235 protein-coding genes and 1 tRNA gene (2 of these 236 only partly in view) are annotated in these 222838 nt (G+C 60.7%); 109 read left to right on the top strand and 127 right to left on the bottom strand.

Annotated features, from left to right (window positions below):
* Window positions 1–1632, top strand: partial view of a glycosyltransferase gene (locus tag ACFSM5_RS16815; RefSeq protein ID WP_379877662.1) — the 3' portion only. 1011 nt of this gene lie to the left of the window's left edge; only the last 1632 of its 2643 coding nucleotides appear in the window; its start codon lies off the left edge, out of view; the stop codon is at window positions 1630–1632.
* A 65-nt stretch (window positions 1633–1697) separates the two neighbouring features.
* Window positions 1698–3857, top strand: a complete 2160-nt coding sequence (locus tag ACFSM5_RS16810) for a methyltransferase domain-containing protein (protein WP_379877661.1) — start codon at window positions 1698–1700, stop codon at window positions 3855–3857.
* A 51-nt stretch (window positions 3858–3908) separates the two neighbouring features.
* On the opposite strand, the gene wecB is transcribed toward ACFSM5_RS16810, so the two are convergent.
* Window positions 3909–4967, bottom strand: a complete 1059-nt coding sequence (gene wecB / locus ACFSM5_RS16805) for a non-hydrolyzing UDP-N-acetylglucosamine 2-epimerase (protein ID WP_379877660.1) — start codon at window positions 4965–4967, stop codon at window positions 3909–3911.
* On the opposite strand from wecB, the gene ACFSM5_RS16800 reads away from it, so the two are divergent.
* The 4 genes from ACFSM5_RS16800 (at window position 4957) to ACFSM5_RS16785 (ending at window position 10171) form a co-directional block, all read left to right on the top strand.
* The gene (locus ACFSM5_RS16800) at window positions 4957–6507 is read left to right on the top strand and encodes a glycosyltransferase family 4 protein (RefSeq protein ID WP_379877659.1); all 1551 of its coding nucleotides are present in this window, start codon (window positions 4957–4959) and stop codon (window positions 6505–6507) included. The genes wecB and ACFSM5_RS16800 overlap by 11 nt on opposite strands.
* Before the next feature lie 51 nt (window positions 6508–6558).
* Window positions 6559–8517, top strand: coding sequence for a glycosyltransferase (locus ACFSM5_RS16795; RefSeq protein WP_379877658.1), 1959 nt, complete (start codon window positions 6559–6561; stop codon window positions 8515–8517).
* Between the two features lie 97 nt (window positions 8518–8614).
* On the top strand, window positions 8615–9250 hold the full coding sequence (locus ACFSM5_RS16790; RefSeq protein ID WP_379877657.1) for a PIG-L deacetylase family protein: 636 nt from the start codon (window positions 8615–8617) through the stop codon (window positions 9248–9250).
* An 18-nt stretch (window positions 9251–9268) separates the two neighbouring features.
* The gene (locus tag ACFSM5_RS16785) at window positions 9269–10171 is read left to right on the top strand and encodes a UDP-3-O-(3-hydroxymyristoyl)glucosamine N-acyltransferase (RefSeq protein ID WP_379877656.1); all 903 of its coding nucleotides are present in this window, start codon (window positions 9269–9271) and stop codon (window positions 10169–10171) included.
* 4 nt (window positions 10172–10175) lie between these two features.
* Here the strand turns inward: ACFSM5_RS16785 and ACFSM5_RS16780 are convergent, their stop codons facing one another.
* From ACFSM5_RS16780 to ACFSM5_RS16765, 4 genes are read right to left on the bottom strand one after another with little or no spacing between them, the layout of a single operon-like run.
* Entirely contained in the window at window positions 10176–11366 is a 1191-nt protein-coding gene (locus ACFSM5_RS16780) for a glycosyltransferase family protein (RefSeq protein WP_379877655.1), read from the bottom strand.
* 2 nt (window positions 11367–11368) lie between these two features.
* Window positions 11369–11956 carry an N-acetyltransferase gene (locus tag ACFSM5_RS16775; protein ID WP_379877654.1) on the bottom strand — a complete coding sequence of 196 codons (588 nt, stop codon included), beginning with the start codon at window positions 11954–11956 and terminating at the stop codon, window positions 11369–11371.
* The gene (locus ACFSM5_RS16770) at window positions 11953–12900 is read right to left on the bottom strand and encodes a Gfo/Idh/MocA family protein (RefSeq protein WP_379877653.1); all 948 of its coding nucleotides are present in this window, start codon (window positions 12898–12900) and stop codon (window positions 11953–11955) included. The genes ACFSM5_RS16775 and ACFSM5_RS16770 overlap by 4 nt, the downstream gene beginning before the upstream one ends.
* Before the next feature lie 12 nt (window positions 12901–12912).
* Complete coding sequence (locus ACFSM5_RS16765) at window positions 12913–14280, bottom strand: nucleotide sugar dehydrogenase (RefSeq protein ID WP_379877652.1); 1368 nt, start codon at window positions 14278–14280, stop codon at window positions 12913–12915.
* A gap of 242 nt (window positions 14281–14522) precedes the next feature.
* On the opposite strand from ACFSM5_RS16765, the gene ACFSM5_RS16760 reads away from it, so the two are divergent.
* Both ACFSM5_RS16760 and ACFSM5_RS16755 read left to right on the top strand, forming a co-directional pair.
* Window positions 14523–15323 carry a dienelactone hydrolase family protein gene (locus ACFSM5_RS16760; protein WP_379877651.1) on the top strand — a complete coding sequence of 267 codons (801 nt, stop codon included), beginning with the start codon at window positions 14523–14525 and terminating at the stop codon, window positions 15321–15323.
* An 18-nt stretch (window positions 15324–15341) separates the two neighbouring features.
* A complete protein-coding gene (locus ACFSM5_RS16755) occupies window positions 15342–16109 on the top strand; it encodes an SDR family NAD(P)-dependent oxidoreductase (protein ID WP_379877650.1) in 768 nt (255 codons plus the stop codon).
* Window positions 16110–16118: 9 nt separating this feature from the next.
* On the opposite strand, the gene ACFSM5_RS16750 is transcribed toward ACFSM5_RS16755, so the two are convergent.
* The 9 genes from ACFSM5_RS16750 to ACFSM5_RS16710 form a co-directional block, all read right to left on the bottom strand.
* A complete protein-coding gene (locus ACFSM5_RS16750) occupies window positions 16119–16643 on the bottom strand; it encodes a GNAT family N-acetyltransferase (RefSeq protein WP_379877649.1) in 525 nt (174 codons plus the stop codon).
* 2 nt (window positions 16644–16645) lie between these two features.
* Entirely contained in the window at window positions 16646–17206 is a 561-nt protein-coding gene (locus tag ACFSM5_RS16745) for a helix-turn-helix domain-containing protein (RefSeq protein WP_379877648.1), read from the bottom strand.
* Between the two features lie 58 nt (window positions 17207–17264).
* Complete coding sequence (gene mltG, locus ACFSM5_RS16740) at window positions 17265–18254, bottom strand: endolytic transglycosylase MltG (protein ID WP_379877647.1); 990 nt, start codon at window positions 18252–18254, stop codon at window positions 17265–17267.
* Window positions 18255–18269: 15 nt separating this feature from the next.
* Window positions 18270–19550, bottom strand: coding sequence for a beta-ketoacyl-ACP synthase II (gene fabF / locus ACFSM5_RS16735; RefSeq protein ID WP_379877646.1), 1281 nt, complete (start codon window positions 19548–19550; stop codon window positions 18270–18272).
* Between the two features lie 63 nt (window positions 19551–19613).
* Window positions 19614–19853, bottom strand: a complete 240-nt coding sequence (locus ACFSM5_RS16730; RefSeq protein WP_379877645.1) for an acyl carrier protein — start codon at window positions 19851–19853, stop codon at window positions 19614–19616.
* A 192-nt stretch (window positions 19854–20045) separates the two neighbouring features.
* Window positions 20046–20786, bottom strand: a complete 741-nt coding sequence (gene fabG / locus ACFSM5_RS16725) for a 3-oxoacyl-[acyl-carrier-protein] reductase (RefSeq protein ID WP_379877644.1) — start codon at window positions 20784–20786, stop codon at window positions 20046–20048.
* A gap of 25 nt (window positions 20787–20811) precedes the next feature.
* Window positions 20812–21753: an ACP S-malonyltransferase gene (gene fabD, locus ACFSM5_RS16720; RefSeq protein WP_379877643.1), complete on the bottom strand. Its 942-nt coding sequence runs from the start codon at window positions 21751–21753 to the stop codon at window positions 20812–20814.
* A gap of 69 nt (window positions 21754–21822) precedes the next feature.
* Window positions 21823–22437: a PAS domain-containing protein gene (locus ACFSM5_RS16715; protein ID WP_379877642.1), complete on the bottom strand. Its 615-nt coding sequence runs from the start codon at window positions 22435–22437 to the stop codon at window positions 21823–21825.
* A complete protein-coding gene (locus ACFSM5_RS16710; protein WP_379877641.1) occupies window positions 22424–22990 on the bottom strand; it encodes a PAS domain-containing protein in 567 nt (188 codons plus the stop codon). The genes ACFSM5_RS16715 and ACFSM5_RS16710 overlap by 14 nt, the downstream gene beginning before the upstream one ends.
* A 249-nt stretch (window positions 22991–23239) precedes the next feature.
* Here ACFSM5_RS16710 and rpsF point away from each other — a divergent pair, with 249 nt between their 5' ends.
* The 14 genes from rpsF (at window position 23240) to rpmG (ending at window position 38801) form a co-directional block, all read left to right on the top strand.
* Window positions 23240–23677, top strand: a complete 438-nt coding sequence (gene rpsF, locus ACFSM5_RS16705) for a 30S ribosomal protein S6 (protein ID WP_379877640.1) — start codon at window positions 23240–23242, stop codon at window positions 23675–23677.
* Between the two features lie 2 nt (window positions 23678–23679).
* On the top strand, window positions 23680–23919 hold the full coding sequence (rpsR, locus tag ACFSM5_RS16700; protein WP_379877639.1) for a 30S ribosomal protein S18: 240 nt from the start codon (window positions 23680–23682) through the stop codon (window positions 23917–23919).
* Window positions 23920–23959: 40 nt separating this feature from the next.
* Window positions 23960–24889, top strand: coding sequence for a DUF2232 domain-containing protein (locus tag ACFSM5_RS16695; RefSeq protein WP_379877638.1), 930 nt, complete (start codon window positions 23960–23962; stop codon window positions 24887–24889).
* Between the two features lie 4 nt (window positions 24890–24893).
* Window positions 24894–25445: a 50S ribosomal protein L9 gene (gene rplI, locus ACFSM5_RS16690; protein ID WP_379877637.1), complete on the top strand. Its 552-nt coding sequence runs from the start codon at window positions 24894–24896 to the stop codon at window positions 25443–25445.
* 277 nt (window positions 25446–25722) lie between these two features.
* A complete protein-coding gene (locus ACFSM5_RS16685; protein WP_379877732.1) occupies window positions 25723–26664 on the top strand; it encodes an aspartate carbamoyltransferase catalytic subunit in 942 nt (313 codons plus the stop codon).
* Window positions 26661–27950 (top strand): dihydroorotase, encoded by a 1290-nt coding sequence (locus ACFSM5_RS16680; protein WP_379877636.1) that lies wholly within the window; start codon window positions 26661–26663, stop codon window positions 27948–27950. The genes ACFSM5_RS16685 and ACFSM5_RS16680 overlap by 4 nt, the downstream gene beginning before the upstream one ends.
* Before the next feature lie 10 nt (window positions 27951–27960).
* Entirely contained in the window at window positions 27961–28557 is a 597-nt protein-coding gene (gene plsY, locus ACFSM5_RS16675) for a glycerol-3-phosphate 1-O-acyltransferase PlsY (RefSeq protein ID WP_379877635.1), read from the top strand.
* Between the two features lie 106 nt (window positions 28558–28663).
* Window positions 28664–30154 carry a hypothetical protein gene (locus ACFSM5_RS16670; RefSeq protein ID WP_379877634.1) on the top strand — a complete coding sequence of 497 codons (1491 nt, stop codon included), beginning with the start codon at window positions 28664–28666 and terminating at the stop codon, window positions 30152–30154.
* Window positions 30155–30195: 41 nt separating this feature from the next.
* Window positions 30196–31320 (top strand): DNA-processing protein DprA, encoded by a 1125-nt coding sequence (dprA, locus tag ACFSM5_RS16665; RefSeq protein ID WP_379877632.1) that lies wholly within the window; start codon window positions 30196–30198, stop codon window positions 31318–31320.
* 50 nt (window positions 31321–31370) lie between these two features.
* Window positions 31371–34046 carry a type I DNA topoisomerase gene (gene topA / locus ACFSM5_RS16660; protein WP_379877631.1) on the top strand — a complete coding sequence of 892 codons (2676 nt, stop codon included), beginning with the start codon at window positions 31371–31373 and terminating at the stop codon, window positions 34044–34046.
* 5 nt (window positions 34047–34051) lie between these two features.
* Window positions 34052–36337 (top strand): ribonuclease R, encoded by a 2286-nt coding sequence (gene rnr / locus ACFSM5_RS16655; protein WP_379877630.1) that lies wholly within the window; start codon window positions 34052–34054, stop codon window positions 36335–36337.
* Between the two features lie 178 nt (window positions 36338–36515).
* Window positions 36516–36914 carry a DUF983 domain-containing protein gene (locus ACFSM5_RS16650; protein WP_379877629.1) on the top strand — a complete coding sequence of 133 codons (399 nt, stop codon included), beginning with the start codon at window positions 36516–36518 and terminating at the stop codon, window positions 36912–36914.
* A 22-nt stretch (window positions 36915–36936) separates the two neighbouring features.
* On the top strand, window positions 36937–38514 hold the full coding sequence (locus ACFSM5_RS16645) for a S41 family peptidase (protein WP_379877628.1): 1578 nt from the start codon (window positions 36937–36939) through the stop codon (window positions 38512–38514).
* 119 nt (window positions 38515–38633) lie between these two features.
* Window positions 38634–38801, top strand: coding sequence for a 50S ribosomal protein L33 (gene rpmG, locus ACFSM5_RS16640; protein ID WP_379877627.1), 168 nt, complete (start codon window positions 38634–38636; stop codon window positions 38799–38801).
* Window positions 38802–38876: 75 nt separating this feature from the next.
* On the opposite strand, the gene uraH is transcribed toward rpmG, so the two are convergent.
* Both uraH and uraD read right to left on the bottom strand, forming a co-directional pair.
* Window positions 38877–39218, bottom strand: coding sequence for a hydroxyisourate hydrolase (uraH, locus tag ACFSM5_RS16635; protein WP_379877626.1), 342 nt, complete (start codon window positions 39216–39218; stop codon window positions 38877–38879).
* Window positions 39218–39727 carry a 2-oxo-4-hydroxy-4-carboxy-5-ureidoimidazoline decarboxylase gene (gene uraD / locus ACFSM5_RS16630; RefSeq protein WP_379877625.1) on the bottom strand — a complete coding sequence of 170 codons (510 nt, stop codon included), beginning with the start codon at window positions 39725–39727 and terminating at the stop codon, window positions 39218–39220. Before uraD ends, uraH begins: the two co-directional genes overlap by 1 nt.
* 105 nt (window positions 39728–39832) lie before the next feature.
* Here uraD and ACFSM5_RS16625 point away from each other — a divergent pair, with 105 nt between their 5' ends.
* Window positions 39833–40597: an inositol monophosphatase family protein gene (locus ACFSM5_RS16625; RefSeq protein WP_379877624.1), complete on the top strand. Its 765-nt coding sequence runs from the start codon at window positions 39833–39835 to the stop codon at window positions 40595–40597.
* A gap of 575 nt (window positions 40598–41172) precedes the next feature.
* Here ACFSM5_RS16625 and ACFSM5_RS16620 read toward each other — a convergent pair.
* The 8 genes from ACFSM5_RS16620 to ACFSM5_RS16585 all read right to left on the bottom strand — a co-directional run bounded on the left by ACFSM5_RS16620 (window position 41173) and on the right by ACFSM5_RS16585 (window position 48737).
* Complete coding sequence (locus ACFSM5_RS16620) at window positions 41173–42228, bottom strand: trypsin-like serine protease (protein ID WP_379877623.1); 1056 nt, start codon at window positions 42226–42228, stop codon at window positions 41173–41175.
* A 45-nt stretch (window positions 42229–42273) separates the two neighbouring features.
* On the bottom strand, window positions 42274–43005 hold the full coding sequence (locus ACFSM5_RS16615) for a peptidase S1 (RefSeq protein ID WP_379877622.1): 732 nt from the start codon (window positions 43003–43005) through the stop codon (window positions 42274–42276).
* A gap of 116 nt (window positions 43006–43121) precedes the next feature.
* Window positions 43122–43949 (bottom strand): alpha/beta fold hydrolase, encoded by an 828-nt coding sequence (locus ACFSM5_RS16610; protein ID WP_379877621.1) that lies wholly within the window; start codon window positions 43947–43949, stop codon window positions 43122–43124.
* 1 nt (window position 43950) lies between these two features.
* Window positions 43951–45009: a branched-chain amino acid ABC transporter permease gene (locus ACFSM5_RS16605; RefSeq protein WP_379877619.1), complete on the bottom strand. Its 1059-nt coding sequence runs from the start codon at window positions 45007–45009 to the stop codon at window positions 43951–43953.
* A gap of 2 nt (window positions 45010–45011) precedes the next feature.
* Window positions 45012–46007: a branched-chain amino acid ABC transporter permease gene (locus ACFSM5_RS16600; RefSeq protein WP_379877618.1), complete on the bottom strand. Its 996-nt coding sequence runs from the start codon at window positions 46005–46007 to the stop codon at window positions 45012–45014.
* Window positions 46004–46726, bottom strand: a complete 723-nt coding sequence (locus ACFSM5_RS16595) for an ABC transporter ATP-binding protein (protein WP_379877617.1) — start codon at window positions 46724–46726, stop codon at window positions 46004–46006. The genes ACFSM5_RS16600 and ACFSM5_RS16595 overlap by 4 nt, the downstream gene beginning before the upstream one ends.
* The gene (locus tag ACFSM5_RS16590; RefSeq protein WP_379877616.1) at window positions 46723–47481 is read right to left on the bottom strand and encodes an ABC transporter ATP-binding protein; all 759 of its coding nucleotides are present in this window, start codon (window positions 47479–47481) and stop codon (window positions 46723–46725) included. Before ACFSM5_RS16590 ends, ACFSM5_RS16595 begins: the two co-directional genes overlap by 4 nt.
* 68 nt (window positions 47482–47549) lie before the next feature.
* On the bottom strand, window positions 47550–48737 hold the full coding sequence (locus tag ACFSM5_RS16585; RefSeq protein WP_379877615.1) for a substrate-binding domain-containing protein: 1188 nt from the start codon (window positions 48735–48737) through the stop codon (window positions 47550–47552).
* Between the two features lie 407 nt (window positions 48738–49144).
* On the opposite strand from ACFSM5_RS16585, the gene ACFSM5_RS16580 reads away from it, so the two are divergent.
* The 4 genes from ACFSM5_RS16580 to ACFSM5_RS16565 all read left to right on the top strand — a co-directional run bounded on the left by ACFSM5_RS16580 (window position 49145) and on the right by ACFSM5_RS16565 (window position 53160).
* Window positions 49145–50848, top strand: a complete 1704-nt coding sequence (locus ACFSM5_RS16580) for a methyl-accepting chemotaxis protein (protein ID WP_379877614.1) — start codon at window positions 49145–49147, stop codon at window positions 50846–50848.
* Window positions 50849–50934: 86 nt separating this feature from the next.
* Window positions 50935–51924 (top strand): allantoicase, encoded by a 990-nt coding sequence (gene alc, locus ACFSM5_RS16575; RefSeq protein WP_379877613.1) that lies wholly within the window; start codon window positions 50935–50937, stop codon window positions 51922–51924.
* Between the two features lie 4 nt (window positions 51925–51928).
* Window positions 51929–52420, top strand: a complete 492-nt coding sequence (locus tag ACFSM5_RS16570; protein WP_379877612.1) for an ureidoglycolate lyase — start codon at window positions 51929–51931, stop codon at window positions 52418–52420.
* Entirely contained in the window at window positions 52420–53160 is a 741-nt protein-coding gene (locus ACFSM5_RS16565) for a class I SAM-dependent methyltransferase (RefSeq protein WP_379877611.1), read from the top strand. The genes ACFSM5_RS16570 and ACFSM5_RS16565 overlap by 1 nt, the downstream gene beginning before the upstream one ends.
* Window positions 53161–53217: 57 nt before the next feature.
* Here ACFSM5_RS16565 and ACFSM5_RS16560 read toward each other — a convergent pair whose 3' ends face one another.
* Entirely contained in the window at window positions 53218–53682 is a 465-nt protein-coding gene (locus tag ACFSM5_RS16560; protein ID WP_379877610.1) for a RidA family protein, read from the bottom strand.
* A 175-nt stretch (window positions 53683–53857) separates the two neighbouring features.
* Window positions 53858–57397 (bottom strand): vitamin B12-dependent ribonucleotide reductase, encoded by a 3540-nt coding sequence (locus ACFSM5_RS16555; RefSeq protein ID WP_379877609.1) that lies wholly within the window; start codon window positions 57395–57397, stop codon window positions 53858–53860.
* Between the two features lie 331 nt (window positions 57398–57728).
* On the opposite strand from ACFSM5_RS16555, the gene ACFSM5_RS16550 reads away from it, so the two are divergent.
* The 4 genes from ACFSM5_RS16550 to ACFSM5_RS16535 all read left to right on the top strand — a co-directional run bounded on the left by ACFSM5_RS16550 (window position 57729) and on the right by ACFSM5_RS16535 (window position 61244).
* Window positions 57729–58454: a hypothetical protein gene (locus ACFSM5_RS16550; protein ID WP_379877608.1), complete on the top strand. Its 726-nt coding sequence runs from the start codon at window positions 57729–57731 to the stop codon at window positions 58452–58454.
* A gap of 75 nt (window positions 58455–58529) precedes the next feature.
* Window positions 58530–60056, top strand: a complete 1527-nt coding sequence (locus ACFSM5_RS16545) for a sensor histidine kinase (RefSeq protein WP_379877607.1) — start codon at window positions 58530–58532, stop codon at window positions 60054–60056.
* On the top strand, window positions 60053–60649 hold the full coding sequence (locus tag ACFSM5_RS16540; protein WP_379877606.1) for a response regulator transcription factor: 597 nt from the start codon (window positions 60053–60055) through the stop codon (window positions 60647–60649). Before ACFSM5_RS16545 ends, ACFSM5_RS16540 begins: the two co-directional genes overlap by 4 nt.
* A gap of 94 nt (window positions 60650–60743) precedes the next feature.
* Window positions 60744–61244, top strand: coding sequence for a GlcG/HbpS family heme-binding protein (locus ACFSM5_RS16535; protein WP_379877605.1), 501 nt, complete (start codon window positions 60744–60746; stop codon window positions 61242–61244).
* Between the two features lie 261 nt (window positions 61245–61505).
* Here the strand turns inward: ACFSM5_RS16535 and ACFSM5_RS16530 are convergent, their stop codons facing one another.
* The 5 genes from ACFSM5_RS16530 to ACFSM5_RS16510 form a co-directional block, all read right to left on the bottom strand.
* Window positions 61506–62489: an ABC transporter ATP-binding protein gene (locus ACFSM5_RS16530; protein ID WP_379877603.1), complete on the bottom strand. Its 984-nt coding sequence runs from the start codon at window positions 62487–62489 to the stop codon at window positions 61506–61508.
* Complete coding sequence (locus ACFSM5_RS16525) at window positions 62486–63469, bottom strand: ABC transporter ATP-binding protein (RefSeq protein WP_379877602.1); 984 nt, start codon at window positions 63467–63469, stop codon at window positions 62486–62488. Before ACFSM5_RS16525 ends, ACFSM5_RS16530 begins: the two co-directional genes overlap by 4 nt.
* Window positions 63470–63480: 11 nt before the next feature.
* Complete coding sequence (locus tag ACFSM5_RS16520) at window positions 63481–64407, bottom strand: ABC transporter permease (RefSeq protein ID WP_379877601.1); 927 nt, start codon at window positions 64405–64407, stop codon at window positions 63481–63483.
* Entirely contained in the window at window positions 64400–65389 is a 990-nt protein-coding gene (locus ACFSM5_RS16515) for an ABC transporter permease (protein ID WP_379877600.1), read from the bottom strand. Before ACFSM5_RS16515 ends, ACFSM5_RS16520 begins: the two co-directional genes overlap by 8 nt.
* 127 nt (window positions 65390–65516) lie before the next feature.
* Window positions 65517–67091, bottom strand: coding sequence for an ABC transporter substrate-binding protein (locus ACFSM5_RS16510; RefSeq protein ID WP_379877599.1), 1575 nt, complete (start codon window positions 67089–67091; stop codon window positions 65517–65519).
* Between the two features lie 317 nt (window positions 67092–67408).
* Here ACFSM5_RS16510 and hemA point away from each other — a divergent pair, with 317 nt between their 5' ends.
* Window positions 67409–68647, top strand: coding sequence for a 5-aminolevulinate synthase (hemA, locus tag ACFSM5_RS16505; protein ID WP_379877598.1), 1239 nt, complete (start codon window positions 67409–67411; stop codon window positions 68645–68647).
* A gap of 69 nt (window positions 68648–68716) precedes the next feature.
* Here the strand turns inward: hemA and ACFSM5_RS16500 are convergent, their stop codons facing one another.
* The 8 genes from ACFSM5_RS16500 to ACFSM5_RS16465 all read right to left on the bottom strand — a co-directional run bounded on the left by ACFSM5_RS16500 (window position 68717) and on the right by ACFSM5_RS16465 (window position 75282).
* Window positions 68717–70009, bottom strand: a complete 1293-nt coding sequence (locus ACFSM5_RS16500; RefSeq protein WP_379877596.1) for an ATP-binding protein — start codon at window positions 70007–70009, stop codon at window positions 68717–68719.
* A gap of 82 nt (window positions 70010–70091) precedes the next feature.
* Entirely contained in the window at window positions 70092–70793 is a 702-nt protein-coding gene (locus ACFSM5_RS16495; RefSeq protein WP_379877595.1) for a response regulator, read from the bottom strand.
* A 2-nt stretch (window positions 70794–70795) separates the two neighbouring features.
* Window positions 70796–72304: a hypothetical protein gene (locus ACFSM5_RS16490; protein WP_379877594.1), complete on the bottom strand. Its 1509-nt coding sequence runs from the start codon at window positions 72302–72304 to the stop codon at window positions 70796–70798.
* A gap of 99 nt (window positions 72305–72403) precedes the next feature.
* Window positions 72404–72934 (bottom strand): MarR family winged helix-turn-helix transcriptional regulator, encoded by a 531-nt coding sequence (locus ACFSM5_RS16485; protein ID WP_379877593.1) that lies wholly within the window; start codon window positions 72932–72934, stop codon window positions 72404–72406.
* Window positions 72935–73066: 132 nt separating this feature from the next.
* Window positions 73067–73534: a molybdenum cofactor biosynthesis protein MoaE gene (locus tag ACFSM5_RS16480; protein ID WP_379877592.1), complete on the bottom strand. Its 468-nt coding sequence runs from the start codon at window positions 73532–73534 to the stop codon at window positions 73067–73069.
* Window positions 73527–73778, bottom strand: a complete 252-nt coding sequence (moaD, locus tag ACFSM5_RS16475) for a molybdopterin converting factor subunit 1 (protein WP_379877591.1) — start codon at window positions 73776–73778, stop codon at window positions 73527–73529. The genes ACFSM5_RS16480 and moaD overlap by 8 nt, the downstream gene beginning before the upstream one ends.
* Window positions 73779–73784: 6 nt before the next feature.
* Window positions 73785–74387, bottom strand: coding sequence for a CDP-diacylglycerol--glycerol-3-phosphate 3-phosphatidyltransferase (gene pgsA / locus ACFSM5_RS16470; protein ID WP_379877590.1), 603 nt, complete (start codon window positions 74385–74387; stop codon window positions 73785–73787).
* 64 nt (window positions 74388–74451) lie between these two features.
* Entirely contained in the window at window positions 74452–75282 is an 831-nt protein-coding gene (locus tag ACFSM5_RS16465; RefSeq protein WP_379877589.1) for a DUF817 domain-containing protein, read from the bottom strand.
* 172 nt (window positions 75283–75454) lie between these two features.
* On the opposite strand from ACFSM5_RS16465, the gene ACFSM5_RS16460 reads away from it, so the two are divergent.
* A complete protein-coding gene (locus ACFSM5_RS16460; RefSeq protein ID WP_379877588.1) occupies window positions 75455–76210 on the top strand; it encodes an SDR family oxidoreductase in 756 nt (251 codons plus the stop codon).
* A 1-nt stretch (window position 76211) separates the two neighbouring features.
* A complete protein-coding gene (locus tag ACFSM5_RS16455; protein ID WP_379877587.1) occupies window positions 76212–77078 on the top strand; it encodes a hypothetical protein in 867 nt (288 codons plus the stop codon).
* A 4-nt stretch (window positions 77079–77082) separates the two neighbouring features.
* On the opposite strand, the gene uvrC is transcribed toward ACFSM5_RS16455, so the two are convergent.
* On the bottom strand, window positions 77083–78984 hold the full coding sequence (gene uvrC / locus ACFSM5_RS16450) for an excinuclease ABC subunit UvrC (protein ID WP_379877586.1): 1902 nt from the start codon (window positions 78982–78984) through the stop codon (window positions 77083–77085).
* Window positions 78985–79314: 330 nt separating this feature from the next.
* Window positions 79315–79740, bottom strand: coding sequence for a dihydroneopterin aldolase (gene folB, locus ACFSM5_RS16445; RefSeq protein WP_379877585.1), 426 nt, complete (start codon window positions 79738–79740; stop codon window positions 79315–79317).
* Window positions 79741–79835: 95 nt separating this feature from the next.
* On the opposite strand from folB, the gene ACFSM5_RS16440 reads away from it, so the two are divergent.
* Entirely contained in the window at window positions 79836–80585 is a 750-nt protein-coding gene (locus ACFSM5_RS16440; protein ID WP_379877584.1) for an SDR family oxidoreductase, read from the top strand.
* Here the strand turns inward: ACFSM5_RS16440 and ACFSM5_RS16435 are convergent.
* From ACFSM5_RS16435 to purB, 10 genes are all read right to left on the bottom strand, one after another.
* Complete coding sequence (locus ACFSM5_RS16435; RefSeq protein ID WP_379877583.1) at window positions 80571–81146, bottom strand: HupE/UreJ family protein; 576 nt, start codon at window positions 81144–81146, stop codon at window positions 80571–80573. The genes ACFSM5_RS16440 and ACFSM5_RS16435 overlap by 15 nt on opposite strands.
* Window positions 81147–81159: 13 nt before the next feature.
* Window positions 81160–81792, bottom strand: a complete 633-nt coding sequence (ureG, locus tag ACFSM5_RS16430) for an urease accessory protein UreG (RefSeq protein ID WP_379877582.1) — start codon at window positions 81790–81792, stop codon at window positions 81160–81162.
* On the bottom strand, window positions 81789–82466 hold the full coding sequence (locus ACFSM5_RS16425; protein WP_379877581.1) for an urease accessory protein UreF: 678 nt from the start codon (window positions 82464–82466) through the stop codon (window positions 81789–81791). Before ACFSM5_RS16425 ends, ureG begins: the two co-directional genes overlap by 4 nt.
* Window positions 82466–82969, bottom strand: coding sequence for an urease accessory protein UreE (gene ureE, locus ACFSM5_RS16420; protein ID WP_379877580.1), 504 nt, complete (start codon window positions 82967–82969; stop codon window positions 82466–82468). Before ureE ends, ACFSM5_RS16425 begins: the two co-directional genes overlap by 1 nt.
* Window positions 82970–82977: 8 nt before the next feature.
* Complete coding sequence (ureC, locus tag ACFSM5_RS16415) at window positions 82978–84684, bottom strand: urease subunit alpha (protein WP_379877579.1); 1707 nt, start codon at window positions 84682–84684, stop codon at window positions 82978–82980.
* Window positions 84685–84686: 2 nt separating this feature from the next.
* A complete protein-coding gene (locus tag ACFSM5_RS16410) occupies window positions 84687–84992 on the bottom strand; it encodes an urease subunit beta (protein ID WP_379877578.1) in 306 nt (101 codons plus the stop codon).
* A 10-nt stretch (window positions 84993–85002) separates the two neighbouring features.
* Window positions 85003–85305, bottom strand: coding sequence for an urease subunit gamma (locus tag ACFSM5_RS16405; protein WP_379877577.1), 303 nt, complete (start codon window positions 85303–85305; stop codon window positions 85003–85005).
* Window positions 85306–85324: 19 nt separating this feature from the next.
* Window positions 85325–86185: an urease accessory protein UreD gene (locus ACFSM5_RS16400; protein ID WP_379877576.1), complete on the bottom strand. Its 861-nt coding sequence runs from the start codon at window positions 86183–86185 to the stop codon at window positions 85325–85327.
* Between the two features lie 43 nt (window positions 86186–86228).
* Complete coding sequence (locus ACFSM5_RS16395) at window positions 86229–86546, bottom strand: hypothetical protein (RefSeq protein ID WP_379877575.1); 318 nt, start codon at window positions 86544–86546, stop codon at window positions 86229–86231.
* Between the two features lie 61 nt (window positions 86547–86607).
* Window positions 86608–87903 carry an adenylosuccinate lyase gene (gene purB, locus ACFSM5_RS16390; protein WP_379877574.1) on the bottom strand — a complete coding sequence of 432 codons (1296 nt, stop codon included), beginning with the start codon at window positions 87901–87903 and terminating at the stop codon, window positions 86608–86610.
* A gap of 100 nt (window positions 87904–88003) precedes the next feature.
* On the opposite strand from purB, the gene ACFSM5_RS16385 reads away from it, so the two are divergent.
* Complete coding sequence (locus ACFSM5_RS16385) at window positions 88004–88183, top strand: hypothetical protein (RefSeq protein ID WP_379877573.1); 180 nt, start codon at window positions 88004–88006, stop codon at window positions 88181–88183.
* A 6-nt stretch (window positions 88184–88189) separates the two neighbouring features.
* Here the strand turns inward: ACFSM5_RS16385 and ACFSM5_RS16380 are convergent, their stop codons facing one another.
* Genes ACFSM5_RS16380 through ACFSM5_RS16350 form a run of 7 tightly spaced genes read right to left on the bottom strand, consistent with a single transcriptional unit; the run spans window position 88190 to window position 95057 of the window.
* Window positions 88190–89629, bottom strand: coding sequence for a sensor histidine kinase (locus ACFSM5_RS16380; RefSeq protein WP_379877572.1), 1440 nt, complete (start codon window positions 89627–89629; stop codon window positions 88190–88192).
* Window positions 89630–89637: 8 nt separating this feature from the next.
* Entirely contained in the window at window positions 89638–90147 is a 510-nt protein-coding gene (locus ACFSM5_RS16375) for a putative pterin-binding protein (RefSeq protein WP_379877571.1), read from the bottom strand.
* A gap of 29 nt (window positions 90148–90176) precedes the next feature.
* A complete protein-coding gene (gene radC, locus ACFSM5_RS16370) occupies window positions 90177–90884 on the bottom strand; it encodes a RadC family protein (protein ID WP_379877570.1) in 708 nt (235 codons plus the stop codon).
* Entirely contained in the window at window positions 90874–91659 is a 786-nt protein-coding gene (gene map / locus ACFSM5_RS16365) for a type I methionyl aminopeptidase (protein ID WP_379877568.1), read from the bottom strand. Before map ends, radC begins: the two co-directional genes overlap by 11 nt.
* Window positions 91660–91688: 29 nt before the next feature.
* The gene (sfsA, locus tag ACFSM5_RS16360) at window positions 91689–92384 is read right to left on the bottom strand and encodes a DNA/RNA nuclease SfsA (RefSeq protein WP_379877566.1); all 696 of its coding nucleotides are present in this window, start codon (window positions 92382–92384) and stop codon (window positions 91689–91691) included.
* Window positions 92385–92394: 10 nt separating this feature from the next.
* Window positions 92395–93540: a pyridoxal phosphate-dependent aminotransferase gene (locus ACFSM5_RS16355; protein WP_379877565.1), complete on the bottom strand. Its 1146-nt coding sequence runs from the start codon at window positions 93538–93540 to the stop codon at window positions 92395–92397.
* Entirely contained in the window at window positions 93540–95057 is a 1518-nt protein-coding gene (locus tag ACFSM5_RS16350; protein ID WP_379877564.1) for a gamma-glutamyltransferase, read from the bottom strand. The genes ACFSM5_RS16355 and ACFSM5_RS16350 overlap by 1 nt, the downstream gene beginning before the upstream one ends.
* A gap of 91 nt (window positions 95058–95148) precedes the next feature.
* Here ACFSM5_RS16350 and ACFSM5_RS16345 point away from each other — a divergent pair, with 91 nt between their 5' ends.
* Both ACFSM5_RS16345 and ACFSM5_RS16340 read left to right on the top strand, forming a co-directional pair.
* The gene (locus ACFSM5_RS16345) at window positions 95149–96540 is read left to right on the top strand and encodes a M48 family metalloprotease (protein ID WP_379877563.1); all 1392 of its coding nucleotides are present in this window, start codon (window positions 95149–95151) and stop codon (window positions 96538–96540) included.
* Window positions 96540–97304, top strand: a complete 765-nt coding sequence (locus ACFSM5_RS16340; RefSeq protein WP_379877562.1) for a DsbA family protein — start codon at window positions 96540–96542, stop codon at window positions 97302–97304. Before ACFSM5_RS16345 ends, ACFSM5_RS16340 begins: the two co-directional genes overlap by 1 nt.
* A 59-nt stretch (window positions 97305–97363) precedes the next feature.
* Here the strand turns inward: ACFSM5_RS16340 and ACFSM5_RS16335 are convergent, their stop codons facing one another.
* On the bottom strand, window positions 97364–97696 hold the full coding sequence (locus tag ACFSM5_RS16335) for a DUF1476 domain-containing protein (protein WP_379877561.1): 333 nt from the start codon (window positions 97694–97696) through the stop codon (window positions 97364–97366).
* A 135-nt stretch (window positions 97697–97831) separates the two neighbouring features.
* On the opposite strand from ACFSM5_RS16335, the gene ACFSM5_RS16330 reads away from it, so the two are divergent.
* From ACFSM5_RS16330 to ACFSM5_RS16315, 4 genes are all read left to right on the top strand, one after another.
* On the top strand, window positions 97832–98566 hold the full coding sequence (locus ACFSM5_RS16330) for an NRDE family protein (RefSeq protein ID WP_379877560.1): 735 nt from the start codon (window positions 97832–97834) through the stop codon (window positions 98564–98566).
* Window positions 98567–98568: 2 nt separating this feature from the next.
* A complete protein-coding gene (locus ACFSM5_RS16325) occupies window positions 98569–98940 on the top strand; it encodes a hypothetical protein (RefSeq protein ID WP_379877559.1) in 372 nt (123 codons plus the stop codon).
* Window positions 98941–99003: 63 nt separating this feature from the next.
* On the top strand, window positions 99004–99765 hold the full coding sequence (locus ACFSM5_RS16320) for a hypothetical protein (protein ID WP_379877558.1): 762 nt from the start codon (window positions 99004–99006) through the stop codon (window positions 99763–99765).
* Window positions 99762–100538: a hypothetical protein gene (locus ACFSM5_RS16315; RefSeq protein WP_379877557.1), complete on the top strand. Its 777-nt coding sequence runs from the start codon at window positions 99762–99764 to the stop codon at window positions 100536–100538. The genes ACFSM5_RS16320 and ACFSM5_RS16315 overlap by 4 nt, the downstream gene beginning before the upstream one ends.
* A gap of 12 nt (window positions 100539–100550) precedes the next feature.
* Here the strand turns inward: ACFSM5_RS16315 and ACFSM5_RS16310 are convergent, their stop codons facing one another.
* A complete protein-coding gene (locus ACFSM5_RS16310) occupies window positions 100551–101345 on the bottom strand; it encodes an FkbM family methyltransferase (RefSeq protein ID WP_379877556.1) in 795 nt (264 codons plus the stop codon).
* A 63-nt stretch (window positions 101346–101408) separates the two neighbouring features.
* Window positions 101409–102176 (bottom strand): FkbM family methyltransferase, encoded by a 768-nt coding sequence (locus tag ACFSM5_RS16305; protein ID WP_379877555.1) that lies wholly within the window; start codon window positions 102174–102176, stop codon window positions 101409–101411.
* A 347-nt stretch (window positions 102177–102523) separates the two neighbouring features.
* Between ACFSM5_RS16305 and purC the strand changes: the two genes are divergently transcribed.
* From purC to ACFSM5_RS16240, 13 genes are all read left to right on the top strand, one after another.
* Window positions 102524–103306 carry a phosphoribosylaminoimidazolesuccinocarboxamide synthase gene (gene purC / locus ACFSM5_RS16300; protein ID WP_379877553.1) on the top strand — a complete coding sequence of 261 codons (783 nt, stop codon included), beginning with the start codon at window positions 102524–102526 and terminating at the stop codon, window positions 103304–103306.
* Window positions 103307–103393: 87 nt separating this feature from the next.
* Window positions 103394–103633, top strand: coding sequence for a phosphoribosylformylglycinamidine synthase subunit PurS (gene purS / locus ACFSM5_RS16295; RefSeq protein WP_379877551.1), 240 nt, complete (start codon window positions 103394–103396; stop codon window positions 103631–103633).
* 6 nt (window positions 103634–103639) lie between these two features.
* Window positions 103640–104335, top strand: a complete 696-nt coding sequence (gene purQ / locus ACFSM5_RS16290) for a phosphoribosylformylglycinamidine synthase subunit PurQ (RefSeq protein ID WP_379877550.1) — start codon at window positions 103640–103642, stop codon at window positions 104333–104335.
* Window positions 104336–104348: 13 nt separating this feature from the next.
* Window positions 104349–106583 (top strand): phosphoribosylformylglycinamidine synthase subunit PurL, encoded by a 2235-nt coding sequence (purL, locus tag ACFSM5_RS16285; RefSeq protein WP_379877549.1) that lies wholly within the window; start codon window positions 104349–104351, stop codon window positions 106581–106583.
* Window position 106584: 1 nt separating this feature from the next.
* Window positions 106585–106824 (top strand): BolA family protein, encoded by a 240-nt coding sequence (locus ACFSM5_RS16280; RefSeq protein ID WP_379877548.1) that lies wholly within the window; start codon window positions 106585–106587, stop codon window positions 106822–106824.
* 51 nt (window positions 106825–106875) lie between these two features.
* Window positions 106876–107220 carry a Grx4 family monothiol glutaredoxin gene (grxD, locus tag ACFSM5_RS16275; protein ID WP_379877547.1) on the top strand — a complete coding sequence of 115 codons (345 nt, stop codon included), beginning with the start codon at window positions 106876–106878 and terminating at the stop codon, window positions 107218–107220.
* A 121-nt stretch (window positions 107221–107341) separates the two neighbouring features.
* Window positions 107342–107851: an antitoxin Xre/MbcA/ParS toxin-binding domain-containing protein gene (locus ACFSM5_RS16270; protein ID WP_379877546.1), complete on the top strand. Its 510-nt coding sequence runs from the start codon at window positions 107342–107344 to the stop codon at window positions 107849–107851.
* Entirely contained in the window at window positions 107851–108321 is a 471-nt protein-coding gene (locus ACFSM5_RS16265; RefSeq protein ID WP_379877545.1) for an RES family NAD+ phosphorylase, read from the top strand. The genes ACFSM5_RS16270 and ACFSM5_RS16265 overlap by 1 nt, the downstream gene beginning before the upstream one ends.
* Before the next feature lie 65 nt (window positions 108322–108386).
* Window positions 108387–109280 (top strand): EamA family transporter RarD, encoded by an 894-nt coding sequence (gene rarD / locus ACFSM5_RS16260; protein WP_379877544.1) that lies wholly within the window; start codon window positions 108387–108389, stop codon window positions 109278–109280.
* Window positions 109281–109436: 156 nt separating this feature from the next.
* Window positions 109437–110072: a hypothetical protein gene (locus ACFSM5_RS16255; RefSeq protein ID WP_379877543.1), complete on the top strand. Its 636-nt coding sequence runs from the start codon at window positions 109437–109439 to the stop codon at window positions 110070–110072.
* A 54-nt stretch (window positions 110073–110126) separates the two neighbouring features.
* Window positions 110127–110729: a hypothetical protein gene (locus tag ACFSM5_RS16250; RefSeq protein ID WP_379877542.1), complete on the top strand. Its 603-nt coding sequence runs from the start codon at window positions 110127–110129 to the stop codon at window positions 110727–110729.
* Window positions 110726–111340: a LysE family translocator gene (locus ACFSM5_RS16245; protein WP_379877541.1), complete on the top strand. Its 615-nt coding sequence runs from the start codon at window positions 110726–110728 to the stop codon at window positions 111338–111340. Before ACFSM5_RS16250 ends, ACFSM5_RS16245 begins: the two co-directional genes overlap by 4 nt.
* Before the next feature lie 8 nt (window positions 111341–111348).
* Window positions 111349–111546 (top strand): helix-turn-helix domain-containing protein, encoded by a 198-nt coding sequence (locus ACFSM5_RS16240; protein ID WP_379877540.1) that lies wholly within the window; start codon window positions 111349–111351, stop codon window positions 111544–111546.
* Here the strand turns inward: ACFSM5_RS16240 and ACFSM5_RS16235 are convergent.
* Window positions 111543–112445, bottom strand: a complete 903-nt coding sequence (locus tag ACFSM5_RS16235; RefSeq protein WP_379877731.1) for a LysR family transcriptional regulator — start codon at window positions 112443–112445, stop codon at window positions 111543–111545. The two genes, ACFSM5_RS16240 and ACFSM5_RS16235, sit on opposite strands and share 4 nt — an antisense overlap.
* Before the next feature lie 114 nt (window positions 112446–112559).
* Here ACFSM5_RS16235 and ACFSM5_RS16230 point away from each other — a divergent pair, with 114 nt between their 5' ends.
* Window positions 112560–113702, top strand: a complete 1143-nt coding sequence (locus ACFSM5_RS16230) for an NADH:flavin oxidoreductase/NADH oxidase (RefSeq protein WP_379877539.1) — start codon at window positions 112560–112562, stop codon at window positions 113700–113702.
* Here the strand turns inward: ACFSM5_RS16230 and ACFSM5_RS16225 are convergent.
* Window positions 113660–114592, bottom strand: coding sequence for a LysR family transcriptional regulator (locus ACFSM5_RS16225; protein WP_379877537.1), 933 nt, complete (start codon window positions 114590–114592; stop codon window positions 113660–113662). The two genes, ACFSM5_RS16230 and ACFSM5_RS16225, sit on opposite strands and share 43 nt — an antisense overlap.
* A gap of 117 nt (window positions 114593–114709) precedes the next feature.
* On the opposite strand from ACFSM5_RS16225, the gene ACFSM5_RS16220 reads away from it, so the two are divergent.
* A complete protein-coding gene (locus ACFSM5_RS16220) occupies window positions 114710–115708 on the top strand; it encodes a zinc-dependent alcohol dehydrogenase family protein (protein WP_379877535.1) in 999 nt (332 codons plus the stop codon).
* Here ACFSM5_RS16220 and ACFSM5_RS16215 read toward each other — a convergent pair.
* A complete protein-coding gene (locus ACFSM5_RS16215) occupies window positions 115705–116106 on the bottom strand; it encodes a helix-turn-helix domain-containing protein (protein ID WP_379877534.1) in 402 nt (133 codons plus the stop codon). The two genes, ACFSM5_RS16220 and ACFSM5_RS16215, sit on opposite strands and share 4 nt — an antisense overlap.
* Before the next feature lie 386 nt (window positions 116107–116492).
* On the opposite strand from ACFSM5_RS16215, the gene ACFSM5_RS16210 reads away from it, so the two are divergent.
* The 9 genes from ACFSM5_RS16210 to ACFSM5_RS16175 all read left to right on the top strand — a co-directional run bounded on the left by ACFSM5_RS16210 (window position 116493) and on the right by ACFSM5_RS16175 (window position 123296).
* The gene (locus tag ACFSM5_RS16210; protein WP_379877533.1) at window positions 116493–116876 is read left to right on the top strand and encodes a hypothetical protein; all 384 of its coding nucleotides are present in this window, start codon (window positions 116493–116495) and stop codon (window positions 116874–116876) included.
* A 4-nt stretch (window positions 116877–116880) separates the two neighbouring features.
* Window positions 116881–117324, top strand: coding sequence for a DUF5675 family protein (locus ACFSM5_RS16205; protein WP_379877532.1), 444 nt, complete (start codon window positions 116881–116883; stop codon window positions 117322–117324).
* Window positions 117302–117565 (top strand): hypothetical protein, encoded by a 264-nt coding sequence (locus ACFSM5_RS16200; RefSeq protein ID WP_379877531.1) that lies wholly within the window; start codon window positions 117302–117304, stop codon window positions 117563–117565. Before ACFSM5_RS16205 ends, ACFSM5_RS16200 begins: the two co-directional genes overlap by 23 nt.
* Window positions 117565–117999 carry a hypothetical protein gene (locus tag ACFSM5_RS16195; RefSeq protein WP_379877530.1) on the top strand — a complete coding sequence of 145 codons (435 nt, stop codon included), beginning with the start codon at window positions 117565–117567 and terminating at the stop codon, window positions 117997–117999. Before ACFSM5_RS16200 ends, ACFSM5_RS16195 begins: the two co-directional genes overlap by 1 nt.
* Entirely contained in the window at window positions 117914–118153 is a 240-nt protein-coding gene (gene lysC / locus ACFSM5_RS22235) for an Rz1-like lysis system protein LysC (protein ID WP_465261253.1), read from the top strand. Before ACFSM5_RS16195 ends, lysC begins: the two co-directional genes overlap by 86 nt.
* A 68-nt stretch (window positions 118154–118221) precedes the next feature.
* Entirely contained in the window at window positions 118222–118548 is a 327-nt protein-coding gene (locus tag ACFSM5_RS16190) for a VOC family protein (protein WP_379877529.1), read from the top strand.
* 603 nt (window positions 118549–119151) lie between these two features.
* Window positions 119152–119685, top strand: coding sequence for a DUF4402 domain-containing protein (locus ACFSM5_RS16185; protein ID WP_379877528.1), 534 nt, complete (start codon window positions 119152–119154; stop codon window positions 119683–119685).
* Window positions 119686–119697: 12 nt separating this feature from the next.
* The gene (locus ACFSM5_RS16180) at window positions 119698–120543 is read left to right on the top strand and encodes a fimbrial biogenesis chaperone (RefSeq protein WP_379877527.1); all 846 of its coding nucleotides are present in this window, start codon (window positions 119698–119700) and stop codon (window positions 120541–120543) included.
* Window positions 120540–123296 carry a carboxypeptidase-like regulatory domain-containing protein gene (locus tag ACFSM5_RS16175; protein WP_379877526.1) on the top strand — a complete coding sequence of 919 codons (2757 nt, stop codon included), beginning with the start codon at window positions 120540–120542 and terminating at the stop codon, window positions 123294–123296. The genes ACFSM5_RS16180 and ACFSM5_RS16175 overlap by 4 nt, the downstream gene beginning before the upstream one ends.
* Here ACFSM5_RS16175 and ACFSM5_RS16170 read toward each other — a convergent pair.
* The 5 genes from ACFSM5_RS16170 to ACFSM5_RS16150 all read right to left on the bottom strand — a co-directional run bounded on the left by ACFSM5_RS16170 (window position 123289) and on the right by ACFSM5_RS16150 (window position 126773).
* Window positions 123289–123801, bottom strand: a complete 513-nt coding sequence (locus ACFSM5_RS16170) for a DUF4402 domain-containing protein (RefSeq protein ID WP_379877525.1) — start codon at window positions 123799–123801, stop codon at window positions 123289–123291. The two genes, ACFSM5_RS16175 and ACFSM5_RS16170, sit on opposite strands and share 8 nt — an antisense overlap.
* The gene (locus ACFSM5_RS16165; RefSeq protein ID WP_379877524.1) at window positions 123798–124331 is read right to left on the bottom strand and encodes a DUF4402 domain-containing protein; all 534 of its coding nucleotides are present in this window, start codon (window positions 124329–124331) and stop codon (window positions 123798–123800) included. Before ACFSM5_RS16165 ends, ACFSM5_RS16170 begins: the two co-directional genes overlap by 4 nt.
* Window positions 124332–124713: 382 nt before the next feature.
* The gene (locus ACFSM5_RS16160) at window positions 124714–125181 is read right to left on the bottom strand and encodes a CreA family protein (protein WP_379877523.1); all 468 of its coding nucleotides are present in this window, start codon (window positions 125179–125181) and stop codon (window positions 124714–124716) included.
* Window positions 125182–125204: 23 nt separating this feature from the next.
* Window positions 125205–125408 (bottom strand): hypothetical protein, encoded by a 204-nt coding sequence (locus ACFSM5_RS16155; protein WP_379877522.1) that lies wholly within the window; start codon window positions 125406–125408, stop codon window positions 125205–125207.
* A gap of 201 nt (window positions 125409–125609) precedes the next feature.
* Window positions 125610–126773: an MFS transporter gene (locus ACFSM5_RS16150; RefSeq protein ID WP_379877521.1), complete on the bottom strand. Its 1164-nt coding sequence runs from the start codon at window positions 126771–126773 to the stop codon at window positions 125610–125612.
* A gap of 139 nt (window positions 126774–126912) precedes the next feature.
* Here ACFSM5_RS16150 and ACFSM5_RS16145 point away from each other — a divergent pair, with 139 nt between their 5' ends.
* Entirely contained in the window at window positions 126913–127233 is a 321-nt protein-coding gene (locus tag ACFSM5_RS16145; protein WP_379877520.1) for an ArsR/SmtB family transcription factor, read from the top strand.
* Between the two features lie 3 nt (window positions 127234–127236).
* On the opposite strand, the gene ACFSM5_RS16140 is transcribed toward ACFSM5_RS16145, so the two are convergent.
* On the bottom strand, window positions 127237–128664 hold the full coding sequence (locus ACFSM5_RS16140; RefSeq protein ID WP_379877519.1) for a ComEC/Rec2 family competence protein: 1428 nt from the start codon (window positions 128662–128664) through the stop codon (window positions 127237–127239).
* A gap of 222 nt (window positions 128665–128886) precedes the next feature.
* On the opposite strand from ACFSM5_RS16140, the gene ACFSM5_RS16135 reads away from it, so the two are divergent.
* Window positions 128887–130566 (top strand): methyl-accepting chemotaxis protein, encoded by a 1680-nt coding sequence (locus ACFSM5_RS16135; RefSeq protein WP_379877518.1) that lies wholly within the window; start codon window positions 128887–128889, stop codon window positions 130564–130566.
* 27 nt (window positions 130567–130593) lie between these two features.
* On the opposite strand, the gene ACFSM5_RS16130 is transcribed toward ACFSM5_RS16135, so the two are convergent.
* On the bottom strand, window positions 130594–131775 hold the full coding sequence (locus tag ACFSM5_RS16130; RefSeq protein ID WP_379877517.1) for an MFS transporter: 1182 nt from the start codon (window positions 131773–131775) through the stop codon (window positions 130594–130596).
* Between the two features lie 181 nt (window positions 131776–131956).
* On the opposite strand from ACFSM5_RS16130, the gene ACFSM5_RS16125 reads away from it, so the two are divergent.
* Together ACFSM5_RS16125 and ACFSM5_RS16120 are read left to right on the top strand one after the other, a co-directional pair.
* Window positions 131957–132661: an HAD family hydrolase gene (locus tag ACFSM5_RS16125; protein ID WP_379877516.1), complete on the top strand. Its 705-nt coding sequence runs from the start codon at window positions 131957–131959 to the stop codon at window positions 132659–132661.
* Window positions 132627–133577: a sugar-binding transcriptional regulator gene (locus ACFSM5_RS16120; RefSeq protein WP_379877515.1), complete on the top strand. Its 951-nt coding sequence runs from the start codon at window positions 132627–132629 to the stop codon at window positions 133575–133577. Before ACFSM5_RS16125 ends, ACFSM5_RS16120 begins: the two co-directional genes overlap by 35 nt.
* 80 nt (window positions 133578–133657) lie before the next feature.
* Here ACFSM5_RS16120 and ACFSM5_RS16115 read toward each other — a convergent pair whose 3' ends face one another.
* Window positions 133658–133945, bottom strand: a complete 288-nt coding sequence (locus ACFSM5_RS16115; protein ID WP_379877514.1) for a GIY-YIG nuclease family protein — start codon at window positions 133943–133945, stop codon at window positions 133658–133660.
* Window positions 133946–134171: 226 nt separating this feature from the next.
* On the opposite strand from ACFSM5_RS16115, the gene ACFSM5_RS16110 reads away from it, so the two are divergent.
* The 8 genes from ACFSM5_RS16110 (at window position 134172) to ACFSM5_RS16075 (ending at window position 142617) form a co-directional block, all read left to right on the top strand.
* The gene (locus ACFSM5_RS16110) at window positions 134172–135482 is read left to right on the top strand and encodes an ABC transporter substrate-binding protein (protein WP_379877513.1); all 1311 of its coding nucleotides are present in this window, start codon (window positions 134172–134174) and stop codon (window positions 135480–135482) included.
* A 75-nt stretch (window positions 135483–135557) separates the two neighbouring features.
* Window positions 135558–136430: a carbohydrate ABC transporter permease gene (locus tag ACFSM5_RS16105; protein ID WP_379877512.1), complete on the top strand. Its 873-nt coding sequence runs from the start codon at window positions 135558–135560 to the stop codon at window positions 136428–136430.
* A 3-nt stretch (window positions 136431–136433) separates the two neighbouring features.
* Window positions 136434–137264 carry a carbohydrate ABC transporter permease gene (locus ACFSM5_RS16100; protein WP_379877511.1) on the top strand — a complete coding sequence of 277 codons (831 nt, stop codon included), beginning with the start codon at window positions 136434–136436 and terminating at the stop codon, window positions 137262–137264.
* An 11-nt stretch (window positions 137265–137275) separates the two neighbouring features.
* Window positions 137276–138280, top strand: coding sequence for an ABC transporter ATP-binding protein (locus ACFSM5_RS16095; RefSeq protein WP_379877510.1), 1005 nt, complete (start codon window positions 137276–137278; stop codon window positions 138278–138280).
* The gene (locus ACFSM5_RS16090) at window positions 138277–139047 is read left to right on the top strand and encodes an L-iditol 2-dehydrogenase (RefSeq protein WP_379877509.1); all 771 of its coding nucleotides are present in this window, start codon (window positions 138277–138279) and stop codon (window positions 139045–139047) included. Before ACFSM5_RS16095 ends, ACFSM5_RS16090 begins: the two co-directional genes overlap by 4 nt.
* A 61-nt stretch (window positions 139048–139108) precedes the next feature.
* Window positions 139109–139882 carry an SDR family NAD(P)-dependent oxidoreductase gene (locus ACFSM5_RS16085; protein WP_379877507.1) on the top strand — a complete coding sequence of 258 codons (774 nt, stop codon included), beginning with the start codon at window positions 139109–139111 and terminating at the stop codon, window positions 139880–139882.
* 34 nt (window positions 139883–139916) lie between these two features.
* Window positions 139917–141542 carry an FGGY-family carbohydrate kinase gene (locus ACFSM5_RS16080; RefSeq protein WP_379877506.1) on the top strand — a complete coding sequence of 542 codons (1626 nt, stop codon included), beginning with the start codon at window positions 139917–139919 and terminating at the stop codon, window positions 141540–141542.
* A gap of 142 nt (window positions 141543–141684) precedes the next feature.
* Window positions 141685–142617: a carbohydrate kinase family protein gene (locus ACFSM5_RS16075; protein WP_379877504.1), complete on the top strand. Its 933-nt coding sequence runs from the start codon at window positions 141685–141687 to the stop codon at window positions 142615–142617.
* A gap of 144 nt (window positions 142618–142761) precedes the next feature.
* Here ACFSM5_RS16075 and ACFSM5_RS16070 read toward each other — a convergent pair whose 3' ends face one another.
* Window positions 142762–143601 (bottom strand): SDR family oxidoreductase, encoded by an 840-nt coding sequence (locus ACFSM5_RS16070; protein ID WP_379877503.1) that lies wholly within the window; start codon window positions 143599–143601, stop codon window positions 142762–142764.
* 85 nt (window positions 143602–143686) lie between these two features.
* On the opposite strand from ACFSM5_RS16070, the gene ACFSM5_RS16065 reads away from it, so the two are divergent.
* Window positions 143687–144109: a winged helix-turn-helix transcriptional regulator gene (locus ACFSM5_RS16065; RefSeq protein WP_379877502.1), complete on the top strand. Its 423-nt coding sequence runs from the start codon at window positions 143687–143689 to the stop codon at window positions 144107–144109.
* 3 nt (window positions 144110–144112) lie between these two features.
* Here ACFSM5_RS16065 and ACFSM5_RS16060 read toward each other — a convergent pair whose 3' ends face one another.
* Together ACFSM5_RS16060 and ACFSM5_RS16055 are read right to left on the bottom strand one after the other, a co-directional pair.
* The gene (locus ACFSM5_RS16060; RefSeq protein ID WP_379877501.1) at window positions 144113–144589 is read right to left on the bottom strand and encodes a chemotaxis protein CheD; all 477 of its coding nucleotides are present in this window, start codon (window positions 144587–144589) and stop codon (window positions 144113–144115) included.
* 109 nt (window positions 144590–144698) lie between these two features.
* Entirely contained in the window at window positions 144699–145064 is a 366-nt protein-coding gene (locus ACFSM5_RS16055) for a winged helix-turn-helix transcriptional regulator (RefSeq protein ID WP_379877500.1), read from the bottom strand.
* A 119-nt stretch (window positions 145065–145183) separates the two neighbouring features.
* On the opposite strand from ACFSM5_RS16055, the gene ACFSM5_RS16050 reads away from it, so the two are divergent.
* The gene (locus ACFSM5_RS16050; RefSeq protein ID WP_379877499.1) at window positions 145184–146191 is read left to right on the top strand and encodes a zinc-binding alcohol dehydrogenase family protein; all 1008 of its coding nucleotides are present in this window, start codon (window positions 145184–145186) and stop codon (window positions 146189–146191) included.
* A 10-nt stretch (window positions 146192–146201) separates the two neighbouring features.
* On the opposite strand, the gene ACFSM5_RS16045 is transcribed toward ACFSM5_RS16050, so the two are convergent.
* Window positions 146202–146816, bottom strand: a complete 615-nt coding sequence (locus tag ACFSM5_RS16045; protein ID WP_379877498.1) for a DNA-3-methyladenine glycosylase I — start codon at window positions 146814–146816, stop codon at window positions 146202–146204.
* 157 nt (window positions 146817–146973) lie between these two features.
* On the opposite strand from ACFSM5_RS16045, the gene ACFSM5_RS16040 reads away from it, so the two are divergent.
* Entirely contained in the window at window positions 146974–148560 is a 1587-nt protein-coding gene (locus tag ACFSM5_RS16040) for a lysine--tRNA ligase (RefSeq protein ID WP_379877497.1), read from the top strand.
* 40 nt (window positions 148561–148600) lie between these two features.
* Here the strand turns inward: ACFSM5_RS16040 and ACFSM5_RS16035 are convergent, their stop codons facing one another.
* From ACFSM5_RS16035 to miaA, 6 genes are all read right to left on the bottom strand, one after another.
* The gene (locus ACFSM5_RS16035; protein WP_379877496.1) at window positions 148601–149287 is read right to left on the bottom strand and encodes a hypothetical protein; all 687 of its coding nucleotides are present in this window, start codon (window positions 149285–149287) and stop codon (window positions 148601–148603) included.
* Window positions 149288–149292: 5 nt separating this feature from the next.
* Window positions 149293–149541 carry a hypothetical protein gene (locus tag ACFSM5_RS16030; protein ID WP_379877495.1) on the bottom strand — a complete coding sequence of 83 codons (249 nt, stop codon included), beginning with the start codon at window positions 149539–149541 and terminating at the stop codon, window positions 149293–149295.
* Between the two features lie 277 nt (window positions 149542–149818).
* Window positions 149819–150838, bottom strand: a complete 1020-nt coding sequence (ilvC, locus tag ACFSM5_RS16025) for a ketol-acid reductoisomerase (RefSeq protein ID WP_379877494.1) — start codon at window positions 150836–150838, stop codon at window positions 149819–149821.
* A 47-nt stretch (window positions 150839–150885) separates the two neighbouring features.
* Complete coding sequence (ilvN, locus tag ACFSM5_RS16020; protein ID WP_379877493.1) at window positions 150886–151398, bottom strand: acetolactate synthase small subunit; 513 nt, start codon at window positions 151396–151398, stop codon at window positions 150886–150888.
* A 50-nt stretch (window positions 151399–151448) separates the two neighbouring features.
* Window positions 151449–153215 (bottom strand): acetolactate synthase 3 large subunit, encoded by a 1767-nt coding sequence (locus ACFSM5_RS16015; RefSeq protein WP_379877492.1) that lies wholly within the window; start codon window positions 153213–153215, stop codon window positions 151449–151451.
* Window positions 153216–153350: 135 nt separating this feature from the next.
* Window positions 153351–154295 carry a tRNA (adenosine(37)-N6)-dimethylallyltransferase MiaA gene (gene miaA, locus ACFSM5_RS16010; protein ID WP_379877491.1) on the bottom strand — a complete coding sequence of 315 codons (945 nt, stop codon included), beginning with the start codon at window positions 154293–154295 and terminating at the stop codon, window positions 153351–153353.
* Here miaA and serB point away from each other — a divergent pair.
* Window positions 154294–155157 carry a phosphoserine phosphatase SerB gene (serB, locus tag ACFSM5_RS16005; RefSeq protein ID WP_379877490.1) on the top strand — a complete coding sequence of 288 codons (864 nt, stop codon included), beginning with the start codon at window positions 154294–154296 and terminating at the stop codon, window positions 155155–155157. The two genes, miaA and serB, sit on opposite strands and share 2 nt — an antisense overlap.
* 1 nt (window position 155158) lies before the next feature.
* Here serB and ACFSM5_RS16000 read toward each other — a convergent pair whose 3' ends face one another.
* The 8 genes from ACFSM5_RS16000 to ACFSM5_RS15965 all read right to left on the bottom strand — a co-directional run bounded on the left by ACFSM5_RS16000 (window position 155159) and on the right by ACFSM5_RS15965 (window position 161500).
* Entirely contained in the window at window positions 155159–155740 is a 582-nt protein-coding gene (locus ACFSM5_RS16000; protein WP_379877489.1) for a hypothetical protein, read from the bottom strand.
* Window positions 155741–155806: 66 nt separating this feature from the next.
* On the bottom strand, window positions 155807–156358 hold the full coding sequence (locus ACFSM5_RS15995; RefSeq protein ID WP_379877488.1) for a hypothetical protein: 552 nt from the start codon (window positions 156356–156358) through the stop codon (window positions 155807–155809).
* Between the two features lie 137 nt (window positions 156359–156495).
* On the bottom strand, window positions 156496–157128 hold the full coding sequence (locus ACFSM5_RS15990) for an aspartate/glutamate racemase family protein (protein WP_379877487.1): 633 nt from the start codon (window positions 157126–157128) through the stop codon (window positions 156496–156498).
* Window positions 157128–157745: a PqiC family protein gene (locus ACFSM5_RS15985; RefSeq protein ID WP_379877486.1), complete on the bottom strand. Its 618-nt coding sequence runs from the start codon at window positions 157743–157745 to the stop codon at window positions 157128–157130. The genes ACFSM5_RS15990 and ACFSM5_RS15985 overlap by 1 nt, the downstream gene beginning before the upstream one ends.
* Window positions 157742–158764: an MlaD family protein gene (locus ACFSM5_RS15980; RefSeq protein WP_379877485.1), complete on the bottom strand. Its 1023-nt coding sequence runs from the start codon at window positions 158762–158764 to the stop codon at window positions 157742–157744. Before ACFSM5_RS15980 ends, ACFSM5_RS15985 begins: the two co-directional genes overlap by 4 nt.
* A gap of 4 nt (window positions 158765–158768) precedes the next feature.
* Window positions 158769–159527 (bottom strand): ABC transporter ATP-binding protein, encoded by a 759-nt coding sequence (locus tag ACFSM5_RS15975; protein ID WP_417498527.1) that lies wholly within the window; start codon window positions 159525–159527, stop codon window positions 158769–158771.
* Window positions 159528–160685 carry an ABC transporter permease gene (locus tag ACFSM5_RS15970; protein ID WP_379877484.1) on the bottom strand — a complete coding sequence of 386 codons (1158 nt, stop codon included), beginning with the start codon at window positions 160683–160685 and terminating at the stop codon, window positions 159528–159530. It abuts the gene before it with no gap.
* Window positions 160682–161500, bottom strand: coding sequence for a universal stress protein (locus tag ACFSM5_RS15965; RefSeq protein ID WP_379877483.1), 819 nt, complete (start codon window positions 161498–161500; stop codon window positions 160682–160684). Before ACFSM5_RS15965 ends, ACFSM5_RS15970 begins: the two co-directional genes overlap by 4 nt.
* A 264-nt stretch (window positions 161501–161764) precedes the next feature.
* Here ACFSM5_RS15965 and ACFSM5_RS15960 point away from each other — a divergent pair, with 264 nt between their 5' ends.
* The 11 genes from ACFSM5_RS15960 (at window position 161765) to pbpC (ending at window position 176523) form a co-directional block, all read left to right on the top strand.
* Window positions 161765–162805, top strand: coding sequence for a rod shape-determining protein (locus ACFSM5_RS15960; protein WP_379877482.1), 1041 nt, complete (start codon window positions 161765–161767; stop codon window positions 162803–162805).
* Window positions 162806–162914: 109 nt separating this feature from the next.
* Window positions 162915–163772 (top strand): rod shape-determining protein MreC, encoded by an 858-nt coding sequence (mreC, locus tag ACFSM5_RS15955; protein WP_379877481.1) that lies wholly within the window; start codon window positions 162915–162917, stop codon window positions 163770–163772.
* A complete protein-coding gene (gene mreD / locus ACFSM5_RS15950) occupies window positions 163769–164284 on the top strand; it encodes a rod shape-determining protein MreD (RefSeq protein ID WP_379877480.1) in 516 nt (171 codons plus the stop codon). Before mreC ends, mreD begins: the two co-directional genes overlap by 4 nt.
* Before the next feature lie 11 nt (window positions 164285–164295).
* Window positions 164296–166302 (top strand): penicillin-binding protein 2, encoded by a 2007-nt coding sequence (gene mrdA, locus ACFSM5_RS15945; RefSeq protein WP_379877479.1) that lies wholly within the window; start codon window positions 164296–164298, stop codon window positions 166300–166302.
* On the top strand, window positions 166299–167447 hold the full coding sequence (gene rodA, locus ACFSM5_RS15940; protein WP_379877478.1) for a rod shape-determining protein RodA: 1149 nt from the start codon (window positions 166299–166301) through the stop codon (window positions 167445–167447). Before mrdA ends, rodA begins: the two co-directional genes overlap by 4 nt.
* An 82-nt stretch (window positions 167448–167529) precedes the next feature.
* Window positions 167530–167605, top strand: a tRNA-Lys gene (locus ACFSM5_RS15935).
* Between the two features lie 138 nt (window positions 167606–167743).
* Window positions 167744–168355, top strand: a complete 612-nt coding sequence (locus tag ACFSM5_RS15930) for an XRE family transcriptional regulator (RefSeq protein WP_379877476.1) — start codon at window positions 167744–167746, stop codon at window positions 168353–168355.
* 205 nt (window positions 168356–168560) lie between these two features.
* Window positions 168561–168839 (top strand): hypothetical protein, encoded by a 279-nt coding sequence (locus ACFSM5_RS15925; protein WP_379877475.1) that lies wholly within the window; start codon window positions 168561–168563, stop codon window positions 168837–168839.
* Between the two features lie 89 nt (window positions 168840–168928).
* Entirely contained in the window at window positions 168929–169429 is a 501-nt protein-coding gene (locus ACFSM5_RS15920) for a PAS domain-containing protein (RefSeq protein ID WP_379877474.1), read from the top strand.
* A gap of 102 nt (window positions 169430–169531) precedes the next feature.
* Window positions 169532–174490, top strand: a complete 4959-nt coding sequence (locus tag ACFSM5_RS15915; RefSeq protein WP_379877473.1) for an alpha-2-macroglobulin family protein — start codon at window positions 169532–169534, stop codon at window positions 174488–174490.
* A complete protein-coding gene (gene pbpC, locus ACFSM5_RS15910; protein WP_379877472.1) occupies window positions 174487–176523 on the top strand; it encodes a penicillin-binding protein 1C in 2037 nt (678 codons plus the stop codon). Before ACFSM5_RS15915 ends, pbpC begins: the two co-directional genes overlap by 4 nt.
* 26 nt (window positions 176524–176549) lie before the next feature.
* Here the strand turns inward: pbpC and ACFSM5_RS15905 are convergent, their stop codons facing one another.
* The 6 genes from ACFSM5_RS15905 to ACFSM5_RS15880 all read right to left on the bottom strand — a co-directional run bounded on the left by ACFSM5_RS15905 (window position 176550) and on the right by ACFSM5_RS15880 (window position 182497).
* On the bottom strand, window positions 176550–177065 hold the full coding sequence (locus tag ACFSM5_RS15905) for a GNAT family N-acetyltransferase (protein ID WP_379877471.1): 516 nt from the start codon (window positions 177063–177065) through the stop codon (window positions 176550–176552).
* Window positions 177065–178456 (bottom strand): phosphoglucomutase/phosphomannomutase PgmG, encoded by a 1392-nt coding sequence (gene pgmG / locus ACFSM5_RS15900; RefSeq protein ID WP_379877470.1) that lies wholly within the window; start codon window positions 178454–178456, stop codon window positions 177065–177067. The genes ACFSM5_RS15905 and pgmG overlap by 1 nt, the downstream gene beginning before the upstream one ends.
* 6 nt (window positions 178457–178462) lie before the next feature.
* A complete protein-coding gene (locus ACFSM5_RS15895) occupies window positions 178463–179785 on the bottom strand; it encodes a UDP-glucose dehydrogenase family protein (RefSeq protein ID WP_379877469.1) in 1323 nt (440 codons plus the stop codon).
* Between the two features lie 19 nt (window positions 179786–179804).
* Window positions 179805–180716, bottom strand: a complete 912-nt coding sequence (galU, locus tag ACFSM5_RS15890) for a UTP--glucose-1-phosphate uridylyltransferase GalU (RefSeq protein ID WP_379877468.1) — start codon at window positions 180714–180716, stop codon at window positions 179805–179807.
* Window positions 180717–180893: 177 nt separating this feature from the next.
* The gene (locus tag ACFSM5_RS15885) at window positions 180894–181706 is read right to left on the bottom strand and encodes a division plane positioning ATPase MipZ (RefSeq protein ID WP_379877467.1); all 813 of its coding nucleotides are present in this window, start codon (window positions 181704–181706) and stop codon (window positions 180894–180896) included.
* Window positions 181706–182497: an enoyl-CoA hydratase/isomerase family protein gene (locus ACFSM5_RS15880; protein ID WP_379877466.1), complete on the bottom strand. Its 792-nt coding sequence runs from the start codon at window positions 182495–182497 to the stop codon at window positions 181706–181708. The genes ACFSM5_RS15885 and ACFSM5_RS15880 overlap by 1 nt, the downstream gene beginning before the upstream one ends.
* 151 nt (window positions 182498–182648) lie before the next feature.
* On the opposite strand from ACFSM5_RS15880, the gene ACFSM5_RS15875 reads away from it, so the two are divergent.
* The gene (locus ACFSM5_RS15875) at window positions 182649–183317 is read left to right on the top strand and encodes an orotate phosphoribosyltransferase (RefSeq protein ID WP_379877729.1); all 669 of its coding nucleotides are present in this window, start codon (window positions 182649–182651) and stop codon (window positions 183315–183317) included.
* Window positions 183318–183417: 100 nt separating this feature from the next.
* Window positions 183418–183819 (top strand): hypothetical protein, encoded by a 402-nt coding sequence (locus tag ACFSM5_RS15870; protein ID WP_379877465.1) that lies wholly within the window; start codon window positions 183418–183420, stop codon window positions 183817–183819.
* Between the two features lie 32 nt (window positions 183820–183851).
* Here the strand turns inward: ACFSM5_RS15870 and ACFSM5_RS15865 are convergent, their stop codons facing one another.
* The 5 genes from ACFSM5_RS15865 to ACFSM5_RS15845 are packed head-to-tail and all read right to left on the bottom strand — an operon-like array spanning window position 183852 to window position 190011.
* Entirely contained in the window at window positions 183852–185648 is a 1797-nt protein-coding gene (locus ACFSM5_RS15865) for a hypothetical protein (protein WP_379877464.1), read from the bottom strand.
* Between the two features lie 38 nt (window positions 185649–185686).
* Complete coding sequence (locus ACFSM5_RS15860) at window positions 185687–186499, bottom strand: HpcH/HpaI aldolase family protein (protein ID WP_379877463.1); 813 nt, start codon at window positions 186497–186499, stop codon at window positions 185687–185689.
* 1 nt (window position 186500) lies between these two features.
* A complete protein-coding gene (araD, locus tag ACFSM5_RS15855; protein ID WP_379877462.1) occupies window positions 186501–188237 on the bottom strand; it encodes an L-arabinonate dehydratase in 1737 nt (578 codons plus the stop codon).
* Between the two features lie 53 nt (window positions 188238–188290).
* Window positions 188291–189139 carry an SMP-30/gluconolactonase/LRE family protein gene (locus ACFSM5_RS15850; RefSeq protein WP_379877461.1) on the bottom strand — a complete coding sequence of 283 codons (849 nt, stop codon included), beginning with the start codon at window positions 189137–189139 and terminating at the stop codon, window positions 188291–188293.
* 5 nt (window positions 189140–189144) lie between these two features.
* On the bottom strand, window positions 189145–190011 hold the full coding sequence (locus tag ACFSM5_RS15845; RefSeq protein ID WP_379877460.1) for an aldose 1-epimerase: 867 nt from the start codon (window positions 190009–190011) through the stop codon (window positions 189145–189147).
* A 63-nt stretch (window positions 190012–190074) separates the two neighbouring features.
* Between ACFSM5_RS15845 and ACFSM5_RS15840 the strand changes: the two genes are divergently transcribed.
* Window positions 190075–190881 (top strand): SDR family NAD(P)-dependent oxidoreductase, encoded by an 807-nt coding sequence (locus ACFSM5_RS15840; RefSeq protein ID WP_379877459.1) that lies wholly within the window; start codon window positions 190075–190077, stop codon window positions 190879–190881.
* A gap of 62 nt (window positions 190882–190943) precedes the next feature.
* Here the strand turns inward: ACFSM5_RS15840 and ACFSM5_RS15835 are convergent, their stop codons facing one another.
* Window positions 190944–191306, bottom strand: a complete 363-nt coding sequence (locus ACFSM5_RS15835; protein ID WP_379877458.1) for a DUF4189 domain-containing protein — start codon at window positions 191304–191306, stop codon at window positions 190944–190946.
* 219 nt (window positions 191307–191525) lie between these two features.
* Between ACFSM5_RS15835 and ACFSM5_RS15830 the strand changes: the two genes are divergently transcribed.
* The 5 genes from ACFSM5_RS15830 (at window position 191526) to argC (ending at window position 196956) form a co-directional block, all read left to right on the top strand.
* Window positions 191526–192896: a class II 3-deoxy-7-phosphoheptulonate synthase gene (locus ACFSM5_RS15830; protein WP_379877457.1), complete on the top strand. Its 1371-nt coding sequence runs from the start codon at window positions 191526–191528 to the stop codon at window positions 192894–192896.
* A gap of 21 nt (window positions 192897–192917) precedes the next feature.
* The gene (locus tag ACFSM5_RS15825) at window positions 192918–194066 is read left to right on the top strand and encodes a nicotinate phosphoribosyltransferase (protein WP_379877455.1); all 1149 of its coding nucleotides are present in this window, start codon (window positions 192918–192920) and stop codon (window positions 194064–194066) included.
* Complete coding sequence (locus tag ACFSM5_RS15820) at window positions 194063–195163, top strand: alpha/beta hydrolase family protein (protein WP_379877454.1); 1101 nt, start codon at window positions 194063–194065, stop codon at window positions 195161–195163. Before ACFSM5_RS15825 ends, ACFSM5_RS15820 begins: the two co-directional genes overlap by 4 nt.
* Before the next feature lie 256 nt (window positions 195164–195419).
* On the top strand, window positions 195420–195950 hold the full coding sequence (locus ACFSM5_RS15815) for a GNAT family N-acetyltransferase (RefSeq protein WP_379877453.1): 531 nt from the start codon (window positions 195420–195422) through the stop codon (window positions 195948–195950).
* 55 nt (window positions 195951–196005) lie between these two features.
* A complete protein-coding gene (gene argC / locus ACFSM5_RS15810) occupies window positions 196006–196956 on the top strand; it encodes an N-acetyl-gamma-glutamyl-phosphate reductase (protein ID WP_417498526.1) in 951 nt (316 codons plus the stop codon).
* Window positions 196957–197026: 70 nt separating this feature from the next.
* On the opposite strand, the gene ACFSM5_RS15805 is transcribed toward argC, so the two are convergent.
* From ACFSM5_RS15805 to ACFSM5_RS15790, 4 genes are all read right to left on the bottom strand, one after another.
* Entirely contained in the window at window positions 197027–197590 is a 564-nt protein-coding gene (locus ACFSM5_RS15805; RefSeq protein ID WP_379877452.1) for a 3'-5' exonuclease, read from the bottom strand.
* A 63-nt stretch (window positions 197591–197653) separates the two neighbouring features.
* On the bottom strand, window positions 197654–199018 hold the full coding sequence (gene gor, locus ACFSM5_RS15800; RefSeq protein ID WP_379877451.1) for a glutathione-disulfide reductase: 1365 nt from the start codon (window positions 199016–199018) through the stop codon (window positions 197654–197656).
* 11 nt (window positions 199019–199029) lie between these two features.
* Complete coding sequence (locus ACFSM5_RS15795) at window positions 199030–200487, bottom strand: NAD-dependent succinate-semialdehyde dehydrogenase (protein ID WP_379877450.1); 1458 nt, start codon at window positions 200485–200487, stop codon at window positions 199030–199032.
* A gap of 56 nt (window positions 200488–200543) precedes the next feature.
* On the bottom strand, window positions 200544–201359 hold the full coding sequence (locus ACFSM5_RS15790) for a DUF3108 domain-containing protein (protein ID WP_379877449.1): 816 nt from the start codon (window positions 201357–201359) through the stop codon (window positions 200544–200546).
* 89 nt (window positions 201360–201448) lie between these two features.
* Here ACFSM5_RS15790 and ACFSM5_RS15785 point away from each other — a divergent pair, with 89 nt between their 5' ends.
* The gene (locus tag ACFSM5_RS15785; protein WP_379877448.1) at window positions 201449–201787 is read left to right on the top strand and encodes a hypothetical protein; all 339 of its coding nucleotides are present in this window, start codon (window positions 201449–201451) and stop codon (window positions 201785–201787) included.
* Window positions 201788–201789: 2 nt separating this feature from the next.
* On the opposite strand, the gene ACFSM5_RS15780 is transcribed toward ACFSM5_RS15785, so the two are convergent.
* The 9 genes from ACFSM5_RS15780 to ACFSM5_RS15740 all read right to left on the bottom strand — a co-directional run bounded on the left by ACFSM5_RS15780 (window position 201790) and on the right by ACFSM5_RS15740 (window position 208924).
* Window positions 201790–202353, bottom strand: coding sequence for a hypothetical protein (locus ACFSM5_RS15780; RefSeq protein ID WP_379877447.1), 564 nt, complete (start codon window positions 202351–202353; stop codon window positions 201790–201792).
* A gap of 10 nt (window positions 202354–202363) precedes the next feature.
* Window positions 202364–203047: a gp53-like domain-containing protein gene (locus tag ACFSM5_RS15775; protein ID WP_379877446.1), complete on the bottom strand. Its 684-nt coding sequence runs from the start codon at window positions 203045–203047 to the stop codon at window positions 202364–202366.
* Between the two features lie 22 nt (window positions 203048–203069).
* Entirely contained in the window at window positions 203070–203729 is a 660-nt protein-coding gene (locus ACFSM5_RS15770; RefSeq protein WP_379877445.1) for a putative phage tail protein, read from the bottom strand.
* Window positions 203717–204802, bottom strand: coding sequence for a baseplate J/gp47 family protein (locus ACFSM5_RS15765; RefSeq protein WP_379877444.1), 1086 nt, complete (start codon window positions 204800–204802; stop codon window positions 203717–203719). Before ACFSM5_RS15765 ends, ACFSM5_RS15770 begins: the two co-directional genes overlap by 13 nt.
* 2 nt (window positions 204803–204804) lie before the next feature.
* The gene (locus ACFSM5_RS15760) at window positions 204805–205287 is read right to left on the bottom strand and encodes a phage GP46 family protein (protein WP_379877442.1); all 483 of its coding nucleotides are present in this window, start codon (window positions 205285–205287) and stop codon (window positions 204805–204807) included.
* A 1-nt stretch (window position 205288) separates the two neighbouring features.
* On the bottom strand, window positions 205289–206551 hold the full coding sequence (locus ACFSM5_RS15755) for a DNA circularization N-terminal domain-containing protein (RefSeq protein ID WP_379877441.1): 1263 nt from the start codon (window positions 206549–206551) through the stop codon (window positions 205289–205291).
* A 19-nt stretch (window positions 206552–206570) separates the two neighbouring features.
* Complete coding sequence (locus tag ACFSM5_RS15750; protein WP_379877727.1) at window positions 206571–206699, bottom strand: GpE family phage tail protein; 129 nt, start codon at window positions 206697–206699, stop codon at window positions 206571–206573.
* An 8-nt stretch (window positions 206700–206707) separates the two neighbouring features.
* Window positions 206708–206983, bottom strand: a complete 276-nt coding sequence (locus ACFSM5_RS15745; protein WP_379877733.1) for a phage tail assembly protein — start codon at window positions 206981–206983, stop codon at window positions 206708–206710.
* Window positions 206984–207070: 87 nt separating this feature from the next.
* Complete coding sequence (locus ACFSM5_RS15740; protein ID WP_379877440.1) at window positions 207071–208924, bottom strand: hypothetical protein; 1854 nt, start codon at window positions 208922–208924, stop codon at window positions 207071–207073.
* Between ACFSM5_RS15740 and ACFSM5_RS15735 the strand changes: the two genes are divergently transcribed.
* Complete coding sequence (locus tag ACFSM5_RS15735; RefSeq protein WP_379877439.1) at window positions 208923–209756, top strand: hypothetical protein; 834 nt, start codon at window positions 208923–208925, stop codon at window positions 209754–209756. The genes ACFSM5_RS15740 and ACFSM5_RS15735 overlap by 2 nt on opposite strands.
* Window positions 209757–209900: 144 nt before the next feature.
* Complete coding sequence (locus ACFSM5_RS15730) at window positions 209901–210734, top strand: hypothetical protein (RefSeq protein ID WP_379877438.1); 834 nt, start codon at window positions 209901–209903, stop codon at window positions 210732–210734.
* Here the strand turns inward: ACFSM5_RS15730 and ACFSM5_RS15725 are convergent.
* The gene (locus tag ACFSM5_RS15725) at window positions 210731–210919 is read right to left on the bottom strand and encodes a hypothetical protein (protein WP_379877436.1); all 189 of its coding nucleotides are present in this window, start codon (window positions 210917–210919) and stop codon (window positions 210731–210733) included. The two genes, ACFSM5_RS15730 and ACFSM5_RS15725, sit on opposite strands and share 4 nt — an antisense overlap.
* Window positions 210920–211156: 237 nt before the next feature.
* Between ACFSM5_RS15725 and ACFSM5_RS15720 the strand changes: the two genes are divergently transcribed.
* Complete coding sequence (locus tag ACFSM5_RS15720; protein WP_379877435.1) at window positions 211157–211696, top strand: hypothetical protein; 540 nt, start codon at window positions 211157–211159, stop codon at window positions 211694–211696.
* A 17-nt stretch (window positions 211697–211713) separates the two neighbouring features.
* Here the strand turns inward: ACFSM5_RS15720 and ACFSM5_RS15715 are convergent, their stop codons facing one another.
* Both ACFSM5_RS15715 and ACFSM5_RS15710 read right to left on the bottom strand, forming a co-directional pair.
* A complete protein-coding gene (locus ACFSM5_RS15715; protein ID WP_379877434.1) occupies window positions 211714–212814 on the bottom strand; it encodes a phage baseplate assembly protein in 1101 nt (366 codons plus the stop codon).
* 23 nt (window positions 212815–212837) lie between these two features.
* Entirely contained in the window at window positions 212838–214973 is a 2136-nt protein-coding gene (locus ACFSM5_RS15710) for a hypothetical protein (RefSeq protein WP_379877433.1), read from the bottom strand.
* Between the two features lie 37 nt (window positions 214974–215010).
* On the opposite strand from ACFSM5_RS15710, the gene ACFSM5_RS15705 reads away from it, so the two are divergent.
* From ACFSM5_RS15705 to ACFSM5_RS15690, 4 genes are read left to right on the top strand one after another with little or no spacing between them, the layout of a single operon-like run.
* Complete coding sequence (locus ACFSM5_RS15705; RefSeq protein ID WP_379877432.1) at window positions 215011–215802, top strand: hypothetical protein; 792 nt, start codon at window positions 215011–215013, stop codon at window positions 215800–215802.
* A gap of 14 nt (window positions 215803–215816) precedes the next feature.
* Entirely contained in the window at window positions 215817–216608 is a 792-nt protein-coding gene (locus ACFSM5_RS15700) for a hypothetical protein (RefSeq protein ID WP_379877431.1), read from the top strand.
* Between the two features lie 14 nt (window positions 216609–216622).
* Window positions 216623–217417 carry a hypothetical protein gene (locus ACFSM5_RS15695; RefSeq protein ID WP_379877430.1) on the top strand — a complete coding sequence of 265 codons (795 nt, stop codon included), beginning with the start codon at window positions 216623–216625 and terminating at the stop codon, window positions 217415–217417.
* 14 nt (window positions 217418–217431) lie between these two features.
* Window positions 217432–218223, top strand: a complete 792-nt coding sequence (locus ACFSM5_RS15690; protein ID WP_379877429.1) for a hypothetical protein — start codon at window positions 217432–217434, stop codon at window positions 218221–218223.
* Window positions 218224–218264: 41 nt separating this feature from the next.
* On the opposite strand, the gene ACFSM5_RS15685 is transcribed toward ACFSM5_RS15690, so the two are convergent.
* The 9 genes from ACFSM5_RS15685 to ACFSM5_RS15645 form a co-directional block, all read right to left on the bottom strand.
* Window positions 218265–218384, bottom strand: a complete 120-nt coding sequence (locus ACFSM5_RS15685; protein WP_379877726.1) for a hypothetical protein — start codon at window positions 218382–218384, stop codon at window positions 218265–218267.
* 8 nt (window positions 218385–218392) lie between these two features.
* Window positions 218393–218668, bottom strand: coding sequence for a hypothetical protein (locus ACFSM5_RS15680; RefSeq protein WP_379877428.1), 276 nt, complete (start codon window positions 218666–218668; stop codon window positions 218393–218395).
* A 139-nt stretch (window positions 218669–218807) separates the two neighbouring features.
* Window positions 218808–219191, bottom strand: coding sequence for a phage tail tube protein (locus tag ACFSM5_RS15675; protein ID WP_379877426.1), 384 nt, complete (start codon window positions 219189–219191; stop codon window positions 218808–218810).
* A 148-nt stretch (window positions 219192–219339) separates the two neighbouring features.
* Window positions 219340–220800, bottom strand: a complete 1461-nt coding sequence (locus ACFSM5_RS15670; protein WP_379877425.1) for a phage tail sheath subtilisin-like domain-containing protein — start codon at window positions 220798–220800, stop codon at window positions 219340–219342.
* 3 nt (window positions 220801–220803) lie between these two features.
* Window positions 220804–221004, bottom strand: coding sequence for a DUF2635 domain-containing protein (locus ACFSM5_RS15665; RefSeq protein ID WP_379877424.1), 201 nt, complete (start codon window positions 221002–221004; stop codon window positions 220804–220806).
* Window positions 221005–221019: 15 nt separating this feature from the next.
* Window positions 221020–221583 carry a phage tail terminator protein gene (locus ACFSM5_RS15660; RefSeq protein WP_379877423.1) on the bottom strand — a complete coding sequence of 188 codons (564 nt, stop codon included), beginning with the start codon at window positions 221581–221583 and terminating at the stop codon, window positions 221020–221022.
* The gene (locus tag ACFSM5_RS15655) at window positions 221580–221945 is read right to left on the bottom strand and encodes a phage head completion protein (RefSeq protein ID WP_379877422.1); all 366 of its coding nucleotides are present in this window, start codon (window positions 221943–221945) and stop codon (window positions 221580–221582) included. Before ACFSM5_RS15655 ends, ACFSM5_RS15660 begins: the two co-directional genes overlap by 4 nt.
* Window positions 221942–222493 (bottom strand): head-tail connector protein, encoded by a 552-nt coding sequence (locus ACFSM5_RS15650; RefSeq protein ID WP_379877421.1) that lies wholly within the window; start codon window positions 222491–222493, stop codon window positions 221942–221944. The genes ACFSM5_RS15655 and ACFSM5_RS15650 overlap by 4 nt, the downstream gene beginning before the upstream one ends.
* 13 nt (window positions 222494–222506) lie before the next feature.
* A protein-coding gene (locus ACFSM5_RS15645; RefSeq protein ID WP_379877420.1) for a phage major capsid protein crosses the window boundary here: on the bottom strand, window positions 222507–222838 show its final stretch. It continues 1312 nt past the right edge of the window; 332 of the gene's 1644 nt are visible here — the last part of the coding sequence; its start codon lies off the right edge, out of view — the gene reads right to left on this strand; it ends in the stop codon at window positions 222507–222509.

Here is a 222838-nt window from a genome sequence, read left to right as displayed (position 1 = left end):
TCTTATCGTATCAAAAAACCTCATATTGTTTCATTGACCACGAGCGATGTCGGCAACAATGCCCGCGCACTCAAGTCCGCCCAGGCCGCCCGAAAGGCTGGTTTCCGGGCGACGATTATAGGCATTGGCCATGGCGAGACAGTTCAACAGTTCAAGATTGACGATATCGATATCATCCTGGCCCCTTCGCCTGTCTCCCATCTGAAAGATAGCCTTGCGTGGCCAGACAATCCGACCAAGCGCCAGCTTTGGTTGCAGGCGGAAGAACTGGTGGCGAGGATCGCGCCGCTCGTAGATATAGTGAAGCCTGACCTGTTACATTCGCACGATGGGATCGGCCTTCGGGTTGGCGCGGCGATGACGCGACGTGTCGCGGCGAACGGAAGGCCCGTGTTTTGGATCCATGATCAGCACACAGGCTCATCTTCAGACATCTCAGCTCATGCAAAGACTCTCCGTCAGTACGAGCATCGCTACTTAAGGCAGGTGGATCGGCTAATATCGGACAGCGCAACACGCGCTGCTGAGCTTCAACACCTATACCATTTGAAACGGGCGCCATCCGTGATTTACGATGCGCCTATAAGCCAAAGCACATCGTCAGAAATGCCTGACGTCCGATCCGCTCTTGGTCTCTCAACGCAAGATCTGCTGGTCATCCTCGTCGGATCGGTTGAGCGGGCGCAGGATGGCGAACTGATCCTCAAGGCAGTCTCAGATCTGCCGACTATCCACCTTTGCCTGATCGGCGACAGCAACCACAACGATAAGCTGTTGAAATTGGCCCGCAAGCTTCGGATGAGCGAGCGTTTCCATCTCTTCGCGCAAACACCCGCTGATCAGATTGTGTCATTCATCCGAACGGCGGATATTGGTATCGAGGTCTGCACCGAGAATGCGCTTCCCAACAATATCTTTGTTTATCTGCAAGCAGGACTGCCATCAGCTATCAGCGACGCGGTATCGACAAGCGAGATAGTGAAGCGGCACGGCATCGGCCATCTCTTTGAGCACGGCAATATCGACTCCTGCAAAACCGCCATTCAAAAAGCCCTAGAGGAAAAATCTCAACTCAAAGATGCAATAACCAACGAATTACGCCAAGAGTATTGCTGGGAGCATCAAGCTCAGAAACTGTCGGCAATATATTATTCATTGCTGAGATCAACGGCTTCCAGCAAGTCCATCCTCCTGACAAGTAACCCAGGGGCTGTTGCTGAAGACAATGAGCACCTGGGTATTGTTGGCAAACAACCCCCAACTGTGCCTTGTGATTTTTATTTTGACCCGACAGTCCCGGGAGATCGAGCGGGTGTTCTGTCAATGCTGGCGCTGAAATACGACCGCTTCATTATCGCATCCGACGCAAAATGGCCGTCGATCGAGGAGCTTGTCGCCTTGCGACATGCCGGAAAGGAAGTCACCAACAGCGATGGCACCTTGCCCGAAATGACGCTTCTACACGCCTTAGAAACAAAGCAACTAGCAGCAGACACGAGCGTGCTACGGACGCGCTGGGCCTCTAGCATTTCTGTAGCGGCTGCGGTCGAGAGGCTGGCTAATACGCCAGCGGGCAAGACCGTTGCGCTCTTCGAGCGTCTACAACGAAAATTCCGCTCCCGCAGGAAATAAGCCTTAGCAAGAATTCCTTTAGTTGTGTAAGACCGACGAGCGTTAATCGGGAGGTCTATTGGCTTATGCTGCGTTTCGTTTCGAAAGTTCTTGGACTGAAAGCCAAACCGTCTCCGACCCTCGAACTGCGAGACCTTGCCAGTAGCTTGGAGAAGGCCGGCAAGAACGAGGAGGCACTTGCGGCAATCGATGAAGCACTGGCGACGCAGGGCGCAAATGGAAGCCTGCTAGTGTACCGCGCGAAACTGCTTGAAAAGACCGGTCGTCGGCAAGATGCAATCTCCGCATTTGAGACCGCGCTAAGCATGCCTCAGCCAAAGGCTTCCTGGTATGCAGGCCTTGCGCGACTTTACGAACTCTCCGGCAACCAGCAAAAATCCATTGCCGCCTTGCATGCCGCTTTGCGGATCGACCCAGACAACTCCGCAATCAAAAAAGCTCTGCGGCGGCATGTCAAACAGGAGAAGATCTCAGGCGCGATGCTGTCGGGTCGTCCGGCGCTTCAATCAAATCGCATTTTGTTAGAAGGCCGGCAGGATTGGAGTGCGCAAGGGGTTCGGGATCCCGCACTGCTCACCGACAGCAGCGGCGCGCCCGTTCGATTCGGCGGCAAATACCGGCTATTTTTCAATACCCGTGACCAGCAGTTGATCCAAGGCGGTATAACGACAGTCGGCTGGGCAGCCAGCGACGATCTCGAAAGCTGGGAGGTCGATGAGAAGCCGTTTTTCCGCGATGGGGACTATACTGCCGCTGCAAGTGCGATCCTCACGGAGAACGGCAACATACGGCTCTATTATGCCTTTGATACTGCTGGCGGTTTTCGTTTCGCCGAGACAGCAGATGGCGAAAACTGGCAGATCAACACCTCTACCCTACTAGCTCCAGCCGATTTCGGGTGCCGTCGGATAGGTCTTCCTTTCGTCTTTCATCATGCAGGCAGCTGGTATCTTTTATGTGAAGGTATGCGGTCTGGCTTCAGTATCTTCGCCGCCCGATCCAAAGATGGCCTTATTTGGCACACGGTCAATGCAGGCGAACCCATCTATCGGCCCACTCAGGGTAATTGGGATAGCGCAAGCCAGGCCAACCCAGCCATCTGGCCTCAAGCCAATGGATTCCCTTGGATCACGTATAACGGGAACTCAAAAGCGGGAACGTGGGATCTCGGCGTGCTGCGTTCGGCGCCAGATGGCGGCATAGACGGCCCCTGGGCAGGCCTCGCCCTGCCCCTATTGACCCGATCGGATTTGACTGAAAAGACAACCCGCATCGAAGGCGCAAGGCTTGTCGTCAAAGAAGAGGGAGGCGATCTCGTTTACTTCACCCTGCCTGACAGCGACAGCTACGCTGGCGGAAAAATCTATAGCATCCGGTTGGATGCCGACGATATTGCGGTTATCGCCAATGCTCCTGCCTCGATGGGTGATTCCGTCCCTCCCCCCCTCCGTCCGACCGCGGCTGACGCCACCGTCAACATCGCACCGGCCAGTGTCGAAGCTGAAGAACACTTCAACGATGATTTAGCGAAGCGTTATTTCGGCATCTGGGATGCTTACCCAATTCAGAAGCTGACCCGCGATATCGAAAATCGATGGATCCGTGAAGCCCTACGCCCCGGCCAGCGGGTTCTGCTGATCGGAAGCGGCGGCGGCCGGGAGATCGAAGCCCTACTTGATTTCAAAGTTGAGATCACGGCCATGGATATCTCGCAAGGGATGCTGGATGCCGGGCGGGAACGTTATGCTGGCCATCCGATCACCTGGGTAAAGGGAGATGCCCATCTCCCGCCGGCAGACTTAAAGAATTTCGACCATGTGATCGGGGTTGGCTTCGTTCTTTGCTATCTCGAAAATCCGGAACTGGCGTTACGCAATCTTCGCTCCACCCTTCGGGTCGGCGGCCAAATTCATCTCACCGTGGTCAATTCCGATCATTTCTCGGAAAATAACAAACGCACAGGCGCCATCGGCAACCGTGTGAGGACGCTCTATTCCGTGAAAAGCCTTCGAGCTTTGCTCGCCCGCTCCAATTACGTCGTGCAATCAGTGCGGGGTCTGCGATATTTCGTCGACGGTTTGCCAGGCGATTGGAATAGCAAATTTGCATCCAGCAGCCAAAATGATGAGCTGATGACCCGATTCATTGAGCTCGAGGCGGATCTCGTGGGCCGGATTGATCCAAGTCAGGCCAAAGAGCTCTTCATCACTGGTCGTGCCATTTGAGGAAACCCTGCCTCGTTCTCGAGGCAGGACCCTGATCAGACTTGGATAGAGTTAATTCTCACCCGTGCCGTAGGCTTCGAGAATGTCAACGATAGAACCCGCGCTGTTCCCGGTGCCATAATCGCTGATTTCACGGCGCGCCTTATATTCAGGCACCGTCCACAGTCGGTTCCAACCAGCGTCGAGCGTCTCAGTCCATTCGGTCTCGTCACGCAAAGTAACGCAAGGCACCCGATGGAAATATGCTTCCTTCTGAAGCCCGCCGGAGTCCGTGAAGATCATTGCCGCGCCTTTGCTCAGTACCAGCATATCGAGATAGCCGAGCGGGTCGACAAGCCGCAGACCTTTCCGGTCGAGATTCACGGACAACCGCTCCGCGGACTGGCGAGTACGGGGATGAAGGGGCAACACGACATCCAGGCCATTAGCTTGATCGAGCGTATACTCGATGACGGCTTCAAGCCGTTCCTTACTATCCGTATTCTCCGCACGATGGATAGTCGCCGCTGCGTAGCGTTTCCGCTCAAGCCCCAGGTCAGCGTGAATCGTCGACGTACGGTCCGCAGCATCACTAAGGGCAAGAACCGCATCAAACATCAGGTCGCCGACCAGATGAACACCCGAGGTTATGCCCTCGGTCGCAAGGTGGTTGATAGCGGTTGCTGTGGGGCAGAGAAGCAACTCACTGACATGATCGACCATCACGCGGTTGATCTCTTCCGGCATGGCGCGATTAAAAGACCGCAAGCCCGCTTCGACATGGGCCACCGGTATATTTAACTTCGCCGCCGCAAGCCCGGCCGCCAGGGTAGAGTTTGTATCGCCATAAACGAGCATCATATCCGGCTTTTCGTCGAGAAGGATTTTCTCAATCGCTTCCAGCATCCGGCCCGTCATCACACCGTGAGTGCCACCGCTAATGCCGAGGTTGTACCGTGGCGATGGCAATTTGAGATCGCGGAAGAAGATACCAGACATATTCTCATCAAAATGCTGGCCGGTATGAACCGATATTTCCTCAATCGTCCCACGACGCTGCATTTCGAGCGACAGCGGCGCTGCCTTGATAAACTGGGGTCTCGCGCCTACGACGGTTAGAATGCGAATCAAAGCATCACCTTGGTTTTATGGATTGCGGCCTTACTATCGAATGGCCGGAAGGGATGGCAATCTTTTTGTTGAAGAGGGGTTCCATCTAATCGCTCAACCGGATATATCAAGCCGGCTGTTTAAGGGCGGAATGAACATGAAAAAAAAACCACATATCGTTTCGATTGTTTTCAACCGAATTCAAGGTGACAGTCGCGTAATCAAGACGGCACAAGCTGCGATTAACGCAGGTTATGACGCGACCATTATTGGTGTCTCTAAGGACAGCAGCACACAGCGCCGAGAGATTGAAGGCGTGCCGGTTGTTCTCTTACCGAATTTTGGTAAGCAGCTTGAGCGGTATGGGCTTTGGGGCGAGGAGCGCGATCTTCGACTATTGATCGGCGGCTTTATGCGTACGGTCCTCAATGAGATCATTTCGCTGCGCCCCGATATTGTTCATTCCCACGATATGTTCTGTCTGCGTTTGGGCGCCAGTATGCGTGATGCGCTGATCGCTGCCGGGCGCAATGTGCCTTGGGTGCATGATCTTCATGAATATGTAGCCGGCCTCACCAGTGAAGCCGAAGCCTATATGACCGTTTGTCTGGGCTGGGAGCGGAACAACCTTCATTTTGCAGACCATCTCTTCACCGTCAGCGATGCTCTGGCGGATATCCTCAAGCACAGATACGCGCTCGACCAGGCACCGACCATTACTTACAATTCGCCGTTCGCTGGCGCTTTCCAGACCTCAGGAACTGATGTCCGCTCCGCTGTCGGCGTGCCGGCGGGCGCACCGCTGGTTGTCTTCGTCGGTGGCGCCAAGCCTCTGCGCGGATGTGATGCTATCCTTGACGCCGTGTCACGCCTCAAGGATGTACATCTCGTTTTCGTGAGCCAGGGGAAATATATCGATCAGCTCGTGGCGCGCGGCAAAGCTCAAGGCATGACTGGCCGCATTCATACCCACCCCTATGTACCGAGCGATCAGGTTACGTCCTTCATCCGCACGGCGGATGTCGGGATTCACGGCATGTTGCATTATCCCAATGGTGAAGTGGCACTTCCCAACAAACTGTTCGAATATCTCCACGCAGACCTGCCCGTCGTCGTCAGCGATGTCGCGAGCATGAAGGCTTTCGTAGAAACTCACGGGGTCGGGGTTACCTTCATCGCCGATGATGCGGAATCTTGTGCTGCAGCCATTAGCGACGCCCTGAATCGGAAGGATGAGCTTCGCGCACGGATTACCAACACGCTGAAGCAGACTTATTCCTGGGAAGAGCAGGAAAAGAAAGTGCAAGCGGTCTATGCCAAGCTGCTGGCCACCCCGCGCGCTGCTCCCACGGCCGACGAACGGGAAAAGGCCATGATGCGGGACAAGGCTGAAGCTACCCTTTTCGAAGCCGCTTATGCCCGTGCTCTGTCTGAAGCTTGTGTCAGGGATAATATCGACGCTCGCACTCAAAAGAAAAAGATCACCAAATCGGCGCCGTCAACCTTCGCCAAAGTCTATAATGTTGCTAAGCGCTTATATAAGAGTGTCAAGAGAGGCTAGACCGTTGATCGGACGGCCATCTTGACGAGCGCGACGGAGAATATTTCAATAATGACCGACGCCAAAAATACTAAATTCAAGAAAACTATCCTAATAATTTCTCCAGGAAGCGATGAAGACGGCTTTAGCAGCAAAGATATCGCCGTAAAATTCAAAGACTCCGGGTATAAGATTTTTCTCGCAAACAGACGAGATCAGGAAGATAAATTTGAATATGAAGTTTTCAACGACTGTATTGATTTAATATTTTTTCAGAATAAAAATCAATCGTCACCCGAATCTGATCAGGACCTTCAACACACCTCTCTGGTCATGAAGACCATTTTTGAGAAGGTTTGCCCAGACATTCTTTATACAAGGAATGCGGTGGGTCTGGATATCGGCTTCAACATCATTAAAGACCGGTATCATGACAACCCTTTCTATTGGGTTCATGAGGTGAGCAGCCTCGCTCAAGCTTATACCGGTGCGTATAGCGCCGAAGTAGTTGATTATTTGATCGAAGCGGAGCGAGAACACATCAACATTCCTGATCGGTTGATGTTATCGGATTCTAATCTGCAAAAAGATCTGGCCAAAGATTTTGGTATCAATCAACGTCAAGTCTCAGTATTGCGCGATGAAGCTGATCAGCCGATTGATTATTCGCTTCTTATCCGCGACATCGAGAGCGATCTTCTCACGGGTTACGGGCCTTCACGCGGCGTATTCCAAGGCCCCGCAGGATCGGCCGGGCAGCCCGATATTCTCGCCCGTACTTTGCGGCGCCTGGGGCATCCCGCGCAATCCCTTACAGTTGCACGCGCCAACAGCTTAAAATACCAGGCCGATATCGTTTGGCCTGCCAAAAGTATTGCTCAGCAAACAAGCCAGACCTTATGGGTCGCACATCGTTTTGATGTTATACATCTTCATGCCAGGGCCTTGGTTCGGGTTATTCCCTTGCGAGACGACGTGCGGGAGCAATTCCTTACACCTTCCTTCCTCGATCTCCTGATCTTCCGGATGGTCGGCAATAAAGTCGCTTTTCACTTCAGAGGAAGCGAAGCGCGCATCAACGACATATTCAACACCCTCAATCCCTTTGGTTGGAATGAGGGCGATGATCCGTCGAAGATGACCGATAAGTCTCGCCGATTGCAGATCGAGGCCGTGTCGCGGCTTGCAGATTGCGTCTTTGTGACAGATGTCGAGCTTGGGACTTACGTCCCAAACGCCGACGTACTCCAGCGCGCCATCGATCTCGATGCTCTACCGACACCCTCACCCCGCCGCCGCGAGAGGCCAAAGATCGCCCATGCGCCAACCCGGCGCGGGTTCAAGGGAACAGAGGTCATCATTTCTGCCGTGGAGGCCTTGCAAGCCAAGGGCCTGCAGTTTGACTTCGATATCATTGAAGGCGTTGCCAATTCGGAGGCGCTCCAGCGAATTGCCGATGCCGATATCGTGATCGATCAGCTCCTAACCGGATGGTATGGCGTGCTGGCTGTGGAAGCGATGGCGCTGGGCAAGCCGGTGATCAGTTATATCCGGTCGGATATCGATGATCCGTCCATACCGATCGTAAATGCAAACCCCAATACACTCGAACAACAGCTGGAAAAGCTGTTGGTCGACGCCGATCTGAGAGCGGAAATCGGTGCCCGTGCCCGAGCTTATGTCGAGAGTTATCACGATGCCAACGTTGTTGCCCGTACACTTCTAGACAAAATCGGGCCAATACCCGCTAACACCAATAAGATCAAAGGTGAAATACTAAAATCTTTTTTAAAGCCGCATCTGAATGCAGCTGCCAACAACATGTTGGCGCTGCGGCCGAATATTCCGACGGGAGCAGATGTTATAAAGCGCCTACAGAAGCTTGGCCGCCCAGCGAAACCAAAGAAGCTCCCCCCGCCCGCCAACAGCAGACTGCCGAAACCCTTGGCGGCGCTGATCCGACTGCCGCTTTTGGAATGGCCCGGCGCAATCACAGGTTTTCTCATTAAAAAAGCCATAGGCCGTAGATAAGGCGGTGGTAGGTTTGATCGCGTTCGGACAACAGCCCTAAGCCTTAGCTTCTTTTTAGCTATAAACGGCTTCAGATTGAGTTCAGGAGCATTCCAAAGTGTTTTCCTTAAGTGAGCGGGTCCTGGTTGTCGCCCCCCACACCGACGACGGCGAAATTGCCGCGGGTGCGACCATCTCCCGACTTCTACGGCAGGGATGCCGCGTCTTCTACCTTGCGCTCTCGAGCTATAAGACCCCCCTGCCCGCAGGTCTGCCGCGCGATACGCTGGTCAATGAAGTGAAGGCCGCCACGCAGACGTTGGGCATTTCCCCCGACGACCTGATCATCCGGGACTTCGAAACCCGCCGTTTCTCTTACCAGCGGCAGGATATTCTCGATGAACTGATCCGGTTGCGCCCCGAGATCCGTCCTGACCTGGTCCTCATCCCGAGCGCCGACGATCTACATCAGGATCATCAGACGGCAGCCATCGAGGCTATCCGGGCTTTCAAGAACATCTCGATCCTGTCCTACGAGGTGCCGTGGAACAACATCGAGTTCCGCAATTCGATGTTCGTGAAAGTCGAGGAAGAGGATGTCGCCAAAAAGCTGGCTGCGCTCGAAAAATACGAATCCCAGCGCCATCGAGCTTATCTGTCGCCGGAATTCATCCGATCCCAGTTGATCTTCCGCGGAACTCAGATCAACACCCGCTATGCCGAGGTGTTCGACGCGGTCCGTATCGTCGTTTAAGAGGCGTCTAGAGCTGCAATGTCCATCAGTGTCGAACAACTGCTGACCATCCTGCCCGCCGACGCAACAGCCGTCGGAGACAGAAGCCGGGCCGTCGATGGCGTCGCCACCATCGGTGAAGGAGATATCGAAGCCCTCTCCTTCATCTCCGCGACCGGCGACAAGGCGCAGGTGTTATTTGATCGCACGCGTTGCGGCGTGATCGTCACCGGCCCTGGCATCGTCAATACGGCACCCCAAGATCGCACCCAGATCATCATCGAACGTCCGCGCTTCTGGTTCATCAAGCTGGTGCAGCGCTTCTTCACGCCCGCAGTTGTGCCGGGCATCCATCCAACGGCGGTCATCGACCCTAGCGTGACCGTCGGCAGCGACTGTTTCGTTGGTGCACACGCCGTCATCGGCGCGGGCTGTTCGCTGGGAGACCGTTGCGTCATCGCCCCCAATGTTACGATCTATCCCGGCTGCAGGCTGGGCAATGATGTAGTCGTGAATGCCGGAACAGTTATCGGTGCCGACGGCTTCGGATACGAGCGCGACGCTGATGGGACGCCAGTCAAATTCCCGCATCTCGGAGGCGTCCAGATCGGTGATGAGGTCGAGATTGGGTCCAATACCAGCATCGACCGCGGCACCATCGGTGACACCATCATCGGCCGGGGCGTCAAGATCGATAACCAGTGCCATATCTCCCATAATGTGAAGATCGGCGACGGTGCTTTTGTCATCGCTCAGAGCATGATCGGCGGCAGTGTGAAGATAGGCCGCAATGCCTGGATCGCACCCTCGGTCGCCATCCGCAACCAGATCCCGGTCGGAGACGATGCGATAGTCGGTATGGGCGCTGTCGTGGTGAAGGCGGTCGAGGCAGGCACCACGGTTGCGGGCGTTCCAGCCAAACCCCTGCCTTCCAAGGATTAGCCCCCTAGGGCTTTAATAGCCGATCAAGTGCGGTTCTATAGCCGGTGGTCCGGGGCTCGAATGCCTCGGCTGCGGCATTACCCTGGGCGAAGCCAGCCTCCAAAGCATCAACAAACGCTCGGGCGCTATCGGCTGAGTCAAGATCATCCGCCCGCAAAATCCTGCCAAGGCGATTATCGGTCACCAGCGTCCCTAGATAAGTCTCTGCCATGGCCACCATCGGCAACCCGAGACGCACCGACTGGAAGAACTTGTTGGGCAGGGAATAGCGATAGCTGAGGCAAATATCCTCATTACAGACCCACCCGTACCGCCGCCCCGGCGGCAGGCTAGCTATATAACCAGAGGTATCGGTTACATCGAATGTGACCAGCAGGTTGCTCGGTACCCCCTGCGGGAAAGCCTTGTGAAGACGCTGACGGTTGAGCGCCTCGTCACCCATCAGCACCAGTCGCCCACGGACCTCGGGGACCAGCTGCAGCAACCGCACCAGATGGCCTATACCGCGCCCGGTATTAAAGGAGCCGAAGAACAGGAATTCCAGCGGTTCAGCCCCCGATTCTTCGCAACGAGCTTCGATGTCGGCAGCGGACCGATAGAAGTCGTTCTCCACTACGGCCAGGGGCTTATCGCCATAGGCATCAAGCAGGAAGTCGCGGATAGGCGGGCTGATTGTTATGACGTTCCGAACCCGCTTCCAGGAGACCGATTCCAGGGCGAAATTCAGGAATATACGGGGCAACTGCACACCGCGCCGATTCATGAAGAGATTAAGCTCGTGAGAATCGTACAGGATATTCGTGGCGCCACCCGCCCAGGCCACGATAAGGGCCTTGAGATCATTGGCGTGCACCAGCGACGCTCCCGCGACAGTCTGGCGCAACTCAAGCCCCCGCGCGACCATGCTTAGGGTTTCAAGACAGGTCTGGTGTAGGGCCACCCCCAAGCGCCAGGGCCGATAGGCCAACGCCCGATGCCTCTTGGTAGCTCTAAAAAAGCGGGGAAGCCCAGGTAGTGCTTTAATAACGGCGCAGGCGGCCATGACCCAGGCCCGCAGAGATGGGCGCCGGCGCCCATCCAGCACATCGATGACTTGAACCGCATAGCCCAGGTCGCGATAAGCATCAATCGCTGACAGAACCCGGCGATCCTGTCCGATCGGTCCGTCGACCAGCATGACGACGGAACGGTCCAAGCCTATTTCCCCGTTTCAGCCAACAGCAGTTCGGAACCGTTCAGCACGTAGCGATCACCTGTCTGGGGGCAGACGGCCTCTCCGGTACCGGAAACAGGCAGCGGCAGGCGCTCGCCGTAACGGCTCATCCAGCCGACCTGACGACCAGGCACACCGACGATAAGAGCGAAATCGCGGACATCGTGATTAACCACCGCGCCTGCGCCGATGAAGGCGTAGGAACCGACAGTCGATCCGCAGACGATGGTGGCATTCGCGCCAATCGTCGCGCCCTTTTTTACGAGGGTCTGACGGTACTGATCCTTGCGCGGAAAACCGGAGCGAGGGTTATAAACGTTGGTGAAGACCATGGACGGGCCGCAGAAGACCTCGTCCTCCAGCGTCACATCGTCATAGACCGAGACGTTGTTCTGGATCTTGACGCCATTGCCGATGGTGACCTTGTTGCCGACGAAGACGCCCTGCCCCATCGAGCAGTTCTCGCCGATCACGGCACCTGCACAGATATGGGCAAAATGCCAGACGCGCGAACCGGAACCGATTCGCGCACCGTCATCGACGATAGCCGACGGATGGACTGTGACGCTCACGCCTTGACCCGCGCGGCGAAGGTATGGGCGGTATCGTCAAGCGCAGCAAGAGGCGCGTGGCGGATCGCTTCGGCGATCGAGATCGAGGGGCGTGCATCCGCAAGGCCATAACCTTTGCCCGCCAAGACCTGACGATAGCTGTCGGAATGCAATTCCGTGAAGCCTTCGGAGAACTCAAGTTCCTGACCGTCGATCAAGATCGAACGATAGGTGCGCTTGCCTGCGGCGACCGCTTCTGCCGGCAGATAATCGGCATTGACCGACAGGAACCAGCGCACCCGGGCTTTCTCGAACTGCATCACGCCTGCGGCGGCATCCTCAGCATGCTTATGCACAACCGACGAGGTCGCCTCACCAAAAACCCAGCTCAGCATGTCAAAGAAGTGGATGCCGATGTTGCTGGCGATACCGCCCGACTTCGCCGTCTCGCCCTTCCAGGACGTGAAGTACCACTTCCCGCGGCTGGTGAGGTAGGTCAGCGTCACATCGTGCACAACGCCCTTGGGCGTTGCCTGAATCTTCTCACGCAAGGCCTGGATCACCGGATGCAGACGCAGCTGCAGGATGGTGTTGACCTTCTTACCGGTGGCCTTCTCCATCTCCATCAGCGCATCGACGTCGGCAACGCCGAGGACCAACGGCTTCTCGCAGATCACATCCGCGCCGGTACGAAGCCCGTAGCGAATATGCGCATCATGGAGATAGTTAGGCGAGCAGATGCCGAGATAGTCGAGCTTCGTACCATTCCGGCCCGAAGCATCAATGAAACGGTCGAATTCCTCGAAGGAGGTGAAGAACTCAGCTTCCGGAAAATGACTATCTATAACACCAACGCTGTCATTGGGATCATAGGCGGCGAGGAGTGCACCGCCCACATCCCGAACGGCCTTCATATGGCGCGGAGCGATATAACCGGCAGCGCCGATCAGAGCAAAATTCTTCACGAGAACAGAACCTTAGACTTTGAAGATGCGCTCGCGGCCCTGCGAGACATCCTTCGTTGCATTGCGCGTGTCGATAACAAGATCGCACGAGGCAACGATCAGGTCATAGTCGACATTGTCATGGTCGGTAGCGATCAGGACCGCATCATACTTGGCGATGGAAGCAGCCGTCAGGGAAACCGACTTGAGGCCCGTCAGAGTAGCATGCTCACGGGTCGGCGGAATTTCGGCGACGAACGGATCGTGATAATCGAATGCCGCATGGCGATCACGCAGCAATTCCATCAGACGCAGCGCAGGGCTTTCACGCATGTCGTCGACATTCTTCTTATAGGCGGCACCGATCACCAGCACCTTGGCGCCATTGAGGCCCCGACCCTTGACCTGATCCATCAGCTCGCCTGCACGGCGGACGATGTAATAGGGCATGTCGCGGTTAATCTCACCTGCCAGTTCGATGAACTTGGTTGCGATATCGAATTCGCGTGCCTTCCAGGTCAGATAGAAGGGGTCGATAGGAATGCAGTGACCGCCCAGGCCCGGCCCCGGATAGAAGGGCATGAAGCCAAAAGGCTTGGTCTTGGCCGCGTCGATCACTTCCCAGATGTCGATGCCCATCCGGTCGTAGATGACCTTCAGTTCGTTCACGAGAGCGATATTGACGGCACGGAAGATGTTTTCCGTCAGCTTGGTCGCTTCGGCAGCAGCGGCCGAGGAGACCGGAACGGTCTTGTCGATCACCTGGGCATAGAGCGTATTCGCCAGCAGGCGCGAAACCGAATCGTCGGCGCCGATCACCTTGGGAATCGTGCGGGTTTCAAAGTTCGGATTGCCTGGATCTTCACGCTCGGGCGAGAAGGCGACGAACAGATCCAGACCAGCCTTGAGGCCGCTCTTTTCCAGGATCGGCACCAGAACTTCGGTCGTGGTGCCCGGATAAGTGGTCGACTCGAGCACGACGAGCTGATTGGCCTGCAGATGAGGCACCATCGCCTCTGCGGTCATCTCGATGTAGCTGAGGTCCGGTTCGCGATGGCGCGACAGCGGGGTCGGCACGCAGATGACGACCGCGTCGCACTTGCCCAACTCCGCAACATCGGCCGTCGGGACGAACTTCCCGCCATCGAACAGCTTGTTGATCGCATCCGTAGAAATATGTCGGATATAGGATTTGCGGGCGTTGAGAGAGTTGACCTTTTCCTGATCAACATCGAAGCCGAGAACCGGGAAACCTGCCTGAACGAAAGCGAGCGCCAGAGGCAGCCCGACATAGCCAAGGCCGACAATCCCCACACGGAAATCACGAGCTGCAATGCGGTCCGCAAGCTTCTGACCAATCTCGGTCGCTTCGGTAGAATTCAAGACGGTATGCTTATTCATCGACAATGCCTCTGACACGCCTTTGCATGTACCATTATAGGGGATCAGCAATTGGAAGAGGTAGCTAGCAAGCGGATGCCCATAGGTCAAGTAACCCTTTTCCCGTCACCCAAGGCTGGAACTTTAACTTTTTGTAATTAAGTCTGTTGCGAATCTAACGCAGCCGGAACCGCTAAGGAAAGCTCATGGACGACGTCGATCTCGTAGCACCAAAACTCGATCTTACGCGCCGAGGATTTGTGATGACCACTCTTGCCACAGGCTTTGCCTTATCGGTCCAACCGGTTCAGGCCCAAAGCGTTGTTACGACCGATACGAGCGGCCTCGTCGCTGGTGAAGTGCAGATTCCAGTCAAGGACGGCAGCGTCCCTGCCTATCGCGCGATGCCAGAGGGCAAGAAAGATCTGCCGCTGGTCCTGGTCGTCCAGGAAATCTTCGGCGTTCATGAGTATATCAAGGATGTCTGCCGCCGCTTCGCCAAACTCGGCTATTGCGCCATCGCTGTCGAGGCATTCGCCCGCCAGGGTAACGTCGCGGGCGTATCGGACATGGCGCAGATCCGCCCCATCGTCAACGCTGTACCAGACGCTCAGGTGATGAGCGATCTCGATGCTGCCGTCGCCTACGCCAAGGGAACAGGTTCGGTCGATACCTCCAAGCTCGCCATCACCGGCTTCTGCTGGGGTGGGCGCATCACCTGGCTTTATGCCGCGCATAATCCGGCGGTCAAGGCGGGTGGCGCCTGGTATGGGCGCGTTGTCGGCGACAAGACTGAACTGCAACCTTCATATCCCGTCGATGTGGCCGCCAAGATCTCAGCACCGATCCTCGGCCTCTATGGCGCTGCCGACACAGGCATTCCAGTCGATACTCTCGACCAGATGAAAAAGGCGCTACCTGCCGGCAACAAGTCGGAATTCGTGATCTATCCCGATGCCCCGCACGCCTTCCACGCGGACTATCGCCCCAGCTATCGCGAAGCCGCTGCCAAAGATGGCTGGACGAAGCTGATCGCCTGGTTCAAGACCCATGGTGTCGCGTAACCACGAAGGGGCGGCGGCATGACCGCCGCCCCTTTCCACTCGATCCTTATCACCGGCGCGACTAGCGGGCTCGGCGCTGCACTTGCAGAATATATGGCGGCACCAGGTATTACGCTCGCGCTCACCGGGCGCGATGGCGCGCGGCTTGAAAAGGTCGCCGAGCGGTGCCGCCTGCGCGGCGCCACGATCCGCGCGGCTCTCGTCGATGTTGCCGACCGCGATGCCATGCGGGAAACGCTGCTTCCTTGGGATGACGCCCTGCCCTTCGACCTGATTGTTGCGAATGCCGGTGTTTCGGCCGGGACAGGTGGGTTTGGCGAAACCGAGGAGCAGTTGCGCCATATCACGGCGGTCAATGTCGCCGGTGTCATCAATACTGTCGCCCCGCTGCTGCCGCGTCTGCTGGAGCGCAAGAAAGGTCAGATCGGTCTTGTTGCCTCCCTGGCCGGATTTCGCGGCCTGCCGGGCGCCCCTGCCTATTCAGCCTCGAAAGCCTGGGTGAAGGTCTATGGCGAAGGGTTACGTGGCACCGTGGCGCCCCATGGCATCGGCGTTTCCACCATCTGCCCCGGCTTCGTCGAGACCCCGATGACTGCCGTCAATCGCTTCCCAATGCCCTTCCTGATGAATGCCGAACGGGCGGCAAGCATCATGGCGCGTGGGTTGATCCGCAACAAAGGCCGCATCGCGTTCCCATTGCCGATGCTGGCGGCGGTCTGGCTGCTGAGCACGCTTCCGGACGGGCTGGTGGATTGGCTGACGCGGAAGCTGCCTGCAAAGGGGTGATGCCCAGGCTTAACCGAGCGTCTTATAAAAAAACGTGCAGTCTTCCAGCATGCCAGTCTGGGCATGGGCAGCATAGCCGGGCACGATGCCGAAGGCCGTGAACCCCTGCCCCAGGTAAAGCGCTTCGGAGGGATCGCCGGTACGGGTATCGAGCACCAGCAGGCTCTTGCCCGCAACCCGCGCAACGAGATCAAGATGCTGCATCAAGGCCCGTCCGATCCCGGCCCGGCGTGCGCCCACATCCACCAGCACTTTGGACACATCAGCGCGGTGCTGCTGATTGGCAGGCTGGCCGATCACCAATTGCGCCGTGCCGACTATCTTACCGTTCTTGCGCGCAATAAACAGACGCTTGGCTCCCGATTTCAAAGCAGAAACATGGTTCTCCCAGAAGGTTCGGGCGTCCTCGACCTCAAATGGCTCGACAAAGCCAATGCTGGCGCCATCCTTGACGCAGCCCAACAGTATCTCCGCAAGTTCGCCGCTGACGCCGGGAAGGGCCTCGGCCGATATTTCTTCGATAAAGACTGTCATGATTATCCAGCGATAATGGCGATCACGTAGCGCGCGGGGACGTCGCCCAATGCGACGAATCGGGAGGGGCCGGTCAGGCGATACCGCAGGCAATCACCGGGAGACAGCCGATATTCAACGCCCCCAACGGCGAGGTCGAGCATGCCTTCCAGCAGATAGAGATGGTGTTCCAGCCCAATACTCGGCGGCCGGTCGTAGGCGATCACAGCCCCCGGTGGCAGGGTCCCCATGATCATCTCGCCTCGCAACTCAGGGGTCGGCGGAGAGATCGCACGGCGGACAAAGCCCGTGGCGGGATCCGTCCATACCGGCTGCTCGGACTTAGCAACAAGCGCAGGAGACTGGGGTTCGACAGCCATCATAAGCCGCGACAGGGTCCAACCGAAGGCAGCGCAGAGCTTACCCAGCATCACCGCCGTGGCGCTGGTCTCCCCTCTCTCCACCCGCGATAAAGTTGCACGGCTGACGCCACTGCGCTCGGCCAGTTCATCTAAGGACCAGCCACGCGCAATTCTTAAATCGGCGAGGCGTTCGCCGAGGCGTTCATCGAGAGTTTCACTCATATGAGAGATAATTTCCCACATATGAGAAGGAGTCAATTCAATTGAATTGAACGAGCCCCTATCGCCCCTGCTCTATCCTACGCCACTTCGCGACGTTGCGATTATGCTCGTCTAGGGTTTTTGAGAAAGCATGACCACCGGTGCCGTCGGCGACGAAATAGAGAGCATCGGTCGCAGAGGGTTTGGCAGCCGCCAGCAGTGAGGCACGACCGGGATTCGCGATCGGGGTCGGCGGCAAACCAGCACGGGTATAGGTGTTCCAGGGCGTATCGGTATCGAGATCCCGGCGCGTCAACCCACGATCCAGCGGCCCCGATCCTTTGGTGATGCCGTAGATCACCGTCGGATCCGTCTGCAGGCGCATATTCTTCTTCAGACGATTGGCGAACACACCCGCAACCAGCCCGCGCTCATCCGGCTGACCCGTTTCTTTTTCGACGATGGACGCAAGCACCAGGAGCGCTTTCTGATCCGGCAAGGGGAGAGACGTATCCCGCTGACGCCAAGCATCGCTCAAAGCGCCATCCATAGCCTGCCGCATCCGACGCACCACCTCGGACGCTTTATCGCCACGGGTGTAATTGTAGGTATCAGGCAGCAGGGTACCTTCGTCGAGCTGCGGCAGCGCGTCCTGCTCCAGATATTCCGCCTGCTTCACCAGAAGCAGCACCTGAGCGTTCGTGAGGCCCTCCGGCACGGTCACCCGGCGCGGATATTCCTTGCCCGACCGCAGGATCTCCAACACATCCAGGATCGAAGCACGGGCAGGAACCTCATACTCCCCAGCCCGCAACGGCCTGCTGTCCGGCTTCAGGCGCAGGGCCGCCAATACGGTGAAGGCATCGAAAGCGATACGCTCCCGCTCCAGCATCTGGGCGATGCCTTCGCTGCCGGTTCCCTTGGGAATAAAGACGAGCTTGGCGGCATTCGACGGGCCGGGAGCAGCGATACGCTTTTCAAACAGCGTCCAGGCGACATAAGCCCCACAAACAGCAAGGGCGCCCACGATGGTGAGCGCCCAAGCCAGCATTCGGAAAAACCGCGCCATGGTGGCGGGCTAACCTTAGACCTTGCCGAAGATCAGCGAGGCATTGGTGCCGCCGAAGCCGAAGGAATTCGAGAGAGCATAATTGACCTCCCGCTTCTTCGCCTTATGCGGCACCAGATCGATGTCGCAGCCTTCGGACGGATTATCGAGATTAAGGGTGGGCGGCACGATTCCGTCGCGCATAGCAAGGATCGAGAAGATCGCCTCAATGGCTCCCGCGGCCCCCAACAGATGGCCGGTGGCCGATTTGGTCGAGGACATGGAAAGCTTGTTGGCAGCTTCGCCGAACAAACGCTTCACCGCGCTCAGTTCGATCTCGTCACCCAGCGGCGTGGACGTGCCGTGAGCATTGACGTAATCGATCTGGTCCGGCGTCAGGCCCGCACGCTTCAAGGCCATCTGCATCGAGCGATAAGCGCCATTACCATCGGGAGCCGGTGAGGTGATGTGATAGGCATCACCCGACATGCCATAACCGATGACTTCGGCATAAATCTTGGCACCACGCTTTTGAGCGTGCTCCAAGCTTTCCAGCACAACGACGCCCGCGCCTTCGCCCATGACGAAGCCATCACGGTCCTTATCCCAGGGGCGCGAACCCTTAGTCGGTTCGTCGTTGAAATTGGTAGACATCGCCTTACAGGCACAGAAGCCAGCAAGACCGATCCGGCTGACCGCAGCTTCAGCACCACCGGCAACCATGACGTCGGCATCGTCCAGCGCTATGAGACGCGCGGCATCGCCGATAGCATGGGCACCGGTCGAACATGCCGTCACGACAGCATGATTCGGGCCCTTGAAGCCGTATCGCATCGAGACATGACCCGACGCTAGATTGATCAGATTCGCCGGGATGTAGAAAGGCGACATCCGGTCAGGACCGCGTTCGCTCATGAACACGGCACCTTCGGTAATGCCGACAAGACCACCGATACCCGAACCGATCATCACACCGGTACGTTCGCGGTCTTCATCCGTTTCGGGCTTCCAACTGCTGTCGGCAATCGCCTCAGTCGCAGCCGCCATGGCGTAAACGATGAAATCACCCATGCGGCGCCGATCCTTCGGCGTCACGATGGTGTCCACATCGAACTGGCCCGGCTCTTTACCGACGGGGATCTGCCCCGCAATACGGGTCGGCAGATCGGAGACGTCGAAGCCTTCGATCTGATTGATGCCCGATTCGCCGGCAATCAAACGACGCCAGACATGTTCTGCGCCGAATCCGAGCGGAGTGACCATGCCGATGCCGGTCACGACGACGCGCTTTAGGCCGTTAGGATGAGTATTCGTCACGTCTCTACATCTGCCCTTGGGGATGAGGCCGGCGACAGGCCTTCCTGCCGCCGGACATCAGCCTCAGTTGCCGCTGTTCTTCTCGATGAAGTCGATCGCGTCCTTAACGGTCAGGATCTTTTCAGCTGCATCGTCGGGAATCTCGACGCCGAACTCTTCCTCGAAGGCCATGACCAGCTCGACGGTGTCCAGGCTGTCGGCGCCCAGGTCGTCGATGAAGCTGGCGTTCTCGGTCACTTTGGCCTCTTCGACGCCGAGATGTTCGACAACGATCTTCTTAACGCGCTCGGCAACGTTGCTCATGTGATGGCTTCCTCAAAAAAAGCTCTTAAAGGGCCGGACAATTCCGGCCGGTTGGATGGTGCCTCGGCTAGCGAGGGCGCGGTTCGGGGCCAGACGGCCCCAGGCGCCCAACCTAGCGAAAAACCAGGAAAGGCGCCGTTTCGTAACACACCTTGATCGGCTTGACCAGCCAACAAGTAGTTAAGAAAAGCCTCAAATCATTGCCATGCCGCCGTTGACATGAATGGTCTGACCGGTGACGTAGCTTGCCTCGGTCGACGCCAGATAAACCGCAGACGCCGCGATTTCTTCCGCTGTGCCCATGCGACCCAGCGGAATGGCGCCCAGCAGCTTTTCCTTATGACCGTCGGCAAGCCCATGGGTCATCGCGGTTTCGATGAAACCCGGTGCGATGCAATTGACAGTAATCCCGCGCGACGCGACTTCCTGCGCCAGCGACTTGGAGAAGCCGATCATGCCCGCCTTGGAAGCGGCATAGTTGGTCTGGCCCGGATTACCGGTGACGCCGACAACCGAGGTCACGCCGATGATACGGCCGTAACGGGCCTTCATCATGCCCTTGAGCGCCGCGCGCGAGAGGCGCATGGCCGCCGTCAGATTGACATCGAGAACCGTGTCCCAATCGGCATCCTTCATACGCATCAGCAGGCCGTCACGGGTGAGACCGGCGTTATTGATGAGAATGCTAAGACCGCCCATCGCCTCTTCAGCCTGCTTCACCAGACCATCTGCTGCAGCAGCGTCGGAGAGATCGGCAGGGAGAACATGAACACGATCACCGCCCAGCGAGGCGGCCACTTCTTCCAACACAGCCTGACGGGTGCCGGTCAAGGCGACAGTCGCACCCTGCGCGTGCAAAGCTGCTGCGATGGACTGACCGATACCGCCCGAGGCGCCGGTGACGAGCGCGGTCTTGCCGCTGAGATCGAACATCACGGGGAAACTCTCCGGTGTTGGATTAAAGGGACTTCAGGAAGGCTTCAATATCTTCGGGCGTGCCGACCGACGCGGTCGTTGCATCCTTGGCGATCCGCTTGACCAGACCGGCCAGAACCTTGCCCGCGCCGAGTTCTACAAACTGCTCGACGCCGATACCGGCCATATGCTCGACGCTTTCGCGCCAACGCACCATGCCGGTGACTTGTTCCACCAACTGGCGACGGATCGTCTCGACATCGCTCACCGGACGTGCGGTCACATTGGCGACGACAGGCAGCGTCGGCAGCTCAATAGCGGTCTTCTCCAGGGCAGCCGCCATGGCGTCGGCGGCAGGCTGCATCATGGCGCAATGGAAGGGGGCGGACACAGGCAGCGGCAGTGCGCGCTTCACGCCCTTGGTCGGCGCGATGGCAATTGCGCGCTCGATTGCCGACTTCTTGCCCGACAGGACGACCTGACCGCCGCCATTATCGTTGGCGGCCTGACAGACTTCACCCTGAGCCGCCTCCTTGGCAATTTCTTCGGCCAACGCCAGATCGGCGCCCAGCAGCGCACACATACCGCCCTCGCCCACTGGAACGGCCTTCTGCATCGCCTGACCGCGCAGCTTCAGCAGTCGTGCAGTATCGGCCAGCGAGAAAGCACGGACGGAAGCCAAAGCCGAATATTCACCCAGCGAATGCCCCGCGACGAAGCGACCAAGGTCGGAGAGCGACTTGCCGCTTTCCTTTTCAAGGGTACGCACGACAGCAACGCTGACAGCCATCAACGCAGGCTGCGCGTTCTCGGTCAGGGTGAGATCGGCCTCGGGGCCTTCCCACATAATGGTGCTGAGCTTCTGGTTCAGCGCATCGTCGACTTCCTGGAATACCTCGCGTGCGGACACGAAAGCATCGGCCAGAGCGCGGCCCATGCCGACCGTCTGGCTACCCTGACCTGGAAATACGAATGCGCGGCTCATCCCACACCCCATTGCGGTAAACTTGCCGCAGTCATACTAGGGCTCGCGATTCTGTCAAGAACTGATGCCTTATTTAGGCATCTGGAAGCGTTTTTCCGCCCCGGGAACGAGTTCCGACGCCTGACTGATCGCACCAGTATCACTGCGGTAAACCCAATGCCAAACACCAGCCAGCATCTGCGGCTGACCATCGTCCCCATAAAATGGGGCAAAGATGCGCTCGTAGAAATGATAGGGCGTCCGGGTCAGCAGCCCCGTGAGATGGTACTGCCGCCAATAGCCGGGCGCACCAACCTCGAAAATCTCACTCCAGGCATCTTCAGCAAGCACGAAACGGTCGCCGGGCTGGATCTCGTCGACATACTTACCGGTGAGATCGAAGGAGTTATGCTCACGGTGGGCTGTGCCGACCAGCCGATACCGGAAACGAAAGCCACTTCTGAACCCCAGATCGGGCAACGCATCGACCAGCAGGATGTTCGGCAGAATATCAGCCAAAAGTTCGGGCTTCAGGTCTTTGCGACGAGGAGGCCCCTTCTGGGCAAGCTCCTGCCAGAAAAGCAGCAGGCGCTCCAGCGGCGGGCTGAGCTTCAAGACCGGTGACCCGGCCACCCCACCCTCGCGCGGCAACAGGATCTGACGCAATGCCTTGGGCGGAGCAGATCGGTCGTCAAAGCTGGACATTCGACCATTCCGTTTCTTCCGAGCCTTCGGTCCAGTGCCAAACTCCGGCCAACAGCGTGACCCGCCCATCTGGCTCGCAGAATGGCGCCAGCAGCCGTTCGTAGCGGTGATAGGGCGACTGGGTCTCAGCCCTGAAAACATTATGGCTTCGCCACCACCCAGGGGTACGCGCGGCAAGAATGGCAGAGAAATTCGACGCCCCGACAGCATATCGCTCCGGCGGCTGCACTTCATCGACGAAGCGGCCCGTAAAATCGCTCGCCATATGGGACCGGTGACTCGTGCCGATCAGGCGATAGCGATACCGAGACTGCCCGCCTTGGCCCTCAACATCTAGCAGCAAGACGCCCGGCAATAGGTCACGTACGGCTTCTGGCCTGAAAGCCCGCCTCGACGGGACGCCATCCACAGCCTGGGGCAGCGCCAACCAATAGCGATAGAATCGGTCAAGCGGCGATGCCAGGCGCCGGATACCGCTTGAATCGAGCCGTCCGCCGCGAGGCAAGAGCTGCTGCGGCATCTGGACGTCATGGGGCATCTTCTGGGCAGGCATGGCATGAACTCTATACCGCCCATTCAATGCTGGCGAGCCAGAGGATTGCTTGCCTTTTGAGGATTTCTTTGTATATTCCCCGCTTCCAACACGGGGTGGACGCGCGGAATCAAGCAATTCCGCCGTTTTTGTCGTGTCGGAACGGCGGCCGCGAGGCCGTTTGTACTCCTTGCCGTCGGCATCGCCGTCGGCTTTGGCCCTGGAGAATCGTCTCCTTGGCCATATCAGCCATAGGGAGTGACTAACGTCATGCCTTTGTACGAGAGCATCTTTATTGCGCGCCAGGACATTTCCAGCGCGCAGGCCGAGGCCCTGGCCGAAACCTTCACCGGCATCATCACCGAAAACGGTGGCCAGGTGAAGAAGACCGAATATTGGGGTCTGCGTAACCTGACCTACCGGATCCGCAAGAACCGCAAGGGTCACTACGTTCTCTTCAACCTCGACTCCCCCTCGGCCGCCGTGCTCGAGATGGAGCGCGTCATGAAGATCAACGAAGACATCATCCGCGTCATGACCGTGAAGGTCGATGAGCTGGAAGAAGGCCCCTCGGCCGTCCTCAGCTCGCGTGGCGAACGTGATGATCGCGGCCCCCGTGGCGGCGATCGTGACGGTCGTGGTGGCGATCGTGGCGAGCGTCGCCCGCGCCGTGACTATGATGACCGTGATCAGGGCGAGGAGGTCTAATTATGCAGAACGCTGGTGGTCGCCGTCCGTTCTTCCGTCGTCGCAAGTCGTGCCCCTTCTCGGGCCCGAACGCGCCGAAGATCGACTATAAGGACGTGAAGCTGCTGTCGCGCTTCCTGTCCGAGCGCGGCAAGATTGTCCCGAGCCGCATCACCGCCGTTTCCACGAAGAAGCAGCGCGAGCTGGCCCAGGCCATCAAGCGCGCCCGCTTCCTGGGCCTGCTGCCCTACGTGGTCCGGTAATCGCCGCATCGCGACCAACTGACTAAACGACAGGGCTCCTATGGGCGATCCGGTTAAAAGCGGCCAAGGCCGTGATATCGTAATCGGAGCTGCACTGGGAGCCGCCGCCGCCATGATGGCGTACGCCCTTTCCCTGGGCAGTCTTGGCGGCATGATCCTGTACCTGCTTATCCCCGTGCCACTGTTTCTGGCCGGGTTCGAGCGGGGGCTGAAAGCCGGCTTTGCAGCTGTGGGCGTTGCGTTTATCGCTTCGACCTTGCTGCTGAGCTGGATGATGGCCATCAGTCTGAGCCTGACGCTGTTCGCGCCTATTCTGGCGTTGACCATCGCGGCGCTTAGTCGGGAAGAAGGCCGGGAAAGCCGCATGATGCTGGTTCTTGTTGGAACCGCCGCCGTGCATTTTTTCCTGATCTGGAGCAGCGCTCCAGATGAAGCCGAGTGGCAGAAGAACATCGCATCCATGATGGATGCGCAGGTCACTGCCGATCCCAACTTTGCCGATAGCGTCAAGTTTATCTACGGACTGATTACGCGCCTTGGTGGCCTTCTTGCGCTGATGGTTTCCGGTTGGCTTCTTGTCGCCGGGGCCTTGGCTGCAGGACTGGCAGCCCGAAGCAAGATGCCTGCTCTGTCCCGTCTCTGGATTGCGCGGGTTGATCTGCCTCGCTGGTTCCCGATCGTTTCGGCGATCCTGCTGGCGGCAAGCTACGTGGTGCCAGAGGACATCGCGATCATCGCGACGAACCTTCTGGTGGTGCAAGGGGTCGGGTATGTGCTTGCGGGGTTGGCGGTTGTTCATACCGCTTTCTGGCGCGGGAACATCGGCTGGATGGGACGGATCGCCTTTTACGGCCTCGTCTTCATCTTCGGTTTTGTCTGGTTGTTGGTTGCGGTGTTGGGGTTGGTCGAACAATGGGCCGGGCTGCGGAAGCGAATGATCGCGAGCCGCGCCAAGGCCGACGAGGAGTGATGAAATGACGGAAGTTATCTTGCTGGAGCGCGTCGAGCGCCTTGGCCAAATCGGCGACGTTGTTACCGTTCGCCCGGGTTATGCCCGCAACTTCCTTCTGCCGCAGAAAAAAGCTCTGCGCGCCACGAAGGAAAACATGAAGCAGTTCGAAGCCCAGAAGGCCAAGATCCTTGCTGACAACCAGGCTCGTCGCGAAGCGGCTGGCGTGGATGCAAGCAAGCTCGAAGGTCTGAAGCTGACCCTGGTTCGCTCGGCAGGCGAAAGCGGCCAGCTTTATGGTTCGGTGACGGGTCGTGACGTGGCGGAAGCCGCTGTCGCTGCCGGTTATGAAACCGTGAAGCGTCAGGCTGTGATCATCGAAAAGCCGATCAAGACCACCGGTGTACATCAGGTGCGCGTCTCCCTGCATCCGGAAGTCTCGGTTATCGTGACCCTCGGCATCGCCCAGACCCTGGACGAAGCCAAGGCACTGCTGGCCAAGAACGCGCCGAAGGCTGAAGCTGCTGAAGAAGAAGCTGAAGTCGAAGCCGAAACCGAAGAATCGACCGAAGCCTAAGGCTTTATCGATGCGGCCTCACGTAGCGCAACGCGCGGTAGGCCAACGTATTCGGTTAAAGATCACCCCGCCCACCGCAAGGTTGGCGGGGTTTTCTTTTGGCAAGAAGCTATCTCGTCATCCCAGGGCTTGCCCCTGGGATCTTGTGTAGACGAACCGCGTCAAAACCTAGGAAGCGATGGTTTTACGCGGCACGGCCACGGGAGATCCCAGGGGCAAGCCCTGGGATGACGAGACCTTGTTTGACTGTTCCCTTCCGCTGCCGGTTTGCACTAGGATCGCCGCCATCATGAGCATCGCGCATCGCCACCTCCTCGGCATCGAAGGCGTCTCGTCCGACGTCATCCAGTCGCTTCTCGACCGTGCCGAACATTTCGCCCAGATGGGCCGCAGCCCCGACAAGAAGAGCAGCGCTCTCAAGGGTCGCACGGTCATCAATCTGTTCTTCGAAGACAGCACCCGCACCCGCACCAGTTTCGAACTGGCGGGCAAGCGCCTGGGCGCCGACGTCATCAATATGTCGGTCGCGACATCGTCGGTGAAGAAGGGCGAAACGCTGATCGATACCGCCCAGACACTGCGCGCGATGAACATCGATATCCTGGTCGTGCGCCACGGCGCGTCCGGCGCACCGCACCTGCTGGCCGAAAAGCTCAATTGCGCCGTCATCAATGCCGGTGACGGCACCCACGAACATCCGACTCAGGCGCTGCTCGATGCGCTGACCATGCGCCGCCGCAAGGGTCGTCTGGAAGGGCTGGAGGTCGCGATCTGCGGCGACGTCGCCCATAGCCGCGTCGCGCGCTCCAACATTCATCTGCTGAACCGCATGGGCGCCCGCGTGCGCCTGATCGGCCCGCCGACCCTGATCCCGTCCGAGATCGAACATCATGGGGTCGAGGTGTTCCATGATATGCGCGAGGGCCTGAAGGGTGTGGACATCGTCATGATGCTGCGCCTTCAGCTCGAACGCATGCAGGGCGCATTGATCCCGTCGGTGCGGGAATATTTCCACTTCTATGGCCTCGATCAGGAAAAGCTGGCGCTGGCCAAGCCCGACGCTCTGGTCATGCACCCCGGCCCGATGAACCGCGGGGTCGAGATCGACAGCGCGATCGCCGACGATATTGATCGCTCGCTGATCCAGGAGCAGGTGGAGATGGGCGTCGCCGTCCGCATGGCCTGCCTGGAAGCGCTGGCCGAAGGAGCCTCGGCATGAGCACGCAGCCCATTCTGTTCCGCAATGCCCGCCGCATCGACCCCGTCGCAGGCAGTGACACCCTGGGCGATCTTCTGGTCCTGGCTGGCGTAGTTACCGAGGTCGGAGACCGCCTGGAGGCCCCCGATGGCGCCCGCGTCGTCGATGCTGCAGGCAAGGTGTTGGCGCCCGGCCTCGTCGATATGCGTGTCCATGCCCGCGAACCCGGCGAGGAGCATAAGGAAACCATTGCCGCGATGAGCAAGGTGGCCGTTGCGGGCGGGGTCACGACTGTAGCCCTACTGCCGACGACCGAGCCGGGGATCGAAGATCCGTCATTGGTCGACTTTGTCCATCGCAAGGGCGAGATTGCCGGTCTTGCGAATGTCCTGGTCTATGGGGCGCTGACCAAAGGTCGCGAGGGCAAGCAGCTTACCGAGATCGGGTTGCTGACCGCCGCTGGCGCCGTGGGTGTGTCCGATGGGCCGCGCCGCTCCAGCGACGCCCTGGTGACCCGTCGCGCCCTCGCCTATGCCAAGACCTTCAATCAGATGGTCCTGACCCATCCCGAGGAACCGAGCCTCACTGCCAGTGCAGTGGCGACCGAGGGCGATCTTGCCACCCGTCTGGGCCTGCCTGCCGGTCCCGCGATTGCTGAACGTATGCGGGTAGAACGCGATATCCATCTGGCAGAGCTGACGGGCGGTCGCCTGCATATCGGCCCGATTTCCACCGCTGGAGCCATTGAGGCGATCCGGGCGGCCAAGAAGCGCGGCGTCAAGGTCACCTGCGACACTGCCCCGCCCTACTTCAGCCTCAACGAAAGCGCCATCGGCGATTATCGCACCTTCTCCAAACTCTCCCCGCCCCTGCGGTTCGAACTGGATCGCAAAGCGGTCGTCGAAGGGCTGGCGGACGGTACCATCGACGCAATTGCCTCCGACCATGCGGCCGAAGATCCCGACGCTAAGCGTCTGCCATTCGTGCAAGCCTCCTATGGTGCCGTGGGGCTGGAAACCATGCTGCCGCTCGCCCTGTCGCTGGTGCATAACGGGCACCTGGGCCTTGTGGATCTGTTCCGCCGTCTTTCCACCCGCCCGGCCGAGCTTCTGCGCAAGCCGTCCAAGGGGCTAGCTGTCGGCGCCACAGCCGATCTGATCCTGCTGGATATCGGCAAGCCCTGGCGGATGGATCCCAAGCAACTGACGTCGCTGTGCAAAAACAGCCCCTTCGACGGCATTCCCGTGCAGGGCGAGGTCAAGCTGACCCTGGTCGGTGGCCGGGTCGTCTTCGAGCGCGCGGCTTAAGGAGAAGATCATGGGTCTGACGCTCTATACCCTGGTCGCCCTGGTGGGCGGTTATCTCGTCGGGTCAATTCCATTCGGCCTGCTGCTGACCAAGGCCGCCGGTCTGGGCGATATCCGCGCCATCGGGTCGGGCAATATCGGCGCCACCAACGTGCTGCGCACCGGCAACAAGCCCCTGGCCGCCGCCACGCTGCTCCTCGATGGTGGCAAGGGCGCCGTCGCCGTGCTGCTGGCAGGCTGGCTCTACGGTGCCGATGCCGCCCTGGCTGCAGGCCTGGGGGCTGTTCTAGGCCATCTATTCCCCGTCTGGCTGAAGTTCAACGGCGGGAAAGGTGTCGCAACGACCCTGGGTGTCTGGCTGGCATTGGCCTGGCCGGTGGGTCTGATCGCCATTGCAACCTGGATCCTGACGGCGCTCGTCACCCGCATCTCTTCCCTCTCCGCCCTGGTTGCCATCGCGGTTTCGCCTATCGCAGCCTGGGTTCTGCTGGATGTACGATATGGAGTTGTCGGGATCCTGATCGCGGCACTGGTCTATATCCGGCACCATGAAAATATTCGCCGTCTTCTGAGCGGCACCGAACCCAAGATCGGTAAAAAGAAGTAATACAGAGCCGACGAAACATCTGTCGAACAAATAGCCATAGGACGCCTAGCGGACTGATGTTACGCTTCAATTTCAATGGTTAACGTCAGATACTCCCGGATGATCCATGGCTGAGACGCCCAAGCGCGGCGGACTGTTCCGCAGGCTGACCGAATCGCTGTTTGAAGACGTCTCGGAGAAGGCGCGGGCCGAAGCCGCCGCAGCGGCCGCTCCCCCGCCGCCGCCACGCGAAGAACCGGCAGAAGTATCGCGGGATCTGCTGGCTGCCCTGACCGGCCGCGCACCCACCTCCCCGCCCTCACCCGAACTGGCCGTGAGCGAGCCGGAGCCGACACCCCAGCATCCTAAGTTTGAGCCCAGCGCCAGCGCGCTGGCCATCGAACAGACCCATTTCGCCGCCCGCCTGCAGGAGATTGTCTCCACCGCCCCCGGCCATGGTGCGGCGGGTAAGCTGCAACTGCTGAACCTTGATGAGCTGAAGCGGCATGCGGGCGACAAGTGGGAAGCGATGGCGGAGCGCGCGCGTCTCGTTGCCGAACAGGTAATCAGCCACCGCCTCGCCCCCAGCGACATCCTCGCCCCCTATGATGATGACAGCTTCGTGGTGTTGTTCGCCGAACTGACCGAAGAACAGGCACGGATGAAGGCCGCCGCCATCGCCCGCGAACTGCGCGAGCGGTTGCTGGGCGAGTTGGGTCCGGAGAGCCGGAACTGGGTCAAAGCCTTCGTTACCGGCTTCGATGATATGAGTCCGGTGTCAGGGGATGAGATCTCCGACATGGGGATGGCGCAGCTCAAGGCGCTGGACGACAAGTTCAATCAGGCCGAGGACGTTGCGCCCGAACAACTGGCGCCGAACGATATTGAGCTGCAGCGCCGCGTTGGTGAAGTCGGTGTCAGTTATCGCCCGACCTTCCTGGTGGCGCGTGGCATCATCGGCCTCGCCGAAGCCCGCACCCAGCGCCTCGACAGCCTCAATCGGCTTCTGACCGGCGCCCATGCCTATCCCAAGAACGATGCTTCGGTCACGTTCGAGCTGGATCGTGCCGTCATGACCCGTGCCTTTCAGCATCTGCGCGAAATCGTCAAGGACGGACGAACCCCCGGCGTCATGCATGTGAATCTGCACCTGCAGACGCTGATTGCCCATTCGTCGGGCCAGATTATCGATCTGCTGCGCTTCATGCCGGTCGAGCTGCGCCGCTTCATCATCGTCGGCCTGAATGGTCAGCCGCACCATGCCCCCCGCGCCCGCATGTTCGAGCTGGCGCAGGAGGTACAGCCCTTCTGCCGGTCCGTGACCTTGCAGGTGCCGCCCGACTTCCACGAGTTCGAACGCGCGGCCCGCATGAAAATTTCAGCGGTCGGCCTCGACCTGGAGGAACCGGATCTGGGAGAAGTGACGCCAACGCTGTTCACCCAGCAGATCCTGCCAATGGCGGCGGCGGCGCGCGCGGCGGGCGTTCATTCATTTCTTTACGGCATTCGCCGCAAGGAAGTCGCCAAGGCGGCGCGCGACACCGGATTTACTTATCTCAACGGACCTATAGTCGCCAAAGAGATCCGGCGACCAATCGCCATCAATCATCACCCATAACAATACTTGACGCGCGGCATAAGCACCCTCAAAGGTTGCGTATGTCTCGCAAGAAACTCTCCACCACCGAGCGGCTGGCCGCGCTGCGCCTGATCCGTACCGACAGTATCGGCCCGATCACCTTTCATCAGTTGCTGGCTCGGTTCGGTTCTGCCGAAGCGGCCCTGAAGGCCGTGCCAGATCTTGCAAAGCGCGGCGGTCGGGCCAAGCCTCTTATTCTGGCGTCTGTTGCGACTGCGGAAAAAGAGATCGCGGCTGTCGGTGCGACCGGTGCGGGCCTCGTTGGCTGGTGCGAACCGGGGTACCCGGCGCTACTGGCAAAACTGGAAGACGCGCCGCCTTTTCTCTCCATCGCAGGCGATCCAGCGAAAGCAGATATGCCGATGGTGGCGTTGGTCGGCGCCCGCAACGCATCCCTCAATGCGCGCAAACTGGCCGAGAAGCTGGCGAAGGATCTGGCAGAGGCAGGCATGGTGGTCGCGTCAGGCCTCGCCCGCGGGATCGATCAGGCCGCCCATATCGGCGCGCTGCCGGTGAACGGCATGACAGCGGCGGTGATCGCGGGCGGTATCGACACGATCTATCCGCCGGAGCATGGTGATCTGCAACGCGCCATCGGCACCGATGGTCTGCTGATCGCCGAGATGCCGCCGGGAACCCAGCCCCAGGCCCGCCACTTCCCTCGGCGCAACCGCATTATCTCGGGCATGAGCCTCGGTACCGTGATCGTGGAGGCAGCTCTGGGGAGCGGATCCTTGATCACGGCGAAATTTGCGGCCGAACAGGGGCGCGAGGTTATGGCGATCCCCGGCAGCCCGCTCGACCCGCGCTGCAAGGGTGGCAATTCGCTGCTGAAGGATGGGGCCGCCCTGGTCGAGGATGCGGCAGATATCCTGGCGATTCTAAGCCCCTTCGCCCATCGCGTGGGCGAGCCGCCAACGCCGAATTTCGATGGCCCGCCGCCAGTCGATCCGGACGATGTGACGCTTGCCGCGGCGCGAAAAACATTGCTGCAACTGCTAGGCCCGGCTCCTGTCACGGTTGACGAACTGGTCCGGCGGTGTCAATTCTCCCCTGCTGTCATCCAGACCGTCCTGTTGGAACTGGACTTGGCGGGCCGACTGGAACGCCAGCCGGGCGGCGGCGTTGCGCTGCTGCTGGCCTAAAGTCAGCTCACCTAAAGCATTGTTGTTTTCTTTCGGAGCGTTCCCCGTTCATGAAGCTCGTCGTCGTTGAGTCGCCGGCTAAGGCCAAGACGATCAATAAATACCTTGGGTCCGATTACACCGTGGTCGCCTCCTATGGCCATGTGCGCGATCTGCCTGCCAAGGATGGATCGGTCAAACCCGACGAAGACTTCGCCATGGAATGGGAAAGCGAGGCGCGAGGCGCTGCCCGCATTTCCGAGATCACCAAGCTTGCCAAAACCGCCGACCATATCTTCCTCGCAACCGATCCGGATCGCGAAGGGGAGGCTATTTCCTGGCACGTTCTTCAGGTGCTGCAGCAGAAACGCGCCCTGAAGGGGGCCGAGGTGAAGCGCGTGGTTTTCCACGAGATCACCAAATCGGCCGTGCTGAATGCCATCGCCAATCCGCGCGATATCCATCAGGAACTGGTCGATGCCTATCTGGCGCGCCGGGCGCTGGATTACCTCGTTGGTTTCACCCTGTCGCCGGTTCTATGGCGCAAGCTGCCGGGCTCGCGTTCAGCAGGCCGCGTGCAATCGGTTGCGCTGCGCCTGATCTGCGAGCGTGAGGCCGAGATCGAGGCTTTCCGCAGCCAGGAATATTGGTCGGTCGCGGTCGATCTAAAGGCGCCGGGTGGCGAGGCTTTCGTGGCCCGCCTGACCAACCTTGACGGCAAGAAGCTCGACAAGATGAGCCTCAAGACCGCCGATGATGCGACCGCAGCCAAGCTGGCGGTCGAAGCGGCGGACCTGAAGGTCACCTCGGTCGAGAAGAAGCAGGCGAAGCGTCACCCGTCGCCGCCCTTCACCACCTCGACCCTGCAGCAGGAGGCCAGCCGCAAGCTCGGTTTCTCCGCCAGCCGCACCATGCAGATCGCCCAGCGCCTTTATGAAGGCGTCGATATCGGCGGCGAAAGCGGCGGTCTTATCACCTATATGCGAACCGACAGCGTCAATCTGTCGGGCGAGGCCATCGCGGGCGCCCGCCGTCTGATCGGTGGCGAATATGGCGACCGCTATCTACCCGCCTCGCCGCGTGCCTATAAATCGAAGGCTGCAAACGCCCAGGAAGCCCACGAGGCGATCCGTCCGACCGACTTCCGCAAACATCCGCGCGATCTGGCCGGCAAACTCGATTTCGACCAGCTGCGCCTGTACGAGCTGATCTGGAAGCGCACGGTCGCCTGCCAGATGGAAAGCGCGATCCTGGATCAGGTCGTCGCCGATATCGGCGGCGGTCGTGTCGGTCTGCGCGCCACCGGCTCCACCATCAATTTCGATGGCTTCCTGCGCCTGTATCAGGAAGGCCGCGACGATGTGGAAGACGAAGAAGGTGGTCTGCTGCCGCCGATGAAGGAAGGCGACGCCACGGCCCGTACCGGCGTGCGTCCCGAGCAGCATTTCACTCAGCCGCCGCCGCGCTATACCGAAGCCAGCCTCGTCAAGAAGCTGGAAGAACTGGGCATCGGCCGCCCGTCGACCTATGCCTCGATCATCCAGGTCCTGCAAGACCGCGACTATGTGAAGATCGATCAGAAGCGCTTCGTGCCTGAAGATCGCGGCCGCATCGTCACCGCCTTCCTGTCGAGCTTCTTCGAGCGGTATGTGCGCTACGACTTCACCGCGAACCTGGAAAGCCAGCTCGACGATATTTCCGAAGGCAAGATCGATTGGCGCGCGGTCATGCGCCAATTCTGGGAGCCCTTCATCGCGGCGATTGGCGAGACGAAGGATCTGACGATCACCCAGGTTATCGAGGCGCTGGACGAAGATCTCGGCGATCACTTCTTCCCGGACAAGGGGGATGGCAAGGATCCGCGCCTCTGCCCCGCTTGCAACAGCGGGCGTCTGGGCCTGAAGCTTGGGAAGACCGGCGGCTTCATCGGCTGCTCAAAATACCCGGACTGCCGCTTTACCCGTCCGCTGACCATTGAAGGCGATGGCGACGGCTCTGCCGATGCGGATCTGGCGAACCAGCCGCGCGAGCTTGGTATCGACCCCAAGACCAGCCTGCCGGTCACGCTGCGGAAGGGGCCTTACGGCGTCTATGTGCAGTTGGGCGAGGCCGTGGCGAAGGGTGACAAACCCAAGCGCGCCTCCCTGCCGCCTGGGGTGAATGCCGCCGACCTGACGTTCGAGAGCGCGCTCTCGCTGCTCTCGCTGCCGCGTGAGATCGGACATCACCCGGAAACCAAGGAAAAGCTGACAGTTGGCATTGGCCGCTTCGGCCCCTATATCAAGAACGGTGACAAGTTCGTCTCGATCCCCAAGGGCGAAGATGTGCTGTCGCTAGGCCTCAACCGTGCGGTCGTGCTACTGGCGGAAGCTGCCGAAAAAGCTGGCAAGCGCGGTGGTAAGGGCAAGCCGGAAGGCCGTATTGTCGGCCCCCATCCGTCGGGCCTGGGCGATATCGTCCTGCATGACGGCAAGTACGGTCCCTATGTCGAGCTTGGTAAGGCACGCGTCACGCTGCCCAAGGGCATCGATCAGACGGCCCTGACCCCTGAAGAAGCGGCTGCCCTGCTGGCCCCGAAGATCGCCGCAGGCGGTACCGGCAAGAAGGCACCAGCAAAAAAAGCGACGGCGACGAAAGCCGCCGCTGCCAAGAAACCAGCGGCTAAATCCGCCGCCACCAAAACCGCCGCGCCCAAAAAGACGGCTGCGGCCAAAACTGCGACGCGTAAAGCCGCGTCCTCTGAGTAGAAGATTTGAACGAGAAAAAAACCAAGAGCTTTTCCCCAAAACCCGGCAAGCCCGCCCGTAAGGCGGCTCCTTTCCCGACCCGCGACCAGGTCGCCGAGTTTCTGCGCGCCAATCCAGGCTCGCCCAAGCGTGAGATCGTCCGGGCATTCCATATCACCGGCGACCAGCGGATCGAACTGAAGATCCTGCTGAAGCAGCTGGAGCGCGACGGGCTCTATGAAAACCGTCCAAGCCGCAAGGTGGCCCTGCCGTCCGTTGGCGTGATCGATGTGACGTCCCTGAATGTCGATGGCGAAGCGCTGGCGGTGCCGTTTGGCTGGTCGATGGACGATCAGCCGCCGCGCATCATCATCTCGCGTGAAGCAGCCTCCAAGATCGGCACGCCCGGCGTCGGCGACCGGCTGCTGTCGCGCCTGGAGCGATCCGGCAACGTCTATTTCGCCTTCCCGATCCGCAAGCTCGACGCCAAGACCTCGACCATGGTCGGCGTGTTCGAGAAGACGCCCAACGGCGGCTTCATTAAGTCGATCTCCAAGCGCGACCGCGAAGAATATAAGGTTGCCCGCGCCGATGTCGGCGATGCGAAATCCGGCGAGCTGGTGAAGGCAGAGGTCATCCCCTCACGCTCCAGCGGTGCCACCCGCGTCAAGATCATCGAACGCCTCGGCGTCTTTGGCGAACCGCGCAGCTTCAGCCTCGCCGCCATCGCCGCAGCCGAAATTCCCGTCGAGTTCCCGCCCGAAGCCGTTGCCATCGCCGAAGCGGCAAAGCCGGTGGATCTGGGCGACCGGACCGATCTGCGCGCCATTCCGCTGATCACCATCGATGGCGCCGACGCACGCGACTTCGACGATGCGGTCTTTGCCGAACCCGACACCGACAAGGCCAATCCCGGCGGCTGGCATCTCCTGGTCGCGATTGCCGACGTTGCCCATTACGTCCTGCCGGGATCGGCTTTGGACAAGGCGGCTTACGAGCGCGGCAATTCGGTCTATTTCCCCGATCGCGTCGTCCCGATGCTGCCGGAAGCGCTGTCGAACGACCTCTGCTCGCTACGCCCCGATGGCGACCGCGCCTGCATGGCCGTGCATATCTGGATCGACAAGGACGGCAAGAAGCTGTCGCATCGCTTTGTGCGCGGCCTCATGCGCTCCAAGGCCCGCACGACCTATGAGCAGGTACAGCGCGCCCGCGACGGCTTCCCGGACGACACCACGGCTCCGCTGGTCGAGAGCGCCATTGCCCCGCTCTATGGCGCTTTCGAAGCGCTGCTGAAGGCCCGCACCGCGCGTGGCACCCTGGATCTCGATATCCCGGAACGGCAGGTGAAGGTCGATAATGAGACCGGCGCGGTGCTGGAGATTTCCAAGCGCGCCCGCCTCGACAGCCATAAGCTGATCGAGGAATTCATGATCGCCGCCAACGTCTGCGCGGCGGAATCGCTGGAAACCTCTAAACAGCCCTGCATGTATCGCGTCCATGATCAGCCGTCCCCGGACAAGCTGGTTGCTTTGCGCGAGTTCCTGGGCACCCTCGATCTGAACCTCGCCAAGGGGCAGGTGCTGGAGCCGGTGCATTTCATGCGGGTTCTGGACAAGGCGGCCGAAACGCCGTTCAGCCAGATGGTCAGCGAAGTCGTGCTGCGTAGCCAGGCACAAGCGGTCTATAGCCCGGATAATCTGGGCCACTTCGGCCTCGCCCTGCAGCGCTATGCGCATTTCACCTCGCCCATCCGCCGCTATGCCGATCTGCTGGTTCATCGCGCCCTGATCAAGGGCCTGAAGCTGCCGGGCGATGGCGCGCTGGAAGACGGCGCCACGGCTGAAAGCTTCGTCGAGATCGCGACCCAGATCACCGGCACTGAGCGTCGGGCTGCGGCAGCGGAACGGGAAGTGATCGACCGTTATGTCGCCAGCTATCTCGCGGCCCAGGTCGGCACCAGCTTTGCCGGGCGCATCAGCGGCGTCACGCGGTTCGGCTTGTTCGTCCAGCTGCGGGAGACGGGGGCCGATGGCCTCATCCCCATCCGCACCCTCAGCCCACAGGATTATTATCACCATGACGAGGTCGGCCACTGCCTGGTGGGCGACAAGACGGGCGCCGTCTATCGCCTGGGTGACGATCTCGAGGTGAAGCTGGAAGACGTCGACCTGATCACGGGCGGCATCGTGCTGTCGGTGGAGTTGCCGGAAGGTGGGCCGAAGAAGCTGGCAGGTGGCCTTGTGAAGGCACGCTCGCATAAGCGCATCGCCCTGCCCGCCCGCGGCGGTCGCAAGGGGCGCCGGGGCTAGCTCCCCTTAAAAGCGGCGTCATCCTCCCGCATGACGCCGCTTATCAAGCGTTCCTAACCCACCTGCTGAAACAAATGGCCTGCCCCCTTATTTTCGCAGGTTGTAGGTGCTCGTGTATGCGCTAAGGTCTTTGGCGTGTGCGGTGCAACCCTGCAGCCGAACGAAATGCGAAGAAGTGATGGTCGAGATCTACGGCGCCGATAAGGAAGTGGCACAGGAACGCGACGGCTGGCTTGCCCTGCGGCGCGGTCTGAAGCGCTGCTGCCCGGCGTGCGGTGAGAAGACTCTCTTCGCCGGGCTGATCAAGGCCAATAAGTCCTGTTCCGCCTGCGGACTGGAATTCGATCAGTATCGCGCCGATGACGGTCCGGCCTATCTCTCGATCTTTCTGTGCGGCCATATCGTCATTCCGCTGATGCTGCTGGTCGAGCAGCGCTGGGCGCCGGAGCCTTGGGTCCATGCCGCTTTATGGTTGCCGACCACGCTGATCATCAGCATCGCTTCACTACCTGTTTTCAAAGGCTTGATGATTGCTTGGCAATGGGCCAAGGATCTGAAAAGCGACGAACGTTTTTGACCTTTTCAAGCCTTCAAGGGACATGATGCGCCTTAGCCCGATTGCTCTGCTGCTGCCGATCCTGCTGGTAGGGGCCTGTGCCTCGGACCCCGAACCGACGGTCGTCGCCGTTGCCCCTGTCGCTCCGAAGCAGAAGCCGTTCCCGACCCTTGAGGCGTTCCTGACGCTCGAAAGCGGTTACAAGAAGGTCGCGGACAGCTATGTCGACGACAAGCCCATCGGCCCCTTGGCCTATAATGGTTTATTGGCCCTGCCAAAGATCGATAGTCGGCTGAACGTCTATCAGGAAAAAAATTTTATTCATCTCGCCTACGACGGTGTAGATGCCGCTCTGCTGCAGGAACCGGGCAGCGAGGACGCAAGGGGCTGGGCCAGAATCACCTCCGAGGCAATGCAGGCGGCAGCGCGCGTATCGCCCAATGTCCGGGACAATAACCCGGATCAACTGGTGAAGACGGTCTTCATGGCCACCCTATCTACCCTCGACCCCTTCTCACGCTACCTCACCCCGGATGAAGCGAAGGAGGAGCGGACCCACCGCCAAGGCTTCGGCGGTATCGGCGTGACATTGGAGCCGACCGATCCCACCCTGATCTCCGGCGTCGTACCGGAAACACCGGCTGAGGAAGGTGGGTTGGCACCTGGCGACCGGATCATGACCGTCGACGATCTGGAGGCCGCTGGTATCGCCCAGGTGGATCTGATCAACAAACTCCGTGGCAAGGTCGGCAGCAACGTCGTGCTGACACTGCGCCGCGCCGAAAAGACCTTTGGAGCCACCCTTACCCGCCGCACGATCTATGACATCACGGTGCAGGGCAAGCGAGAGGCAAATGATATCGCCTATCTTCGTGTCACTGGCTTCAATGCTGGCACCTCGACCTCTCTGCGCTTGGCCTATCAGCGACTGCTGCGGACAGGGCCGCTGAAGGGCATCGTGCTGGATCTGCGTGGCAACCCCGGCGGCCTGCTCGACCAGGGCTGGGACGTCGCGGATATGTTCATCTCCGATGGCCCGATCATGACCATGCGTGACCGCAGGGGTGTCGTGTCCGAGCGCGATGCCGATCCTGACGACGACATTGCCCGTGGCTTGCCGATGGTCGTTCTGGTCAATGGCCGTACCGCATCCGCATCCGAGGTTGTGGCCGCCGCTCTGCAGGACAGCGGACGCGCGGTCGTCATCGGCTCCGCCTCCTACGGAAAGGGGCTGGTGCAGTCGATCATGGAATTGAACAACCAGGGCAATCTCTATCTGACGACCAAACGGATGCATGCGCCTTCTGGCTATCATCTGCAGCGCCTGGGCGTCGTCCCTGCCCTCTGCACCACGCCGGTCACCACCCAGCCTGACGCGGACAAGCTGATGGCAGATCTGCGGGATGGGAAGCTTAACCCGCTCGAGTTGATCCGACAGCGTCGGGCTGCCGATGCCTCGGACGAAATCGCCCGGACATTGGTCGCCGCTGCCTGCCCGACTGTCACAGTCCAGCGGTCTCCAGACTTCGATCTCGATATCGGCATGAAGGTCGTGCAGGACCCTGGTCTGATGGAACGGGCCATGCGCGGCATTCCTATTGCCGCCAAGCCGAATAGCTGACCTGCGGAGATCCGCAGCCTGATTCGGTTTTCCTCAACAGAATCCACTTGACTGGTCGCGCCTGCTGACTATTGTGGCGCCTCCAGTTTCTAAGATCACCTTGTTAAGGTTTTTTCGTCATGGCAAAGCCCGCCTCTCTGTTGATTAAGCTCGTGAGCACCGCTGAAACGGGCTTCTACTACGTGACCAAGAAGAACCCGCGCAAGACGACCAACAAGCTTGAGCTGAAGAAGTACGACCCGGTCGTGCGCAAGCATGTCGTCTTCCGCGAAGCGAAGATTAAGTAAGGACGGCTCAGCCGCACTTACCAGGAAAAAGGCGCCCTTTCGGGCGCCTTTTTTTGTTGTTGAAGCTTAAGGCCCTCAGCTGCCTCTGTATGTCGAATAGCCGTAGGGACTGACCAGCAGCGGCACATGATAGTGCCCCTTGGTATCCCCAATGCCAAAGCGGATCGAGACCACGTCCAGGAACGGGATCTCCGGTAGTTCACTCCCCTTGGCGCGATAGTAAGCAGCCACATCGAACTGGAGCTCATATTGGCCGGTTGGAATCATGTCACCGGACAACAGCAGCTGATCGGTTCGCCCATCGGCATTGGTGACGGTTTCGACGATGCCGCAATTGTCGCGCAGCAGCATGATCTTCATGCCTGCCGCAGGTGTTCCGTTGGCAGTGTCCAGGACATGGGTCGACAGTTTGGCCATCAGGCTTCCTCTATAAGGGCGGTCAAGCGATGCAGGGCGATCCGCGACACCTGATCCAGGGCGGTCGTGAATTCCTGATCGGCGCTATGGGCAAGGCGGCGCTCGAAAGCGGCAAGGATGCCCGCCTTGGTATTCTCGCGCACGGCGATGATGAAGGGGTGGCCGAATTTCTCGGTGTAGGCCGTATTAAGACGGGAGAAGGCTTCGAACTCCTCCTGGGTCAGGAGATCCAGTCCGGCACTCGCCTGCTCCGCCGTGGAGGCCTCCGTCAGACGACCAGCCCGTGCAAGCTTACCCGCAAGATCCGGATGGGCGCGCAGCAGTGCTAGTTGCTCCTCCCTGGAGGCTGCCGCCATCGCCGCCGCCATCGCGCGATGGAGAGCCGCCAGATCGGGAACAGGCAGCGCGATATAAGCCCGCTCCGCCACCCAGGGGGAATGTTCGAAAATGCCGCCCAGCGTCGCGACGAAATCATCCTTGGATAGGCCATTGATCTGATCGATGCGCAAACTGAACCCTCATGTTTTCTGACCGGTTGGTTAGACTCCTGACAAAGACGGCAGGCGTCAACCCTCTTGCCCCGGCCTGCGCTTCACGGCACCTTGGCCACCATCATGAGCACGCATCAGCACTTTGCCGAATTCGCCCTTTCCCTTCTCGATCGAACCCGCCCTGTGGTCGCGCAGTATTTCCGCAAGGATATCCCGATCGAGATCAAATCGGATGCCTCGCCGGTTACCCTCTGCGACAAGGCCGTCGAGGCGGAGATCCGGGCGGCCCTGGCCGAGACCTTCCCCGATCATGGCATCTTCGGCGAAGAGCATGGTAAGACGGCGTTGGATGCCAAATACGTCTGGGTCATCGATCCTATCGACGGGACGCGCGCCTTCATCACGGGTGTCCCGCTGTTCGGTACATTGGTCGCCCTGCTGGAAGACGGCAAGCCGATCCTGGGCATGATCGATACCCCGGCGCTTGGCGAAACCTGGCTGGGTGTCGATGGCACAACCAGCTTCAATGGCCAGCCCTGCAAGACCCGCCAGCGCGCTCTGAAAGATGCCGCCATCTTCACCACCACCCCTGATCTCTATAAGGGGGAAAACCAGCGTCGCTGGCTGGCCGTGCAGAACGCGGTGCAGACCGTGCGCTATGGCACCGATTGCTATGCCGCAGGGCTGGTTGCCAGCGGCCTTGCGGATGGGATGATCGAAGTCGGGATCCAGCCCTATGACGTGCTGGCACTGGTGAATGTCATCGAAGGCGCAGGCGGCAAGGTCACAGACTGGAGCGGGCGTCCGTTGGGGATAGACGGCGATGGGACATTGCTCGCAGCAGGCACCCCGGAACTGCACGCCGAGTTGCTCGCGCTACTCGCTTAAATCAGTCCGGATCGTAGACTTGCTGCATCCCGTCTTGCGGGCTTTCGAGGAATTTGAGCGACGGGAATCTGAGAGCGCACCAGAAGCAGTCCAGTTTGCGTTCAGACGGCCGTGGTTTGCCCTGGAACAGCTACTGCGCGGAATCGTGCCAGGCTTCAGTTACCCGGACGCCCCGCGCAGTCGCCATCCAGCTCAAAGATGATATGGGGCGCTATCCACCCCTCTCTGGCAACAAAGGGAGGTCTCTTAAAATCGTTCCTGAAGTAGGTGGCGGCAGGAAGCGCCTCCGTCATGAACTGGCGGTGCGCGAACGCCTGGAACCGCTCGGGACCATTCAGATCGCCGGTCGGCGTTTTTCATGCGTCTCGATATTGCCCGCTATATCGAGACCGGCCTTCCACAGATCGTCGCTATCTACGAGAAGTACGGCATTCGGAGGGAAACGCGTGTCGCGGATGGAACGATCTTTTTCATGGACCGGGTGTTGCAGGCCGCATACTCAGCGCCCCTAAGAAGACCGAGGACTATCTGACCTTCTGGCACAACAACCTGCCCGCGGGCAGCTAGCCAGCGGGTCAGTTCCCCTTTACACCCTGCGTGGCAGGACGGACATTATTGCTGCCGCCGCCACTATCCTCACCCCCGCTGTTGCTGCCGCTGCCAGCTCGCTTAGAGCGGGACGGCCGCACCTCGACGGTGTCTGTCGTTTCTGGTGTGCTGTCTTCAGTAAAGCGGGCGCCGGGGAAGATACGGGCGATCCAGTCCCCATGGGGCGACACCCGGGTGAACCAGGAGGCATCGCCATATTGCGCGTTGCCGTCGCCGTTGGAATTCACACCGACGATGACCCATTTCCCCTCGATCTGTAACCAGGCTGAGCCACCACTGTCGCCAGCTCCCAGCAACCCGACCAGGGGCGAGGCGGGGCGGGTATCGCCGCCAAAGGGATTTTCGACCTTACCGTCCTCGCGCGGCAGATAAACGCCCAAGAAATTCCCGGCGTCACCATTCCGCCCCGCCTGCCGGTCGAGATCCGTCCATTCGTCGACGATCCCCTGGGCCGCCGCCTTGCCGGTACCTTCGTTATAGCGCTCGTCTTCGCCCTTGGAGCCGATGCCTCGGGTACCAAAGCCGACGAAAGTGATGAGTTGACCTGCCTCGCCTTCGCCGCGATAGAGCAACGGCGGCTGGCCTGCGTCCATGATCGGCTTCTCCAGGCGTACAATGGCCAGATCGAAGCCGCTGCGGGATTCAAGATCCCCGTTCCAGCGTGGATGCGTCCAGACCTTGTCAACTTTCAGGGTCTTGCCACTCGGTGAGCGCACGACATAGTCGTCGGCCTTTGCCGGCAGCTCATAGACATGGCCCGCCGTCAGGATATAGGCGTGTTTGTCGTCGTTACCGATCCAGGTGCCCGACGCCTCGCCCCAGCTTTCGCCATCGCTGGAAAAGGAAACCAGCCCGGAAAACTGCGGCTGATTGGCAAGCCGGATATGGGCGCCAAAGCCCGCCCCTGGCTTTTTTGGTGTACCACCCTCCTGCTTCCAGGTGCTGTCGAGGATAACGACAGCACCAGCGGGAACCGCCGACAGGGCCACGCAGAGAGCAAGAAGAAGCGGTTTGGCAGGCATGGGAAGCTCCACGGCGGATTGCCCGGCAAGCTTAGCCTTGAACGGTCAGGACGTGAAGCGGGCGCCGGGGAAAATACCGCGGATCCATCGCTCGTGCGGCTGGATGCGGGTGAACCAGGACGAGTCGCCATAATTGGCGTTGCCGTCACCATTCGAATTCACGGCGACGATTACCCACTTGGCACCAATCTGCAACCAAGCCGAGCCCCCGCTATCGCCCGACCCGAGCAGCCCTACCAGCGGCGTCGTCGGCTTAGTTGCACCGTCATAGGGGTTTTCGATGCTACCATCTTCGTGCGGGAGATAGATGCCGAGGTAGTTGCCACCGTCTTCATCCTCTTTCAGACGCTTCTCCGGCCCGACCCATTGATCGACCATGCCCTGGGCTGCCGCCTTGTCCGACCCCTCATAAAATCGGTCCTGCTGCCCCACCGAACCAATGCCCCGGCTTCCGAACCCGACAAAGGTGATCAGACGCCCATGCTCGTCGTCCCCGTTATAGAGCCACGGTGCTTCGCCCATATCGGTCAGCGGCCCTGGAATACGCAGGATCGTCAGATCCCAGCCAGTGCGTGTATCGGTGTCACCGTTCCAATCCGGATGGCTCCAGGCGCGGTCCGGCTTCAGGATCTTGCCGCTGGCCGCACGCACCAGATAGGTATCGGGCGCAGGAGGCATATCGAAGGTATGGGCCGCCGCCAGGATATAGGCATGGCTGGCGTCATTCCCGATCCAGGTTCCCGATGCTTCGCCCCAATTATCCCCGTCATAGGACATCGCCAGCACGGAGGCGAATTGCGGCTGCGCGGCAAGACGGATGTGGGCACCAAAGCCCTCCGCTTCCCGCTTCTTCGCCCCGCCCTCGCGGCTCCAGGTGCTGTCAAGGATGATGACTATGCCAGGAACTCCTCGATGACCGAGATCTGCTCCGGCACATTCAGCGCTGGCGCATGCCCGCAGCCGGGGAAGGTAACGAGTTTTGCCTTCGGGCCTGAGAGCGTCATCTGGATCGCCACCTCGGGCAGCAACAGATCACTGTCCGCGCCGCGCAGCAGCAGTGTCTTCGCGGTAATGCGCTTCCAGACGTCCCACTGATTATAATCGTCGGGATAACGCTCGAACTGGCCCACCATGCGCGGATCGTAATGCGGGGTGACGCTGCCATCGGGATTGCGACGGACGCTGGTCTCGGTGAGGCGGCGCCATTGCTCATCCGTCAAGTCGCCATAAGGCTTGTAGGCGATGCGGAAGAAGGCTTCGAGTTCACTGACCGTCTTGAAGCTGGGCGGTTTACCCGCATAACCCTTGATGCGCTCGACCGCTGGTCCGGGCAGTTCGGGGCCGATATCGTTGACGACGAAATGAGTCATGCGGTCCTTCAGCGCGCCGCCCGCCAGATGAATCCCGATGGCGCCGCCCATCGATAGGCCCAGCCAGCGCAGTTTGTCGATCCCATGGGCATCGATAAAAGCCACCGCCAACTTGCCATAGAAATCAATGCCGTAGTCCGCCGGGTCGGTCGCCCATTGCGACAGACCGCGACCGATAGTGTCGGGACAGAGGATCCAATAGCGGTCCGACAACACACGGGCGATATCGTCGAAATCGCGCCCGGTGCGGGCCAGCCCGTGCCACATCACCAGCGGCGGCTTCTCTCGATCGCCCCATTCGGTGACATGGATCTCGTAGCCCAAGACATTCATATAGCGGGATGTTCCCATCTCAACCTTCTCCCTTGCGCAGGCGACCGACGATACCGGAGGGGAAGAAATAGACCGAGGCGACAAAGAGTATGCCCAACCACAGCAGCCAGCGGTCCGGGTGGAACAGGACCGGCAGGATCGGCAGACCGGCCATCGCCTCGGATGCCGATCCCATCAGCGCCTGCAGATAATTCTGCGCGAGGACAAACAAGGTCGCTCCGATCAGCGCGCCATAGACCGTTCCCATGCCGCCGATCACGCACATCAGCAGGATGTCCATCATGATGTTGAAGGACAACGTGGTATCGGGGCCTGTATAGCGCAGCCAGAGAGCATTCAGGCAGCCTGCCAACGTCGCCACGAGGGCCGACAGCACCACGGCACCAGTGCGGTAGTAGACCGTGCGATAGCCGAGCGCTTCAGCCCGGAAGCCATTCTCGCGGATCGCCTGCAGCACCCGGCCGAAAGGCGAGTTCACGATGCGCAGCACGGTGAAGAACAACAGGGCCGCACCGAAAAAGACGATGTAATAGCTGATGAAGCGGCCGGTGAATTTGACGTCGCCCACTTCGAACAGGGTAAAGCCCGGACGCAGGATCTCCGGCACGCGGAAGGTCCGGCCATCCTCGCCCCCCGTCAGCCAGGAAAGCTGCGAGGCCAGCACGGCAAAAGCACTGGCAACGGCGAGCGTGATCATCGCGAAGAAAATCGCCTTCACCCGCAGCGAGAACAGCCCGATGGCGAGCGCGAGCGCGAGACTAGCAACAAGGGCGATAACGGTTCCCGCCAGCACGATCCCCCAGGTCGGTCCCCAGCTATAGAGCGCAAGGCCGACGCCATATCCTCCGATGCCGTAGAACATCGTATGGGCGAAGGAGACGATGCCAGTATAGCCCAGCAGCAGATCGTAGCTGACCACCAGCACCACGAAGATGCAGATCTTGGCCGCCACGGTCAGGGGCTTGGTGCCGGTGAACAGGAAGGGTGCCAGCGCCAGGGCGACCAGTATCAGCGCCAGGATGATCGAAAGCGCCTTGCCGCGCGGGGTATCGCCCGAAAGCAGTGTGTCACGCAGCATGATCAGCCCCTCTTCGCGACGGCATAAAGGCCCTGGGGCCGCCACAACAGGATCACCACCATCAGCAGGATGTTAGAGATCAGCGCGACTTTCGGCACCAGGAAGCCGGTGTAATTGGCCAGCAGCGCCACCATCACCGCACCGATGAAGCAGCCCGCAACTGAGCCAAGGCCACCGATGATGATGCAGATGAAGACCAGCACCATCACCTCCATACCCATCTGCGCCGTCACCTGTTCCCGGTAGAGCGCCCACATGACACCGCCCAGGCCCGCGAGACCCGAACCGGCAACAAAGACACCGACGAAGAGGCGGCGGATGCGATAGCCCAGCGCCTCAACCATCTCGGCGTTTTCCACGCCCGCGCGGATCAGCAGGCCAAGCTTGGTCTTGGTGAGGACCGTGACCATGACGGCAAAAACGGCAAGACCCAGGATGATCGCAGCCACACGGTATTTCTCAATCGCCGAATCGCCCAGCATGATGGCGCCACGGAAGCCTTGCGGCAGGGGCAGCGGGATCTGGGTCGGCCCGAAGATGGCGTGCAACGCCTGCTCCACGACGATGAAACCGCCCATGGTAATCAGGATCTGCTTCAGATGCTGGCCATAGACCGGCCGCACCATATAGCGCTCGAACGCCCAGCCGAGACCGCCGGAGACCAGAGCCGCCGCGATGATCGCCGCCAGGATCGCCAGCAGATTATCCCCGATCAGGGGTGACTGGACGAGGCCAGTCAGGGGCGCCAGCACGGCAACCGCAACATAGGCGCCGACCGAGATGAAGGCGCCATGGCCGAAATTCAGCACGTCCATCAGGCCGAAAACGAGGGTCAGACCGCTCGCCATCAGGAAGATCATCATGCCCATGGCAAGGCCCGCGACGGTCAGCGTCACCCAGGTCGAGCCGCTACCGATGAGCGGCAGCGCAATAGCTGCCACCACAATTGGCAACAGCCAAGGAATGAAGTCGGTTTTGGGCTTGGGAAGCGCGCTCATTGGTGGGCATCCAGGCTAAGGCCCAGCAGACGGGTCTGCAGGCTGTTATCTTCGGCAAGCTCGCGCATCTCGCCACTATGCACGATGCGCCCCTGGTCCATCACAGCGACGCTGTCGCCAAGAGCCTTGGCCATCGCGAAATTCTGCTCGACCAGCAGGATCGTGGTCTTCTGCTTCTTGAGTTCCTGGAAACAGTCGGTCAGCGATCCGATGATCGCCGGAGCCAGCCCTTTGGTCGGCTCGTCCACCAGCAGCAGGCGGCGCGGCTCCAGAATCGCGCGGGCAATCGACAGCATCTGTTTCTGGCCGCCCGACAGCGATCCCGCCGCCGACAGCCAGAATTTCTCCAACGCGGGGAAGAAGCCGAAGATCCACTTCAGGCGCGCATCATCCATCTCGCCCTCGCGGGCAGCCAGGATCATGTTCTCCTTCACCGACAGATCGGCAAAGATCGACATATTTTCAGGGACATAGGCGATCCCGGCGCGGGCGACGTCCGGCGTGGCAAAGCGCGTGATGTCCTTACCGTCGAAACTGATCGTCCCCTTGCTCGCCTGCCAGAGACCCATGATCGTGCGCAGCGTCGTGGTCTTGCCGGCGCCATTACGGCCCAGCAGCATCGTCACGCCGCCTTCCGGCACCTCAAAATCAACGCCGTAGAGAATGTGATATTGGCCGATATGGGTCTCGACCCCGGCCAGCTTCAGCAAGGTGCTCATGCCTTCGCGACCCCCAGATAGGCTTCCTGCACGATGGGCGAGGCAATCACAGCGGCGGGTTCGCCATCGGCCACCAATTGCCCCTGGTGAAGCACGATGATGCGGTCGGCCAACGCCCGCACCACATCCATCTTATGTTCAACCAGCAGCACGGTTTTTGAGCTGTCGGCCTTGATGTGGTGGATCAGATCCAGGATCACCGGCGCCTCATCGACGCTCATACCTGCCGTCGGCTCGTCGAACATGAAAATGTCCGGCTCCAGCGCCAGCAGAATGCCAACCTCCAGCTTGCGCTGATCGCCATGGGGCAAGGCCGCCGCCTTCTGGTTCGCCTTATCGGCCAAAGCCACCCGACCCAGGATCGCCTGGGCCTTATCGATCAGGTCGCGCTTGGAGATCCAGGTCGAAAAGAGGCTTGCCCCCTGCCCTGCCCGTGCCTGCACGGCCAGGCGGACATTCTCCACCACCGTCAGATTCGGGAACAGGTTGGTCAGTTGGAACGCACGTCCCAGACCTGCCCGGGTGCGCAGAGGTGCCGGTTCGCCGGTGATATCCCGCCCCTTCACGAAGACCTGACCGGCGCTCGCTTTGAGCTGGCCGGAGATTAGGTTGAAGTAGGTGGTTTTTCCGGCGCCATTAGGCCCGACGATGGCCGTCAGGGTGCCCGGCTCGAATTTGCAGGAAACGGCATCGACCGCGACGTGGCCGCCAAAGCGGATCGTCAGGTCGCGGGTTTCTAAAACGGGAGTCGACATGAGCTCTCGTGAAATAGAGGAAAGGCGGGCAGCGAACGCCACCCGCCAATACGCTAAGCGGTAAAGATTTAACGCTTGTTACGGATCGGAACGTTCATGTCCTCGATCTTCAACTCGCGCACCAGTTCCGGCACGCCCCAATCAACGGCGGGATCGGCCTTGACCTTGAAGTGGTACATGGACTGCAGCGCCTGATGATCTTCCTTGCGGAACACCATCTTGCCCTTAGGCGTCTCGAACTCCATGCCTTCCATGGCAGCGATCAGCTTTTCGCTATCCGTGCCACCCGCCTTGGTGATGGCGGCTACAGCGGCCATGCCTGCGCTCATGCCACCGGCCGTGAAGAAGTCCGGTGGGGTGTTGTTGAAGCGCTTCTTATGCTCGGTCACGAACCAGTCGTTCACCGGATTCTTCGGGATTTCGTAGTAGTAATAGGTCGCGCCCTCCATGCCCGGCAGGTTCTTGTAGGGAACCATGGCGGGCAGGATGTTGCCGCCGGTTGCAAGCTCGATCCCGTAGCGGCCGGGGTTGAGGTCCATCAGCTTGGGCAGCGGCGAGGCGCCGGCCCAGAGCACCCAGACCACCTTCTTGCCCGGCTGATCCTTCAGCGCGTCGAAAATGCGCTGGGCCGAGGCAGTAAAATCTGTGGTGTTCTGCGGGGCATATTCCTCGAACGCCAGCTTGGCGCCGGTTGGCCCCAGGGCCTCCTTGAAGGCCGACACGCCGTCGCGGCCGAAAGCATAATCCTGCGCCAGGGTGGCGACCGAAACGCCCTGCTTGCCGATGGCGACCGCGTTCGAGATCGCGTCCTGCATCGAGGAACGGCCGGTGCGGAAGATATAGCGGTTCCACTTCTCGCCCGTGATCTGGTCGGCCACGGCGGGCTCCACGATCAGGACCTTCTTATATTCCTCGGCCACCGGCAGCATCGCGAGCGCGGCGCCGGAGGAGGTGGTGCCGATGGCGATATCCGCGCCATCATCTTCGTAAGCCTGGGCCAGAAGCGCGCTGGCAAGGTCAGGCTTGCCCTGGTCGTCTTTGACGATGATCTTGATCGTATCGTTACCGATCTTCATCGTGCCCTTGGTCGCATATTCGAGGCCCATCTGCAGGCCGATCTCGGTCTGCTTGGCATAAGCCTCAAGCGTGCCGGTCTTACCGGCGATCAGCGCGATCTTGATTTCCTTGGCATCCGCAAGCTGCGGTAAAGAGATAACACCGGCAAGCAGAGCTGCTGTCAGGAATAATTTCTTCAATTTGTCCCCCCGTCGAGGATGTGAGCGCCGGTTTGCCCGGCTGGTGATTTGCGCGGGCAGGATGCACTCAAGGTCCATTAGTCGGCAAGAACGAAAATATATTGCGTTAAGCTAGAAACAGATCGCGCATTTGTTGCTGAAATTTTGTGCTGCGCGTTTTTTTGCCAAATTATTTGGCGCCCCTTGCAGCAGCCCCCCTCAAGCTTCATGTCTTTGCAACAAGACCGACTTATTATCAGCCGCGAATTCAGTTTACGCAGGCGCGCCTGTGCACAAATATTTTTCAAAATAAATTAGGAATCCGACAGTCAATGCCTGGAATTTAATCAGGCTTTTACTGTGGACAAAAAGTACATCTCGATTAATTCTAATTCTCCCATCAGAGACATGACATGCCGAGGATCGGAATGCAGCGCCTACGGGATACCCGACTCACCACACGTCTGATTTTCAGCTTCGGCGCCATTCTGGCCCTGATGGTCGTCCTGACCGTCGTCGCCATTGGCAAGGTTTCCGAGATCAACGCCAGCCTGACCACCATCAACGACGTCAATAGCGTCAAGCAGCGCTATGCCATCAATTTCCGCGGTAGCGTCCATGACCGGGCAATCAGCCTGCGCGATGTAGTGCTGATTTCCAATGCGGGCGAGCTTTCCAAGGAACTCGCGCAGATCCAGAAGCTGGCGGATGATTATGCGCGCTCGGCGGTTCTGTTGGACAAGATGTTTGCCGAAATCAGCGATATCTCGACTGAAGAACGTAATATCCTCGCCAGCATCAAGGAAACCGAGGCCAAGACGCTCCCGTTGATGAAAGCGATCATCGACACCCAGCAGGCTGGCAAAGCTGATGACGCCAAGGCTGCCCTGATGACCCAGGCCCGCCCGGCCTTCGTTGAATGGCTGGCACGCATCAATAAATTCATCGACCTGCAGGAAGAGAAAAACCGCGTCGTCGCCCATCACGCTCGCACCGTTGCCCAGGATTTCGAGCTGCTGATGGTCGGCGTCTGCGCCGTCATGCTTATCCTCGGCGTGGCGCTTGCCTGGATTTCGGTTAACTCCATCCTGCCGCTGCGTCGCATGACGACGATCATGCTGCAGTTGGCGAATGGCGACGCCAAGGTCGAGGTTCCCCAGGTGACAAACGCGAATGAGGTGGGCGACATCATACGCGCGGTCCATGTCTTCAAGGAAAACCTGATCCAGACCCAGGCAATGGAAGCCGAGGCTGAGGCCGCCGAAGCGCGGGCACTGGCTGAGAAGCGTCAGACCATGAACGAGCTTGCCGATCAGTTCGAACAGAGCGTCGGCAGCATCGTGCAGCAGGTCTCCGCCGCAGCTTCCCAGATGGAAGCCACCGCCCGCGCCCTGACCGCCGCGATCGATGTGACGGAAACCCAGGCCAGCACGGTGGCTGCCGCAGCGACCCAGGCCCGCGCCAATGTGGAAACGGTCGCCCAGGCTTGCGACGGGGTTGCCGAGTCGATCCGCAACATCGGCGGTCAGGTCGAGCAATCCTCGGCCATTTCCGCCCGCGCTGTTGCCAATGCCGGGGAAACCCGCACGACGGCAGAAGGGCTGATGGTCACCACCCAGAAGATCGGCGAGGTCATCAAGCTGATCAGCGACATCGCCCAGCAGACCAACCTGCTGGCCCTGAATGCCACGATCGAGGCAGCCCGTGCGGGCGAGGCAGGCAAGGGCTTCGCCGTTGTCGCTTCCGAAGTGAAGAACCTCGCGAGCCAGACAGCCAAGGCGACGGACGATATCACCGCCCAGATCGCGGATGTGCAGAGCGTGACCAACCGCACTGTCTCGGCCATCGAGGAGATTGCGGCAGTCATCGGTGAAAGCAGCCAGATCGCAGCCACCATCGCCACCGCCGTCGACCGGCAGAATACCGCGACGCAGGAGATCGCGAACAACGTCCAGCAGGCGGCCTCCGGTACGTCCGACGTGTCCCGCGCGATCCAGCAGGTCAGTCAGGCCGCTGCAGACGGCGGTGCTTCGGCGGCCCGGGTCCTGTCGAGCGCGCAGGAGCTTTCCCGCTCCGCCGCAACTCTGCAAACCCAGGTCGATGGTTTCCTGACCCGGGTGCGCAGCGCGTAAACACCAGGGCTCTCGACAGACGGACGCAGGCTGCGGCATGCTGTTTCCAGAACTGTATACAATCCTGTATGAGTCTAGGAGACATCATGGCCGCCCTGCCGCCGTCCGACGATCCGTTCGCCGCCCGCTACGTCAATCTGGCCGATGAGCGCCTGGGCGCCGTCGCGCTTGAAGCCTCCGATGATTTCTTCGCCCCGCGTCAGCGCATGCTGAACCCCGAACCGGCAGTCTTTATCCCCGGTAAGTATGATGACAACGGCAAATGGATGGACGGCTGGGAAAGCCGCCGTAAACGCGTTTCAGGCTATGATTGGTGCATCGTAAAGCTGGGCCGCCCTGGCAGCATCACAGGCGTCGATATCGACACCAGCCATTTCACCGGCAACTACCCGCCCGCCGCATCGCTGGAAGCCTGCAACGTCAACGGCAATCCCGATGCCTCGACGGTTTGGACCGAAATCCTGCCCGCCCAGTCCCTGGGGCCGAGCAGCCATCATTTCCACGAGATCGCGGCCAGCGGCACCTGGAGCCACGTGCGCCTCAATATCTATCCCGATGGCGGCGTTGCCCGACTTCGGGTTTACGGCGTCATTGAGCCTGCGGACCTGACCGGCGAAATCGATCTGCTGGCCATCGAGAATGGCGCCCGCGCCATTGCCGCTTCCGACGAGCATTACGGCAAGCCCTGGGCCCTACTGCGTCCCGGCCGGGGCGTGAATATGGGTGATGGCTGGGAAACCCGCCGCCGCCGCGAGCCAGGCAACGAATGGTGCATCCTGGCCCTGGGCCGTCGTGGGGTGCCGTCGAAGCTCGTCATCGACACCGCACACTTCAAGGGCAACTTCCCGGACCGCTGCTCGATCCAGGCCGCCAATGTGACCTTCGGCACCGACAAGTCGCTGATAACCCAGGCGATGTTCTGGCAGACTCTGCTGCCCGAACAGAAGATGCAGATGGACCATATCCATAGCTTCGAAAAGGAACTGGCCGATCTGGGGCCGATCACTCACATTCGTATCAATGTGATCCCCGACGGCGGCCTGTCGCGCGTGCGCCTGTTCGGCAAAGTGGTCTGACGCCATGAAACTGCTGCGCGTCCGCCCCCTGACCAAAGAAGCCTTCGCCCCCTTCGGCGACGTCATCGAGACGAAGTCGGAGTTCCTGACCATCAATGAAGGCAAGGCTCAACGCCATCACGACCTCGCCAAGGTCGATGTGGAGTCGGAGGGTGGACGGACACTGATCAACATTTTCCGCGCCACTCCCTGGGACCGCCCCATCGGGCTCCGGGTGATGGAGCGCCACCCCCTGGGCAGCCAGGCTTTCATCTCGATGAACGGCCGCCCCTTCCTGCTGGTCGTCGCGAAAGCCGGTATTCCGCCGGGACCGCAGGATCTGCAGGCCTTCGTGACCCAGCCCGGCCAGGGGATCAATTACGCTAAAGGCACGTGGCACCATCCCCTGCTGGTGCTGGATCAGCCTGATGACGTTCTGGTTGTCGATCGCGGCGGCAGCGGCCATAACCTGGATGAGATCGACATCATCGGCTGGAATCTGGGACTGGAGTATTGATGAGCCTTTATGGGACCGAGCTTGCCGCCATCCATGCTTCCGGTTTCGAGCAGCGTGCTGAAGCCGGGGCTGCGACCCTGCTGCGCTCGCTCATCCGCTGGCGCCGCCCGGTCGGGCAAATCGTCGAGCTTGCCTGCGGGGCGGGTCGCTCCTCCGAACGTCTCACCCGCGCTGGCTGGCCGGTAATCGGAACCGACCTCTCCCCGGCCATGATCGAACTGGCAAAGACCCGCGCGCCGAATGCCGATTTCTCTGTCGCCGATATGCTGACCTACGCGGTTCCCAAGGACGCGGCGGCGATCACCATCTTCAACGAAGGGCTGAATTATCCATCGGCCGAAGACATCGCCACGGCTGGTGGCCTCTCGGCGATCTTCACCCGCTGGCGTGAGGCGCTGCAGCCGGGCGGCATCCTGATGTTCGACCTGATCGGTCCCGGCAGCGGCGGTGAGGATGGCTCCTATACCACAGGCCGCGAGGGCGACGGCTGGTCCCTGGTCGCGACCATCGAGGAGGCCGTCGATCACAAAACCCTGACCCGCACCATCTCCTGCTTCATGCCGGTTCAGGGCGACGAGTACCGCCGGGTGCGTGAGGTGCATGTGGTGCAGCTCTATCGCCCCGAGACGATCCTCGCAGCTCTGGACGAGGCAGGCTTGAATGCCGAGGTCCTGCCCGGCTACGAAGGCGCGCCGAGCAAGACCGGCTGGTATACATTCCTGGCGCGGAAGCCGGTTTAGTTTCCAATAGACCTGTCATCCAGAACGTGATCCGGGATGACAGTATCTATAGGGGCCTTAAGCAAACTCGATGATCGCCTCAACCTCGACCGGCACACCGAGCGGCAGCACGGCAGCACCGACGGCCGACCGTGCGTGACGGCCTGCTTCGCCAAATACCTCGCCAAACAGGTCGGAGGCCCCATTGATAACCTTCGGCTGATCGAGGAAATCGGGCGCGCTGTTCACGAAGCCGACGACCTTGACGATGCGGGTGATCCGGTCGAGATCGCCAATTTCATTCTTCACCACCGCCAGGATATTGAGCGCGCACAGCCGCGCCGCCTTATAGGCCGTGTCGATATCGCAGGTGACGCCAAGCTTGCCGACATAGACCGCCTTACCGCCTTCCAGCGGGATCTGCCCAGCGGTGAAGACGAGATTACCCGTCACCGTGGTCGGGACATAGTTCCCCTGCGGCACGGCCAGCACCGGCAGTTGCAGCCCCAGTTCCGCCAGACGCGATTCGATCTTACCGGCCATTTTAAGCTCTCGATTGTTGGAGAAGGAGGGGCCGGAGAGTAGCGTCCTCCTCCGTCCCCGTCATCCTTACTCATTCAATCGTCACCCCGGACTTGATCCGGGGGCTATCCGAAACGGTGCCGCCGGAAAGAGATCCCGCATCAAGTGCGGGATGACAAGAAGGAGAACAGGCCAATCAAGAACAGCCTGTGGTCGCCCCGCAGGTGTCGCACTTCAGGCAGGTGCCATTCCGCACCAGGGTGAAGTTCGCACAGTCGGGGCAGCTATCGCCTTCATACCCCTTCAAACGTGCTTCGCGGATCTTGTCGGAACGCCCAACGACCGCAGCAGCCGTTGCCCCTGCCATGACGGGTGCGGGAGCAGATGCGCCCGTACCACCGCTCGCCACCACCTTGAAGCGCTGACGCACGAAACCAGCCCCCGCGACGCGCTGCACTTCTTCGGCCAGATCCGCCTGACTGGTCCCCTTGCCCACCGTATCCGGGGCCAGATCGGCAGGCTCCACATGGGCCAGATCATTGCGGCCGAGGTAGGAGATCGCCAACTCGCGGAAGAGATAATCGATGATGGAGGAGGCCATCTTGATCGTCTCGTTCCCCTCGACGATGCCCGAGGGCTCGAAACGGGTGAAGGTGAAGGCCTCGACGAACTCCTCCAGCGGCACGCCATACTGCAGGCCGATGGAGACCGCGATGGCGAAATTATTCATCAGACTGCGGAAGGCGGCACCTTCCTTATGCATATCGATAAAGACCTCTCCCAACCGGCCATCCTCATATTCGCCGGTCCGCAGATAGACCTTATGGCCGCCGACAATCGCCTTCTGGGTATAGCCCTTGCGACGGTTCGGCAGCTTGGCGCGGGTTGCGACCATCACCCGTTCAATGAGGCGCGGCATGGCGGCAGCAGCCAGGGCAGCGGCTTTCTGGGGGGCCGACGCCTCAGACAGTTCATCCGCCAGATCGATAGCGGTTTCATCGGCAAAGGCGGCGCTTAAGGGCTGCGACAGTTTGGAGCCGTCACGATAGAGCGCATTGGCCTTCAGACCCAATCGCCAGGAGAGGAGGTAAGCCTCCTTGCACTCCGCCACCGTCGCCGACGCGGGCATGTTCACGGTCTTGGAGATCGCGCCGGAGATGAAGGGTTGGGCCGCCGCCATCATGCGGATATGGGCTTCCACCGACAGGTAGCGTGTGCCGATGCGGCCGCAGGGATTGGCGCAATCGAAGACCGCCAGATGATCTGCCTTCAGACCCGGCGCCCCCTCGACCGTCATCGCCCCGCAGCAGAAAGTATTGGCGTTTTCGATATCGGCTTTCGAGAAGCCAAGGCGCGCCAGCAGATCGAAACCAGCGGCATCCATCTCGGCATCGCTCACGCCGAGCGTGTCGCGCAGGAAAGTCGCGCCCAGGGTCCATTTATTGAAGACGAAGCGGATATCGAAGGCCGAAGCCAGCGCCTGCTCCACCGTGTCGAGCGCGGCATCGTTGAAACCTTTAGCTTTCAACGTCTCGTGATTGACGCCGGAAGCGCCGCGCAGCGTGCCGTGGCCGACGGCGTAGCGGATGATCGCTTCAATGCCATCAGGGCCATAGCCGAGGGTACGAAGCGCCTCAGGCACCATGCGGTTGATGATCTTGAAATAGCCGCCGCCCGCCAGCTTTTTGAACTTCACCAGGGCGAAGTCCGGTTCGATACCCGTGGTGTCACAATCCATGACCAGGCCGATGGTCCCAGTGGGCGCGATAACCGAAGACTGCGCATTGCGATAGCCATGGGCTTCGCCCAGTTCCAGCGCTGCGTCCCAGGATTTGCGCGCCGCTTCCACCAGAGCCGGATAAGGGCAGTTGGCAACATCGAGCGGGACCGGCGGGGTCGCCAGCCCTTCATAACCGGAGGTCGCACTATGGGCCGCCCGGCGATGGTTGCGGATCACCCGCAGCATGCCGTCCTTATTGTCGCCATAGCCGGGGAAAGCCCCCAGCTCCGCCGCCATCTCGGCCGAAGTGCGGTAGGATACGCCGGTCATGAGCGCCGTGATCGCCCCGGCATAGGCCCGGCCATTCGGGCTGTCATAAGCAATACCGGACGCCATCAGCAAACCGCCGATATTGGCGTAGCCCAGACCCAATGTGCGGTAACGATAAGAGCGTTCGGCAATCGCACGGGATGGGAACTGCGCCATCAGAACGGAGATTTCGAGCACGATGGTCCAGAGCCGGGTCGCATGCTCGAAGCCCGCCACATCGAAACCGCCATCGGCTTGCCTGAACTGGATCAAATTCAGCGAGGCGAGATTACAGGCCGTATCGTCCAGGAACATATATTCCGAACAGGGGTTCGACGCATTGATCCGACCCGAGGTCGGGCAGGTGTGCCAGTCGTTGATGGTGCTATCGAACTGAATTCCCGGATCGGCGCAGCCCCAGGCAGCCCGCCCGATGCGATCCCAGAGATCCCGCGCCTTGAGCGTCTTGGCTGTCTTGCCATCGGTGCGACGGATGAGGTTCCAGTCCCCACCCTGCTCCACCGCGCGCAGAAAGGCATCGGTCACTCGGACAGAGTTATTGGAGTTCTGACCCGAAACGGTGCGATAGGCCTCGCTGTCCCAATCGGTATCATAGACCGGCACGTCGATCTCGCTGATCCCTTCGGCGGCCAGTTGCAGCATCCGCTGGATCGCGCCATCGGGAACCGAGGCGATGCGGGCCATGCGGATGGCCGCCCGCAAGGCCGGATCTTCCTTGGCGCCTTTTGCAGCAGTGGCGGCGGCCAGGATAGCTTTAAGGTGCCTGGCCAAGGTCTTGGAGCCTGCAACCAGGGCCGCGACCTTCTGCTCCTCGATCACCTTCCAGTCGATGAAGGCTTCGATATCCGGATGATCGGCATCGACTACCACCATCTTGGCAGCTCGCCGGGTGGTGCCGCCGGACTTGATAGCCCCCGCCGCGCGGTCGCCGATCTTGAGGAAACTCATCAGGCCGGAGGATTGCCCGCCCCCCGACAGCTTCTCCCCTTCCGAGCGCACGGAAGAGAAGTTGGAGCCGGTGCCGGAGCCATATTTGAATAGCCGCGTCTCGCGCACCCAAAGGTCCATGATCCCGCCTTCATTGACGAGATCATCGGCCACAGACTGGATGAAGCAGGCATGGGGCTGTGGATGTTCATAAGCCGAGGTGGAGGCCAGCAGATCGCCGGTCTTGAAATCCACATACCAATGGCCCTGCGCGGCGCCGTCGATGCCATAGGCCCAATGCAGGCCGGTGTTGAACCACTGCGGCGAATTGGGCGCCACCATCTGGCGCGCCAGCATCACGCGGATTTCGTCGAAGAAGGCGCGCGCGTCCTCCTCGCCATCGAAATAGCCGCCCTTCCAGCCCCAATAGGTCCAGGTACCCGCCAATCGGTCGAAGACCTGCCGGGCATCCGTTTCTGATCCGACACCGGCACCATCGGCCGCTTTCCGACGCTGCAGCCACTCCGGCACGCCGTCTTCTGCCACCGGCACGGTTGCCGAGGGCACACCGGCCCGGCGGAAATACTTCTGCGCCAGGATATCGCCCGCAACCTGGCTCCAGGCCTCGGGGATATCGAACGCCGCCAGTTTGAACACGATGGAACCGTCGGGATTCTTGATCTCCGAGGAAGCCGACCGGAAGGCAACCGCCTTATAGGCATCCTCTCCGGCAACCGTGAACTGGCGAGCGATACGCATGGCTTCTTCTCTCCTCGGGTTTCGAGCTGGTAAAGCGTCATACAGCGATTGAGAGTCATTCGCAATCATGTTTGTAGGGTGAAGAATCGACCCAAAAAGCCCTAGACAGCCCGCGAACATAGGCAGGCCAAGAGCTTACGCCCAGTTTCGGATTACCGCAAGATCATGTGTATTACGCGAATCGCAGCACAGGATCTGCTTACATAAAGGTCACGATAGATTTCGGCGTCACGATCAGATTGATCCGCTGGACCCGCAAACCGTTCGTTATGGACGAAAAACAGAGCGAGACTTATCCTTCAGGAATCCCTGTGCGGATAGGAACGATGGCGTGCGTAAATTCAGGCTTTTAGCTGTCTTGCTGATGGCGCTCGCCCTGACCGCCCCCAATACCTATGCCCAAAGGCAAGATGTAGACGCCCCATGCGGTGGCGATGCCATGGGTAATGCAGAGGTTGCTTGGCAGGCAGACGCCGCTGAAACGAGCCGCCTCTCGACGACATCGGGTATTATCAGGCGAAACAAGAATATTTTGACCATCCATCCAACTCGAGCAGGCCCGATCAGGCTAGTCGATCGGCGGGAGCCCGATCTGCCGGACTGCGACGGCAAAACCAACCTCGTCTATCGGTTTGAAGGAATTGTGGGCCGACAAGTCATTGTTTCGGAATACCGCTATGAACAGCATACATCATTGATAATCGATATCCAGACGGGGGCGCCCCACCCTTTCGATGGCAATAGCTTTCTTCCATCGCCCTCTTCGCGATATGTGATTTTCACCGAACCAAGCTACGGCTCATTTATCGCGGAACTGGTCATATTCGATACAATTGGCTCGCTGCGGGCGGCCGCGATACCCTTCCGCGGCCTCGCTGCAGGAAGCGCTCGCTGGCAAAATGACGGGAATCTATCCTTGGACCTTATCGATACCGACTCCGGTGGTTATCTGGGGCCGGCGAGCGTGTCCATAACCGGGACAGGCATCGACCTCCGTCACGATAACGTCAACGTAGTCAGCGCCCCTTTCCTGATGCCGATACCTATTCGACCCTAGCAGCCCTTTGCGGGATCTTGAACCGCAGCGCGATTTCCCCTGCCCATCTCGCCCGCCTCGGTGCATACAGGAAGCATGCTTCCCAAACGCGCCTTCTCGAAAAGCCTCGCCTTGATCATCCTGCTCTGGCTGGTGCTGGTTGCGGGGTTTGCCGGTTTTTCGATCCGGGAGAGGTTGAGTGAGGCGAGGAGCGAGTTGGAGGGAACGAGCCGCGCGCTGCATCGTCTGATCTCGCAACGGGTGGCGCAGCATGATGCCCATCTGACTGGCCTCGTTGCCCTGATCACCGCCGCCGACCCGATGCCGGAGGGAGCGATCCGGCAGGTGTCGCAAAGCGTCCTGCGCTTCTATCCCCGCGTCGCCTCAATGCACTTGCTGCGGCTCGGCCCCTCGCCCACTACGATCCTGTCGGAGCCAGAGGGGCCAGCGCCTGATCTCTCTGTCATCGCCCCGGTCATCGCCGCCCAGCGCCAAGGGCAGGTCCGGACCTATGTCACCGCAAGCGCGACCGGCCGCTACCTGCTCGGTAAACGCGCGACCTACAACGACCCCGGAATCGCTGTCGTCCTCCAGGTAGATCCGGCGCGGTTGATTGAAGTCGACGAACTGCCACCCCGCCTGCGCCTGACCTTGAGTTTCGAGGATCAGGTGATTTTCGAACGTGCAGCAACTGGCGGGGAGGACGCCCCGTTCCTCGCGCCCCTCCATTTTAGTCAGCTTATCGACGGACCAAGCCAACCTTTCCGCCTCGATACCCACTGGCAGATGTCGGTTCAGGATGTGGTCAGCCTCCGCCCCTTGCTGATTTTCGCTGTGGTGAGCGCGCTTATTCTGCTGGCCTTGTGGTTTGCTTGGCAGCAGCAGGCCAAGGCCCGTCAGTCCGAACAGCGCGCGGGACTGTTGGAGCATGAAACCCGCCTTGCCCACGCCTCCCGCGTCAATGCCATGGGTGAATTGGCGTCGGGCATCGCCCATGAACTGACCCAGCCGCTGACGGCCCTGCTCAGCCAGTCCCAAGCCGCCCTGCGCCTGACCTCGATGCCAAGCAGCGATCCGACCCTGCTGGCCCAGGCGCTGGAGGCCAATGTGCGGGAGGCCAAGCGAGCCGGGCTGATGCTGAAGCGCATGCGCGACTATATCAGCAACCGCCAGCCAACACCGGTGCTGGCAGACCTGAATCAGATCGTGCTGGCCATTGCCGATCTGATGCGGGCAGATCTGGAACGCCAGCATATTTCCCTTACTCTCGATCTAGCCCAGCCCGCGCCGCAATCCGTGGTCGACCCGATCGAGATGGAGCAGGTGCTGCATAATCTCGTGCGCAATGCCGCCCATGCTTTGCTGGACGGCGGCACGATCCGCATCGCGACCGCCAGCGAAGGACGATCCGCCGTCATTCGGGTGGCAGATAGCGGCCCCGGCATTCCGCCCGACGTGCTGCCCCGACTGTTCGAGCCCTTCTTCACCACCAAGGAAGACGGCATGGGCCTTGGTCTGTCGCTCTGCGAAACCTTGCTGGGGCGCGTGGGCGGGCAGATCGAAGGGCACAATGATCCGGCAGGCGGTGCCGTGTTCACGATCCAGCTGGAGGCGGCCCGATGAGTGCCCCGCAGATCTATCTGCTGGATGATGACACCCCCGTGCGCGAGGCCATCGCGCTGCTGCTTCGCACCTATGGCATGACTGTCGAGACCTTCGCCTCGCCGGAGACATTCCTGGCCCATATCGACGACTCGAAGCCCGGCTGCCTGATCATCGACCTCCGCATGCCGATGATCAGCGGCTTGCAGGTGCAGGAGCGTTTAAGCGAGCGCGGCATCGACTGGCCGGTGATCATGATTACCGGCCATGGCGACGTGAATGCCTGCCGTCGCGCCTTCAAGGCTGGCGTGATGGATTTCCTGACCAAGCCCATCGACGAACAGGTGCTGCTGGATGCGATCCAAGCCTGTTTAGCCGAACTCTCCGCCGTGTTGGAGCGCCGGGAAGCGCGAACCCTGCTTGCCGCACTGACCGAGCGTGAGCGCGAGGTGCTGGACATGGTCGCTAAGGGCCTTGCATCCAAAGACATCGCCGCAGCCCTGGATGTTTCCGCCCGCACTATTGATGCCCATCGTGCCAATATCGCAGAAAAACTCGGTACGTCCTCAGTGGCGGAGTTCGTACGCCTCTCGGCCCTCGGTAGAACTACCTAGGGACCCTGGTGGCAGCGCGGATTCCGCGGAAAACCGTCAAAAGCTATTCCTGTTCCGGTCAAACGCACTCCACACCAGAACAGGAAACGCCGCCATGAACCGCCTGCTGCTTGCCGCTGTTGCTTCCCCCCTTCTCGCTCTTGGCGCCGTCGCCACCTCGGCTTCGGCCGCCGTTCTGCAGGAAAAGAACCTGCCGCTGACCATCGCTTCGGAAATCGCCCTGGAGGCCGTGAAGGTCTGCGCCGCCGATGGCTATAACGTCTCGGTCGCCGTGGTAGATCGCGGCGGCACCCTGCGCGCCTTCGCCCGTGCCGATAACGCCGGTCCGCACACCGTGGAAGCCGCCCGCAAGAAGGCCTTCACCTCGCTTTCGGCCCGCACCCCGACCAGCATCATGTTCGAGAACGTCCAGAAGAACCCGGCCTCGGCCCAGCTCGTCGCCATCGACGGCTTCCTGGTGCTCGGCGGCGGCGTGCCGGTGAAGATCGGCAACGAGACCATCGGCGCAGTCGGCATCGGCGGCGCACCCGGCGGCCACCTCGATGAAGCCTGCGCTCAGAAGGCCATCGCGAAAGTCGCGGATCAGTTGAAGTAGTCGCCCCGGTCGCACCGCGACTTGGATTACTGGAGTCATCCCTGGAAACAGGGGTGGCTTCTTTGCTTTCTCCGTCATCCCGAGGCTCGACCACGGGATCTCCTTCGACGATGCGTTAAACAAGAATCGTCATCCCGCACTTGATGCGGGATCTTGAGTGGCTAGGCTCCGCTCAGCCTCTCGACGCGGCCGGTCTACACGAGATCCCGCATCAAGTGCGGGATGACGAGGTTTATTGGGGCACGCCCCCAGGAACAGCGACTACTCCGCGTGGTGACAGGCCACCCGCGCATTGCCCAGCACCCGCATTTCCGGTCGCTGGGCCCGGCAGATGTCGGTTGCGAGCGGGCAGCGCGGATGGAAATGGCAGCCCGGCGGGGGATCGATAGGGTTCGGCACCTCGCCTGCCACCGGCTCGCGGTTGCGCTTTTCCATCGACAGGTCAGGCAGCGTATCCAGCAGCAGCTTGGTGTAGGGATGACGTGGAGAGGTGAAGAGTTCGACCTTCGGCGCTTCCTCCACGATCCGGCCGAGGTACATGACCCCCACCCGGTCCGAGACATGGGCGACGACCGACAGATTGTGGCTGATGAAGAGATACGTCAGCCCCAGTTCCCGCTGCAGATCCGTCATCAGATTAAGAATCTGGGCCTGCACGGAAACGTCGAGCGCACTGGTCGGCTCGTCGCACACAATGAAGTCAGGCTTTGAGGCGAGCGCGCGGGCAATCGAGATGCGCTGACGCTGACCGCCGGAAAACTCATGCGGGAACTTGTCGCCATCGGCCGGAGCAAGCCCGACCTGCCGCAGCAGACCATCGACGCGTTTGCGCTGCTCTATCTTGCCATCGGCCAGTTTGAAAGCGCGCAGTGGTTCCGCGATGATATCGGCCACCCGCCAGCGCGGATTGAGGCTCGCATAGGGATCCTGGAAGATCATGGTCAGCTGCTGGCGCACGCCCTTGGAGGCGCTGCGGCTCATGCGCGCCAGTTCCTGCCCGCCGACAGTCACCTTGCCAGCCGTCGGCCGGTAAAGCCCGACCACCAGTCGCGCAACGGTCGACTTGCCGCAGCCGCTTTCACCGACAAGGCTGAAGGTCTGGCCGCGCGGAATATCGAAGCTGACCCCCGCCACCGCCTTGACGATCTGGCGCGGGCTGCGGTCGATCACACGGGACAGCCAGGGTTTCGAGACGTCGAACGCCATCTCGAGATCGCGGGCCTCCACCAGAACCGGCGCACTCATGCCGGTACTCCTTCCACCAGCCAGCAGGCGGCGGCACTGTCGCCTGCCTGCATCAAATCGGGCCGCTGCACCCGGCAACGGTCGAAGACCTTGGGGCAGCGTGGATTGAAAGCACAGCCCTGGGGCAGCGCGTTAAGGCGGGGCATAGCGCCGTCAATCTGGGTCAACCGCCCGGTATCCCCACCCGCCAGCACACTCTCGACCGTAGGGATAGAGCCCATGAGGCCGATGGTATAGGGATGCTGTGGCCGTTTCAGAACCGCCTCGACCGGGCCGATTTCGACGATGCGCCCCGCATACATGACGGCCACACGGTCCGCCGTTTCTGCAATCACGCCCATATCGTGGGTGACCAGGATCACACCCGCCTGATGGTCGCGGCAGACCCTTTTCAGCAGCGCGATGATCTGCGCCTGGATCGACACGTCCAGCGCCGTTGTCGGTTCGTCCGCGATGATCAGGCGCGGGTTGGCCGCCAGCGCCAGGGAGATCACGACACGCTGGCGCATGCCGCCGGAGAACTGATGGGGATAATGATCGATGCGGCGGTCAGCCGCCGGAATGCCCACCTCCATCAGAAGTTCGATGGCTCGCTTGCGTGCCTCCGCCTCATTCATCGGTAGATGGGTGCGGATGGTCTCCGTCAATTGCCGACCGACGGTATAGAGCGGGTTGAGGCTGGTCAGCGGGTCCTGGAAGATCGCGCCAATACGGCGTCCCCGGATCTTCCGCATCTCGTTTTCCGAGAGGTTGTCGATCCGCTGACCTTCCAGCAGGATCTCACCCTTTGTCACCCGACCTGGGGGCTCCAGCAGACCGATCACAGCGGCACCGGTCAGCGATTTACCGGCACCGCTTTCCCCCACCACACCCAGGATCTCCCCCGGTGCGACTTCGAAACTTAAGTCATCCAGCGCACGCAGTTTGCCGCGACGACCATGGAATTCAACTTCGAGATTTTTTACCTGCAGCAGCGACATAGGATCTTCTCTCATCGCAGCTTGGGATTAAGAGCGTCGCGCAGCCAGTCGCCCAGCAGATTGACCGCCAGGACCATGACCGCCAGCGTCAGGCCGGGGAACAGGGTCACCCACCAGTCGCCAGAGAAGAGATACTCCTGCCCGATGCGGATCAGTGTCCCGAGCGATGGCTGGGTCGGCGGCACGCCGCGCCCGAGGAAGGACAGTGTCGCCTCGGTGATAACGGCCAGCGCCAGATTGATGGTCGCGATCACCAGCACCGGCCCGACGACGTTCGGTAGCACATGACGCAGCATGATCAGCAACGGATGCAGACCGATGATCTGTGCCGCCTGGACATATTCCTTGCGCCGCTCGACCAGGGTGGAGCCGCGCACGGTACGGGCATATTGCACCCAGAACGACAGGCCGATGGACAGCACCAGCACCGGAATCGCGGCGCTTTCCTGATCCTCCGGCGGCAGCAGAGCCCGCGCCACGCCATCGATCAACAGCGCGATCAGAAAGGCGGGGAAGGACAGTTGCACCTCGGCGATACGCATGATGACGGCATCGACGATCCCGCCCATGTAACCGGCCAACAAACCGAGCCCGACGCCCAGCACTGCCGCAAAGATCACCGACAGCACGCCAACGATCAACGAGATCCGACTGCCGTAGAGAATGGTCGAAAAGACGTCGCGCCCCTGCACATCGGTGCCGAGCCAGAACTCCGGCACGCCTTGATCTTCCCAGGCGGGCGGCAAACGGCTGTCCATAATGTTCAGGCTGCCGACATCAAACGGATTATGCGGCGCAATCCAAGGGGCCAGAAAGGCTGCCCCGACGATGATCAGCGTCAGAATAGCCGATGCGATGGTGATCGGCGAGGTTCGGAAGCTATAGGCGACATCGCTGTCCCAGGCTTTCCAGAGCGTTCCTTTGAAGCCGTCAGCCATGGCCACCTCCCCCACCCACGGTGCCGCGCAGACGCGGGTCGACCACGAAATACAGAATGTCGACAATCAGGTTGATCACGACGAACATGCCCGCAATCAGGATCAGATAAGCCGCCATCACCGGAATATCGACCACGCCAACCGACTGGATGAACAGCAGACCCAGGCCCGGCCAGCTGAACACAGTTTCGGTGATGATCGAAAAAGCGATGATGGATCCAAGCTGCAGACCTGTGATGGTCATAACCGGCACCAGCGTATTCTTAAGCGCATGACCGAAATGGATCGCTCGCTGCGACAGGCCGCGGGCGCGGGCAAACTTGATATAATCCGTCCGCAACACTTCCAGCATTTCCGAGCGCACGAGGCGCATGATCAGCGTCATCTGGAACAGGCCCAGCGTGATGGCTGGCAGCACAATGGCTTTCAGGCCGCTGGCGGTAAAAAGACCGGTGGACCACCAACCGAACTTGATCACATCGCCGCGCCCATAGGCGGGTAGCCAGGGCAGCCAGACGGAAAAGATCAGGATCAGGAAGATGCCGGTCAGGAAGGTCGGCAGCGAAATACCCACAAGGCTCGTCACCATGACGAAGCGCGACAGGAAACTCTTTTTATGGATGCCGGTATAGACGCCGAAGATGACCCCCAGGGTCAGCGCGAAGGCGCAGGCGACCAGGGCCAATTCCAAGGTTGCGGGCAACCGTTCCTTGATCAGGGTCGATACGGGACGCCCCTGACGGTACGATAGGCCAAAGTCACCGGTGACGGCTCTGCCGACAAAATTGGCAAACTGCACGGGCATTGGCGCGGTCAGTCCCAGCTCCACCCGCAGCTTTTCGCGGGCTTCGGGCGGGGTGTCCTGACCGACCATCGCGTTGATGGGGTCGCCAGCGAAGCGGAAAAGAATGAAGGCGATAAAAGCAACCGCCAACATCACGACCACCGCTTGGCCGAGGCGTTTGATAACAAAAGCGAGCATAGCGCTCCGGTGACAGCAAGAAACGGGCCGAAGATAAAACTTCAGCGCTGGAGCCGCCGCCCCAACCCTTTGCAAGGTTGGGGCGATGGACCCGGATAAGCCGTTTTAGACTCGAACCCTTATTTTTTTAGTTAACCTTCACCCAGCGCCACTGGAAGATATTGTCCGGGCCCTGCACGAGGTCGATGTTCTTTTTGGCCGCCCAGGCCAGCGACGTCTGATGCAGCGGAATATGGCCGACCTCGTCCTTATGGATCTGGAAGGCTTCCTTGATCATCGCGTTGCGCTTGGCCTGATCGGTTTCCGACTGCACCTTTGCGGTCAGTTCGTCGAACTTGGCGTTCGACCAGCTGCCGAGGTTGAAGGCGCCACGGCCACCGTCGCCCGGGGTTGCCATCAGATTGAACAGCGCGTTGTAGCTGTCATAGGTGTCCGGCGTCCAACCGAGCAGATAGAAGCTCGAATTGCGGCCCAGGATCTTCGGGAAGTAGGTCGCCTTCGACTGAGCCGTCAGCTTCGCGGTGATTCCGATACGCTTGAGCATGGGAACGATGGCGAGGCAGGTCTGTTCGTCATTGGCATAACGGTCGTTCGGGCAGTCCATCAGGACTTCGAAACCGTCGGGATAGCCAGCCTCGGCCAGGAGCTTCTTGGAAGCTTCCGGGTCGAAGGGGAAACGAGCGTTCTGTTCCTTGTCGAAGCCATTGATGGTCGGGGCGACCATCAGACCGGTAGCCGTCGCGGCGTTACGCATAACCCGGCTGACGATGGCGTTCTCGTCGATGGCCTGATAGACAGCTTTACGGACGCGGACATCCTTGAAGGGATTCTTGCCCTTAATGTTGCTGCCTTCGAGCTCGTCGCGCTTCTGGTCGAAACCGAGGAAGATGGTCCGCATTTCCGGACCTTCGTACATCTTCAGACTGGCTTCTTTTTTCACACGGTCGATATCCTGGGTCGACAGCGTGTAGACCATGTCGGCCTGCCCTGCGAGCAGCGCCTGCAGACGGGTCGAGGCCTGGGGAACCGGCTCGAAGATGACTTCGGTCAGGTTATGTTCAGGCTTATCCCACCAAGCAGCATTTGCCTTCAGGGTGGTGCGTACGCCCGGCTCGCGGGTCACGAGCTGGAAGGGGCCAGTGCCATTGGCGTTGCGCGTGATGAAGCCCTCTTCCTTCTTCTTCACGTCGGTCGGCTTCATGGCATTGTTCTTTTCCGCCCACTGCTTGGACAGAATGAACACGGTTCCCAGCTGACCCGGCAGCAGGGGATCCGGCACCTTGGTGATCAGGTCTACAGTGAAGTCATCCACCTTCTTGATGGTGTCGATGGACGCGAGCTTGGACTTCACGTCCGACCCGTCCATGCGGGCGCGTTCCAGCGAAAAGACGACGTCATCGGCGGTGAAGCTCTCGCCACCATGGTACTTGACGCCCTGACGCAGGGTGAACCGCCAGGTCTTGGGATCCACCTGTTCCCACTTGGTTGCGAGCGCAGGCTCAAGTTCAAGCGTCTTCGAGCGGCGGGCCAGCGGCTCATAGATATTCTGCATGAAACCCAGCAGGAAGGTTTCATTGAAATAGGTGGGATCCATCGAGACGACATCGCCGTCGTTGATCCATTTGAAGGTCTTCGCGGAAGGCGCGACAAGCGGCACCATCGTCAGCGCAGCAGTCGCAAGAAGAGCAGATGTCCAACGCATAGGTCTCAAGACTCCCTAGAAAAAGCTGTCCTTTACGGATCAGCTTCAAGCCATCCCCCAAAGCCTCAGGACGGTTGATCCGTCACTCATGAGTGCTTTTACGTTCGGTCAGCTTGCGGGAGTCCTCGCCCCTTTGCAACGGGGTTCTCGATTGATCTAACTCAATGCAAATCTACAATAAAACATCCAGAAAAAGGCTTCTTCTGCGACAGATCGCCGGAGGCGGCATTTCCAGGCTGCCCGACGGTGCCAGGCGTGTTACAGTGGCCACAAAATAAAGCACCCTATTGAAAGGGGCTGCTTTGGAAGAGGTCGGAATGGATTACGAAGCCTATTTCTCGAAGAGCATCGCCGCGCTTAAGGACGAAGGCCGCTATCGCGTCTTTGCAGATCTGGAGCGTCAGGTCGATAACTTCCCCACCGCCCTTCATCGCAGCGGCCCCAATCAGGCCCGCGAAGTCACCGTCTGGTGCTCGAACGATTATCTTGGCATGGGGCAGCACAAGGCTGTGCGCGCCGCCATGCATGAAGCGATCGAACGCTTTGGTACCGGCGCTGGCGGCACCCGCAATATTGCAGGCACCACACACGAACATGTCCTGCTGGAAGAGGCGCTGGCCACTCTTCATGGCAAGGAAGCGGCCCTGGTTTTCACCTCGGGCTATGTCGCGAACGAAACCACGCTCTCGACCCTCGGCCGCCTGCTGCCGGGCTGCGTGATCCTGTCGGATGCGCTGAATCATAATTCGATGATCGAAGGTGTGCGTCACAGCCGCGCCGAGAAGATCATCCTGAAGCATAACGATCTGGCCGACGCCGAAGCCAAGCTGGCGGCCCTGCCGAAGGACCGCGCCAAGATCCTGGCCTTCGAGAGCGTCTATTCCATGGACGGCGACATCGCCCCCATCGAAGGCTATTGCGAGCTGGCCGAAAAATACGGCGCCCTCACCTATCTTGATGAAGTTCATGCGGTCGGTATGTATGGCGGCCAGGGCGGCGGTGTCGCCCAGCGTGATGGTGTGCAACATCGCATCGACATTATTCAGGGTACGCTCGGCAAGGCTTTCGGCATGGTCGGCGGCTATATCGCAGGTAGCAAGGCCACCATCGATTTCATCCGTTCCTCGGCCCCCGGTTTCATCTTCACCACGGCGCTGCCGCCGGTGATCGCTGCCGGTGCCCGCGCCTCGATCGAACATCTGATGGCCTCGAACAAGGAACGCGCAGCCCAGCAGGACCGCGTCGCCCAGGTAAAGCGCCGTCTCGCGGAACTGGAAATCCCCGTCATCGCCAACCCCAGCCATATCGTCCCGGTGCTGGTGGGCGATGCCGCCATCTGCAAACAGGTGACGGACAAACTGCTCAGCGACTTCAACATCTATGTGCAGCCGATCAATTATCCGACTGTGCCGCGCGGCACAGAACGCATCCGTATCACACCCGGCCCGCTGCATACCGATGAGATGATCGACCATCTGGTCGCGTCGCTGGATGCTGTCTGGGAAGCCTTCGGACTTCCCCGCTCGCGAGAGGCTATAGTGACGGTGGCAGCCTAAGACGGCTTCCGCACTGACGTTAGAATCCCGGCCTTCGCGCCGGGATTTTTCTTTAAGCCCATCGACCGCTTAAAGCGGCAACCGGATGGTCGCGCGCAATCCGCCGAGCGGGCTTTTGCCCAGCAGCACATCGCCACCATGCCCACGCACCAGATCGCGTGTGATGGTTAGTCCGAGACCAACCGAAGCGGAGCCATCGAGCGTGCGAGCTTCGCTCAAGCGACGGAAGGGTCTGAAGACCTCCTCGATCTGATGTTCGGGAATGCCGGGGCCATCGTCATCCACGTGGATAAGAGCAGATCCCCCCTGGGTCTGAACTGACAGAACAACCGAACGTCGGGCATATTTTCCGGCATTCCCCACCAGATTGGTGATCGCGCGGCCGATGGCCATGGGCCGCAGCACCATGCGCAGGCTCTCTGGCAGATCCAACGTAATCTCCCCACCCGAGCGACGATAGGCGGCTGCCAGATCCTGGATCAGATCCACGAGATCGACCTCTTCAGACTCTTCGCCGCCCTCCCCGCGCACAAAGGCGAGATAGGCGTCGAGCATGCCTTCCATCTCGACAAGATCGGCCTTCGCGGCTTCAAGATCATTAGATGCGCCGAGCATGGCCAGTTCCAGCTTCAGACGCGTCAGGGGGGTACGCAGGTCATGACTGACCCCGGCCAGCATCTCGGTTCGCTGGTGTATCTGACGCTGGATACGCTCACGCATTCGCAGGAACTCGATGGAAGCGCGGCGAATTTCCAGCGCCCCTTCCGGTTTGAAGGCTCCAACGCCCTGCCCTTTGCCGAAACGTTCGGCCGCATCCGCCAAACGCTGTACCGGGCGGATCTGGTTGCGCATAAAAAGTCCGGCGACAGTCAACAGGATGAAAGAAGAACCGACCATCCAGAGGACAAATGCATAGGCAGACGCACTGAACAGGCGCTTGCGTGAAACGTTGGCGTGCAGAATGCCGTTCGGGAGTTGGACCGCGATATGCACGCGCTCGCCATTGGTATCGTCAATTTCGGCAGGTCGGCGCACCATTTCCCTGACCGCATCGGCCATTGTTCGGGACACATAGGAGCTTCTGCGATTGCCCTCATTCGATAAAATGGCATCGGGCTCAAACCGCAGCGGCATCCAGAGGGCGCTTCCCACCTGATCGAGCGCAGCCTGACGATCGGCATCGTCCTTGGCGCCATTCCATAGCTGAATCGCGACGGCGATATCGCCCGCGACCGCCTGGGCCAGACGGCGGCTGACGGTGGAAAGATGCTGATCGAAGAAAGCCCAGGTTGCGATGACCTGTAGCAGGACCAAAGGGGCCACGATGATCAGGAGCGAGCGGGCGAAAAGCCCGCGGGGCACAAACCGCTTGATAGACCATGGGCGCAACCGGGGCTTCAACGGCTCACCGAGATCGGGCGCCCCACCCGGAGATGCTATCTTATCAGTCCGGCTGGAGGACATAGCCTCGCCCTCGTACCGTCTGCAGATAGCGCGGCAGGCGGGGGTCTGGCTCGATCTTCTTGCGCAGGCGCGTCACCTGCACATCGATGGTGCGTTCCTGCCCAGGCGTAATGCCCGTTTCCAATAGATCTTCGCGCGTCACGACTTCGCCCGCCTTCGCCGCCAAAGCAGCCAATAGGCTCGCCTCAGCCTGGGTTAAGTGAATGGGCGCATCTTCTCGCAGAAGCAGGTTACGTTGGCGGTCGAAAGTCACTTCGCCCATACGGATGGGCTCGTCACGGGAAGTTTCGAGCAGCACCGGTACCGCTCGCTTCAGGATGGCATTGATCCGCAGCAGCAACTCACGCGGCTCGAAGGGCTTGGAAAGATAATCATCGGCGCCGGCTTCCAATCCGGCGATGCGATCCCCAACCTCGCCTCTCGCGGTCAACAGCAAGATCGGAGTCGTACTGCCCTGCCCCCTTAAGCGGCGGGCGAAATCGATGCCATTAATACCGGGCATCATCACGTCCAGCACAATGAGATCTATGGCCAAGGATTGCAGATGGGATGCAGCCTCATCGGCATCACCTGCGGCTATTACCCGAAAGCCACTCTCGGTCAGAAAACGGCTGAGCAGCGAGCGCAGGCGGGCATCGTCATCGACGACCAGCAGGTGTTTCGCATCGGCGGCCAGTTGCATCGCTACCTCTTGGCGGGCATCGGAATATCCAATTCCCCCAGTTTCTGACGCAATTGCGCCAGATGTGCGTCACGCGCGGGTGCCGCCGGAATGCCTTCGAGGAACTTATCGATGAAATCAGGCTTATTGAGGTAGTGCTTCACGACCAGCTTGGCACGCTCGACATTGTCGCCGGGGATGAAAATCCCCTCGCGCACCAGATCGATCAAGGCCATCGCCTTGCGGGCGACCGTTGGAAACTGCTTGTCGAGATTGGCGAAGAACTTGCTCTCGACAATATAATCGGCCTGAACCTGCGCCATGCGCCCGGCCAACTCGACCTTCATGCCGCGCTCCAGCGGAGCGGCGACGATGGCCTGATAGAGGTTGGTCACCAGACGCACCTTGTGCACGCCCGTTCCCTCGCCCACCAGCAGGCGTCGGTGGAAATCCTCGTCCGCGAAATAGCGCTGCAGATGCCCTTCAAGCAGCCGCTTGTTACGCGGACCGAAGGTGACAGAATACAGCTCCAGCACCGCCAGGATACGGTCACCAAGGGTCGAGGCCGAGCGGATATAATCCGCCACATTTTCTTCGGTCAGGATGCGCTGCATCCGCTTGTCGACATATTCGAGCGATCGGCGCCCCCCCAGGATCCGCTCGCCCATGCGCAGGCGCATCAGGATCCCATGGGTGGCTTTGAGCTCATGGACCATATCGGCGGCAGCCAGCGGATTACGCGACGCGAGCGTCTGCACGATGGCAACTTCGAGCGCAGCCTTAGTTTCCGGCAGGTCGAGTGCCAGCATAAGCTTCTGGAACGTCGCGGCCATCGGCAGCGGCTCGCCGATCTTGTCGCGGCTGGGATACTGCTGCTTCAGGGTATCGATCAGATCATCGATCCGATCCTCAAGCGAGAGGCGGCGACCGAAGATCGTATCCTGGCCCATATCGCTGATCAGCAGTTCGGCCAACAGCGCATCGATCCATTTCAGGTCCGGACCATTTCCGACTTCCTGAGCCAACGCCATGACCTTATCGAGCTTATCTACCCAGGTCCGGCAAGTGATCAGATATTCGGTCAGCATACGGTTGATGCGCATGCTGGCCTTGTCGGCCGAAACTCCGGAGGAAAGACGCTGCACCGAAGCGGCGAACTTACCCGCAGATAGTTCGGCCGGCGGCTCGCCCTTTTCCACTTCGCGGATAAAGGTCCCGCCCTCGTCCAGCAGCTTCTGAAGATCCCGGGCCCGGTCGCGCGTCGGCATGCCCAACGCCCGTCCCTGGGCAACCGCAGCACGTTCCATGATATCGCGCATCAAGGTACCCGCGCTTTCAAGGCGCAATTGATGGCGCGAAGAATGCAGCAGTTCCGTTGGCGTCAATACCAGTTGATCCAGAAACGAACGCGACAAAGTCCCGATCATTCCGCGCGAAGGGGGCTGATAGAGATCATCGACAGTCGCGCAGATCGCCACGCGCTGCTCTTCTCCCGCTTCGCTTTTCTGAGGGCTCGTCGTCGTTTCAGACATGGATCAGGTGCGGTTCTCGCAAGTGACTGGATTTGGACTAACCCGATTTCCTTACCGGGAGATTAACTCTTACCATTTTAGGGAAACGCTCGCCAAGCCTCAGCCGCTTCCCCGCATGCGAGAAGGTGCAGAAACTGGCACAGGCTGCGATGGGGCGCGGAATCTCTTGCGATCATCCTCGTTGATAATCCCCAGCATCACCTTGCGGAACCCTTCGACAGCAGCAGCACCTGCACCACGATAGGCACGGGCGATAACCGCGCGCTGATTTTCCGACAGTTGCCGCTCAAGCTCCAGCCCTTTCGGGGTAAGTTCAAGCAGACGCTGACGACGGTCACGCAGTCCCTGGCGTTGAGCGATATATTCCTGATCGATCAACTGCCCCAGCACACGACTGAGCGACTGCTTGGTAATCTTCAGGATACCCAGCAGATCGCTGACCGTGATGTTGGGGTAGCGACCGACGAAATAGATTACCCGATGATGGGCGCGGCCGAAATTCGATTTCGCCAGAATGGCGTCGGCTTCACAGGTAAAATCGCGATAAGCATAGAAAATCAGCTCCATCGCCTGACGCAGCTCTTCTTCACGCAAGAAGAGTTGGTTAAAGCCCCCTTTTATGTCGCTCATTCTTATCAGCCCTTAGTGAAGCCTGTTTTTTTCCGAGCCGTCGTCGCCTGTTTTTATGGTCGACGTTAAGCCCGGTTCTCCCGGCTGCTATGGTAGCTGAACACCGAAGCGGAAAATAGGCCCGAAAGGTGACTATTCCTGCCGCCAGCGATTGGCGGCAGCATCATCCGAAGCCTTTGCATCCACCCATCGTTCGCCATCGGGCGTTTCTTCGAGTTTCCAGAAGGGGGCGGAGGTCTTGAGCCAATCAATCAGGAACCAGCAGGCCTCGAAAGCGGCTGCCCTATGAGGGGAGGCCGCTGCCGTCAGGACAATCGGCTCGCCCGGCAGCATTCGCCCCACCCGATGGACAATCCGAGCGGATGTCAGATCCCAGCGGGTGACCGCCTCCCGGCAGATCTCGGCAAGGCGCTTCTCGGTCATGCCGGGATAATGCTCAAGAGTGAGGGCCGTCACCGCCTCGTCGGAGGCGAAATCGCGAACCAGCCCGACAAAGCAGGCAACGCCGCCGATATCGCTGCGACCGTCGGTCATGGCAGACAGTTCGGCGCCCGGATCGAAGGCCGCCTCCTGCACGCGGATCTCGAAGCGATCAGCCACCGGTCACCGGCGGGAATAGAGCGATCTCCCGCGCGCCCAGGATAGGGGCATCGAACTCGGCAAACTCCTGATCGATGGCAGCACGCAAGCCTTCAAGATCTTCCAGCGCCGCCGCATGCCCTTCGGAGAGAGACCGGAGATGAGTGACGAGGTCGCCAAGTGTCGTGACGGTGGCAGGAAGCACAATGTCCTCCGAAGCCTTGCCAATCTGACGGCGCAACCAGGCGAAATAGAGGATCCGCACGTCGGATCAGCCGACGCTGCCGACCGGCTTCGAAGGCGTCGGCGCCGCAGCTTCCTCACGGGTCATATGCTTCAGACCCGAACGCAGATAATCCCAACCCGTGACCAGAGTCAGCAGGGCCGCAATCCCCAGGCCGATCTCGCCGATCAAGACCCAGGGCATACCCCAGGGGCCGAACGGGCCGACGATACAGACACCGAGGGCGACCATCTGGATGCCCGTCTTCCATTTGGCAAGGCGCGAAACGGGGACACTAATCGCGGTCTTGGCCAGGAACTCCCGCAGGCCCGACACCATGATTTCGCGGCAAAGGATGACAAGCGCTGAGATGACGGCCCAACCGTCGATGCGATTCTGGGCAACCAGCAGCAGCAGAACGGCTGCCACCAGCAGCTTATCGGCAATCGGGTCAAGGAATTTACCGAACTCGGAATCCTGCCCCCAGTTGCGGGCAACATAGCCATCCAACCAATCCGTCGCGCAGGCAATGGCGTAAACCGCCCAAGCGCTCCAGGCCCCTACCGGCCCCTGTACATATAGCAGCACACTCACCGCCGGAATGGCGGCAATGCGCGACAGGGTCAGAATATTGGCCAGCGAATAGGTCATTAAAAACTCCCGGGTCCGGCATCTTAGCGAGGCTGATGTAATAGGTTCTAGTTAATTCTGTGCGTCAGCCGCGCTCTGCAAGGGGGGAGGCATTCGGCGGTTCGGGCCGATGGAACAGCGAAACCAAAACGAAGCTCACAAACAGTAACAGGAACCAGGATCCGAGCTTTCCCCAAGACACGAGATGCCAGCCCGCCTTTTGTCCCGCGTATGCCCAGGTGCCGGAGTTGGTGCCCACATTCTCCCCGACCCAAACAAAGAAGGCGACCAGCAGGGTGGAGAGCAGCAGCGGCATGCGACGCGGCACCTTATCGACCGTGAAATAGATCCAGCAACGGCAATAGAGCACCCCCGCAAAGGCAAACAATCCGATGCGGATATCCACCACATAATGGTGAGTGAAGAAATTGATATAGATCAGGACCGCCAGCACCACCGTTGCCCAGAAAGGCGGATAGTGGCTGTAGCGCAGATCGAAGAGCCGGGTGACACGCGCGATATAGCTGCCGACACAGGCATACATGAAACCCGAAAAGAGCGGCACACCGCCAAGCCGGAAGAAGGCCTCCTCGGGATAGATCCAGGATCCTGCAGCCGTCTTGAAGACCTCCATCGCCGTGCCGACCACGTGGAAGAGGAAGATGACCTTGGCCTCCTGCCAGCTTTCGAGCTTGGCCAGGATCAACAACCCTTGGAGAACAAAAGCCGCCAGGAACAGAAAGTCATAACGATGCAGCGCCCAATCGGGCTGCCACAGCAGCTTGGTGGCGATGATCAGCGCCAGCATTGCCCCGCCGAACAGGCAGGCCCAGGCCTGCTTGAGACCGAAGATCAGAAACTCCCTGGCGAATTGACCTAGGGGCGAGCGGGCAGCGGAAATTATAAGCAGGGTCATGTCAGCCGAGAGGATGTAGGACCACTCAATCTCACAGCGCGAATATTGCAAAAAGATGGCGCCCTACAACGTGCAAGCATGCTTGCCCTTGACACAGCCACCCCCTTAATCTGCCTCGCACTCCGATTTGCGATCAGAACTTATCCTGAAGGCAGTCTAGAAAAGACCTATCATGCAAAGTGACAAATGGCTTTTGATTACCGGATCGGCCGTAAGGCTCGGGCGGGAGATCGCCCTGGCTGCAGCTCAAGCCGACTGGGGTGTCATCCTTCACTACCGGGGGTCATCTCAAGAAGCCTCTGAAACCCTCCAGTTGCTCCGCGATGCAAACCGAAAGGCTGTCGCCGTCCAAGGGGACCTTCAGAACCCGGCAGGTATCGATGCCTTCTTTTCAGAAGCCCTGAGCCTTTCCAACGGTCGTATTGGCGCCCTGGTCAATAGCGCCTCACGCTTTGAATGGGATGACCTTGACAGCGCATCCCTGCAAACCTTCCAAGACCACATGAACGTTAACGTCTATGCACCGCTTCTGCTGTGCCGACTTTTTGCGCGCCATCTGCCCAACGACCTGATGGGTAACATCGTCAATATATTGGACTTCAAGCTTAGCAATCCAAACCCGGATCACTTGTCTTACACACTGTCTAAATATGCCCTGGCCGGTCTGACGCAGATATTGGCACGCCAGCTCGCTCCCGGAATCCAGGTCAATGCAGTCGCGCCGGGCTATATGTTGCCTGCCCCCGGACAAAGCGACGAGGAATTCCAGGAGAAAAGCAAGAGAACTCCCCTCAAGCGTTCAGCAAAGCTTGAAGACGTCGTAGATGCAGTGAGTTTTCTTCTGAACAATCAATCGATCACCGGGCAAACGCTGACGATAGATTGCGGGCTCAGCTTCAATAGTCTACATCAGGACATAGGACGCTAAGATGATCGAATCGAAAAATATTATCTATTTACCGTCCAAGATCAAAATAGCACTGACCGGGCTTCTGATCACACTTTTCTTAGCTTCCTTGTTCGTGTCCATCGTCCTTGTCCTGACGGAAGATAAGACAGATACAATTCTATTCTGCCTATCCCTCGCCCAACTGACCTGCGGCGCGATCCTCGTCGGTGCCATAGCGATCTATTCCGAGCGCGACGCCGGTATCAAAGTTATTCGCGGCCAGGCAAACGACTTCCTCGACATAACTGTGGCCGAAGCACTGGAACAGGTGTCAATCACCGACGACAGGCATCAGAATTTTCACTTCTTCAAACTCGATAAACCATCAGATGGTCAGCCAAACTCACAAAAGCGAGATATCTTTGGCAGGATCTATTCAGGAAAATTCATCGATCAAAATGGAACGGAAATCCGCTTCAAACTCTGGTGCGGTCTTAATGTCTATCGGATCTTCGCCATCTATTGGCTCAAGAACGATTTTCTCAACCCCAGTTTTGTGGATTGGCGGAAGCATAATACCGAGCATTATGAATCGATCGAAGATGATCCGACCGAGCAAGCCCTTGCCATCGCCTATTCCGCATGGTTACAGAGTCAGGTCTTCAAATTTACTTTCGGCAGTATCGATAAGCTTGGTTTCTCAACCAATTTTGAGCCCGTCCGGTGCGACTCGGAGTGGTACACGTCGATGTGGTTTACTGTAACCACCGACCAGGACCTGCTGGCGAATCCTTCGCTTAAGTTGTTTTGGGCACAGGATCTGGCAATGATGACCGAATCCTATGTGCGCACAGCTCTACGCCAAGGACTGAACATTGATTCCCCAATAGATCCGGGGCCTTTGTAAGCCCTTAATCATGATGAAAAAAACCATAGACCTTTTGGGCCACTGACGAACTGATACCCGGCACCTTTTCCAAGTCCGCCAAGCCTGCTCGCTTGATCGCCTTGACCGACCCGAAGTGCAGAAGCAGTGCCTTGCGTCGTGCAGCGCCTATTCCCGGGACCTCATCAAGTTCTGAACGGGACATTGCGTTCTGGCGCCGCGCCCTGTGGCTGCCGATGGCAAAACGATGAGCTTCGTCTCGCAAGCGCTGCAGGAAATAGAGCACCGGATCCTTGGGCTCCAATTGGAAAGGCGCCTTGCCGGGCAGGAAGAACTTCTCCCGCCCGGCATCGCGATCCGGCCCCTTGGCGATAGAGACAACGGCCAGATCGGAAAGGTCCAGTTCCTCCAGCACCTCGATAGCCACTTTAAGCTGCTGCTCGCCGCCATCAATCATCACCAGATCGGGCCAGCCTGAACCGGAGCGCTCAGGGTCTTCCTTGATCTGGCGCCCAAAGCGGCGGGTCAGAACCTCGCGCATCATGGCGTAGTCGTCACCGGGCGCGATATCCCCCTTGATGTTGAATTTGCGGTAGGCCGTCTTGGTGAAGCCTTCAAGCCCGGCGACGATCATGCCACCCAACGCGTTTGTGCCCTGGATATGACTGTTGTCATAAACCTCGATCCGTTCCGGCACCTCGGCCAGTTCGAACAGCGCCTGTACCCCCTCCAGCAACCGCCGCTGGGAGGAGCTTTCCGCCAGCCGCCGTCCTAGGGCCTCGCGGGCGTTGGTCAGCGCATGCTCCAGCACAGCCCGCTTGTCGCCACGCTTAGGGGCATGCAGTTGCACCTTGCGCCCCGCCCGTACCGACAAAGCCTCGGACAACAATTCGGCCTCTGCTGGCTCTTCGGAGAGCAGCAACAGCGGCGAGGGCTGTTTGTCGGCATAGAACTGCCCCAGGAAGGCCGCCAAAATCTCGTCCGTCGCCAGAGTCTTGTCATGAGCGGGGAAATAGGCGCGATTGCCGAAGTTGGTGCCGCCCCGGAAGAAGAAGACCTGGATGCAGGTCTGACCACCCGCCTGATGCAGGGCGATGATGTCCGCGTCCCCCACCCCTTCGATATGGATCTCCTGATGGGCCTGGATGGCCGTCAGCGCCCGGATACGGTCGCGGAACTTTGCCGCCTGCTCGAAATCCATCTCGTCAGACGCCGCCTGCATCTTGGCGACAAGATCGTCCTGTACCTCGCGGCTATGGCCGGAGAGGAAACTCTTCGTCTGATCGACCAGGGCGCGATAATCCTCTGCGCTGATCCGGTCGACACACGGGGCTGAGCAACGCTTGATCTGATATTGCAGACAAGGGCGCGTACGGGCCGAAAAAATGGCGTCGCTACAGTTTCGCAACAGGAACGCTCGCTGCAGTGCAATGATGGTGGAATTGACGGCACCAGCCGCCGCAAATGGCCCGAAGTAATCGCCAGCTTGCGATCTTGCCCCGCGATGTTTCGTGATTTGTGGAAAGGGATGGTCACCGGTTAAAAGAATATGCGGGAAGCTTTTGTCGTCGCGCAGCAAGACATTGTAGCGCGGCTCCAGCTTTTTGATCAGATTGGATTCCAGAAGAAGCGCTTCGACCTCGGTATGCGTGGTAACGACTTCCATAGAAGCCGTTTCCGATACCATGCGACGAATGCGGTTCGACAGATTTCCGTAGCTTGTATAGTTGGCGACGCGGCGTTTCAAATTGCGCGCCTTACCGACATACAGAACATCGCCTTCGCGATTCATCATTCGGTAAACGCCAGGGTTCCCCGACAGGGTTTCCACCACAGAAATGATTACCGCCGCCCCACGATCAAAGGAGACAACTGGCTCCTCGGCGGTTTGTTCGCCTGTCAATGATAAAGCAGTTTCTTTAACCATTTTTAGCTGTCATGAAACGGAAATCGTGATGACTCAATGGGATGGCGAGGGATACCGCGACAATCCACCGAACCTGTGGATAACTCTGTGGGCAAGGAGAGTGTCATCTAGGTGGAATTGTGGCAAACCCTAGGGTCTTGGCGCAATGCCCATTTTTAAGGCACAAGAATTAACCTATTGTTTTTGCTTGCCTTTACAAGCCACCCAGGTTCAAAGACTCCTTCAGATAAAAGCGACGCTTAAGGCACCAATCGCTATCAAAACCCTTGACAGAGATTCAGCAGGGCTGTGAACAAATAGCCTTGACAGGGGTAGCGCTTTGGCGGGTGATCAGGCTCCGCTAGCGACGCGCTCGATCTCAATTCCGACACCACCCGTATCTGGCATGATGTCAAGCTTTTCAACGCGAATGCGAGCGACTCTCACCCGATAATCGACCAAGCAGGCCGCCGCTATACGCTCAGCCAGCGTCTCCACAAGATTCACATGACCGCTCGCGACGATCGCACGGATACGCTGAGCCAGGGTATCGTAACTCACGACATCCTCCAACCGGTCGGTCAGGAACGCCTGGTTATCCATTACCATTAGATCGACATTGATCCGAATTCGCTGCGCCGCACCATGTTCGTGAGCGTAGGCACCAATGTTTGCCATCAGAACCAAGTCTCGAATAAACATGCGATGCATGCCTCTGCGCGGCGATGGCATGTCATCGGCGCCATGAATGGCGGCTATCGGGCTTCGGCTGGTCATCATGGAGTGCCGGATATAGGCCGAACGCCGCACAAGGTCAAGACGACGCGCGAGACCATTTCCATCGCCCTCCCCCTATGGTATCCCCACTTCCTATGAGTTCAAGAACAGCTCTTGTCACCGGAGCGGGTCGCCGAATTGGTGCCGCCATAGCCAAGCGCTTAGCCGCCAATGGCGCTCGCGTCGTCATACACTGTCACGCGTCACGCAACGAGGCTGATGCGGTTGCTGCGGAAATCGGCACCAATGCCGCCGTCGTACAGGCAGACCTGTCGAATGAGGCCGACGTCGATACATTGATTGCCAAGGCCGCCACCTGCTTCGGGCCACTCGACGTGCTGATCAACAACGCCTCGACCTTTACCAACGACGATATTCATCGCGTGACCTGGGAAAGCTGGCACCAGAATATCCAGGTCAATGCCGCCGCCCCGCTTTTCCTGTCGAAACATTTCGCGGCCCAGGCACCGGATGGCGCTGTGATCGTGAATATCCTGGATCAGAAGGTGCTGCAGCTAAACCCGGACTTCATCAGCTATACGATGGGGAAAGTAGCGCTCCAGGGGCTGACGACCATGCTGGCGATGGGGCTAGCCCCGAAGATCCGCGTCAATGGCATTGCGCCGGGCTTGACCTTGATCAGCGGCAAGCAGACCCCTGAAAGGTTTGCCCAGGCCCAGGCTGCTGCCCCGCTGGGTTATTCTTCGACGCCTGAAGAGATCGCGAGCGGGGTGCAGTTCATTCTGGACACCCCCGCCATGACCGGATCGATCCTGGCGATAGACGGCGGGGAGAGCCTGGTCAGCCGCCCCCGCGACGCCTTCTTTCATCTAGGCGGCAAATAGCGCCAGGCCTGTCAAAGCCACGAGCCCACCGGCAGTTCGCAGAACGATCCCCGAAAGCCGCGTGGCAGCCAGACCGCCGAAAACACCGACCAGATGCAGTGCGCCGGTTGCAATCAGGAAACCAAGACCATAAAGCGTGGGCGCCGCCAGCTCGGGCATCTCGGTGCCGTGGGCATGGCCATGGAACAGGGCGAAGGCACCGACGACAGCCATAGCAACGGTGGTGGGGAGCTGACGGCCGATGGCAACGGCCAGTCCGAGTACGACGATGGAGCCGGTTATGCCGGCTTCCACCAGAGGAATCCCGATTCCAGCAAGGGATACACCCGCCCCAATGGCCATAGCAGTCATGAAGGCGACAGGCAGCGACCAGAGAGCCTTGGCGTTGCTGAGATGCAGCTGTGCTGCCCAAAGGCCAACGGCCACCATCGCCAGCACGTGATCAAGGCCGAAGATCGGGTGTGACAAGCCGTCGATGAACCCTCCCTCGGAATGGCCGGTATGGGCCAGGGCGGGACCGGCGACAAGAGCAAGCGCGGCGGCGAGTGCAAGACGACGCATAGTATCCTCCGATTTAGGCGGTCGTGCGGACGGGCAAGCCACCGCGCTCAACGATGAATTTCGCAACGGCTTCGACACCGTCCAGTTTCTTGAGGTTGGAGAAGATGAAGGGCCGCTCGCCCCGCATCTTCTTGGCATCGCGGTCCATCACCGACAGGTCCGCACCGACAAGCGGCGCCAGATCCGTCTTATTGATCACCAGCAGATCGGAGCGCGTGATACCCGGCCCGCCCTTGCGGGGGATCTTGTCGCCTGCCGACACATCGATGACATAGACCGTAAGGTCGGCGAGTTCCGGCGAGAAGGTGGCGGCCAGATTATCGCCGCCGCTTTCGATGAAGATCAGTTCCAGGCTGGGGAACTTGCCGCACATCTCCTCAACCGCGACGAGGTTGATCGAGGCGTCTTCCCGGATCGCCGTATGGGGACAGCCGCCGGTTTCCACGCCGGTGATCCGGTCGGCATCCAAGGCACCCGCGCGGGTCAGAAACTCCGCATCTTCACGGGTATAAATGTCGTTGGTGACGACGGCGAGGTCGTAGGCCTGACGCATATGTTTGCACAGCCGCTCGACCAGGGCCGTCTTGCCAGACCCGACCGGGCCGCCGATGCCGACACGCAGTGGACCGTTGGAGGATACGCTCATGACCGAAACAACCTCGTATGTTGAGTTTCATGGGCCATCGACGCGATATCGAGCAGCGGCGCCGCGCTGCCCAGATCGTCGAGGCTGGCCAGGGATGCCTCATGGGCGACCTCGGCAATCTTCTTCTCCAGGGATGCCTGGATGCGCTGACCATCGGTCTGGCCCAGCGGCACTAACCGCACTGCCGCCGAAATCAGGTTCCCGGCAAAAGCCGTCAGATAGGCAGGAAGCATGACGGCAAGCGGCAGATGCGGAGCAGCCGCTACCCCCAGTGCAATCGGATAAGCCAGCGGCCTGCCGTCAACCAGCCCCGCCAGGGCTTCGAGCGCAGGATCCGGCCATGTCTTGCGGGTGATGTCGAGGAAGGCCTTGCCCTGCTGGCGGGATTCAAGCGCCGTTTCGGATGTGGAGCGCCAAGCCGCCCCCAGATCGATCAGATGATCGACAGCAGGCCAATCTCCCATCTCTGTTGCCCGATGCGCCTCGGCCAGTAGGATCGAGTCGTTCCATCCGGCGCCGTCAACCAGGACCGTCGCGATATAATCGGCGGCCTGCTGCCATGTGACGACGCGCCCCGTCTCCACCGCCCATTCGATGCCATGGCTATAGCTGAAGGCCCCGACCGGATAGGCGGGTGACAGCCATGTCAGCAGACGGGTGAGACCTGCGATCATCAGTGGTGATGCCCATGGTGGTGATCGTGTTCATGGTCGTGATGATCGTGATGGCTGTGCCCATGCCCGCCGCGTGAGCTATAGGCCCCGCCCTCCGGCCGGAAAGGCTTCTCGACCTTCACGGGCGAAAGGCCAAGCCCCTTCAGCATGTCTTCGAGCACATGGTCATAGAGAATGCGGATACAGGTCGGCGTCAGTTCGGCGGCAAGATGCCGATTGCCGATATGCCAAGCGGCCCGTAGCAGGGCGTGCTGATCTGCTTCGATCTCCAAAAGCGGTTCGTCCTTGGCCGTCACCACGATCTTGCGGCCGTCTTCGAGCAACAGCCCGTCACCATCTTCCAACACGGTCGCCTGGGGCAGATCGAGCAGGAATTCCGTCCCTCCGTCGCAGGTGAGATGGATGCGGCGGCGATGCCGGTCCTGGTAATCCAGCGTTACCCGGTCGGTCGCCTTAGCCGGGGCCCAGTGCCCCTTGCGCAGGACTTCGGTCGCGCGTGCCATCATGCCCTCTAGAACAGGAAGTAGCGCTGCGCCATCGGCAGCACTTTTGCGGGTTCGCAGGTCAGAAGCTCACCATCCGCCCGCACCTCGTAGGTCTCGGGATCGACGGTGATCTTGGGCAGCAGATCGTTGAGCTTCATGTCCTTCTTGCCGACCGTCCGGGTGTTCTTCACCGCCGACAGGGGGCGCGAGAGGCCAAAGCGGCTGCCGATATCATTTTCCAGCCCCGCCTGACTGACGAACAGCAGCGACGATTGCAGGTTCGAGCGGCCAAAGCTGCCCCACATGGGACGGTAGTGAACTGGCTGCGGCGTCGGGATCGAGGCATTGGGATCACCCATCGGCGCCGCGGCGATGGTGCCGGACTTCAGGATCATCTCCGGCTTCACGCCAAAGAAAGCGGGCTGCCAGATCACGATATCGGCAAGCTTACCCACTTCGATGGAGCCGACTTCGTGGCTGATGCCCTGCGCGATAGCGGGGTTGATCGTATATTTGGCGATGTAGCGCTTGGCGCGCAGATTGTCGTTGCCGCTTTCACCCGGCAGATTGCCGCGCTGCTTCTTCATCTTGTCGGCGGTCTGCCAAGTGCGGATTGCAACCTCCCCCACCCGCCCCATGGCCTGACTGTCGGAGGAGATGATGGAGAAGGCACCGATATCATGCAGGATGTCTTCGGCTGCAATCGTCTCCTTGCGGATCCGGCTTTCGGCAAAGGCGACGTCTTCAGGGATCCGCGCATCCAGGTGATGGCAAACCATCAGCATGTCGAGATGCTCTTCGAGCGTATTGACCGTGTAGGGCCGGGTCGGATTGGTCGAAGACGGGATGACGTTCGCCTCGCCTGCCAACCGGATGATATCCGGCGCATGGCCACCGCCCGCGCCTTCTGTATGGAAGGCATGGATGGTGCGACCCTTGAAAGCGTCGATGGTGCTTTCGACGAAGCCGCTTTCATTGAGCGTATCGGTATGGATCGCGACCTGGATGTCATAGAGGTCGGCAACCGATAGGCAGGTATCGATGGCGGCGGGCGTCGTGCCCCAATCCTCATGAAGTTTCAGACCACAGGCCCCCGCCTTGATCTGCTCCTCCAACCCTGCCGGAAGCCCTGCATTACCCTTGCCGAAGAATCCGAGATTCATCGGAAAAGCTTCGGCCGCCTGCATCATGCGCATCAGATGCCAGGGGCCTGGCGTGCAGGTGGTGGCAGCGGTGCCCGCGGCTGGCCCGGTGCCGCCGCCCATCATGGTGGTGATGCCGGAATAAAGCGCCTCGTCGATCTGCTGCGGGCAGATGAAGTGGATATGGACATCGATGCCACCGGCGGTGACGATGCGCCCCTCACCCGCAATGATTTCCGTTCCCGGGCCGATGATGATGTCGATGCCGGGCTGTGTATCCGGGTTACCGGCCTTGCCGATGCCCGCGATCCGTCCGTCCTTCAAGCCGATGTCGGCCTTGACGATGCCCCACCAGTCGAGGATCAGCGCATTGGTGATGACGGTATCGACCGCACCGCCCTCGCGCGTCACCTGGGACTGGCCCATGCCGTCGCGGATGACCTTGCCCCCGCCGAACTTCACTTCCTCGCCCCGGATCGTGTGATCCTTTTCGACCTCGATGATCAGGTCGGTATCGGCAAGACGCAGCTTGTCGCCCACAGTAGGGCCATACATGGCAGCATAGGAACGCCGGTCAATTGTGTAGGCCATGTTTAGAGCGCTCCCATCACATCGCCGCGGAACCCATAGATCTCGCGTTTGCCGCCAAAAGCCACGAGACGGACGGTCCGGGTCTGGCCCGGCTCGAACCGCACAGCCGTCCCTGCTGGAATATCCAGACGGAAGCCACGAGTTTTGGTCCGCTCGAACGCAAGGCCGGGGTTGGTCTCGAAGAAGTGATAATGGCTGCCGACCTGCACCGGACGGTCACCCGTATTGGAAACCGTCACTTCCACAGTCTCGCGGCCCTCGTTCAGCACCAGATCGCCGGTACCGGGGATGAGTTCGCCTGGGATCATCTCGGCTCTCCTAGCGGATCGGATTATGGACGGTGACGAGCTTGGTGCCGTCGGGGAAGGTCGCTTCCACCTGGATGTCATGGATCATCTCGGGGATGCCCTCCATGACCTGCGCCCGCGTGATGACCTTGGCCCCCGCCTGCATCAGATCGGCGACCGAGCGGCCGTCTCGGGCGCCCTCCACGACAAAATCGGTGATGAGCGCGATGGCTTCGGGATGATTGAGCTTCACGCCGCGCTCCAGGCGACGGCGCGCCACTATCGCCGCCATAGCGACCAGCAGCTTGTCCTTCTCACGCGGGGTCAGATTCATTGAACGCTCGCTCCCTCAATCATGTCGCCCACACGCGCGGCAAACGCGCCGGACGTCCTAATTCTGCTCTCGCCGCCTCGGTCATCGTCACCAGGGCCGCGCGCACCAGGGCAGCATCCGGCCCGGCGATCCGCGCAATGACCAGGCTTCCCAAGGCCGTAACCCCGCCTAGCGTTCCCGAATGCAAGGCCGGAGCCAGAACAGCGCGCAGCCGGTCGCGCGCCCCTTCGGCCTCGACCCCATGCATCACCAATGTCGCCAAGGCTTTCGCCCCGCCGAAGCCATGCTGGGCAGCCAATGTTTCCTGGATGTTGCCGAGAAGGCGCAAACCGTCCGCCCACAGCAGACGCCCGTCACGGTATAGCTGCCAACGGTCATTGAGCATGCCCATAGTGACGCTCTCGCCATGGGCAGATCGCCCAAAAAACAGGCAATCCACCATCAGCAGGCGGCTGGTCGCGGTCAGATGAATATCGGTTCGACGTTTAAGGCGGCTGCCTTCGAACAGGATCTGCTCCTGAGGCAGCATCTCCAGCGTGGCGCCGGCTCCAACAGAGAAGACCTGTGTCATCTCGGTCGGAGTATCGTCGCTGGACTTATAGTGCTTTTCGGCGGCCTGGGAGGTCACGACGGCTTCCGCGCCAGCCTGTACGGCGACGGCAAGCTGCATCCGGTCGCCACCTGTGAGGCCGCCGCTGGTCGTAACCAGAACAGCTTCAGGAATATCCTCGCCGCCGGGGAACAGAACCTTGGCAGGACTGCGTTGATAGAGATCGGCCAGCGCTGACACTCCGTCCTCGCGCCTGGCAAAGACGATACGCGCGGCACCATCGGCACGCTGCATCGGGGAGGAGGAGAAAATACGCGGGGCAGATGTCATCACCCACCCGGCTCCGCAAGGACCGTGCCGGTCTAATAGGGCATCACCAGAATCGATATTCCGGTGGCAGAAAAACGAAAAGGGCATGTGCAAGCCAAGCTAACCAGAGACCAACGACCACACGCTTCGGCTCAGCAAGCATCATATCCGCTTCGGCACGCCCTTGCCGCCCCACCCACCCATAGGCGTTGGGATTGGCAAAACGGCTGCTCGAATCTTGGGGGTGTTTCTGGCGTTGGATCTCCGCAAAAACCTCCCGCGATGATCTGTGCAGAAGAACGAAGGTCCCGATCAGGGAAAAGAGAGCCTGAATGACCAGTAGAAAATGCGCACGAAGGAGTACGGAAATCAGATCCAGCATGTGCGCCCCCTTAAAACACCCCGCCACCTAGGATTGCAGATGGCGGGGATATTTCAAAGGTTTACTCGCCAAACACCCGCTTGAAGATGGTGTCCACGTGCCGCGTGTGCTGGCCGAGGTCGAAGAGTTTGTCGAGGTCGGCGGGCTTCAGGAACTGCGCAACTTCCTCGTCGGCAGCCAGCAGTGCCTTGTAGTTTTTGGAATTGAGCCAGCTGTCCATGGCGTTGCGCTGGACAGCCTTGTAAGCGCCCTCGCGGCTCATGCCCTTCTGGGTCAGTTCCAGCAGAACTTGCTGCGAATGGACGAGACCACCCAGCATATCCAGGTTCGCCTGCATGCGATCGGGATAGACCACCAGCTTGTCGACGACCGAGGCCAGACGGGCCAAGGCGAAGTCGAGGGTCACGGTCGCGTCCGGGCCGATCATGCGTTCGACCGAGGAGTGGCTGATGTCACGCTCGTGCCAGAGAGCGACGTTTTCCATGGCAGGAACCACAGCGGCGCGGACGATACGGGCAAGACCGCAGAGGTTTTCGGTCAGCACCGGGTTGCGCTTGTGCGGCATGGCCGACGAGCCCTTTTGGCCCGGCGAGAAATATTCCTCGGCCTCACGCACTTCGGTGCGCTGCAGATGGCGGATCTCGGTCGCCAGATGTTCGACGGACGAGGCAATGACGCCCAGCGCGGCAAAGAAAGCGGCGTGGCGGTCGCGCGGGATGACCTGTGTCGACATCGGCTCGGGCTTCAGGCCCAGCTTGGCGGCCACATATTCTTCGACGTAGGGATCGAGGTGGGCGAAGGTGCCGACGGCGCCGGAGATGGCGCATGTCGCGATCTCTTCACGGGCAGCGACTAGACGCTTCCGGCCACGGTCGAACTCGGCATAGAAACCGGCCAGCTTCAGGCCGAAGGTCACTGGCTCGGCATGGATACCGTGGCTGCGGCCGACCATCACCGTGTCCTTATGCTCGTAGGCGCGCTTCTTCAGCGCCGCCAGCACAGCGTCCATGTCTTCGAGCAGAATATCGCAGGCCTGGGTCAGCTGAACCGCAAGGCAGGTGTCGAGTACGTCGGACGAGGTCATGCCCTGATGCACGAAGCGCGCTTCCTCGCCGACATATTCGGCAAGGTTGGTCAGGAAGGCGATGACGTCATGCTTCGTCTCAGCCTCGATCTCTTCGATGCGCGCGACGTCGAAATTGCCCCGCGCGCGAACCGCGACCGGCACTTCCTTCGGGATGGTTCCAAGCTCGGCCATGGCCTCTGCCGCCAGGGTCTCGATCTCCATCCAAATTTTGTAACGGTTCTCGGAGTCCCAGATTGCGGTCATCCGGGGGCGGCTATAGCGAGGGATCATGACAGGGACCTTATTTGTGACACATATTTTAGGGGACGATGACGCTGCACTGCGGCATACTTGTCAACATCACCGGCACAAGACCGGCGGAGGATTAACGATGTCTCCATATTATGCAACCCATGCCGGACTGCTGCGTTACGTAGCCGAGGAATTTTCAGCCCTTTCGGGGCAGGATCCCGTGCATGGAGACAAACTCGCGCTGTATGCCGATATCCTGAAGCATATGATCGACGAGCTTTCCGACCCTTCGGCCCGGACGCCCGCCGTCGCGGAATAGCCGCTTCTATTGCAACGCAGCAGCCCGCTCGGCGACCGTGAACAATACCGTTACCGTCGTCCCCTTGCCGGGTTCGCTTTCCAGTTCCACGCGTGCGCCATGGGCCGCCGCCAGCGACTGAACTAGCGCAAGCCCGAGTCCCGCCCCCTGGTTACGGCGCGCGAAAACGTTATCGACCTGATAGAAGGGCTCGAAGACCTTCGCCTGCGCTTCGCTGGGAATACCGATACCGGTGTCGGAGACGCTTAAGGCCACTTCTTCCTGGGACCGTGCAGCGACTTTGATCTCAACTCGCCCACCATGGGGGGTGAATTTGACGGCATTGGTCGCGAGATTGAGCGCGATCTGCCGCAGGGCTCGTTCATCCCCCTGGATCGGCGCCGGGACTACATCCGGCAACAGCAGCACCAGGTCCACATGGGCAGCCGTTGCACGCACACCGACCAGATCGGCGGCGAATTGCGCGACTGAAACCAGATCCACCTCTCCAGCCGCCGGGGCGTAACCACCGGCTTCGATCTTGCCGAGCGTCAGCAGGTCGTCCACCAACGACAGAAGATGCCCAGCGCTATCGTGGATATGCCCGACATATTCCTTATAGCGCGGCTGCTGCAGATCGCCGAACAGACCCTGGTGCATGATCTCGGAAAAACCCAAGATCGCATTCAGCGGCGTGCGTAGCTCGTGGCTCATATTCGCAAGGAAGTTGGACTTTGTACGGCTGGCTTCTTCGGCAGCGACCAGGGCTGCCGCTGTCCGCATCTGGGCCGCAGCCGCTTCGGCCCGGCGGGCTTCGGCCAGCGCCAGCGCACTCTGGGCCTGACGCAACGCCCGTCGCGACAACCGCGCCTCGGCAATGAAAAGCGTCAGGAACACCGCCAGCACCACCAGGGCGGTGATGAAAAAGGCAATGATGCCGTTGGTAAAGATCGTCTCGGCCCGGTTGGAGGCAAGGCCGTTATATTTTGGATCGGTCAGGACCAGCAGAACGGCCCGGTGCAATTGATCGGTCAGAACCTGGAACCGCTTCACCGACGGCTCCAGCGCCGTGAAGTCGGTGCGCAGAACCTTCATCGCGGGCGCCATATCCTCGGTCGCTTTGCGCAGATCGTTCAAGACCTGCGCCACCTCCGGCACCGCCAGAATGCGGGGCGCCTCCAGGGCGCTGAAGGTGACGTCGATCCGGTTCCAGACATTGTCGAAATGCAGTTCAGCCGCCGAGAAGTTTTCGTCCGACGGCGCAATCCGCGCCATTTCCATGGCGTGATTAAACTTCAGCAGCTCGAATTCTGTCTGCATCAAGCGCCAGGCGGGGCGCTGCAAGTTCAGCCAAGCTAGATCGCGATAGTTGTTATAGGCGGACACCGCATACATCACTGACGCGCCCAACGCGAAAACCGCGAGGGCGAGGACGAAGTAACGGATCTTTTCAGCGAAGCGGGTCACGTCAGCTCTTATCGAACATCGAGGCTGCGCAGTTGCCAGATCGCACGATCACGATAGATGACGGCATCGGCAGTCCCTTCGGTGTCAGGATAAATCACCCAAATAGGCCCCTTACCTCGACGTGGCAGCTCCGCGCCATTCATCTCTAACGCCAGCAAGACCTTCATTCTGGCGACATCCACCATCGGGATCGTCACGGCATAGTCGTTCAAAGCGACCGCACGCAAGCTGTCGCCTTCTGCGCCAACCTTCTCAAGCACGCTCGATAGACGAACGCCGCGGAATTTCGGCAGATCCTTGGTCCAGGCAGTCTTGGTTTCGACGTCGGTCAACCCAAGGGCTGCGAGCATCGGCCGATCGAAATCGGCGCGGCCGGGTGCATTGGTGTTTTTGATCTTACCGGTCACAGACAGGATGACCGCTTCAGTCGGTTGCGGCAGTTCGTTTGCACGCGCAGGCATGCAAGATAAGGCGGCGCTGAAAACCAGCGTCGCAAAAGTAGCAGCAATGAAACGCATCTTAGCTCTCGGTTGCCCCCGGATCTACGTTACATCAACCCTAATGCTTTAAAGCTGACTTCGCCATGAAGTCCAATCACCAAATGATCGTGCACTGTAATCCCAACCGCCGAAGTCGCCTTCTGGATTTCACGCGTCAGCGTGATATCGGCCTTACTGGGAGCTGGATCGCCCGACGGATGGTTATGCACAAGGATGACCGATATGGCCCCCAACTCCAGGGCACGCTTGACAATTTCCCGGGGATAGACCGCCGTGTGATCGACGGTTCCGCGCTGATGCATCTCGTCTGCGATCAGGTGGTTACGCCGATCCAGAAACAGCAGGCGGAACTGTTCGATACTCTCATGGGCCATCACGACCCGGCAATAATCGACCAAGGCTGCCCAGGACCCAAGAATGGGGCGGCTCTCGACCTGCTGGCGCGCTAGCCGGCGCGCGGCGGCGTCAACCGACTTCAGCGCTACCGCGACGGCTTCGCCCGCCCCATCGACGTCCATGATCTGGGCTGCGTCGGCGGTAACAACAGCCGCGAAACTGCCGAATTTCGCCAGCAGCTTCTTGGCCAATGGCTTCATGTCCCCGCGCGGCACCGCGCCGAACAGGATCAATTCCAGCAGCTCATAGTCCGGCAATGCCTCACCGCCCCCTGCCAGAAAACGCCCCCGCAGACGGGCGCGATGCCCGTGGTAATGCGGGGAAGCTTCCGCTTCGGGAGTAGGCGTTTCAGGCGGCATAGGGCGGGAAATGCAGCCCTTTGGGCGACGCTGTGAAAATCTCGTAGCCCGTTTCGGTAACCGCGACCGAATGCTCGAACTGCGCGGACAGCGACTTATCTTTCGTCACCGCCGTCCAACCGTCCGCCAGTACCTTCACGTCGTACTTGCCGATATTCACCATCGGCTCGATCGTGAAGAACATGCCCGGCTTCATCACAGGTCCCTTACCGGCCTGCCCGAAATGCAGAACCGACGGGGCATCGTGGAAGACCTTGCCCAGGCCATGGCCACAGAAATCCCGCACGACCGAATAGCGGTTCTTCTCAACGAAGGTTTGGATCGCGTGACCAATATCGCCGAAATGCGCACCGGGCTTTACGACCTCGATGCCGCGCATCAGAGCTTCATAGGTCACCTCGGTCAGCTTGCGGCCCTTGGTGCCGACCTTGCCAACGAAGAACATGCGCGAGGTATCACCGTGCCAGCCGTCCAAGATCACGGTGACGTCGATATTCATCACGTCGCCGTCTTCCAGGCGCTTATCACCCGGAATGCCGTGGCAGACCACATGGTTGATCGAAGTGCAGATCGACTTCGGGAAGCCGCGATATCCCAGCGGTGCAGGGGTCGCTCCGGCCGCGATGATGTAGTCGTGGCACAGCTTGTCGAGCTCGCTGGTGGGAACGCCAACCTTGACGTGGGGGGTGATAAAATCCAGGACCTCTGCCGCCAACCGTCCAGCGCGGCGCATGCCGTCGAAATCCTCGGGCGGGTGCAGTTTAATTGCGGTCATGTCTTCGTCGTCCCACAAATCATCCATCGTCAGCGATCCAGTATCCTCATCGGCCGCATGAGACGAAGCCCTTTTTTGTCGACCTGACAATCATAGGCATAAGCTTCAACCCCGGCATCCTTTGCCGCGCGGAAGGCCCGCAAGTACGCCGGATCGTAGTCGCCCGCAAGCGCGAAATTCCGGCAGAAATCCAGCTGCACGACGTAAAGCATCACGGCGCGCCCGCCCGCCGCGACCATTGCGCTCAATTCCACCAAATGTTTAGCGCCCCTGGCGGTGACGCAGTCTGGAAACTCTGCCATGTCAGGCTCGCGCACCAGATGCACGTTTTTCACCTCGACATAGGCTGGGGGGCGCCCCGACCCTTCCAGCAGAAAATCGATACGGGAATTCACACCGTAAGGCACCTCGCGCCGGATAACGTCGTACCCGGACAACTCCGGGATCGCATCCGCCGCCAGCGCCTCGGCGACCAGTGTATTGGGCCGGTTCGTATTGATGCCGATCAGCCCTTCGGGCCGTTCCACCAGCTCCCAGGACCAGGGCAGCTTGCCCTTGCCCGGCAGCAGATAGACCTTGGAGCCCGGCGCGCACAGACCGATCATCGCACCGGGGTTCGGGCAATGGGCCGTGACCTCCGAACCATCCGGCAGCACGACATCCGCCAGAAAGCGCTTATAGCGACGAACGAGCGTCGCCTCGACCAGATCGGTGTCGAAAATCACCGGGCCAAACTCACCTGGCTTGAGCCCAGATCTTCAACCGCTTGGCTGCTTCAACCATCGTCGCTTCCGAGCCTGCGAAGGAGAAACGCACGAAGGAGCGCCCACGCGACGGATCGAAATCGATCCCCGGCGTGATCGCTACTCCGGTCTTTTCCAGCAATTCCCGGCAAAGGGCCTCGCTGTCGTCACCCAGATGGTCGGTCTTGGCATAGAGGTAGAAGGCGCCATCGGCAGGCGCCATTTCCTTGAACCCGGCGCCCGGCAGCTCGTTCAGCAGGATCTCGCGATTGCGCGCATAGGCCAGACGATTGGCCTCCAGTTCCTCGATACAATCGAACGCCGCCACCGCCGCATGCTGGGCCAAAGTCGGCGCCGAAATCACCATGTTCTGGGCCAGGCATTCGATGGGCCGCACCAGATCCTTGGGCATCACCATCCAGCCCAGCCGCCAGCCGGTCATGGAGAAATACTTGGAGAAGCTGTTGACGATCAGCGCATCGTCGGTGATTTCCAGCGCCGATGTCGCCCGCGCGCCATAGGTCAGGCCGTGATAGATTTCATCCGAGATCAGCCGCACCTTCTTGCGCTGACACCAGAGCGCCAGAGCCCGCATGTGGGCTTCGGACAGAATGGTCCCGGTCGGATTAGCCGGACTTGCGACAATCACACCATCCAGCGGACCTGCCGCTTCCAGCTGTTCGGGCGTCGGCTGATAGCCGGTTTCCGGACCCGCCAGAATCTCCACCACTTCGATATCCAGGGCTTTCAGGATATTGCGATAGGCCGGATAGCCTGGGCTGGCCAGCGCCACACGGGCACCGGCATCGAAAGCGGCCAGGAATCCCAGCAGGAAAGCGCCCGAGGAGCCAACGGTCAGCACGAAACGGTCCGGGTCGACGCTGACGCCATAGGTGGTGCGATAATATTTCGCCAGCGCCTCCCGCAGCGGCAGGATCCCCTGGGCTTCTGTATATCCCAGCTTGTCGGCATTCAGGGCTGCGACTGCCGCCTCACGCACCTTGGCAGGCGCTGGGGTGGAAGGTTGGCCGACTTCCAGATGCAGCACATCGCCCCCGGCCGCCTCGCGCAGACCGGCGGCGCGCATGACTTCCATCACGATGAAGGGGTCGATCCGACCCCGGTCAGCGACCTTCATCACCGCGACCCGGACGCCAAACCAGCCCCGCGCGGATCGGATCGCTGATCGCAGACGGAGGGGTTCGAGGGGATACCGGTCGGACACCAGATAGCGTTCACACGGCCCATATTGGGTACGGGGGTCAACGTATGACCACGTTGCTGCAGTGCCTGCGCGCTATCCTCGCTGTCCGGTTCGATGAAGACATGCTCGCCTTCGACAAACAGACGAGGACGGAACATTGCTTCTTCCAGATCGAAGCGCTCCAGCGCGGCAAAGACCGCCACCTGGATCAAGGCCGCAGGAGCCGGACTGCCGCCGGTGGAGGCCCCGGCAAAGAAAGTTTTACGAGAATTTGTATTCACTGCCAGCATTGGCACCAGCGAGACATTGCCGCTTGGCGACGGCGGAGGAGCCGCGAAGAAGCCGGTCCCCGGCAGCAAACGGCCCGTTCCGAAGAAGCCGCCCGTCGTGACCGCACAGGAAACGGAATTGCCAAAACGATCCGCTGCCACGAAGCTGGCTCCCGGCGGCGCCGTATCCGGCTGAAGCCGCAGACCTGCCTGCGGAGTCGGGCGGGAACGATCAAGCGTTGCAATCAACGTTTGGGCGAAAGCATCTGTCCCGATGGGCAGCGCCTCACCATTGCCACGACGCGCTTGAGCCGCGACGGCCCGCCTGATGGCTTCAGCCATCAGGTGCGGGCGTTGCGGCAGTTCGGCCTTGTCAAACCCCAGCAGCCGCATCTGCGCAAATATATCGGCTGCGATGGCCCCACCCCAGGCAGGAGGTGGGCCAAAAGCTACTACACTATCGCCAAGCGGCTGAAGAATTGCGGGTCGAGGTTCCGGAATTCGGGCACGCAGATCATCCAAAGTGATATCGCCGCCGGCCGCGACGCTGGCAGCGGCGATCTGCCGGGCCAACTGACCCTGATAGAAATCACCCGCCCCCGTGGCACGGATACGTCCCAGAGTCGCTGACAGGTCCGGCTGGCGCAGGTCCGCCCCTTCGGCAGGCGGCCGCCCTTCTGCATCAAGATAGATTGCACGTGCAGCAGGATCGAGATTGGCAGCGATGGCCGGATCGAACAGGGTCAAACCGTAGGCGCGGGAGACACGCACACCGATACGGGCCAGGGCCTCCGACGGCCCCACAACCTGCTCCCAGCGCAGGCGTCCCTCGCGGGCATGCAGCAGCGCCATGCCACGGACCGAAGACGGCACCCCCGAGCGACCGCCCGCCGTAGCGCGCGGCATGAAATCAAAAGCCTCGATGCGGTTGGCCTCGGCATTGTAGGACAGGCACATGCCGCCCCCACCCAGACCTGCAGAAGCCGGCAGCGTCACCGCCATCGTGAAATAAGTTGCCACTGCCGCATCGGCGGCTGTGCCCCCGGCGGACAAGACATCGCGCCCGACGAGGGCAGCGCGCGGTTCGTCTGCCGCAACTGCGCCATAGAATCCGGCAACATATCCGGGCGTACCGAGGGGCTTTTCCGTTTCCGATGCGCAACCGGCAAGCGCTAAGCTCAAACCGGTGGCGAGAAGAGCGGAACGAAGGAGCGACGATTGACGCTGGCGCAGCCGGCGCTTAACTAGGCAGGAAGTCAACGAGGGTTGGTCCTTGATAAAGCGCTATGTTTCATCCGTTCTCATCGTGACGACGGTCAGCCTGTCCCTGGCAGGGCCTGCCAGGGCGCAGGGCGTGTCCCTCATCCGCGACGCGGAGACGGAAACTACCATCCGCGAGATCGCAACGCCACTATTCGCCGCAGCGGGTCTCTCACCGGACGCTGTCAGGCTGACATTGGTGAATGATCGCAGCTTGAATGCCTTCGTTTCTGGAGGGCAACGGGTCTTTATCAATACTGGGCTTCTGATGCGTGTCGACCATGTCGGGCAGCTGATGGGCGTCATTGCCCATGAAACCGGACATATCGCAGGCGGACATCTGACCCGCCTGCCCCAGGAATATGAGCGCGCGGCAATCGTCTCGATGGTTGAAACCGTCCTCGCCATGGGCGCCATGATCGCCGGTGGAGCGATGAGCAACCGCAGCAGCCGCGATCCCGGTTATCGCGATCCCAACGCCGGCCGCGTTTTGGGTGGGGGCCAATCTGCTGCGGCACGCACCTTCTTCGCCTTCACCCGCAGCCAGGAAAGTTCGGCCGACCAGGCGGGCGTCAACTATCTCGAAAGCATCGGTCAGTCCTCACGCGGGCTGATGGAATTCATGGAAGTCCTGTCCGGCCAGGAACTGCAGTCTTCCGCCCGGCAAGACCCCTATATGCGCACCCATCCGCTGACCTCTGAGCGTATCGAGTTCCTACGCAATCAGGTGCGCCGCTCACGCTATAGTGATGTCCCGCCGCCGCCCGATGCGGATGCCAAGTTGAAACGGATACGTGCCAAGCTTATCGGCTATCTAGAGCCGCCATACGTTGTCGCCCAGAAATATCCCGCCACAGACACCAGTACGGATGCGAAATACGCACACGCCTTCGCCGCCTATCGTGCGCTCGATTTCGCGAAAGCCCTGAAGCTCGTCGATGAGCTGCTGGCACTGAACCCTGAAGACGCCTACTACAATGAGCTAAAGGGACAGATGCTGTTCGAGACCGGCAAGGGAACCCAGGCGCTGCCGTACTACGAAAAAGCCGTCAGGCTTACCGGCAATGCGCTGCTGAAGATTGACCTGTCGCAGGCACGCGTGGAAAGCGGTAACCCGGATCAGCTGAAGATTGCCCAACGCGATCTCGAAGAGGCTGCGCGTGTCGAAACCAACAGCCCCAAACTCTGGCGCCTGCTGGCAATCGCCTATGGGCGGGACAATCAGATGGGGATGGCCGCCGTCGCCAGCGCCGAACAGGCCTTACTGGAAGGGCGCAATCGTGACGCCCGCGATCAGGCCAAGCGCGCGATACGCCTTTTGCCGACCGGATCGACAGGCTATATCCGTGCCCAGGACATCGAAGGTCAGTCCATGCGTGAAGTCGAGGAGGAGAAGAACAGGTAATGGGCAAGCGGTTCGCAGGGCTGGTGACAGCCACTCTATTTTTTGCCATGCCCTTCACAGCCTCGGCAGCAGAACCCCTGAGCCCGGAACAGAAGGAAGCGGTCAAGGCCTTGATCCGCGAGACGCTGATCTCTAATCCCGAGCTTCTCGAAGAAGCCATGGGCATCCTGGTCAAGAAGCGCGAAGAGCAGGAGATGGCGGAGCGCAAGGCCGAGCTGGATCGCATGGGCGCCGCCGCCGCGACCCATCGCGCCGCCCTGGAGCGTGACGCCAAGGATCCGACCTTCGGCCCGAGCGATGCAGACGTCACCATCGTCGAGTTTTTCGATTATCGCTGCCCCTACTGCAAACAGGTGGCCGACCGCGTGCTGAACGTCGCCAAAGCCGACAAGAAGGTTCGCGTCGTCTTCAAGGAATATCCGATCCTAGGGCCGCAGTCTGTGGTGGCTGCGCGCGCCGCGATCGCAGCCCAGGCCCTGGGTAAATATGTCGAATTCCATCAGGCACTGATGGCCTGGAAGGGCCAAATGGATGTCGACAGCATTCTGAAGGTTGCCACCTCTGTCGGCCTGAATGCCGACAAGATGAAGACCGAAATGGCTAAGCCCGAGGTCGAGGACCGGCTACGCACCGTCATGAGCCTAGGCCGCAGCATCGGAATTTCGGGCACGCCGGCTTTCCTGATCGGCAAGCAGTTGGTTCCCGGTGCGGTCGACGAGGATTATCTAAAGCAGTTGATCGCCGACGCCCGCGCAGCAAAGTGAACTAAACAAAAAAAGGGCCGGGAAATTCCCGGCCCTTTCCGCATGGCATCAAGCCCTACTTATTTTTCTGCGGCGATCAAGGCAGCAGCCTCGGCCCGCTTGGTAGCCAGTTCTGCCACCAGCTTTTCGGCCGTCGTCTGAATGCCCTTGGCGCGCAGATCGTCCATCACCTTTTCGATGACGTCATCATCGCCCGGACGGTCGAAGTCGGCCTCAACAACGGTCTTGGCGTACATATCCGCCTCGGGACCGCTGAGGTCGAGCTGCTCGGCAGCCCAGAGGCCAAAAAGCTTGTTGCCCTTCGCATGGGCGCGGAAAGCCTGCTCTTCGTCCAACTTGTACTTGGCTTCGAAGCCCTTTTCCCTATCGTTGAACGGATTGCTTGCGGACATTACGGTATCTCCAATCGGTAGGGTATTTATCGGCGGTGCGGTGGCGCATAGTGCCGCTTGCGGTGATTAGAGCATAAGCCGTCATCATGCCGCACCGGGAAAATTCCTCGCGTTCAAAGGTTTCAGGTTCAGTCCATGTGTACTCTTGTCATTCTGCGTCGCTCCGAACATCCCTGGCCAATCCTGCTGGCGGGCAACCGGAACGAGATGCAGGCCCGCACCTGGGACCCGCCCGCCCGCCATTGGGACAACCGCGAGGACATCATCGCCGGGCGCGATCATCTGACGGACGGCTCCTGGCTCGGCCTCAACGATACCGGCGTTGCGGCCGTGCTGCTCAACCGCGAAGGCACGCTTGGCCCCTTGGACGGCAAACGCAGCCGGGGCGAACTGGTTCTTGAAGCCCTCGACCATCCTGATGCGGTCGCGGCCGTTCAGGCGTTGCTCGATCTCGATGCCCGCGCCTACCGGCCTTTCAACATGGTGATCGCGGATAATCGCGATGCCTATTGGCTGCGCAACGACGGTCGCAAAACCAAGGCCTTTGCCTTGCCCGAAGGCGTGACAATGATCACGGCGCGAGAAGCGAACGACCCCGGTGATCCGCGCATCGCTCTGTATCTGCCCCGCTTCAAGGAAGTCGCCCCGCCCGATCCTGAGAAGGGCGACTGGCAGAGCTGGACCCGCCTGCTGGCCGAGCGCAACGACGAGGATCCGAGTCTCGCCCTCACCTTCACGACCCCCAGCGGCTATGCGACACTGTCGAGCGCCCTGCTCGCCCTGCCCGCCATCGGGTCCGACAAGCCGCCAGTCTTACTGCACGCCAACGGCGCGCCGGATCGGGCCGACTATCAGTCGGTGCTGGAGTAGCCTTGCGCGTCCTGCTGCTCGCCCTGCTCCTGCCCCTGACGGCCACAGCCCAGACAACGGATGCCGAATGCCGGATCGACGGCATGCAGCACGCCTATGATCTCTGGCGTGAAGATCCGGCCGAAGCAGCGTCGATCAAGGCGAGCGGTGGCCGGGTGGTACGGGAGAAAAGCATCCTGAAAGTGACGTTCGACGATGGGCGCCATGTGACTTTCTTTGACCTGATCCCAACCACGGGCGAGGACGTCACCTGCGGGCATATCGAGGCGGAGATCCACCGGCTGGAAGGGATCGACAGTGGGCGGGTGAGGCTGAGCCGCAACGGTGTTCGACTATCCGTTGATTTGACCTCCGGGATCGCTTCGCCCGACTAGACAATAGACAGCATCGCGGTTGTAAGACGAGATGGCTCCTCGCCTTTCCGAAAGCCATTCGCGATGCTGCGCCTGCTGCCGATCCTAAGCTTTACTACTTTATTAGCTCTACCGACCTTCGCCCAGGCCCCGGATGACACCTCGCTGGCCAGTTGCCACGCCGACGGACTGGAAGCGGCCTATCGCTCCTGGAAAGACGATCCCGAAGAGACGGCTTTAATCAGAGCCAATCCAGGCAAAGTCGCCCGCGCCCGATCAATCTTGAGCCTGCGGCCGACATCGAATTTCAAGCTGACCTTCGTCGATAATTATCCAGAGAAACTGCCCTGCGATTCGACACCGGAAATCGCGAGCTATCCCGAAAGCTATAAATTTGCCGGCCTGTTTGGCGATGTCGCAGTAGTTTCCTTCCAGGGATATGAATATCCGGCTTATTTCCTGGTGGATATGATCACCGGCGCGCGCCACAGGGTGGATGGCGAAGGCCTGTTGACATCGGAGGATCGGCGTTACCTGCTGATCGATCAATCGGCTTATATCGATGCACCCGCGCCGCTGCATATCATAGATACAAAAGGCGGTCTGCGTATCGCCTCTCTGCCAGGGTATGGCATGGCCAATATGGCCTGGGATAGTCCGGGCAAGCTCAAGCTTTCTGTCACCCATCCGTATCGCAAGGACCCGCTCGGAGCCATCGCGAGCTTAGATGATATCGGTATAAGACTGACGTTTCCGTCTGAGAACCGCTTCGTGACAGCAACGTTCATGCCCATACCTACGGTCGAAGACCTGCCGTTTGGCCCACCATCAGAAGAGCCGAAATGAAGCATTTTCTGGCCGGGTTTTTGTTTCTCGCAAGCAGTCAGGCGTTTGCCGAAGGGCAATATGAGCTGGCAAAGCCGCTACCCGATTGCTATGGCCGCAGCTTGCGGCACACCAGCGAAACCTGGGTTGATGATGCGGAAGAAATCATGCGGATCCGGGCCTCCGGCGATGCCGTAACCCGTTGGCGCAACATCCTTCGGATCGCGCTGCCCACCGGACGGCTGGCAGCGACCTTCGTCGATCTTAAATCTGCGCCCGATCATTGCGCGGATAACGACAAAGAGAGCTACAGTTTCGAAGGTATCTTCGGGCGCTATGCCTTTGTTTCCGTCGATGGCTATGAGGACGAAACCTACAGCTGGATCGTCGACACCGACACCGGCCGTAAATTACTGATCGAGGGCGCCCACCCTCATGCCTCGCTCACAGGGCAATATCTCCTGATGACCGAAACGGCAGGTTATGGCGATGATGTTCCAGTCGCGATCCTGGACGTGTCCGACCAACTACGGATCGCCAGGCTCCCAGCCTATGACGCCGAAGACGATGGCAAAGGTCACAGCGCCATGGCGGCGAGCTTTGTGTGGCAGGATGCCACGACCGCGCGCTTCGATCTGATGACCCTGACCGGCCTCGGCACAACCATGCACCCCGACCCACAGAGCCGACGCACGGCGATCCTGGCCATCTCCCCAGCCGGGATTGAGGTGCGGGTAGAAAAGAGCGGCGAGATGCTGAGTGCGCCTTTCAAGGCGCTGCCGCTGGATAGATAGGCTTGCCCTGCCCTACCCCCTGACCACTTCGACCATCTCCTGTTGCAGGATCAGCCAGTTCGAATAGCGGTAGGTTTCCAGCGACGGATCGTAGCGTTCGACCACCCGGCAGCCATCCGGCATCAGCTTGGCGACGACATAATCGGTCCCCGCCAGCAGGTCGAACAGATCGCGCAGCTGGCGGCGCGGGGCGATCCAGGTGCCGCCATATTCGACCTGCGCCGCCATCACCCGGCCTTGGCGGAACAGATCGATCCCGCCTTCCAACACATCCATCTCGCTCCCCTCCACATCGATCTTCAGAAGATCGATGTGGCCAACGCCGTGTCGGTCGCAATAATCGGTCAGACTCATGACGTCGACCGTATCGGCGCGGGTATTCTCGAAGCTGAACCAGGGACGCTCGAAACTGGAGGCGAGCTGGGGATAATTCTCGGCACTATGAAAGACCTCTTTCCCGCTCACCTTGCCCAGGGCGAAGCAGTTGATGATCGCCTTTCCACCAACTTTGTAGGTCAGGGTCTGCTGAGCCTTTGCCATGGGCTCGAAGGAGTGCAGTTCCAGGTCCGGTTTGATCGCCAGCACCTTTTCCGACCATTCGCCGACACAGGCCCCGACATCGAACACCGTGCGGCAAAACGGCAAGATGGCATCGAGAAACCGATGCTCGCCATTGGTCTCGGGCTCGAAGTCGTTATCGTTATCGATCCGGCAGAGATAGGCGTCGCAGGCTTCTTTAAGGCCGTCTGAAAAAGCCGCCTTCCGCAACGCGCGGATCAGATCGGCATCGGAAATCATGTCGGACATAAACGGCCCCAGGCTCAGGAACAGGTGCCGAGCCTACTATAAAGTACACACTCGCCGCGACCTCTAGAGCGCACCCGCGTCGGCCAATTCACGTTGCAGCAGCAGCCAGTTCGAATAACAGAAGTTCTCAAGGCTGGCATTATAGTCCGGAATCACCCGATACCCAGACGGCATCAGCTTGGCGAGCACATAGTCTGTCCCGGCCATCAAGTAGAACACGTCGCGAAGCTGGCGCCGGGAGTCGAGCCATGTTCCGCCATACTCGAACTGGGCAGCCATGATGCGGCCCTGGCGAAACAGGTCGATCCCACCCTCCAGGACATCGACCTCCGCCCCCTCCACATCGATCTTCAGCAGATCGATGTGGTCAACTCCATGCTGACGGCAATAATGGCTCAGCGAGACCACCGGCAGAATATCCTGGCGCAGATCCGCGGAAGCAAAGCTGGGCCGCTTGAAGCGCGACGATATCTCGAAATCGGCGGCTGAACTGAAAAATGCAGCCTCGCCATTCTCCCTCCCCAAGGCAAAGGCATTGATAATGGCCCGACCCCCGACTTTCCCGAACAGGGCCATCTGCGCCGCCGGGATAGGCTCGAAACAATGGAGAACGGCGGCCGGGTTGATCTCCAGTGCCTTGTCAGCCCAATTGCCGGCGCAGGCGCCCACGTCGAACACAGTGCGGCAGAACGGCAGAATATCCGTCAGGAACCGATATTCCCCATTCGTCTCGCTACAGGGATCATTGTCATTTTCGATACGCTGCACGTAGTGTCGGCAAGCGCGCAGCAGTTCCGGAGAACCGTCGGCATCATCGACAAGATCAGCCAAAGCATTTCCAGAAATATTGCCCAGTATTTTCATAAAACCCAATCAATAAGCCCCGCGCTTATGCTTTATTGATTAGAATTAACCCTTCAATTTTCAACAAAATACTTTTCCCGCAAGAGTGCGGCGACACCTCCTGGCCCCGATATTCGACCAGCGGCCACGAGCCCTGACCGAGCGGTCAGGCTTTGCACAGGCTCCATGTCGGGATCGCTGATTGTGCAGCGCGGGGCAGCTTGCTATAGAGTGCCCACGTTCGAGCGAAACACCTTGGCAAAGGGTGTGAAAAGTCCAGGCCGTCGGAGGGTCGACCAGTCCGGCGGCGTCTGGCCATTGGAAGAGAAGCCGTCATGGCGCGACGCAGGCGTATTTACGAAGGCAAGGCGAAGGTAATGTTCGAAGGGCCGGAACCCGGCACCTTGGTCCAGTACTTCAAGGACGATGCCACCGCCTTCAACAATCAGAAGAAGGGCGTCATCAACGGCAAGGGCGTGCTGAACAACCGGATTTCCGAGTTCATCATGCTGCGCCTGGCCGAGATCGGCATCCCGACGCATTTCATCCGCGCTCTCAACATGCGCGAACAGCTGGTGCGCGAAGTCGAGATCATCCCAATCGAAGTTGTGGTGCGCAATGTCGCGGCCGGGTCGCTCTCGAAGCGCCTCGGGATCGCGGAAGGCACCGCCCTGCCCCGTTCGATCATCGAATATTATTATAAGAACGATGAACTGGGCGACCCGATGGTCTCCGAAGAGCATATCACCGCTTTCGGCTGGGCCACGACCCAGGACCTCGACGACATGGTCGGCCTGACCGTCCGCGTGAACGACTATCTCTCGGGCCTGTTCCTGGGCGTCGGTCTGAAGCTGATCGATTTCAAGCTGGAATTCGGCCGCCTGTTCGATGAGAACGGCGACATGCGCATCGTTCTGGCCGATGAAATCAGCCCGGACAATTGCCGCCTGTGGGATTCCAAGACCGGCGACAAGCTGGACAAGGACCGTTTCCGCCAGGATCTCGGCAATGTGCGCGAGGCCTATCAGGAAGTGGCCCGCCGCCTTGGCGTTCTGCCCGCCGAGGTGGAATCCGAGGATACCGAAGGCGACCCCAAGAACCCACGGGTCGTGAACTAGCACCAACACCTCCGGCCCCTCCCCCAAAAGGCGGGGCCGGTTCATTACTGCAGCAACGCAACGCTTTAGCAGGACCGGAAGATCGTCATGAAGGCTCGCATCCACGTCACCCTGAAACCCGGCGTTCTCGACCCCCAGGGCAAGGCCATCCAGAACGCGCTGGGCGGCATGGGCTTTGATGGCGTCGAGGAAGTCCGCCAGGGCAAGTACATCGAGGTCGACCTGACCGAGACCGACAAGGCCAAGGCCGAAGCCGCCGTCAAGACGATGTGCGAGAAGCTGCTCGCGAATACGGTCGTCGAAAACTACAAGATCGAACTGGTCTAAAGCGCCATGAAGGTCGGCATCGTCGTCTTTCCGGGCATCAACCGCGAGCGTGACGCCGCGGCCGCCTTCCGCACAATCGCCGGCACCGAACCGGTGATGATCTGGCATCGCGAGACTGAGCTGCCGTCCGGCCTCGACCTCATCTTCGTTCCCGGCGGCTTCTCCTACGGCGATTATCTGCGCCCCGGCGCCATGGCCGCTCATTCGCCGATCATGCGTGAGATCAAGACCGCTGCCGACCAGGGCCGCCATGTGGTCGGCGTCTGCAACGGCTTCCAGATCATCTGCGAAGCGGGCCTGCTGCCCGGCGCGCTGATGCGTAACGCCTCGCTGAAGTTCGTCTGCCGCGATGTCCTGCTGGCGGTCGAAACCAGCAACAGCCCCTTCACCCGCAGCTATAATGCCGGTGACGTGCTGCAGGTGCCGGTCGCCCATCACGACGGCAATTATTTCGCAGATCAGAAGACGCTCGACACGCTGGAAGGCGAAGACCGTATCGCCTTCCGCTATTGCGATCCCGAAGGCTATGCCGAGGAAGGCTGGAACCCGAACGGCGCCCAGCGCAACATTGCGGGCATCCTGTCGGAAAACCGCCGCGTGCTCGGTATGATGCCGCACCCGGAAAATGCCATCGATCCGCTGCTGGGATCGACCGATGGCGCGGGGCTCTTCACGAGCATCGCGACCGCCCTGGTTTCGTAAAGGACTTCGCATCGTGATCGTCGATACCCGCCCCGCCACCGCTGCGGACGCCGCCGAATTCGGTCTGAAGCCCGACGAATGGCAACGCGTGCTTTCCGGCCTCGGCCGCACGCCGACCCTCGTCGAACTCGGCATCTATTCGGTCATGTGGAGCGAGCATTGCTCCTATAAATCCTCGCGCCTGCATCTGAAGAAGCTCCCCACCAGCGCCCCTTGGGTCATTCAGGGTCCGGGCGAAAATGCCGGTGTCATCGACATCGGTGACGGCGATGCCGCCGTCTTCAAGATCGAAAGCCACAATCACCCCTCCTACATCGAGCCGTATCAGGGCGCCGCGACCGGCGTCGGCGGCATCATGCGCGACGTCTTCACCATGGGCGCGCGCCCCATCGCCAACCTCAATGCCCTGCGTTTCGGCGATCCCGAGCATGAGAAGACCCGCCACCTGATCGCGGGCGTCGTCGCCGGTATCGGCGGCTATGGCAACCCGATGGGCGTGCCGACCGTGGGTGGCGAAACGAACTTCCACCCGTCCTACAATGGCAACATCCTGGTCAATGCGATGACCGTGGGTATCGCCAAGACCGACAAGATCTTCTATGCCGCCGCAGCTGGCCTCGGCAATTCGGTGATCTATGTCGGCGCCAAGACAGGCCGCGACGGGATCCATGGCGCCACCATGGCGTCTGCTGAATTCACCGAGGATGCGGAAGCCAAGCGCCCGACCGTGCAGGTCGGCGATCCCTTCACCGAAAAGCTGCTGCTGGAAGCCTGCCTGGAACTGATGGCGACCGACGCCATTGTCGCGATCCAGGACATGGGCGCCGCCGGTCTCACCTCCTCCACCGTCGAAATGGCGGGCAAGGGCGGCCTGGGTATCGAGCTGGACCTCGATCTGGTTCCGGTGCGTGAAACCGGCATGACCGGGTACGAGATCATGCTGTCCGAAAGCCAGGAACGCATGTTGATGATCCTGAAGCCGGGTTCGGAAGACGCGGCCAAGAAGATCTTCGACAAGTGGGAACTGGATTTCGCCCGCATCGGCGTGCTGACCGACACCGGCCATATCGTCCTGAAGAAAAACGGCGAGACCATCTGCGATCTCAATCTCGATCCGCTGATGAACGAAGCCCCGCTTTACGACCGTCCGCACACCCCGACCCCGGCGCGCGACGTTGTGGATGTCGAGGATGTGGAAGCGCCGGAAAGCCTGACCGACGCTGTCGCCTATCTGCTGTCCACCCCGGATCTCGCCTCCAAGCGCTGGATCTGGGAGCAGTACGACCATCTGGTCGGCGGTCAGACCGTGCAACGTCCGGGTGGCGATGCCGCCGTCGTGCGTCTGGAAGGTCAGGTCAAGGGTCTGTCGATGACCACCGACTGCTCGCCGCGCTACTGCTTTGCCTCGCCGGTCGAAGGCGGCAAGCAGGCGGTCGCCGAAAGCTGGCGCAACCTGATCGCCGTTGGCTCGCGTCCGCTGGCCTGCACCAACAACCTCAACTTCGGCAATCCCGAGCGCCCGGAAATCATGGGCCAGATCGTCGGCTGCATCGAAGGCATGGCGGAAGCCTGCACCGCCCTCGATTATCCGATCATCTCGGGTAACGTCTCGCTCTATAACGAGACCAACGGCCAGGGCATCCTGCCGACCCCGGTCATCGGCGGCGTCGGCGTCCTGAAGGATGTCGCGACCTCCGTCAGCCTCGACTTCAAGGCGGAAGGCGAGACCATCATCGTCATCGGCGACACCACCGGCTGGCTGGGCTCGTCCATGTACCTGCGCGAAGTCTGCGGCGCCGAAGACGGCGCACCGCCGCCGGTCGACCTGAAGGTCGAGCGTCGCAACGGCGAATTCGTGCTGGAGCAGATCGGTCGTGAGCTGATCACTGCCTGCCATGACGTCGGTGACGGCGGCCTGCTGGTCGCAGTTGCGGAGATGGCCCTGGCGGGCGAGATCGGCGCCGTCCTGGCCTTCCCGGATGATATTCCGGCGCATGCCTTCGCCTTTGGCGAAGACCAGGGCCGCTATATCGTCACCACCGCCCATCCCGATGCCATCCTGACCGCCGCCGACAAGGCTGGCGTTCCGGCCCTGGTGATCGGTGAAGTCGCGGGTGAGGACTTGACGATCGGCGAGGACGACACCATTCCCCTGGACGAGCTGGTCGCAATCAACGAAAGCTGGTTGCCGGACTATATGGCGGGTCTGATTGACGGCGCCGACGTCGAGGAAGAAGGGAACGAATAAGATGGCGATGGAAGCCGCCGTTATCGAGCAGTTGATCCGCGAGGCGCTGCCCGACGCGCAGGTCACGATCCACGATCTGCGCGGGGATGGCGATCACTATGCCGCCCAGGTCATCTCGACCGCCTTCAAGGGCAAAAGCCGGGTGCAGCAGCATCAGATGGTCTATGCCGCGTTGCGTGGTAAGATGGGGGGCGAGCTTCACGCGCTGGCCCTCTCCACCTCTGCCCCCGCTGAAGTTTGATTTTTCGGTTCTCCCGCCCTATGTGTGGGAAAGCTGTCAGGAGATAAAGCTATGAGCGATACCGCCGTCTTCGAGCGTATCAAGCAGGAAATCAACGAGAACGACGTCGTTCTCTATATGAAGGGCACCCCGGTGTTCCCGATGTGCGGCTTCTCGGCCGCCGTCGTGCAGGTGCTGAACCACGTGGGCGTGAAGTTCAAGGGCGTCGACGTCCTGGCCGATCCCTCGATCCGTCAGGGGATCAAGGACTTCGCGAGCTGGCCGACCATTCCCCAGCTCTATGTGAAGGGCGAGTTCATCGGCGGCTGCGACATCATCCGTGAGATGTATGAAAGCGGCGAACTGACCGAGATGTTCACCACCAAGGGCGTCGCGACGGAAGCGGCTGCTTCGTAAGCGCTCTGGCACCCGTTACGAAAAAGGCGGTCCCGATGGGCCGCCTTTTTTGTGCCGGATTGACAGGCCCCAGGATCGACATCACATTTGAAATGGTATGGCATTTCAAATGGAGGCCATGATGTCTTTGGCGGCAAAACGGAAAGACGTTGCCTCTCTTGCCCGCAGCTTCACGGGCTGGATCGATCGGTCGCGCGAGAAGCAGGCGGATGCGCCTGCGCTTTTTGTGGCAAGTGAAGGGGAAATCCCGACCCTGGCCCCAGCCTCGGCTGCGACCATCGTCCGCGATGGCCTGAGCGCGGGTCATGTGGCCGAACTGCTGGAGGTTCTGGGCATCGAGCGCAAGGACCAACTCAGCCGGATGCTGAATACCAACGGGACCAGCCTCTGGCGCTGGGAGAAGCAGGGCAAACCCCTTCCCTCCGCCTCGGTCGAGCAACTACTACGCACCATGCAGTTGCAACTGATCGCCGCCGATGTTTTCGGGGCAATCGAGACGGGTCGGGAATGGCTGCGCCGCCCTCATCCGCTGCTCGACGGTCTACCGCCCGCCGATTATGCCGACAATGAATTCGGTGCAGAAGCGGTGCGCGGCATGCTCGTCAGCCTCAAATATGGTGGCGTCGCCTGATGGGCATCTCCGTTTGGCGCATCTGCTATAACGGAGACCTTCGGCTTCAGGCGCTTCCCTATGGCTCGACACTGGCGCCAGGCCGCTGGCATCTGCCGCCGCCCTTCGGCTATAGCGTCGTCTATGCTGGATCCAGCCGCGCGCTCACCCAGCTTGAAAAGCGCGTCCACGCCAACGGCTTCCAACCGGCCAATCAGGCTCTGATCCGCCTGGATCTGCCGGAGGGCGCACGCATCAACGCCGCCGACGATCTGGGCCTGGAGCGGTCACGCTGGCGGCGGGATGCAGGCTATACCCAGCATTTCGGGACAGAGTGGCTGCGCAAAGGCACTGCATTGGGCCTTTGGGTGCCGTCGATTATCGAACCGCGCGAGATGAATCTTCTGATCAATCCTGCCCATTCGGAATATGGCGCCATCCAGATCGCCATCGAAGACCCAGACTTCCAGTTCGACCCCAGATTGTTCTGAGCGCTTCCCAAGGGCGTGAGATCGGCCTAAGACAGTTTCCGAACCGAGCCGTAGGAAAATCCCCCATGCCATCCACCCCCGAAACTTCGCGCGGATATCTATTCGCGGCCATTGCGTTCGGCAGCTGGGGGTTCGCGCCGCTTTATTTCCGCATGATGGGACATTTTCCGGCGGGCGAGATGCTGGCACACCGCATCCTCTGGTCCGGTGTCGCGCTGATCGTGCTGGTGCTGGCGTTCCAGCGGATCGAGGCTTTCAAGGCTATCTTCAACGACCGCAAGCTCGTGCTGCGCATGTTGTTTTCGGGTGTGCTTATCGCTTGCAACTGGGGGCTTTATCTCTGGGCAGTGGTCAATGGCCATGTGCTCGAATCGAGCCTCGGCTATTATATCAACCCGCTGTTCAACGTCGCGTTGGGCGCGCTTATTTTGAAGGAGCGTCTAAGCGGGCGGCGCAAGATCGCTATCGGGGTCGCCGGGGTCGGCGTCATCGCGATGCTGGCGGGCGGCGGCAATTACCTCTGGATCTCTCTGCTGCTCGCCTCCAGCTTCTCGGTCTATGGGTTGGTGCGCAAGATGACGCCGGTCGACCCGCTGACCGGCCTCTTGTTCGAGACGATGCTCTCAGCGCCTTTCGCCTTTGCCTATCTGGCCTACGTGTCGGCGCAAACCGGGCAAGTGTCAGGAACCGCAGATAGCTTCGTGATGGTCCTGCTGCTGGGAACATCGCTCGTGACCACCATCCCGTTGCTGGCCTTCAATGCGGCGGCCAAGCGCCTGGATTATGCAACCCTCGGCATATGCCAATACCTCTCCCCCAGCTTGCAATTTCTGCTGGCGGTGACCGTCTTCGGCGAGGCTTTCACCTATGGTCACGCTCTGGCTTTTGGCTGCATCTGGATCGGGCTTGCTCTCTACACGTCCGATATCATCCGTCAGGCACGCACGCAAAAGCTGTAAGACTCCATTTGCCTAACCGCTTCGGCTTTTGTTAGGCTGCCAACGGTATCGATATTTAGATATGCATGCGGATTGCGGCGACCGCCATGAACGGCAAAGCGCCCGGACCGTTTCTTTCAATCGCGGGAAGAATCCCTGCTGGCGAAGGTGTTCATTATGGTCTCGATCACGGCATTTTCCTACAAGTCGTCCCTGTCGCTTTTTTCAGCGACCACCGCCAAGACGGCGCAATTCAGGGATCCCCTGAAGATGACTGGCTCGCTGGAGGAACTGGCGGCGGTAAAGGTCCGAAACGATAAGGTTCAGGCAGCCTATAAGCTACGCAATGACGGCCTGAAGGCGCTGGCCCAGGCCCGTGAAGATGTCCAGAACTACGAAGACACCTACGAAGGCGTCATGCGGACAGGGAAACTGTCCGAATCCCAAAGCTTCTGGTCGCGTGTCGATGGCACCGCCCGCAGCATCGGCGAAGGGGCCGACAAATGGCTCCAGGGCACCAAACAGCTGATCGAACTGGGCGAGATCTCGCCCTATACACCGGAGCTGGCGCGCGAGACGAAGTTCGTCTGGGAATTGGCGGGTAGCCTGCTGGGCCGTATCGGCGCCCTGGCCGACAAGGGCCTTGGCGATAGCCGCACCTTGAATGGCGTGATCAAGAATATCAGCGATATCAAGGATCTGACCAAGAAACTGATTGGCGAGCTAGACGGCAAATTCCGCTCCTTCATCTCACTCTATCTCAATCGCAGCCCCCAGGACATCCTGGCGGGCCGGGTCGATTTCTGGGTTTAGGGGGCGGCTTCGGCCCCTCTAGCCTGCGAGGGCAGCGATCTGTACACTGATCGCTTGCCCTACCCTCTTTCGCCCGAGCTTCTGGAGCAGAATGCCATGATGCCGCTGGTGACACTGCCCGCCGATGTAACCTATCCCCGCATTACGCTGGAGGGAGAGGCCGCCACCGTCAGCGCTTCGCCGCTCGATCAGGTAAAGGCCGAGCTACAGATCAAGGAAATCAAGCGCCGCGCTGCGCAGGACCGGCGGATGCTAGCCGATACCGCCTTGAACGGGGCCCAGGATCGGCTTGCCGGATTGCGCAAGGCTGCCCAAACCGCCTTGATCCTGGGGGATGACAAGGCCATCCGGCGTCTGGCGCGGGACGGCATGCGTGTTGCCCGCCAGATCGAACGGGTCAGCGGTGACTGGATCCAGGGCAGCCGGGAACTCTACCGGGTCGATAACACCTCCGACCCCGCGATGCGCTGGCGAGAAATTCAGCGTAAATCCGATCAGGTGCAGGGCATGATGGGCACTGTCGACCTGCTGGTCGATATGGCGGATCGCAAAACCGCCGATGAGGAAGGGCCAGCGATGACGCGTGAGCAGATCCAGCGTAAGAAGGATCTCTATAATGATTTCCGCGCTCTCAATCGGTTCGACGTTACGGCATGACTTTCGATCTGTGGCTGGGGTATCTGGCCGTTGCTAGTCTGGCGATCATCTCGCCGGGTCCAGCCATCATCCTCGCCTTGAATTATGGCGTCCGTTTCGGCGGGCGCGCCGTTCTGGCCTCCTCGCTTGGCAATATAACCGGCCTTGGGATACTGGCCGCAGCTGCTGCTGGCGGTATGGGCGCGTTGCTGGCCCAGGGTGGCTGGGTCGCCGAAGCTCTGCATTGGCTGGGCGGTGGTTATCTCGTCTTCCTGGGGGTTAAGCTCTGGCGCTCCAAGCCGCCCGAAGCGCAGGAGCCCATGGGCATGATGCCGTCAGCCGGGCGGCGTTATCTCGTGGCGCTGGGCACTGCCCTGACCAACCCCAAGGCGATGGCTTTCTTCGCCGCGATCTTCCCCCTGTTCGTCCGCACTGAAGCCGACCTCGCCCCGCAATTTGCGATTCTGGCTGGGACCTTCATGGGCTTGTCACTGACCTGCCTGATGGTCTGCGGCTATAGTGCGGGCCACCTGCGGCGTTGGCTGCTCGATCCCAAAGTCGGGCGGGCGGTCAATCGGACCTCTGGCACCGTGATGATCGTCTTCGGCGCGGCCCTGGCCCTGCGCCGGTAGGAAGCCCGATGAAGATCCTTGACTGGCTGACGCCCCTTAAGCCCGACCGCGCCGAACTACTGGAATTTGGCCATGCCTTTGGCCTGACCACCGATGAAGCCCGCGCGCGCTACCTTGCCGAGGCAGAAGCCAAGGGCGACCCGGTGGATGTCGCCGACGCTCAAGGCATCGTTGCCTGGTCGGAAGTACTGCATCGGCGGGATTAGTCGGCCACGTCGCAGTCGGCAAACAGCTCCACCAGGAAATCGACGAAGACCCGCACCCGCGGCACATTCTGACGGCCCGGTGGCAGCACCACCTGCAACGGCGACCCGGCAGGGGCAAAGTCCTTCAACACCTCCACCAGACGCCCGGCCGCTATATCCTCCTCGACGATATAGCGGTTGACCTGGATGATGCCGAGGCCATGCAGTGCGGCAATCCCCAGCCCTTCGGCCCGGTCGATGGTGATCGCCCCCACCGGCTCCCAATCCATCTCGCGCCCTTCCTGCCGGAAGCACCAGGAGCGCACCCGCCCGACGTGATCGACGAAACGGCCAAGGCATTGATGGTCTGCCAGATCTTCGACCGTCTGAGGAATCCCATACTCCGCGAAATAATCTGGCGAGGCGCAGGTCGCATAAGGCGGGCGTCCGAGGCGGCGGATCACGAGGCTGCTGTCCGCCATCTCCCCCACCCTGACCGCGATATCGACCCCTTCGGCGATCAGATCCACAGGTCGGTCGTTGGTGGAAATATCGAGATGAATAGCCGGGTAGCGTTTCAGGAAAACCGGCAAAGCGCGGATGATCTTTCGCTGACTTAAAGCTGTCGGCAGGCTGATGCGCAAGCGACCCGCAGGCGCCGTTCCGGCAGACAGCACCTCGTCCCGCGCTTCATTCAGATCCGCAAGAATGGGGCGGCAGCGGTCACGAAACGCCATCCCCTCACGTGTCAGCCCCACCTGCCGGGTGGAGCGCGCGAGCAGGCGGACGCCAAGGCCGCTTTCAAGCCGGGCAACCCCCTTGCTGACGGCGGATGGGGTGACGCCAAGGCGGCGCGCCGCTTCACTGAAGCTGCCCACTTCCGCTACGGCTACGAACATGGAAAGATCCTGTAACTCCATAAGAGACAGATTATATCCAAACAGGAAAAAGACAAATGCCAATCGGCGTCTTTTTCATCCAGATGGAAAATATCATCTTCTCGGCAGTAGCGATTTTTATCCCATGAGGCCCTTATGACGCCCCCAGGAACACCAAAGCTCTTCCAGCCGATCCAGCTCGGCGGCATCACCATCCCCAACCGCGTCGTGGTGGCACCCATGTGCCAATATGCGGCCGTCGACGGTGTCATGCAGCCCTGGCACATTCAGCAGATCGGCAGTCAGGCCGCTTCGGGCTATGGCCTCGTCATTCTTGAAGCCACCGGCGTCGAGCCCATCGGCCGCATTTCCCCTGCCTGCCCCGGCCTGTGGAATGACGAGCAGGAAGCTGTCCTGAAGTCCCTGGTGGATGGTGTGCGCACCTATTCCGACGCCAAGCTGGGCATCCAGCTGGCCCATGCCGGGCGCAAGGCATCGACCGATATGCCCTGGATCGGCCCGCATTATATCACGCCCGAAAACGGCGGCTGGGAAACGGTCGGCCCGTCGCCGATCAGCTTCAACGGCACCTGGCCCGCGCCCAAGGAGGCCACGGTCGAGGATATCCAACGCATCGTGAAAGCCTTCGGCGATGCCGCCAAGCGGTCGGACCGCGCGGGTCTGGATCTGATCGAGATCCATGCGACCCACGGCTATCTGCTGCATGAATTCTTCTCCCCGTTGTCAAACAAGCGCAGCGATGCCTATGGCGGTTCCTTCGAGAATCGCGCCCGCATCATCCTGGAAGTCGTGGCCGCCGTGCGCGCCAATTTCGCCAAGGATAAGGCGGTCGGTATCCGCATCACCGGCAGCGACTGGGATGAAGGCGGCGTCACCCCTGACGATGCAGCCAAGCTGGCGGTGCTGCTGAAAGAAGCGGGTATCGACTTCCTCCACGTCTCCTCGGGCGGCCTCACCTCCACCCAGAAAATCACCGTCGGGCCGAACTATCAGGTCTCCTTCGCCCATACGGTTCGCAAGGCCGCACCGGGTGTGCCGGTGATGGCGGTCGGCATGATCGTCACCGGGACCCAGGCCGAACAGATCCTCCAGGATGGTCAGGCGGACATGATCGCGCTCGCTCGCGCCGTTCTCGACGAGCCGCGCTGGGTGTGGCGGGCAGCCGAGGAACTGGGGGTAAGTGACTTCCAAGTTCACCCGCGTTTTGCTCGCGCCACGCCGAAGACCTGGCCGGGCTATAAGCTGAAGTCCGCCCCGCTCGCAAACGCTGCCGAATAATCTGCGATATATTGTTGATGCTTTGGCAGTTCGGCTGCCAAGGCATCAACAGCCACCCTTACTTTCCGGGGCAGATGCGGCGTCTGCAGCCATAGGGCATGCACGTCATAAAGAAAGGGCGGCTGTCGGCGCAGTACCGGCCGCAATGCGCCCGACCTGATCCGATCCTGGACCAGCCAGAACGGCAGCCAAACCAACCCCATGCCTGCCACCGCCGCATCGGCGATGGCCCCCATATCGTCCAGATGGAAACGGCTGGGCAGAGATATCTCCGCCACCTCTGCGCCATCGTTCGGAAAAAGCCAAGGCGCAGCGCGCCCGGACCGCCGATAGAGGATTGCCTGATGCCCCGCGAGATCCTGAAGGCTCTCGGGTGTGCCCTGGGTTTCCAAGTAGGAGGGCGCGGCGCAGACGAGCATCGGCTGGCGTGCAACCCGGCGGGTGATCAAACCGGCACTATCCGCCAGCACGCCGGTACGGATGGCCAGATCGAAACCACCCTCCGCCAGATCGTCGAACCGATCCCCAAAGGATAAATCCAACTCCAACACCGGATACTTCCGCGCCAATTCCAACAGAACCGGCACGACGCAATAACGTCCAAACAGTGCCGGCAGAGTCACGCGCAACCTGCCGCGAGGTTCAGCCAGTTGATCGGCGGCCAGGGCATCTGCGGCCTCGGCTTCAAACAGCACAAGGCGGCAGCGTTCGTAATAAGTCTGCCCGAAGTCGGTCAGGCTCTGGCGCCGCGTCGTGCGGTTGAGCAGGCGAACGCCCAGGCGCTCCTCCAGGAACCGAACGTGCTTGCCGACCATCGGCCCGGACATCCCCAAGGCGTCGGCGGCCGCCGCGAAGGAGCCTAGATCCACCGCCTTGACAAAAACGGCCATGCTGGTTAGCCGATCCATTCAAAACCCTTGGTTATCAGTGTCGACTTGTAGCCGATATTTATCCCGAACAGCAGACACGGCATAGCTTATTCATTCCTATAGATTTGGAGTTAAGCCATGCCCCGTATCGTCCGATTTCATGAACTCGGTGGGCCGGAGGTCCTGCGAATTGAGCAGGTGGACATCTTGCCGCCAGGTCCGGGCGAGATTCAGATCCGCGTAAAGGCGCTGGGCCTTAATCGCGCCGAGGCCCTGATGCGCGCAGGCCAGTATCTGGAAAGTCCTGCCCTGCCATCTAGCCTTGGGTTCGAGGCCGCAGGCGAAGTGGCCTCCCTTGGGCTGGGTGTCGACGGCTTCAGACTAGGAGATGCGGTGAGCGTGATACCGCCACTCTCCCAGGCGCAATGGCCGACCTATGCCGAGATCATCAATTTTCCGGCCTATCTTGTCGTGAAGCACCCAGAAAGCCTCGGATGGGAAGCGGCGGCCGCCCTTTGGATGCCCTACCTCACCGCCTATGGCGCTCTTGTCGATATCGCTCGAGCTGGCCCCGGCGATTTCATCGCCATTACCGCTGCCTCCAGCAGCGTCGGGCTGGCAGCTATTCAAATAGCGCGACAGGCTGGGGCACATCCGATCGCGATCACCCGCACATCCGCCAAGGTCCCCGCACTACGCGAACAGGGCGCCACGGATGTGATTGCTTGCCAGGAACAAGATCTCGCGGGCAGCCTCAACCTGATTACCGGCGGCAAGCAGGTGCGCGTCGTGCTGGATGCCGTCGGGGGTCCTAACTTCACCCCCTTGGCCGATGCTATGGCACCGGGCGGCATCCTTTTTTCCTATGGCGGCCTTAGCGGCCAGCCAACGCCCTACCCGCTGGCTCAGGTGTTGGCGAAAAATCTGACGCTGCGCGGCTATCTCGTCCATGAAATCACGGGCAATCCGGCAAAGCTGGACAACGCCAAGCGCTTCATTCTGGAAGGTCTGCGAAAGGGGGATCTAACGCCGGTCATCGACAAGATCTTTCCATTCGACGAAATAGCCGACGCCCATCGCCATCTCGAATCGAATCAGCAGTTCGGCAAGATAGTTGTACGAATAGCGCCGCTCTAAAGATTAGCCAACAGCGAGTCGACAAGTCGGTTGCGTCGCGCGTCATCAAGGGTCGTCAGACTTTCAGGCCCAAGACGCGCCCGCATCACTTCCAACAGAAGCGCTTCTTCGGCCGAACATATCCGGGAAAGCGCCGTATCGATCCGTTGCCGGGTTTCCGGCGGCATTTCGTTACCCAGAAGCGTTCCCAGCGCAAGGCGCATCAGAACGACCAGATCCACTCCAAGATAATCGGCAATGATCGGCAGATGTTTGATCGGCACCGGGATCTTCTTGGTCCGCATCATCGAAATTCCATTGGGCTTTATGCCGATGATTCGGGCCAGTTCTGACGCGCTCTTGCCTGGCGTTTCGCTCAAAGCCCGGTCCAGATAATCGGCAATCGTCATTTCGGTCATGCGCACTCCCATTCCCGGCGCCATTGCCCAGGGTGACATTCTGATTACCGGGCCTCCCCGATAATGACAAGTCATTTTTGACTGATCATTCAGCTTGAGATTCATTTTTCTCCAGTTCATAATCAGTCATAAATGACTATCTGGAGATTGCGTCATGGCTGGGAGACCCCAGGACCCCATGGTGGTGAAAACCACCCTCAAAAAAGAACATTTAGCGAACCAATTCTCGAACAAGCCCCCTAAGGCCGAGACGAAATTCGAGGATTGCCGGAGCTGCCTGCATCGGAATCGGCCGCCACTTTGCCATCGCTGCGATGCCGGGGAGCTGTTTGAGGAGCGGTCAGCACGGGATCTCGTCGACCTGCTTACCCCCGAAAGGGACCGCAATGACTGATCAAACACTGACCGGAGGAACCCGAGCGATGCATGCGGACATCAGCGAGTTGCGAAGTCAGGTCGAACAACGCTTTCAGGGCGTCGAGCGGTGGATGGAACGCATCACCACCACGCTGGAAAAGCTGGCGGACAATCGGGACAAGGTACTGATCCTCGAGGTGCAGCATCAGTCGGACAACCGGCATCTCCAGACCCAGATCGACACTCTGGAAACCCGCCTCAACGACGCCACCGCCGAACTTGCGACCCTTGCCCGCTCCTCGGTGGGGCAGGCCCTGACTCTCAACCGGGTGACCTTCGTACAGGGGCTCATCCTGTTCCTCGGATCAGCCCTCACCACCGGCTCCATCAACTACCTTCTGCGAAAGTTCTGACATGATGCGCGCAACGCTTCGTCGAGAAGCCTCGACGGATTTAGGCACCTTTGGCCGCTTCACCCTGGAGGACGGCTGGACATGCCATAGCCTGGAATTGCCCTGGCGCGACAATCGCGCGCGCCGCAGTTGCATTCCAGCCGGCAGCTATCGGGCAGCCCTCTCCTTCTCTCCCAAGTTTGAACGGCCGATGTATGAATTGGCAGCCGTTCCAGATCGCAGCCAGATTCTGATCCATGCCGGTAATCACGCTGGCGACGTGACCCTCGGACTTAAGAGCGACGTGGAGGGCTGCATCCTGCTCGGCCTGACGCGCGGATCGATCGGCGGTCAACTTGGCATCGGTGAAAGCCGCGCTGCCATTGCCCGCCTGATCGACCTCTGCCAGGGACAGCCGCTAACCCTCAAGATCGAAGAGGCCACCCATGGCAATCCTGCGCTTTCTTAATTTACTCGAGCCAGGACAAAGGATCCTCTCCCTCACCAAACTTGCGATGTGGCTGGCGCTCATTCTGTCCACCGGGCTGATCGCAGCGACCATCCTTGGCCACTTCCTGGGATTGCCACCGTTTGAGCCGTCGCTGCTTCTGGCCCAGATCGGCGGCCAGTTCCAGGCGAGTGCGCTTTACGCCTGGCGGCGCTATGTCGCCTTCAAGACAGGACGCATCAGCGACGGGGATATCTCATGATGAGCCTCTTCACCAATCTGATGTCGCGCCTCTCACTTCCGGGGATCGGCCTCATGCTCGCCGCGGGCGGGCTGCTCCTGCTCGTCCTGCGGCTTCAGCATGCGCAGGCTGCGCACGACATTGCCCTCGAGGAGTTGGCAACAGCAAAAGCCCGGATCGCTTCAGCTGAACTCACAGCCGACCTCAATGCCGCCGCGCTGCAGACCCTGCAATCGGATCAGAGACGCGCCGAGACCCTAAGCAATGCGCTCACCGACCGGCATCACCGGCAGATGCGCGAGCTCACCCGCCTGAAAGAGGAAATCCGCCATGTCGCTTCACAAGATCACTGCCCCCAGCCTGGCAGCGATGCTGCTCTTGGCTGGGTGCTCCAGCAACCCGCCACCACTGCCGAGCCCCGTCATAACCCTGGTGAAGTCGCGCCCGCCCGCTGAAATGACCCGGTGCACGGAGAGAATCGAGACGCCGCCACGCCCTTGGGGGGATGGTGACCGCGCCCGCCTGATCGCCGACCTGGGAGCGGCCTGGCTGGAATGTCGCGACAAGTTGACAGCGGTGCGCGAGTATTTTTCCGATCCCATCCCATAAGGGTGTCGGAACCGGAAAGCTTCATTCGTCACCAGGGCAGCAACCAGCAAACGGAAAGGGCTCACCCTATGCGCATGATCTTCGTCAACCTACCGGTCAAGGGTCTCGATGCCTCCAAACGCTTCTTCAGTGCTCTAGGCTTTACATTCAATTCCCAGTTTTCCGATGAGACAGCCACCTGCATGATCATCGAGAAGAACATCTTCGCGATGCTGCTGACCGAAGCGAAGTTCAAGGATTACATCATTCAGCCAATCAGCGACGCGCATCGGGCGACCGAAATTCTGACCTGCCTATCCGTCCAAAGCCGGGTAGAAGCTGACAGTCTGCTGGAAAAAGCTCTGGTCGCGGGCGCGAAACCCTGGAACCCCGTCTTGGATTACGGCTCGATGTAAGGGGCAAGCTTCCAGGATTTTGATGGCGTTTGAGGGGACTGATGTGGATGGACCCTTCAGCCGCTCAACAACACCGACTTGCGGCCCATTCCCTGCCGACCGAAGTCACGACCAAGTGTCTATCAGGAGTTATATTCACTCAATCTCTTCACGCGGCCAGAAAATCTAAAACATGATTTCCGCCGAAAGCACACATCAATAAACAGACAACCTGGAAATCTTACCAGCCCCATCATTATACTTTTTGTTAAAAAATATATACCATAAATGCATGATTCTCTCCAACCCGAAATAGTTTATTTTTGAATGAACACAGCCAATTAGAAGGCGTAGATACATGCGCTGATTTACTATTTAAAGATGTGCGCATTTCACCTAACCTCTGCGGAATTGGCCGAAAATGCAGTTTCGACAAGCTGCCGACAGCTTGGTTAACATCTTGTCGTACAAATATTAATTTCGATAATGAGAGACCACCTGCAACACTGAAATAATTCGACCTCATATAAAGAATAGATTCACAATCAAGCCGTTGACACTAATATGCATCAATCGTTCTTATTTACTCAAACGGGGGGCCGTTGAGAAATAAGGGACAATGAAATGAACTTTACTAAGCGCGTTATCGGCATCGCCACCATCAGCGCTCTCACCCTTGCACCGGTCGCTGTGAGCGCCGCCACCGCCACCTTCACAGCGACTGCCGAGATCGTCAATGCGATCACCGTGACCAAAGTCACCAACCTCAGCTTCGGTAAGATCGCCGCCAGCACCGGTAGCAGCACCGTTGAAATCAACGCAGCCGGCGTGCGCTCGGTCACCGCAGGTACCGCTGCCCTTGCAGCTGGCACCGTCAGCCGCGCCGAATTCACCATCCAGGGCGCCAACGGCCAGACCGCCGATATCTCAGTTCCGACGGCCTTCACCATGGCCAACGGCGGCGACACGATGGCCGTTGCCATCAACCTTAATACCCAGTCTTCCGGCATGACGGCCACCGGTGCCGGCACCGCCACACTGGCATTGACTGGCGCCGCCCAGACAGTGCGCTTCGGGGGCTCGCTGACTGTCGGCGCATCGCAGGCTGCTGGTGCCTATGCCAGCGCGAACCAGAACTTCGATGTCGTCTATCAGTAATATCTGCTGACCATGAAGCGCGATATTCAGTCCACCGAAGCCGGCACAGATCCCTGTGCCGGTTTGGGGCGGCTTCGGCGGCAAATGCTTTTCGGCATGATCCTGGGCCTTACGCTCGCGCTTCTGCCGTTGCTGGCCCAAGCGGAAATCCTGATTACGCCTGGCCGCGTTCATCTGGATGAACGGCGGCCAGCAGCGACCATAACTTTATCCAACAGTGCCGACGGCGAGCGTTCTTATACGCTCGCCCTCGTCTCGATGGTGATGCAGGAAGATGGAACCGTCCGTGAGTCGGAGACCCCACCAGCCTTTATGAATGATTTTAGGGATGAGTTACGGTTCTCACCGCAATCTCTCACTCTACAGCCCGGCGAAACTCAGACTGTCCGTGTCGCCTTGAAGCGTGCGAAGCGCCTCTCCGATGGTGACTACCATATCCACATGCGCGTCTCGGTCGAAGCGCCGGAGCAACCCGCAGACACCGGCGAAGAACAAGCCGTCGGTGTTCAGGTCCGCTTCAATATCGGCGTTGCCCTGCCGATCCTTTATCGCCAGGGACAGATCGAAGCGACTGGCACCCTGGATGCACTAAGACTAGACACGAATGATCCTGGCGCACCGTTCCTGGAGGCGCGATTGGAGCGCAAGGGGAATGGCTCTCTTTATGGTGATGTGCTGGTGCTGTCAGGGGATAAACCCATTGGCAGACTAAATGGCGTCGCCGTCTATACGGAGATTGCCGCAAGGCGCTTACAGATACCGCTTGCTGCACTGCCCTCAGGCCCCCTGACACTCCGCTACCAGACGCCCAAGGATCAGGGCGAGAAAGTCATGGCTGAACGATCCCTGCAGCGATGACATCGGGCTATCGCAACGGGCTTCTGGTGGTCCTTTGCGCCAGCATGCTGGCTCTTACGCAGACCATCAGCATTGCAGCCCCTCTGGCCAAAGGACCGACATCAAAATCCGCCTGGCACCAAGATCTATTGGTGGTGGTCGAAATTGATGGTGTCGAGGTTGGCGACATGGGCGTGCGTGATGTCGGCGGCAAGCTCTACATCGCCCTACTGGATCTGACGGAGATTGCTGGATTTGCGGTCGATGAAGGCGCAACACAGGAACGGTTTTCCGGCTGGGCTTTCGAAACCAACAATCGTTTTGAAGTTGATCTCGCGACACCCTCGATCCATATCGGCGGCAAGTCGATTGCGCTCTCTCTGGAAGATATCCAGCACAGCCCCGATGGGCCCGTGGTACCGGCCGTCGTGGCGAACCAGTTGTTTGGACTGCACCTCCGGTTGGACACGCGTGCGAGCCTGCTCGTGGCGGAAAGTTCTCAGACATTGCCCATCGCCGAGCGGGTCCAGCGCGAACGTCGCCGTAAAGGGCTCGCGGCACGAGGAGATAGTTTCGGGGCGCGCGCACTTAGCGTCATCGCCCCTCCTCCCCCCTACGAACTGCTGAGCATACCCAGCATCGATATCGGGCTGGACAGCAGCCTTGGCGGCAACCGCGGCGGACTGCAGCAGACATATTCCATGCAGTTCGGTGGCGATCTGGCGTACATGGGCATGCAAGGCTCCATCATCGGAACATCGCAGGAGAGGCTACAATCGGGGAGCCTTTCGCTCTCTCGGGTCGATCCGTCGGGTGGAGTCTTCGGCGTTCCATCGCTTCGCTCAGCTAGAATAGGCGACACGTACACACCAACGATGCCGCTGATTTCGTCCGGCCGGACAGAGCGAGGTGTGACACTCTCCAGCGCACAAGTCGGCTATCGCAGCGATGTTGATCGCACCACGATCGAGGGGCGTGGGCCACCTGGATATGATGCCGAACTCTATCGCGGACAGATCCTGGAAGCTTCACAGAAGATCGGCGGCGATGGGCTTTATCGCTTCACCAATGTAGCCGTATTAGCAGGGCGCAATCCGCTTAAGGTTATCTTGACCGGCCCGAATGGCCAGCGAAGCGAAACCGCAGTTCCCATCGTTATCGAGGGCGGGCTGCTAAGGACAGACGAGGACGCGACGACTGTGAGCTTTACACAGGCCGGCGTAACTCTGCTGGACCTTGTACGCACCCCTGTTTCCGGTCACCGGAAATCAGCAGGAGAAGCTTTCGGCGCCTCCTATTCCCGCGGGGTAACACAAGATCTGACCGTCTTGGCCACTGCCGCCAGGGCACCAAAGAACGAGCAATACCGCTTCCAGGAAGACCCCTTCCAGCCTGGTTACACCCCAAGCGACCCCCTCAATCCGGGCGAACCGGGTCAACCGCCGCGCAATCGCAATCTTCGCCGCCTGACTCTAGAGCAGGAACTAGGTTATTTCGTGGGAACAGGTGCGCGACTGTCAGCGCTGGGAGCCTTCTTTCAGGGGGATGTCAGCAGCAATCTGACCGGAGGCAATGCAACGCAATTTTCGATCTCGACCGGTTGGGACGATATCAGCATAAACGGTAAGACATCTCGCTTCAGGAATTATACCAGCGCCATTTCCGGCTTTGGCTCCAATACGCTGACAGATCGTCATGAACTCTATCTGTCCGGGCAGTTGCCAACTTTCGACCTGTTGCCCGACACGACCTGGAGCCTGCAAGGCGAGCGGCGCATCTTCGTCGATGACCGGATAGGCGACTACGTAGTGGGACGAACAGCCTTCCCTATCGGCAATATGCGCTTGTCTCAAGGGCTGAGCGTGCGGCGTGAACTCTCAGGCGGTGAGGCGCTATATGACTATCTCGGCACCTTTGACATCGGCACCCACTGGCAGGACATCGATTGGCAGATTAACCATTTCTATTCGATTACAGATGGATATAAGCCCCAGGAAATCAGCGTTTCAGCCAATATGACCACCGTTTTTGACATGCGCACCGGGGTGCGTGTCTCCAGAAATCTTCAGGAGCGGAATGCCGACTATCTGAATTTTTATCTGGCGCAGGATTTTCAACAGATGACCCTGTCGCTGCAGGGGCAAGTAACCCGGCAGGGCGAGAACTTCATCGGCCTCGGCATCAATTTTTCCTTCGGCATGCCGGATGGCTCTCCCTTTCTGTCCGCCCGAAGCCTTGCCACCCAAGGCAATATCGCGCCGAACTATGTGCTGGAGAGAAGCGATGGTAGCCGCGCGCCCCTTACCAATATTAAACCCACGGCCAACGGCTTCCCAACCGGAACATCGACAGATGCACAGGGGCGCAGCCATATCCAAAGCCTCGAACCTCATATTCCAGTTGCCCTGGATGCCGATCCGGAGAGCCTGCCGTCCCCCTTTATGGCGCTGAAACAAAGGCAAGGCGTGGCGACCTTACCGCGGGCCGGTGTTTGGTCAAAGACCGAGGTGGTTCTGGTCGAAACCGGCGAGGTCGAGGGAAGTGTTTTCCGCGGTGACATGCCCGTAGGACGGGCCGATATCACTCTCACCGCCAAGGACGGGCGGATCTATGACGGTCGCACAAACACCAAGGGGCGTTTCTTTCTGGAACAGATCCCACTTGGCGCTTATCGAATGACAGTCAGTACTGGCGGCAAACAAGTGTTCGAGCGTCCAGTCGAACTGACCGAGAAAGCGCCGACGCTTTATGACCTGACTGTGCTCGTCAATTAACCGTGACCGTTACGATCGGCGTCACCGTCGCGTTATAGGTGCCTGGATCTTGACCAGGATTGAGGGTCAGCGTCCCTCCTATACGCAGGTCGTGATTAAGGCCGTCAAAAATAAAAGGATAAACCCCGTCGGCCATAACCGGATAGCGGACATGGCCGTTGATCGCTGAGGGATTGATCGTGGCACTCATGGTAGCCCCGTTTTCATTCTCAAGACTGACCGTGGTGGGCGAGATGCTAACGGTGGCCACGCAATTGTTCGAGGCAGACTTGGTTTGATAATGAGCGCGGGCATAGGTCGACCCTACTGTCGTTGTTCCCGTCGCTGTACGTGTGTTGCCACGGGTTATATTAACAGTCGCTGCGCCTGCTGGCTGGACGATCGTCCCGAAGTCCAATCCAGCAAACAGTTGAATCGTCACGCCGACAAAACCCGAACAATCGGCGGCGGCTTTGCCAGAATAGAAAATTGCAACGGCGAGCAGCGGATAAACAAACGCCCTCATTGATAGTTCACCGTGATCTGGATGGCATTGGAAGTATAGATACCGGGTACCTGACCTGCGGCCACCGTAAGATTGCCGCCGACCGTAATCTCGTTCCACCCCGTAGCCAGAACCATTGGAGTAGTCGGGGTTTCAAGCACCATGTTCATGTTCGGAGCACCGGATGAATGCTTTAGGCTATAGCTCTTAGTCGGAAAGGTAATCGTCACCGCCAGTCCTGCATTCCCAGAAATCTGAAATTTTGCGGGCGTCCAACTACCGCCCGTCAAGGTCGCGCCATTGGCCACCGTAATCGTACGGGGGCCACTTAGCGGCACCTGCACTACACTTGCTGCCCCGGAGGCTGCAGGTGCGATCTTGCCGAAGCTCAAGTCCGACAATTTCTGAATAATTACCGGCGCTATAACCTTAGCGGTAATAGGCATGATCGCGGATTTCGAATCAGATAGCGGCACACCTTCAGCATCGCCGGCTGTTAACACCATACCCGCGAGCAAAATAGTCGTTCCATTTAATATCGGTATTCTCACCAATCGCCCCACGATACTAACAAATCAGGGAAATCGTCTCACGATCCATGAAAATACCAAAATAAAATTCACACGACATGAATATTATTTAGAAATTATGGTGATCACGAATAAAAACCATCAAAATAACCAAGCTCCGCCGCAGTTCCACAAGTATGGGAAACGACAGAGCCACTTGGAAAAGGATCATCAGGATTGAGGCGCATAGGTCATCATGCCGATCATCCAGGCCCGACGGGAAATGGTCGAAACAACGTCCGGGCAACCAGCGGCACCTGCACGCCCGCGATCGCTAGACCTCAGTCTTGATTAGGGCGATGCATCCTATATCGAGCGGGCATCCCGGCAACCGACAACCTGGATCGCCCGCAAGGAGCGCATGTTACTTGCCGCCCCACGGCATGATGGGAACGGTCGAGATCGAGTTCTTCGGCGATCCTTCGATCAGCTTGTCGGAATAGATCAGATAGACGAGCGTGTTGTTCGGTTTGTCGTGAAACCGCACGACCTGCAGTTTCTTGAATAGCCAGGAGCGGCTTTCTTTGAAGACATCTTCGCCATCCTTGAGACCGGGGCGCAAGGTGATCGGCCCGACCTGACGGCAGGCAATAGCAGCATCGGACGTATCTTCGGCGATGCCGACCGCGCCCGAGAGACCGCCGGTCTTGGCACGGCTCACATGGCAGACTACACCATCGACCTTGGGGTCCTTGAAGCTGTCGATGCAGATCTTGTCGTTGGGCCCGACCCATTTGAACACGGTGCTGACGCACCCTACTTCCTCGGCCTTGGCATTGCCTGCCATGACGAACGGCAGCACCGCCAGCGAAAGCACAAGCGCTTTAAGCATCGATATTCCTTGGAGAGCGAAATTTACGGGTTGAGAGCAGCCTGTTCGACCGCCCGATCTTTCCCGTCCAGGATCGCAAAGCTCTGCGCTTCACGCAACAGTTCGGCATCGCGGATCAGCGTGTCCATAAGGGCGCGGGCCCCTTCCAGGCTGTCAGCCTCGGCCACCGGCACAGCCGCGCCGTTTTTCCGGTGAATGGCGACCGTGAAGGCTTCTTTCTTCAACATAGGCGACATCCTCCAAACGGGGCAGGCAAGCGGGGGCGATCCGGTGATCGGTCCATAACAAAGCTAGGGCGAACGCGAAGCAATTTAAAGACGCATTATCCGCCTAATTACGATTTTTTGCAGGCGCGAAAATGAAGATCCGCCGACTCCTAAAAGGGAATCGGCGGATTTCCTACCCTGCAAGCTTTTGCTCTGCAGCAATCAAGCGGCTGAGACTTTTCTGAAACAGGTCGCCAGCAGAAGAATAAGCGCTGCTGTTCCCGTCATGGCTGCACCCCAGCCGATATTTGCCACACCTTCATATTTCACGATCAAGCCTCCGAAAGCCGACCCGATAGCGGTGCCAAAATAGAGAGCCGAGGTATTGAGAGACAAGGTAACTGGCGCCAGCTTGGGGTCGAGAGAGACGAGACGCGCCTGCTGGATAGAAGGAAAGGCCCAACCGGTCGCCCCCCAAAGCGCAAGGCCCGCCACCACAAGGATAGTCCCCAGAGTGCCTTGCAGATTTGCTCCGAGGGAAATGATCGCGAATGACAGCACACAGGCCGCCAGAACCGACGCCAGGAACTTCTCGCGATTCCAACGGTCGGCGCCATAGCCCCCCAGGCTGTTGCCTGCAACGCTCGCCAAACCAAAAATCAGCAGGACCACGGCCAATTGGTCGCCCGTAATCCCCAGAGTCTCGCCCATCAAGGCACCGATATAGGTCGAGATAGTGAATGGCCCGATCAAGGACAGGGTGGTAAGAGCCAGCAGTTGCAGCACGTCGGGACGACGGGCGACATCGATACGGTGGCGAAGACCGATAGTCGTCATGCCATCTTGGCGCGGCAGAAAAGCCCCGATACCGAGCAGCGCCACGAGAGCAAGCAACGCGACGCCGAGAAAAGCGGCGCGCCAGCTAAAAGCGGAGGCTAGGATCGTTGCCAGCGGTACGCCGACGACAATCGCCATGGTCATACCGGAATAGATCGCTGCGACCGCCTTGCCTCGACGCTCCGGCCCGGCATCAATGGTGGCGTAAGCAATGGCAGCAGGCATAAAAAGACCGGCGGACAACGCCAGCAGCACCCTTGCTCCGACCAGTCCAGCATAGCCCGTCGTCAAACCGGCCGCGACATTGCCTAGCGCGAAGACGGCGATGGCAGACGTCAACACACGGCGGCGCTCAAACCCACCGGTCAGGACCGCCAGTACTGGTGATCCCACCGCATAGGTCAGAGCAAAAACCGTCACCAGCGCCCCGCTCTGCGAAAAGGAAATACCGAGATCAGAGGACAGGGAGGGCAGCACGCCGCTGATCATGAAGGTTTCGGCGCCTATGGCAAAGGCGCCCAGAATGAGGGGTAACAGCCGGAGCATCATGGATGGCTCTCCAGGGAAAGATACTCAGTTCAATGATTGTTGAACTGATGGACCCTTTTGAGATCGATGTCAAACAGTTCATCAACTCTTGAACTTATGAACCTTGAACCGAATGCCACGCCGCTTTACGTTCACAGGTATGAGCAAGGAACTATTTCATCCCGACCGGGACCAGATCGATCTTTCCGCCGTGCTGGAAGCCTTGAGCGAGCCGACTCGGCGGACCATGGTGCTCGACCTCTGGGAACAGGGAGAATCCACCTGCGGCGGGGTCGGCAAGTATGGCTCTAAGACCAGCACGACCTATCATCTGGCGAAATTGCGAGAGGCGGGCGTGACCCGCACCCGCATCGATGGCCCCTACCGCTATATTTCGCTTCGGACCGAAGATGTAGAAACGCGCTTTCCTGGGCTGCTCAAAAGCGTCATCGATGCTGCTGCTAAGGAACGCCGGGGCTAAGCTTCAGCGCAGTCTCTTGTTTCCGCGGGCATAGCCAGCCGCGTTTCCCGTCACATCAACCACCCAGTTCGCGCCATGATCGCCAAGCACGGCCGCGACCGGGTGACCATATCGATTATTCTGGCCCGCGCAGGCAACTGCCTTCCCCTGCTGACCGGCGGGCGGAGGCACATTCAACACATCATGATCGGTCAGGGAGGCGTGGTGCGGGATGGTCAGCGCCGTCAGGTTGGCCCGCATATGCGGCGGCACAAAACCATAGGCAGCATCGCCTGTCAGCAGCACGCGATGGCCTTGCTCGTCCTGCCAAAGGCCAACAATTCCGCTGTTATTCGGATCGCTCTGCGCTCCGCTTGCCCGCTCCAGATGGAGATGCCCAATCCGCAGGGTAGAACCGACTGGAAGAGTGACAAGGTTTGGCAGCGAATTTGCGAATTTTTTTGCATTGGGCGCCGAAGGGACCGCCGGCACCACCCAGGTCAGTCCGTGCAGGACAGCGCGACGCTTGCCTTCAAAATAATGATCAAAATCCCAATGCGACAGGACTACCACGGCGTTCGGGTTTGCTGGTCTGTAATTAAGCACCGCTCCATTCGGACGTGAGCCCGCGTTGAACCAGAGGGGATGACCAACGTCGAAGAAGATATGGGTCTGATTATCAGCCCCATAGAAGGACACAAGACTGGCCTGCCCAGCATCGACAGCCTCAATGCAAAGATCGTCATATGGCCCGATCAATGCCCTCGGCGCCGCAGGGCCGGTGATGTAATAAGCCTGGACGAGAGCATCCTCTTCCGCCTGCGATATACCGAGGATCAAGTCCAATTGGCCCTCGGCCGCCGGGACATAGGCCATATCCGCGTCATCGGCAGCAGGAACAGCGGCCTCCACACGGATACCGCCGTCGAAGGGCACGACATCGAGCCGAACCCAGCGCCCCTCGAACAATCGCACTCGCTGAAAAGGAGGAGGAGGAGGCTCACCATATCGCCACGAAAATGGATAGATCCATCCCAGATCAAGATCATCCACCATTTCGGCATCAGAATACCATTCCGACCATTCGCTGGGGAGTTCGTCGAACATTAATCCTAAATCGATGGCAGCGAGCGCGACGAGATACCCGAAGGTGACCTCTATCTTGAGCAAGGGCATATCCAGCGGCGCTTCGGGAAGAGGCCTTCGTCCATCGAACTCATCAAAAGCGACTGCGTCAAAAATGACGGTCACCGATTGCGAGAGACTGCGCGTGCTGAGACCGTGGATCGCATCCAGCAGCCCCCCTCGCGATAACTCCGGCCCAACCAGTGCGCGCAGAGGAGCCAAATATTCCGTGTCCTCGAAGGAGATGTCGACCCGGCTGACGAATGCATAGAAACACCCTCTCATCCCCGGCTTTGCTTCCGCCTGAACACCTAATGCTTCGGACATTTAAACTTTCCTCGTCAACTCAACCCTGACGATAGTTCGACACCCTTATAGCGAGCAAAGCAATTTTCAGATGCCAAATATTTTGGAGAAAAAACCAATAACAATACACGCCAAAAATCCTGGCAGGCATTACAGGGAAACGTAAAAAGCCGCCCTCTGGTAATATTTGGTTAGAATTATAGACAGATCATCGACATCAGTTTCCGCTGGATAGGTGTCGATATGTTAGCGAATTTAAAGATTGCCGCGCGACTTCTCATCGGCTTCGGGTCGCTGACAGTTTTGATCGCAGGCCTCAGCAGCTTCTCCTATTATCAAGCGGATACGACCGAGGTCGCCGTCAGCGATCTTGTCCTGCTGAAGAACAATGAAGTCCTGAATCAGCGGGCTCAGAAATACATCATCGACGGACGCCTTGCTGTCTGGCTTGCCATCGGTACCGGCGACAAGACCCAATGGGATAAGGCCGCAGCCTCCTTCAAACTGGCAGGCGAGCGATTGGATGATATCGCCGCCCGGACCCTGGACCCCCAGCGCATCGCCTGGGCCAAGGAGCTCAAAGGCTTGCTCGGTACCTACGTCAGCCAGTCCGCTCCCAAGCTTCGCACCTTCAAGGAAGGCGGTGGTGCGTTGGAATCTGCCGACGGCAAAAAGGTGGTCGATGAAGCGCTGAGCATGGCCGCGAGGATGAACCAACTGGCCGACTCTATCTCCAACAGCTTTGCGACGGCAGGCGATGGCCGGATCGCCGAAGTAAACAAGCGACTTGCCCTCGCCTTGCAGACAGCCCTCATCGTGGGGATCGCCAGTCTTCTTCTGGGGCTTGGGCTTGCCTTCCTTGTCACACGGTCCATTGTCCAGCCGATCGCCAAGATGACCGGCGCCATGGGATCGCTTGCCAAGGGCGATGTGGCGACTGTCGTGCAGGACACCGACAATCGCAGCGAGATCGGGGACATGGCCCGCGCCGTTCAGGTCTTCAAAGACAATATGATCGAGACCAATCGCCTGCGCGACGAACAGGAAGCCCTGAAGGCCAGCACCGAAACCGAGAAGCGCGCCAGCATGAATCGGCTCGCCGATGAATTCAACGCCTCAGTCAAAGGCGTGGTCGGCAAAGTTTCCACCGCTTCGGCCGGGTTGCAGCAGACCGCCCAGGCCATGAGCGCCACCGCCGAAGAAACCTCGCGGCAAGCGACCGTCGTCTCCGCCGCCGCCGAACAGGCCTCTACCAACGTGCAGACGGTTGCTTCGGCGTCCGAAGAGCTGTTTGCATCCATCTCTGAAATCAGCCGCCAGGTCGCAACATCGGCCCGCATTGCAGGTCAAGCAGTGGAGCAGGCCGACCGCACCAATGCCCAGGTCGACGGACTGGCCAAAGCGGCCCAGAAGATCGGCGAGGTGGTCCAACTGATCAATGACATCGCCGCCCAGACCAACCTGCTGGCCCTCAATGCGACCATCGAGGCAGCCCGCGCAGGTGAAGCTGGCAAGGGCTTTGCCGTGGTCGCTTCAGAGGTGAAATCGCTGGCAACCCAGACCGCCAAGGCAACCGAGGATATCGCCCAGCAGATCAGCGTTATCCAGTCGGCAACTCAGGAAGCGGTCGGGGCCATTCAGGACATCGGCAAAACGATCGGCGAGATCAACCAGATCACCACCACCGTCGCCTCCGCCGTCGAGGAACAGGGTGCCGCTACCCAGGAGATCGCCCGCAATGTCCAACAGGCCGCGGTCGGCACCTCCGAGGTCACGGTCAATATCACTGGCGTCAATCAGGCCGCGACGCAAACCGGCGCTGCGGCAGGCCGGGTACTGACCTCAGCAGGTGATCTTGCCGCCCAAGGCGATCTGCTACGCCGTCAGGTGGACGACTTCATTGCCAAGGTCCGCACTGCCTGAGCTGGTCGGGAGGGGCTTGCCCCTCCCCTACCGGCCCTTGGGCGCAGTCAGTTGCAGCACCACCGCAATCGCTGCGAAGACCCCAGCCAAAGCCGATACGGCGCTCCAACCGCCAGAGTGCCAGGCCACCACCGCCAGCCCGGAACCTGCCGCTCCGCCCAGGAACATCACGCCCATAAAGAGGGTATTCAGACGGGAGCGCGCCTCCGGCTTCAACTGGTAGACCATGTGTTGGTTGGAGATCAGCGCAGCCTGAATACCGAAATCCAACAACACAACACCGACGATCAAGCCGATCAGCGAAGGCCACAGGCCGAAGATCAGCCAGGACAGCAGCGAGAGGGTCGCCCCGGCCAGGATGATCCGCCGCGATCCGATCCTGTCCGCCAGACGCCCCGCCATCGGTGCCGCCAGGATCCCGACCGCTCCGATCACGCCGAACAGCCCGGCGATATCGGCTCCGAGATTGAGGTCGGGCTCGGCGAGGCGGAAGGCGAGAATGCCCCAGAAGCTGGTGAAACCCGCAAAAAGCAGCGCTTGGGTAGCCGCCGCCCGGCGCAGTTCCGGCAACTCCCGCCATAAACCGGCGAGCGAGCGGATCAACCCACCATACCGCAGCCCGGAATTCCCTTTGCTCTGCGGCAAGCTCGCCGCCATGGCCCCTGCCGTCAGCAGCGCCAGGGGCACACCGAGCCAGAACATCTGCCGCCACCCGAAGTGGGTCGCAACGAACCCCGACAGGGTGCGGCTTAGCAGAATGCCGCAGAGAAGCCCCGCCATCACCGTCCCGACCGCTGCGCCGCGTTTAGCCGGAGCAGCCAGATGGGCCGCGAAGGGAACGATCTGCTGGGCAACCGTCGCCCCCATGCCGATCAGCAGGGAGGACGCCAGCAGGAGGGTCGGATTTGGCGCCAACGCCGCCAGGGCGAGCGCGCAGGCAAGCAGCAGGAACTGGATGACGATCAGGCGCCGCCGCTCGATCAGATCCCCCAGCGGCACCAGAAGCCCGAGGCCTATGGCATAGCCGAACTGAGTTGCCGTCGGCACGAGACCGATGCTTTCGAACCCTGGGAAATCCGCGGCCATGACCCCCAGCATCGGTTGGCTGTAATAGATATTCGCGACCGCCAGCCCGGTGGCAGCGGCCATCACGAATGTCAGTCCGCGCCCGAGGGTCATATCCGCTTCCGGCGATGTTCCAGCCTGCATGTCACGCTTCTTTTCGTTTCAAAGAAAGTTACAGATAGCGGGTGCGACGTAACCGGGCAAGTCGGTGTCGCGCAGGGGAGATGTGGGAGAATGTCGCGGCTCCTGTCAGAGTAATCCGCTTGTCAGACGAGATATTTGCTCATAGCTTGAACAAATCCCTCCCCATTCAAGGAAGCGCTCGGTGACGGACCTCGTCATCTTCGATTGCGACGGCGTGCTGGTGGACAGCGAGATTATCAGTTGCGCCAGTCTTGCCGCGCTGCTGACCCTCCATGGCGTCCCAACCAGCGCAGGCGAAGCCATGGAGCGCTTCCTCGGTCGCAGCGTCGTTGCCATCGCGGAAGATTTCGAGACACGCGCGGGCCGCCCCCTCCCCGCCGACTTCCTGCCAACCTTCCGCGAGGATGTGGCGGCACGCATGCGGGTCGAATTGACCGCCATTCCCGATATCGCCAAGGCTCTGACCTACCTTGAGACGGCGGGCGTTCCCTTCTGCCTCGCCTCCTCTTCAGAGCGCGCGCGCATCGATCTATCCCTCTCCGTGACAGGTATCGCCGACTTCTTCGACGGGCGCATATTCAACGCGGCGATGGTCAAGCACGGCAAACCTGCCCCCGACCTGTTCCTGCTGGCGGCGGAGCGGATGGGCGCCGACCCGTCCCGCTGCCTGGTGATCGAGGATAGCGTTGCAGGCGTCCAGGCCGGGAAAGCGGCAGGCATGACCGTCTGGGGCTTTATCGGTGGCCTGCACCACCAGGGCGGAAAAGGCGCGGAAGTGCTGGCAGCAGCCGGGGCTGATCGCGTATTCAACAAGATGACTGATTTCACCCTTCACGGGATAGAGCCGACCGATGGCAGCCAGCGAGACCGAGAAGTCGCGCCTTGATGACGCCGCCCGCGCGGGCTGGCTTTATTTCATCGCGGGCAATACCCAGGACGAGATCGCGCGCAAGCTCAACGTCTCGCGCCCCACGGCCCAGCGCCTGGTGTCGCTTGCCGTAAGCGAACGGCTGATCACCTTCCGCCTCGATCATCCCATCGGCGCCTGCATGGAACTGGCGGCAAAGCTGACCGAGACCTACGGGCTGCAGCATTGCGAGGTCGCCCCGACGGACCCGGACAATGCCAGCACCACGGTCGGCATCGCCCAGATCGCCGCCGCCTTCCTGGAACAGAAACTGCGCTCGGACAAGCCGTTGACCATGGCAGTCGGTACTGGCCGCGCGCTGCGCGCCGCTGTCGAACAGTTGCCGCGCATGAACTGTCCGCTGCATCAACTGGTCTCGCTGATCGGCAACATCTCCCGCGATGGCGCGGCCTCTTTCTATGACGTGCTGACCAAACTGGCCGACCTGACCGAGGCGCGGCACTACCCGATGCCGCTGCCGGTGCTGGCCTCCTCCCCCGCCGAGCGCGAACAGCTTTTGCGCCTGGAAGCGGTGCAGAAAGTCCGCGCACTGGCGGCCAAGGCCGATGTAACTTTGGTGGGCGTTGGCCAGATCGACAGCGGCGCGCAGCTGCATGTGGATGGCTTCATCTCCCGCGATGAGTTGCTGGAATTGATGCGGCTGGGCGCTATCGGTGAGGTCGCGGGCTGGGCGTTTGATGCGCAGGGGCGGATTATCGACGGCGGCACCAACAACACGCTGATGAGCGTCCCGCACGAGGTTCCGGCATCCCGGCTGGTCGTGGGAGTTGCCCAGGGGCCAGCGAAGATCGAGGCAATCCGCGCGGCGCTGAAGGGGCGGATCTTGAGCGGGCTGATCACCAACGAGGCCACGGCGCGGGCGTTGTTGGGGTAGGGGCGACAAGAGCTCATCATCCCATCAAACAAAACCCGTCATCCCAGGGCCTGCCCCTGGGATCTCCCTCAAGCGGACCTCTATCGATTGAGCTGATCGTAGAGATCGCTCCAAGCTGAATTCATTTCAGCAATCAGGCCGCATTTCCGGGACCTCGGCCAAGATTTCAGCACCTTCTCACGCTGTATTGCGCCTTTGATATCATCGTGAAATTCAAACCAGACGAGATGATGCAGATTGTATCGCTTGGTGAAGCCGGGCACGACACCTTCGCGATGCTCCCAGGCCCGTTTGGGCAAGTCACTCGTGACGCCGGCATACAACGTGCCATCCGGCCTGTTGCTCATCATGTAAACCCAACCGCTCATAGACACATGATGCGCCTTATGGTTGTGCTTCCCAAATAAAAAAACGCGGTCTGGCCACACAAGATCCCAGGGACAAGCCCTGGGATGACAGGACTTGTTTGAGGGGATGGAGGGAACGCCTTCATTCCACAGTTTCTCCCGAAACAGGATTGACAACCTCACCCACCTCCTGTGAACATACGCTCACTATAAGAGCATATGCTCAATATCCTGGGAGGATAGATCGATGCGTATCGGATTGGGTGCCCTGCTGGGCGCCGTGAGCCTTATTGCCGTCCCGGCACTCGCCCAGACCAAGCTGACCATTGCGACCGTGAATAACGGCGACATGATCCGCATGCAGGGCATGACGTCGGATTTCACCGCGAAGAACCCCGGCATCACTGTCGAATGGGTCACGCTGGAAGAAAACGTGCTGCGTCAGCGCGTCACCACCGACATTGCGACCAAGGGTGGCCAGTTCGACGTGCTGACCATCGGCACCTATGAAGTGCCGATCTGGGCCAAGCAGAACTGGCTGGTGCCGCTCGACGGCCTGGGCGCCAATTACGACGTCGACGATCTGCTGCCTGCCATCCGCTCGGGCATCTCCGAAGGCGGCAAGCTCTATGCGGCGCCCTTCTACGGCGAAAGCTCCTTCGTAATGTACCGCAAGGACCTGATGGAGAAGGCCGGGCTGCAGATGCCCAAGGAGCCGACCTGGGACTTCATCGCCGATGCGGCGAAGAAGATGACCAATACCGCCGACGGCACCTATGGCATCTGTCTGCGCGGCAAGGCCGGCTGGGGCGAGAACATGGCGTTCCTGACCGCCATGGCCAATTCGTTTGGCGCCCGCTGGTTCAACGAGAAGTGGGAACCGGAATTCAACGGCCCGGAATGGAAGAAGACCCTGACCTTCTATTCCCAGATGATGAAGGAATCCGGTCCTCCGGGCGCATCGTCCAACGGCTTCAACGAAAACCTTGCCCTCTTCAATTCGGGCAAGTGCGGCATGTGGATCGATGCCACCGTCGCCGCCTCCTTCGTGACCAATCCCAAGGAATCGAAGGTCCACGATAAGGTTGGCTTCGCCATCGCCCCGAATGCGGGCCTGGGCAAGAACGCCGGCTGGCTCTGGGCCTGGAATCTCGCGGTTCCGGCAGGCTCCAAGAAGACCGAAGCCGCACAGAAGTTCATCTCCTGGGCAACCAGCAAGGAATACACCCAGCTGGTCGCCGCCAAGGAAGGCTGGGCGAATGTTCCGCCGGGCACCCGCAAGTCGCTCTATGCCAATGCCGACTACCAGAAGGCCGCTCCCTTTGCTGAACTGACCGCCGGTGCGATCAATGCCGCCGATCCGATCAATAGCACAGTGAAGCCCAAGCCTTACGTCGGTGTGCAGTTTGCCGCGATCCCGGAATTCCAGGGTATCGGCACCCGCGTCGGTCAGGCCTTCTCGGGCGTGCTGGCCGGATCGACATCGATTGACGAAGCCCTGGCTTCGGCCCAGTCGATCACCGAGCGCGAGATGAAGCGCGCCGGTTACATCAAGTAAGATCTCCCCAGAGAGTGACTGGGGCATCTTCCCTCCCCGGAAGATGCCCCTCCCCTTTTTGACGGAGTATTCGGCATGGCGACCCGCCACAACCGACTGGCAGCACGCTTTGCGCTGTCCCCCTCGGTCATCCTGCTGTTCCTATGGATGATCGTCCCGCTCGCGCTGACGATCTATTTCTCCACCCTGCGCTATAATCTGCTGTCTCCGGGCATGGAGACATTTGCGGGTGTCGAGAATTACATCTACTTCCTGACCGACCCCGATTTTCTGACCAGCCTGAAGAACACCCTGGTGCTGGTGGGCAGCGTGCTGGCCATCACGGTCGTCTTCGGCATCGCCATCGCCCTGCTGATCGATCAGCCGATGTTCGGTCAGGGCATCGTGCGCATCATGGTCATCACGCCCTTCTTCGTCATGCCGACGGTCAGTGCGCTGGTCTGGAAGAACCTGCTGATGCACCCCGTGTCCGGGCTGTTCGCCTGGATCGCCACGACCTTCGGCCTACAGCCGGTGGACTGGTTCGGGCGGGTGCCGATGCTGTCGGTGATCCTGATTGTCGCCTGGCAGTGGCTGCCCTTTGCCGCCCTCATTCTGCTGACCGCCCTGCAGTCGCTGGATGGCGAACAGAAGGAAGCGGCGGAGATGGATGGCGCAGGTCCCTTCTCCTACTTCTTCTATATCGTGCTGCCACATCTGGCCCGGCCGATCACGGTCGTTATCATGATCGAGACGATCTTCCTGCTGTCGGTCTTTGCCGAGATTTTCGTCACCACGGGCGGTGGGCCCGGTGTCGCGACCACCAATATTGCCTTCCTCGTCTATGCCCAGGCGCTGATCCAATATGACGTCGGCGGCGCTTCTGCCGGGGCGATCATCGCGGTCATTCTGGCGAATATCGTCGCCTTCTTCCTGGTCCGCATGGTCGGCAAGAATCTGGAGGCATGAGAGATGGCACGCCGCACTCCCCTGCCCCGCATGGTGGGCAACAGCATCGCCGCCTGGACCGTCGGGTTCCTGATCTTCCTGCCGGTCTTCTGGATGGTCCTGACCAGCTTCAAGACCGAAGCCGACGCCTTCGCGATCCCGCCGCAGTTCCTGTTCTTCGACTGGACGCTGGAGAATTACGAGACCGTGCAGGAACGGTCGAACTACTTCCACCACGCCTGGAATTCGATCTTCCTCTCGGTCGGCGCCACGATCTTCGGTCTGCTGATCGCGATCCCTGCCGCCTGGGCCATGGCCTTTGCGCCGACCAAGCGCACCAAGGACACGCTGCTCTGGATGCTGTCGACCAAGATGATGCCGCCGGTCGGCGCCCTGGTGCCGATCTATCTGATCTTCCGCGACACCGGCCTGCTGGATAACCGCTGGGGTCTGCTGGTGGTGCTGGCGATGGGCAATCTGCCGATCGTGGTCTGGATGCTCTATACCTACTTCAAGGAAATCCCCAAGGACATCCTGGAGGCTGCCCGCATGGACGGTGCGATCCTGTGGCGGGAGATCATCTATGTCCTGCTGCCGATGGCGGTGCCGGGCATCGCCTCCACGGTGCTGCTGAACGTCATCCTGGCCTGGAACGAAGCTTTCTGGACGCTTAATCTGACGTCCCGCGAGGCAGCGCCGCTGACCATGTTCATCGCCGCCTATTCCAGTCCCGAAGGCCTGTTCTGGGCGAAGCTGTCCGCCGCTTCGACCCTCGCCATCGCCCCCATCCTGATCATCGGCTGGTTCAGCCAGCGCCAGCTTGTGCGCGGCCTGACCTTCGGCGCCGTGAAGTAGAGGTAAGTCCCATGGGTAGCATCCAACTCAAAGGCGTCCGCAAATCCTTTGGCACCGTCGATGTCATTCCGGGCGTCGACCTCGACATCAAGGACGGCGAGTTCGTCGTCTTCGTCGGCCCGTCGGGCTGCGGCAAATCCACCTTGCTGCGCCTGATCGCGGGTCTCGAAGATACCACCAGCGGCTCGATCATGATCGACGGCAAGGACGTGGTGAACGAGGCCCCGGCCCAGCGCGGTCTCTCGATGGTGTTCCAGTCTTATGCGCTTTATCCGCACATGAGCGTCCGGGGCAATATCGCCTTCGGCCTCAAGATGGCGGGCATGCCCAAGGACCAGATCGACGCCAAGGTGAAGGCGGCGGCCGATGTCCTGAACCTGACCTCCTACCTCGACCGCAAGCCGCGCGAGCTTTCGGGCGGCCAACGTCAGCGCGTCGCCATCGGCCGCGCCATTGTGCGCCAGCCCAAGGCGTTCCTGTTCGACGAACCGCTCTCCAACCTCGATGCAGCGCTACGCGTGCAGATGCGCCAGGAGATCACCCGGCTGCAACGCCAGCTCGCCACCACCGCGATCTATGTGACCCACGATCAGGTCGAAGCCATGACCATGGCCGACAAGATCGTGGTGCTGAACGCTGGCCGGGTCGAACAGGCAGGATCGCCGCTGGAGCTCTACGACCATCCGGCGAACCTGTTTGTCGCGGGCTTCATCGGCTCGCCCAAGATGAACCTTGTCAGCGGCGCAGAGGCCGCCAAGCTCGATGCCTCCACCATCGGCATCCGCCCCGAACATCTGATCGCCAGCACCGAGGGCGAGGGCTGGAAGGGCACCGTCACCACCGCCGAGCATCTGGGCAGCGACACCTTCCTCTATGTCGATGTCCCCAATATCGGTCCGATGACGGTGCGCGTTACGGGCGAGGCTGGATTTAAAGCCGGATCGCCAGTGGTCCTTACCCCCGACCCCGCCCGCATCCATCGCTTCGACGCCAATGGGAAAGCCTGGTCGAAATGAAGCTGACCGGCAAAACAGCGGTCGTTACCGGCGGGGCGCGGGGTATCGGCCGCGCCATCGTCGAGCGCTATATCAAGGAAGGCGCGACCGTCGCCATCGCCGACCGGGCGGTAGCGGAGGCGGCTGCCCTGGCGCAGGAATGGGGCGACAAGGCTTTTGCCGTGCCGCTGGACGTCGGCGACTTGACCTCGATCAACGACATGGTGACCTCCGTCGTCAAACGCACCGGCGGGATCGACATCCTGGTGAACAACGCCGCCCTCTTCGATATGGGGCCGGTGCTGGAGGTGACGCCGGAGAGCATCGACAAGCTGTTTGCCGTCAATGTGAAGGGCCTGTTCCTGACCCTGCAAGCCGTCGCTCGCCAGATGGTCGAGCAAAAGCGGGGTGGCAAGATCATCAACATGGCCTCGCAAGCCGGTCGGCGCGGCGAAGCGCTGGTGTCGATCTATTGCGCGACCAAGGCCGCCGTGATCAGCCTGACCCAATCGGCAGGTCTCGACCTCATCCAATACAAGATCAACGTCAACGGCATCGCGCCGGGCGTGGTCGACACGCCGATGTGGGAAGAGGTCGATGCCCTCTTTGCCAAATATGAAAAGCGGCCGCTGGGCGAGAAGAAGCGCCTTGTCGGCGAAGCCGTCCCCTATGGCCGCATGGGACTGCCCGAGGATCACACCGGGGCAGCCGTGTTCCTAGCCTCCAGCGATGCCGACTTTGTCGTCGCCCAAACTCTCAACGTCGATGGCGGCAACTGGATGAGCTGAAGACGGCTCCCGAATCGCTTTTGGCATCCCCTATCACACCGCAAGTAACGGACAGAGCATCATGTACCTTGAAAAGTTCAAACTCACCGGCAAGACCGCCCTCGTCACCGGAGGCGGTCGCGCCATCGGTCTTGGCAGCGTCGAAGCGCTGGCGGAAGCGGGCGCCAAGGTCATCATCGCCGACTTCGACGAGGCGACCGCGAAAGAAGGCCAGGCGGCCATGAAGGCCAAGGGCTATGACGTCGATGTCGTGATCATGGATGTCACCAACCCGACCCGCGTGACGGAAGTGGCGGATGAGGTGTTCAAGAAGTATGGCAAGCTCGACATCCTGGTGAACAACGCCGGGATCGCACGCTCGGAAACCCCGGCCGAAACCGTGACCGACGAACATTGGCTCAATGTCATCGACGTCAATCTGAACGGCACCTTCTGGTGCTGCCGCGCCTTTGGCAAACACATGCTGGAGAAGGGGACCGGCACCATCGTCAATATCGGCTCCATGTCCGGCTTCATCGTCAACAAGCCGCAGGAACAGAGCTATTACAACGCCTCCAAGGCCGCCGTGCATCACCTGACCAAGTCGCTGGCCGCCGAATGGGGCGCACGCGGGGTGCGCGTCAATGCGGTCGCCCCGACCTATATCGCAACCCCGCTTAACGAGTTCGTGAAGTCGAAGCCGGATATGTACAAGGCCTGGCTGGACGGCACCCCCATGGCCCGCCTGGGCGAGATCGAGGAAATCGCCTCGGTCGTGCTGTTCCTGGCCTCCGACGCTGCCAGCCTGATGACCGGCAGCGTCGTGGTGGTGGATGGCGGCTACACCTGCTGGTAGAACCGGCAGATGAGGCAATTGGGGTGGTGAGCCTATGAGTGAGGCCTTCGTTGGTATCGATGTCGGCACCGGCAGCGCACGCGCCGGTGTCTTCGACAAGGGCGGGCGGCTGCTCGCCAGCGCCAAACACCCCATCCGCCTGTGGCAGGAGGCGGGCGGCATCGCCGAACAATCCTCGGCCGATATCTGGGCCGCTGTCTGCACGGCGACCAAACAGGCGGTCGCCGCATCGGGCATCGCGGTGGAGCGGATCGCGGGTCTCGGCTTCGATGCCACCTGCTCGCTGGTCGTGCTGGATGCCGGGATGCAGCCGGTCGCAGTTGGACCTTCGAACGACCCCCAGCGCGATATCATCGTCTGGATGGATCACCGCGCGGTGTCCGAGACCCGCGCCATCAACCAGAGCGGCGCCAAGGTTCTCGATTACGTCGGTGGTTCGATCTCGCCGGAGATGCAGTCGCCCAAGCTGCTGTGGTTGAAGCGGCACAAGCCCGCAAGCTTCGCCAAGGCGGCGCACTTCTTCGATCTGTCGGACTATTTGACCGCCCGCGCCACCGGCAGCCTTGCGCGATCGACCTGTACCGTCACCTGCAAATGGACCTACCTCGCCCACGAGAAATCCTGGGACGGGGAGTTCTTCAAGACCATCGGCCTCGAAGAGTTTCCAGCCGAAGGATACCAACGCATCGGTACCGAGATCGTCGAACCGGGTCATCCGCTGGGCAATGGCCTGACCGCTGTTGCCGCCAGTGCGCTCGGCCTCAAGCCCGGCACGCCGGTCGGCGCCTCGCTGATCGATGCCCATGCGGGCGGGGTCGGCACCGTGGGTGCTGTGGGCCCGAATGGGGAAGAACCCAATCCGCTGGGCCGGGTCGCCTATATCATGGGAACCTCCGCCTGCATCATGGCGACCACGGTCGATCCGCTGTTCGTCAAAGGCATCTGGGGGCCTTATCAATCGGCGATGATCCCCGGCTTCTGGTTGAACGAAGGTGGCCAATCGGCTGCCGGTGCCGCCATCGATTATCTGATGAAGCTGCATCCCGCCTATGACGAGTTGGAAAGCGCCGCCAAGGCCGATGGGCTTGCGCCATTGGAATGGTTGGAGCGCAAGATCCTTGATGCCACCGCCGCCTCCGACGCGGTGCTCCAGACCACCGGCCTGCATGTGGTGCCAGACCTGCTGGGCAACCGCTCGCCCTTCGCCGACCCGGATGCTCACGGCGTTATCTGCGGCCTCGATATGGAGCCGGGCATCGGCGGTTTGACCAAGCTGTATCTCGCCGCCCTATGCGGTCTTGGCTATTCGACGGCCCAGGTGATCGAAGCCTTCCGCGCCAAGGGCCTTGCCTGCGATACGCTGGTGATGAGCGGCGGTGCCTCGCGCAGTCCGCTGGTCCGCCAGATCATGGCCGACAGCACCGGCTGCACCGTCGCTTATCCCACCACCACCGAACCGGTCCTGCTGGGCGCCGCCATGTTGGGAGCCATGGCCGCGGGGCACTTCACCAGCCTGACCGAGGCGATGGCCGCCATGTCGAAAATCGGGTCCCTCACGTCCCCTGCCGACGGCGCCATCGCCGATTTCCATGCCAGGAAGCGCAAGGTCTTCGCCCTGATGCAGGACCTGGATCGGCAGGCCCGGGCGATCATGGCTTAAAAACTTCGTCATCCCGGTGCTCGACACCGGGATCTCCTCCGGGAGCTTGTCCAATTCCGACTGAGGCCACGTGGCAACGCACCCGGAGGAGACCCCGGGATCAAGTCCCGGGGTGACGTCTTTCTGCTGGGGCATCAACATCATGACCAAATGGCTTCTTAGCTGCGGCGATGCGCTGATCGATTTTGTTCCCGTCATGACCACCGACGGAAGCGGCGCCCTGCGGCCCGTCGTCGGCGGCTCCTGCATCAATATCCCCATCGCCATGAGCCGCCTGGGGGCCAGGGCGGGCTACATCGGCGGCCTTGCAACCGATATGTATGGCCAGATGATCGCGGATCATGCGGAAGCCTCCAAGGTCAGCCTCGACTTCGCCGACCGCTTCGATGCCCAGACCACCCTCGCTTTTGTGAAGCTGGTCGATGGTCATGCAAAATACGCCTTCTACGATCAGGCGACTGCCGCACGGATGTGGCAGTACCAGCCAGAGCGTTTTCCGTGGTCGGAGATCGCAGCCTTGCATGTCGGGTCGACAACCCTGATCGAAGATCCGACATCCTCGGAAACCCTGGCTCTGGTGCGCGGCGCCAAGGGCAAGACCACGCTTTCCTTCGATCCCAACTGCCGTCCGGGGCTGGTCGAGGATATCGCCGACTATCGGCGGCGGATGGCGGATTTTGCCACCTGCGCCGATCTGATCCGCCTGTCGGACGAGGACTTCGCCTATCTCTATGGTGACACGGATGAGGGCGAGGTCGCGGCCCGCCTGCTCGATAACGGTGCCAAGCTGGTCGTGCTGACGCGGGGTGGTGAAGGCGCCGTTGCCTGGCATTCCAAGGCCGGGGTCATCTCCATCGCCGCCCCCAAGGTAACGGTCGCGGACACCATCGGCGCCGGCGACACCTTCCTGGGATCGCTGCTGGTTGCGCTACAGGAGCGGGATGGCCTGGAGGATCTCGCCAAGCTGACGGAAGCCAAGCTGCGGGAAAGCCTGGAGTTTGCAGCCCGCTGTGCCGCCATCACCTGCTCCCGCCCCGGCGCCAATCCTCCCTGGCGGGAGGAAGTTGGCGCCTAAAACTAACTCGCAGGCTGCCCAAGGCAGCCGGGCCAATCCTCCCTGGCGGGAGGAAGTTGGCGCCTAAAACTAACTCGCAGGCTGCCCAAGGCAGCCGGGCCAATCCTCCCTGGCGGGAGGAAATTGGCGCCGGAAGCTAGAAGATCAGGCAGCCAGAACCGCCCGATTATCTTGGGCGTAAGTCTCAAGCGATCGCGGCTTGTGACCGGTGAGCGTTTCGACCCCTTCGCTGACCGGCGATGTCCAGCCTTCACGCACCGGATGGAAGATCGCGGCGAGGAAATTGGCATAATCCGCCGGAACTCCCGCCCCCGTCAGCAACGATACAAAGGCCGCGTCGTCGATGGCCTGATAGGCCACGGGCTTGCCAAGAACGCGCGAAAGCAGCGCCGCCGCCTCGCCATAGCCAACCGCTTCCGGCCCGGTCAGGTTGAAAGCCTTGCCGTCGAAACGGGATGTCGTGAGAGCTGCCGCCGCACTGTCAGCAATGTCGCGGACGTCGATAAAGCTCGATTTCCCGTTCCCCGCTGGAACCGCGATGGCTCCATGGTCGATACCCGCTTTCCAATAGCCGTGAAAGTTATCGGCAAACCAATTCGGCCGCAGGATCACATAGGGGACGCCCGACTTCTCAAGGACAATCTCCATCTGCCGATACGGGATCGAATCATCGGCATCGACGCCAAAGACGCTCTGCAGCACGATTTTGACCTTGCGGGCCACGGCGGCTTCGACCACCGGCAACAGCAAGTCCCGCACATTGACGTATCCAGCCGGGGACATCACGAACACGCGATCTACCCCAGCGAAAGCCGCCTCGAAAGTTGCGGGGTCGGCATAGTCGAACGTGACCCCTTCGGCCCCGGCAATTGCCTTGCCTGACCGGCTGGCAGCCTTCACCGCCTCGCCCTTCGCCAGCAGCGCTTGAACCAGCGGTTGACCGACATTCCCGCTAGCCCCTAGTACCAAAATCTTTCCAGCCATCACGCTTCTCCCTATAGGTATCCATTAGAAACCATGTTTCTATGAGATAGATACCTATGCATAAGAAATCGCGGAAGAAGGCACTTTGAACTCACAAGGTTTCCCCAAGGTAACCGGCCCATCGGACGACAAAGCCACTCCGACCATGCCGCCCTATAATGTTTTCGAGGATCGCTGCCCGACCCGCCTGGTGCTGGAGCGGCTAGCGGACAAATGGGCAGTGCTGATTCTTGCCCGGTTGGAGCCTGGGCCAGTCCGCTTCAACCATCTGCGGCGCGGGATCAAGGGCATCTCGCAGAAGGTTCTATCGCAGACCCTGAAACGGCTGGAACGCGACGGGCTGATTTCCCGCAGCGTCTTTGCCAGCGTGCCGGTCACGGTGGAGTATGCACTGACGCCCCTGGGGCGAACATTGACCGAGACGATCTCCGCTCTTGCCCATTGGGCGGAGAATAACATGGACGCCGTCCTGGCAGCCCAGGCTGCCTATGATGGAGCCGCGGTCTGACGTCTAACCCGCCAGGCGGCGCACAAAAACCTCGCCGGAATAGGTGTGCATGTAGATGACACGCCCGGTCCGACCGCCGGTGGCTTCGGCCAGGACGGGGATACCCAGGCGATGCAGGCTGTCGATGGCGATGGCGACGTTCGATGTGGCAACCTTGGTGGCCTGGCCCTCGCTCGTTGCCGCCGCACCGAAGATCTTTGCGTCGAGATCGCTGGCGCGGCTGCCATAGGCAGCCATCTTCTCGACCAGAGCCGGTATTGCGACATCGCCGTAGCGAAGATCGCGACTGCCTTGTTTAGATTTCGCCAGCACGTAGTGATTCATCGCGCCGATTCGCCGACGCCGGTCAAAAAGGCAGACGGCAACACAGGATCCAAGAATGGTGGAGATGACAGCAGGCTCCTGCGAGCCCACAACTTCACCTTGGGTGAGGAAATAGCGGGGAACCGCTTCTTCATCGTTGTCGAATGCCACCGCCATAGTCCGTCATCCTTTGAGGATTACCCTGCATATCCTCAAAGGTGCCTGTCGGCGGGGATTTCGCCTATTCGGCTAGGGAGCTTAACCGCGCTCTAAACCCCTGGCCTAATCACGCAGCCGTTTTGGCCTGTTTATCGGGATTGCGGGCCATCCAGTCGGTTCCCCAGGACCAGAGCGCGCGCAAAACAGGCTCCAGGCTGCGTCCTTCCTCGGTCAGGGAATAATCCACACGCGGCGGGACCTGGGCATAGACCTTGCGCTCGACCATCCCTGCCTCTTCCAGTTCGCGCAGTTGCTTGACCAGCATACGCTGGGTCACGCGGCTATTGAGTTTCCGCTGCAATTCATTGAAGCGATAGGTCTTTTCCAACAGATGAAACAGGATCACGCCCTTCCATTTGCCATCGATAGGAGCCAGAGCCGCTTCGATGGAGCAGCCGGGCGCGCACTCGAAATTCCGCTTCTTCATGACCATGGCGCCGCCCCTCGAGTGGTATCCAAAAGTGTACTATATGCAGTTTTATGCCGTATTCACGCAAATGCGATCCTACTGCATATCGAGGGCATAAAACAGCCTTCAAGGAGTAAGCAGTCATGAAAGCCATCGGTTTCCGCAACGCCGGTCCGGTCGACACCCTGATCGATCTGGACTTACCCGCGCCTCAGCCCGGTCCCCGCGATCTGGTCGTCAAGGTCGAGGCAGTGTCGGTCAATCCGGTCGATGTGAAAGTGCGCGCCGGATCGCAGCCCGCCGAAGGCCAGAGCCGGATCCTGGGGTTCGATGCCGCCGGGACCGTACAGGCGGTCGGCTCGGAGGTGACCCTGTTCCAGCCGGGCGACCAGGTCTTTTATGCGGGACAGATCGACCGTCCCGGCTCCAACAGCGAGCTGCATCTGGTGGACGAGCGCATCGTCGGCCGCAAGCCCGCAAGCCTCTCTTTTGCCGAAGCCGCCGCCCTGCCGTTGACAGCGATCACGGCCTGGGAACTGCTGTTCGACCGGCTTGCCGTGCCCTATGGCGTCAAGACGCAGATGGGTACGCTGTTGATCTTGAACGGCGCAGGCGGGGTCGGATCAATCCTGATCCAACTGGCCCGCAAGCTGACCGGCCTCACAATCATCGCCACCGCTTCACGCCCCGAGACGGAAGCCTGGGTGAAGCAGATGGGCGCCCATCATGTCATCAACCATCACAAGCCCCTGCCCGAGGAGCTGAAGCGCATCGGCATTCCCCAGGTAGATTATGTGGCCAGCCTGACCGGCACCGACAAACAACTGCCGGTCCTGCCGGAGATTATCGCGCCCCAAGGCAAACTGGCCCTAATCGACGATCCGGAAAGCCTCAACATCCGCCCCTTCAAGATGAAGAGCATCACGGTCGCCTGGGAACTGAAGTTCACCCGCCCGATGTTCAAAACCGCCGACATGATCGAGCAGCACCGACTGCTGAACGAGGTCGCGGATCTGGTGGACGCGGGCGTGCTCCGCACGACCCTGACCGCGGATCTGGGCAAGATCACAGCCGGGAACCTGCAGCGCGCCCACAAGATTGTGGAAAGTGGCAGCGCCATCGGCAAATCAGTCCTGGGAGGCGGCTTCTAACCTCGCCTAGCTAGGACGCGCGCGGACGCTCGAATGTCGCGCGCGCCACCTGACATTGTCCGCGTACAAAACAGTCGGCCCCATGGTCGTTCACCATGCCCATCGCCTGCATGAAGGCATAGACGGTGGTGGGGCCGACAAAACTCCAACCGAGCTTCTTCAGATCCTTGGACAGTTGCACTGATTCTGGGGTCGTCGAGACCGTGCCGCGCTTGCCATGCTCCACGGGGTCCGGCTCGTACTTCCAGAAGAAGGCGCCAAGCGAACCATACTGACGTCGCATCTCTTGCGCCCGTTTGGCATTATTGATGGTCGATACGATCTTGCCGCGATGGCGCACGATGCCGGCATCCTTCAGCAGCCTCTCGACATCCGCGTCCCCAAACGCCGCGATCTTGTCGATATCAAAGCCCGCAAAGGCAGCCCGGAAATTCTCGCGCTTCACCAAAATCGTTCGCCAGCTCAAACCTGACTGAAATCCCTCAAGACAGATCTTCTCAAACAGTTTGGTATCATCATCGACCGGAAAGCCCCATTCGGTGTCGTGATAGTGGGGAAACTCGACCTCGGCGGCAGCCCACCGGCAACGCGTCTTCCCCTCGTCTCCCAACGCCGTCTGATCCATTCCGACCGTCCTTTGCTTTTTCGTGCCGCGATCTTACCTGAAAACGAGAACAAAAAGCAAACATCAAACCCGCCATGCCCTGGCGGATATTGACGGCGGCGCCCTGCCCGGTTACGCCCTATCCCCTTAACTTTTGCTCGATTGGGGTCAAACACCAATGTCCGTCTCCCGCAATATCGCTCTCGCAGCCAAGGCCTGGCCGTTCGAAGAAGCCCGCAAGCTTCTCAAGCGCTACGAGAGCAAAGCGCCGGAGAAAGGCTATGTCCTGTTCGAGACCGGCTATGGCCCCTCGGGCCTGCCGCACATCGGCACCTTTGGCGAAGTTGCCCGCACCACCATGGTGCGCCGGGCATTCGAGACCATGTCCGACATCCCGACCAAGCTTTTCTGCTTCTCGGACGATATGGACGGCCTACGCAAGGTGCCGGACAATGTGCCGAACAAGGACCTGATCCGCGCCAACCTCGGCATGCCTTTGACCAAGGTGCCGGACCCCTTCGGCACGCACCCGAGCTTTGGCGAGCATAACAACGCCCGCCTGCGCGCCTTCCTCGACAGCTATGGCTTCGAGTATGAGTTCAAGTCGGCAACCCAGATGTATCAGTCCGGCGCCTTCGACAAGACGCTGCTGATGTATCTGGCCCATTACGACAAGCTGATGGATATCATGCTCCCGACTCTGGGCGAGGAGCGCCGTCAGACCTATTCGCCCTTCATGCCCATCTGCCCACGCACGGGCCATGTGCTCCAGGTCGGCATCGTCGGCCATGACGTTCAGGCTGGTACCGTCAGCTACAAAGACCCGGAAACCGGCGATCTCGTCACCGTTCCGGTCACCGGCGGCCATTGCAAGCTGCAGTGGAAGGCCGACTGGTCGATGCGCTGGGTCGCGCTTGGCGTCGACTACGAAATGGCGGGCAAGGACCTCATCTCCTCGGTCGAGCAATCCTCGAAGATCGCCCGCGCCGTTGGATCCAACCCGCCCGAAGGCTTCAATTACGAGCTGTTCCTGGATCAGAACGGCGAGAAGATCTCGAAGTCCAAGGGCAATGGCCTGACGATGGAAGACTGGCTGAAGTATGCCCCGGACGAGAGCCTGGCGCTGTTCATGTATCAGCAGCCGCGCCGCGCCAAGCGCCTCTATTTCGATGTCATCCCGAAGGCTGTCGACGAATACATCACCTTCCTGACCAAGTTCCCGGAGGAGCCGGTCGAGAAGCAGGTGGAGAACCCTGTCTGGCACATCCATGGCGGCAAGCCACCACGCACGTCGGTGCCGCTATCCTTCGCGATCCTGCTGAATCTCGCCAGCGTGATCTCGGCCGAGAGCGACGATGTGCTCTGGGGCTTCATCTCGCGGTATGCCCCTGGCACCAGCAAGGAAACCAGCCCGCTGCTAGCGCGCCTCGTCGGCTACGCGCTGGTTTATTTCCAGGATTTCGTGAAGCCGACCAAGAAGTACCGCGCCGCCACCGACCTCGACCGCGCAGCGCTGCTGGACCTCAAGGCAGAACTGGAGAAGGTGGCGGACGATGCCACGCACGAAGACTTCCAGAACGCCGTCTATGAAGTCGGCAAGCGCCACCCCTATGGCGAACTGCGCGACTGGTTCAAGGCGATCTATGAGGTCATGCTGGGTCAGGAACAAGGCCCGCGCATGGGCAGCTTCATCGCGCTCTATGGCCGCAAGGAAACCATCAAGCTGATCGACGAGGCGCTGGCGGGTAAGCTGCTGGCGGCCTGAAACCGAGTAGGGTCAACGCAACACCAACCCGCGGTTACACTTAATCCTCGGGTTGGTGAGGACGCAGCCAAACCTGCATCACCTCGCTCCAGACACGCCCTCCGGCGTTGAAGGAAGCTGGATCGCTGCAGGCCCCTGTGATGACAAAATCGCAGGCAGAGATCTCCTGCCCGTCTTTTGTCTTGCGGCCATTGGGGGTCGCACAGCGGCGTAACTTGAAGATCGGGTCTCGGCGCGCAGCCAACGCGGCCTCGCCCATACAGGCATAACCTTCGGGATGCTCGCTGAACAGATCGCCGAAGAACATCCCTTCGAAGAGTGTGAAGTCCTGGCCATTGGAAGCGATGCGGACATCCTCCGCTTCGGGCTCCTGACCAATGATCATGTAGATCCCGACTTTGACGCCCAGGACGTTCGTGCGAGCCAGAAGGCAGGAGGAAACCCGGCGGCGTTCCGTTTCGGTCATCGCCCGGTCGGCCCAATCGGGTACTAAGCCCTCAGCTCCCCGGAAAACATAGTCTGCGCCATCGACACTGATATGCGCCTCCACCTCAGGCCCGAGGGCGCAGGAAATGATGTAGGAGAGCAGCTTGCGCCCTTTTTCCGTCTTTTCCTGGCCCGTGGGATTGAGATCAATCTTACGCACCGGCGACGACTGAGCGAGCAGCCCCGATGGCAGCAGCAAAGCTGCCACCATCAGGAGTGAACGGCATACCTGTCGCCGCATGATACTCAGCGCGCCAGAGGAGCGGCAGCCAGCGCGGAAAGCGCACGGCGCAGTTCGATCACGGCGCCATTGCCGGTCTCGATACCATTGCCGGTCTCGATACCATTGCCGGTCTCGATACCATTGCCGGTCTCGATACCGTTAGCCGACTCCAGACCGTTGAACACAACCGCACCGCGGATGTTACCGGCGTAAGCGGGAACCGCAGTGGCGGTCAAGAGGGCGGCGACGGCGATAATCTTGAGGCTTTTCATTTTTTGTTGCCCTTTGCAAACGTTAACGATGCATTAACATGTATCATCGATACCTCTATCGTCCAGCCGGAAATCGGTCCCAATTTTCTTGTCACAGATATCTGTAATTGCTGAATTTATTCAAAGAGAAGGGCCATTATTCCAATAACGAACACCAGATATGCGGTTAATAAATATCGCCTATTGATTAATTTTATAAAAGCAAACGGGCGGGAGATTGCTCTCCCGCCCGCTTTTCCACCCCGAACTCGGGCTCGGCTTGAACGCCGAGCCTTTTTTAGTTCTTCGCTTTATCGACCAGCTGGTTGGCCTTCAGCCACGGCATCATGGCGCGCAGCTTGGCGCCGACTTCTTCGATCGGATGGGCTGCAGCGTTGCGGCGCATCGCCTTGAAGGAGGGGGTGCCGGCAGCGTTTTCCAGCATCCAGTCGCGGGTGAAACGACCCGACTGGATGTCTTCGAGAACGCGCTTCATTTCCTTCTTGGTTTCTTCGGTGATGATGCGCGGGCCGGTCACGTAGTCGCCGTATTCGGCGGTGTTCGAGATCGAGTAGCGCATGGTGGCCATGCCACCTTCATACATCAGATCGACGATCAGCTTGGTTTCATGCAGGCATTCGAAATAGGCCATTTCCGGAGCATATCCGGCTTCGACCAGGGTTTCGTAACCAGCTTGGATGAGCGCGGTCAGACCGCCGCAGAGAACGGCCTGTTCGCCGAAGAGATCGGTTTCGCACTCTTCCTTGAAGCTGGTCTCGATGATGCCTGCACGGCCGCCGCCATTGGCCGAGCCATAGGACAGCGCGACTTCAAGCGCATTGCCGGTGGCGTTCTGATAAACGGCAACCAGGGTCGGCACGCCGCCGCCCTTGAGGTACTCCGAGCGCACGGTGTGGCCGGGGCCCTTCGGTGCGATCATGAACACGTCGAGATCCGGGCGCGGCACGATCAGGCCGAAGTGCATCGAAAGACCATGGGCAACGGCCAGAGCGGCGCCCTGCTTCATGTTGTCCTTCAGGAAGGCGGTGTAGAGCGCGCCATGATGCTCATCGGGAGCCAGAACCATAACGACGTCGGCAACCTTGGCTGCCTCTTCCGGCGCCATGACCTTGAAGCCGGCTGCTTCGGCCTTGGCGGCCGTGGCCGAACCCGGACGAAGCGCAATGATGACTTCCTTGACGCCCGAATCGCGCAGGTTCAGCGCATGGGCATGACCCTGGCTGCCATAACCGACAATGGCAACGCGCTTCGACTTGATCAGATTCACGTCGGCGTCGCGATCGTAATAAACACGCATGGGAGAGTCCTCGATACTTTAGAGCGATATTGGTTGCGTTATAGGCGTTAGAAGCCACCAGCGCCACGGCTGATGGCAACGATGCCGGTGCGGCTGACTTCAACCAGACCGAGCGGCGCCATCAGTTCGACGAAGGCGTTGATCTTTTCCGAGCTGCCGGTGATTTCGAACACGAAGCTTTCCGTGGTCGAGTCGACGGCACGCGCGCGGAAGATATCGGCGATCCGCAAGCTTTCGACACGCTTCTCTCCCAGGCCGGCGACCTTGACGAGCGCCAGTTCGCGCTCGACATGGGCACCGTCGGAGGTGAGGTCGTGGACCTTGTGGACCGGAATAAGACGGCCGAGCTGAGCCTTGATCTGTTCGATGATCTGCTCGGTACCCGACGTGACGACAGTGATGCGCGAGCGATGGCCCGAGGTATCGACCTCGGCCACCGTCAGGCTTTCGATATTATAGCCGCGCCCGGAAAACAGGCCGACAACACGGGCGAGGATGCCCGGCTCGTTATCGACCAGGATCGCGAAGGTATGGCGCTTCAAAGGCTGGGTCTGCTGCATTTAGGTATTCCTGGAGTAGGTCAAGAGCGAGCGAAGGGAAGCCAAGATCCTCATACGAGGATCTTGCCTGCCTCGATCGCGTCTTCGTCCGCGTGATCCTCCGGACCGAGCAGCATTTCATGATGGCCGTGACCCGATGGGATCATCGGGAAGCACATTTCCTTCTCGTCCACCGCGATATCGACCACGCAGGGACGCGGATCGGCCAGCATCGCCTTGATGGTATCATCAAGCTGATCCAGGCGTTCGGCACGGTAGCCACCAGCGCCAAAAGCCTCTGCCAGCTTCACGAAATCGGGCAAGGCTTCGGAATAGCTTTCCGAATAGCGCCCACCGTGCAGCAGTTCCTGCCACTGGCGGACCATGCCCATATAGCGGTTGTTCAGGATGAAGATCTTGACCGGCAGGCGGTATTGCACCGCGGTCGAGAGTTCCTGGATGTTCATCAGGATCGACGCTTCACCGGCAATATCGACAACCAGCGCATCCGGATGGGCAAGCTGCACACCGATGGCGGCCGGGAAGCCGTAGCCCATGGTGCCGAGGCCACCCGAGGTCATCCAATGTTTGGGGGCATCAAAGCCGAAGTGCTGGGCAGCCCACATCTGGTGCTGACCCACTTCGGTTGTGATGTAGGTATCGCGGCCCTTGGAAAGCTCCCACAGACGGCGGATCGCGTGCTGCGGCTTAATGATGCTGCCGCCCTGGTGATACTTGAGCGACTGGCGACGGCGCCATTCTTCGATCTGGCCCCACCAGGCGGACTTCGCCTCGGCATCCCACTTGGCTTTGCGCGCGCGCCAGCCATCCAGCAGAGCCTGAAGCACCTCAGCGACATCACCCACCACCGGCACATCGACCATCACGGTCTTATTGATCGAGGAGGGATCGATATCGATGTGGATCTTCTTGCTGTCTGGCGAGAAGAGATCGAGCTTGCCGGTCACACGGTCATCGAAGCGCGCACCCACGTTCAGCATGACGTCGCAGTCATGCATCGTGAGGTTGGCTTCGTAGGTTCCGTGCATGCCGAGCATGCCCAGGAACTGCTTGTCCGAGGCAGGATAGGCACCCAGCCCCATCAGGGTCAGGGTAATCGGGAAGCCGGTTTCATGGGCGAATTCCTGCAGCAGCTTGCAGGCCTTATCGCCCGAATTCACGACGCCGCCACCGGCATAGATCACCGGGCGCTTAGCAGACGCCAACAGATCCAGCGCCTCATTGATCCGCCCCGCATCGCCCTGCTTCTTGGGGCGATAGGTGCGATGTTCGACCGATTCCGGCGAGGTGTAGGTGCCCGTCGCGAACTGGATATCCTTGGGCAGGTCGATCACGACCGGACCCGGACGGCCCGAGCGGGCGACATAGAAGGCTTCGTGGATGATACGGGCGAGGTCGTCCACATCCTTCACGAGGTAATTATGTTTGGTGCAGGCGCGGGTGATGCCGACGGTGTCGCATTCCTGGAAAGCGTCCGACCCGATGAGATGGGTCGCGACCTGACCGGTGAAGCAGACCAGCGGCACGCTATCGAGCATGGCATCGGTCAGACCGGTGACCGCATTGGTCGCGCCGGGACCGGATGTCACCAGCACGCAGCCGACCTTGCCGGTCGTGCGCGCATAGCCTTCAGCCGAATGCACCGCAGCCTGTTCGTGGCGTACGAGAATGTGGCGTACCGCGTTCTGCTGGAAAATTGCGTCGTAGATCGGCAGCACGGCGCCGCCAGGATAGCCGAAAATGATCTCGACGCCCTGGTCCTTCAGCGCTTGCAGCACGATCTCCGCTCCAGTCATCTTCTGTCGCGTATCGGCCATAGCGTTGTTCCTCGTACCCTTCTTTTCTATCGCGGGCCTTATAGACCCACAGGGTTCTTAAAGTTACCGCCGCAACGAAGTGCTGCGGCGGGAGGGTCACGCTACGGGCGGGAGGTTACAATGGTCAACGCGATTTTACGCAAGGGTCGCGAAGATTTTTCTCAAGCCTGCGACAGATTCTTGCGGATCGATGCGTAAAGCGTCGGGCAACTGATGGCGAAACCACGTGCTTTGGCGCTTGGCATATTGGCGAGAGGAGGCTTTGGCCTGCTCCACCGCCGCCGCCAGATCGATCTCGCTCCGCAGATATGCCAGCAATTCCGGCACTCCAAGCGCCTTCATGAGCGGCAAAGCCGGATCCAGATGAGCAACGGACCGCGCTTCTTCCAGCGCCCCCTTCCCCATCATGAGATCGAAGCGTCGGTTGATCCGCTCATGCAACATCGTGCGTGTCGGCTCCACCACCGCCGTGACAAAGCGCCAGCCAGCGGGGGGACCGGAGCGCGGGCGTTTCATCCAGCTTGAGATCGGCTCACCGCTCGCCTTGAAAACTTCCCAGGCGCGGATCAGCCGCTGCGTATCCCCAACAGGCAGGCGCGCGGCAGCTTCTGGATCGAAAGCTGCCACTTCGGCATGGAAAACCTCCGGGCCAATAGCCTTTCGACGGGCCGTCGCCTCGGCCCGCACCTCGGCAGAAACCTCGGGCATATCGGAGAAGCCCTGCATAAGCGCCCGGATATAAAGCCCGGTGCCGCCGACCAGGATCGGCAGCCCCTCCGTCTGCTCCAGTGCGGCCACCGCCAGTTCCCTCCAGCGCTGGGCATCGCAGGGATCGGTCGCGGGCAACACGCCATAAAGCCGGTGCGGCGCCGCCGCCAGATCATCGGCTTCCGGCCGGGCGGTCAGCAGCGTCAGATCGGCATAGATCTGGCTGGCATCGGCATTGATGATCGTACCGCCGGTCTGGTTTGCAATCTCGATCCCAAGCGCGGACTTGCCGCTCGCTGTCGGACCCGCCAGGATGAGCGCCGTTTTCTCCCGCCCGCTTTTGGGCTCGCCGATGGATACGCTCGCACTCATGTCTCAGTTCCTGGTTCTGACCGCCAAGCCCGGCAGCAATGTCCTCGACGATAACACGCTCGCCCACCTGCCTGCGTCCCTGGGCAAACCCAATGTGCTCGCCGCCGGTGAAGCGGTCGAGTTCGCAGTGTCCAGCGATCCCCGGGCAGAGGTTCGCGCCTCTCTAGCCGGTCTGGCTGTGGATGTGAACTTCGTTCCCGCCGCGAGTCGCCGCAAAAAGCTGCTGGTCGCCGACATGGAATCGACCATGATCGAAAATGAGATGCTGGACGAACTGGCGGCCGAGATCGGCATCGGCCCCCAGATCGCCGCCATCACGAGCCGCTCTATGCGGGGCGAGATTGATTTCGCGACCTCGGTCAAGGAACGGGTGGCGATGCTGAAAGACCTGCCGCTCGCCATCATGGACAAATGCGCTGCCGAGATCCGGGACATGGCCGGCGCCAAGACCTTGATCGCCACTTTGAAGAAGCACGGCTGCCACACGGTCATCGCCACCGGCGGCTTTACCTATTTTTCCGAGCCTGTGCGCCAGCGCCTCGGTTTCGATGAGGCCCACGGTAATATTCTGGAACTGGCTGACGGCAAGCTTACCGGCACCATCGTTGAGCCGGTCTTCGATCGCGCTTCCAAGGAAAAGACCCTACGGTCGGTCGCCGCCCGCCTGGGCCTTGATCTGTCGCAAACGGCAGGCGTAGGCGATGGTGCCAACGACCTGGATCTACTGGCAGCAGCAGGGCTGGGCGTTGCCTTCCATGCCAAGCCCGTCGTCGCCGAAGCCGCCCGCTTCCGGGTCGACCACGGCGATCTGACAGCCTTGCTATATCTTCAGGGATACAGCAAGGCGGAGTTCGCAGCATAATTTACTCGAGGGATCCAGCGACCGGCGAAAGATAATCCTTATAGTTCAGAGACTGCAGGAAAGTCCGGCCCATGGCTTCGGTCAGGGAACCTGCCGAGTTGCAGATCACTCCTTGTGAAACGAAGTTCCGCCAGGCGCTGGAGAACCCCATGCACTCCGTGCGTTTACCGGCCTTGGTGGAACTGAACATCAGATAGCGATACTCAGCCGCTCCGTTATCCACAGCACCATTGGTTCCAAATTCAACTTCGGTATCCCGGAACCAGCTGGAACTCGTTGTCATCGCCCTGATGGTCGTATCGCTGAAGGTACAATGGGCGCGGGTTTCCCGGAAGTTGACCGTCCCCCAGAAACTGCCCTTCCTGAAATTCGTGTAGATATGTTCCGAGTAGCAGGATGTATTATCCATCGTATTGAAAGTCCGCCGCTGGGCCACAGTTCGCCAATCCCCGCTTTCCCAGCCCTTGAGCGCCGACGAGATCGGAACTTCCGCAAGCGGAACCGGCTGATATTCACTCCAAGACGCCTGGGCAGCACCCGTCCACAAAGCTAAACCCACCAAAGTAGAAACAAGAAGACGCATTAATTTTTTTCCATCGTGCAAGATATTTAGCGCTAGCTATCGACTAAACTCAGGGAATTGGAACGATTATCTTTTGACGATCCCCTTTAACGCTTCCTCAAGCAATTCCGCCGACACCTGACCGTCAACAGCGGCGCAGGCATATCCGGTCAAAAGGGTTCGATTTCCATTCTGATAACCTCGCCACGAGGCGCAGGACCGTTCGACATTGCCGCGCAAGGCTTTGAACTTGACCACCTCGACCTCACCCAGCGCTCCCTCGATCTTTCCGAGATCAGCTTTATCACTAATGGTTGCGCCGCGAAAATCACTCAACATCTGAATGAAATCGCGAGCAGCTTCATAGCTGAAAGGCCCTCTATCATTAGTCTGATAACTGAACCAGCCATAGGGTTTATCGGTAGTTTTACTGGCGCCGAAGATAATGGAATCCGATTGCGCAATAATAACGCCGCCACCCAAATCGTTCACCTGGACCCCTCGCCTGATAGGGTATCTAGCTGCAAGCTCGGGAGTAGGGGCGATCCGAATCTGCGCCACGTCTTCGTCACGAAACTCAGCCCTGGCGGGCAGAGCAGAAATCAACACAAGACCAACAAGTAAACCCAGCAAACGCATAATCGAGCTCCCGGTACTTTCGAGAACTCTACTAAAAGAGGCAGATCGCTCGTCAAGGCAATTTTAACGCGCCTCTGACACCCTCAACCAACGCTGAACGAGCATTCCGTAAGATTGAAAGGAACTGACTGAGCAGATCATCGACCAGCTGCCGCTAGCAGGCTGGCGATAGGGCTGGTTACAGGTACCCCCCTTTTGCACAGTTTGGCCGCTTCGGCCATCGAGGCTTGCCCAAGGGCCACAACCGCAGCTCCCTGGGCATAAGCCGCGTCAGCAAACTCGGCTATACAAGCAAGATAGCCTGCCAGATCGCCTGCCTTGAAAAGATCCCAGGCACCCGGCACCAATCGAAGTTCAAACGCGGCCTTATGCTTCCGAGCCATCTCCGTAAAAATCGCCCGGGTAACGGCCTCTGTCGCCGAAACCGTGTAGAGCACCACCGCCTTGCGGCCACCCTTCAGTGCGGCTTCGGCCAAGGCTCCGTCTGCCCGAACCACCGGCATGCTCATCCGCTTCTGCGCTTCAACAACAGATGGCCCCAGGCTCGAGCAACTGAGCAGAACGGCGTCCGCCTGCGATGACAGGGCATGGAGAGCGGCAATCGTATCCGTCGCGGTCATGGAGGTAAGACCACCCGCTTTCTCGACCGCCGCCAGTAGATCCGGGCGTACCGAATGGCGTAAGACCACATCAGTCCAGCCAAGCTGTTTTAAAGCGGCATTGAAGACATCTATATTACTATGGGCAGTATGAAGGCAGGCGATCTGCATCAATCGATCGTCCGAAGCGGCAAGGCAGTAATGGCCTGCGCAATCAAGGTTGCAACCGCCGCCATATTAGCATTCATGGCCGAAACCTGCCCGTCATAACCGGCACCGGCGGGGCGGCGTTCAGCAAACTGCTGACTGGCCAGCACCTTGCCGCTTTCGGCATCGAGAACCGTCCAACGACCCGTTACCTCGGCCCGCCCGCCTTCGTTCAGCGCAAAGCGCGCTATATCGACGCCGACCTCGTAATCGAAGGATTGACGGCCACGACCGGGCGCGGGGGTCACAAGGTCGCGCGGCAGCAGCAGCTGAAGATTCTCCGCCACCACCCGCGTCACGCCGACCCCCAGGCGCTCGCCCCAGCGATGCCCATCGACCGGCTTCAGCTGATTGGCGCCGTCCCGTTCGACAAATTCGGCACGGTCGAGAAACTCCGGCAGGGCCGTCGGGCTGACCACGATGGCGGCAGGGCGCAAAATCGCGATGACCGGAGGTGCGACACCCGCGGCAGCTTCGGCCTTCAAAACATAAAGCGTCGGGGCGCCAAGCTGCTGATTCTTCAGCACCTCACACGCTGACAGGGCCAAAAGCGCGCTCGCCAAAATAAGCGGACGGATCATCTCTGCTCTTTCCTGCCCACCAGCAGGGCATTGGGGTTGCGTTCCAGCGTCTCGGCAAAGGCCTTCAAGGCCCGGGTGCTGGCCGCCAGATTGCGCAGGATCTGGTCGAGATCATAGCGCTGCGGGGATCCCGGCGCCACCAGACCTCCCGCCCCCGCCATCAGGCTCTGCGCTTCTTTTAACGTGGCATCGAGCTGCTTGAGCGTCGATTTGCTCTGTGCCGACAGCGCGACCACTTCGGTATCGGCATGTTTCAGTAGTGTCCTGACATCGCCCGACAGGCTTTCCATTGAACGACGGATCTCGTCTGCCGCTGCGGCCGCAGCCTGGGTTGCCTTCTGAACTTCGCTTGCCAGCGGATCTACCTTTTCGTTCAGCGTGTCTGCCATCTTCGCGATCGAATCGGCAGCCTTGGCAGCGTTGGCTAAGATCTGCGGAATTTCTGGCGTGGCGAGCAGTTTTTCCAGGCTGACCGCACTGCGGGTCAGCGCCGCCGCTAGTTCAGCCACAGGCAGGCTTTCCAGAGTTTCACGCACCTGATCGAAGCTCGACTTCAGGGTCGGCACTTCTGGCACGGATCGATCGATACCGGAAAGTTGGGGTTCGCCTCCGCGCACGAAATTAAGCTCAACCATCAGCTGACCGGTGACGAAACTGACCTGCGTGAGGCGTGCGCGCAGGCCACGCTCCACCATGTCCTCGACCTTGGGCACAGTGCCGGAGCCGATGACATTCACCGCCCCGTCCTCAAATTCCATATAGACGGGAATGGAGACACGGCCGGTGGCATTGGGATCGAAGCGCAGCTGGATCGCCTTGACATAGCCGACCCTGACCCCTCGGAAGGTAACGGGCGATCCGACATTCAGCCCCGCGACCGAGCCATCGAAAAAGGCGACGGCTGTCTGCTTGCGACTGAAGATATTGGCCCCGGAAAACATGAAGACGGCCAGCACGGCCAGCACACCGCCGCCGATAACAAAGCCGCCGATCAGGCGCGGATTGGCGCGCAGGCCCATCGTATCACTCCTTCTCGCCGCGGCTCAGGAAACGCCTGACCGCGGGCAGATCGCTATTCGCGGCAAGCTCGCGCGGATTGCCGTGGGCTATCGCGGTTCGTGTTTCGGCGTCCAGAAAAATCGAATTATCAGCAACGGTAAAGATCGACGGTAATTCATGCGTCACCATGACGATGGTCGATCCCAGACTGTCGCGTAACTGCAGGATCAGATCGTCGAGCCTGCGGGAAGAGATGGGATCGAGCCCCGCCGAAGGCTCATCGAAAAACAGAATATCCGGATCCAGCGCGATGGCGCGGGCAAGACCGGCTCTCTTGCGCATGCCGCCGCTGATCTCGCTCGGAAAAAACTCTTCGAACCCTCGCAGTCCCACCAGCGCCAGCTTGACCGACACCAGTTCGGCGATATCGCGGTCCGACAGTTCGGTATATTGCTCCAGGGGCAGCGCCACATTTTCGGCCAGGGTCATGCTGGACCAGAGCGCGCCGGACTGGAACAGAATGCCCATGCGCCGCCCCAGTTCGGCCCGGCGCTCGTCGCTGGCCTCCCAATAGCTCTCGCCGTCATAGCGCACGGTGCCGCGCTTGGGCCGGATAAGGCCCGTCATATGCTTCATCAAGGTGCTTTTGCCGCAACCCGATCCGCCCATGATCACGAAGATCTCGCCCCGCGCGATCTCGAAATTGAGATCTTTCTGGACGACATAGTCGCCGAAGATCATGTCGAGATCGCAAACCTCGATACGGGGTTTATTCTCGACCACTCAAATCCCCAGGCGCTGTAGAAGCACGGCGAAAATTGCGTCGCAAATGATGATGTAAAGAATGCCGCTGACCACGGCCTTCGTCGTTGCATCGCCGACAGCCGCAGCGGACCGGCCCGACCGCATGCCGGCCCGGCACCCGGCCATCGCCACTAGCGCGCCGAAGAACAGGCTTTTGACCAGACCGATAGCCACGTCGGTAGGACCAATCGCCAAGGTCGTCTGGGTGATATAGCCGACCATCGTAACGTTCAGCATGCCTGCTGCAACGATCAGCCCCCCCAGAATGCCCATGAGATCGGCATAAAGGGTCAGAAACGGCATCATCAGCACCAGCGCCATCACACGCGGCACCACCAGGAACTGCATGGGAGACAAGCCCAGAGAGGTGAGGGCGTCCACCTCCTCGTTGCCTTGCATCGCACTGATATGGGCGGCAAAGGCAGCGCCGGTGCGCCCGGCCAGCACGATAGCGGTCATCACCGCTCCCATTTCCCGGCTCATGGCGACGGCAACGAGATTCGCGACATAGATATCCGCCCCGAACTGACGGAGCTGAACCGCGCCCACGAAGGCGAAGATCATGCCGATCAAAAGGGCGATGATGGTGACGATGGGCAGCGCACGTGCACCGCTCGCCTCTACCGCCAGCCAAAAATCTTCCGAGCGAAAACGCGCCGTCCCCGCAAAAAAAGCACCGACTGCGATGATCAATTCGCCAACGAAGGCAACCAGATCATTGAAGGACCGCCAGCGTTTCAGAACCGCGACGCCGGTTCCGGTGAACAGACCCGTCTTTTTCGGTTTACGCTCCGTGCCGCTGCGCTCCGGCACGGCAAGCGCGAGCCCCAACAGACGCTGAACGCCATTTGGTAAAAGGCTCACATCCAGAGTACGACCACCTGCCCTGGCGGCATCTGCAATGCGCATCAGGACCGCAACCAGACTGCTGTCCCAGACGTCGACCCCTTGGGAGCAAAGCCGAACTCCGACACCCGGCCGATCTTCCATCGCCTGGATGATCTCCTGATGATCGGGCAAGGGCGCTTCGACGGTCCAGCGACCGACAGCACGCACTTCCCAAACGCCATCAACCGCCCGGAAGACCTCCAGGCGGTTGACAGGATTGGCAGCTTTGGCGATGCCGGTGTCGGTCAATGGGCGAAGAACACCGGTATTTCGGCGTTATTCAGGATGTGCTGGGTCGCGCCGCCAAAAATCATCTGCTTCAGACGGCTTTGGGTATAGGCGCCCTTGATCATCAGATCGCAGTTGAGACGCTTGGCTTCATCCAGCATGGCACCGCCCGACCCACGATCCCCGGCCGCCACATGGGCGTGGGTCGCCCGGATATCGTGGCGTTCAAGATAGCGGGCCACATCAGCGCTGCCCGGCCCCGGAACCATCCCGCTATCGACGGAGACCACATGGACCTCCTCCGCCGCCTTCAGCAGCGGCAGGCTGTCGGACATGGTGCGCGCGGTTTCGGACGACCCGTTCCAGGCGATCATGATCCGGCGGCCGGTTTCAGGCGGCAGCGTCGGCGGGGCAACCAGAATCGGGCGCCCCGTTTCGAACAAGGCAGCCTCGAGCATGATCTCCGGCTCAGCCGAACCGCCGATATCGGGGCGGGCCAGGATGGCGACGTCATAGAGACGGCCGACATTGGCGATGGTGGATGCTGAAGAGCCTTCGCCCTCGATCCAGCCATGATCCAGCCCCGAGCGCCCGGCATGGGCGAGAAACATCTCGCGCAGACGGCCGACACGGGTGGCCGCTTCGGCCTGAATCCGCTCGATGTAGTCCTGTGACAAAGCCAATCCGAAATCGCCCGACGGGATAAAACTTTCGAATGTCGGGCGCACGGCGAGGCCGGTGACATGGCTGTTGAATGTCTTGGCGACTCGCGTCGCCAGATCAAGAACCATGGGAGCGGTTGGCTCGCTCCAGAGAATTGCTAGGATTGTGCGCATCGGTAGCCTCCTTCCGATGATTTCCTTCTTGCACTCAACATGTGGCTGGAAAATGGCGATTTGCCAAGCTGAATGCGGGAGGCTAGGTCACGAAAAAGGCATTGCCGCTGATCGGCTGTTCGGCGTACACCTGTCTCATGTTCCGGCGGCCAGAGGGCGCGCCTGCGGTTTTATGTCTATATACACTCCCCGCAGATGCTTCGTGCCCCCTTTCGCCAGTGTTCAACGGCCGCTCACGCGTTTTATAAGGTTAGTACTCGCGATATGCTGAACCGGATCCTTGGCTGGATGTCCGCCGACATGGCGGTGGACCTTGGCACTGCCAACACCCTCGTCTATGTCAAAAATCGCGGCATTGTGCTCAACGAGCCTTCGGTGGTCGCCATCGCGACCGTCCGTGGCAAACGCCAGGTGCTGGCTGTCGGCGACGAAGCCAAGCTGATGCTGGGTCGAACTCCCGGCAACATCCAGGCTATCCGCCCGCTACGTGACGGCGTCATCGCCGACTTCGAAGTCGCCGAAGAGATGATCAAGCACTTCATCCGCAAGGTTCATCGCGGTAGCCGCTTCGCCAGCCCGAAGATCATCATCTGCGTGCCCTCCGGCTCCACCGCCGTCGAGCGCCGCGCGATCCAGGAAAGTGCCGAGAGCGCCGGCGCCCGTCAGGTGTTCCTGATCGAAGAACCCATGGCCGCCGCCATCGGCGCCGGCCTGCCCGTCACTGAACCGACCGGCTCGATGGTCGTCGATATCGGCGGCGGCACGACGGAAGTCGCCGTGCTGTCGCTGGGCGGCATCGTCTATGCCCGTTCGGTCCGCGTCGGCGGCGACAAGATGGATGAAGCGATCATCGCCTACATCCGCCGTATGCATAACCTGCTGATCGGTGAAGGCTCTGCCGAGCGGATCAAGAAGGAAATCGGGTCTGCCTGCCCGCCCGAAGATGGCGAAGGCCGTCAGATGGAAATAAAGGGCCGCGATCTGATGAACGGCGTTCCGAAGGAACTGCTGATCTCGGAACGCCAGATCGCTGAAAGTCTTGCCGAACCTGTCAGTCAGATCGTCGAAGCCGTCAAGGTTGCCCTGGAACACACCGCACCGGAACTGGCCGCGGATATCGTCGACAAGGGTATCGTGCTGACCGGTGGTGGCGCCTTGCTCTCGAACCTGGACCTTGTCCTGCGCCATGCGACGGGCCTGCCGGTGTCGATTGCCGACGATCCGCTGTCTTGCGTCGCCCTGGGGACCGGTCGGTGCCTGGAAGAAATGTCGACGCTGCGGAATGTTCTATCGACCGCCTACTAATTGTAGTAGGCTCACTAACGAAAGCAACCAAGGTCCGGCCTAAGCTGCTGGGATCTAAGACGACGCGATTAATAGCCGCATGAAAGCACGGTCGCAGACGGCAGTACGCATGACAGCCCCCCTTCGGGTGGCCGCCCATCGTGTCGCCTTCGCCGGATTGGTTGCGATTTCCTTAATGCTCCTGGTGGTCAGCCGCGCTGAATTCGGTGTCCTGGAACAGGCGCGGATGGCAACGGTCGACTTCTTCGCGCCGCTCCACCGCTTCCTCTCGCGTCCCGTTGATGCCATCAACGAGACGGCGCTCGAAGCACGCACCCTGCTTGATCTCCGCTCGGAAAATCAGGCTTTGCGGGCCGAGGTCACCAAGCTGCGGAACTGGTACGACGCCGCCCAGCGGCTCGATGCGGAAAACCGCGCCCTGCGCGACATGCTGAATTACGCCCCCCCGCCCGAAGGAAACCAGATCACCGGCCGCGTCATCGCCGACGCAGGCGGCTCATATGTGCGCAATGTGCTGGTATCCGTCGGCGCCGATCATGGGGTGAGCAAGGGTCAGGCCGCCGTGACCGGCGAAGGCATGGTGGGGCGCGTGACCGAGGTTGGCTCGCAGACCTCCCGCGTGCTGTTGATCACCGACTTGAACAGCAAAGTGCCGGTCATCGTTGAAGGCAGCCGCGAACGGGCGGTGCTGGCAGGCGACAATAGCGCCGTTCCCAAGCTCCTCTATCTGCGCCAGGAAGCCCAGATCCAGCTCGGCGACCGTGTGGTCACTTCCGGTCATGGCGGTCTTCTGCCGCCGGGCCTTCCGATTGGTGTCGTCAGCCAGATAAGCGAACGTGGCGTTCTGGTTCGCCCCTATGCCGACTGGCAGCGCCTGGAGCATATCCGCTTGCTCGACTATGGGCTGACCGGCCCCTTCGATCCGCGCGCCAAGCTGGAACTGAAGGCGACCGGACCGCAGCCATGATGCTGCCGCTTGCGCGGCTGGGTCTGATCATCCGGGGAACCACCCCGGCGACAATCACCCTGGCATTGGCCGTTATCAGCATTATTCCGATCAGTATGCCGAACGGGCTGGTGGTTTATCCGCACCTGACTCTGATGTCCGTCTTCTATTGGACGATCTATCGGCCAGACCTCATGCCGCCGCTAGCCATCTTTGCCATAGGCCTGACGCAGGATCTGCTGACGGGCGGACATCTGGGACTTACCCCCTTCCTGCTGCTGGGCGTCTACGCTTCGGTACTTACCCAGCGGCGGGCCTTTGTCGGCAAGCCCTTCGTCCTAACCTGGACCGGGTTTTTGATCGTGCTGTCCGTTACCTCGGCCCTGACCTGGTTCATCGTTTCGATCCTGTCCTGGCGGCTATTGCCGCTGCCGCAGATCGCCGCGCAATTTGTAACGAGCCTGCTTTTGTTTCCGCTATTAGTGTGGTTCTTCGTGCGAACCCACCGGCGCATCCTGCCGCCGACGACCTAAGAGGACTGCCCTTGCCGCGCCCACGCGACAATGATCGCGACCGTTTTTTCACCCGCCGGGCCCTGCTGCTCGGCGCGGGCAAGGCTGCGCTTCTGTCGGCTCTGATCGGGCGTCTTTATTATCTGCAGGTGGTCGAGAGCGATAAATACGCGACACTCGCCGAAGACAACCGCATGAACCTCAAGCTGCTGGTGCCGCCCAGAGGTCGTATTCTCGACCGACTGGGCGAAACGCTGGCGACAAACCGTCTGAATTATCGCGTGGTCCTGGTGCGCGAGCAGGCCGGCAATATCGAGGTTACCCTGGAACAGCTGGGCAAGCTGATCGAAGTAACCGAAGGCGACCACCGCCGTGTCCTGCGCGAGGTGAAGCGCAAACGCGCCTTCGTGCCGGTGGTCGTGCGCGAAAACCTGTCCTGGGAAGATGTCGCCAAGCTGGAGGTCAATGCCCCGGACCTCCCCGGCATCTCCATCGATGTGGGCCAGAGCCGCCTCTATCCTCATACCGAAGCTGTCGGCCATATTCTGGGGTATGTCGGCGCCGTCTCGGAAAGCGAGCTGAAAGACGGCGGCGATGATCCCCTGCTGGATCTTCCCGACTTCCGTATCGGCAAGAACGGCGTCGAAAAGATCCACGATACGGTCCTGCGTGGCGGGGCGGGCTCCTCCCAGGTTGAGGTCAATGCCGTCGGCCGCGTCATCCGTGAACTCAACCGCAACGAAGGCCAGCCGGGCCGCGATGTCGAGCTGACGCTGGACATCGGCCTGCAGGAATATATCCGCCAGCGCGTGGGCGAAGAGAGCGCGGCCGTCGTTGTTATGGATATCCATAACGGCGAGGTTCTCGCCATGGTGTCCGCGCCCGCCTTCGACCCGAACACTTTCGCGGCCGGTATCAATGCCCGCGACTGGGAAGAGCTGCTGTCGAACCCAAAGTCGCCGCTGACCAACAAGGCCATCGCCGGACAATATCCGCCGGGATCGACCTTCAAGATCGTGACGTCGCTGGCCGCGCTGGAAGCGGGGGTCGTCACACCGTCCACCATCATCTCGTGCCCCGGCCATATGGAGTTTGGCAATCGCCTCTTCCATTGCTGGAAATACAAGGGCGGCCATGGGCCGGTCTCCTTGCATGAAGGCATGATGTATTCCTGCGACGTCTATTATTACGAAATCGCCCGGCGCGTCGGCATCGACCGGCTGGCCGATATGGCCCGGCGCATGGGCCTGGGCAAGCAACTGGCTCTGGATCTACCTGGCGAGCGTCCCGGCCTGATTCCGACCCGTGAGTGGTTCCGCGCCAAGCGCGGTGGCGCGTGGCCCCAGGGCGAGACGCTGAATGCCGGGATCGGTCAGGGCATGATTCTGGCCACGCCGCTGCAGCTCGCCACCATGACCGCCCGGCTTGCCAACGGCGGCTTTGCCGTGGTCCCGCACCTGACCCGCCGCATCAATGGCAAGAAGCCCAATCTGCCCAACCAACCACCCTACCCTTCCATGGGCCTCAATCCGGCGCACCTGAAAGCCGTGATGATGGGCATGAACGGCGTTTCAAACGAGCCACGCGGCACCGCTTATAAGGCCCGCATCACCGAGCCTGGCTTTGAATTGGCAGGCAAGACCGGCAGCGCCCAGGTCAAGGCCATCTCGATGGCGGAACGTGAGCGAGGCGTGCGCAAGAACGAGGATCTGCCCTGGCGCTTCCGCGACCATGCGCTCTTCGTCGCCTTCGCGCCCGTACAGTCGCCACGCTATGCCTGTGCGCTGATCGTCGAACATGGCGGCGGCGGCAGTTCGGCGGCAGCTCCCATTGCCCGCGATGTGCTGCTGGAAACCCAGAAGCGCGAACAATACTGGCAGTCGGCCGATATCGCCCGCCGATCCGCCGCACTCAACCCCGGCAGCGTTGGCGGCTTTGGCGGCGGCAACAGCTTCTCCTTCTGCTGCGATGACCCGAACCATCCCCATGGCGGGGTCGGCGGCAGCTCCTTCTTCCCCAAGGGCGGTTTCTTCGGATGAGCGGCTGGGATATCGGCCGCAAGGAACTGTCCCTGGGGCAGAAGCTGTGGCAGGTCAATTGGCTGCTGGTGCTGATGATCTGCGCGCTGTCCTGCGCAGGTTTCGCCATGCTTTATTCGGCAGCGGGCGGCAAGATGGACCCCTGGGCCAGTGCGCAGCTCAAGCGGTTCGCTGTCGGTCTGGTGATCATGATCGTGGTCGCCGTGGTCGATATCCGCTTCTGGATGCGCTGGTGTTATGCGCTCTATGCCGCAACGCTGGTGATGCTGGTCGCGGTGGAGCTGCAAGGCAAGGTCGGCATGGGCGCGCAGCGCTGGCTCGATCTCGGGTTTTTCCAGTTACAGCCGTCCGAGCTGATGAAGATCGTGCTGGTCCTGTGCCTCGCGCGCTGGTTCCACGGTATCACCATCGAGAATATGGGCCGCTTCATCACCACCCTTACCGTTCCAGCCCTGCTGGTGGCACTGCCGGTGGCGCTGGTCGTCAAGCAGCCGGACTTAGGCTCGGCCCTGATGCTGATCGCGGGCTCGGCGGGCGTCCTATGGGCTGCGGGCGGGCGTTGGTGGCTGTTCGGCCTCGGTATGGCCGGGGCAGCAGCGGCAGCCCCCATCGGCTGGACCTTCCTGCGCGATTATCAGAAGGAACGGGTACTGACCTTCCTGGATCCCGGTCGCGATCCGCTCGGCGCGGGCTATCACATCACCCAGTCGAAGATCGCACTTGGCTCCGGTGGCGTGACCGGCAAGGGCTTCATGCTGGGGACCCAGAGCCACCTGAACTTCCTGCCCGAAAAGCAGACCGACTTCATCTTCACCATGCTGGCCGAGGAATTCGGCATGATCGGCGCGGTGGCCCTGCTATCGATCTATGTGCTGATCATCATCTATGGCTATGCCATCGCTTTCCGCTCATCTTCGCTGTTCGGGAAGCTGGTGGGCGTGGGGGTCGTAACGCACCTCTTCCTGTCGCTCTTCATCAATACCGCCATGGTGATGGGCATGATCCCGGCCAAGGGCGTGCCGCTGCCGATGGTATCCTATGGCGGCTCTTCCATGATGGTGACGATGCTCGGATTCGGGCTGCTGATGAACGTGTGGATTCATCGCGATACACGACTTGGACGACGCGGATTCGAGGACGGATAATTTTTGTGCGAGCGGGCGCAAAAAACCCTTGCGCCTTTGGCCTTGGGACCGCTATACACCCGCCACGCCGCCGCAACCTTGCGGGCACATAGCTCAGTTGGTAGAGCAGCTGACTCTTAATCAGCGGGTCCACAGTTCGAGTCTGTGTGTGCCCACCAATCGGCCGGTAGGCGTGAAACCCCTGGAAACATAGCGTTTCCGGGGGTTTTTCTTTGTCGCTCTCTGATCGATTTCGTCGGCAAGCCTTCGATGCTAAATTGGCAACTTCGTCATCCTGAGCGCCAACCTTATTGCTTATGACCAATCACCTCAAAACCCTCCGCAAAGCATCCGGCATGACACTGGAGGCGCTGGCGGCTGCCATTGGGACGGATCGGGGAACGCTCAGCAAGCTGGAAAACGGCCATCGTCGGATGACCGTAGACTGGATGATCAAGCTTGCCGGGCCGCTGGGGGTCGAGCCCAAGGAATTTCTCGCCCCTGAGCGTCCGCCGCCGTCCCCCCTACCCCAGGCCGCACTGGACACAGTCCCAGTGAGAGCCGCAGCCGCCGGGCAGAATGCCGATATCGAGCTTACCGATGCCATCATCGAATGGGTGCCCCGGCCAAGGTCACTGACAGGCGTCCCGGACGCCTACGCCGTCCATATCGTCAATTCGTCGATGGAACCGCGCTATATGCCCGGCTGGATCGCCTACATTCACCCGGATAAACCGGTAGGGATCGGCAATGATGTCATCGTCTTTCTGCGTGACGGCACCTGTCTGATCAAGACGATAACCCATCTCGATTCCGGCCGCCTGACCTTGAGCAGCTTCAATCCGGCCTACCCACCGATTTTCCTGGAACGCCAGGATTACGTGCGGCTGCATCGGGTGCTTTTCGGCCTGCCCAAAGACGCCATCTGAGCCTTTCAGCCGTCAAATCAAAAAGTTGCCGATTTGGAAACTTTTTGATTTGACCATTTTTATCCGTCTCGGCAGGATAGCGCGAATGAGAACATTTAGTGAACTTTGATTTTCACGAGGCGCCCATGGAATGGTTGACCGTTCATCGCTTCCGCACCCGCCGCCCCTTGCGGCTGCGCCTTTTAGCTTGGCTATGGAGGGATTGATGCCCGCTGGGATCACGCCGGGAATCGGCTGGCGGCGCTGCTGGGCGGCCGGGGAGCCGGACCTGGGGCTCACGGCGGATGAGATCATGGACCTGCAACAGGAGGGCGCAGTGGTCGAGATCATCCATGCGACCATTCTCGAGCGAAGCTACCGTGCTTGGCTCCCTCCCACTCCAGGTTCAGGAGAGACGGCCGATTTCAAGGTGAACAGCAGCTCCAGAACCGATGCTGAGACACAACTCGCCCTCGAACGCCAACGCAGGGCCGACCTCGGCTAAGCCCGGCAGTTCTGTCAGGGCCGGTACTTCTGCCAGCGGCGTCCCCTCCTATCCCCTCTTAAGGTCGCCGTATCTGCCGAGGACATCTGATGCTGCGAAACATGACCAACGCCGAAGGCGAGGGAACGTCCCCGCTTTTTTCGGCACCAAGACTACGCAAGGCGACCGAACTCTGGGATCGGCTGGCAACATCGCGGCCACCGCGTCGGACTGACTTCCCACCCGAGGCCTTACGCGAGAACCTCGGGTATGTTGCAATCGTCGAGCATAACCAGAATGCCTGCTTCAATTTCCGCTTGGCGGGGACCGAGCTGGTGCGGCGGGCCCGGCGCGAATTGACCGGCCTGTCCTTTGACGAGCTCTATAGCGGCGATCAGTTGATGCATCTGAACGCGCTGTTCAGCCGGGCGCTCGCCTTCGGTCGCCCCCATCGGGCGGTGGGACTTTCGGTTTTCGGTGACGAGAATACGGACATGGAAGTGGCCTTGCTGCCGGTCTGCGGCAACGATGGCCGAACCTACACTCAGGTATTGGCGATTTTCGCCTTTTCGGGCGTGCCTCAACAACGCAGCTACAGCTCATTTCGTTAACCATTTTCGTGTGATAAGCGCCGTCTCGGCAATGCGCCAATAGACGGCGATTGAGAGAAGCCGTATCGTGAAATCCTCACAATCGGCGGTCTGTCACAAATCATGAAAAATTCAGGCGCGGTTCTCCTTGCAGCGGGCCTTGCAGTCGGCGCAATTGGTGGTTTTTTTGCCGGTCGCGGCTCCCCCGAGGCGGAAAAACCGCCGACGCTAGTAGCAGCTTCGTCGCCAGCGGTCCCCTCCACCCCGCCGCAACCTCAGACAACTGCCGTTACACCGCCGACGGACCAGCCTACGAGCAGCCCTCAACAACCGCTTTCATTAACCACATTAGGGCTGCCACCCAGCCTCGATTTCCTGCGGCTGGCGGTCGAGCGCGGCCAAACGCCGGGGACGGGTCAGAACGCCTGCTTCCATTTCTCGGGCAATCTGCGCCCCGATGCCGACTATAGCTCGTTCATCAGTGTCGAGCCTGCTGCCAAGCCCGCCGTCCGGGTGGTTGGCCAGAGCCTCTGCCTTGCCGGTCTTCCCCGTCCGAAGAGCACTGTCACCCTGCTGAAGGGACTGCCGGGCGATAGCGATAAGACCCTGGCCCAGGATGCCCAGGTGCAGGTCGATTTTGGCCCGTCGCAGCCCAGCGTCAGCTTTGCCGGAAACGGTTATGTCCTGCCGCGCCTCGGTACCTCTGGCGTCGTGCTGCAGGTTGCCGGCGTGCGCGAGATCGAGATGCAGGTCCTGCGGGTCGGCGATCGCATGCTGTCCCGCGAAGCCAACGAAGAGTTTCCGCGCGCCAATCTCTATGCCTGGGACGTCAATCGTATTGCCGAGGATCGCGGCGCGATTGTCTGGAAGGGCGTAATGAGCGTCCCGCAGAGCGACAGCCCGACGCCGGTCGCCTTCCCGCTGGCCGACGCCCTGAAGGAGCGCAAGCCCGGCGCCTATCTGATCGTCGCGACCCCGCTTGTCGACGGCAAGGTGCCCGATTCCGACGAATGGGGCCGCCGCGCCACCCAGTGGATCATCGATACCGACCTCGCCATGACCTCCTATCGCGGCAGCGACGGCTTGACGGTTGCCCTGCGGTCGCTCGCCTCGGCCAAGCCTGTGGTCGGCGCCGACCTGCAACTGATCGCGATCAACAATGAAGTCCTGGGCACGGCCAAGAGCGACGGCGAAGGTCTGGTGCGTTTTCCCGCAGCGCTGATGAACGGGTCCGGCGGTAATGCTCCAGCCTCGCTGTTTGCTTTTGGTGGCGACAAGGATTTCGCGCTGCTCGATCTGCGCCGTCCCAGCTTCGATCTGTCGGATCGCGGTGTGGCAGGGCGCACGCCGCCGGGTAATTTCGACGCTTTCTTCTATGCCGATCGCGGCATCTATCGCCCCGGCGAGACGATCCATCTGAGCGCCCTGCTGCGCGATATCGGCAGTCAGGCCGCCGAAAAACAATCGATGTGGGTTGAAATCCGCCGCCCGAACGGATCGGTCTTCCGCGCCGAGGAGTGGCCTGCGACCGCTGGCGGTGGCCAGACCCATGCCATCGAGCTTCCGGGATCGGCACCGCGTGGCCTCTGGAGCGTGTCGGCCTATCTGCACAAAAACGGCCCGCAGATCGGCGGTCTTGAAGTCGACGTGCAGGACTTCGTCCCGCAGAAGCTGAAGGTCGCCGCCGAGATCGCCCCCACCCGCCCCGATGCCAGCGAACCGTTGATGGTCGATGTGGCTGCCGATTTTCTCTACGGCGCCCCCGCCCCGGATATGAGCGTCGAGGTCAGCGCGAATGTCTTCGTCGACAATAATCCCTTCGACGGCGCCACAAACTGGGCCATCGGCAAGGTCGAGGAGACGTTCGAGCCCCAGACGGTGAACTTTGAGGTTCCCGCAACCGATGCCCAGGGCAAGGCCCAGGCGGTGGGTAATTTCGATGCCCTGCCCCCCTCGGGCAAGCCGCTGCGCGCCTCGATCACCGCCACCGTGTTCGAGCCCGGCGGCCGTCCGGTCCATGCCATGGACGAACGCCCCCTGCGCACCCGCCCGCTCTGGCTGGCGATCAGGAAGCTGGGAGATGGCGGCTGGGTACCCGAGGATGCGGACTCCAAGCTCGATATCGCTGCTTTCGATCCTGACGGCAATCGCCTGGAGGCCAGCGGCCTGCGCTGGCGTCTGGTAAAGGAATATTGGAACTATCGCTGGTATCGCCGCGATGGCGACTGGCGCTACACGGTGGATATCACCGACCGCGTGCTCGATATCGGCACCGGCACCACCAAACCGACAGAAAGCCTGAGCATCGCCCGCAAGTTCGACTGGGGTCACTATAGGCTTGAAGTCGAGGATCCCCGCAGCGGCGCCCAGGCCAGCTACAAGTTCCGTGCTGGCTGGGGTTCGACCCAGGACGACAGCGACACCCCGGACAAGCTGACGGTCGAGGTGGACAAGCCCCGCTATGCTGCTGGCGAAACCGCGCGCCTGAAGATTACGCCTCCTGCGGCCGGTGAGGTGCAGATCGTCATCGCCAGCGACCGGGTGCATCTGTCGCGTACCGTCAGCGTCGCGGCCGGTGGCGCCGTTGTCGATATTCCAACTGATCCGTCCTGGACTGTCGGCGCCTATGCGCTGGTCAGCTATCTGCATCCGCTCGATACCGCAAAGCCGGGAGAGCCAGTGCGTGCGGTCGGCGTTGCCTGGATCGGCATCGACCAGGGTCCGAAGCAGCTTCAACTCGCGATGAATGCGCCGGAAAAGGTGCTGCCGGAAAGCCTGCTGACCGTGCCGCTGAAGATCGACGGCGTGCAGGCGGGCGAGACCGTTCGCCTGACGCTGGCTGCGGTCGATGAAGGCATTCTACAGCTGACCCAGTTCGCCAGCCCCAACCCCGACGAACACTTCCTCTCTAAGCGCCGCATGGCCCTCACCATGCGTGACGACTATGGCCGCCTGCTGACCGGCAAGGCTGGGCTGATCGGCCAGATCCGCGAAGGTGGCGACGGCATGGGCGGCGCGGGCCTCGCTCAGGTTCCGACCCGCACCGTAGCGCTCTTCGAAGGGCCGGTGCAGGTGGGGGCCGATGGCACGGCCGAGGTGAAGTTCGAGGTACCGGACTTTGTCGGCCAGTTGCGCCTGATGGCTGTCGCCTGGAGCGGCAAGCGCGTCGGTCAGGCAGAAGGTCGGGTGTTCGTGCGTCAGCCTCTGGTGGCCGATGCTGGCTTCCCCCGCTTCCTTGCCCCCCGCGACGAAGGTCGGGTGACCTTGAGCTTGCATAACCTCGAAGCGCCCGAAGGCAAATATAAGATCCGCATGAGTGCCGAAGGCGCCGTCACGCTGGGCGCGCCTTACGAGAAGGAGCTGGATCTGGCCCGCGATGCACGGGTGACCGAGCGTATCGCGCTGATCGGCAAGGAGATTGGTCTTGGCACCGTCGCCCTGTCGGTGGAAGGCCCGAACGGCTATGGCTTCAAACGCTCCTGGCCTATCCAGGTACGTACGCCCTTCTATCCGCTGACCCTGGAGCAGGTGGCGAGCCAGTCGGCGGGCGCCAAATTCACCCTCGACCCCACGTTGCTGCTTCCCTTCGAGGCAGGCAGCGTGAAGCTGGCCATCAACTACAGCCCCTTCAAGGGCGTGGATGTCCCAGGCCTGCTGCAATCGCTGGATCGTTATCCCTATGGCTGCACCGAGCAGATCACCAGCCGCGCCCTGCCGCTGCTGTTGACCAGCGACCTGTCGGCCGCCGCCGGACTTGGCGCGGGCAAGGATGCCGATGCCCTGAAGCTGCGCGTCGCCCAGGCGATTGAAACCGTGACCGAGCGCATGGATGAAGGCGGCCGCCCCGGCCTCTGGCGTCCTGGTGATGGCTACGCCGATCTGTGGGTCGTATCCCAGGCCATCGACTTCCTGTGGATGGCCAAGCAGGCGGGCTATAGCGTGCCCGAGGCAACGCTGAATCTGGGTCTCGATTACCTCGGCCGCCGTTTCTCGGATGCGCACCCCTCGCACATTGCCTACGCCCGGTATGTACGGGCGCGGGCGGGCAAGGCAGATCCAGGTGATTTGCGCGCGCTCTACGACACCTCCATCGACAAGATGCCGGGTGCCTTGCCGCGCGCCATGATGGGCGCAAGCCTCGCCTTGATCGGCGATACCAAGCGCAGTGCCGGTGCTTTCGTGGCATCGGAGCGGGTGCTCGGTCTGACCCGCTGGCAGGCGACCAATGATGATGGCTATGCCACCAGCGTGCGTGAGGCAGCGGGTGCGCTTGCCCTGGCCATCCAGGCCAAGGCCAGCAACCTCGAGGTTTTCCGCCGCAAGGTCGAAAGCCTGACCCCGGCGCCCGAGCGCAACACCACGCAGGAAAAGCTGTGGCTGTTGCGTGCTGCATCGGCCATGGCGGCAGGGCCTGCGCCCCGCATCTCGGCCAATGACATCATCCCGGCGGGCGGCATGAACGGGGCCGTCAGCTTTCGCCCCACCCCGGCCGAAGTCCAACAGGGCTACAGCCTGACCAACCAGGGCACCGACAGCGTCTTCCGTACCCTTGTGGTCACAGGCGCCCCGAAAGAAGCGCCGCCGCCCTTGAGTGCTGGTTACACCCTGACCAAGAGCTACTTCACCTTGCAGGGTGACACGCTCGACCCCGCCCAACTGACCCAGCATGACCGCCTGATCGTCTCGCTGGCCGGGACAGTTAAGGATGCAGCCCGCCATCAGAGCCTGCTGGTCGATCTGCTGCCCGCAGGCTGGGAAATCGAAAGCATCCTCAGTCTGGGCAGCCAGTCCCAGGATGGGGAAGAGGAATATGTGGAGGAGGAAGGGGCCGAACCGCCCCCCCGCCTCTATGCATTCCTGCCCGATACGACTCCGACGGTGATGCGCGAGGCACGTGACGACCGCTTCGTCGCCTCGATGGATCTGAAGGGTGGGGCGGACCAGGCCTTCCACGCCGCCTATGTGGTGCGCGCGGTGACGCCCGGTCACTACGTCCTGCCCGGCGCGGTGATCGAGGATATGTACCGAAGCGGTGTCATGGCCCGCTCCGGCGCGGCATCGACCACGGTCGGACAGAAGTGAGAAAAGGGCGGGTCGCGCTTGCGATCCTGGGGGCGGCGACGGCGGGATTACTCGCGACCGCCGCGATCCTGGACGCAGCCTTCCCGCCCGATCTTTCCCGCTATCACACCCGCGCCGTGACGGTGACAGACCGTCATGGCAAGCCCTTGCGAATCTTCCCCACCGCCGATGGCACCTTGCGGATGGCGGCCTCTCCCGCCGAGGCTGACCCGACCTATCTGACGCTGCTGCTGGCGTTCGAGGATAAGCGCTTCGGCCTGCACCCCGGCGTCGATCCCTTAGCCGTAGGTCGCGCGGCCTTTCAGAATATTACCGCCGGGCGCATCGTCTCCGGTGCCTCGACCCTCACCATGCAGGTCGCCCGCCTGCTGGAGCCACGCCCACGCACCTATCGCGCCAAACTGATCGAAGCCGCCCGCGCCGTTCAACTCGCCTGGCATTTCGATCAGGACGAACTTCTGGGTATGTATCTGACGCTGGCCCCCATGGGTGGCAATCTGGAAGGGGTGCGCGCGGCGACGCTGGCCTATTTCGGCAAGGAGCCCCGTCAGCTGACCCTGGCGGAAACGGCACTGCTGATCGCCCTCCCCCAGGCTCCCACCAGCCGACGCCCCGATCTGCACCCAGAAGCCGCGCGCGCCGGGGTACGCCATGTCCTGAACCGTCTGGCTGCTCAGGGTGCGATTACCGAAGCGGCCGCTACGGAAGCCTTGGACGATGCCCTGCCGACCCGGCGTCTCCCCCTACCCTTCCAGGCCCCGCATCTGGCACAGACCTTGGCAGATCCGCCCCCAGCGGACGGGCTGGTGACCAGCACCATCGATGCCGGACTGCAAGGACGCCTGGAAGATTTGGCTCGGCGCGAGGCATCGCAGTTAGAAGCAGGCGCCACTGTCGCCCTGCTGGTGGTGGAAAACGATAACCGCAAGGTGCGCGCCGCCATCGGGCAGGCGGATTTCTTTGCCCCTGGCGGGCAGGTGGACATGATCCGCGCCCAGCGCTCTCCTGGATCCACACTAAAGCCTTTCGTCTATGGTTTGGGTTTCGAGCATCTTGCCCTGCACCCGGATACGGCGCTGATCGACCGGGCGCTGCAGTTCGGCGATTATGCCCCGCGCAATTTCGACCGCCAGTTCCATGGCGCAACCACAGTCCGGCAGGCGTTGCTCGGGTCCTTCAACCTGCCCGCCGTCCAGGTGCTGGACAGGATCGGGCCGGAGCGTCTGGCCGGGGCCTTCGCTCTTGCCGGAGCACGGATCACCAGCGCGCGCTCGACCGGCCCCGCCAGCCTCCCGCTGGCCCTGGGAGGCGTCGGGATCAGTCTGGCGGATCTGACGATGCTGTATGCCGCCATCCCCAGCCGCGGGCAGGTCCTGCCGTTGGTTTGGCGCGAGGATACAGCCAGCCTCCCCCCCATCCGCCTGATGAGCGAGGCGGCGGCCTGGTACCTGACCGATATTCTGGCCGATGCCCCGCCGCCAGTGGGCATCGGGCGGGCGGGCGGCGAGCAGCGGCGCATCGGCTATAAGACCGGCACCTCTTACGGTTTTCGCGACGCCCTGGCGGTCGGCTTTTCCGGCAGCCATACGGTCGCGGTCTGGGTCGGGCGCCCGGACGGCACGCCGCGCCCCGGCATCTTCGCCCGTACCGCCGCCGCCCCCTTGCTGTTCAAGGGCTTCGACCGGATCGAGGGCAACCGTCCGCTGATTGTCAGCACGCCCCCTGAGGGAGCCTTGCCGCGTGGGCGGCGCCAGGAGCTACCGGCGGGGCTTAGCCAGCTGGACACAAGGCGCACGACGCCGCGCAAGGCATTGACCGTCGCCTATCCTCCCCATGGAGCCGAGGTGTATCTCGACCCCGACGGTATCGCCCTGGTTCCAGGCGGCGGACAGGCGCCCTATCGCTGGTATGTGGACGAAAAGCCGGTGACGGAGGCCTGGAAGCCCGAGGAAGTGGGATTTGCGAAAGTGACGGTCATTGATGCAGAGGGCGGGACGGCGACAGCGACGGTACGCTTGAAGGACCGGCCGTAGAATTCGTTCATGAGCAGTGAGCGACGCTACTCGTCGTCAGGGACAGCGACATCCGGATCGGCCATCCGCTTCATCGCCTCGACCTCGAAGCGATAGGCAATTTTCTCGGGCTTGCTAGCGCCGAGCGCTTCATAAAGCCGCCGGGCGCCTTGGTTATCAGTGTCGGTCGCCAGTTCGATTCGGCCGATCCCTTTGGCCAGCGCAAGACTGGCAAGGAACCCCATCAGGCCGCGCCCGATACCGATGCTGCGTGCGGCCTCGACGACAAACAGATCCTTGACGTAGATCAGCCCTTTCAGGCTGTTGCCGGGCCGCAGAATGGCAATGCAAGCGATCCCCACCGGCTTTCCCTTGCGGATGGCGAGGACAAAGCGCGTGCCTTCCCGGCTGTCGAATACCCGCCCCACCATCGCCAGATAAACGGCCTTGGACGGGTGCGTCTTCTCGGGCAGGTAATGGCTATCCAGCGCCCGCAGAAGCGCTGCGACCGAGGCGGCATCGACCGCCCCGGCGAAGCGATATTCGACGTCCTCCTGCCCCATCAGTGGCCGGTGAGTTCCAGCTTGACGCCACTGGCCTGAAGCTGGGATTCGAGGATGTGCTGCAGGCGCTTAAGCCCTTCGGCATCAGCGGCCTCGCAGCGACCGACCAGCACGTCCTGGGTGTTGGATGCACGCAGCAGCCACCAGCCATCTGCCGTGGAGACGCGTACGCCATCGGTGGCATCCACCTTGGCATCCGGCGTCTTGGCAAGACGATCCTTCACTTCCTGCACCACCGCGAACTTACGGGTGTCGGAGGAGGTAAAGCGCATCTCCGGCGTATTCACGCGGGTCGGCAGTTCGTCGCGCAGTTCGGCAATCGACTTGCCGGCCCATTCGATCAGCTCAAGAACGCGCAGGGCGGCATAGAGTGCATCGTCAACCCCATACCAGCGATCGGCAAAGAAGATATGGCCCGACATCTCGCCCGCCAGCGGCGAATGGGTTTCCTTCATCTTCTTCTTGATCAGCGAATGGCCGGTGTTCCACATCAGCGGCGAGCCGCCCAGACGGGCCACTTCGTCGAACAGCACCTGACTGGCCTTGACGTCGGCGATGATGGTAGATCCGGGCTTTTCAGCCAGCACCGGGCGCGAGAGCAGCGCCAGGATCTGGTCGCCCCAGATCACCCGTCCACGCCCGTCGATCAGACCGATACGGTCGGCGTCGCCGTCGAAGGCGATGCCGATATCGGCATTATTCTGGGCAACGGCAGCTTTCAACTGCACGAGGTTCGATTCGACAGTGGGATCGGGATGATGGGCCGGGAAAGTGCCGTCCACTTTCTCGTTCAGCAGGATGTGCTTACCCGGCAGACGCTGGGCCAGCGCAGCCATGACCGGCCCGCCAACGCCGTTCCCGGCGTCCCAGGCGACCGTCAGCGGCTTGGTAATACGAATGCCGTCGAGCAGCCGGTTGACATAACGGTCGAACAGCGGAACGTCCTCGACCTTGCCCTGGCCTTCCTCGAAATCGCCAGCAGCGGCGACCTTGCCAAGATCCTGGATGGCGGCGCCATAGACCGGGCCACCGTTCATCATCATCTTGAAGCCGTTATAATCCGGCGGATTATGCGAGCCGGTAACCTGCACACCTGCATCGGTCTTCAGATCGAAGGTTGCGAAATAGAGCATGGGGGTTGCCCCCTCGCCCACCCGCTTCACGGTCAGGCCGGTGGAGGCAAGCCCCTCCACCAGAGCGTTTTCCATGTCGAGGGACGACAAGCGCCCATCGCGTCCGACGGCAACGGTGCTGCCGCCAGACCGGCGGATCACGGTTCCAAAAGCACGGCCGAGATTCTTGGCATCTTCCGCATGCAAGGTCTTCCCGACCACGCCGCGGACGTCATATTCGCGCAGAATGGTTGCGTCGAAACGATGGGGCGCTGCCATGAATGGTTACTCCTTAACGGCGATCGAGGGGCGGCCGACACCGGTGTAATGGATACCGGCCTTCGCCATCGTCTCGGGTTCATAGACGTTGCGCAGGTCGACGAGGATCGGCGACTTCAGCAGGCTTTTCACCTTGTTGAAGTCCAGGGCCCGGAACTCGTTCCATTCGGTGATCAGAACCAGCGCATCGGCGCCTTCCATCACTTCATAGGTGCTGTTGCCGTACGTGATACCAGACAGCAGCTTCTGTGCCTCGTGGGCACCTTCGGGGTCGTAGGCCTTCACGGTTGCACCGGCATCGATCAAGGCCGGGACGATGTCGAGCGACGGGCTGTCGCGCATATCGTCGGTGTTCGGCTTGAAGGTCAGGCCCAGGATCGCAATGGTCTTGCCCTGGACCGAACCGCCGCAGGCCGCGATGATCTTGTCGGCCATGGCGCGCTTGCGCTTGTCGTTGATGTCGACAACGGTTTCGATGATCCGCAGCGGCGCACCGGCTTCCTGAGCCGTACGCACCAGGGCCAGCGTGTCCTTGGGGAAGCAGGAGCCGCCATAGCCGGGGCCCGCGTGCAGGAACTTCTTCCCGATACGACCGTCGAGGCCGATGCCCTTGGCAACGTCATGGACGTCGGTGCCCAGCTTCTCGCAGAGATCGGCGATCTCGTTGATGAAGGTGATCTTGGCGGCAAGGAAGGTGTTCGCGGCGTATTTGATCAGTTCCGAGGTCTCGACCGTGGTGAAGACGATCGGGGTTTCGATCAGATACAGCGGACGATAAAGCTGCTTCATCACTTCCTTGGCGGCATCGGTGCGGGCACCGATGACCACGCGGTCGGGACGCATGAAGTCGTTGATCGCGCTGCCTTCGCGCAGGAATTCCGGGTTCGAGACCACGTCGAACTCCGCATCCGGGCGGGTTTCGCGGATGATCTTCTCGACTGCGCGGCCGGTGCCGACCGGGACCGTCGATTTGGTGACGACCACAGTGTAACCGGTCAGCGACTCGGCGATTTCCTTGGCGGCAGCATAGACGTACGACAGATCGGCGTGACCATCGCCACGGCGCGAGGGGGTGCCGACGGCGATGAAGACGCAATCGGCTTCTGCCACGGCGGCTTTCAGGTCCGTCGTGAAAGTCAGGCGACCCGCCTTTACGTTCTGCTCGACCAGCTTGTCGAGGCCCGGTTCGTAAATGGGGATTTCGCCCTTGTGCAGACGTTCGATCTTGCCCGCATCCTTGTCGACGCAGGTGACATGAACGCCGAATTCCGAGAAGCAGGCACCGGAAACAAGGCCAACATAGCCGGTGCCGATCATCGCGATACGCATGTCTCTTTATTCCTTATCTTCAGGCGTTCAGGACGTAGTCCTTGACCCCTTCGCGATTCGCAATCGCGAGGATCGTGTTCATGATCTCGACCTTCATATCGTCGCGCTGCAACGCGAAGGCGATGTTCGCTTCCAGGAAGCCGACCTTGTCACCGCAATCGAAGCGGCGGCCGTTATAGCGCAGACCATGGAAGGGCATCACGCCGATCAGGTCAGCAATGGCGTCGGTCAGCTGGATTTCGCCACCCGTGCCGCGCTCCTGACGGTCGAGCTGCTGGAAGACAGCCGGATCGAGGATATAGCGACCGACGACCGCGCAGGTCGACGGAGCATTGGCGGGCTTGGGCTTTTCGACAAGACCCTTGGCCGAAACCAGGATGCCTTCTTCGCTGTCGGTATCGAGGATGCCGTAGCGCGAGGTATGTTCGCGCGGAACGTCCATGACGGCGACCATATTGCCGCCGATGTCGTCATAGGCCTCGATCATCTGCTTGAGGCATCCGCGCTCGGCCAGGATCAAATCGTCGGCGAGCAGCACGGCGAAGGGTTCGTCATAGCCGACCAGCGCACGGGCGCACCAGACGGCGTGCCCCAGGCCCAGCGGTTCGGGCTGACGGGTATAGGCAACACGGCCCGGCCCCAGCGGAATATCGCTGATCAGCTTCCAGAGGTCGTTCTTACCACGGCTCTGCAGGAAGTTACCGAGTTCCTGCGAGTTGTCGAAATGATCCTCGATCGCCGTCTTACCACGGCCCGTCACGAAGATGAATTCCTCGATACCCGCCTCGCGCGCTTCCTCGACCGCATATTGGATCAGGGGCTTATCGACGACGGGCAGCATTTCCTTGGGCATCGCCTTGGTGGCCGGCAGGAACCGTGTTCCCAAACCGCCGACCGGAAAGATTGCCTTGCGGACTTTCTTCTTGCTCATGCGACCCTCGTTAAATTCCGGCCGTTCTGCGAACCGTTTTGCGAACCTTGGCCAACGCCGCCAAACCTTAGGCGTAAATGTGGGGATTTCATGGTTTACTCGTGTATGACGCCGGACGTGGCGTCCTTCGAGGACTGTCTTGCCACGATGGCAAGGTCTATTCAAGCGGCCCCACAGTTAAGCTTTAGTAAGGTCATGCCCTTCTAACAGCGGCAACTTCAAAGCTTGCAGCAAAGCGCGCACTTCGGCGCGGGCTGCGACATGGCTGACGGACAGCGAACCGCCCACGCCTTCCTCACGCAGATCCAACAGCGTCAAGCCCTTCAGGAACAGTTCGCGGAAGATCACACGCTCGGAAAACCCAGGCGCCGTGCGGAATCCGATCCGCTTGGACAGAGCTTCCATAGCGGTCGCGACATTCGCGCGGTTCTTCGCTTCAACGTGAGAAAGGCGATTGCGCATCACGATCCAGTCAACCGGCGGCAGCTTGCCCAATGCGCGCCTTTTGCGCTGCTCCCACACCATTTCCGCATAGGTCGAGGGACGCTTCACTTCGAAAGTATCGGGGTCGACCTGCCCCAGAACATCGAAATCGATGAAACTGTCATTGAGCGGCGTGATCAGCGTGTCCGCCGCGATGTGACCGCGACGTGACAAAGGATTATCCGACCCCGGACAATCGATGACGATGGCGTCGTGCCTGCCAATCAGCGCACCGACTTCATCATCGAAACGCTCGGCCTGTTCCAGCGGGATCGCGATATGATCGGAGATGGGAATGGGCGCGCCGGACAGCGCCCGGAACGCCGTGCGGTTCTGCAAATAGCGGGTGAGCGTCGCCTGCCGCGCATCGAGATCGACCGAGCCGACCGACAGGCCGCAGCGCATCAGGGCGACGATCAGATGCATCGCCGTCGTGGATTTGCCCGAACCACCCTTCTCGTTCCCGATGACGATGATATGGGCGCGTTTAGCAGGAGCCTGCGACATCAATTTCCCTCGAACTGGGGCTTCACTTTGGCGACGAACGCGGACACGCCGCGCCGGTAATCCTCGGTCTCGAAACAGGCAAAACCTTCGGCCAGTTCGGGGGGGCTCAGCGGCATCGGCTCGCTCAAACGCCGCGCGAACTTCTTGTGCCAGCGATTGACCAAGGGGGCGCCACTCGCCACTCGCCCGGCCGCAGCCATGGCCTCGGCCTCCACCGCCTCATCGGCGACGAGGCGCGAGACGAGCCCGATGCGCAGGGCTTCTTCGGCATCGAAGATCCGCCCTTCGAGCAGGATCTCCATCGCCGCCGACCGGCCGACCACCGCGATCAGCCCATCCAGCTCAGGATAGGACATTACGAAACCCAGGCGATTGATCGGGATGCCATAGCGCGAGGAGCGCCCGGCGATGCGGATATCGCAGAGCATCGCAAGCTCCACCCCACCGCCGATGCAGTTGCCGCTGATCTGCGCGACCATCGGGTGCGGGCAATCCTTCAAGGCTGCCAGCGTGCGATACATCAGGGCCGCATAGTCCTTGGCCTGGTCCGGAGTCGCCCGCAGGTTCTGAAACTCAGAAATATCGCCGCCCGCGCAGAAAGCCTGGTTCCCCGCGCCACGCAGCAGAATGCAGCGCACGCTTGCATCGGCGGAGAGGGTCTCGAAGGCGAGATACAGCGCCTGCCACAGCTCCGCATTCAGCACATTCATCTTGTCCGGCCGATTGAGGATCAACTGATGGATCCCGCCCTCAAGGCGCTGAGACAAAAGAACGGGTGCTGTTTCGGCCATGGGCTGCCTTCTCGTTGATCTGAAAGCGAGAAGTCGCAGAACTTAGCGCGCCGTGCAAGATCTGCCTTGCACGCGCCGCCACTGGACAGCAGCCCGCATCGCTCTTATCAAGGCGCCAACCATTTCCATCCGCGCCGAAGGAGCCGCCGCCATGATCGATGCCGCCCAGCAAACCGCCCGCATGCTGCTGGAAATCGAAGCGGTGCATATCCGCCCATCCGAGCCTTTCACCCTGACGTCGGGCTATGCCAGCCCGGTCTATGTGGATTGCCGGAAAGTGATCTCCTTCCCGCGTGCGCGCCAGGCGATCATCCGCGCGGCGACCGAGATGCTGCAGTCCCGCATCGGCTATGAAAGCATCGATGCGGTGGCAGGCGGCGAAACGGCAGGCATCCCCTATGCCGCCTGGCTGGCCGACAGCCTGAATGTGCCAATGCTTTATGTCCGCAAGAAGCCCAAGGGTTTTGGCCGCAATGCCCAGATCGAAGGCACCTTCAAGGAAGGCGCCCGCGTCCTGCTGGTGGAGGATCTGGCGTCGGACGGCGGCAGCAAGGTCAATTTCGTCAATGCCCTGCGCACCGCAGGCGCCACGGTCACCGACTGCTTCGTCGTCTTCTTCTATGCCGCCTTCCCCGGTGGCCTGAAGTCGCTGGACGAGATCGGGGTGAACCTGCATTCGCTGGCGACCTGGAAGGAAGTCCTGGATGTCGCCGAGAAGGACGGCCGCCTGCCCGCCGCCGATATCGCCGAGGTCCGCAAGTTCCTGGCCGATCCGGTGTCCTGGTCCGTGGCCCACGGCGGCGCCGGGCAAAAGTCGTAGTCAGCTTCGTTAAGGCGTCATCCCGCCCCTGACGCGGGATGACGCGGTTTTATCCTAAGAATCTCGTCATCCTCGGACTTGATCCGAGGATCTCGTGTAGATGCACCGCGTCGAAAGCCGAACGGAGTTCGGCCACCCGATGGATCCTCGGATCAAGCCCGAGGATGACAACATTTTTAATGGGCTATCGGCGTCTTCACTCGATCCTACCCATAGCCTTGAACGGCCCGCTTCCCGGTGGATCGTTCCACGTCTGATCCCATGGGGCGGGTTTAAAGCCGGACACTCTGACGAAGACGCTGGGTGGAAGGTTCGCCCTCACGGCGAGATCTATGATGGGATAAAATTGCTCTTCATCAATGAAAAGCAGGTCCACCAGTTCATCCAATTCGAACAACCTGCCGCCGCCCCCACAGCCATGAAGCTCGAAGCGAGTGGATGTCGGCTCATAGCCCTCAAAGCCTGTGTCGAGCAGGAGTCTGCCGACACAGGCTTTGAGTAGTTCCAGAAACTCCGGCTTCTGCAAAATCCGACCTACTTATTCGCCTCGACCTTGACGCCCAGCAGACGGGCAACAGCGGCAGGTTCTTCTTCGTCCATCAGGTCTTCATAGCCGACGGGCTCGTTAGGGCGCAGGCTGAAGGTCAGGTTTTTCGGCTTTTCGACAAATGTCTTGAGGCCCTTGATCGCATCGACGGCAATCGGATTCTTCGATACCTGACGGCGCTGCTCGTCGAGAATGGTCAAGGCCATGTCGCGAATATCTTCAGGGCGGGCGCCCTGCTCGGCAGCGACCAGCTTCAGCACCCGGCCGAACAGCGACTCATCGTCGTAGCGCAGATCCAGGCTTTCCAGACGCATGGTTTCCAGGAAGGCGAACGGGTCGCCGCTGACGGCGGTTTCATAATCGAGGCCGCCCAGCGTCATGGCGAGATTGAGCGCCCCCATGTCCTTGCCGGTCAGCTTGAAGGTTTCCAGCACAAAGGCGCCGCTTTCGGCTTTCCAGTCGAAGCGCATTTCGCCATCGAAGCTCAGGCCTTCATAGCCAAGCTTCTTGAAAGCCTCCCGGCCCTCGGGATCGCGGATATCGCTGATCGTCAGCCCGGTCATGGTGCTATAGCCCGCTGCGGGTAGCGACTGTTCGAAACGGGTATATTCGGTAACGGCTTTGCCGAGCGCCAGCTTGCCAGCCTCGGCGACATCAACCTCGAAAGCGTCCAGGGATACCTTCTTCACGACAAGCCCGGTCGGGTTGCCCGCCAGCAACGCTGTATAATCGAGCGTTTCGACCGCGACTTCCCCAAGGGCGATCTTGGTGCTGGTCTTCTTCACATCGACCTTGAGGCCCGCGAGCTTGGCCGACGCCAGCTTGCCTTCGCCGAACTTATCGAGTTCGAACAGACCCAGGGAAATGTCGGTCTGCTCTTCCGGCACCGTAACCGCGAGATCCTTGACGGCAAGATTACCAACGCTCCAGGTCGCCGCGACGGCTTCCGGCGCCGTGTCCAGCGCACCGAAGTCCAGCGGCTTGGGATCGGTCAGGGTAATGGCGCCAAAAGCGATCTTCTCGCCTTTTTTGCCCGCAAAATCACCGCCCTCGATCGAGAGAGTCTTAGCCGACAGACGATCGGCCGCAAGCCCTGCGAGATCGATCCCGGTTGCCCGGCTCTTGGCGAGCTTGCCCGTTGCCTCGGGGCCGGTCCAGACGTTGGAGCGGGTCTCCAATGTCTCGGCAACACCGCCCGCCAGCGTCTCGATCAAAGTGGTGTCGGTGGTGACCGTCTCATTCTTGAAGGTGCCGGTCGCCTTGATGAATTCCAGGCGGTCGGCACCGAAGGCGGCCATGGTCAGGGCCAGCGACGGCTTGGTGAAAGCTTCGGCAAGGCTGGCAGCGCGCGGCAGCTTGCCCGGAACGACCGACAGGTTCGCACCCGACAGCCGCTCCACCACCACGCTCTTTTCGCCATCCGACCAGCGCACGCCGGTCACATCCAGCTTCTTGACCAATTGAACCGGCAAGGTGTCCGCCGCTTCGCCCTTCAAGCCGCGCGCGACAAGGCCGCCCGCATCGCGATTGGCGCCTTCTGCCACCAGCAGCGCTGCCGCGAACTTGCGATCCGCCTGCACCTTGTCGGTCGCAACCACGTCTTCCAGTTCCAGCCGCCCGTTGAGAAGCGAATAGCGCGCCGCCTTGACCGTGACGGTCGTGCCGCCCTCGTTCATCCCGGCCACCACGGCCTCGGCGATCTTCTTTTCGGCAAACACCAGGCCGCCATAACCGGCAGCGGCTAGAAGGGCGATAGCGGAGACGGCAATCAGCGGCTTTTTCATGATGGTCCTAAGGGCACCGTTTATTGGTTAAGCTACCCTTAATAGCCGAGCCCAGCCTTTTGCTCCACCTTCTTAAAGGTCGCAACCTGCTGGGCCGCTATGCGCATCAGGAGACCCAGATCGGTCGCCGAGGCCACGAAGTCGAAGCCGATATCGATTAAATGCTGCGTCAACGCATCATTTCCGCCAACGATCCCCGCCGGAAGCCCGGCAGCGTGGCAAACATCAAGGGTCTGTTTCAGCACCGCTTCGAAGGCCGGGTCACCAAATTGTCCGAACTTGCCCATGGAGGCAGACATATCGGCCGGGCCGAGGAAGATGGCATCGACACCGGGAATCTTGACCATTTCCGGCAGTTCCGCCAGGGCCGCCGGGGTTTCGATCTGCAGGATCAGGCAGATCTCCTCCCGCGCGCGCTCGTAATAATCGGCAATGGTGCCGTAGCGGGCGGCGCGATGCATCAGGGCGATACCGCGCTTGCCGTCATCGCCCTTGCCGCGCGAGGGATAATTGGCGAAATCCACGATATCGCGGGCCTGATCCGCCGACTGCACGAACGGCACCATGATGGTGCGCGCACCGATATCCAGGGCCTGCTTCACCCGCACGATATCGTTCCAGGCCAGACGCACGATGGCCTCGGTCGTCCCCTGCCCTTCGATGGCCTGGAGGTGATGCAGGGCGGAGCGGGTATCGTTGGGTGAATGTTCCATATCGACGATCAGGAAATCATAGCCCGCATGGGATAGCGCCTCGGCCACCACCTCCGACCCGGACATGATCCAGGTGCCGAACGGACGTTCCTTGTTCTTGAGCGCGGCCTTGAAGCGGTTCTTGGGCAGTTCGGTCATCTTAGAAAATCTCCGGTTCGGCAACGGGGCGACGCCCCTCGGTCTGGAGGAAATCGAAATCACAGCCCTGATCGACCTGGGTGATATGGTCGATATAGAGGGCGCCGTAGGATCGCTCGTAGCGCTTCTCGGGCGGCTGCCACGCGGCCTTGCGGCGCGCCAGTTCTTCGTCGGACACATGCAGCCACAGTTTGTTGGCCGCGACATCCAACTCGATCAGATCGCCGTCCTGAACCAGCGCCAGCGGGCCACCGACCGCGCTTTCCGGCGTCACATGCAGCACACAGGTGCCATAGGAGGTGCCGCTCATCCGGGCGTCGGAAATGCGGACCATGTCGCGGACACCCTTCTGCAGCAAGCGCTTGGGGATCGGCAGCATGCCCCATTCCGGCATGCCCGGCCCGCCGATGGGACCGGCGCTCTGCAGCACCAGGACTGAGTTTTCATCGACATCCAGGCTGGGATCATCCAGGCGCCGGGCCATATCCTTATAGTCCTTAAAGACCACCGCCTTGCCCTTGTGCTGCATCAGGTGGGGCGAGGCCGCCGACGGCTTGATGATCGCGCCGGGGGTCGAGAGATTTCCTTTCAGCACCACCAGTGGCGGCTGATCGGAAACCGGATCCTCGATCGGACGGATAACGTCCTCGTTGAAGATCTTCACACCATCGAGCAACGCATGCCAATCCTGGCCAGAGATGGTTTTCTCCCCCAGATGCAGCCGGTCGGTGAGGCGCGTCATCAGCCCCAACAGCCCGCCCGCATAGTAGAAATCCTCCATCAGATAGGTACCCGACGGGCGGATATTGGCCAGGACCGGCGTCTGCTGGGCAGCGTTGTGGAAATCATCGAGGCTGATCGGAATGCCCGCGCGCTTCGCCATGGCCGTCAGATGCACGACACCATTCGTCGACCCGGCCATGGAAGCCATGACATTTAGCGCATTCTCCACCGATTTGCGGGTCAGGATGTCGGAGGGGCGCAGATCTTCCCATACCATCTCGACAATCCGCTGCCCGCATAGGGAGGACATCCGCACATGATTGCTGTCAGCAGCGAGGATCGAGGTCGCGCCGGGCAGCGTGAAGCCCAAGGTCTCGATGATGGCGGTCATGGTGCTGGCGGTGCCCATGGTGTTGCAATGGCCAAAGGAGCGGGCCATCCCGGCCTCTACCCCGAACCACTCTTCCTTAGAGATCGTGCCTGCGCGCAACTCATCCCAATAGCGCCAGGTATCGACGCCCGATCCGACGAACTTGCCCTGGAAATTGCCCCGCAGCAGCGATCCTGCGGGCAGGAAGATCACCGGCAGATCCATAGAGATCGCGCCCATCATCAGCGCCGGGCCTGTCTTGTCGCAGCCCCCCAGCAGCACCGCCCCATCGAGCGGGTGGGACCGCAACAGTTCTTCCACCTCAAGCGCCAGCAGATTGCGATAAAGCATCGCCGTCGGCTTGACCATCACCTCGCCCAGCGACAGGGCGGGCAGTTCAACGGGATAGCCGCCCGCCTGCCAGACGCCGCGTTTCACGTCTTCCGCCCGCTGGCGCAGATGATGGTGGCAGGGGTTCATGTCGGACCAGGTATTGATGATCCCGATCACCGGCCGCCCCACGAACTCCTCGCGCCGATAGCCCATCTGCAGCGTGCGGGCGCGATGGCTGAAGGATCGCATGTCATGCACACCGAACCAGCGGTGGCTGCGCAGGTCTTCCGGCTTGGTCTTCGGCGTCCCCAATTTCCCCTCCCAAAAGGAAAAGCCGCCCGGTTGGCTCCGGGCGGCTTCGTTTGTTATTTCGTCGGATCGAACGCCGGAACCGGCGCCCCCTTCACTCCCGGTTTGAAAGCGATCAAGGCACCGTCGAGCGGCTGGATATCCCCGCCATCGGTGGCCGACGTGACATAGAGAATATCCCGGTCCTTACCGCCGAACGCACACATGGTCGGGCGCTGGACCGGGGTTTCGATTTCGCGATCGACCGTCCCATCCGGAGCAAAGCGGATGATCCGCTGCCCGGCGAACTGCGCCGACCAATAAAAACCCTCGGCATCGACGGCAGCGCCGTCAGGCCGACCCTTTTCCTGCGGAACTTCGGCGAAGACAGAGCGCGGGCCGATCTCGCCATCTTGATAGTCATAGCGATAGATGACGTGCGAGCGGGTGTCGGAATGGTACATCGTCTTGCCATCCGGGCTCCAGGCGAGGCCGTTGGAGACGATGACATCGCCGACCACATCCACCAAACCGCGCTTGTCGAACCGATAGAGGCGCGCGTGTTTGCCTGTGCGCGGCTCATAGATCGACCCGACCCAGAAACGCCCGTCCGGCCCGACCTTGCCGTCGTTGAAGCGCTGTTCCTTGGCATCATAGAGACTGGCAGCCAACAAGGTCTTGGTGCCGGTCGCGTTTTCGAAGCGATAGAGGCCGGAGCGCAGGGCCAGCAACAGGCCTCCGGTCGCAATCGGCGAAACGCAGCCCAGATCCTCGCCGAACTGCCAGTCGTCGATCCGGCCGTCTTTGAGGCGATAGAGCGCGCCTGCCGGGATATCGACCCACCAGAGGCAGTTTTCCGCCGCATCCCACACTGGCGATTCGCCCGTCTTGGCCTTGCCGTCCCAGAGTGTCTCGAAACTGGTCATCTGGGCTACTCCTGCTCGACCGTAAAGATCATGCGGCCGGTCAGGGACTCGCCGGGCTCCAGATCCACAAGGCCGGTGGCCGGGTCGTCATGGGTCTGATTGACGGCATCATTGCGATGGCTCACCGGCTCGACGCAGAAATAATCCTTCCCGTCGGGCACATAGACCACGCAATGCTCGAAGGTGCCGTCGGCAGTCATCTGCAGGGTGATGCCCTTGGACGGCCAACGGATCGCCGCCTCGCCATCCCAATCGGCAAAACAATGGTCAAGGCCGGCACCCGCCACCTTTCGCGGGGTGGTGAAGTCCCAGGCGTCGGGGGTCGGTTCGCGCTCGATCGGGATCTTGCGGTCATCCATCAGCCAAACCAGTGGCAGGCGCGTGGTCAATTCGGCATCGCCCAGCGGGAAATAGGGATGGAAACCGAACCCGCCGGGGAAGGATTTCACATCTTCATTGATGATCGTCATGCGAACTTCGAGGCCATCCTCGAACAACGCAAAGGCCTGCACCACACTATAGCGGAACGGCCAGCCCGACGTGCCGTCATGGCGATAGACCAGCGTTGCCGCATCTTCGGACTGAGCCAGAACGGTCCAGGGCTCCAGCCAGGCATCGCCATGGATCGCATGGGGCTGACCGGGCATATTGAGAGGCAGCGTATAATCCTCGCCCGCATAGGAGAACTTGCCGTCGGCGATCCGGCCCGAGAAGGGAACCATGGGAAAACAGGACGCCTCTCGCGGGCTTTCACCGCCGATGGGGCGCATCAGGTCGATATTACCGAAACGCAAAGCCGCAATGGCCCCGCCGATCCCAGGGGCGAGATCCAGGGCCATCGGCCCCGCTTTCAGATAAATCCGACTGGTCACTGGTCGATCCTCTCTGCTACGAGTAAGTTATATATAAGACATCTGACCCAAGAGGAAGCAGCGATGACATCGCCCGCCCCCAAAGATCTGACAGCCCACAGACATTCAGCGGTCGCACGCTATCCCAGTCTTCATGGCCGTGTCGTGTTCATAAGCGGCGGCGCCAGTGGGATCGGCGCTGAATTCGTGACCCAGTTCGCCCGCCAGGGTGCCCGCGTCGCCTTCTGCGATATCGATATGGCTGCGGCATCGGCGCTAGCGGATCAATTGGCGGCCGAAGGGCTGGACCGGCCGCTGGCGCTTGAATGCGACGTGCGCGATATCGACAGGCTGAAAGCGTCTTTGGAAAAGACCGCAGATAGTCTAGGCCCGATCCGGGTGCTGCTCAACAATGCCGCCCGGGACGACCGACATACGGTGGATGAGGTCACGCCCGCCTATTGGGACGATTGTCTGGCCGTCAATATGCGCCACCATTTCTTTGCCGCGCAGACAGTCTGGAAAGGCATGCGAGATGCGGGCGGCGGAGCGATCATCAATATGGGCTCGATTTCCTGGATGCGCGGGCGCGACGGCATGGCGGGCTATACGACGTCAAAAGCCGCGATCCATGGTTTGACCCGCACCCTCGCCCGCGAATTCGGCAAACATGGCATCCGCGTCAATGCCCTGGTGCCGGGTGCGATCCTGACCGAACGCCAGGAAAAACTCTGGCTGACCCCGGAAGCCAACCAGCAGTTCCTGGATATCCAATGTCTGAAATATCGCCTGGACGCGCGGGAAGTTGCCCGCACCGCACTATTTATTGCGTCCGATGAAGCGGGCGGCATCGCTGGCCAAGCGCTGATCGTCGATGGGGGGATCGTTTAGGGCAGCCGGGCAGAATCAAAAGGCGGGGGCTCAACGCCCCGGCCCCTTATAGCCGCTGCGGCTTATTTATCGCAGTCGGAGACGATGATCTTGCAGCTTTTCGCGCCACATTCGTCGAGCGCCATCTTTTTTGCGATGGCTTCGGATCGGCCATACCCGATGCCATAATGTGTCTTGTTCCCGGCATAAGCGCCGCAGGTTTCGAACCAGACAGCGACCTTGCAGCCCGTGTTGCCCGCTTTTTTACACTCATTCATCGCGGCAGCCTGAGCGGCTTCCTTGCTCTTGCCGTAGCCGATACCATAGCCAACGTCTTCCGGATCCAGACCTTCTTCATCAACAATTGCGATGGCGCCAGCAGCAAAGGCGCCTACGGGCGCAATAAGAAGGGCTAACGCAAACCCCACGTTCGCTATGATTTTCATATCGGCTCCCCTTTGTATTTATTTGTCACAAATTCACTCTGGAAGTTTCGACAAGGATGAGTCAACCCCGCCGACCGTCTCGTCTGAAACCAAGGGATTGAGCGCACTTCATAGCCACCTTGAGGAAAAAACAGGCTTCCCACCGGCAGCAGTTTCTGTATCGTTCCTGACCCGGCAAAATTGTTTGTCCGGATCACGAGATTAACGAGTAGGTGTGATATGTCTGGCAAGTGGAGCCCTGAAAGCTGGAGAACCAAGCCGATCCGGCAGGTTCCGGCTTATCCCGATGCCGCCCAATTGGCGGCTGTCGAGGAAAAGCTCCGCTCGTATCCGCCCTTGGTTTTTGCGGGTGAAGCCCGCCGCCTGAAGGACCAGCTCGCCAAGGTTTCGGAAGGTAAGGCTTTTCTGCTCCAGGGCGGCGACTGCGCCGAGAGCTTTGCCGAATTCCATCCCGACAATATCCGCGACACCTTCCGCGTATTGTTGCAGATGGCGGTTGTCCTGACCTTCGGGTCGGCTGTGCCGGTGGTCAAAGTCGGCCGTCTGGCCGGTCAGTTCGCCAAGCCGCGTTCGGAAGACACCGAGACGCGCGATGGCGTGACCCTGCCCTCCTATCGCGGTGACGTGGTCAATGGCATCGAGTTCACGCCCGAAGCCCGCATCCCCGATCCCAACCGCCTGATCCAGGCCTATAACCAGTCGGCGTCGACACTGAACCTGATCCGCGCCTTTGCGCAGGGCGGTTATGCCGATCTGCACCGGGTACATCGCTGGACCCTGGGCTTCGTCAACCGCAGCGCGGCAGGCGAACGCTTCCAGGCTTTGGCCGACCGCATTTCCGAATGCCTCAACTTCATGGAAGCTTGCGGCCTGACCTCGGAAACCACACCTCAGATCCGCGAGACCGACGTCTTCACCAGCCATGAAGCGCTGCTGCTCGGCTTCGAGCAGTCGATGACCCGCGTCGATTCGCTGACCGGCGAATGGTACGACACCTCGGCCCATATGCTGTGGATCGGCGACCGCACCCGTCAGCTCGACGGTGCCCATGTCGAATATATGCGCGGCATCAAGAATCCGATCGGCATGAAGGTCGGCCCGACGATGGAGCATGACGATCTGATCCGCCTGATCGACCGCCTCAACCCGTCGAACGAAGCAGGTCGCCTGACCCTGATCGCTCGCATGGGCGCGGATAAGATCGGCAATCATCTGCCCGGTCTTGTCCGTCTGGTGGAGCGCGAAGGCCGTAATGTCGTCTGGTCCAGCGACCCAATGCATGGCAATACCCACAAGACGCCGAATGGCTACAAAACCCGTCACTTCGATCGCGTGCGATCGGAGGTCGAGGCATTCTTTGACATCCATCGCGCCGAAGGCACCCATGCGGGTGGCGTCCATTTCGAGATGACCGGCCAGGACGTCACTGAATGCACGGGCGGCGCCCAGGCCATCATGGATGAGGATCTGGGCGACCGGTACCACACCCATTGCGACCCGCGCCTGAATGGCGAGCAGGCGATCGAGCTTGCTTTCCTGACCGCCGAAAAACTGAAAGCAGAACGGGAGAGCCGGCGCGCCGCGGCCTAACGGCGGCGCGTCCACAACCGAATGGATCATCCGGAGCACTTGCCCGCCGCGCCGCCTCTCGATGCCGAGAGTGCGGCAGGGCGCACCGATGCCTATTTCCTGAAAACCAAGGAAATCATCGGCAAGAATGGCGATACCGAGGTTACCTATGCCGTCTTCATGCGGCGCCCGGTCCTCTGCGCGCCGAAGTTGGCTTTCGACTGGCTGGAAGGCATGGCTGCGTCACGTGGCACAAGCTTCAAGATCGAACCGCGTTTCAAGGAAGGCGATTGGGTCGGTGCGGGCGAACCGCTCTTCACCGTTACCGGCAGCTTCTTCCATCTGGTCGATCTAGAAACTGTGCTGCTGCAACGTCTCGGGCCCGCCTGCGTTGCCGCCTATAACGCCTTCACCATGTGCGTGGATCTGCCCAAGGTAGGCTTTCTCGCCATGGAAGCGCGCCATTGCGCAGGCCAGGAAATGGCCGAGATGATGGCCTATGCCGCCTATGTCGGATCGGCAGCAGCCGAGCGCGCCGTGGGTGCCGTCGGCTTCATCGGCAATGCCACCTCCGCTACGGCCCATTATTTCGGGAAGTCAAGCGGCCTCGGCACCATGCCGCATGCCCTGATCGGTTATGCCAATTCGACCGTGAAAGCGGCCGAAATGTTCCATGCCGCCTTTCCGACCCAGGATCTGGTCGTGCTGGTCGATTATTTCGGCCATGAGATCACCGATGCCCTGGAGGTCTGCCGACGTTTCCCGGAACTGGCGGCGGCCGGTCGTATTGCCTTCCGTCTCGACACCCATGGCGGCCGCTTCATCGAAGGGCTCGACACCGCCAAGGCCTATTCGGTGCTGGAGCGTCACGCTCCGCATGCCCTGCGCGGCTATCGCACGGAAACCGAGCTGCGCAATCTGGTTGGCACCGGCGTTACCGCCGCCGCCATCTTCCATTTCCGCGAGGCGATGGATCAGGCTGGTTTCTCCAAGACCCGCATCATCGTTTCCTCGGGCTTTGGCCCTGCGAAATGCAAGGTCATGGCCGTCGCGGGCGCGCCCATCGATGTCATCGGCACCGGCTCCTATCTGCCGGAGAATTGGGCGGAGACCTACGCGACGGCCGATATCATCGCCTATAACGGCGTGCCGCGCGTGAAGGTTGGCCGCGAGTTCCTGCTGCCGCGATGAAACTTCTATCCCGGCTGCTGATCGGTGTTCTTGCAGTGTTGATCGCTGGGGCTGTCGCCCTGGCGATCATGCTGCCGCCCGGCGGGCTGTCCGGCGCCCTCCTCCTTTGGCGGGTGACCGGCAATGGCGCGACCTTGGCCGACGCCTTCGCCCCCGAAGCCTTGCGCGAAGTCGGCGGCTGGGTCGGGCGCAACGGCACCTTCCGCCAGGGCGATATCTATCAGCCGCGTGGCACTGCCAAGGCAGTCCTGGTACTTGTCCCTGGCGCATCGCCACAGGGACGCAATGACAGCCGCCTCGTGATCGCCGCCAATGGCCTCGCCAAATCGGGCTTCATCGTGCTGGTGCCGGAGATCGCGAATTTCCGCCGCCTGCGGATCGAGGACAGCGATATCGACCTGATCGGCGATGCCATCCTTGCCGCCGCCGACCGACCGCAGGGCAGCCGTGTCGCCTTGCTGGCCGCCTCCTATGCCCTGCCGCCGACCATCAAGGCGGCAATGCAGGCTGAGACCCGCGACCTCGTGGGTCTTGTGGTTGGAGTCGGCGGGGTCTACGACAGCGTCGAAACCGCCAAGTTCCTTGTCACCGGCGGCACCAACCCCTTCGGCACCTGGAGCTTCCTGGCGATCCATGCCGATCTGGTGGCCGATCCGGCAGACCGAACCACCCTTTCCGCCATCGCGGCCCGCCGCCTGGCGGATCCTTCCGCCAACGTCGATGATCTGACGGCGTCCTTGGGGGAGGAAGGCAAGGCTGTCTTCGCCCTGGCAACCGCGCGCGACGAAGAAAGCTTCGATGAAGCCAAGGCAAGCCTGCCGACGGCGCTGGCCGAGCGTCTGGTGAATATCGGCCTTGCCGGATCGTCGCTGGACGCGCTGAACGCCGATGTCATTCTGATCCACGGACGCCGCGACCGCATCGTCCCCTCTACCGAAGCCGAAAGCCTGGCCCAGGCTTTGAAACCCGATCAGGCCCGCGTGATCCTCCTCGACGGCCTCGACCACGCCGACCCGGCCAGCCTGCGGAAAGACGATCTTATCGGCGCGATTTCGGCTGCAGGCGCTCTTATGCAATGGCGCGATGCCGGAGAATAAAATTCTGCATATTGACGTCGCCACAGAATCTGATACTAAAGCACCCAGCACTTAATTCAGGAGCCACTTGAGTGGACCAGACCGTGATCAGTTTGCGACGAGGAAAGGAACGACGCTGTGTTTCCAGCGCCGTTGCCCGCTCGTCCGCGATCCGCTCTGGGGAGGACACTCGGCCCTAGACCGAACCTCGGGGCGAGGCAGCCGCAAGAACAAAAAGACTGCCGCCTTTCGAATTCCGATACCCGAGGATAAGTGTATGTACTCCGTGACGCTGGAACAGCCGCAAGACGCGCCTGCCGTTGAAACCCTGCTCGACACCTGTTTCGGCCCGGACCGGACGCGGAAGACCTCCTATCGGTTCCGGGAAGGCGTCCCGGCAGTGGAGAACCTCTGCTACGTGGCACGGAATGCCGATGGCGAGGTTGTCGGCACCCTACGGTTCTGGCCGGTCAAGATCGCCGAAACCGAAGGCCTCCTGCTCGGCCCGCTGGCCGTATCGCCCGATTTGCGGGGCAGCGGCCTTGGCGCACAGCTGATGGAAGCTGCTCTGGCCCGGGCGACCGAGCTTGGCCATGGCATCATGGTTCTGGTCTCCGATCTCGCCGATTTCTACGGCAAGTTCGGCTTCCGGCCCGCTGGCCCCATGGGTCTGCAGATGCCCGGTGAGAAGACTGAACGGCTTTATGCCCTGGCTCTGAAGCCCGGCGCATTGAATCATGTGGAGGGCCTCATCCTCCCTTTCGTGCCAGCCGAGGCCCCGGCCCTGCCGATTCCGGTCGCAGCCTGACCCTGCTACCTTACCCCGATCCATTATTCGCGCCTTGCGCTACGGGAACGTCATCATGAGCAAACCCAGTATCTTCATCGACGGCGAAGCCGGCACCACTGGACTCCAGATCCGGCAGCGGCTCGAAGGCCGCACCGATCTCGAAATCGTCAGCATCGACCACGCTAGGCGCAAGGATGATGCCGAGCGTAAGCGGTTGCTTAACAGCGTCGATCTGGCGATCCTCTGCCTGCCCGACGATGCCGCCAAGCAGGCTGTCGCCATGATCGACAATCCGGCCGTCAAGGTACTCGACCCCTCGTCTGCCCATCGGGTCGCCGAAGGCTGGACCTATGGTTTCCCCGAGATGCTGCCGGGTCAGGCCGAAAAGATAGCGGCCTCCAAGCGGGTATCGAACCCCGGTTGCTATCCGACGGGCGCCGTGGCGCTGATCCGGCCGCTGGTGGATGCGGGCTTCATCCCGGACAGCTATCCGATCTCGGTCAATGCGGTGTCCGGCTATACCGGCGGCGGCAACAGCCTGATCGCGGCGTTCGAAGACGAAGCATCGCCCAACCACACCAACGATATGTTCCGCCTCTATGGGCTGGAACTGAAGCACAAGCATCTGCCGGAGATGCAGAAGTACGGTGCGCTGGCCCACAAGCCGATGTTCGTGCCCTCCGTCGGTCGCTTCCGGCAGGGCATGATCGTCTCGGTGCCGTTGCAGCTCTGGGCGCTTGCCAAGAATCCGACCGCCAAGGACCTCCATGACGCCCTGAGCCAGCATTACGCCGGTCAGCGGTTCGTGAGCGTTCTGCCCTTCGATGCCAAACCCGCCGGGCTGGAGCCCGAGGGCCTCAACGGCACCAACCAGCTTGAGCTGTCGGTCTTTGCGAACGACGACCTTGTACTGCTGACTGCACGACTCGACAATCTGGGCAAGGGCGCCTCGGGCGCCGCTGTCCAGAACCTCGACCTGATGCTCGGCATCTCGGCCAAGCACGACTACTCGCTCGCGGCATAAGCAGCAAAAATCCAAACGACAAAAAACCCGCCCAGCCATAACGGCCGGGCGGGTTTTTGTTTAAGCAGCATCAAGAACGATGGAACGCCTGCGCCTCTAACTTCCCCACCCGCAGCAGATGCTGAAGCGTGTAGGCGATCGATAGTGCGTCGTCCAAGGCATCATGCCCTCTTAGGGGCGGATGATCGATCCCGTGATAGTCGGCCAGGCGACCGCTGTTCACCGTCGCCAGATCTTCCAGCGGCATGCCCGACGCCAGCAGCAGCTTTGCCGCATTATCGAAACGACGGGCAGGAATGGGGGGCTGGATCCCTAGGGCGTAGCAGCTGATCGCCAGCATATTCAGCTCATCCTTACCCCAGGACCAAAAATCCCCCCCTTCCGCGAAGGTATCCAGATCCGCCAGCGCTTTTTCCAATGGAACCCCTTCGGTCTGGATATCCGCCTCCGTGATCCCAGTCAGATTGGTGAAATAGGGATCCAGCGGATATCGCTCGCCAAAACGGTCAACGGGCGGAATGAAGGCGCGATAACTGCCGAGCAGAGGATAGTCCCCCTCCAGCCCCAGCCGCACCGCGCCAATCTGCGCGACGACGGGATCAGGGTCATGGGGACCGCACCACATCCGGCGCATAGCCCCCTCTCTGCAAACGAACTCGCAGTCGAAGAGGATTGCAGCCTTCATTCCATACGCTCCCTAAGCCTGCCCTTTGCCCGGTCTCCAGTCGCGCATGGTCACGAACTCTTCAGCAGCCGTCGGATGGATTCCCATCGTGCGGTCGAAATCGGCTTTCGTGGCTCCAGCGATCAAGGCGACGCCCAAGCCCTGCGTGATCTCGCCCGCATCAGGGCCGACCATATGGGCGCCCAACACCTTATCGGTGTCGGCATCCACCACCAGCTTCATAAGGGTGCGGTCGGTCTTGCCGGACAGGGTGTTCTTCATCGGGCGGAACTTGGCCGTGAAGACCTTGACCTTATGGCCGTGCAGGATCGCGCCTTCTTCCGAAAGCCCAACCACACCCACTTCCGGGCGCGAGAAAACAGCCGTCGGCACCATCAGATGCGAGACCTGGGTGGGGTTATTGTTATAAAGCGTCTCGGCAATCGCCCGCGCTTCGGCAATCGCGACCGGGGTCAGGTTCATGCGGTCCGTCACATCGCCCACGGCATAGATGTTCGGCACCACGGTCAGGCTGTCGGCATTGACCGGGATTTCGCCGCGCTCACCAACCGCGATCCCAACATTCTCCAGCCCGATGCCCTTGGTATTGGGCTTGCGACCCGTGGCGAACATCACCTGATCGACCGTGATCTGTGTGCCGTTGCTCATGGTCGCAACGATGCCATCCTTACCCCGTTCGAGCTTGGCAACCGTTGTTTCCGGCCATTGCTGGATCTTGTGTTCGCTCAAGGTCGCGGTCAGATGGTCGCGGATTTCCTCATCGAACCCACGCAGCAGCTTGTCGCCGCGATAGGCCAGGGTTACCTCGGATCCAGCGGCATTGAAGATGCCCGCGAACTCGACCGCGATATAGCCTGCCCCATAGATCAGGATCCGGCGCGGCAGTTCCTTGAGATCCAGCGCCTCATCGGACGTGATGCCCAGTTCCTTGCCGGGAATATCGGGGATCATCGCATGGCCGCCGGTGGCGATCATGATCCGCTCGGCCGTATAGCGCTTATCGCCGACCTGTACCGTGTGTGGATCGAGAATGACGCCATAACCCTCGATCGTCTGAACCTTCGCGTTGTTCAGCATATTGATATAGATGCCGTTGAGCCGGTCGAGCTCATGGTCCTTGGCGGCAATCAGCTTGCCCCAGTCGAGCGTATTCTCACCGATGGTCCAGCCAAAGCCAGCCGCCTCGCTCATGGCGCTCGCGAAGTCGACACCATAGATCAGCAGCTTCTTGGGCACACAGCCCCGAAGCACGCAGGTGCCGCCGATGCGGCGTCCTTCGATGATACCCACCTTAGCGCCATAGGACGCGGCGCGACGGCTACCCGCCACACCGCCCGACCCTGCACCCAGGGTCAGGAGATCAAAATCATAAGCCACTTTTCTGTTCCTTAGCGGCCAATGCCGCCCATCAACGTGTATTTGGTTTCAAGATATTCATCGAGACCCTGGTGTCCGCCTTCACGGCCGACGCCACTTTCCTTGATGCCGCCAAACGGAGCTTCGGGAGTGGCGAGGATTCCCTCGTTCACCGCCACCATGCCGTATTCCAATGCCTCGCTCATCCGGAAAGCCCGGCCAAGATCCTTGGTATAGACATAGGCGGCAAGCCCGAAGGGCGTGTCGTTGGCAAGGCGGACGGCGTCCTCCTCGGCCTCGAATTTCATCAGCGGCGCGACCGGGCCGAAGATCTCCTCGTCCAGCAGACGCATGCCCGGCTTGATATCGGTCAGCACGGTCGGCTCATAGAAGCGGCCGCCCAGACTATGGCGCTTGCCGCCCAGAATGACCTTAGCCCCCTTGGACTTGGCATCCTCGACCAGTCCTTCGACCTTCGCGATGGCCTTGTCGTCGATCAGCGGACCGGAGGTGATCCCGGCCTCAAGACCGTTCCCAACCTTCAACCCCGCCGCCGCCTCCGCATATTTCTTGGCAAAGGAGTCATAGATCCCGGCCTGAACAAAAACACGATTGGCGCAGATGCAGGTCTGACCGGCATTACGATACTTCGAGGCCATGGCACCCTGCACCGCCGCATCCACATCGGCGTCATCGAATACGATGAAGGGAGCATTGCCGCCAAGCTCCAGGCTCAGCTTCTTCATGGTAGCGGCGCATTGTGCCATCAGCATTTTGCCAACGGGCGTGGAGCCAGTGAAGGTCAGCTTGCGGACCAGCGGATTGCCGGTCAGCTCCGGGCCAATCTTGGCGGCGTCCCCCACCACGACACTGAAAACACCCTTCGGCACTCCGGCTTCCTCCGCCAGTGCTGCCAGGGCCAAGGCTGAATAGGGCGTCTGAGGGGCAGGCTTCAGCACCATCGTGCAGCCAACCGCCAAGGCCGGTCCGACCTTGCGCGCGATCATGGACGAGGGGAAATTCCAGGGCGTGATCGCCGCACAGACCCCGACCGGCTGGCGGCTGACGAGAATACGGGTACCGCTCTTGTGGGTCGGCACGATGTCACCGTAGGAGCGCCGCGCCTCTTCGGCATACCAGTCGATATAGGCGGCGCCGATGGTGATTTCGCCTTTGGCTTCAGCCAGCGGCTTGCCCTGCTCCAGCACCATGATGCGAGCCAACGGCTCGATATTCTCCATCATGAGCGCCGCCCAGCGCTTCAGAACGTCGTAACGCTCCTTGGCCAGCTTTGCCGACCAGGCAGGCAACGCCTTATAAGCCGCTTCAATGGCACGCTTGGTTTCCGCCGCCCCCATGTCGGGAACGGTACCGATGATCTTGCCAGTGGCCGGATCATCAATCTCGGTCACGGCCCCGCTATCGGCGGGCACCCAGGCGCCATCAATATATCCGAGCTGGCGGAACAGGCTGGCTTGATCGAGCGGCATTATCGCGTCCTTGTCTTGTGTCTTATATAAAAGATAAGCTGTAGTATTGCCTTGCCTCAGTCCGTAGGCAAGGGGCCAAGGCGAGGCCAGACGTCGGTTTCATCGACTCCCGTCAGATGAACGACCACCTGACCCAATGTCAGATCGCTTTCAACTCGTACAGGGATTGGGGGTAATCCTGGGGCCGCCTGTTGCATAAAGATTGTAGCGGGGCGCCCTCTATCTTCGGCCCGATTCCATTCCGTCTCGCGTTTCAGATATCCGGCGATCCGCTCGACGGTCATCAGGCATCGGAAGGCATCGCCCTGATAGATGCCATAAGTGGTTGGCTTCAGCCTGACCGTGCCCATATCCAGAAACATCAGATCGGTCCGTCGGCGTCCGTCAAAAACCCGTGCCCGTTCGGGACAACGACCGTCCGCACTATCTAGCAGTGCCCCCAGAAGCCCGCTCATCATGTCGACGGCCCCGGTGGTCTCTGCAAGGGTGACCGGCACCCGGTCCGGATCCGGCTCCTCGGGCGGGGTGACGCTCCAGCCAAGGATTTTGCCGTCGCCGAAACGAATATCGACCGAACGCTCCGTGCCTCGGAAGCGACTCAAAGAGCGTTGATAAGAGGGACTGACCCCACTTTCTCCCCGCTCCCCTTCAACCATTGAACTGATGCGCCATCCCAGGAGCCACTCTGTCATGCCCCGGGTGCGGCCTTCTATGGACATCGCGTATTTCGAGCCATCGAGCGCCATGTTGACGGTCAATTCCGCCGCATGAACCCCACCGACATAAATGTCGTACCGTAACCGATCCGCCTGTACCGCCGAAGGAGCGGCAAGCAAGGACAGCAGGCATGGAACGACGGCAAATCGATGCATCAGGCTTCCCTTCTCATCACGCTCTCGCCATCTTATGTGGCAAGGATAGCCAATCGTTTCCAGGGGGCTGAACCCCGCAAGAGTGCAGAGTGACGCCCGTGACCGAGAACTTCAACCGCCGTCGTTTCTTCACCTGCTCGGGCGTTGCCTTGGCCGGAGCGGCCCTGCCGATTGCCGCTCATGCACTCTCGATTGAGCCGCTCGACGCCGACGCCCGGCTTGAATTCGCCAAACGCTGCGGTGGAGACCCTAATCACGATGCCTTGATGGCTGATGTTCGGGCTGCCTTGCAAGGCAAGGCGCCCCCGGATCAGGCCGCAGAACTCCTGGCCACGGTCGAACGGGCACCACGCTGTCCTCTATGCGGCTGCCCTATGCCGGTTGCCTCGGTTGACCCAAAACAACCGGCACCGTCTCCTTTAAAATAGCCCTAACTCGCTGAAGGGAAGGCCAGTGCTGCTAGGACGGCTTCCACCGATGCAGCATTCTCCGCCTCCTGCACTGCTTTCTTACCAGCCAGCCGTATTGTCTCGATACCTGCAGCCGCTTGTCGCCAGGCGCTCGCAAGGGTAGCAACCTGAGCGGCGACCCCTGGCAGATCCTCTGCGGTAACGCCCACTTCTGCCGCGAGCAGCGGGTAATTTTCAGCATCTGGAGCGGAATCCAGGACAAAGCGACGCGCTTCGTCTTCCTTGGCCAAATAGACCATGGCCTGGGCACTGCCTGGCGTCACCAGCGTCAGTCGGTATTGTTCCGCATCCCAATCGATCTGCCGTAGCGCTCGTGCTTTCACCAGTTCAAGAACCGGAGGAGGGCGATCCACCAGGATCGGCCTTCCATCCTCATCGGACATAATCTGCTGACCAGCAGACTGTCCATCCAACAATGCGGCGTGCTCCGTACGCGTAATCATGACCGCATTGGGGGGAATCGCATCCCCATGAATTTCGGGAACATAGAAGCCGCCCGTTTCGGCACTGTAATAAACCGTCATTTCCGTCTCCTCAGTAACCGATGGCGATCATGTTGAAGATACCGGCGAGCTCTGCCGCACCCGTGTAGGGACGCCAGGTAAAGACGGAAAAATTGGCCAGATCGACCGGCGTGGCCGCTATGACGCGGACTGCCGTTGCAACGGCGTTGGCACCATCATTCAGAATGATACTGCGCACCGCTGTCGGGAAAGCGATGGGATAGCTGAAATGCTGCCCTTGCTGGAGATCATGGTTGTAGGTCCCCCATTGCAGAATGAGGCCCCCTGGCAATCTCTGGTATCCATTGGCGCCCAGATTTTGATTGAGGGATTTGAAGGCCTCACCCAGGGTGGCTGGCGTCAAAACCGCATCATTAAATGCAGGCGTCCGTGCTTCGTCGGCAGTAGCCAGACGCGCCCGTCCGGCGATGGTGGTGGTCGCCAACGGCCCGGTTGAGACGAGTTTTTCCACCGCCAGACCCAATTGGTCCCATGCACCGTAGTTCGGCGTCAAACCAGCCTTTGTGATTGTGTTGACGATCTCGGCCTGAATTCCGTTGGCCCATTGCGCCATGATCGGGGTTCCGAGGATCCCGCTTTCGAGGTCGCAATCGACGAACCATCCTGGCTTGTCGTCCACAGTGCCGCTGGCGGGGATGCCTGCAGTTGGCGCAGGCATAGCCAGCGCCGTATCCGCGTGACGGATAAGGTCCATTCAATTTCTCCAGATGTGATGATTAGGTGTAGACGACGGCCAACGCCACGTGGGCGGGCAGGAACCGTCGCAGCAGACAGTCGATTGGCCGGGGAATACAGTCCCCAACCCGCATCAGACCGGCGCGTCCGGTGCCGATGCGGGGAGAAGCATTACCTGGACGGCAGAGCACACGTACAAACAACCCGTGCCATTGGCTCCCCGTCCGCATGCATCCCGACCGGCCATGTCCCGTCCCCAGCGGCATTGGCTCCTCGATTGTGACGCCATATCCGAAATCTTCGATAAAGGCCTGAAGATCGGCTTTTCGATTGATCGGTCCTGCCGTTTCACGTGTCAGAATATTCGCTCGGCGCGCAGGATAGTCGCCGCTACCAGCCGGATCGCAGGCATCGGGCAGACCGAGCCAGTTCTCCCATCGCGGGATGAGTTCACTCACGCTCCTGGGGTCGATCTCGTTCAGCAGATCCGCAGCCCGTTTATCCGCAGGTGCCAGCATCGCAGCCGCGATAGCCCCCAGCACTTCGCCCAGGACACTATCCCCCTGCCGCGCCCAGACCTCGCCTGGCGGAAGCAGTGCCAGGAGCAGATCGCGATAGCTTGCCTTATCACCGAACGGCCTAAAGGGCTGGGCTGCATCAACCAGCCGGGGAGCAATCGGTGGACAGGTTACACCGGCCATGTCAGCGTCCCCAAAATCGGTATTTCACCGTCGGCGGGCAAAATGTCCCCAACAGGCTCGAGCAGCACATGATCGCTCTCGCCGGTCGCACGACTGATAGCTTCACGGACATGGCTGATAGGCAAACGTCGACCGAGCGCGGTGCCATATTTGAACAGATCGCGCAGTTCGGCCTCGACAGCTTGCCTTACAGCCGGTGTCGAGGGTTGCAACCCGCCGATGCTCACCGGGATCACCAGGGGAATTGGGGACAGCGCGACAGGCAACGCCGTCAAAGGTCTTTCCGCATCGAGCACAGCCTGCACAGCGGCCACATCGCCCGCTTGCGGCAAACCGTTCTCGTAGGTCTCATCCATCATGAAGCGAACTGTAACTAGCCCGACCCCAGGACGCCCGCCAGCTGCCCAGGCCCTCGTCACGCCGGGAACGGATTTGGCCCAGGCGACGTAATCATGTTCGGCGCCACCTTGGGGCGGACGCTGAACATGGGCGGCTAGTCGTGCGCGTAGAGCCTCGTCATCCTCCTGCCCCGTTCCGCCGGCCAAACCACCGCCCAGCACACTGGCAGCCGCAGGAATACCCGCCAGGGGCGCGACCAAAGTCAGGGTAGCACCCGTTGGCAGATTTGCCTGAGAGCCAGGTTCTAGAGCCTCCAGCGAAACGACAGCCTCACCGCCAGCATCGACGAGCCCGCCCGGCGCCAGCACTTCATAGAGTAGTTTTGCCGAGCTGACGTAGCGGCTGCCTGCCGGAATTAAAGAGGAAGGCTCAGCCCCCACGACTTTGACTTCCCCGCTCGCAGCCGTAGCCGGAAGCCGGGATATTCCTCTCCAGCTTGCATGTCGATCCAGCAGCAGACCTGTTGCCCGATCCGGCAGAACGGCACCGGCAATAGCCTCCAGATGACCGTGAAGTTCATGGGCCGCCCCCGCGACCACCGCCGCCAGAACGCCGAGATTGCTCCAGCGCAGGTGTGCCCCCGCACCCGGCACCGCGAGGTTGAGTTCATCTGCCGCCCGCGCCATGAGATCCGGCAGGCTCGGTCGCAGGAAACCGATATCTTGGGCATCCATGGTTATTCTCCTTGAGAAACCTTGATGTCGACGCAGCTTTCGAGGCCCGTCCAAGGGGCTTCCAGCAACAGGCGCCGTGTCTCGTTACTGTCCCGGATGATCGTCACACCCAGAGCGAGCACCCCTTGCCGGGGTGCTTCGGCAACCACCTCAACCCGGCTAGCGATGCCATCGGCGATCAGCCACTGCAGTGCTTCGCGCCCATAGGCCTCCGCACGCCTTAGTGTTTCATCGGTCTGCTTCTCACGCGACAGCAGCCAGAGGCGCGAGCCGATGGGTCGGCTGTTGGCGATATCCGCCCACCAGCCGCGGCGATCGCCCTGTGCCTGATCCGGTAGACGGTCGTCCGGGTGAGCGCGCCGATGGGTAAACAGGCTGATCAATACCGATGTGGTCAGATCGCAACCGACAGCCAACCCACCGTCGGAAGGGGCGAAATCGCCGATGAAGCGATCCGCCCGCCAGATTGTCCTGAAGTCCGCCATGTCATATCCCCCGCGACATAGGCACCCGGCCACTGCCATTCAGGAACCCTGGATGCGCAAGCTCATAGGGATCCACGAAGGCATCGGCAGCTTCTCGCCAACGCCCGGCATCGCCATAGAGCCGATGCGCCGCCACCAGTGACGGCGTTGGGGTCACAAGTCGCGCCGTCTGCAAACCGTTGGGCCGGGCCATGGCGGAGGTGCGGATGCTTTGCTGCAATTCTCCCACCGCCCGCCAGGCTGTATCGTCCCGCCGGTTTGCCGCCGCCATCCGTTCCCGTTCGGACCAGCCGAGCAAGGGTTCGACCCGTTCCATTGCCACCTCGCGTGAGGAGGCGTTATCCAGCAAGCCCGGCAACAGCCAGTCCGAAGCCTCAGCCAGCATCACGAGCCGCCCGCCCTCCAGGATCCGGCTTTCAGTTGCCACCGACTGCCGTCGCCAGCGGGTGGCATTCGCGGGCATAGGCGAGGGCTCCATCGCCAGCGCATAGGCATCCATATCTCGGCTGACGCGATAACCATCGACCCGCGCGGATGTCCTCTGCCGTCCTCCGCTATCGAGCCCCTGGGACTCACCCAGCATGCCGCCCAGCGTTTCGGTCAACAACGGACCGATGCCCGAAGGCTGCCCCAGAAAACCGTCGGCATTGCCCACCAGCGAACGGGCATTGCGTCCGGCGGAATACCCGCTATTTCCGCTAGGCAGTCCACCCTGGATCGCCTGAAGCATCCCGCCCAGACTGCCCAGTCCCTGACGCCCGCTGTCCCAGGCAAAGCTAGGAGCGCCCCTCATATTCACCCCTCCAAGCATATCCCAGCCCGACTGCCGCACTTTGCCGGCTGCTGTCCGCCGGGTTGCGGCGGGGGAGAGGCGCTTTTCGGTTGGATTGGCCGCGCGCGGTTCTTCGGCTTCGGTGAAGCTCAGCTTCACCGTCACCTTGCGCCGTTCCTGCCTGTTTTCCTGTAGATCCGTGGGTTTGGCGACCACCCACAGCCGCCCCAGCCAGGGATGCTGCAACTCCCCCGCCCCCGGCGTTTCCAGCGCGGCCATCAGTTGGTCGCGCTGATATTCCACATCCTCGCCCACCAGATAGCCGTCGAGCGTGAAGCTGCGGTCCTGGCGGCCAATATCCTCCTGATACCCCAGATCCCGCTGCGGGAACTGGTGGCTTGCCAGCCGCCGCCCGATGGATACGGAATGGGAGGTCGCCGTGAAGGCAACCCCCCGGAAGGAGGCATTCTTGAGGGGCGGAAGATTACTCATAGCCCGTCTCCTCTTGCCTTTAAGAAGACCGCCCGGATGCGCCCGTGCTTCGGCGGTGGAAGTCCACTGCGTCCGCATGGGCATCCAGGAAGTCGCTGATGCTCAGCCGGTCGATTTCCGACGGCTGCCAATGGAAAATTCCGGCGATATCCGCCCTTAGTGCGCGCCAGCCCCGAGGAAGCCGGCCACCGTAGGGCCCACCAGTTTCGAAGCCCCCACATAGTCCGAGGCTTTGAGCGCTTCGATCAGGTCCACCGGCTCGCCGGACAGGACCGACAGCAGCACGATCCCAGCTTCGATCCCGCCCGAGGCATGGTCGAGGCGCTTCAGATCCCGAACCTTGGGTTCGGTCTGGAATACCAGCTGATCGATCCAGCGGCTGGCGGTGAACTGGAAGGGATACTGCAGGGTGTAGGTGATGGTATCGCTCATGATGGTCTCCGTTGTTGAAGTGGATTTTGGACGCAAAAAAACCGGCACGAGGCCGGTGTTCGGGGAAGTCAGGAAAGAGGGCTGGGCCTACCAATTATTCACGGCGCCCTCCATCAGGGCCTGTTCAAGGCTTAGTTTTTTGAAGCGTTGATGCAGTGGCACCTCGGGCGGGCGCAGGCGATAGGCCAGCTCCTCCGTCATGGTGCGCAGTTGCGTGGGAACAGTCCCCTGTTCCTGGAGCAGATCATTCAGCATCCGGACCATGTCCTCCAGCTGCAGCAGGATCGGATTAGGCCCCGGCGCCTGCAACGGAGTCGGCTGGGAGGATGCCCAAGCTTGCTCGCTCAAATCCGGCGCGCGGAAGGAAGCATCTTGAAAGAACGGCGGGCGCTTAGGTCGAGCAGAGGCGGGCTCCGGCCCGCTTAAAGGCATCAGTGGCCAATACCGCAGAGCTTTACCCGCGCCTTCGATTGCTTTCTGCCGCCGCTCCTCCTCTTCCTTATTCATTTTTTCAACACGCTGCCTCATCTCATCTCCATCAGGCAGCGTGTTTTGCAGGAATTCTATCAAGGCAAGCATCAGAGCGGCGGCGCCCATGGCTCTGCTGCCACCTCGCACCGATGGCCGCCCGTCTGGGCCTTTTTCGGGGGGGAAATGATCGTCCATATAGAGACGCTTGAAGTCATTTTTCTCCTGCGGCAACGACTTCGGTGGCGAACTGCCTAGCCCCTCCTTGGCCCGTGTCCCGACATCCGGCCCTATCGTTGAAGGCCCCGATGGCGGTCCAGAGATCGGCGGCCTGGATACTGGCGGCCCCGAAGTCGGCCCGCCCCCCTTGCCTTTCCTGCCGAAGAGCAGGCGCTCCAGTATCTTCTCTACGATGATGGAGACCGCCGCACCGGCAAGATAACCGGGGGCGTCATCCTCGATCTTCTGGAGCGCTTTCGTCCGCTCTGCCGTACCGAGGCTCGCGTGGCGTCCGTCGAAATTGGCTTTGATCAGTTCTTGCGCCGACGCCGTTTTCGCCAGTTGCTCCCGCTTCGACGACAGGCTTCCGACCGCCTGCTGCGCGGCCATTTCGGATAGTTTCGGCAGCGCCGCATTATTCTTCGCCATCGCCGCGATGACCGGACCGCTCTGATCCCCGAACAACAGATTGGCCTGCCCGGGGAGTTGCTCGTCTTTCAACTTTCGGAGTGCCACCAAGAGTGTTTCGACGGCTTGTGACGGGTTGGTCTTCAAATCCTCTTGCAGTTTCGCGTCATTGACCCCCGCCGCTCTCAACTTAGCGATGGTCTCCCCATCACCAACCTGGACCCGGTTCAGCAGACCACCCAACGACTGAAATGCCGCCGACGTCTGCTCCTCCCCGAACGCATACTTGTGCCGAAAAGTGCCATCCTCACGAAACTTGCCCATGGCAGCCATGGAGAGAGCCGCAATCTGATGCGGCTGCATGTTCAGGCTTTCCAGAGACATCTGCGCCCCGGTCATGACCGAAAGCACCTTGCCCCCGTCCGCCTTCAGCGTCTCCTTCGCCATAGTCGCCAGGTCCATGGCGAGATTCAGACCGCTGGTCTGATTTCGCAGATCCCCGACAAAAGCGGCCGAGGCTCCGTTGATCTGCTCGATATTCGCCCCCAGGACCAATCGTGCACTGGCAGCGGTTCGCACATACTCCTGCTGCTCGATGGGGCTTAAACCTTGCCGGATGGCCTCAGCCTTCAGCGTCAACCCCTCGCTGTCGGTGATCGGGATCTGGCCCAGAATTTCCTTCAGATCCTCGCGTTCTTTTTGCAACTCCACCGCGAGATTCTTGATAGGCTCCTGCCCGCGCCCGGACTCGATCAACAAGATCTCGAGGGCTTCTGTAGTACGACGATACTCCGTGACCGGCTCTTTCAGTTGGTCATGGATAAGATAAAAGGACGGCTCAGGCATGAAGATACCTCCGGTTCTGGCGCAACTGTTCTTGTGCGCCCTGATGACGATGTTGTGGACAGGGGATTTACAGGCCCAACAGACCGAGCCCGATCGATGCCGAACCCGCAAACTCGAAGACATTTCACCCGAAGAGATGCGTCGAATTAACGAGACACATCGCAATCAAGGCTACGCCCGCATTGAATACCCGCCCCCCCCCGCCAAACCTTGGAACCCGCAGGAGGAGGACGGCTATTTCATCTCCGACCAGGGACGCACTCACCCTGGCCTCGCCAGTTGGCGCTATCGCCACTACACCCCCTGTCCGCAGAAGCGGGCGGATGACCAAATGCGCGAATATGGCGGCCACACCGAAGGGATCTTCCACACGCTCGCCCCCCAGTCGGTCCTGGGGCCGGATCGCAATGGCGAGCGCGTCATTCAGGCAGCCCTGGAGATCGGCAAGACCATCACCGACATGGGGTATGAGTTCGACGGCATATTCTTCACTATCCATGTCGTCGATGACCGCGTCTGGAACAGCTTCCAGAACCAATTTCGCGAACTACTCGCCAAAGGATCACCGGAAGACTGGGCTGATATCGAGGAGTGCAAGCAGCGACTGGTTGTCGAATATGGCGACTACGTCCCGTCCCGCTGCATTCAGTTCACCTATTACCGCACCAAACATCTCGCCACCCCCGGCGGCAAGATCGCCGACTTTATCGGGGTCTACACCATCTCCAACGACGCCTTCGCCAAGTCCCTCAAAGACGAATGCACCGCCAGCGCCGACACCTCACGCCTCTGCAAATCCATCCTCACCGCCAAACGCGGCGGAAAACTCTAAAGCAACTCCATCGCGAGATTCTTGATAGGCTCCTGCCCGCGCCCAGACTCGATCAACAAGATCTAGAGGGCTTCTGTAGTACGACGATACTCCGTGACCGGCTCTTTCAGTTGGTCATGGATAAGATAAAGGGACGGTTCGGGCATGAAGATACCTCCGGTTCTGGCGCAAATATTCCTCTGCGCCCTAATGACGATGTTGTGGACAGGGGACCTACAGGCCCAACAGATCGAGCCCGAGCGATGCCGAACCCGCAAACTCGAAGACATTCCGGCTGAAGAAATGCGTCGCATGGGCGAGGTCATTCGCAACCAAGGCCGCGCTCGCATCGAATACCCTCCCCCTCCCGCAAAGCCTTGGAACCCGCAGGAGGAGGACGGCTATTTCATCTCCGACCAGGGACGCACTCACCCTGGCCTCGCCAGTTGGCGCTATCGCCACTACACGCCCTGTCCGCAGAAGCGGGCGGATGACCAAATGCGGGAATACGGCGGCCACACCGAAGGGATCTTCCACACGCTCGCGCCCCAGTCGGTCCTCGGGCCGGATCGCAATGGCGAGCGCGTTGTTCAGGCAGCCCTGGAGATCGGCAAGACCATCACCGACATGGGGTATGAATTCGACGGCATCTTTTTCACTGTCCATGTCGTCGATGACCGCGTCTGGAACAGCTTCCAGAAGCAGTTCCGCGAAAAACTCGCCAAAGGATCACCCGAAGACTGGGCCGATATCGAGGAGTGCAAGCAGCGGCTGGTTGTCGAGTATGGCGACTACGTCCCATCCCGCTGCATTCAGTTCACCTATTACCGCACCAAACATCTCGCGACACCGGGCGGCAAGATCGCCGACTTCATCGATGTCTATACGATTTCCAACGACGCCTTCGCCAAGTCCCTCAAAGACGAATGCACCGCCAGCGCCGATACCTCACGCCTCTGCAAATCCATCCTCACCGCCAAACGCGGCGGAAAACTCTAGGGCAAACACCAACGACGATACTCCGTGACCGGCTCTTTGATCTGGTCGCGAATAAGATAAAGGGATGGTTTCTGAAACTCTTCCAGGCTGGAACTCCACGCCAGGTAGTGGCCGGTCACACCCAAATTTGAGGCCATAATGAGTAAATCCTTCTGTTTCGCGCCGATTGTGATCGGGGCGGTCATGAACCTGATGATGGCGATGGCGGTCCAGGCAGCGCCCGACAAAAATGGCTATGACCCGTGCGGATCGATCAAACCGACCAAAGAGCAAGTCGACTATCGCACCGAGGTCACGGAGCGCATGCGAAACCGTCTCGCCCCCCCCCTCCCTCCCGCCCCTGGAACCCGGACGTAGATGACGGCTATGCCATCTCTGACTACGGTCGCGCCGATCCAGGATTGGTCTTTTGGGTCTATCAAGTGAACCCCTCCTGCGTGGTGAAGGAGGCCGCCGACGAACTGAGCACTTACGGAGGGCATCGTTGGGCCAAATTCGGCATTTTGCTGCGCGAGAGCGTGCTGGAGCCGGGTAACAATCCTCAGCGGGTCTTGGACGCTGCCCTCGCCGTTGCCCAGAAGATCTACGACATGGGTTACGACCTCGACTGGGCCCACTATCACGTCCAGATCGTCGATGATCGCGTCTGGAACATCTATCAGGACCGCTTCAAGAGATGGCTGGCCGGGAACTTGGCCGACTCCATGCGAGACATTGAAGAGTGCCGAGAAGTCATCTCGGTAACCTCCCGCGATCAACCGCCCGCACGCTGTGTGGTCTTCGAATATCGCCGCCGCATGCATCTGCGCGAGCCAACCAAAGCCGCCGCCGACTTCGTGAAGATGCTGGTCATGTCCGATCCGAAATTCGCACAGACCCTCCGCAACGACTGTCGGGCCCGCGATGACAAGTCCCAATTCTGCCTCAGCATCGCCACCACCTTCCGCATCAGATGGCGTTAACGGTGCCCTCTGGCTCCTTAATCCGGCTGCATGTCATCCAGCCCATCGCGGGATGCGCCCGGATCGAGCGGTTCGGGCGGCTGTAGCGACAGGCTCACCGTGCTGCCGCTTTCGCTTAGGCTCAGCTCGCACCGCTTGATCTGGAGCACCCCGGTGTAGCCTAGGTGGGCATCGGCCAGATGCACCATCTGTCCTTTCCACCACAGCTTGCCGTCCGGGCGGCGCCATCCGGCCAGGCGCAGATTGGCCGTGACCGAGCGGGTTTTCTGCTGAGCAACTAGGGAATTCGCCTGGGTTGTGGCGCTGCCTGACCTCTCGTCCCCACCGGAGAAACTGCCCATCGGCCGATAGCGGGTGACGTCTCCGTTTACCGCCCGGCCTTGGACAAGAGCAGCCGCGTCGCCGCCATCAGACGTCGGCGCACCGCTGCGTCCGAAGATGACGACGGGCGAGAAGAGTCCCTGCTGGTCGACGCTGACCGATCCGCCGAGGATGGCGTCGTGGCTGGCGTCGAGCGTGATTGCATCGCCGTGCGCGCCAACTGCGGCAAGGATGAGATCTCCCCACGGGCCATCGCTGACCAGAAGCGCGTGCAAGGTGCACAGGCGTTTGATTTCACCAAGGACCGTTTCTCCGCTTTTGACGTGGAAATCTTTGACCGAGCGGGCAGAGGCATTCTGCGCGCTGGGACTGATGGACAGTTGGATGCCGAAGGGCTTCAGCAAGGTTTCGATGCATTGACGCACCGATGTGCCACGCAGATTGACCGTCTCCAGGACCGTGCAATCGCTGATATCGGCGGTTTTCGAGCGTCCGCCGATCCGCACCTGATGGGTGCCATCCTCGATAGACCGGTCGAGGCTTTCGACAAAGCCGGTCATCACCTTTTCGCCATCCAGAGTCAGTTCGACAGCACCGCCCGCCGCGACCGGTGAGGTGATCACCTTGGCTGGCTGGCCGCCTTCAACCCATTTTTCGCTGAGCGTTAGCGAGAAGTTCGTAACCGTGCTTTCGGTCGAGGCCACAATCGCGACTGTTTTCCAGCCGCCGAACTCTTGCCCATTCACGGTCAGCACGACCTTTTCCGGCGCCGGAGGCTGGGCCAGGGGAGTAGTCATCGCATGTCCTTTCGCTTTATCGGTCAGCCGTAAGGCATCGCGCCTTCGGCCAGGGCCTGCTCCAGCGTGAGCTTGTTGAAGATACCGCCACGGACAACGCTGACCTTGGCATCGGCGGGCAAGCGTTCGATCCGCAGACTCAAGGCGCCCTGCATTTCCACCTTGGGCGGGCCAACGGCGGCGATTTCCTCGCGTCGATCCATGGGCGGAACCGAGACAGGTTCGGCGGGTTGAGCTGGTTTAGCCACCGGCTTCTCGCCGGATGAAAAGCCAAACCAGCCGCCGATCTTGTCCGCGATGCCGCCGACCAGCGCCTCGCCGCCCATGCCGCCGACCACCGATCCGACCAGCCCGCCGATAGCGGTCCCGATCACCGGCACGACCGATCCGATAGCCGCCCCTGCCATCGCGCCCATGGCAGCGCCGCCCAACCCGCCGATGGCCTTGCCGCCTTCGCTCACCGCCCCGGCGTTGTCGCCTTTCAGCAGGGCACTGCCGACGCTCAAAGCCGACCCCAATGCGCCCAGCGGCCTAAAGAGCTTCCCCCCCAGGCTCCCGGCCATGCTGGCGACCGAGGCGACCGTGTCCATCACGCTCCCGCCTGCATCGGCCTCCTGCGGTACCGGTTCACTGGGTGCCGCTGTTCCCTCCAGCGGATCGGCCCCCTCCAACGGATCGGCCTTGGCGGACGAACCGCCAAAGATCGCGGCACCGGTTGCCAGGACTCCGGCACCGAGCAAGCCCCAGCGCCCCGCCCGTCTCGTCGGGCTAGGCTTGGCAGCATTGGCCGATGACGGCGCCCGTCCTTCCGGCACGATGCCCTCCGGCGCTCCAAAGCCGGGCTCCCGCCGCAGGACGTTCTTATGGTCTTTGCCGTTTTTATCCAGCGTGCTTGGCTTCCCCCGGTCGGCAGGATCGGCGCGCAGATCCATCGGCCCATTGCCCCCCATCCCGCCGCCGGGGAAATTCACCACCCGCACGTCGATGGCGCTGCCACCGCCACCCAGCAAGGGACTACCTCCGCTGCCGACAGTCCCCTTGCCGCCCTTGCCGGGGAGAAAGGACCGAATGCCGCGATATCCGACATAACCCACGCCGAGAGTCCCCGCGACTTGCCCCGCCCGCCCCATCCAGGATGTCTCACCGCCCGCAACGGGACCGCTATTGTCGCTGGGGCCGAAAGCAGCCTGCAAAACGGTGGCGGGCAGAAACTTGGCAGCATCCACGAAGTTTGTGCGGAACTGCATGAACTGATTGCCCGCCAGGCCCGACTGCCGGTCAGCCTCCGACTTCAGCACGCCCTCCTTGTGCAGCGAGTCGAGGCGGTCATCGCGGTATTTGTTGTTTGTCGCCATGCGGCCGAGAACCGGCGCCAAATCCAGCCCGACCAGATTGGCACTACGGCCGCTGGCCTTACCCCAATCGTCGCCAAGCTCCCGGATCATTTCCATCAAAGCTTGCCCAAAATCGCCCTGCGCTCGCTCGCGATAATCAGCGGAATTCAACCCCGCCTTATCGAAGGCCGCCATGGCGGTCGCATCACCGTCCGCGACCTTCCGCAACAAATCACTGGCTTTCAGCAGCGCACTCCCGGCCTCATCCCCTGAATGACCGCTGGCACCGATGACCTTGCCCTCATCGTCATAGCGCACCATCGCCCCCGACAGCAGCGCCGTCATCTGGTCGCGCGGCATCCCGATCATTTCGGGCAGGGCACCAACTTTTTCGACCCCCGCCAGCAGTTGCATCCGGTCGACCTTCAGTTTGCCGCCCAACTCCGTCAGCCCATCCAGGGTCATGGCCAGCGCTTTATCGCTGCCCACCAGATCGCTCAGACGTTTCAGCTTGCCCACCAGCAGGGCGTCGCGGGTATTCCAGGCGGTTTGTACATCGATGGTCGCCCGGGCCAGCGCCTGCGCCTCCTTGCCCGATGCCCCCAGGGCGCCAAGCTGACTGGCAACCGCCAACGCCGCCTCCCGGGTCACCGGCCGGGCCAGGGCGATGGTATCGCTCCAGGCTTTCATCTGTCCGACATTCAACCCGATGCTGTCGCCCGCCTCCTGCGCCGCATGGGCCAATGACTGAAACCCAGCGACATAACGCATCACGGTCTCGGCAATACCGATATCCTCGCCCATGGCACGAAGCGCACCGGACATGATATATTCTCCTTAAAGCTGTATGAGGAAAAACACCGTGCGTCTGACGGCCTTGATTCTAGGATTTCTGGTAATGCTGACCGGCGCCGCCCAGGCGCAGTTAGGAGACGGCACAGTCCCTCGTACCGTCTGGCAGTATGACTTTCCCGCCGAGCAGCCTGCGGGTTGGAAGCCGCCAAAGTCCCCGGCATTCTTCTCAGTGCTGGACTATCAGCGTAGCCACCCAGATCTCTTCATCTGGGAACTGACCGAGAAGATCCGGGGTGGGAAAACCGACAAATATTGGGCGGACTATCTCTCTGAGAATGGCGGGCCGATGAATGCCGGTCTGATGCTGACGATCCAGCAGAGCCGCATCCGCACCCAGCCCTTCTCGGTCAAGGGCTTCATCGCCACCGCCACCGCCGTCGCCGATGGGCTCGCTGCCCGCAACTATCCCATCGACAGCGCCGATATGCGCATCGGCATGCTGACGGAAGAACGCTGGCCAGAGTTTCAGAAGTACCTGAAGGAACGCCACGCCGCCCGCAAGACCGACTGGGAAGTCGGCGGCCCGATCTCCGGAGCCTGCGAATCTTTCCAAGGCACCCGCGAGAACGAGATGTGTATCCAGATCCACTATCGCCGCACCGCCTTCCTGAATGCAGGACCGACAGCCAACCTTCTGGACTATGTCGAACTCATCCAGATCAACGACCTCTCCCGCACCGTCCGGGGGATTTTCATCCCCTTCTGCGACGCCCCCGAAAACGCCAAAACCCTCTTCTGCACCTCCGGCAACCAAAACATGTTCGCCCTCCGCAGGGCCTACCAGAACTCAAAGTTCTAGCGGGGAAAAACACCGTGCGTCTGACGGCCTTGATTCTGGGATTTCTGGTAATGCTGACCGGCGGCGCCCAGGCACAGTTAGGGGATGGCACCGTCTCCCGTACCGTCTGGCGATATGACTTTCCCGCCGAGCAGTCTGCGGGTTGGATGCCCCCTAAATACCCCGCCTATTTTTCGGTGCTGGACTATCAGCGCAGCCACCCGGACCTCTTTATCTGGGAACTGACCGAGCAGATTAGGGGCGGTTGGTCCGACAAATACTGGGCGGACTATCTCTCCGAGAATGGCGGTCCGATAAACGCCTGGATCATGCTGACGATCCAGCAGAGCCGCATCCGCACCCAACCTTTCTCGGTCAAAGGCTTCATCGCCAACGCCACCGCCGTCGCCGATGGGCTCGCTGCCCGCAACTATCCCATCGACAGCGCCGATATGCGCATCGGACTACTAACGCCAACAGACTGGGCCGAATATCAGGTGTACCTGAAGGAACGCCACGCCGCCCGCAAGACCGACTGGGAAGTCGGTGGCCCGATCGCGGGGGCCTGCGAGTCCTTCCAAGGCACCCGCGAGAACGAGATGTGTATCCAGATCCACTATCGCCGCACCGCTTTCCTGAATGCAGGACCGACGGCCAACCTTCTGGATTATGTGACGCTCGTCCAGATCAACGACCTCTCCCGCACCGTCCGGGGGATTTTCATCCCCTTCTGCGACGCCCCCGAAAACGCCAAAACCCTCTTCTGCACCTCCGGCAACCAAAACATGTTCGCCCTCCGCAGGGCCTACCAGAATTCCAAGTTCTAACGAGGAAAAACACCGTGCGTCTGACGGCCTTTATTCTGGGATTTCTGGTAATGCTGACCGGCGCCGCCCAGGCGCAATCAGGAGGCAGCGGCTTCCCACCGAGGATCGTTTGGCACTATGACTTTCCCGCCGAACAGCCCGCTGGCTGGAAGCCACCAAAGTCCCCTGCATTCTTCTCGGTATTGGATTATCAGCGCAGCCACCCGGATATCTTCATCTGGGACCTGAACGAGAAGATCCAGGGCGGAAAAACCGACAAATATTGGGCGGACTATCTCTCCGAGAATGGTGGCCCGATGAGTGCCGGGCTCATGCTGACGATCCAGCAGAGCCGCATCCGCACCCAGCCCTTCTCGGTCAAAGGCTTTATTGCCAACGCCACCGCCGTCGCCGATGGGCTCGCTGCCCGCAACTATCCCGTCGACAGTGCCGATATGCGCATCGGACTACTGACGCCGACAGACTGGGCCGAATATCAGGTGTACCTGAAGGAACGCCACGCTGCCCGCAAGACCGACTGGGAAGTCGGTGGCCCGATCGCTGGGGCCTGCGAATCCTTCCAAGGCACCCGCGATAACGAGATGTGTATCCAGATCCACTATCGCCGCACCGCCTTCCTCAATGCAGGACCGACAGCCAACCTTCTGGACTATGTCGAACTCATTCAGATCAACGACCTCTCCCGCACCGTCCGGGGGATTTTCATCCCCTTCTGCGACGCCCCCGAAAACGCCAAAACCCTCTTCTGCACCTCCGGCAACCAAAACATGTTCGCCCTCCGCAGGGCCTACCAGAACTCAAAGTTCTAGCGGGGAAAAACACCGTGCGTCTGACGGCCTTGATTCTGGGATTTCTGGTAATGCTGACCGGCGGCGCCCAGGCACAGTTAGGGGATGGCACCGTCTCCCGTACCGTCTGGCGATATGACTTTCCCGCCGAGCAGTCTGCGGGTTGGATGCCACCTAAATGGCCCGCCTTTTTCTCTGTGCTGGACTATCAACGCAGCCACCCGGATCTCTTTATCTGGGAACTGACCGAGAAGATCCGGGGCGGATCCACCGACAAATATTGGGCGGACTATCTCTCCGAGAATGGCGGTCCGATGAACGCCGGTCTCATGCTGACGATCCAGCAGAGCCGCATCCGCACCCAACCTTTCTCGGTCAAAGGCTTTATCGCCAACGCCACCGCCGTCGCCGATGGGCTCGCCGCCCGCAACTATCCCATCGACAGCGCCGATATGCGCATCGGACTGCTAACGCCAACAGATTGGGCCGAATATCAGGTTTACCTGAAGGAACGCCACGCCGCCCGTAAGACCGACTGGGAAGTCGGCGGCCCGATCGCGGGGGCCTGCGAATCCTTCCAAGGCACCCGCGATAACGAGATGTGCATCCAGATCCACTATCGCCGTACCGCCTTCCTGAATGCAGGACCGACGGCCAATCTTCTGGATTACGTGACGCTCATCCAGATCAACGACCTGTCCCGAACCGTCCGGGGGATTTTCATCCCCTTCTGCGACGCCCCCGAAAATGCCAAAACCCTCTTCTGCACCTCCGGCAACAAAAATATGTTCGCCCTCCGCAGGGCCTACCAGAACTCAAAGTTCTAACGAGGAAAAACACTCCCGGTTTGCACCGGGAGTGCTCCAGATTACGCCCTCACCGGCCGCACGCGGTTGAGATGATCAACGGCGGCGCCATGCCAGGCGATGAACTCGGCGGTATCGAGACTCTCAATCGTCTCCAGCGGCCAATGGAGGACTGCAGCGATATCGGCCGTCAGGCTTCGCCATTGCCGAGGAGGCGATTCAAGAAAGGGCGCGTCTGCTTGATGGCTCCCTGGAAGTCCTCAGTATCCATCGCGTCGATCAGTTCGATGGGCTCACCCGCCAGCAAAGCCAGGGTGAGGGCGACCTGCTCGATGGCCCCGGTTGCCTGATCGAGGCGCTTATAGTCGCGCACCTTCAGACTGGTCTTGAAGACCAGTTGGTCGACATAGCGGGAAGCGGTGAACTGGATGGGGAATTTCAATTCGTAAGTGACGATATCGCTCATGGCATCTTCCTGATGTGTGGGTCATGAAAAAGGGGAAGCCTCTCGGCTCCCCCTTCGCCTTCGCCAGAAACTGTCTAACGGCAGCCATTGAGGCTGCGGCCAAGGGTGCGGATGCACCCGCCCGGCGAGGGCCAACTTGCTAAGCCAGCATTTCCTCGCAGCGCTGGGCGGTGAATTTCAGTTCCACCGCGCCACCGTCTTTGCCCGAGATTTTCGGGCGGTTGTTCTGGCGGGCTTCGGACAGCACGTAGCGCAGGCCGGTGTCGAAAGCGACCACGACGGTCGCCCCCGCCATGCCGACGAAGCGCTGCAGGCCATCGCCCGGCTTCACCATGATTTTGCAAGTCAGTTCGGCAGATTTGAACTCGGTCGTGAAACCGGCTTCATAGTCGCCTTCGATTTCCTTGATTTCGTCCCCGGCGAGCGTCAGGTCGACGCCCTTTTCGGTGCGCAGCACCTCGCCATTGACGGTAACGCGGGCCTTACCGATAACGCGATCGGTCGCCAAATTAGTATCAGCCATGTTCGATCCTTCAGATTTAAGGGGAGCGCTCAAGCGAGAAGGCCGGATGCGGTATGCTAGGCGCTAGCAGCACAGGACCGGAGCGTACGTCTGTACGTGAGGATCCGAGCAGCGCAGCAACGACGCAGATCGCATCCGGACGAGCGCGCTATACGATAAATTGCAACTGTCCGGCGAAGACCCGGAACTGATTGACGATATTGGTCGGGATGATCGCGTCGACGCGGTTGGCATCGCCCTGGTTGCGCTCCACCACGACCTCGCGCTTGAACTGCTCGATGCCTTCGACGAGGCCCATGCCCTCCCACAGGCTGGCGCGGGCGATCAGCTCATCCTTGATCAGCGTCGGGGTGACGATCGGCTGCCCCGCCAGGATGCGGGTGCCGTCGCTGGCCAGCTTGTGACGCGGGAAGCGGGTTTCGATCAGGAAGCGGATGTCCTTGCGCAGGAACGCCAGCGTCGCAGGCGTCTGCACATCCAGCCAGGCGGCATCGGGCTGGCCCCAGGCGTTCTTCTGGAAGGTCGTGATCTCGCGCTGGATCTGCACCTCGCCGTCCGACGACACCATCCAGGTGGCGATGCCGTGATGCAGCAGGATGTTCTGTTCCTGCTGGGTGAAGCGATCGGTCGGTGCCGGGGGCAGCACGCCCTTCAGGCTGAGGGTGTGGATCGGACGGGCCGGATCGATCGGCAGCTGGAAGGCCGCAATCGCGCCATAGGCCGCCGCCCATTCGTAGGACGGGGTCGGCGAGGCATAAGCCCCCATGGCCGAAACGAACTGGCAGTTGCGGGCATCGCCCCAGCTGGTCAGTTCGCCCAGCGTGCCGCGCTTGGCGGTAAAGCAGATGCCTTCCCGCATGACGGTCGGACCGGCACGGCGCACCAGCTCGTCTTCGAGGTCGGCCATAAAGCCGCTCTCGGTCCAGGGCTGGACGATGTACTCGTACTGCTCGCCGCCCAGAACGGCCAGGATATCGGCCAGATCCGGCGTACCGGCACCAACCACGGTCTGCGCAATGACGGCGGTCAGGCCCGCAGGCAGGCGCTCACCCGGATAGAAGCTGGTGCGGATATCGATGTCATTGCCCAGCGCGCCCAGATGGCGGGCGGTGAAAGTCACGACCGCACCCGATGCCGATGCAGTCACCGCCAGCGTCGTTGCCGTCGCAAGGTCTGCCGCAATCTTAGTCGCAGCCTCGGCAGCCGTGGTGCCCTTATCGATACGGACCTGCACCCGTCGACCGCCGATCCACAGGGTCATCAGGGCGGTTTCTGTGGCAGCGCCCGTCAAGGTCAGGGTCTGGACGGCAGCGATACCCTGGTCCGGGTCACCGACCGGCAGCGCCCAGGTCTCGGTATAGGCGTTGTTCTGGCGCACCACGCTCAGCATATGGGCCAGTTGGCTGCCTGCGCCGAAGGCCAGCAACTGGTCGTCACGGGTAATGCGGGTCGGCACGCCGACGGTGCCGACCGCCTGGCTCTTGGCCTGCCCCAGCACCAGCAGGCGCGACGGATACTGCGGGACCCCGCCGGTGGCACGGCTAGCGTCGAATTCGACATAGGTGAAGGGCGTGCGGATCCCAGCCGGGATCTCGTTGAAAACGATCATAGGCTACTCCTGGTTAGTGGCTTTTTTGGACCGGCGACGCGGGGCGCCGGTCAGGACGTCGCCGCAGCTCAGGCGGCGGCGCCAATAGGGGGTCAGAGCGACCTCGGTCCCGCCCTCGGGGAGCGGGCGGCCGGATGCAGGATCGATGACGCGCAGACGCGCGCCGGAAACGCCGGAGGCATCCGGCGCCGGGATAAGAAACATCTCGTTTTCCTTTGGTTATTGCGGGGGAAGAATCAGGTCTTCCGCCATCGGAACCGTCGTGGTTCCAATTCGATAGGCAGGCGCCATCCGCTCGAACGGGACGAGGCCCGCATCGAACACCGGATCGTCGGGGTTGGCCGGTGGGCCATAGCCTGCGTCGTCGGTCAGCAGCTTCGGGACCTCGACCGTGAAGCCGACCCAAAGGCGGGCGGCATCGCGTTTCAGTACTTTGGCGCCGATATAGTGAACCGGGCCGCAGTCGCCCGACGGTTGCCAGCCCAGCAGCGCACGCCAGACTTCGCTGCGGATGATGCCGAAGCCATCGGCAGCGGCGGCATATCCCAGCGGATCTGCCGTCGCATCCAGCACCGCAACCACCGCCCAGCGCTGGGCCAGATGCTGGCAGAGGTGATAGTCGCCGATGGGCGCTTCCGCCTTGTCTTCCACCGGATGGACGAAGGCGGCGGGCAACACGGCCAGTTGCTGCGACAGCACCCCCGCCTCATCCGCCGCCCCGGCGACCCGCTGGTCGAAGGAGGTTGCCAGGGCCCGCAGGCGATCGATCAGGACATTCATCATGATGCGGCCCCCTGCTCGATAAGGTCGATTGCCAAAAAATGCCCCCCGGCCCAGCGCTCTTCTGCTCCCGCCACCTGGAACCGCCGGTTCTGGCGGGGCCAATGGATGAAGGTATCGAGGCGCTTGGGGCCCAGGCTTTCCAGATAGGGCGTCAGGCGGATGACGGCGCGCATGGTGGGGCGTTTGGCCCCCTCTCCCACAGTTTGCCCCAAATGCTCCTGCGTACCGGAGACCGGGGTCAGCCCTGCCCAGAGCGTCGCCAACGGTTCATAGGTTCGGGCAATTCGCCCACCCGGTGCAGGATCGTCGCTCGCCCGCTCCAGCACGATGCGCTCCCGCAACATGCCGATATCGGTCTTCATAGGCGCACCGGCCGGAATGGCGCCCAAAGGGCTGCCACTCCCATCGGCAGAACCGTTGGCTGCGCCACGGTCTGCACCGCTTCCCGATGCTCGTACCAATGGGCAACCAGCATACGGATACCCTGGCGAAGCGGTTGCGGGACATCCTCCGGGGCCTCGCCGAAGCCGACCTCATAATCGACGCGGAAGCTACCGACAGGGCGCCGGGGATTGGGCCAGCGGGTGACGCAGGCCAACCGATCCCCCGAAACGATATAATCGGCCTCCGGCAGGACCTCCGTGATCCCGGCGACATTGATCACCGCCACCGTCTCCACCTGCCGCACGGGACCTGCAGGCAGGCGATGAACAGCATAGAGATCATCGCTCACCAGCCGCAGCCGCTGACGGATCAGGCGCTTGCGCACCGTCACTTCGCACAGCTGCCGTGCCGCCTGGATCAAGCTTTCGATCAAGCCATCCTCGGCATCATGTTCGATGCGCAGGTACGCCTTGGCATCCGCTAGAGAGACAGGTTCGATAGCGGGAAATTCGATGGTTTCCAGCATCTTCCCATTCTCCTCAGGGGGCCCAGGTGACGTTGGTCATCACCACGACGGATTTTTCGTGGCGCATGACGAAGTCATGGGCGGTGATGCAGCGGATAACCGTCTGATCCAGGCTGAAAGCCGGAACCACGGCACTGCCCGCCTGATAGGCCGCCTCGCCCGACGCATCGATGACCAGCCCCGCCGCCTCGCCGATGACCGCATCGGCCATATCGACCAGGAAAATGTCGCTGACCTCTTCGTTGTTCTCCATGGCGACCGCCACCTGGAGGGTCGAGGCGTAGGGGAAGCCCTGGAGCTTGCCGGTCAGCATTTCGGCACGGAAAACGAACTGGCCACTCTCGT

Source organism: Lacibacterium aquatile, from assembly GCF_042683105.1.
Taxonomy (GTDB): Bacteria; Pseudomonadota; Alphaproteobacteria; order Elsterales; family Elsteraceae; genus Lacibacterium; species Lacibacterium aquatile.
This window is presented reverse-complemented; position numbering and strand designations above follow the sequence as displayed.

What these genes read in the sequence shown, in the direction of transcription:
- ACFSM5_RS16810 (WP_379877661.1), top strand. Translation starts at nt 1,698, where the DNA reads ATGCTGCGTTTCGTTTCGAAAGTTCTTGGACTGAAAGCCAAACCGTCT.
- ACFSM5_RS16800 (WP_379877659.1), top strand. Translation starts at nt 4,957, where the DNA reads ATGCGAATCAAAGCATCACCTTGGTTTTATGGATTGCGGCCTTACTAT.
- ACFSM5_RS16795 (WP_379877658.1), top strand. Translation starts at nt 6,559, where the DNA reads ATGACCGACGCCAAAAATACTAAATTCAAGAAAACTATCCTAATAATT.
- ACFSM5_RS16785 (WP_379877656.1), top strand. Translation starts at nt 9,269, where the DNA reads ATGTCCATCAGTGTCGAACAACTGCTGACCATCCTGCCCGCCGACGCA.
- ACFSM5_RS16765 (WP_379877652.1), bottom strand. Translation starts at nt 14,280, where the DNA reads ATGAATAAGCATACCGTCTTGAATTCTACCGAAGCGACCGAGATTGGT.
- ACFSM5_RS16760 (WP_379877651.1), top strand. Translation starts at nt 14,523, where the DNA reads ATGACCACTCTTGCCACAGGCTTTGCCTTATCGGTCCAACCGGTTCAG.
- ACFSM5_RS16755 (WP_379877650.1), top strand. Translation starts at nt 15,342, where the DNA reads ATGACCGCCGCCCCTTTCCACTCGATCCTTATCACCGGCGCGACTAGC.
- ACFSM5_RS16750 (WP_379877649.1), bottom strand. Translation starts at nt 16,643, where the DNA reads ATGACAGTCTTTATCGAAGAAATATCGGCCGAGGCCCTTCCCGGCGTC.
- ACFSM5_RS16745 (WP_379877648.1), bottom strand. Translation starts at nt 17,206, where the DNA reads ATGAGTGAAACTCTCGATGAACGCCTCGGCGAACGCCTCGCCGATTTA.
- mltG (WP_379877647.1), bottom strand. Translation starts at nt 18,254, where the DNA reads ATGGCGCGGTTTTTCCGAATGCTGGCTTGGGCGCTCACCATCGTGGGC.
- ACFSM5_RS16730 (WP_379877645.1), bottom strand. Translation starts at nt 19,853, where the DNA reads ATGAGCAACGTTGCCGAGCGCGTTAAGAAGATCGTTGTCGAACATCTC.
- fabG (WP_379877644.1), bottom strand. Translation starts at nt 20,786, where the DNA reads ATGTTCGATCTCAGCGGCAAGACCGCGCTCGTCACCGGCGCCTCGGGC.
- fabD (WP_379877643.1), bottom strand. Translation starts at nt 21,753, where the DNA reads ATGAGCCGCGCATTCGTATTTCCAGGTCAGGGTAGCCAGACGGTCGGC.
- ACFSM5_RS16715 (WP_379877642.1), bottom strand. Translation starts at nt 22,437, where the DNA reads ATGTCCAGCTTTGACGACCGATCTGCTCCGCCCAAGGCATTGCGTCAG.
- ACFSM5_RS16710 (WP_379877641.1), bottom strand. Translation starts at nt 22,990, where the DNA reads ATGCCTGCCCAGAAGATGCCCCATGACGTCCAGATGCCGCAGCAGCTC.
- rpsF (WP_379877640.1), top strand. Translation starts at nt 23,240, where the DNA reads ATGCCTTTGTACGAGAGCATCTTTATTGCGCGCCAGGACATTTCCAGC.
- rpsR (WP_379877639.1), top strand. Translation starts at nt 23,680, where the DNA reads ATGCAGAACGCTGGTGGTCGCCGTCCGTTCTTCCGTCGTCGCAAGTCG.
- ACFSM5_RS16695 (WP_379877638.1), top strand. Translation starts at nt 23,960, where the DNA reads ATGGGCGATCCGGTTAAAAGCGGCCAAGGCCGTGATATCGTAATCGGA.
- rplI (WP_379877637.1), top strand. Translation starts at nt 24,894, where the DNA reads ATGACGGAAGTTATCTTGCTGGAGCGCGTCGAGCGCCTTGGCCAAATC.
- ACFSM5_RS16680 (WP_379877636.1), top strand. Translation starts at nt 26,661, where the DNA reads ATGAGCACGCAGCCCATTCTGTTCCGCAATGCCCGCCGCATCGACCCC.
- plsY (WP_379877635.1), top strand. Translation starts at nt 27,961, where the DNA reads ATGGGTCTGACGCTCTATACCCTGGTCGCCCTGGTGGGCGGTTATCTC.
- ACFSM5_RS16670 (WP_379877634.1), top strand. Translation starts at nt 28,664, where the DNA reads ATGGCTGAGACGCCCAAGCGCGGCGGACTGTTCCGCAGGCTGACCGAA.
- dprA (WP_379877632.1), top strand. Translation starts at nt 30,196, where the DNA reads ATGTCTCGCAAGAAACTCTCCACCACCGAGCGGCTGGCCGCGCTGCGC.
- topA (WP_379877631.1), top strand. Translation starts at nt 31,371, where the DNA reads ATGAAGCTCGTCGTCGTTGAGTCGCCGGCTAAGGCCAAGACGATCAAT.
- ACFSM5_RS16650 (WP_379877629.1), top strand. Translation starts at nt 36,516, where the DNA reads ATGGTCGAGATCTACGGCGCCGATAAGGAAGTGGCACAGGAACGCGAC.
- ACFSM5_RS16645 (WP_379877628.1), top strand. Translation starts at nt 36,937, where the DNA reads ATGATGCGCCTTAGCCCGATTGCTCTGCTGCTGCCGATCCTGCTGGTA.
- rpmG (WP_379877627.1), top strand. Translation starts at nt 38,634, where the DNA reads ATGGCAAAGCCCGCCTCTCTGTTGATTAAGCTCGTGAGCACCGCTGAA.
- uraH (WP_379877626.1), bottom strand. Translation starts at nt 39,218, where the DNA reads ATGGCCAAACTGTCGACCCATGTCCTGGACACTGCCAACGGAACACCT.
- ACFSM5_RS16625 (WP_379877624.1), top strand. Translation starts at nt 39,833, where the DNA reads ATGAGCACGCATCAGCACTTTGCCGAATTCGCCCTTTCCCTTCTCGAT.
- ACFSM5_RS16620 (WP_379877623.1), bottom strand. Translation starts at nt 42,228, where the DNA reads ATGCCTGCCAAACCGCTTCTTCTTGCTCTCTGCGTGGCCCTGTCGGCG.
- ACFSM5_RS16615 (WP_379877622.1), bottom strand. Translation starts at nt 43,005, where the DNA reads ATGTCCTATGACGGGGATAATTGGGGCGAAGCATCGGGAACCTGGATC.
- ACFSM5_RS16610 (WP_379877621.1), bottom strand. Translation starts at nt 43,949, where the DNA reads ATGGGAACATCCCGCTATATGAATGTCTTGGGCTACGAGATCCATGTC.
- ACFSM5_RS16605 (WP_379877619.1), bottom strand. Translation starts at nt 45,009, where the DNA reads ATGCTGCGTGACACACTGCTTTCGGGCGATACCCCGCGCGGCAAGGCG.
- ACFSM5_RS16600 (WP_379877618.1), bottom strand. Translation starts at nt 46,007, where the DNA reads ATGAGCGCGCTTCCCAAGCCCAAAACCGACTTCATTCCTTGGCTGTTG.
- ACFSM5_RS16595 (WP_379877617.1), bottom strand. Translation starts at nt 46,726, where the DNA reads ATGAGCACCTTGCTGAAGCTGGCCGGGGTCGAGACCCATATCGGCCAA.
- ACFSM5_RS16590 (WP_379877616.1), bottom strand. Translation starts at nt 47,481, where the DNA reads ATGTCGACTCCCGTTTTAGAAACCCGCGACCTGACGATCCGCTTTGGC.
- ACFSM5_RS16580 (WP_379877614.1), top strand. Translation starts at nt 49,145, where the DNA reads ATGCAGCGCCTACGGGATACCCGACTCACCACACGTCTGATTTTCAGC.
- alc (WP_379877613.1), top strand. Translation starts at nt 50,935, where the DNA reads ATGGCCGCCCTGCCGCCGTCCGACGATCCGTTCGCCGCCCGCTACGTC.
- ACFSM5_RS16570 (WP_379877612.1), top strand. Translation starts at nt 51,929, where the DNA reads ATGAAACTGCTGCGCGTCCGCCCCCTGACCAAAGAAGCCTTCGCCCCC.
- ACFSM5_RS16565 (WP_379877611.1), top strand. Translation starts at nt 52,420, where the DNA reads ATGAGCCTTTATGGGACCGAGCTTGCCGCCATCCATGCTTCCGGTTTC.
- ACFSM5_RS16560 (WP_379877610.1), bottom strand. Translation starts at nt 53,682, where the DNA reads ATGGCCGGTAAGATCGAATCGCGTCTGGCGGAACTGGGGCTGCAACTG.
- ACFSM5_RS16555 (WP_379877609.1), bottom strand. Translation starts at nt 57,397, where the DNA reads ATGCGTATCGCTCGCCAGTTCACGGTTGCCGGAGAGGATGCCTATAAG.
- ACFSM5_RS16545 (WP_379877607.1), top strand. Translation starts at nt 58,530, where the DNA reads ATGCTTCCCAAACGCGCCTTCTCGAAAAGCCTCGCCTTGATCATCCTG.
- ACFSM5_RS16540 (WP_379877606.1), top strand. Translation starts at nt 60,053, where the DNA reads ATGAGTGCCCCGCAGATCTATCTGCTGGATGATGACACCCCCGTGCGC.
- ACFSM5_RS16535 (WP_379877605.1), top strand. Translation starts at nt 60,744, where the DNA reads ATGAACCGCCTGCTGCTTGCCGCTGTTGCTTCCCCCCTTCTCGCTCTT.
- ACFSM5_RS16530 (WP_379877603.1), bottom strand. Translation starts at nt 62,489, where the DNA reads ATGAGTGCGCCGGTTCTGGTGGAGGCCCGCGATCTCGAGATGGCGTTC.
- ACFSM5_RS16525 (WP_379877602.1), bottom strand. Translation starts at nt 63,469, where the DNA reads ATGTCGCTGCTGCAGGTAAAAAATCTCGAAGTTGAATTCCATGGTCGT.
- ACFSM5_RS16520 (WP_379877601.1), bottom strand. Translation starts at nt 64,407, where the DNA reads ATGGCTGACGGCTTCAAAGGAACGCTCTGGAAAGCCTGGGACAGCGAT.
- ACFSM5_RS16515 (WP_379877600.1), bottom strand. Translation starts at nt 65,389, where the DNA reads ATGCTCGCTTTTGTTATCAAACGCCTCGGCCAAGCGGTGGTCGTGATG.
- ACFSM5_RS16510 (WP_379877599.1), bottom strand. Translation starts at nt 67,091, where the DNA reads ATGCGTTGGACATCTGCTCTTCTTGCGACTGCTGCGCTGACGATGGTG.
- hemA (WP_379877598.1), top strand. Translation starts at nt 67,409, where the DNA reads ATGGATTACGAAGCCTATTTCTCGAAGAGCATCGCCGCGCTTAAGGAC.
- ACFSM5_RS16495 (WP_379877595.1), bottom strand. Translation starts at nt 70,793, where the DNA reads ATGCAACTGGCCGCCGATGCGAAACACCTGCTGGTCGTCGATGACGAT.
- ACFSM5_RS16490 (WP_379877594.1), bottom strand. Translation starts at nt 72,304, where the DNA reads ATGTCTGAAACGACGACGAGCCCTCAGAAAAGCGAAGCGGGAGAAGAG.
- ACFSM5_RS16485 (WP_379877593.1), bottom strand. Translation starts at nt 72,934, where the DNA reads ATGAGCGACATAAAAGGGGGCTTTAACCAACTCTTCTTGCGTGAAGAA.
- pgsA (WP_379877590.1), bottom strand. Translation starts at nt 74,387, where the DNA reads ATGACCTATTCGCTGGCCAATATTCTGACCCTGTCGCGCATTGCCGCC.
- ACFSM5_RS16465 (WP_379877589.1), bottom strand. Translation starts at nt 75,282, where the DNA reads ATGACCCTGCTTATAATTTCCGCTGCCCGCTCGCCCCTAGGTCAATTC.
- ACFSM5_RS16460 (WP_379877588.1), top strand. Translation starts at nt 75,455, where the DNA reads ATGCAAAGTGACAAATGGCTTTTGATTACCGGATCGGCCGTAAGGCTC.
- ACFSM5_RS16455 (WP_379877587.1), top strand. Translation starts at nt 76,212, where the DNA reads ATGATCGAATCGAAAAATATTATCTATTTACCGTCCAAGATCAAAATA.
- uvrC (WP_379877586.1), bottom strand. Translation starts at nt 78,984, where the DNA reads ATGGTTAAAGAAACTGCTTTATCATTGACAGGCGAACAAACCGCCGAG.
- folB (WP_379877585.1), bottom strand. Translation starts at nt 79,740, where the DNA reads ATGACCAGCCGAAGCCCGATAGCCGCCATTCATGGCGCCGATGACATG.
- ACFSM5_RS16440 (WP_379877584.1), top strand. Translation starts at nt 79,836, where the DNA reads ATGAGTTCAAGAACAGCTCTTGTCACCGGAGCGGGTCGCCGAATTGGT.
- ACFSM5_RS16435 (WP_379877583.1), bottom strand. Translation starts at nt 81,146, where the DNA reads ATGCGTCGTCTTGCACTCGCCGCCGCGCTTGCTCTTGTCGCCGGTCCC.
- ureG (WP_379877582.1), bottom strand. Translation starts at nt 81,792, where the DNA reads ATGAGCGTATCCTCCAACGGTCCACTGCGTGTCGGCATCGGCGGCCCG.
- ACFSM5_RS16425 (WP_379877581.1), bottom strand. Translation starts at nt 82,466, where the DNA reads ATGATCGCAGGTCTCACCCGTCTGCTGACATGGCTGTCACCCGCCTAT.
- ureE (WP_379877580.1), bottom strand. Translation starts at nt 82,969, where the DNA reads ATGGCACGCGCGACCGAAGTCCTGCGCAAGGGGCACTGGGCCCCGGCT.
- ureC (WP_379877579.1), bottom strand. Translation starts at nt 84,684, where the DNA reads ATGGCCTACACAATTGACCGGCGTTCCTATGCTGCCATGTATGGCCCT.
- ACFSM5_RS16410 (WP_379877578.1), bottom strand. Translation starts at nt 84,992, where the DNA reads ATGATCCCAGGCGAACTCATCCCCGGTACCGGCGATCTGGTGCTGAAC.
- ACFSM5_RS16405 (WP_379877577.1), bottom strand. Translation starts at nt 85,305, where the DNA reads ATGAATCTGACCCCGCGTGAGAAGGACAAGCTGCTGGTCGCTATGGCG.
- ACFSM5_RS16400 (WP_379877576.1), bottom strand. Translation starts at nt 86,185, where the DNA reads ATGACATCTGCCCCGCGTATTTTCTCCTCCTCCCCGATGCAGCGTGCC.
- ACFSM5_RS16395 (WP_379877575.1), bottom strand. Translation starts at nt 86,546, where the DNA reads ATGCTGGATCTGATTTCCGTACTCCTTCGTGCGCATTTTCTACTGGTC.
- purB (WP_379877574.1), bottom strand. Translation starts at nt 87,903, where the DNA reads ATGATCCCTCGCTATAGCCGCCCCCGGATGACCGCAATCTGGGACTCC.
- ACFSM5_RS16385 (WP_379877573.1), top strand. Translation starts at nt 88,004, where the DNA reads ATGTCTCCATATTATGCAACCCATGCCGGACTGCTGCGTTACGTAGCC.
- ACFSM5_RS16375 (WP_379877571.1), bottom strand. Translation starts at nt 90,147, where the DNA reads ATGCGTTTCATTGCTGCTACTTTTGCGACGCTGGTTTTCAGCGCCGCC.
- radC (WP_379877570.1), bottom strand. Translation starts at nt 90,884, where the DNA reads ATGCCGCCTGAAACGCCTACTCCCGAAGCGGAAGCTTCCCCGCATTAC.
- map (WP_379877568.1), bottom strand. Translation starts at nt 91,659, where the DNA reads ATGACCGCAATTAAACTGCACCCGCCCGAGGATTTCGACGGCATGCGC.
- ACFSM5_RS16355 (WP_379877565.1), bottom strand. Translation starts at nt 93,540, where the DNA reads ATGAAGGTCGCTGACCGGGGTCGGATCGACCCCTTCATCGTGATGGAA.
- ACFSM5_RS16340 (WP_379877562.1), top strand. Translation starts at nt 96,540, where the DNA reads ATGGGCAAGCGGTTCGCAGGGCTGGTGACAGCCACTCTATTTTTTGCC.
- ACFSM5_RS16335 (WP_379877561.1), bottom strand. Translation starts at nt 97,696, where the DNA reads ATGTCCGCAAGCAATCCGTTCAACGATAGGGAAAAGGGCTTCGAAGCC.
- ACFSM5_RS16330 (WP_379877560.1), top strand. Translation starts at nt 97,832, where the DNA reads ATGTGTACTCTTGTCATTCTGCGTCGCTCCGAACATCCCTGGCCAATC.
- ACFSM5_RS16320 (WP_379877558.1), top strand. Translation starts at nt 99,004, where the DNA reads ATGCTGCGCCTGCTGCCGATCCTAAGCTTTACTACTTTATTAGCTCTA.
- ACFSM5_RS16315 (WP_379877557.1), top strand. Translation starts at nt 99,762, where the DNA reads ATGAAGCATTTTCTGGCCGGGTTTTTGTTTCTCGCAAGCAGTCAGGCG.
- ACFSM5_RS16310 (WP_379877556.1), bottom strand. Translation starts at nt 101,345, where the DNA reads ATGTCCGACATGATTTCCGATGCCGATCTGATCCGCGCGTTGCGGAAG.
- purC (WP_379877553.1), top strand. Translation starts at nt 102,524, where the DNA reads ATGGCGCGACGCAGGCGTATTTACGAAGGCAAGGCGAAGGTAATGTTC.
- purS (WP_379877551.1), top strand. Translation starts at nt 103,394, where the DNA reads ATGAAGGCTCGCATCCACGTCACCCTGAAACCCGGCGTTCTCGACCCC.
- purQ (WP_379877550.1), top strand. Translation starts at nt 103,640, where the DNA reads ATGAAGGTCGGCATCGTCGTCTTTCCGGGCATCAACCGCGAGCGTGAC.
- ACFSM5_RS16280 (WP_379877548.1), top strand. Translation starts at nt 106,585, where the DNA reads ATGGCGATGGAAGCCGCCGTTATCGAGCAGTTGATCCGCGAGGCGCTG.
- grxD (WP_379877547.1), top strand. Translation starts at nt 106,876, where the DNA reads ATGAGCGATACCGCCGTCTTCGAGCGTATCAAGCAGGAAATCAACGAG.
- ACFSM5_RS16270 (WP_379877546.1), top strand. Translation starts at nt 107,342, where the DNA reads ATGTCTTTGGCGGCAAAACGGAAAGACGTTGCCTCTCTTGCCCGCAGC.
- ACFSM5_RS16265 (WP_379877545.1), top strand. Translation starts at nt 107,851, where the DNA reads ATGGGCATCTCCGTTTGGCGCATCTGCTATAACGGAGACCTTCGGCTT.
- rarD (WP_379877544.1), top strand. Translation starts at nt 108,387, where the DNA reads ATGCCATCCACCCCCGAAACTTCGCGCGGATATCTATTCGCGGCCATT.
- ACFSM5_RS16255 (WP_379877543.1), top strand. Translation starts at nt 109,437, where the DNA reads ATGGTCTCGATCACGGCATTTTCCTACAAGTCGTCCCTGTCGCTTTTT.
- ACFSM5_RS16245 (WP_379877541.1), top strand. Translation starts at nt 110,726, where the DNA reads ATGACTTTCGATCTGTGGCTGGGGTATCTGGCCGTTGCTAGTCTGGCG.
- ACFSM5_RS16240 (WP_379877540.1), top strand. Translation starts at nt 111,349, where the DNA reads ATGAAGATCCTTGACTGGCTGACGCCCCTTAAGCCCGACCGCGCCGAA.
- ACFSM5_RS16235 (WP_379877731.1), bottom strand. Translation starts at nt 112,445, where the DNA reads ATGGAGTTACAGGATCTTTCCATGTTCGTAGCCGTAGCGGAAGTGGGC.
- ACFSM5_RS16230 (WP_379877539.1), top strand. Translation starts at nt 112,560, where the DNA reads ATGACGCCCCCAGGAACACCAAAGCTCTTCCAGCCGATCCAGCTCGGC.
- ACFSM5_RS16225 (WP_379877537.1), bottom strand. Translation starts at nt 114,592, where the DNA reads ATGGCCGTTTTTGTCAAGGCGGTGGATCTAGGCTCCTTCGCGGCGGCC.
- ACFSM5_RS16220 (WP_379877535.1), top strand. Translation starts at nt 114,710, where the DNA reads ATGCCCCGTATCGTCCGATTTCATGAACTCGGTGGGCCGGAGGTCCTG.
- ACFSM5_RS16215 (WP_379877534.1), bottom strand. Translation starts at nt 116,106, where the DNA reads ATGACCGAAATGACGATTGCCGATTATCTGGACCGGGCTTTGAGCGAA.
- ACFSM5_RS16210 (WP_379877533.1), top strand. Translation starts at nt 116,493, where the DNA reads ATGACTGATCAAACACTGACCGGAGGAACCCGAGCGATGCATGCGGAC.
- ACFSM5_RS16205 (WP_379877532.1), top strand. Translation starts at nt 116,881, where the DNA reads ATGCGCGCAACGCTTCGTCGAGAAGCCTCGACGGATTTAGGCACCTTT.
- ACFSM5_RS16200 (WP_379877531.1), top strand. Translation starts at nt 117,302, where the DNA reads ATGGCAATCCTGCGCTTTCTTAATTTACTCGAGCCAGGACAAAGGATC.
- ACFSM5_RS16195 (WP_379877530.1), top strand. Translation starts at nt 117,565, where the DNA reads ATGAGCCTCTTCACCAATCTGATGTCGCGCCTCTCACTTCCGGGGATC.
- lysC (WP_465261253.1), top strand. Translation starts at nt 117,914, where the DNA reads ATGCTGCTCTTGGCTGGGTGCTCCAGCAACCCGCCACCACTGCCGAGC.
- ACFSM5_RS16190 (WP_379877529.1), top strand. Translation starts at nt 118,222, where the DNA reads ATGCGCATGATCTTCGTCAACCTACCGGTCAAGGGTCTCGATGCCTCC.
- ACFSM5_RS16185 (WP_379877528.1), top strand. Translation starts at nt 119,152, where the DNA reads ATGAACTTTACTAAGCGCGTTATCGGCATCGCCACCATCAGCGCTCTC.
- ACFSM5_RS16180 (WP_379877527.1), top strand. Translation starts at nt 119,698, where the DNA reads ATGAAGCGCGATATTCAGTCCACCGAAGCCGGCACAGATCCCTGTGCC.
- ACFSM5_RS16175 (WP_379877526.1), top strand. Translation starts at nt 120,540, where the DNA reads ATGACATCGGGCTATCGCAACGGGCTTCTGGTGGTCCTTTGCGCCAGC.
- ACFSM5_RS16170 (WP_379877525.1), bottom strand. Translation starts at nt 123,801, where the DNA reads ATGAGGGCGTTTGTTTATCCGCTGCTCGCCGTTGCAATTTTCTATTCT.
- ACFSM5_RS16160 (WP_379877523.1), bottom strand. Translation starts at nt 125,181, where the DNA reads ATGCTTAAAGCGCTTGTGCTTTCGCTGGCGGTGCTGCCGTTCGTCATG.
- ACFSM5_RS16155 (WP_379877522.1), bottom strand. Translation starts at nt 125,408, where the DNA reads ATGTTGAAGAAAGAAGCCTTCACGGTCGCCATTCACCGGAAAAACGGC.
- ACFSM5_RS16150 (WP_379877521.1), bottom strand. Translation starts at nt 126,773, where the DNA reads ATGATGCTCCGGCTGTTACCCCTCATTCTGGGCGCCTTTGCCATAGGC.
- ACFSM5_RS16145 (WP_379877520.1), top strand. Translation starts at nt 126,913, where the DNA reads ATGAGCAAGGAACTATTTCATCCCGACCGGGACCAGATCGATCTTTCC.
- ACFSM5_RS16140 (WP_379877519.1), bottom strand. Translation starts at nt 128,664, where the DNA reads ATGTCCGAAGCATTAGGTGTTCAGGCGGAAGCAAAGCCGGGGATGAGA.
- ACFSM5_RS16135 (WP_379877518.1), top strand. Translation starts at nt 128,887, where the DNA reads ATGTTAGCGAATTTAAAGATTGCCGCGCGACTTCTCATCGGCTTCGGG.
- ACFSM5_RS16130 (WP_379877517.1), bottom strand. Translation starts at nt 131,775, where the DNA reads ATGCAGGCTGGAACATCGCCGGAAGCGGATATGACCCTCGGGCGCGGA.
- ACFSM5_RS16120 (WP_379877515.1), top strand. Translation starts at nt 132,627, where the DNA reads ATGGCAGCCAGCGAGACCGAGAAGTCGCGCCTTGATGACGCCGCCCGC.
- ACFSM5_RS16115 (WP_379877514.1), bottom strand. Translation starts at nt 133,945, where the DNA reads ATGAGCGGTTGGGTTTACATGATGAGCAACAGGCCGGATGGCACGTTG.
- ACFSM5_RS16110 (WP_379877513.1), top strand. Translation starts at nt 134,172, where the DNA reads ATGCGTATCGGATTGGGTGCCCTGCTGGGCGCCGTGAGCCTTATTGCC.
- ACFSM5_RS16105 (WP_379877512.1), top strand. Translation starts at nt 135,558, where the DNA reads ATGGCGACCCGCCACAACCGACTGGCAGCACGCTTTGCGCTGTCCCCC.
- ACFSM5_RS16100 (WP_379877511.1), top strand. Translation starts at nt 136,434, where the DNA reads ATGGCACGCCGCACTCCCCTGCCCCGCATGGTGGGCAACAGCATCGCC.
- ACFSM5_RS16095 (WP_379877510.1), top strand. Translation starts at nt 137,276, where the DNA reads ATGGGTAGCATCCAACTCAAAGGCGTCCGCAAATCCTTTGGCACCGTC.
- ACFSM5_RS16090 (WP_379877509.1), top strand. Translation starts at nt 138,277, where the DNA reads ATGAAGCTGACCGGCAAAACAGCGGTCGTTACCGGCGGGGCGCGGGGT.
- ACFSM5_RS16085 (WP_379877507.1), top strand. Translation starts at nt 139,109, where the DNA reads ATGTACCTTGAAAAGTTCAAACTCACCGGCAAGACCGCCCTCGTCACC.
- ACFSM5_RS16080 (WP_379877506.1), top strand. Translation starts at nt 139,917, where the DNA reads ATGAGTGAGGCCTTCGTTGGTATCGATGTCGGCACCGGCAGCGCACGC.
- ACFSM5_RS16075 (WP_379877504.1), top strand. Translation starts at nt 141,685, where the DNA reads ATGACCAAATGGCTTCTTAGCTGCGGCGATGCGCTGATCGATTTTGTT.
- ACFSM5_RS16070 (WP_379877503.1), bottom strand. Translation starts at nt 143,601, where the DNA reads ATGGCTGGAAAGATTTTGGTACTAGGGGCTAGCGGGAATGTCGGTCAA.
- ACFSM5_RS16060 (WP_379877501.1), bottom strand. Translation starts at nt 144,589, where the DNA reads ATGGCGGTGGCATTCGACAACGATGAAGAAGCGGTTCCCCGCTATTTC.
- ACFSM5_RS16055 (WP_379877500.1), bottom strand. Translation starts at nt 145,064, where the DNA reads ATGGTCATGAAGAAGCGGAATTTCGAGTGCGCGCCCGGCTGCTCCATC.
- ACFSM5_RS16050 (WP_379877499.1), top strand. Translation starts at nt 145,184, where the DNA reads ATGAAAGCCATCGGTTTCCGCAACGCCGGTCCGGTCGACACCCTGATC.
- ACFSM5_RS16045 (WP_379877498.1), bottom strand. Translation starts at nt 146,816, where the DNA reads ATGGATCAGACGGCGTTGGGAGACGAGGGGAAGACGCGTTGCCGGTGG.
- ACFSM5_RS16040 (WP_379877497.1), top strand. Translation starts at nt 146,974, where the DNA reads ATGTCCGTCTCCCGCAATATCGCTCTCGCAGCCAAGGCCTGGCCGTTC.
- ACFSM5_RS16035 (WP_379877496.1), bottom strand. Translation starts at nt 149,287, where the DNA reads ATGCGGCGACAGGTATGCCGTTCACTCCTGATGGTGGCAGCTTTGCTG.
- ACFSM5_RS16030 (WP_379877495.1), bottom strand. Translation starts at nt 149,541, where the DNA reads ATGAAAAGCCTCAAGATTATCGCCGTCGCCGCCCTCTTGACCGCCACT.
- ilvC (WP_379877494.1), bottom strand. Translation starts at nt 150,838, where the DNA reads ATGCGTGTTTATTACGATCGCGACGCCGACGTGAATCTGATCAAGTCG.
- ilvN (WP_379877493.1), bottom strand. Translation starts at nt 151,398, where the DNA reads ATGCAGCAGACCCAGCCTTTGAAGCGCCATACCTTCGCGATCCTGGTC.
- ACFSM5_RS16015 (WP_379877492.1), bottom strand. Translation starts at nt 153,215, where the DNA reads ATGGCCGATACGCGACAGAAGATGACTGGAGCGGAGATCGTGCTGCAA.
- serB (WP_379877490.1), top strand. Translation starts at nt 154,294, where the DNA reads ATGTCTCAGTTCCTGGTTCTGACCGCCAAGCCCGGCAGCAATGTCCTC.
- miaA (WP_379877491.1), bottom strand. Translation starts at nt 154,295, where the DNA reads ATGAGTGCGAGCGTATCCATCGGCGAGCCCAAAAGCGGGCGGGAGAAA.
- ACFSM5_RS16000 (WP_379877489.1), bottom strand. Translation starts at nt 155,740, where the DNA reads ATGCGTCTTCTTGTTTCTACTTTGGTGGGTTTAGCTTTGTGGACGGGT.
- ACFSM5_RS15995 (WP_379877488.1), bottom strand. Translation starts at nt 156,358, where the DNA reads ATGCGTTTGCTGGGTTTACTTGTTGGTCTTGTGTTGATTTCTGCTCTG.
- ACFSM5_RS15990 (WP_379877487.1), bottom strand. Translation starts at nt 157,128, where the DNA reads ATGCAGATCGCCTGCCTTCATACTGCCCATAGTAATATAGATGTCTTC.
- ACFSM5_RS15985 (WP_379877486.1), bottom strand. Translation starts at nt 157,745, where the DNA reads ATGATCCGTCCGCTTATTTTGGCGAGCGCGCTTTTGGCCCTGTCAGCG.
- ACFSM5_RS15980 (WP_379877485.1), bottom strand. Translation starts at nt 158,764, where the DNA reads ATGGGCCTGCGCGCCAATCCGCGCCTGATCGGCGGCTTTGTTATCGGC.
- ACFSM5_RS15965 (WP_379877483.1), bottom strand. Translation starts at nt 161,500, where the DNA reads ATGCGCACAATCCTAGCAATTCTCTGGAGCGAGCCAACCGCTCCCATG.
- ACFSM5_RS15960 (WP_379877482.1), top strand. Translation starts at nt 161,765, where the DNA reads ATGCTGAACCGGATCCTTGGCTGGATGTCCGCCGACATGGCGGTGGAC.
- mreC (WP_379877481.1), top strand. Translation starts at nt 162,915, where the DNA reads ATGACAGCCCCCCTTCGGGTGGCCGCCCATCGTGTCGCCTTCGCCGGA.
- mreD (WP_379877480.1), top strand. Translation starts at nt 163,769, where the DNA reads ATGATGCTGCCGCTTGCGCGGCTGGGTCTGATCATCCGGGGAACCACC.
- rodA (WP_379877478.1), top strand. Translation starts at nt 166,299, where the DNA reads ATGAGCGGCTGGGATATCGGCCGCAAGGAACTGTCCCTGGGGCAGAAG.
- ACFSM5_RS15930 (WP_379877476.1), top strand. Translation starts at nt 167,744, where the DNA reads ATGACCAATCACCTCAAAACCCTCCGCAAAGCATCCGGCATGACACTG.
- ACFSM5_RS15925 (WP_379877475.1), top strand. Translation starts at nt 168,561, where the DNA reads ATGCCCGCTGGGATCACGCCGGGAATCGGCTGGCGGCGCTGCTGGGCG.
- ACFSM5_RS15920 (WP_379877474.1), top strand. Translation starts at nt 168,929, where the DNA reads ATGCTGCGAAACATGACCAACGCCGAAGGCGAGGGAACGTCCCCGCTT.
- ACFSM5_RS15915 (WP_379877473.1), top strand. Translation starts at nt 169,532, where the DNA reads ATGAAAAATTCAGGCGCGGTTCTCCTTGCAGCGGGCCTTGCAGTCGGC.
- ACFSM5_RS15905 (WP_379877471.1), bottom strand. Translation starts at nt 177,065, where the DNA reads ATGGGGCAGGAGGACGTCGAATATCGCTTCGCCGGGGCGGTCGATGCC.
- pgmG (WP_379877470.1), bottom strand. Translation starts at nt 178,456, where the DNA reads ATGGCAGCGCCCCATCGTTTCGACGCAACCATTCTGCGCGAATATGAC.
- ACFSM5_RS15895 (WP_379877469.1), bottom strand. Translation starts at nt 179,785, where the DNA reads ATGCGTATCGCGATGATCGGCACCGGCTATGTTGGCCTTGTTTCCGGT.
- galU (WP_379877468.1), bottom strand. Translation starts at nt 180,716, where the DNA reads ATGAGCAAGAAGAAAGTCCGCAAGGCAATCTTTCCGGTCGGCGGTTTG.
- ACFSM5_RS15885 (WP_379877467.1), bottom strand. Translation starts at nt 181,706, where the DNA reads ATGTCGCAGGCTCCTGCTAAACGCGCCCATATCATCGTCATCGGGAAC.
- ACFSM5_RS15880 (WP_379877466.1), bottom strand. Translation starts at nt 182,497, where the DNA reads ATGGCCGAAACAGCACCCGTTCTTTTGTCTCAGCGCCTTGAGGGCGGG.
- ACFSM5_RS15875 (WP_379877729.1), top strand. Translation starts at nt 182,649, where the DNA reads ATGATCGATGCCGCCCAGCAAACCGCCCGCATGCTGCTGGAAATCGAA.
- ACFSM5_RS15870 (WP_379877465.1), top strand. Translation starts at nt 183,418, where the DNA reads ATGCACCGCGTCGAAAGCCGAACGGAGTTCGGCCACCCGATGGATCCT.
- ACFSM5_RS15865 (WP_379877464.1), bottom strand. Translation starts at nt 185,648, where the DNA reads ATGAAAAAGCCGCTGATTGCCGTCTCCGCTATCGCCCTTCTAGCCGCT.
- ACFSM5_RS15860 (WP_379877463.1), bottom strand. Translation starts at nt 186,499, where the DNA reads ATGACCGAACTGCCCAAGAACCGCTTCAAGGCCGCGCTCAAGAACAAG.
- ACFSM5_RS15850 (WP_379877461.1), bottom strand. Translation starts at nt 189,139, where the DNA reads ATGACCAGTTTCGAGACACTCTGGGACGGCAAGGCCAAGACGGGCGAA.
- ACFSM5_RS15840 (WP_379877459.1), top strand. Translation starts at nt 190,075, where the DNA reads ATGACATCGCCCGCCCCCAAAGATCTGACAGCCCACAGACATTCAGCG.
- ACFSM5_RS15835 (WP_379877458.1), bottom strand. Translation starts at nt 191,306, where the DNA reads ATGAAAATCATAGCGAACGTGGGGTTTGCGTTAGCCCTTCTTATTGCG.
- ACFSM5_RS15830 (WP_379877457.1), top strand. Translation starts at nt 191,526, where the DNA reads ATGTCTGGCAAGTGGAGCCCTGAAAGCTGGAGAACCAAGCCGATCCGG.
- ACFSM5_RS15825 (WP_379877455.1), top strand. Translation starts at nt 192,918, where the DNA reads ATGGATCATCCGGAGCACTTGCCCGCCGCGCCGCCTCTCGATGCCGAG.
- ACFSM5_RS15820 (WP_379877454.1), top strand. Translation starts at nt 194,063, where the DNA reads ATGAAACTTCTATCCCGGCTGCTGATCGGTGTTCTTGCAGTGTTGATC.
- ACFSM5_RS15815 (WP_379877453.1), top strand. Translation starts at nt 195,420, where the DNA reads ATGTACTCCGTGACGCTGGAACAGCCGCAAGACGCGCCTGCCGTTGAA.
- argC (WP_417498526.1), top strand. Translation starts at nt 196,006, where the DNA reads ATGAGCAAACCCAGTATCTTCATCGACGGCGAAGCCGGCACCACTGGA.
- ACFSM5_RS15805 (WP_379877452.1), bottom strand. Translation starts at nt 197,590, where the DNA reads ATGCGCCGGATGTGGTGCGGTCCCCATGACCCTGATCCCGTCGTCGCG.
- ACFSM5_RS15795 (WP_379877450.1), bottom strand. Translation starts at nt 200,487, where the DNA reads ATGCCGCTCGATCAAGCCAGCCTGTTCCGCCAGCTCGGATATATTGAT.
- ACFSM5_RS15790 (WP_379877449.1), bottom strand. Translation starts at nt 201,359, where the DNA reads ATGCATCGATTTGCCGTCGTTCCATGCCTGCTGTCCTTGCTTGCCGCT.
- ACFSM5_RS15780 (WP_379877447.1), bottom strand. Translation starts at nt 202,353, where the DNA reads ATGACGGTTTATTACAGTGCCGAAACGGGCGGCTTCTATGTTCCCGAA.
- ACFSM5_RS15775 (WP_379877446.1), bottom strand. Translation starts at nt 203,047, where the DNA reads ATGGACCTTATCCGTCACGCGGATACGGCGCTGGCTATGCCTGCGCCA.
- ACFSM5_RS15770 (WP_379877445.1), bottom strand. Translation starts at nt 203,729, where the DNA reads ATGGCCGGTGTAACCTGTCCACCGATTGCTCCCCGGCTGGTTGATGCA.
- ACFSM5_RS15765 (WP_379877444.1), bottom strand. Translation starts at nt 204,802, where the DNA reads ATGGATGCCCAAGATATCGGTTTCCTGCGACCGAGCCTGCCGGATCTC.
- ACFSM5_RS15760 (WP_379877442.1), bottom strand. Translation starts at nt 205,287, where the DNA reads ATGGCGGACTTCAGGACAATCTGGCGGGCGGATCGCTTCATCGGCGAT.
- ACFSM5_RS15755 (WP_379877441.1), bottom strand. Translation starts at nt 206,551, where the DNA reads ATGAGTAATCTTCCGCCCCTCAAGAATGCCTCCTTCCGGGGGGTTGCC.
- ACFSM5_RS15745 (WP_379877733.1), bottom strand. Translation starts at nt 206,983, where the DNA reads ATGAGCGATACCATCACCTACACCCTGCAGTATCCCTTCCAGTTCACC.
- ACFSM5_RS15735 (WP_379877439.1), top strand. Translation starts at nt 208,923, where the DNA reads ATGAAGATACCTCCGGTTCTGGCGCAACTGTTCTTGTGCGCCCTGATG.
- ACFSM5_RS15740 (WP_379877440.1), bottom strand. Translation starts at nt 208,924, where the DNA reads ATGCCTGAGCCGTCCTTTTATCTTATCCATGACCAACTGAAAGAGCCG.
- ACFSM5_RS15730 (WP_379877438.1), top strand. Translation starts at nt 209,901, where the DNA reads ATGAAGATACCTCCGGTTCTGGCGCAAATATTCCTCTGCGCCCTAATG.
- ACFSM5_RS15725 (WP_379877436.1), bottom strand. Translation starts at nt 210,919, where the DNA reads ATGACCGCCCCGATCACAATCGGCGCGAAACAGAAGGATTTACTCATT.
- ACFSM5_RS15715 (WP_379877434.1), bottom strand. Translation starts at nt 212,814, where the DNA reads ATGACTACTCCCCTGGCCCAGCCTCCGGCGCCGGAAAAGGTCGTGCTG.
- ACFSM5_RS15710 (WP_379877433.1), bottom strand. Translation starts at nt 214,973, where the DNA reads ATGTCCGGTGCGCTTCGTGCCATGGGCGAGGATATCGGTATTGCCGAG.
- ACFSM5_RS15680 (WP_379877428.1), bottom strand. Translation starts at nt 218,668, where the DNA reads ATGAGCGATATCGTCACTTACGAATTGAAATTCCCCATCCAGTTCACC.
- ACFSM5_RS15675 (WP_379877426.1), bottom strand. Translation starts at nt 219,191, where the DNA reads ATGGCTGATACTAATTTGGCGACCGATCGCGTTATCGGTAAGGCCCGC.
- ACFSM5_RS15670 (WP_379877425.1), bottom strand. Translation starts at nt 220,800, where the DNA reads ATGATCGTTTTCAACGAGATCCCGGCTGGGATCCGCACGCCCTTCACC.
- ACFSM5_RS15665 (WP_379877424.1), bottom strand. Translation starts at nt 221,004, where the DNA reads ATGTTTCTTATCCCGGCGCCGGATGCCTCCGGCGTTTCCGGCGCGCGT.
- ACFSM5_RS15660 (WP_379877423.1), bottom strand. Translation starts at nt 221,583, where the DNA reads ATGATGAATGTCCTGATCGATCGCCTGCGGGCCCTGGCAACCTCCTTC.
- ACFSM5_RS15655 (WP_379877422.1), bottom strand. Translation starts at nt 221,945, where the DNA reads ATGAAGACCGATATCGGCATGTTGCGGGAGCGCATCGTGCTGGAGCGG.
- ACFSM5_RS15650 (WP_379877421.1), bottom strand. Translation starts at nt 222,493, where the DNA reads ATGCTGGAAACCATCGAATTTCCCGCTATCGAACCTGTCTCTCTAGCG.